The sequence below is a fragment of the Mesorhizobium sp. M1227 genome (assembly GCF_040318315.1).
GTDB lineage: Bacteria > Pseudomonadota > Alphaproteobacteria > Rhizobiales > Rhizobiaceae > Mesorhizobium.
Genome location: NZ_JAMYLZ010000009.1, coordinates 1 through 187,293, shown reverse-complemented (window position 1 = coordinate 187,293; position 187,293 = coordinate 1). Strand labels below are relative to the sequence as shown.

General features: G+C 63.0%; 197 protein-coding genes, 3 tRNA genes, 4 pseudogenes and 1 riboswitch. Of the genes and pseudogenes, 93 read left to right on the top strand and 111 right to left on the bottom strand.

Translation table 11 applies throughout. The features are described 5' to 3' along the window. The 5 genes from NKH28_RS14780 to NKH28_RS14760 all read right to left on the bottom strand — a co-directional run. Positions 1 to 637, bottom strand: a 637-nt coding sequence (locus tag NKH28_RS14780) for an aldo/keto reductase (RefSeq protein ID WP_352979337.1), incomplete at its 3' end; no start/stop codon positions are given. A gap of 19 nt (positions 638 to 656) precedes the next feature. Continuing rightward, on the bottom strand, positions 657 to 1,604 hold the full coding sequence (locus NKH28_RS14775) for an ABC transporter ATP-binding protein (RefSeq protein ID WP_352502692.1): 948 nt from the start codon (positions 1,602 to 1,604) through the stop codon (positions 657 to 659). Continuing rightward, a complete protein-coding gene (locus NKH28_RS14770; RefSeq protein ID WP_352979335.1) occupies positions 1,582 to 2,580 on the bottom strand; it encodes an ABC transporter ATP-binding protein in 999 nt (332 codons plus the stop codon). Before NKH28_RS14770 ends, NKH28_RS14775 begins: the two co-directional genes overlap by 23 nt. 2 nt (positions 2,581 to 2,582) lie before the next feature. Next, positions 2,583 to 3,581 (bottom strand): ABC transporter permease, encoded by a 999-nt coding sequence (locus NKH28_RS14765; RefSeq protein WP_352471358.1) that lies wholly within the window; start codon positions 3,579 to 3,581, stop codon positions 2,583 to 2,585. After that, positions 3,581 to 4,567, bottom strand: coding sequence for an ABC transporter permease (locus tag NKH28_RS14760; protein ID WP_352979333.1), 987 nt, complete (start codon positions 4,565 to 4,567; stop codon positions 3,581 to 3,583). Before NKH28_RS14760 ends, NKH28_RS14765 begins: the two co-directional genes overlap by 1 nt. Positions 4,568 to 4,880: 313 nt before the next feature. Here NKH28_RS14760 and NKH28_RS14755 point away from each other — a divergent pair, with 313 nt between their 5' ends. From NKH28_RS14755 to NKH28_RS14735, 5 genes are read left to right on the top strand one after another with little or no spacing between them, the layout of a single operon-like run. Continuing rightward, the gene (locus tag NKH28_RS14755) at positions 4,881 to 6,491 is read left to right on the top strand and encodes an ABC transporter substrate-binding protein (RefSeq protein ID WP_352979331.1); all 1,611 of its coding nucleotides are present in this window, start codon (positions 4,881 to 4,883) and stop codon (positions 6,489 to 6,491) included. Between the two features lie 60 nt (positions 6,492 to 6,551). Further along, a complete protein-coding gene (locus NKH28_RS14750) occupies positions 6,552 to 7,736 on the top strand; it encodes an LLM class flavin-dependent oxidoreductase (RefSeq protein ID WP_352979329.1) in 1,185 nt (394 codons plus the stop codon). Between the two features lie 9 nt (positions 7,737 to 7,745). Further along, complete coding sequence (locus tag NKH28_RS14745) at positions 7,746 to 8,783, top strand: ABC transporter substrate-binding protein (RefSeq protein ID WP_352979327.1); 1,038 nt, start codon at positions 7,746 to 7,748, stop codon at positions 8,781 to 8,783. A gap of 18 nt (positions 8,784 to 8,801) precedes the next feature. Continuing rightward, positions 8,802 to 10,019: an acyl-CoA dehydrogenase family protein gene (locus NKH28_RS14740; RefSeq protein WP_352979346.1), complete on the top strand. Its 1,218-nt coding sequence runs from the start codon at positions 8,802 to 8,804 to the stop codon at positions 10,017 to 10,019. A gap of 5 nt (positions 10,020 to 10,024) precedes the next feature. Further along, positions 10,025 to 11,287, top strand: coding sequence for an FAD-dependent oxidoreductase (locus NKH28_RS14735; RefSeq protein ID WP_352979325.1), 1,263 nt, complete (start codon positions 10,025 to 10,027; stop codon positions 11,285 to 11,287). A 36-nt stretch (positions 11,288 to 11,323) separates the two neighbouring features. Here NKH28_RS14735 and NKH28_RS14730 read toward each other — a convergent pair whose 3' ends face one another. Together NKH28_RS14730 and NKH28_RS14725 are read right to left on the bottom strand one after the other, a co-directional pair. After that, on the bottom strand, positions 11,324 to 12,415 hold the full coding sequence (locus NKH28_RS14730; RefSeq protein ID WP_352540164.1) for a rhodanese-like domain-containing protein: 1,092 nt from the start codon (positions 12,413 to 12,415) through the stop codon (positions 11,324 to 11,326). Continuing rightward, the gene (locus NKH28_RS14725) at positions 12,412 to 13,770 is read right to left on the bottom strand and encodes an LLM class flavin-dependent oxidoreductase (protein ID WP_352979323.1); all 1,359 of its coding nucleotides are present in this window, start codon (positions 13,768 to 13,770) and stop codon (positions 12,412 to 12,414) included. The genes NKH28_RS14730 and NKH28_RS14725 overlap by 4 nt, the downstream gene beginning before the upstream one ends. A 184-nt stretch (positions 13,771 to 13,954) precedes the next feature. Here NKH28_RS14725 and NKH28_RS14720 point away from each other — a divergent pair, with 184 nt between their 5' ends. Next, entirely contained in the window at positions 13,955 to 15,394 is a 1,440-nt protein-coding gene (locus tag NKH28_RS14720) for an FAD/NAD(P)-binding protein (RefSeq protein ID WP_352769916.1), read from the top strand. Positions 15,395 to 15,474: 80 nt separating this feature from the next. On the opposite strand, the gene NKH28_RS14715 is transcribed toward NKH28_RS14720, so the two are convergent. Together NKH28_RS14715 and NKH28_RS14710 are read right to left on the bottom strand one after the other, a co-directional pair. Then, complete coding sequence (locus tag NKH28_RS14715; protein WP_352979321.1) at positions 15,475 to 17,070, bottom strand: ABC transporter substrate-binding protein; 1,596 nt, start codon at positions 17,068 to 17,070, stop codon at positions 15,475 to 15,477. Between the two features lie 96 nt (positions 17,071 to 17,166). Continuing rightward, positions 17,167 to 18,762, bottom strand: coding sequence for an ABC transporter substrate-binding protein (locus tag NKH28_RS14710; protein WP_352979319.1), 1,596 nt, complete (start codon positions 18,760 to 18,762; stop codon positions 17,167 to 17,169). A gap of 342 nt (positions 18,763 to 19,104) precedes the next feature. Here NKH28_RS14710 and gcvA point away from each other — a divergent pair, with 342 nt between their 5' ends. Continuing rightward, positions 19,105 to 20,115 carry a transcriptional regulator GcvA gene (gcvA, locus tag NKH28_RS14705; RefSeq protein WP_352471368.1) on the top strand — a complete coding sequence of 337 codons (1,011 nt, stop codon included), beginning with the start codon at positions 19,105 to 19,107 and terminating at the stop codon, positions 20,113 to 20,115. 31 nt (positions 20,116 to 20,146) lie between these two features. Here the strand turns inward: gcvA and NKH28_RS14700 are convergent, their stop codons facing one another. The 9 genes from NKH28_RS14700 to NKH28_RS14660 all read right to left on the bottom strand — a co-directional run bounded on the left by NKH28_RS14700 (position 20,147) and on the right by NKH28_RS14660 (position 29,850). After that, the gene (locus tag NKH28_RS14700; RefSeq protein ID WP_352979317.1) at positions 20,147 to 21,007 is read right to left on the bottom strand and encodes an NADPH-dependent oxidoreductase; all 861 of its coding nucleotides are present in this window, start codon (positions 21,005 to 21,007) and stop codon (positions 20,147 to 20,149) included. Positions 21,008 to 21,075: 68 nt separating this feature from the next. Next, entirely contained in the window at positions 21,076 to 22,152 is a 1,077-nt protein-coding gene (locus tag NKH28_RS14695) for an LLM class flavin-dependent oxidoreductase (protein ID WP_352616972.1), read from the bottom strand. A 74-nt stretch (positions 22,153 to 22,226) separates the two neighbouring features. Then, on the bottom strand, positions 22,227 to 23,582 hold the full coding sequence (locus NKH28_RS14690) for an LLM class flavin-dependent oxidoreductase (protein ID WP_352979315.1): 1,356 nt from the start codon (positions 23,580 to 23,582) through the stop codon (positions 22,227 to 22,229). Continuing rightward, a complete protein-coding gene (locus NKH28_RS14685) occupies positions 23,579 to 24,772 on the bottom strand; it encodes an acyl-CoA dehydrogenase family protein (RefSeq protein WP_352979313.1) in 1,194 nt (397 codons plus the stop codon). The genes NKH28_RS14690 and NKH28_RS14685 overlap by 4 nt, the downstream gene beginning before the upstream one ends. Further along, entirely contained in the window at positions 24,765 to 25,106 is a 342-nt protein-coding gene (locus NKH28_RS14680) for a DUF3088 domain-containing protein (protein ID WP_352683052.1), read from the bottom strand. Before NKH28_RS14680 ends, NKH28_RS14685 begins: the two co-directional genes overlap by 8 nt. A 7-nt stretch (positions 25,107 to 25,113) precedes the next feature. Beyond that, positions 25,114 to 26,469 (bottom strand): LLM class flavin-dependent oxidoreductase, encoded by a 1,356-nt coding sequence (locus tag NKH28_RS14675; protein ID WP_352979311.1) that lies wholly within the window; start codon positions 26,467 to 26,469, stop codon positions 25,114 to 25,116. A gap of 13 nt (positions 26,470 to 26,482) precedes the next feature. After that, complete coding sequence (locus NKH28_RS14670) at positions 26,483 to 27,658, bottom strand: acyl-CoA dehydrogenase family protein (RefSeq protein WP_352979309.1); 1,176 nt, start codon at positions 27,656 to 27,658, stop codon at positions 26,483 to 26,485. A gap of 24 nt (positions 27,659 to 27,682) precedes the next feature. Beyond that, positions 27,683 to 29,122 carry an NAD(P)-binding domain-containing protein gene (locus NKH28_RS14665; protein ID WP_352979307.1) on the bottom strand — a complete coding sequence of 480 codons (1,440 nt, stop codon included), beginning with the start codon at positions 29,120 to 29,122 and terminating at the stop codon, positions 27,683 to 27,685. A gap of 643 nt (positions 29,123 to 29,765) precedes the next feature. After that, positions 29,766 to 29,850 (bottom strand) — tRNA-Leu (locus NKH28_RS14660). 455 nt (positions 29,851 to 30,305) lie between these two features. Between NKH28_RS14660 and NKH28_RS14655 the strand changes: the two genes are divergently transcribed. Continuing rightward, positions 30,306 to 30,893, top strand: coding sequence for a YqaA family protein (locus tag NKH28_RS14655; protein WP_352471381.1), 588 nt, complete (start codon positions 30,306 to 30,308; stop codon positions 30,891 to 30,893). Positions 30,894 to 30,922: 29 nt separating this feature from the next. Continuing rightward, complete coding sequence (locus tag NKH28_RS14650; protein ID WP_352471383.1) at positions 30,923 to 31,441, top strand: disulfide bond formation protein B; 519 nt, start codon at positions 30,923 to 30,925, stop codon at positions 31,439 to 31,441. Positions 31,442 to 31,592: 151 nt separating this feature from the next. On the opposite strand, the gene NKH28_RS14645 is transcribed toward NKH28_RS14650, so the two are convergent. Both NKH28_RS14645 and NKH28_RS14640 read right to left on the bottom strand, forming a co-directional pair. Beyond that, positions 31,593 to 32,150, bottom strand: a complete 558-nt coding sequence (locus tag NKH28_RS14645; RefSeq protein ID WP_023677956.1) for an HNH endonuclease — start codon at positions 32,148 to 32,150, stop codon at positions 31,593 to 31,595. Between the two features lie 129 nt (positions 32,151 to 32,279). Then, positions 32,280 to 32,921 carry a DNA-3-methyladenine glycosylase family protein gene (locus tag NKH28_RS14640; protein ID WP_352979305.1) on the bottom strand — a complete coding sequence of 214 codons (642 nt, stop codon included), beginning with the start codon at positions 32,919 to 32,921 and terminating at the stop codon, positions 32,280 to 32,282. A gap of 122 nt (positions 32,922 to 33,043) precedes the next feature. Between NKH28_RS14640 and gluQRS the strand changes: the two genes are divergently transcribed. Both gluQRS and NKH28_RS14630 read left to right on the top strand, forming a co-directional pair. After that, positions 33,044 to 33,919, top strand: coding sequence for a tRNA glutamyl-Q(34) synthetase GluQRS (gene gluQRS / locus NKH28_RS14635; RefSeq protein ID WP_352979303.1), 876 nt, complete (start codon positions 33,044 to 33,046; stop codon positions 33,917 to 33,919). Between the two features lie 127 nt (positions 33,920 to 34,046). After that, positions 34,047 to 34,937 (top strand): DMT family transporter, encoded by an 891-nt coding sequence (locus tag NKH28_RS14630; RefSeq protein ID WP_352471389.1) that lies wholly within the window; start codon positions 34,047 to 34,049, stop codon positions 34,935 to 34,937. Here the strand turns inward: NKH28_RS14630 and NKH28_RS14625 are convergent. After that, entirely contained in the window at positions 34,904 to 35,758 is an 855-nt protein-coding gene (locus NKH28_RS14625) for a YihY/virulence factor BrkB family protein (RefSeq protein WP_292656768.1), read from the bottom strand. The genes NKH28_RS14630 and NKH28_RS14625 overlap by 34 nt on opposite strands. Positions 35,759 to 35,815: 57 nt before the next feature. On the opposite strand from NKH28_RS14625, the gene NKH28_RS14620 reads away from it, so the two are divergent. The 7 genes from NKH28_RS14620 to NKH28_RS14590 all read left to right on the top strand — a co-directional run bounded on the left by NKH28_RS14620 (position 35,816) and on the right by NKH28_RS14590 (position 41,366). Next, positions 35,816 to 36,682 carry an SDR family oxidoreductase gene (locus NKH28_RS14620; protein ID WP_352471390.1) on the top strand — a complete coding sequence of 289 codons (867 nt, stop codon included), beginning with the start codon at positions 35,816 to 35,818 and terminating at the stop codon, positions 36,680 to 36,682. A 23-nt stretch (positions 36,683 to 36,705) separates the two neighbouring features. Beyond that, the gene (locus tag NKH28_RS14615; RefSeq protein WP_023677950.1) at positions 36,706 to 36,897 is read left to right on the top strand and encodes a twin transmembrane helix small protein; all 192 of its coding nucleotides are present in this window, start codon (positions 36,706 to 36,708) and stop codon (positions 36,895 to 36,897) included. Positions 36,898 to 36,922: 25 nt separating this feature from the next. Next, positions 36,923 to 37,504 carry a cob(I)yrinic acid a,c-diamide adenosyltransferase gene (locus tag NKH28_RS14610; RefSeq protein ID WP_352615986.1) on the top strand — a complete coding sequence of 194 codons (582 nt, stop codon included), beginning with the start codon at positions 36,923 to 36,925 and terminating at the stop codon, positions 37,502 to 37,504. A gap of 25 nt (positions 37,505 to 37,529) precedes the next feature. Next, positions 37,530 to 38,333: a rhomboid family intramembrane serine protease gene (locus NKH28_RS14605; RefSeq protein WP_352540182.1), complete on the top strand. Its 804-nt coding sequence runs from the start codon at positions 37,530 to 37,532 to the stop codon at positions 38,331 to 38,333. Positions 38,334 to 38,539: 206 nt separating this feature from the next. Beyond that, positions 38,540 to 39,289, top strand: coding sequence for an electron transfer flavoprotein subunit beta/FixA family protein (locus NKH28_RS14600; RefSeq protein WP_023677947.1), 750 nt, complete (start codon positions 38,540 to 38,542; stop codon positions 39,287 to 39,289). Positions 39,290 to 39,443: 154 nt separating this feature from the next. Next, positions 39,444 to 40,373, top strand: a complete 930-nt coding sequence (locus NKH28_RS14595; protein ID WP_023677946.1) for an electron transfer flavoprotein subunit alpha/FixB family protein — start codon at positions 39,444 to 39,446, stop codon at positions 40,371 to 40,373. Between the two features lie 114 nt (positions 40,374 to 40,487). Next, complete coding sequence (locus tag NKH28_RS14590; RefSeq protein ID WP_023677945.1) at positions 40,488 to 41,366, top strand: 3-hydroxybutyryl-CoA dehydrogenase; 879 nt, start codon at positions 40,488 to 40,490, stop codon at positions 41,364 to 41,366. 8 nt (positions 41,367 to 41,374) lie between these two features. On the opposite strand, the gene NKH28_RS14585 is transcribed toward NKH28_RS14590, so the two are convergent. After that, a complete protein-coding gene (locus NKH28_RS14585) occupies positions 41,375 to 42,013 on the bottom strand; it encodes an NrsF family protein (RefSeq protein ID WP_352471395.1) in 639 nt (212 codons plus the stop codon). Positions 42,014 to 42,020: 7 nt separating this feature from the next. After that, positions 42,021 to 42,563 carry a sigma-70 family RNA polymerase sigma factor gene (locus NKH28_RS14580; RefSeq protein ID WP_352489432.1) on the bottom strand — a complete coding sequence of 181 codons (543 nt, stop codon included), beginning with the start codon at positions 42,561 to 42,563 and terminating at the stop codon, positions 42,021 to 42,023. A gap of 202 nt (positions 42,564 to 42,765) precedes the next feature. Between NKH28_RS14580 and NKH28_RS14575 the strand changes: the two genes are divergently transcribed. The 3 genes from NKH28_RS14575 (at position 42,766) to NKH28_RS14565 (ending at position 46,605) form a co-directional block, all read left to right on the top strand. Continuing rightward, entirely contained in the window at positions 42,766 to 43,773 is a 1,008-nt protein-coding gene (locus tag NKH28_RS14575; protein ID WP_352816668.1) for an iron ABC transporter substrate-binding protein, read from the top strand. Between the two features lie 169 nt (positions 43,774 to 43,942). After that, positions 43,943 to 45,526 (top strand): ABC transporter permease, encoded by a 1,584-nt coding sequence (locus NKH28_RS14570; protein ID WP_352615994.1) that lies wholly within the window; start codon positions 43,943 to 43,945, stop codon positions 45,524 to 45,526. After that, on the top strand, positions 45,523 to 46,605 hold the full coding sequence (locus tag NKH28_RS14565; protein WP_352743791.1) for an ABC transporter ATP-binding protein: 1,083 nt from the start codon (positions 45,523 to 45,525) through the stop codon (positions 46,603 to 46,605). Before NKH28_RS14570 ends, NKH28_RS14565 begins: the two co-directional genes overlap by 4 nt. A gap of 22 nt (positions 46,606 to 46,627) precedes the next feature. On the opposite strand, the gene ugpC is transcribed toward NKH28_RS14565, so the two are convergent. The 4 genes from ugpC to ugpB all read right to left on the bottom strand — a co-directional run bounded on the left by ugpC (position 46,628) and on the right by ugpB (position 50,836). Beyond that, positions 46,628 to 47,695, bottom strand: coding sequence for a sn-glycerol-3-phosphate ABC transporter ATP-binding protein UgpC (gene ugpC / locus NKH28_RS14560; protein ID WP_352452447.1), 1,068 nt, complete (start codon positions 47,693 to 47,695; stop codon positions 46,628 to 46,630). A 7-nt stretch (positions 47,696 to 47,702) separates the two neighbouring features. After that, entirely contained in the window at positions 47,703 to 48,551 is an 849-nt protein-coding gene (gene ugpE / locus NKH28_RS14555; RefSeq protein ID WP_352570555.1) for a sn-glycerol-3-phosphate ABC transporter permease UgpE, read from the bottom strand. 8 nt (positions 48,552 to 48,559) lie between these two features. After that, positions 48,560 to 49,444 (bottom strand): sn-glycerol-3-phosphate ABC transporter permease UgpA, encoded by an 885-nt coding sequence (ugpA, locus tag NKH28_RS14550; RefSeq protein WP_352683133.1) that lies wholly within the window; start codon positions 49,442 to 49,444, stop codon positions 48,560 to 48,562. 81 nt (positions 49,445 to 49,525) lie between these two features. Then, positions 49,526 to 50,836, bottom strand: a complete 1,311-nt coding sequence (gene ugpB, locus NKH28_RS14545) for a sn-glycerol-3-phosphate ABC transporter substrate-binding protein UgpB (protein WP_352471403.1) — start codon at positions 50,834 to 50,836, stop codon at positions 49,526 to 49,528. Positions 50,837 to 51,133: 297 nt separating this feature from the next. Here ugpB and NKH28_RS14540 point away from each other — a divergent pair, with 297 nt between their 5' ends. Continuing rightward, positions 51,134 to 53,566: a bifunctional diguanylate cyclase/phosphodiesterase gene (locus NKH28_RS14540; RefSeq protein WP_352816670.1), complete on the top strand. Its 2,433-nt coding sequence runs from the start codon at positions 51,134 to 51,136 to the stop codon at positions 53,564 to 53,566. A 2-nt stretch (positions 53,567 to 53,568) separates the two neighbouring features. Here the strand turns inward: NKH28_RS14540 and tlpA are convergent, their stop codons facing one another. Then, the gene (tlpA, locus tag NKH28_RS14535) at positions 53,569 to 54,252 is read right to left on the bottom strand and encodes a thiol:disulfide interchange protein TlpA (RefSeq protein ID WP_023677933.1); all 684 of its coding nucleotides are present in this window, start codon (positions 54,250 to 54,252) and stop codon (positions 53,569 to 53,571) included. A 35-nt stretch (positions 54,253 to 54,287) separates the two neighbouring features. On the opposite strand from tlpA, the gene argH reads away from it, so the two are divergent. From argH to lysA, 3 genes are all read left to right on the top strand, one after another. After that, complete coding sequence (gene argH, locus NKH28_RS14530; RefSeq protein ID WP_352471406.1) at positions 54,288 to 55,688, top strand: argininosuccinate lyase; 1,401 nt, start codon at positions 54,288 to 54,290, stop codon at positions 55,686 to 55,688. Between the two features lie 71 nt (positions 55,689 to 55,759). Beyond that, positions 55,760 to 55,966, top strand: a complete 207-nt coding sequence (locus NKH28_RS14525; protein WP_023677931.1) for a hypothetical protein — start codon at positions 55,760 to 55,762, stop codon at positions 55,964 to 55,966. Between the two features lie 15 nt (positions 55,967 to 55,981). Then, positions 55,982 to 57,250: a diaminopimelate decarboxylase gene (gene lysA / locus NKH28_RS14520; RefSeq protein ID WP_352489425.1), complete on the top strand. Its 1,269-nt coding sequence runs from the start codon at positions 55,982 to 55,984 to the stop codon at positions 57,248 to 57,250. Between the two features lie 10 nt (positions 57,251 to 57,260). Here lysA and NKH28_RS14515 read toward each other — a convergent pair whose 3' ends face one another. Continuing rightward, a complete protein-coding gene (locus NKH28_RS14515; RefSeq protein WP_352489424.1) occupies positions 57,261 to 57,563 on the bottom strand; it encodes an ArsR/SmtB family transcription factor in 303 nt (100 codons plus the stop codon). 50 nt (positions 57,564 to 57,613) lie between these two features. Between NKH28_RS14515 and NKH28_RS14510 the strand changes: the two genes are divergently transcribed. Beyond that, entirely contained in the window at positions 57,614 to 58,555 is a 942-nt protein-coding gene (locus NKH28_RS14510) for a threonine/serine dehydratase (RefSeq protein WP_352979300.1), read from the top strand. A gap of 212 nt (positions 58,556 to 58,767) precedes the next feature. Then, a complete protein-coding gene (locus NKH28_RS14505) occupies positions 58,768 to 61,383 on the top strand; it encodes a TIGR02302 family protein (RefSeq protein WP_352979298.1) in 2,616 nt (871 codons plus the stop codon). A gap of 71 nt (positions 61,384 to 61,454) precedes the next feature. Here the strand turns inward: NKH28_RS14505 and NKH28_RS14500 are convergent, their stop codons facing one another. Further along, a complete protein-coding gene (locus NKH28_RS14500; RefSeq protein WP_352979296.1) occupies positions 61,455 to 62,312 on the bottom strand; it encodes a LysR family transcriptional regulator in 858 nt (285 codons plus the stop codon). 223 nt (positions 62,313 to 62,535) lie between these two features. Here NKH28_RS14500 and NKH28_RS14495 point away from each other — a divergent pair, with 223 nt between their 5' ends. Continuing rightward, positions 62,536 to 63,486 carry a DMT family transporter gene (locus tag NKH28_RS14495; RefSeq protein WP_352471417.1) on the top strand — a complete coding sequence of 317 codons (951 nt, stop codon included), beginning with the start codon at positions 62,536 to 62,538 and terminating at the stop codon, positions 63,484 to 63,486. Positions 63,487 to 63,504: 18 nt separating this feature from the next. On the opposite strand, the gene NKH28_RS14490 is transcribed toward NKH28_RS14495, so the two are convergent. The 3 genes from NKH28_RS14490 to NKH28_RS14480 all read right to left on the bottom strand — a co-directional run bounded on the left by NKH28_RS14490 (position 63,505) and on the right by NKH28_RS14480 (position 65,095). Beyond that, the gene (locus NKH28_RS14490; protein WP_352540192.1) at positions 63,505 to 63,876 is read right to left on the bottom strand and encodes a response regulator; all 372 of its coding nucleotides are present in this window, start codon (positions 63,874 to 63,876) and stop codon (positions 63,505 to 63,507) included. Positions 63,877 to 64,067: 191 nt separating this feature from the next. Further along, positions 64,068 to 64,610 (bottom strand): hypoxanthine phosphoribosyltransferase, encoded by a 543-nt coding sequence (gene hpt / locus NKH28_RS14485; RefSeq protein WP_254816654.1) that lies wholly within the window; start codon positions 64,608 to 64,610, stop codon positions 64,068 to 64,070. Between the two features lie 152 nt (positions 64,611 to 64,762). Then, entirely contained in the window at positions 64,763 to 65,095 is a 333-nt protein-coding gene (locus NKH28_RS14480; protein ID WP_352979294.1) for a hypothetical protein, read from the bottom strand. Between the two features lie 194 nt (positions 65,096 to 65,289). On the opposite strand from NKH28_RS14480, the gene ftsE reads away from it, so the two are divergent. The 3 genes from ftsE (at position 65,290) to NKH28_RS14465 (ending at position 67,778) form a co-directional block, all read left to right on the top strand. Continuing rightward, on the top strand, positions 65,290 to 65,949 hold the full coding sequence (gene ftsE, locus NKH28_RS14475) for a cell division ATP-binding protein FtsE (RefSeq protein ID WP_023677923.1): 660 nt from the start codon (positions 65,290 to 65,292) through the stop codon (positions 65,947 to 65,949). Next, on the top strand, positions 65,942 to 66,925 hold the full coding sequence (locus tag NKH28_RS14470) for a cell division protein FtsX (protein WP_352979292.1): 984 nt from the start codon (positions 65,942 to 65,944) through the stop codon (positions 66,923 to 66,925). Before ftsE ends, NKH28_RS14470 begins: the two co-directional genes overlap by 8 nt. A gap of 262 nt (positions 66,926 to 67,187) precedes the next feature. Beyond that, positions 67,188 to 67,778 carry a YdcF family protein gene (locus NKH28_RS14465; protein WP_502898855.1) on the top strand — a complete coding sequence of 197 codons (591 nt, stop codon included), beginning with the start codon at positions 67,188 to 67,190 and terminating at the stop codon, positions 67,776 to 67,778. Positions 67,779 to 67,809: 31 nt separating this feature from the next. Here the strand turns inward: NKH28_RS14465 and NKH28_RS14460 are convergent, their stop codons facing one another. Further along, entirely contained in the window at positions 67,810 to 68,430 is a 621-nt protein-coding gene (locus tag NKH28_RS14460) for a pyridoxamine 5'-phosphate oxidase family protein (RefSeq protein ID WP_352743768.1), read from the bottom strand. Between the two features lie 131 nt (positions 68,431 to 68,561). Here NKH28_RS14460 and NKH28_RS14455 point away from each other — a divergent pair, with 131 nt between their 5' ends. Beyond that, entirely contained in the window at positions 68,562 to 69,470 is a 909-nt protein-coding gene (locus NKH28_RS14455; RefSeq protein WP_352979290.1) for a LysR family transcriptional regulator, read from the top strand. A 106-nt stretch (positions 69,471 to 69,576) separates the two neighbouring features. Beyond that, positions 69,577 to 70,377 (top strand): lysophospholipid acyltransferase family protein, encoded by an 801-nt coding sequence (locus NKH28_RS14450; RefSeq protein ID WP_352616036.1) that lies wholly within the window; start codon positions 69,577 to 69,579, stop codon positions 70,375 to 70,377. Between the two features lie 27 nt (positions 70,378 to 70,404). On the opposite strand, the gene NKH28_RS14445 is transcribed toward NKH28_RS14450, so the two are convergent. Continuing rightward, a complete protein-coding gene (locus NKH28_RS14445) occupies positions 70,405 to 71,025 on the bottom strand; it encodes a LysE family translocator (protein ID WP_352687394.1) in 621 nt (206 codons plus the stop codon). A 78-nt stretch (positions 71,026 to 71,103) separates the two neighbouring features. Then, on the bottom strand, positions 71,104 to 72,051 hold the full coding sequence (locus NKH28_RS14440; RefSeq protein ID WP_352979288.1) for an aldo/keto reductase: 948 nt from the start codon (positions 72,049 to 72,051) through the stop codon (positions 71,104 to 71,106). A 345-nt stretch (positions 72,052 to 72,396) separates the two neighbouring features. Between NKH28_RS14440 and NKH28_RS14435 the strand changes: the two genes are divergently transcribed. Continuing rightward, positions 72,397 to 73,377, top strand: coding sequence for a quinone oxidoreductase family protein (locus tag NKH28_RS14435; RefSeq protein ID WP_352979286.1), 981 nt, complete (start codon positions 72,397 to 72,399; stop codon positions 73,375 to 73,377). A gap of 45 nt (positions 73,378 to 73,422) precedes the next feature. Here the strand turns inward: NKH28_RS14435 and NKH28_RS14430 are convergent, their stop codons facing one another. Next, positions 73,423 to 73,956 carry a gamma-glutamylcyclotransferase gene (locus NKH28_RS14430; RefSeq protein WP_352979344.1) on the bottom strand — a complete coding sequence of 178 codons (534 nt, stop codon included), beginning with the start codon at positions 73,954 to 73,956 and terminating at the stop codon, positions 73,423 to 73,425. 114 nt (positions 73,957 to 74,070) lie between these two features. On the opposite strand from NKH28_RS14430, the gene NKH28_RS14425 reads away from it, so the two are divergent. Beyond that, positions 74,071 to 75,072 (top strand): DUF2125 domain-containing protein, encoded by a 1,002-nt coding sequence (locus NKH28_RS14425; RefSeq protein ID WP_352502688.1) that lies wholly within the window; start codon positions 74,071 to 74,073, stop codon positions 75,070 to 75,072. A gap of 133 nt (positions 75,073 to 75,205) precedes the next feature. Here the strand turns inward: NKH28_RS14425 and NKH28_RS14420 are convergent, their stop codons facing one another. Both NKH28_RS14420 and hisC read right to left on the bottom strand, forming a co-directional pair. Next, a complete protein-coding gene (locus NKH28_RS14420) occupies positions 75,206 to 76,141 on the bottom strand; it encodes a prephenate/arogenate dehydrogenase family protein (protein ID WP_352979284.1) in 936 nt (311 codons plus the stop codon). A 6-nt stretch (positions 76,142 to 76,147) separates the two neighbouring features. Beyond that, positions 76,148 to 77,257 (bottom strand): histidinol-phosphate transaminase, encoded by a 1,110-nt coding sequence (gene hisC, locus NKH28_RS14415; protein WP_352979282.1) that lies wholly within the window; start codon positions 77,255 to 77,257, stop codon positions 76,148 to 76,150. A 138-nt stretch (positions 77,258 to 77,395) separates the two neighbouring features. Continuing rightward, a riboswitch (SAM riboswitch) is annotated at positions 77,396 to 77,473 on the top strand. A gap of 76 nt (positions 77,474 to 77,549) precedes the next feature. On the opposite strand from hisC, the gene metX reads away from it, so the two are divergent. Then, positions 77,550 to 78,719, top strand: coding sequence for a homoserine O-acetyltransferase MetX (gene metX, locus NKH28_RS14410; protein WP_292661143.1), 1,170 nt, complete (start codon positions 77,550 to 77,552; stop codon positions 78,717 to 78,719). Positions 78,720 to 78,834: 115 nt separating this feature from the next. Beyond that, complete coding sequence (gene metW / locus NKH28_RS14405; RefSeq protein WP_352979342.1) at positions 78,835 to 79,449, top strand: methionine biosynthesis protein MetW; 615 nt, start codon at positions 78,835 to 78,837, stop codon at positions 79,447 to 79,449. A gap of 51 nt (positions 79,450 to 79,500) precedes the next feature. Here metW and NKH28_RS14400 read toward each other — a convergent pair whose 3' ends face one another. After that, the gene (locus NKH28_RS14400) at positions 79,501 to 79,722 is read right to left on the bottom strand and encodes a hypothetical protein (protein WP_352616055.1); all 222 of its coding nucleotides are present in this window, start codon (positions 79,720 to 79,722) and stop codon (positions 79,501 to 79,503) included. On the opposite strand from NKH28_RS14400, the gene NKH28_RS14395 reads away from it, so the two are divergent. Further along, complete coding sequence (locus NKH28_RS14395) at positions 79,721 to 79,927, top strand: hypothetical protein (RefSeq protein ID WP_352483502.1); 207 nt, start codon at positions 79,721 to 79,723, stop codon at positions 79,925 to 79,927. The two genes, NKH28_RS14400 and NKH28_RS14395, sit on opposite strands and share 2 nt — an antisense overlap. An 85-nt stretch (positions 79,928 to 80,012) precedes the next feature. Here the strand turns inward: NKH28_RS14395 and NKH28_RS14390 are convergent, their stop codons facing one another. Further along, the gene (locus NKH28_RS14390; RefSeq protein WP_352540204.1) at positions 80,013 to 80,333 is read right to left on the bottom strand and encodes a DUF1330 domain-containing protein; all 321 of its coding nucleotides are present in this window, start codon (positions 80,331 to 80,333) and stop codon (positions 80,013 to 80,015) included. Positions 80,334 to 80,567: 234 nt separating this feature from the next. Here NKH28_RS14390 and NKH28_RS14385 point away from each other — a divergent pair, with 234 nt between their 5' ends. Together NKH28_RS14385 and NKH28_RS14380 are read left to right on the top strand one after the other, a co-directional pair. Beyond that, entirely contained in the window at positions 80,568 to 81,314 is a 747-nt protein-coding gene (locus NKH28_RS14385; protein ID WP_352683094.1) for an SDR family NAD(P)-dependent oxidoreductase, read from the top strand. Positions 81,315 to 81,356: 42 nt separating this feature from the next. Next, the gene (locus NKH28_RS14380) at positions 81,357 to 82,382 is read left to right on the top strand and encodes an RNA polymerase subunit sigma-70 (protein WP_352979281.1); all 1,026 of its coding nucleotides are present in this window, start codon (positions 81,357 to 81,359) and stop codon (positions 82,380 to 82,382) included. A gap of 18 nt (positions 82,383 to 82,400) precedes the next feature. Here the strand turns inward: NKH28_RS14380 and NKH28_RS14375 are convergent, their stop codons facing one another. From NKH28_RS14375 to NKH28_RS14365, 3 genes are all read right to left on the bottom strand, one after another. Then, positions 82,401 to 83,207 (bottom strand): DUF1194 domain-containing protein, encoded by an 807-nt coding sequence (locus NKH28_RS14375; RefSeq protein ID WP_352979279.1) that lies wholly within the window; start codon positions 83,205 to 83,207, stop codon positions 82,401 to 82,403. Positions 83,208 to 83,283: 76 nt separating this feature from the next. Then, positions 83,284 to 85,116 (bottom strand): ABC transporter ATP-binding protein/permease, encoded by a 1,833-nt coding sequence (locus tag NKH28_RS14370; protein ID WP_352768121.1) that lies wholly within the window; start codon positions 85,114 to 85,116, stop codon positions 83,284 to 83,286. 222 nt (positions 85,117 to 85,338) lie between these two features. Then, positions 85,339 to 86,121 (bottom strand): class I SAM-dependent methyltransferase, encoded by a 783-nt coding sequence (locus tag NKH28_RS14365; protein ID WP_352710063.1) that lies wholly within the window; start codon positions 86,119 to 86,121, stop codon positions 85,339 to 85,341. A gap of 98 nt (positions 86,122 to 86,219) precedes the next feature. On the opposite strand from NKH28_RS14365, the gene gloB reads away from it, so the two are divergent. Further along, entirely contained in the window at positions 86,220 to 86,987 is a 768-nt protein-coding gene (gloB, locus tag NKH28_RS14360) for a hydroxyacylglutathione hydrolase (protein WP_352979277.1), read from the top strand. A 21-nt stretch (positions 86,988 to 87,008) separates the two neighbouring features. Continuing rightward, entirely contained in the window at positions 87,009 to 87,437 is a 429-nt protein-coding gene (locus tag NKH28_RS14355; RefSeq protein WP_352616071.1) for a cupin domain-containing protein, read from the top strand. A 4-nt stretch (positions 87,438 to 87,441) separates the two neighbouring features. Here the strand turns inward: NKH28_RS14355 and NKH28_RS14350 are convergent, their stop codons facing one another. Genes NKH28_RS14350 through NKH28_RS14340 form a run of 3 tightly spaced genes read right to left on the bottom strand, consistent with a single transcriptional unit; the run spans position 87,442 to position 89,830 of the window. Beyond that, positions 87,442 to 88,113, bottom strand: coding sequence for a lysoplasmalogenase family protein (locus NKH28_RS14350; protein ID WP_352979276.1), 672 nt, complete (start codon positions 88,111 to 88,113; stop codon positions 87,442 to 87,444). Next, on the bottom strand, positions 88,110 to 88,997 hold the full coding sequence (gene yddG, locus NKH28_RS14345) for an aromatic amino acid exporter YddG (protein ID WP_352979274.1): 888 nt from the start codon (positions 88,995 to 88,997) through the stop codon (positions 88,110 to 88,112). The genes NKH28_RS14350 and yddG overlap by 4 nt, the downstream gene beginning before the upstream one ends. Positions 88,998 to 89,038: 41 nt before the next feature. Beyond that, a complete protein-coding gene (locus tag NKH28_RS14340; protein ID WP_352979272.1) occupies positions 89,039 to 89,830 on the bottom strand; it encodes a DUF3108 domain-containing protein in 792 nt (263 codons plus the stop codon). Between the two features lie 612 nt (positions 89,831 to 90,442). On the opposite strand from NKH28_RS14340, the gene rpmB reads away from it, so the two are divergent. The 3 genes from rpmB to NKH28_RS14325 all read left to right on the top strand — a co-directional run bounded on the left by rpmB (position 90,443) and on the right by NKH28_RS14325 (position 92,253). Further along, a complete protein-coding gene (gene rpmB / locus NKH28_RS14335) occupies positions 90,443 to 90,739 on the top strand; it encodes a 50S ribosomal protein L28 (protein WP_006328411.1) in 297 nt (98 codons plus the stop codon). A gap of 82 nt (positions 90,740 to 90,821) precedes the next feature. After that, complete coding sequence (locus NKH28_RS14330; protein WP_352451206.1) at positions 90,822 to 91,502, top strand: queuosine precursor transporter; 681 nt, start codon at positions 90,822 to 90,824, stop codon at positions 91,500 to 91,502. A gap of 76 nt (positions 91,503 to 91,578) precedes the next feature. Next, positions 91,579 to 92,253, top strand: coding sequence for a polyamine aminopropyltransferase (locus tag NKH28_RS14325; protein ID WP_352979270.1), 675 nt, complete (start codon positions 91,579 to 91,581; stop codon positions 92,251 to 92,253). A gap of 59 nt (positions 92,254 to 92,312) precedes the next feature. Here NKH28_RS14325 and NKH28_RS14320 read toward each other — a convergent pair whose 3' ends face one another. From NKH28_RS14320 to NKH28_RS14290, 7 genes are all read right to left on the bottom strand, one after another. Continuing rightward, positions 92,313 to 92,798, bottom strand: coding sequence for an SRPBCC family protein (locus tag NKH28_RS14320; protein WP_352979268.1), 486 nt, complete (start codon positions 92,796 to 92,798; stop codon positions 92,313 to 92,315). After that, on the bottom strand, positions 92,795 to 93,163 hold the full coding sequence (locus NKH28_RS14315) for an ArsR/SmtB family transcription factor (protein ID WP_352710074.1): 369 nt from the start codon (positions 93,161 to 93,163) through the stop codon (positions 92,795 to 92,797). Before NKH28_RS14315 ends, NKH28_RS14320 begins: the two co-directional genes overlap by 4 nt. A 176-nt stretch (positions 93,164 to 93,339) precedes the next feature. Continuing rightward, entirely contained in the window at positions 93,340 to 94,365 is a 1,026-nt protein-coding gene (locus NKH28_RS14310; protein ID WP_352979266.1) for an esterase-like activity of phytase family protein, read from the bottom strand. Next, positions 94,362 to 96,260, bottom strand: a complete 1,899-nt coding sequence (gene cobT, locus NKH28_RS14305; RefSeq protein ID WP_352979264.1) for a cobaltochelatase subunit CobT — start codon at positions 96,258 to 96,260, stop codon at positions 94,362 to 94,364. Before cobT ends, NKH28_RS14310 begins: the two co-directional genes overlap by 4 nt. After that, positions 96,260 to 96,712 (bottom strand): hypothetical protein, encoded by a 453-nt coding sequence (locus NKH28_RS14300; RefSeq protein ID WP_352979262.1) that lies wholly within the window; start codon positions 96,710 to 96,712, stop codon positions 96,260 to 96,262. Before NKH28_RS14300 ends, cobT begins: the two co-directional genes overlap by 1 nt. A gap of 3 nt (positions 96,713 to 96,715) precedes the next feature. Further along, the gene (gene cobS / locus NKH28_RS14295; protein WP_352451201.1) at positions 96,716 to 97,702 is read right to left on the bottom strand and encodes a cobaltochelatase subunit CobS; all 987 of its coding nucleotides are present in this window, start codon (positions 97,700 to 97,702) and stop codon (positions 96,716 to 96,718) included. Positions 97,703 to 97,825: 123 nt separating this feature from the next. Then, on the bottom strand, positions 97,826 to 98,455 hold the full coding sequence (locus tag NKH28_RS14290) for a J domain-containing protein (protein ID WP_036238769.1): 630 nt from the start codon (positions 98,453 to 98,455) through the stop codon (positions 97,826 to 97,828). Between the two features lie 133 nt (positions 98,456 to 98,588). On the opposite strand from NKH28_RS14290, the gene NKH28_RS14285 reads away from it, so the two are divergent. Beyond that, complete coding sequence (locus tag NKH28_RS14285) at positions 98,589 to 98,891, top strand: BolA family protein (RefSeq protein ID WP_352979260.1); 303 nt, start codon at positions 98,589 to 98,591, stop codon at positions 98,889 to 98,891. Positions 98,892 to 98,894: 3 nt separating this feature from the next. Here the strand turns inward: NKH28_RS14285 and NKH28_RS14280 are convergent, their stop codons facing one another. From NKH28_RS14280 to NKH28_RS14265, 4 genes are read right to left on the bottom strand one after another with little or no spacing between them, the layout of a single operon-like run. Next, positions 98,895 to 99,704, bottom strand: coding sequence for an alpha/beta hydrolase (locus tag NKH28_RS14280; protein WP_352979258.1), 810 nt, complete (start codon positions 99,702 to 99,704; stop codon positions 98,895 to 98,897). Positions 99,705 to 99,744: 40 nt separating this feature from the next. After that, positions 99,745 to 100,641 (bottom strand): HlyC/CorC family transporter, encoded by an 897-nt coding sequence (locus NKH28_RS14275; protein ID WP_352476244.1) that lies wholly within the window; start codon positions 100,639 to 100,641, stop codon positions 99,745 to 99,747. Then, a complete protein-coding gene (gene aroB, locus NKH28_RS14270; RefSeq protein ID WP_352820091.1) occupies positions 100,638 to 101,780 on the bottom strand; it encodes a 3-dehydroquinate synthase in 1,143 nt (380 codons plus the stop codon). Before aroB ends, NKH28_RS14275 begins: the two co-directional genes overlap by 4 nt. After that, the gene (locus NKH28_RS14265; RefSeq protein ID WP_352471455.1) at positions 101,777 to 102,379 is read right to left on the bottom strand and encodes a shikimate kinase; all 603 of its coding nucleotides are present in this window, start codon (positions 102,377 to 102,379) and stop codon (positions 101,777 to 101,779) included. The genes aroB and NKH28_RS14265 overlap by 4 nt, the downstream gene beginning before the upstream one ends. Before the next feature lie 162 nt (positions 102,380 to 102,541). Between NKH28_RS14265 and NKH28_RS14260 the strand changes: the two genes are divergently transcribed. The 5 genes from NKH28_RS14260 (at position 102,542) to NKH28_RS14240 (ending at position 106,475) form a co-directional block, all read left to right on the top strand. Next, positions 102,542 to 102,691, top strand: coding sequence for a hypothetical protein (locus NKH28_RS14260; RefSeq protein WP_023677884.1), 150 nt, complete (start codon positions 102,542 to 102,544; stop codon positions 102,689 to 102,691). Further along, positions 102,688 to 103,605 carry a site-specific tyrosine recombinase XerD gene (locus tag NKH28_RS14255; protein ID WP_352979256.1) on the top strand — a complete coding sequence of 306 codons (918 nt, stop codon included), beginning with the start codon at positions 102,688 to 102,690 and terminating at the stop codon, positions 103,603 to 103,605. The genes NKH28_RS14260 and NKH28_RS14255 overlap by 4 nt, the downstream gene beginning before the upstream one ends. Before the next feature lie 99 nt (positions 103,606 to 103,704). After that, entirely contained in the window at positions 103,705 to 104,655 is a 951-nt protein-coding gene (locus NKH28_RS14250; RefSeq protein ID WP_352471457.1) for an acetyl-CoA carboxylase carboxyltransferase subunit alpha, read from the top strand. A gap of 210 nt (positions 104,656 to 104,865) precedes the next feature. Continuing rightward, on the top strand, positions 104,866 to 106,194 hold the full coding sequence (locus NKH28_RS14245) for a L,D-transpeptidase family protein (protein ID WP_352979340.1): 1,329 nt from the start codon (positions 104,866 to 104,868) through the stop codon (positions 106,192 to 106,194). A 5-nt stretch (positions 106,195 to 106,199) separates the two neighbouring features. Beyond that, the gene (locus tag NKH28_RS14240; RefSeq protein ID WP_352683120.1) at positions 106,200 to 106,475 is read left to right on the top strand and encodes a sulfurtransferase TusA family protein; all 276 of its coding nucleotides are present in this window, start codon (positions 106,200 to 106,202) and stop codon (positions 106,473 to 106,475) included. Positions 106,476 to 106,670: 195 nt separating this feature from the next. Here NKH28_RS14240 and NKH28_RS14235 read toward each other — a convergent pair whose 3' ends face one another. Next, the gene (locus NKH28_RS14235; RefSeq protein WP_352979255.1) at positions 106,671 to 107,768 is read right to left on the bottom strand and encodes a CobW family GTP-binding protein; all 1,098 of its coding nucleotides are present in this window, start codon (positions 107,766 to 107,768) and stop codon (positions 106,671 to 106,673) included. Positions 107,769 to 107,772: 4 nt separating this feature from the next. Beyond that, a complete protein-coding gene (locus NKH28_RS14230) occupies positions 107,773 to 108,951 on the bottom strand; it encodes a D-alanyl-D-alanine carboxypeptidase family protein (RefSeq protein WP_352979338.1) in 1,179 nt (392 codons plus the stop codon). Between the two features lie 270 nt (positions 108,952 to 109,221). Here NKH28_RS14230 and NKH28_RS14225 point away from each other — a divergent pair, with 270 nt between their 5' ends. After that, positions 109,222 to 110,385 (top strand): M20 aminoacylase family protein, encoded by a 1,164-nt coding sequence (locus NKH28_RS14225; protein WP_352451192.1) that lies wholly within the window; start codon positions 109,222 to 109,224, stop codon positions 110,383 to 110,385. Between the two features lie 72 nt (positions 110,386 to 110,457). On the opposite strand, the gene NKH28_RS14220 is transcribed toward NKH28_RS14225, so the two are convergent. The 4 genes from NKH28_RS14220 to NKH28_RS14205 form a co-directional block, all read right to left on the bottom strand. Continuing rightward, a complete protein-coding gene (locus NKH28_RS14220) occupies positions 110,458 to 110,604 on the bottom strand; it encodes a glycine zipper domain-containing protein (RefSeq protein WP_023677876.1) in 147 nt (48 codons plus the stop codon). Positions 110,605 to 110,642: 38 nt separating this feature from the next. Next, complete coding sequence (locus NKH28_RS14215; RefSeq protein ID WP_352451191.1) at positions 110,643 to 110,933, bottom strand: hypothetical protein; 291 nt, start codon at positions 110,931 to 110,933, stop codon at positions 110,643 to 110,645. Between the two features lie 135 nt (positions 110,934 to 111,068). Next, the gene (locus NKH28_RS14210) at positions 111,069 to 111,599 is read right to left on the bottom strand and encodes a hypothetical protein (protein ID WP_352979253.1); all 531 of its coding nucleotides are present in this window, start codon (positions 111,597 to 111,599) and stop codon (positions 111,069 to 111,071) included. A 115-nt stretch (positions 111,600 to 111,714) separates the two neighbouring features. Further along, entirely contained in the window at positions 111,715 to 112,041 is a 327-nt protein-coding gene (locus tag NKH28_RS14205) for a DUF1330 domain-containing protein (protein ID WP_023677873.1), read from the bottom strand. 339 nt (positions 112,042 to 112,380) lie between these two features. Here NKH28_RS14205 and NKH28_RS14200 point away from each other — a divergent pair, with 339 nt between their 5' ends. Both NKH28_RS14200 and NKH28_RS14195 read left to right on the top strand, forming a co-directional pair. Beyond that, positions 112,381 to 113,073 (top strand): winged helix-turn-helix transcriptional regulator, encoded by a 693-nt coding sequence (locus tag NKH28_RS14200; protein WP_352457625.1) that lies wholly within the window; start codon positions 112,381 to 112,383, stop codon positions 113,071 to 113,073. Positions 113,074 to 113,120: 47 nt separating this feature from the next. Continuing rightward, a tRNA-Arg gene (locus NKH28_RS14195) sits at positions 113,121 to 113,197 on the top strand. Here NKH28_RS14195 and NKH28_RS14190 read toward each other — a convergent pair. After that, positions 113,192 to 114,097 carry an alpha/beta fold hydrolase gene (locus NKH28_RS14190; protein WP_352979251.1) on the bottom strand — a complete coding sequence of 302 codons (906 nt, stop codon included), beginning with the start codon at positions 114,095 to 114,097 and terminating at the stop codon, positions 113,192 to 113,194. The genes NKH28_RS14195 and NKH28_RS14190 overlap by 6 nt on opposite strands. A gap of 373 nt (positions 114,098 to 114,470) precedes the next feature. On the opposite strand from NKH28_RS14190, the gene NKH28_RS14185 reads away from it, so the two are divergent. From NKH28_RS14185 to NKH28_RS14175, 3 genes are all read left to right on the top strand, one after another. Beyond that, a complete protein-coding gene (locus tag NKH28_RS14185) occupies positions 114,471 to 114,986 on the top strand; it encodes a hypothetical protein (RefSeq protein ID WP_352979249.1) in 516 nt (171 codons plus the stop codon). Between the two features lie 92 nt (positions 114,987 to 115,078). Further along, on the top strand, positions 115,079 to 115,966 hold the full coding sequence (locus NKH28_RS14180) for a DUF1259 domain-containing protein (protein WP_352471465.1): 888 nt from the start codon (positions 115,079 to 115,081) through the stop codon (positions 115,964 to 115,966). Positions 115,967 to 116,190: 224 nt separating this feature from the next. Further along, complete coding sequence (locus tag NKH28_RS14175) at positions 116,191 to 116,964, top strand: sulfite exporter TauE/SafE family protein (RefSeq protein WP_352471466.1); 774 nt, start codon at positions 116,191 to 116,193, stop codon at positions 116,962 to 116,964. 199 nt (positions 116,965 to 117,163) lie between these two features. Here NKH28_RS14175 and NKH28_RS14170 read toward each other — a convergent pair. After that, a pseudogene (locus NKH28_RS14170) lies at positions 117,164 to 117,600 on the bottom strand (YqaA family protein). Positions 117,601 to 117,624: 24 nt separating this feature from the next. Continuing rightward, positions 117,625 to 117,894: a hypothetical protein gene (locus tag NKH28_RS14165; RefSeq protein WP_352471467.1), complete on the bottom strand. Its 270-nt coding sequence runs from the start codon at positions 117,892 to 117,894 to the stop codon at positions 117,625 to 117,627. A gap of 274 nt (positions 117,895 to 118,168) precedes the next feature. Here NKH28_RS14165 and NKH28_RS14160 point away from each other — a divergent pair, with 274 nt between their 5' ends. Both NKH28_RS14160 and NKH28_RS14155 read left to right on the top strand, forming a co-directional pair. Then, complete coding sequence (locus tag NKH28_RS14160) at positions 118,169 to 119,179, top strand: hypothetical protein (protein WP_352979247.1); 1,011 nt, start codon at positions 118,169 to 118,171, stop codon at positions 119,177 to 119,179. Between the two features lies 1 nt (position 119,180). Then, positions 119,181 to 120,656 carry an FAD-dependent oxidoreductase gene (locus NKH28_RS14155; RefSeq protein WP_352979245.1) on the top strand — a complete coding sequence of 492 codons (1,476 nt, stop codon included), beginning with the start codon at positions 119,181 to 119,183 and terminating at the stop codon, positions 120,654 to 120,656. 24 nt (positions 120,657 to 120,680) lie between these two features. On the opposite strand, the gene NKH28_RS14150 is transcribed toward NKH28_RS14155, so the two are convergent. After that, positions 120,681 to 121,151 (bottom strand): YbhB/YbcL family Raf kinase inhibitor-like protein, encoded by a 471-nt coding sequence (locus tag NKH28_RS14150; RefSeq protein WP_352471470.1) that lies wholly within the window; start codon positions 121,149 to 121,151, stop codon positions 120,681 to 120,683. A 49-nt stretch (positions 121,152 to 121,200) separates the two neighbouring features. Next, positions 121,201 to 121,638 (bottom strand): DUF2267 domain-containing protein, encoded by a 438-nt coding sequence (locus NKH28_RS14145; protein WP_023677864.1) that lies wholly within the window; start codon positions 121,636 to 121,638, stop codon positions 121,201 to 121,203. Positions 121,639 to 121,917: 279 nt separating this feature from the next. Here NKH28_RS14145 and NKH28_RS14140 point away from each other — a divergent pair, with 279 nt between their 5' ends. Continuing rightward, positions 121,918 to 122,397: an Hsp20/alpha crystallin family protein gene (locus NKH28_RS14140; protein WP_352471471.1), complete on the top strand. Its 480-nt coding sequence runs from the start codon at positions 121,918 to 121,920 to the stop codon at positions 122,395 to 122,397. Between the two features lie 87 nt (positions 122,398 to 122,484). On the opposite strand, the gene NKH28_RS14135 is transcribed toward NKH28_RS14140, so the two are convergent. Next, positions 122,485 to 122,913 carry a CBS domain-containing protein gene (locus NKH28_RS14135; protein WP_023677862.1) on the bottom strand — a complete coding sequence of 143 codons (429 nt, stop codon included), beginning with the start codon at positions 122,911 to 122,913 and terminating at the stop codon, positions 122,485 to 122,487. Positions 122,914 to 123,210: 297 nt separating this feature from the next. Between NKH28_RS14135 and NKH28_RS14130 the strand changes: the two genes are divergently transcribed. The 6 genes and pseudogenes from NKH28_RS14130 to NKH28_RS34450 form a co-directional block, all read left to right on the top strand. Beyond that, positions 123,211 to 123,927 carry a phosphoribosyltransferase gene (locus tag NKH28_RS14130; RefSeq protein WP_352979243.1) on the top strand — a complete coding sequence of 239 codons (717 nt, stop codon included), beginning with the start codon at positions 123,211 to 123,213 and terminating at the stop codon, positions 123,925 to 123,927. Between the two features lie 11 nt (positions 123,928 to 123,938). Further along, positions 123,939 to 124,616, top strand: coding sequence for a dienelactone hydrolase family protein (locus NKH28_RS14125; protein WP_352471474.1), 678 nt, complete (start codon positions 123,939 to 123,941; stop codon positions 124,614 to 124,616). Positions 124,617 to 124,738: 122 nt separating this feature from the next. Next, the gene (locus NKH28_RS14120) at positions 124,739 to 125,239 is read left to right on the top strand and encodes a DUF6496 domain-containing protein (RefSeq protein ID WP_352451168.1); all 501 of its coding nucleotides are present in this window, start codon (positions 124,739 to 124,741) and stop codon (positions 125,237 to 125,239) included. A 370-nt stretch (positions 125,240 to 125,609) separates the two neighbouring features. Continuing rightward, complete coding sequence (locus NKH28_RS14115) at positions 125,610 to 126,497, top strand: arginase family protein (RefSeq protein ID WP_352970586.1); 888 nt, start codon at positions 125,610 to 125,612, stop codon at positions 126,495 to 126,497. Positions 126,498 to 126,687: 190 nt separating this feature from the next. Next, on the top strand, positions 126,688 to 129,219 hold the full coding sequence (locus NKH28_RS14110) for an NAD-dependent epimerase/dehydratase family protein (RefSeq protein ID WP_352979241.1): 2,532 nt from the start codon (positions 126,688 to 126,690) through the stop codon (positions 129,217 to 129,219). A gap of 312 nt (positions 129,220 to 129,531) precedes the next feature. Beyond that, a pseudogene (locus tag NKH28_RS34450) lies at positions 129,532 to 129,645 on the top strand (iron ABC transporter substrate-binding protein); the annotation flags it as partial. A gap of 23 nt (positions 129,646 to 129,668) precedes the next feature. Here NKH28_RS34450 and NKH28_RS14105 read toward each other — a convergent pair. The 4 genes and pseudogenes from NKH28_RS14105 to betI form a co-directional block, all read right to left on the bottom strand. Further along, positions 129,669 to 130,463 carry an inositol monophosphatase family protein gene (locus NKH28_RS14105; RefSeq protein ID WP_352979239.1) on the bottom strand — a complete coding sequence of 265 codons (795 nt, stop codon included), beginning with the start codon at positions 130,461 to 130,463 and terminating at the stop codon, positions 129,669 to 129,671. A gap of 314 nt (positions 130,464 to 130,777) precedes the next feature. Continuing rightward, a pseudogene (locus tag NKH28_RS14100) lies at positions 130,778 to 130,954 on the bottom strand (aspartate aminotransferase family protein); the annotation flags it as partial. A 27-nt stretch (positions 130,955 to 130,981) separates the two neighbouring features. Beyond that, positions 130,982 to 132,283, bottom strand: coding sequence for a flavin monoamine oxidase family protein (locus NKH28_RS14095; protein ID WP_352979237.1), 1,302 nt, complete (start codon positions 132,281 to 132,283; stop codon positions 130,982 to 130,984). Between the two features lie 76 nt (positions 132,284 to 132,359). Beyond that, positions 132,360 to 133,076 (bottom strand): transcriptional regulator BetI, encoded by a 717-nt coding sequence (betI, locus tag NKH28_RS14090; RefSeq protein WP_502895733.1) that lies wholly within the window; start codon positions 133,074 to 133,076, stop codon positions 132,360 to 132,362. A 105-nt stretch (positions 133,077 to 133,181) separates the two neighbouring features. On the opposite strand from betI, the gene NKH28_RS14085 reads away from it, so the two are divergent. Together NKH28_RS14085 and NKH28_RS14080 are read left to right on the top strand one after the other, a co-directional pair. After that, the gene (locus NKH28_RS14085; RefSeq protein ID WP_352979348.1) at positions 133,182 to 133,409 is read left to right on the top strand and encodes a hypothetical protein; all 228 of its coding nucleotides are present in this window, start codon (positions 133,182 to 133,184) and stop codon (positions 133,407 to 133,409) included. Between the two features lie 2 nt (positions 133,410 to 133,411). Then, positions 133,412 to 133,672 (top strand): hypothetical protein, encoded by a 261-nt coding sequence (locus NKH28_RS14080; RefSeq protein ID WP_352814978.1) that lies wholly within the window; start codon positions 133,412 to 133,414, stop codon positions 133,670 to 133,672. A gap of 42 nt (positions 133,673 to 133,714) precedes the next feature. Here the strand turns inward: NKH28_RS14080 and NKH28_RS14075 are convergent, their stop codons facing one another. The 4 genes from NKH28_RS14075 to NKH28_RS14060 all read right to left on the bottom strand — a co-directional run bounded on the left by NKH28_RS14075 (position 133,715) and on the right by NKH28_RS14060 (position 136,830). Next, the gene (locus NKH28_RS14075) at positions 133,715 to 134,773 is read right to left on the bottom strand and encodes a dipeptidase (protein WP_352500772.1); all 1,059 of its coding nucleotides are present in this window, start codon (positions 134,771 to 134,773) and stop codon (positions 133,715 to 133,717) included. A 186-nt stretch (positions 134,774 to 134,959) separates the two neighbouring features. After that, complete coding sequence (locus NKH28_RS14070) at positions 134,960 to 135,259, bottom strand: GNAT family N-acetyltransferase (protein ID WP_352451160.1); 300 nt, start codon at positions 135,257 to 135,259, stop codon at positions 134,960 to 134,962. Next, complete coding sequence (locus tag NKH28_RS14065; protein WP_352821307.1) at positions 135,252 to 135,887, bottom strand: alpha/beta hydrolase; 636 nt, start codon at positions 135,885 to 135,887, stop codon at positions 135,252 to 135,254. The genes NKH28_RS14070 and NKH28_RS14065 overlap by 8 nt, the downstream gene beginning before the upstream one ends. Positions 135,888 to 135,897: 10 nt before the next feature. Then, positions 135,898 to 136,830, bottom strand: coding sequence for a VOC family protein (locus tag NKH28_RS14060; protein WP_352979233.1), 933 nt, complete (start codon positions 136,828 to 136,830; stop codon positions 135,898 to 135,900). A gap of 224 nt (positions 136,831 to 137,054) precedes the next feature. On the opposite strand from NKH28_RS14060, the gene NKH28_RS14055 reads away from it, so the two are divergent. After that, positions 137,055 to 138,632 (top strand): alkaline phosphatase family protein, encoded by a 1,578-nt coding sequence (locus NKH28_RS14055; RefSeq protein ID WP_352979231.1) that lies wholly within the window; start codon positions 137,055 to 137,057, stop codon positions 138,630 to 138,632. A gap of 52 nt (positions 138,633 to 138,684) precedes the next feature. Here NKH28_RS14055 and NKH28_RS14050 read toward each other — a convergent pair whose 3' ends face one another. Further along, positions 138,685 to 140,052: a PRC-barrel domain-containing protein gene (locus tag NKH28_RS14050; protein ID WP_352979229.1), complete on the bottom strand. Its 1,368-nt coding sequence runs from the start codon at positions 140,050 to 140,052 to the stop codon at positions 138,685 to 138,687. A 252-nt stretch (positions 140,053 to 140,304) separates the two neighbouring features. Between NKH28_RS14050 and NKH28_RS14045 the strand changes: the two genes are divergently transcribed. Next, a complete protein-coding gene (locus NKH28_RS14045) occupies positions 140,305 to 141,225 on the top strand; it encodes a diacylglycerol/lipid kinase family protein (RefSeq protein ID WP_352471119.1) in 921 nt (306 codons plus the stop codon). A 58-nt stretch (positions 141,226 to 141,283) separates the two neighbouring features. On the opposite strand, the gene NKH28_RS14040 is transcribed toward NKH28_RS14045, so the two are convergent. After that, a complete protein-coding gene (locus NKH28_RS14040; protein ID WP_292659198.1) occupies positions 141,284 to 141,457 on the bottom strand; it encodes a hypothetical protein in 174 nt (57 codons plus the stop codon). Between the two features lie 146 nt (positions 141,458 to 141,603). On the opposite strand from NKH28_RS14040, the gene NKH28_RS14035 reads away from it, so the two are divergent. Then, positions 141,604 to 143,130, top strand: a complete 1,527-nt coding sequence (locus tag NKH28_RS14035; protein ID WP_352979227.1) for a sensor histidine kinase — start codon at positions 141,604 to 141,606, stop codon at positions 143,128 to 143,130. Positions 143,131 to 143,178: 48 nt separating this feature from the next. Here the strand turns inward: NKH28_RS14035 and NKH28_RS14030 are convergent, their stop codons facing one another. Further along, positions 143,179 to 143,658 carry a hypothetical protein gene (locus NKH28_RS14030; protein ID WP_352918433.1) on the bottom strand — a complete coding sequence of 160 codons (480 nt, stop codon included), beginning with the start codon at positions 143,656 to 143,658 and terminating at the stop codon, positions 143,179 to 143,181. A gap of 10 nt (positions 143,659 to 143,668) precedes the next feature. Then, entirely contained in the window at positions 143,669 to 143,995 is a 327-nt protein-coding gene (locus tag NKH28_RS14025; RefSeq protein WP_023678546.1) for an ElaB/YgaM/YqjD family protein, read from the bottom strand. 110 nt (positions 143,996 to 144,105) lie between these two features. On the opposite strand from NKH28_RS14025, the gene NKH28_RS14020 reads away from it, so the two are divergent. Then, the gene (locus NKH28_RS14020; protein ID WP_352979225.1) at positions 144,106 to 144,603 is read left to right on the top strand and encodes a response regulator; all 498 of its coding nucleotides are present in this window, start codon (positions 144,106 to 144,108) and stop codon (positions 144,601 to 144,603) included. 29 nt (positions 144,604 to 144,632) lie between these two features. Here the strand turns inward: NKH28_RS14020 and NKH28_RS14015 are convergent, their stop codons facing one another. Both NKH28_RS14015 and NKH28_RS14010 read right to left on the bottom strand, forming a co-directional pair. Further along, a complete protein-coding gene (locus NKH28_RS14015) occupies positions 144,633 to 145,184 on the bottom strand; it encodes a sigma-70 family RNA polymerase sigma factor (protein ID WP_023678544.1) in 552 nt (183 codons plus the stop codon). A gap of 3 nt (positions 145,185 to 145,187) precedes the next feature. After that, positions 145,188 to 145,391, bottom strand: coding sequence for a NepR family anti-sigma factor (locus NKH28_RS14010; protein ID WP_023678543.1), 204 nt, complete (start codon positions 145,389 to 145,391; stop codon positions 145,188 to 145,190). 217 nt (positions 145,392 to 145,608) lie between these two features. Between NKH28_RS14010 and NKH28_RS14005 the strand changes: the two genes are divergently transcribed. The 5 genes from NKH28_RS14005 (at position 145,609) to NKH28_RS13980 (ending at position 148,915) form a co-directional block, all read left to right on the top strand. Further along, complete coding sequence (locus NKH28_RS14005) at positions 145,609 to 146,403, top strand: response regulator (protein ID WP_352471123.1); 795 nt, start codon at positions 145,609 to 145,611, stop codon at positions 146,401 to 146,403. 226 nt (positions 146,404 to 146,629) lie between these two features. Next, positions 146,630 to 146,794 (top strand): DUF1328 domain-containing protein, encoded by a 165-nt coding sequence (locus tag NKH28_RS14000; RefSeq protein ID WP_023678541.1) that lies wholly within the window; start codon positions 146,630 to 146,632, stop codon positions 146,792 to 146,794. A 191-nt stretch (positions 146,795 to 146,985) separates the two neighbouring features. Next, positions 146,986 to 148,020: a sensor histidine kinase gene (locus NKH28_RS13995; protein WP_352451150.1), complete on the top strand. Its 1,035-nt coding sequence runs from the start codon at positions 146,986 to 146,988 to the stop codon at positions 148,018 to 148,020. Positions 148,021 to 148,145: 125 nt separating this feature from the next. Then, positions 148,146 to 148,325, top strand: coding sequence for a hypothetical protein (locus tag NKH28_RS13990; protein WP_352814969.1), 180 nt, complete (start codon positions 148,146 to 148,148; stop codon positions 148,323 to 148,325). A 344-nt stretch (positions 148,326 to 148,669) separates the two neighbouring features. Next, positions 148,670 to 148,915: a YMGG-like glycine zipper-containing protein gene (locus NKH28_RS13980; protein WP_006328050.1), complete on the top strand. Its 246-nt coding sequence runs from the start codon at positions 148,670 to 148,672 to the stop codon at positions 148,913 to 148,915. Between the two features lie 98 nt (positions 148,916 to 149,013). Here NKH28_RS13980 and NKH28_RS13975 read toward each other — a convergent pair whose 3' ends face one another. The 4 genes from NKH28_RS13975 to xylF form a co-directional block, all read right to left on the bottom strand. Further along, on the bottom strand, positions 149,014 to 150,636 hold the full coding sequence (locus NKH28_RS13975) for a CHASE domain-containing protein (protein ID WP_352979222.1): 1,623 nt from the start codon (positions 150,634 to 150,636) through the stop codon (positions 149,014 to 149,016). Between the two features lie 129 nt (positions 150,637 to 150,765). Continuing rightward, a complete protein-coding gene (locus NKH28_RS13970; protein ID WP_352613525.1) occupies positions 150,766 to 151,566 on the bottom strand; it encodes an ATP-binding cassette domain-containing protein in 801 nt (266 codons plus the stop codon). Positions 151,567 to 151,581: 15 nt separating this feature from the next. Next, positions 151,582 to 152,946 (bottom strand): sugar ABC transporter permease, encoded by a 1,365-nt coding sequence (locus NKH28_RS13965; RefSeq protein WP_352685927.1) that lies wholly within the window; start codon positions 152,944 to 152,946, stop codon positions 151,582 to 151,584. Between the two features lie 141 nt (positions 152,947 to 153,087). Further along, the gene (gene xylF / locus NKH28_RS13960; RefSeq protein WP_352685929.1) at positions 153,088 to 154,128 is read right to left on the bottom strand and encodes a D-xylose ABC transporter substrate-binding protein; all 1,041 of its coding nucleotides are present in this window, start codon (positions 154,126 to 154,128) and stop codon (positions 153,088 to 153,090) included. Positions 154,129 to 154,413: 285 nt separating this feature from the next. On the opposite strand from xylF, the gene NKH28_RS13955 reads away from it, so the two are divergent. Next, positions 154,414 to 155,658: an ROK family protein gene (locus NKH28_RS13955; RefSeq protein WP_352685931.1), complete on the top strand. Its 1,245-nt coding sequence runs from the start codon at positions 154,414 to 154,416 to the stop codon at positions 155,656 to 155,658. Positions 155,659 to 155,667: 9 nt separating this feature from the next. Here the strand turns inward: NKH28_RS13955 and phoB are convergent, their stop codons facing one another. From phoB to pstS, 6 genes are read right to left on the bottom strand one after another with little or no spacing between them, the layout of a single operon-like run. Continuing rightward, the gene (gene phoB, locus NKH28_RS13950; protein ID WP_031212149.1) at positions 155,668 to 156,357 is read right to left on the bottom strand and encodes a phosphate regulon transcriptional regulator PhoB; all 690 of its coding nucleotides are present in this window, start codon (positions 156,355 to 156,357) and stop codon (positions 155,668 to 155,670) included. Between the two features lie 16 nt (positions 156,358 to 156,373). Then, entirely contained in the window at positions 156,374 to 157,081 is a 708-nt protein-coding gene (gene phoU / locus NKH28_RS13945) for a phosphate signaling complex protein PhoU (RefSeq protein ID WP_023678534.1), read from the bottom strand. Positions 157,082 to 157,113: 32 nt separating this feature from the next. Then, positions 157,114 to 157,917, bottom strand: a complete 804-nt coding sequence (gene pstB, locus NKH28_RS13940; protein ID WP_254816571.1) for a phosphate ABC transporter ATP-binding protein PstB — start codon at positions 157,915 to 157,917, stop codon at positions 157,114 to 157,116. After that, on the bottom strand, positions 157,914 to 158,765 hold the full coding sequence (gene pstA, locus NKH28_RS13935) for a phosphate ABC transporter permease PstA (RefSeq protein ID WP_352979220.1): 852 nt from the start codon (positions 158,763 to 158,765) through the stop codon (positions 157,914 to 157,916). The genes pstB and pstA overlap by 4 nt, the downstream gene beginning before the upstream one ends. A gap of 3 nt (positions 158,766 to 158,768) precedes the next feature. Then, the gene (pstC, locus tag NKH28_RS13930) at positions 158,769 to 159,758 is read right to left on the bottom strand and encodes a phosphate ABC transporter permease subunit PstC (protein WP_352979218.1); all 990 of its coding nucleotides are present in this window, start codon (positions 159,756 to 159,758) and stop codon (positions 158,769 to 158,771) included. A 59-nt stretch (positions 159,759 to 159,817) separates the two neighbouring features. Then, positions 159,818 to 160,879 (bottom strand): phosphate ABC transporter substrate-binding protein PstS, encoded by a 1,062-nt coding sequence (pstS, locus tag NKH28_RS13925; protein WP_352649248.1) that lies wholly within the window; start codon positions 160,877 to 160,879, stop codon positions 159,818 to 159,820. Positions 160,880 to 161,532: 653 nt separating this feature from the next. Between pstS and NKH28_RS13920 the strand changes: the two genes are divergently transcribed. Next, positions 161,533 to 161,886, top strand: a complete 354-nt coding sequence (locus tag NKH28_RS13920; RefSeq protein WP_352457960.1) for a hypothetical protein — start codon at positions 161,533 to 161,535, stop codon at positions 161,884 to 161,886. Positions 161,887 to 161,969: 83 nt separating this feature from the next. Here NKH28_RS13920 and NKH28_RS13915 read toward each other — a convergent pair whose 3' ends face one another. Together NKH28_RS13915 and NKH28_RS13910 are read right to left on the bottom strand one after the other, a co-directional pair. Continuing rightward, positions 161,970 to 162,338 carry a DUF2865 domain-containing protein gene (locus NKH28_RS13915; protein ID WP_352979216.1) on the bottom strand — a complete coding sequence of 123 codons (369 nt, stop codon included), beginning with the start codon at positions 162,336 to 162,338 and terminating at the stop codon, positions 161,970 to 161,972. Then, positions 162,250 to 162,921 (bottom strand): DUF2865 domain-containing protein, encoded by a 672-nt coding sequence (locus NKH28_RS13910; RefSeq protein WP_352979214.1) that lies wholly within the window; start codon positions 162,919 to 162,921, stop codon positions 162,250 to 162,252. The genes NKH28_RS13915 and NKH28_RS13910 overlap by 89 nt, the downstream gene beginning before the upstream one ends. 334 nt (positions 162,922 to 163,255) lie before the next feature. On the opposite strand from NKH28_RS13910, the gene NKH28_RS13905 reads away from it, so the two are divergent. Beyond that, positions 163,256 to 163,471 (top strand): hypothetical protein, encoded by a 216-nt coding sequence (locus tag NKH28_RS13905; protein ID WP_352685941.1) that lies wholly within the window; start codon positions 163,256 to 163,258, stop codon positions 163,469 to 163,471. A gap of 137 nt (positions 163,472 to 163,608) precedes the next feature. On the opposite strand, the gene tolA is transcribed toward NKH28_RS13905, so the two are convergent. The 4 genes from tolA to NKH28_RS13885 all read right to left on the bottom strand — a co-directional run bounded on the left by tolA (position 163,609) and on the right by NKH28_RS13885 (position 166,700). Then, a complete protein-coding gene (tolA, locus tag NKH28_RS13900) occupies positions 163,609 to 163,995 on the bottom strand; it encodes a cell envelope integrity protein TolA (RefSeq protein WP_352685943.1) in 387 nt (128 codons plus the stop codon). Between the two features lie 382 nt (positions 163,996 to 164,377). Then, the gene (locus NKH28_RS13895) at positions 164,378 to 165,244 is read right to left on the bottom strand and encodes a glutathione S-transferase family protein (protein WP_352979212.1); all 867 of its coding nucleotides are present in this window, start codon (positions 165,242 to 165,244) and stop codon (positions 164,378 to 164,380) included. Positions 165,245 to 165,271: 27 nt separating this feature from the next. After that, entirely contained in the window at positions 165,272 to 165,853 is a 582-nt protein-coding gene (locus NKH28_RS13890; RefSeq protein ID WP_352979210.1) for a VOC family protein, read from the bottom strand. 406 nt (positions 165,854 to 166,259) lie between these two features. Further along, the gene (locus NKH28_RS13885; RefSeq protein WP_008873905.1) at positions 166,260 to 166,700 is read right to left on the bottom strand and encodes an SRPBCC family protein; all 441 of its coding nucleotides are present in this window, start codon (positions 166,698 to 166,700) and stop codon (positions 166,260 to 166,262) included. Between the two features lie 115 nt (positions 166,701 to 166,815). Here NKH28_RS13885 and NKH28_RS13880 point away from each other — a divergent pair, with 115 nt between their 5' ends. Beyond that, entirely contained in the window at positions 166,816 to 167,883 is a 1,068-nt protein-coding gene (locus tag NKH28_RS13880) for an adenylate/guanylate cyclase domain-containing protein (RefSeq protein WP_352703759.1), read from the top strand. A gap of 512 nt (positions 167,884 to 168,395) precedes the next feature. Here NKH28_RS13880 and NKH28_RS13875 read toward each other — a convergent pair. From NKH28_RS13875 to NKH28_RS13865, 3 genes are all read right to left on the bottom strand, one after another. Further along, a tRNA-Glu gene (locus tag NKH28_RS13875) sits at positions 168,396 to 168,470 on the bottom strand. Between the two features lie 90 nt (positions 168,471 to 168,560). Next, on the bottom strand, positions 168,561 to 168,968 hold the full coding sequence (locus NKH28_RS13870; RefSeq protein ID WP_352979209.1) for a VOC family protein: 408 nt from the start codon (positions 168,966 to 168,968) through the stop codon (positions 168,561 to 168,563). Next, positions 168,965 to 169,348, bottom strand: coding sequence for a fimbrial protein (locus tag NKH28_RS13865; protein ID WP_352540246.1), 384 nt, complete (start codon positions 169,346 to 169,348; stop codon positions 168,965 to 168,967). The genes NKH28_RS13870 and NKH28_RS13865 overlap by 4 nt, the downstream gene beginning before the upstream one ends. Positions 169,349 to 169,374: 26 nt before the next feature. Here NKH28_RS13865 and NKH28_RS13860 point away from each other — a divergent pair, with 26 nt between their 5' ends. The 3 genes from NKH28_RS13860 to NKH28_RS13850 all read left to right on the top strand — a co-directional run bounded on the left by NKH28_RS13860 (position 169,375) and on the right by NKH28_RS13850 (position 172,453). Beyond that, positions 169,375 to 170,415, top strand: a complete 1,041-nt coding sequence (locus tag NKH28_RS13860; protein WP_352613500.1) for an RluA family pseudouridine synthase — start codon at positions 169,375 to 169,377, stop codon at positions 170,413 to 170,415. Positions 170,416 to 170,602: 187 nt separating this feature from the next. After that, on the top strand, positions 170,603 to 171,514 hold the full coding sequence (gene rpoH / locus NKH28_RS13855) for an RNA polymerase sigma factor RpoH (protein ID WP_023678514.1): 912 nt from the start codon (positions 170,603 to 170,605) through the stop codon (positions 171,512 to 171,514). A gap of 426 nt (positions 171,515 to 171,940) precedes the next feature. Further along, complete coding sequence (locus tag NKH28_RS13850; RefSeq protein ID WP_352979207.1) at positions 171,941 to 172,453, top strand: hypothetical protein; 513 nt, start codon at positions 171,941 to 171,943, stop codon at positions 172,451 to 172,453. A gap of 182 nt (positions 172,454 to 172,635) precedes the next feature. Here NKH28_RS13850 and NKH28_RS13845 read toward each other — a convergent pair whose 3' ends face one another. The 4 genes from NKH28_RS13845 to NKH28_RS13830 all read right to left on the bottom strand — a co-directional run bounded on the left by NKH28_RS13845 (position 172,636) and on the right by NKH28_RS13830 (position 175,136). Continuing rightward, positions 172,636 to 173,508, bottom strand: a complete 873-nt coding sequence (locus tag NKH28_RS13845) for an MBL fold metallo-hydrolase (RefSeq protein ID WP_352979205.1) — start codon at positions 173,506 to 173,508, stop codon at positions 172,636 to 172,638. Between the two features lie 150 nt (positions 173,509 to 173,658). Beyond that, positions 173,659 to 174,318 (bottom strand): peroxiredoxin, encoded by a 660-nt coding sequence (locus NKH28_RS13840; RefSeq protein ID WP_023678511.1) that lies wholly within the window; start codon positions 174,316 to 174,318, stop codon positions 173,659 to 173,661. A gap of 175 nt (positions 174,319 to 174,493) precedes the next feature. Continuing rightward, positions 174,494 to 174,859, bottom strand: a complete 366-nt coding sequence (locus NKH28_RS13835; protein WP_254816554.1) for a cell division protein ZapA — start codon at positions 174,857 to 174,859, stop codon at positions 174,494 to 174,496. A 4-nt stretch (positions 174,860 to 174,863) separates the two neighbouring features. Then, positions 174,864 to 175,136: a DUF4164 domain-containing protein gene (locus NKH28_RS13830; protein ID WP_006200774.1), complete on the bottom strand. Its 273-nt coding sequence runs from the start codon at positions 175,134 to 175,136 to the stop codon at positions 174,864 to 174,866. Between the two features lie 260 nt (positions 175,137 to 175,396). Here NKH28_RS13830 and tkt point away from each other — a divergent pair, with 260 nt between their 5' ends. The 3 genes from tkt to NKH28_RS13815 all read left to right on the top strand — a co-directional run bounded on the left by tkt (position 175,397) and on the right by NKH28_RS13815 (position 180,664). Continuing rightward, positions 175,397 to 177,388, top strand: coding sequence for a transketolase (tkt, locus tag NKH28_RS13825; RefSeq protein WP_352613495.1), 1,992 nt, complete (start codon positions 175,397 to 175,399; stop codon positions 177,386 to 177,388). Between the two features lie 158 nt (positions 177,389 to 177,546). After that, positions 177,547 to 178,557, top strand: a complete 1,011-nt coding sequence (gap, locus tag NKH28_RS13820; protein WP_023678507.1) for a type I glyceraldehyde-3-phosphate dehydrogenase — start codon at positions 177,547 to 177,549, stop codon at positions 178,555 to 178,557. 217 nt (positions 178,558 to 178,774) lie between these two features. Further along, positions 178,775 to 180,664 (top strand): potassium/proton antiporter, encoded by a 1,890-nt coding sequence (locus NKH28_RS13815; RefSeq protein WP_352685952.1) that lies wholly within the window; start codon positions 178,775 to 178,777, stop codon positions 180,662 to 180,664. Positions 180,665 to 180,833: 169 nt separating this feature from the next. On the opposite strand, the gene NKH28_RS13810 is transcribed toward NKH28_RS13815, so the two are convergent. After that, positions 180,834 to 181,751: a polyprenyl synthetase family protein gene (locus NKH28_RS13810; RefSeq protein WP_352457948.1), complete on the bottom strand. Its 918-nt coding sequence runs from the start codon at positions 181,749 to 181,751 to the stop codon at positions 180,834 to 180,836. Between the two features lie 79 nt (positions 181,752 to 181,830). On the opposite strand from NKH28_RS13810, the gene NKH28_RS13805 reads away from it, so the two are divergent. The 3 genes from NKH28_RS13805 (at position 181,831) to NKH28_RS13795 (ending at position 183,513) form a co-directional block, all read left to right on the top strand. Then, a complete protein-coding gene (locus tag NKH28_RS13805; protein ID WP_352500827.1) occupies positions 181,831 to 182,589 on the top strand; it encodes a biosynthetic peptidoglycan transglycosylase in 759 nt (252 codons plus the stop codon). A gap of 139 nt (positions 182,590 to 182,728) precedes the next feature. Next, positions 182,729 to 182,911, top strand: coding sequence for a 50S ribosomal protein L32 (rpmF, locus tag NKH28_RS13800; RefSeq protein ID WP_006203806.1), 183 nt, complete (start codon positions 182,729 to 182,731; stop codon positions 182,909 to 182,911). A gap of 200 nt (positions 182,912 to 183,111) precedes the next feature. Next, complete coding sequence (locus NKH28_RS13795; protein WP_352500775.1) at positions 183,112 to 183,513, top strand: hypothetical protein; 402 nt, start codon at positions 183,112 to 183,114, stop codon at positions 183,511 to 183,513. Between the two features lie 10 nt (positions 183,514 to 183,523). Here the strand turns inward: NKH28_RS13795 and NKH28_RS13790 are convergent. From NKH28_RS13790 to NKH28_RS13780, 3 genes and pseudogenes are all read right to left on the bottom strand, one after another. Beyond that, positions 183,524 to 183,940: pseudogene (locus NKH28_RS13790) on the bottom strand (GlcG/HbpS family heme-binding protein). A gap of 97 nt (positions 183,941 to 184,037) precedes the next feature. Next, positions 184,038 to 184,268: a hypothetical protein gene (locus tag NKH28_RS13785; protein ID WP_023678501.1), complete on the bottom strand. Its 231-nt coding sequence runs from the start codon at positions 184,266 to 184,268 to the stop codon at positions 184,038 to 184,040. A 75-nt stretch (positions 184,269 to 184,343) separates the two neighbouring features. Beyond that, a complete protein-coding gene (locus tag NKH28_RS13780; protein WP_352451127.1) occupies positions 184,344 to 184,868 on the bottom strand; it encodes a winged helix-turn-helix transcriptional regulator in 525 nt (174 codons plus the stop codon). 97 nt (positions 184,869 to 184,965) lie between these two features. Between NKH28_RS13780 and NKH28_RS13775 the strand changes: the two genes are divergently transcribed. The 3 genes from NKH28_RS13775 to NKH28_RS13765 form a co-directional block, all read left to right on the top strand. Next, a complete protein-coding gene (locus NKH28_RS13775; protein ID WP_352685954.1) occupies positions 184,966 to 185,817 on the top strand; it encodes an alpha/beta fold hydrolase in 852 nt (283 codons plus the stop codon). Between the two features lie 61 nt (positions 185,818 to 185,878). Beyond that, positions 185,879 to 186,535, top strand: a complete 657-nt coding sequence (locus tag NKH28_RS13770) for a glutathione S-transferase family protein (protein ID WP_352685956.1) — start codon at positions 185,879 to 185,881, stop codon at positions 186,533 to 186,535. 302 nt (positions 186,536 to 186,837) lie between these two features. Next, positions 186,838 to 187,293 (top strand): IS110 family transposase (locus NKH28_RS13765; protein WP_352979202.1); only part of this gene is annotated, 456 nt, incomplete at its 3' end.

Below are 187,293 nucleotides of genomic sequence, written 5' to 3'. Positions count from 1 at the left end.
TCAGCACGCCGCGCGCCAGCGGGCTGTAGGAGACGACGCCAAGACCGTAGTAGGCGGCCGCCGGCAGCTGTTCGGCCTCGGCGGTGCGGTTGACGATGTTGTAGAGCGGCTGGCTGGCCACCGGCCGGTCGATGCCGAGTTCATCGGCCAGATGCGCGACTTCGGCGATGCGCCAACCACGAAAGTTGGAGACGCCGAAATAGCGCAGCTTGCCCTGGCGGATCAGGTCGGCGATAGCCCGCACCGGCTCTTCCAGCGGCGCATCGAACACGGCGCGGTGGAAGTAGAACAGGTCGATATAGTCTGTTCCCAGGCGCCGCAGGCTGTTCTCGACCGTCTGGATCACCCATTTGCGCGAATGGCCGCCGAGATTAGGCCCCTTGTCATGCGAGTTGACGAACTTGGTCGCCACGACCCAATGATCGCGCGTCGCCTTGATGCCGCGACCGACGACTTCCTCGGACTTGCCGTTGTGGTAGACGTCGGCGGTGTCAATGAAGTTGACGCCTTGCTCGCGCGCCTTGTCGATGATGCGATGCGCGACCGTCTCCTCGGTCGGCCCGCCGAACATCATCGTGCCGAGGCTGAGCGGCGAAACCTTCAGGGCGCTGCGGCCAAGATAGCGGTAGTCGGACATTTTTCTGCTCCGTTGAATTTCAGTTGATGGTTGGTTCGGCGTAGTGGCAGGCGACATGGTGTCCCGGCGAGATCGCCCGGAACGCCGGTTCCTGCGAACGGCACAGATCGGTCGCCAGCGGGCAGCGGGTATGGAAACGGCAGCCGCTGGGGATGTTCTGCGGGCTTGGCAGATCGCCATGGATCGGCGCGGCCTGACGTCGGCGCGCCGGGTCCGGCACGGCATCCATCAGCGCGCGCGTGTAGGGATGCTTTGGCGAGGTCCACAGCGCCGCATTGTCGGCGCTTTCGACAATGCGTCCGAGATACATAACCAGCACCCGGTCGGCGAAATAGCGAACGACTGATAGATCGTGCGAAATGAAGAGATAGGACAGGCCGAGCTGACGTTTCATGTCGACCAGCAGGTTCAGAATCTGCGCCTGGATCGAAAGGTCGAGCGCCGACACCGGCTCGTCGCACACAACCAGTTCCGGATTGAGGATCAGCGCCCGGGCGATGCCGATGCGCTGGCGTTGCCCGCCGGAAAATTCATGCGGGTAGCGGCCAAGCGAATCCCTCGGCAGACCGACACGCTCGATGATGTCCTCGACGATGGTGCGCCGCTCGGCCGTGTTGCCGATGCCATGGACCTTCAGTGGTGCTGTCAGGATGTCGCCGATCGTGTGGCGCGGATTGAGCGATGCGAACGGATCCTGGAAGATCATCTGGATATTACGGCGCGCCGCCTTCAGCCGGCGCGTGTCGAGAACGGTGATGTCGGTGCCGTTGAACTCGATCCTGCCGCTAGTCGGGTCGACCAGCCGCATGATGGTCTTGCCTAGCGTCGATTTTCCGCAACCGCTTTCGCCGACGAGACCAACCGTCTCGCCGCGTCCGACTTCGAGGGATACGCCATCGACGGCGCGCAGCGTGCCGCCCTGGGCGTGGAAATGGGTGGAAAGGTCAGAGACCGAGAGCAGCGCCATGCGCAACCTCCGGAATGAAGCTGTAGGGACAGGCGACTAGACGATCCTCGCTCACCTCGACGAGGTCGGGTACGAAATGGGCGCAGCTGTCGCGCGCCACCGCGCAGCGCGGGCGGAACGGGCAGCCCTTTTCGCCGGCGGCCGAGACGATACTGCCGGGAATCTCCGTCAGCCTGGCGTCGCGGTAGTGGAGATTGGTCTTCAGCCGCGGCGACGCCGCCAGCAGGCCGCGCGTATAGGGGTGAAGGGGTGTTCTGAACAGTGCGCCCGGCAGCGCCTGTTCAACCTTGCGGCCGGCATACATGACGACGACCTTGTCGGCCCATTGTGCGACGACGCCAAGATCGTGGGTGATGAGCATGACAGCCATCGACAGTTCGCGGCGCAGCGTATCGAGCAGGTCGAGCACCTGCGCCTGGATGGTCACGTCGAGCGCCGTCGTCGGTTCGTCGGCAATCAGCAGGCGCGGCCGGCAGGCGACGGCGATGGCAATCATGATGCGCTGGCGCATGCCGCCGGAAAGCTGGTGCGGATAGTCATCGATGCGCCGCTGCGGATCGGGAATGCGAACCAGATTGAGAAGCTCGATGGCACGGTTCCGCGCTGCCTTGCCGCGTATGCCTTCGTGCAGCGTCAGCACCTCGGTGATCTGCCGGCCGATGGTCAGCACCGGATTGAGCGACGTCATCGGCTCCTGGAAGATCATGGCGATCTCGCGTCCGCGCAGGCTCCGCATAGCCTTCTGGTCGAGACCGAGCAGATCCTTGCCGGCGAATTCGATCCTGCCATTGGGTATTTTCGCCGAGCGCGGCAGAAGCTGCATCAGGGCGAGCGCGGTCAGCGACTTGCCGGAGCCTGATTCACCAACGATCGCCAGCGTCTCGCCCTCACCGACCTCGAAGCTCAGCCGGCTGACCGGCTCGGCGGTCGGGAAGCGAACCGTCAGATTGTCGATCCTGAGCAAAGGAGCCGCCATCTCTATCGCTCCTGTGAGAAGCGCGGGTTGAGCGCGTCGTTGAGGCCGTCACCGATCAGGTTCAGCGCCAGCACGGTAAAGACGATCGCCAGTCCCGGAAGCGCTGTCAGATACCAAGCGGTGCGGATCAATTCCCTGCCCGCTCCGATCATCGAGCCCCAGCTGACGACGTTGGGATCGCCGAGGCCCATGAAGGACAGCGCCGATTCCATCAGGATCGCGGTCGCCACCATCACCGACGAGGTCACGATCAACGGCGGCAGCGCATTGGGCAGGATCTCGCGGAAGATAATGCGGACATGGCCGTAGCCGAGGCTGCGGGCGGCCATGACGAAATCCTTCTCGCGGATGGCCCGGAATTCGGCGCGGGTCAACCGCGCCACCGTCGGCCAGGTGATGACGGCGATCGCCACTGTCACGACAGGCGCGGTCGGCTGCGCGATCGCCACCATGACGACCAGTAGCACGAAGCTCGGTATGGTCTGAAAGATCTCGATCAGGCGCACCAGCAGGTCGTCGATCCAGCCGCCGAAGTAGCCGGCGGCGGCGCCGACCAGGATGCCGAAGCTGAGGCCGAGCGCGGTCGCCACTAGGCCGACGAACAGTGAAATCCGCGCGCCATGCAGAATGCCGGAAAGCACATCGCGGCCCATGGAGTCCGTGCCCAGCGGGAAGGCTGGGTTCTGGCCCGGCCACAGGAAGGGCCGCGCCACCATCGATAGCGGATCGGCCGGATAGAGGACTGGTGCGAGCAGTGCGGCCAGCACGACCAGTGACAGGAACACAACGCCGAACATGGCGTTGGGATTGCGCAGGAAAACCTTCAGCGCACGCCCGCCAGCGGCTATCGGCACCGACGCTGCCGAAGCGGAGCGTGCGTCGGGCGCGTGGAGATTGCTCCAGCTCTTTGCCTCGGGCTCAGGCGGTGCCGCAGGCCCGCGGGCATCGGCATGGAGACGGCGGGAACGGGCATCGCCCGCGGCGAAATCGGTGGAAGCCATCAGCGTACTCCGATGCGGGGATCGAGCCAGGCGTGCAGAAGATCGACGGTCGCGTTGGCGATGATGACCAGCAGCGACGACAACAGAAGGATGCCGAGCAGCACGGTGAAATCGCGGCCCATGACCGCTTCGAAGGCGAGACGCCCGAGGCCGGGCCAGGAATAGACAGTCTCGACAACCACGGCGCCGCCGAGCATGCCGCCGACATGCATGCCGGCCATGGTGGTAATGGGGATCAGCGCGTTGCGAAGGACATGGCGAATGGTGATGAAGGCCGGCGGCAGGCCCTTGGCTGCGGCGGAGCGTACGTAGTCCTGCGACTGGACCTCCAGCATCGCCGCTCGTGTCAGCCGCGCATAGATCGCCACGTAGAACAGCGCCAGCGACAGTGCCGGCAGGATCATGTAGCGCGCCCTGTCCCAGAGCCCGGCAAGGCCGGTCAGGTTGCTGCCGATGGTTCCCGAGCCGCCGCTCGGCAGCCAGCCGAGCTTGACCGAAAACAGCACGATCAGCATCAAGCCGATCCAGAAACCCGGGATTGAATAGAACAGCAGCGAAATAACGGAGAGCACACGATCCGGCAGGCGCCCGGCAAACACCGCCATCACCGATCCAAGGGCGAGGCCGAGCACAATGGCGACGGCCAGAGCCACCGCCATCAGCACCAGCGTGCCGGGCAGCCGCTGGCCGATCAGGTCGGCGACCGGCATGCCGTAGCGCGGCGAAAAGCCGAGGCTGAAATGCGCCAGATTGTAGAGATAGTTGAACAGCTGGACGAGAAGCGGATTGTCGAGCCCGAAGCGCTGGCGAAGCGCCGCCATCGTTTCGACAGTGGCCGAGCCAGCCTCGCCGGCCATGACATCGGCGGCATCGCCGGGCGCGAGCTGCAGCAGGAAGAAGTTCAGGATGACGATGCCCAGAACGGTCGGCACCGCCTGCATGGCGGTGCGCCGGAAGGTTCTGCCAATGCGCGTCAGGGTCGACATCGTTTTCGCTATCCCGGCTGTGGCTGACGATGCGGGTTTGCTGTTTCCCGGAAAGTTCCGTGCTTTTTAGTTGACAAGATTTATAGACATTGTCAATCTGATTTAAGAAATTTTATCCTGCAAATGGCCTCATTGCAGAATAGAATTTTATTTCATACTACAAACTTAGCTGTTTGAAGTATGAAATCTTAAGCGCGGGAGCAGGTCGGCCAAATCTTTTCGCAAACGAGCCCGCTCTTGGAACAACGGATTTTTAGCCTGGTGGCCGACGATCGGCCGATCGGGTCCGGCAGCAAAAAAGGACCAGGACGCTATGTCTCATTTCCTCAGTCCGAACCGCCGCAGGTTCCTCGGCATCTCGGCGGCCGCGCTCGGAGCGACCCTGTTGCCTGCATCGCGTAGCGCCTACGCCGCCGAGCCGAAACAGGGTGGAACGGCGACGCTGGTGCTCTCGGCTGAGCCGCCTGTGCTGACGACCATCGCCCACACGGCATTCAATTCGGTCTACGTCTCGGCAAAGACCACCGAGGGCCTGCTGACCTATGATTTCGATCTCACGCCGCGCCCATCCCTGGCCAGACAATGGTCAGTCAGTGACGATGGGCTGCAATACACCTTCAAGCTGCGCGAAGGCGTGAAGTGGCATGATGGCCAGCCGTTCACCGCCGCCGACGTCGCCTATTCGATCACCACGATCAGAGAGGTTCATCCGCGCGGCCGCAACACCTTCCTCAACCTTGTAGACATCCAGACGCCGGATCCGCTGACCGTAACGCTGGTTCTGTCGAGGCCGGCGCCTTACCTGATCACGGCCCTGGCTGCGGCCGAAACGCCAATCGTGCCGAAGCACCTCTATGACGGCACAAAGGCAGCCGAAAATCCGGTCAACGTCGCTCCGGTCGGCACCGGCCCGTTCGTCTTCAAAGAATGGGTGCGCGGCAGCCACATCGTTTACGAACGCAATCCTGACTACTGGGACGCACCGCGCCCCTATCTCGACCGGTTGATCGTGCGCTTCATCCCGGACGCTTCGGCGCGCGCGCTGGCGCTGGAGACCGGCGAGATCGATCTGGCGCCGGCAACGCCGATTCCGTACAGCGATTTGCAGCGTTTTGAGACGCTGCCGCATATCGGCTTCGAGAAGCAGGGCTACCAATATTCCAATGGCATCAGCCGGGTCGAATTCAACCTGGAGAAAGCCTATTTCCAGGATGTTCGCGTCCGCCGTGCCTTCGCCCATGTCATCGACCGCAACGTCATCCGCGAGACGATCAACTATGGCTATGGCGAAACCATTCCAGGCCCGATCAACCCCAATCTGAAGAAGTGGTTCGTCGCCGACCTGAAGACCTATCCGGTCGACACGGCCGCCGCCGATAAACTGCTCGATGAAGCAGGCTTGCCGCGCGACGCCAACGGTACCCGGCTCAAGCTTGTCCACGACTATGTCCCGAGCGGCGAAACCTACAAGCGCGGCGCCGATTACATCAAGCAGGCATTGGCCGCGGTCGGGATCGAGGTCACCGTGCGCAGCCAGGATTTCGCCACCTACACCAAGCGCATCTACACCGACCGCGACTTCGACTTCACCTTCAACGGCATGAGCAATCTGTTCGACCCGACGGTAGGCGTACAGCGCCTCTACTGGTCGAAAAATTTCAAACCCGGCGTGCCGTTCTCCAACGGTTCGAAATACAGCAATGCCAAGGTCGACGAACTTCTTGAAGCGGCCGCCGTCGAGGTCGACCACGAAAAGCGCTTCGAGCAATGGGCCGCGATCCAGCAGATCCTTGTCGAGGACCTGCCCGATATCGGCATCGTCAGCCAACCGGAAATCACCCTCTACAACAGGCGCATAGCCGGTCACACGGTGGGCGCCGAGGGCAATGCCGGCTCCCTCGCAACCGCCCATATCGTCGCCTGAGCCCTGACCCGTGCGCGGTCCTTCGCACGGGTTCCCTTCCTCCACCCGAGAAAGTTCGCCATGACGCTCGCCCACAAGCCTGGTTCCATCGTCGGCACGCCCTTCTTCAAGGCGCCGACCGAGTATCCGGACAGCCCGCTGTCGAAAGCGCTTCAGCAGCCGGTGCTGCTCGGGCTATTCTTGCCGATCCAGGCCGGTGGCTGGACCAACTCGACCTTGCCGCGCTCGACCGACTGGCGCTTCGACTACAATCGCGACCTGACGTTGAAGGCCGAGGAGCTTGGCTTCGACCTCGTCTTCGCGCTCAGCCAGTGGCTGCCCAAGGGCGGTTATGGCGGTGTCTTCAACGGCCAGGCGCTGGACAGTTTCGTCTCCGTCGCGGCCATGGCCGCGATCACCAAGAAGATCATGCTGATCTCGACCATGCATGTTCTCTACGGCCCGTGGCACCCGCTGCATCTGGCGAAATTCGGCGCCACACTCGACCACATCTCCGGCGGCCGCTGGGGCATCAACGTCGTCACCGGCCATCGCGCCGTCGAACATGAAATGTTCGGCTGGAACCGTATCGAGCACGACCGCCGCTATGAACTCGCCGCCGAGTTCGTCGAAGTGCTGCAGCGACTGTGGCAGGACGACGAGAATTTCTCATTCTCCGGAGAATCGAGCTGGAAGCTCAATGGCGGCTTCGTCACGCCCAAGCCGAATTATGGACGGCCGATCCTGGTCAATGCCACCGGCTCCGACGCCGGCATTTCCTTTGCCGGCCGTTATTCCGACATCGTCTTCGTCACCAGCCCGGCCGGCTCCGACATCGCCAGCGCGCTGGAAGCGCTGCCGGCGCATACGAAGAAGGTGAAGGACGCAGCCCTCGGCGTCGGCCGCACCGTGCGCACGCTGCTCAACCCGCTGGTCATCAGCAGGCCGACCGAGAAGGAGGCCTGGGCGGTCGCCGATGAGATCGTCGCCCATGCCGACAGCCGCACGCCGAAAGGCTTCCAGACCTTCAACAGCGATGCCCAGGCCTGGAAAGGACGCGAGGGCCGCGACGATCCCTACGCCAAGGTCGGCGGCAACATTTATCTCATCGGCACGCCCGAACAGATCGTCGACCAGTTCGTCAAGTTGAAGGACGCCGGCATTGACGGCCTGCAGCTGTCCTTCTTCGATTTCAAGCCTGACCTCGAATTCTTCGGCGAGAACATCCTGCCGCTGATGAAGCAGGCCGGCCTGCGCAACACCTAAGGAGCCATCATGACCGCGACTGCGATCTCCGAAATCTGGTACACACGCTGCCCGGTGCCGACGCCTGTCGGGCTCGCCGCACAGCTCGGGCTTCTCGACGAGACCTTTCGCAAGGAGGGGATTGAATTGAAGTCGATCATCGATTCGCCCAATCGCGACATCCGCCAGAGCCATTTCAACCACACGCTCGACTGGTCGTTCCGCCACGGCGGCAACGTGCCGCCGATCCGCGCGCGGTCCGAAGGGCGCAAGACGCGTCTCGTCGGCATCACCTGGACCGACGAATTCCAGGCAATCATCGCCCTGCCCGGTTCCGGCATCAGGACAATCCAGGACCTGAAAGGCCGTCGCTTCGGCATCGCCCGGCGCCCCGAGGGAATCGTCGACTTCATGCGAGCGACGGCGTTGAAGGGACTGGTCTCGGCGCTCTCGCTCGAGGGCCTTGGCTATGGCGACGTCGAGATCGTCGACATAGCGCTGGCCGACAGCGTGCTCGACAGCCAGGAAGGACCGTCGCTGTTCGGGCTCAAGCGCAAGCAGGCCTATGGCGAGGAGGCAGCAGCCCTGATCCGCGGCGAGGTCGACGCCATCTATGTCAAGGGCACGGCCGGCATCAATGTCGCCAATCTGATCGGCGCCATCCAGGTCGTGGAATTCGGCTTCCACCCCGACCCGAACATCCGCATCAATTCCGGTTCGCCGCGCGTGCTGACCGTCGATGAACTGCTGGCGGAACAACGCCCCGATCTGGTCGCGCGACTGATCGAGATCATCCTGCGCGCCAGTGCCTGGGCCGAGGCGCATCCGGAAGAGACGCAGCGCTTTGTTGCCCGCGAAGCCGGGGCCACCGAGGAACAGGTGCTGGCCGCCAATGGCCCGGATGTCCATAAGCATCTCGGCCTCGGACTGCAGCCTGAGCTCATCGCAGCGGTTTCCCACTACAAGAATTTCCTGCGCGACTGGGGCTTCCTCGCCGGCGATTTCGACGTCGAGGCCTGGGTCGATCGCCGGCCGCTCGATCTGGTGAACATTCGCGCCGCCGCCTGAGAGAAAGCCAACGTCATGATGTCGACAATTGCCGAGTTTCCGCAACTCCTCGAGAAAGTGGCCGGCCTTGCCGACGACTTCGCGCTGACAGCCGCGCATCACGACGCGACCGGGGAATTCCCATTCGCCAATTTCGACCGGCTTCACCAGGCGGGGCTGCTTGGCCTGGTCACGGTGCGCGAACATGGCGGCTTCGGTGGCGGGCTGACGGAAGCACAGGCGGTGATCGCCGAGATCGGTCGTGGCGAGCCGTCGACAGCGCTGGTGCTGGCTATGCACTACAACAGCCAGTATGCGATGCGGAAATCCGGAAAATGGCCGCGCCATCTGGTTCAGCGGATTGTCGAGGCCGGGCGTCTTGGCCCTGCCCTGATCAACGCCGCCCAGGCCGAGCCCCGGATCGGCTCGCCAGCTCATGGCAAGCCGCCCGAAACCATTGCCCGGCGGGACGGCAACGTCTGGCGGATATCCGGCCACAAGAACTACGTCACCGGCATTCCTATTCTGAAATGGGTGAACTTGCTGGCGCTGACCGACGAGCCGCAGCCGCGTCTGGCTTCATTCCTGGTGCCGACCGACGCGCCTGGATTTCGCGTCGAAAAGACATGGAACGCCGCCGGCATGCGGGCGACGGCCAGCGACGACATCATTCTGGATAATGTTGCGGTTCCTGCCGAAGACATCACCGAGGCGCAGCCCGCATCCGAGCCGCTGAGGCGCGAGGAAGGCGCGACGGCGTTCTTCTTTTCGCTGATCGGCGCTGTCTACCACGGTGCCGCCCGTGCTGCCCGTGACCGGCTTGTCTCCTTTGTCAGCACGCACGCGCCGGCAAGTCTTGGTGCGCCGCTGTCGACCGTGCCGCACATCCAGGCAGGGCTCGGTGAGATCGAGGTCAGGCTTGCGAGCAGCACGCGGCTGCTGCGTTCGCTCGCCGAAGATGTCGACGCCGGCCGGCCTGTGGGCACCGACGGCATGACGGTCAGGCATGTCGTCATCGACAATGCCGTTGCCGTCACCTCGCTGGCGCTGGAGCTTGCCGGCAATCCAGGCCTTAACAGAGATTTCCAGCTTGAGCGCCACCACCGTGATGCGCTGACCGCCCGTTCCCACGCACCGCAGAACCACATGATCCGCACGATCGCCGCCAAGGCGACGCTCAGCCGCCATATCGCCCGGCAGTTGGCCGAGACACCGGCTATTGCCGCGGGCAAGCCCAAGCTCGCGGCGGTCGGTTGAGCGCCATGACAACAGAACATGTCGAAGTCGCCATCATCGGCGGAGGCCCCGGCGGCCTGACACTGGCGCAAGGCCTGAAGAAGAACGGCATCAGTGTCGCGGTCTTCGAGAAGGACCGCGCCCGCACCGACTATGTCCAGGGTTTTCGTCTGCGCATCCGCCAGCGCGGCATCGATTCCCTGATCGCCAATTTGCCGCCGGAACTCTACGACGCTTTTGTCGCCACGCTCGGCCAGGCGCCGGATCGCAACATCCTGCTCGACGAGAATTTCAACATCCTGGGCGAGGATGCCTGGGGCGGCGGCAACGCGCCGGGCGAGGCCGACGACACGCATATCGAAAAATCGGTAAGCCGTATCACGCTGCGCCAGGTGCTGTTGTCCGGCCTCGACGGCATCGTGCGCTACGGCAAGGTCTTCTCCCGCTACGACGAGCAGCCGGATGGTTCGGTCGTAGCGCATTTCGAGGATGGCTCGACAATCCATGCCGATGTGCTGGTCGGTGCCGACGGCGCCCGCTCGCGCGTGCGCCAGCAACTGGCGCCGCATGCCAGGAGCTTCGACACCGGCGTCAGGCGGCTGGCCGGCAAGATGACGCTGCATGCCGCAGCCCTTCACCAGATCTCGCCGGTGCTACTCGACTACAATGCCGGCGTCAGGCCAACCGAAGGTCATGGGCTTATGGTCACCAGCCACAGGGTCAATGTCGACGCCTTCCGAAAGCATGGACTGATCGGGCTGGACGACGCCACCCACAAGGATTTTTCCGGTTTCCATTTCAACAACACCACCAGCTATGTCTGGTGGAACACCGCCTATGAAAAGAACGAACTTGCCACGGACGACGCGCTGGCAAAGCTCTCCGGTTCAGAACTGATCGACCTGCTGATCTCGAAGATCGCCCACTGGAACCCGGAAATCCTCAACCTCATCCGCTACACCGACCCATCGACGGTGGCGCTGCTTCATGTCCACAGCTCCGAGCCTGTCGATCCCTGGCCGACGAAACCGGTGACGCTGCTTGGCGATGCCATCCACGCCATGACCTATTTTCGCGCGCTTGGCGGCAACACCGCGATCTACGACGCCGGACTGCTGGTGCCGGAGCTGGTGGCCGCCAAACGCGGCGACAAGCCGCTTCTCCAGGCGCTGTCGGAGTATGAGGCCAAGATGCTGGAGCACGGCGCCAAAGCCGTGCGGTCTTCGCTGACGGCGATGCAGAAGAACGTGCTGGCGGGCCGTCGCCGCCAATCGGAAGCCGCCGAATAGTGGCCCCCGAAAAAATCGCCTGACAGTGCTCCTGCCCTACGCCGCTTCCACCAGGCTGGTCGACTGGAAGTCGTACAAGAGGATCGCGATCTCGAAGCCGCGCCGCTGCAGCCAATGCGCCGTCGTCGCCGCGCGGACACCGAGCAGATCGTCGATCAGCACGACGCGGGCGCCGCGCACGGCGATGGTGCGATAGGCGACACCGAGCAACTGCCCGCCCTCAGACGCGATCGACCCCGGAATATGCGCTTCGGCGAACTCGTCGGGCGTGCGCACGTCAAGCAGGTAGGTCGTCCGCGTTTCGTCCTTCGCCCAGTTTGCGGCCGTGGCCGCATTGATGCGGGGAAAGCTGTCGCCTTCGGCAAGCTTTGCGATGTGCTCCCCGGCGAAACGCTTGGCATCCTCGCTTGCCGGACCATAGATTGCGGTCTTGCCGGTTTCGAGTGCAAGACCGGCCTCGCGCCATGCCCTGGTGCCGTCGTGCAGATAGGCGACCCGGTTGGGCACGCCGGCATCGATCAGTGTCTGCGCCCCGATGATGGCGCGCGGCAGGCCGGCGCAGGAGACGACAACCTGCGTCTCCGGTGAACGCACCAGGTCGGCGAAGCGTAGCACCAGCTCGGCGCCCGGCACGCTGATGGCGCCCGGCACATGGTCCTTTTCGAACTCCGCCACCGTGCGGCTGTCGAGCACCACCACGTCGGCGCCTCGGCCTCTGAGCACCGCGAGCTCTTCAACGCTGACGACCGGGGTCCCCTTCTCGTCGCGGATCGCCAGCGAAAAATCGACGCCCGGCGTATCGAAGGTCGGCAGGTCTTCAACGCCGCTTTGCGTCCATTCCGGAATTCCACCGTTCAGCGAAAACAGCTGGGTACGGCCATACCCCACCAGTCGTTCGATAAGTTGCTCGGCAACGCCGCTGCCGTCGTCCGCCAGCACGGTGCGCACCGATTTGCGCGGGATGAAGCGGTCGATCTCGGCCTCGACCTGAGCCGCGGGCAGGTTGGTGGCGAACAGCGGCGATGCGTATCCGACAGTCGCGCTGTCGCGAATGTCTAGCACCGCCAGTTCTTCGCCATCCGCCAGCCATTGGCGAAACATTTTCGAATCGATCGTCCTGTCGCTCATGATGCTTTCCTCTCTTGCTGTTCAGCGGCGCCACGGATCGGACGCGCAAGGCCGAGGTTCTCGCGCAACGTCCCGCCTTCGTAAGCAGTCCGGAACAGACGCCGCCGCTGCAGCTCCGGAATGACGAGGTCGACAAAATCGGTGAGGCCCGTCGGCAGGATCGGCGGCATGACGTTGAAGCCGTCCGCCGCGCCACCGGCGAACCACTCCTCCATCATGTCGGCCACATCCTTTGGCGTGCCGACGATCTGGAAATGGCCGCGCGCGCCGGCAACGGCGAGATACAATTGGCGGATGGTCAGGTTCCGGCTCGCGGCCAATTCGGAAACGACTTTCAGGCGGCTCTTCACAGAATCGGAACTGCCGAGTTCGGGCAACGGCCCATCGAGTGGGTGGCTGGAAAGATCGATGCCGCCGAGCAGTCCGGAAACCAGGGCGACGCCGACCACCGGATCGACCAGCCGCTGGATCGCGTCGAACTTGTCCTCGGCTTCCGCGCGCGTCGGCGCGACGACCGGGAAGACGCCGGGCATGATCTTCAAAGAATCGGCAGAGCGACCAAAGGAGCCCAACCGGCCTTTCAGCTCGCTGTAAAAACCTCGGGCCGATTCGATGGTCGGATGGGCGGTGAAAACCACCTCCGCCGTCCGCGCCGCCAGCTGCTGGCCGGCATCGGAAGAGCCGGCCTGAACGATGACGGGATGGCCCTGCGGCGGGCGGGCGACGTTGAGCGGCCCTTTGACGCGGAAATGCCGGCCGACATGGTCCGGGGCGTGGATGCCGCGCCGGTCGATGGCGATCCCCGAAGCCTTGTCGGCGACGAAGGCATCGTCGTCCCAGCTGTCCCAAAGCTTCTGCGCGACAGCGACGAATTCCTCGGCGCGGGCGTAACGGTCGGCATGAACGGGATGCTGGTCGAGGCTGAAATTCGCCGCCGCCGGCGCATCGGCTGAGGTGACGACATTCCAGCCTGTCCTGCCGCCGCTGAGATGATCGATCGAAGCGAACAGCCGCGCCAAGTGGAACGGCTCCCAATAGGTGGTCGAGGCGGTCGCAACGAGCCCGATCCCTTGCGTGATGGTCGAGAGCGCCGACAAAAGCGTCAGCGGCTCGAAATGCACGACATGGCCGGTGCGCTCGAAGGTGTCGATCGGCTGCTCGCCATTGCGCGCGCTGAGGCTGTCGGCCAGAAACACCATGTCGAACAGGCCACGCTCGGCAGTGCGCGCGGCGTCCGCATAGTGCTGGAAGCTCAGGCCCGGATTGGCAGGCACATCGGGATGGCGCCAGGCAGCGACATGATGGCCCGGTCCGCGAACAAAGGCTCCAAGCCTTATCTTTCGATTTTCAGTCATCAGCGGTTCTCGGGCTGGTCGCAAAGGGCGTTCCTATCTAGCGCCTGCCAAACCCGCTGAGTGAAAGAATGCCTTTCGTCAGCTGGCAATTATTGTTTTTTGACATCGGGTTACGGGAAAGCACGATGATCGTTGCCGGGGCGATGGGCTGGAGCCACGACCACCGGCGTCGCAAAGGTTCTTGATGCTTCATACCCCTTCCTCCCCGCTACGCTCGATCCCTCGTTCAATCATCATCGTTGGCGGCGGCTTTGCCGGCGCGGTTACCGCGATCAAGCTGCTCGACCGTTCAACTGAGCCGCTGGCAATCACCATCATCGAGCGCCGGGCCGAGCTTGGTCGCGGCGTTGCCTATAGCACCGTCGATCCACAACACCTCGTCAACGGCGCGGCGCGCATCTTCTCGCTGCATCCGGACGATCCCGATCACCTCGTTCGCTGGCTTATGGCGAATGGGCCGGAGCACGGCTGGACACCGCCCGAGGATGTCCCGGACTCAAGCCCGCCGCGCTGGCTGTTCGGCAGCTATGTCCAGTCGGAACTGACAAGAGCGATCAGAGAAGCAGATCCGCGTTCTTCGCTGCGCCACATCAAGGCATCCGCCGTCGACATGCTGACGGGTCCGTCCGGGGTATGCGTCGGCACCAGCGATAGCCAGCAATTGCTGGCGGATGAGGCGGTACTGGCAACCGGGGTGTTCCAGAGCCAGCCGTCCACCACGGAAGCAGCCGTCGTCGGCGATCCCCGTTATGTCGCCAATCCCTGGGATTCGGCGGCGCTCGATCGGCTCGCCGGCAGCAAGGAACTGCTGCTGATCGGCTCCAGCCTCAGCATGGTCGACGTCGTCGCCAGCATGGAAGCGCGCGGCTTCAAGGGCGGTTATCGCGTCGTGTCGCGGCGCGGACAGATCGTCGAACCTCGGCGCAACGTGGAAGCGTGGCGCGATTTCCTCGCCGGGCGGCCGCTGCCGAAAACCACCAGGGCGCTTCTCGCACTGGTCAAGGCCGAACGCCGGGCAATCGAACCCACCGGCCTGGACTGGCAAGGGCTGCCGCTGACGATCCGGCCGTGGATCCTGGCCTTGTGGCAAGGCGCCACCGACAAGGAGCGCTTGAAGTTCGCACGCCATCTGCGCGCCTTCTGGGATGTCACCGCGCACCGCGCGGCGCCACCGAGCTTTGAGCGCGTGGCACTGGCGCGAAGCCAAGGCCGTTGGACGGGTCGAGCGGGACGGGTGCTGGCACTCCATCCGCAGGCAAACGGCATCGTCGCTGAAATCCGCTGGCGTGATACCGGCGCGGTCGAACGGTTGCGCTTCGACGGCGTCGTCAACTGCCGCGGCCATCAGGAGCATGATTGGCGGCGGATCGCCGATCCATTCGTCCGCAGCCTGCTTGAGAACGGCATCGTCAGGCCCCATGCGACCGGCTTCGGCATCGACGCGACGCATGGCGGCCAAGTGATTGCCGGTAACGGCAAGACCCATGGCAATCTGTTCGCCATCGGCCATCCGCTGCGCGGCGTCGCCTGGGAATCGAGCTCGATCGGCGAACAACTAGCGCAGGCCATAGCCCTTGCCGGCCTTCTGGTCGGCGCCAGCCCAAGGCTGCGTGCTTTGGCCTGAAGTTACCAGCTTTGCGAAATGGAAGAAACGAAAACGGCCGCAGCTCTATGCGGCCCTTCTCTCATGATTGCCCGGCAGATTTAGGCGTTCGGGTCGAGATAGGCGTCGGCGAAATTCGCTGACAGGCCTTCGGCGCCAGGCGCGTAGTTCTTGACGGTTTTGCGGGCGATGATGATGGTCGGTGGCGCGATCAGATTGATGATCGGCAACTCGTCGGCGATGATCTCCTGGAACTTGAAGAAGAGCTGCTTGCGCTTGGCCTCGTCTAGCTCGACCGATGCGGCTTCCAGCAACCGGTCAACCTCCAGGTTCTCATAGTGCGCGCCGTTGGAGAACGGCAGCCCTTTCTTGATGTTCTTCGACCAGTAGAGCCGCTGTGCGCCGGCGCTCGGATCGAAGATGTTGCCGCAGGATTCCGTCGACAGGTCCCAAGTGCGGTCGGTGTAGATGGTTTTGACATAGGTGCCGAAGTCGAATTTTTCGATCTCGGCATCGATGCCGATCTTGGCCAATGCCTGCTTGAGGAAGTCGGCATAGCCCCACGGGTTGTAGGGATTGTTGGTGAGCCTGAGCTTGAAGCGTACGCCGTCAGCCCCACGCTTGAAACCGGCCTCGTCGAGCAGTTTTTCCGAGAGCGCCGTATCGAACGTCGCGGCCTTCACATCGGGATCGAAATACTTCTTGTTGACGACGCTGATCGGCGTCGGCGAGACTTGGCCATAGCCGTAAAACACGATTGCATTGATCGCGTCGAGGTCGATCGCGTGCGCGATTGCCTGACGGACCTTCTTCTCCTTCAGGATCGGGTTTTCGAGGTTGATGATCAGTTGGTGCAGCGGGCCGCTATAGGCGAAGACCGTGCTGTCGACGACGAATTGCGGCAGCGCCTTGAAACGCTCCAGGTCGGCGAAGGCCACCGGGTTCGGTCCGATGTCGACCTCGCCCGTTTCGAGCGCCGCAGCGCGCGCGCCCGGATCGGTGATGAAGCGGAAGATGATCCGGTCGAGATAGGGTTTAGGCGCATCCCAATAGGTCGGATTCTTTTCGACGAGGATGTGGCTGCCCTTTACCCATTCCTTCAGCACAAACGGCCCGCTGCCGATGATCTGCTTGAAGGACGGATCGTCGGCCGGCCTCAGCTTCTCGTAGATGTGTTTGGGCACGACAGGCGATTCCGTCGCGGCCAGCCCCGAGATCAGGGCGGCGGACGGCTTCGACAATTTGATCTTCACGATATACGGGTCCGACGTGTCGATGTCGGTGACGTTCTGGAAGGTGATGCGACCGCGCGGATGCGCTTCGCGCAGCCGGGAGATAGAAAAGGCGACGTCCTCGGAGGTCAAATCATGGCCATCGCTGAACTTCACCCCCTGGCGCAGCTTGAAGACGTATTCGAGCCCGTCGTCGCTGATCGACCATTCGGTGGCCAGTTGCGGTCGCGGATTGAGATCGTAGTCGTAGGCGAGCAGGCCGTCGAAAATCTTCGGACCGATGATGGCCGGTCCGCCAGCGCTGGTGTTGATGGAAACGATCTGGTTGGGCTCGGGATAGTAGACGAAGTTGAGCGTGCCTCCGGCCACCGGCTTTGCGTCTTCTGCGAATGCCCCGGCGGGAAGTCCAGCACTCGCGCCGGCCAGCAGCAGGAACTGATTGAACAGGCGTCGATTGATGGTCATGGTCGGTACTCCGAATTGCGCGATTTATCTTTGATGGAGAAAAGTCGGGATCGTCGTTTTCACGCGCCGGTCCCAACCAGAGGGCTTGCAGAACGCTTAGGCGTTTGGCGCGAGCCATATCTGCGCGAAGCTGTTGTTGATCCCCTGAGCGCCGGGCGCAAAATCCCGGACCTTGTTGTTGGCGACGATCTGGGCGCCGGCGGCGACCAGATCGACCGACACCACGTCGTCATGGATGATGTGCTGGAATTTGTACCAGAGCTCGCGCCGCTTGGTCTCGTCGGGCTCGATTGCCGCGGCTTCGAGGATCTGGTCGACCTCGGGGTTTGCGTAGTGGCTAGCGTTGGAGAAGACGAGGCCGATCTTGAAGTTCTTCGACCAGTAGGCGCGCTGGACGCCGAGCGTCGGATCGAAGGTGTTCGACAGCGACTCGACCACCAGGTCCCAGGCGCGGTCGGTGTAGACGGTCTTCAGGAACGTCGACAGGTCAAGCTTGAGGATCTCGGCATCGATGCCGACCGTCGCCAACGACTGCTTGATGAAATCGGCATAGGACGCCGGCAGGAACGCGTTGTAGGCAAGCCGGAGCTTGAAGCGCGTCCCATCGGCGCCACGCGGATAGCCGGCGTCGTCGAGCAGCCTCTCCGCCAGTTTGGTATCGGGCTCGCGCGCCTTGATGCTGGGGTCATACCATTTGGGCAGCGCCGTGCTGATCGGGCTCGGCGATACCTGCGCATAGCCGTAGAGCGCGATGTCGACCAGCTTCTGCAGGTCGATTGCGTGGGCGATGGCAAGGCGCACATCGCGCTTGGTCAGGATTTCGTTCTCGTAATTGAAGAACAATTGCTGCTGTGGGCCGGAATAGGCGTAGGTGTTGTTGTCGACGACCAGAGCGGGGTTTGCCTTCAGCCGTTCGATGTCGGCCAGCGGCACGGGATTGGCGCCGATATCGATCTCGCCGGTTTCAAGAGCCGCCGAACGCGCGGCCGGGTCGAGGATGACGTGCAGGACGATGCGGTCGAGGTAGGGCCGAGGCGCGTCCCAATAATCCGGATTGCGGTCGAAGATCAGATGGCTGCCGGGCACCCATTCCTTGAGAATGAAGGGACCGGTGCCGATCGTCTGTTCGAGCTTCGGCTGTTCCGCCGGCTTGAACGTTTCGTAGACGTGCTTCGGCACAATCGGTGATTCCGAGCTGCTCAGTGCCGTGATCAGATAGGGCGCCGGCTTTGAAAGCACGACGATGGCGGTGTGCGGATCGGGCGTCTCGACCGCGGTCACGTTTTGGCAGGTGATGCGGCCGCGCGGATGCGCCTCCTTCAGCCGGAAGATGGTGAAGGCAACGTCTTCCGACGTGAAGTCCTTGCCGTCATGCCATTTGACGCCGTCGCGCAGCTTGAAGGTGTAGCGCAGGCCGTCATCGCTGATCGACCACTCCGTCGCCAGCAGCGGTTTCGGGCTGAGGTCATAGGCGAAATCAAGCAGACCTTCATTCACCTTGGGACCGATCGCCTGGCCGGTGCCCGACGAGGTGTTGATGGCAATCAGCGACGTGGGGTCGGGATAGTAGGCCCAGTTGAGCGTGCCACCCTGGACCGGCGTTCCTTCGGCAGCGAAGGAAACCCCGGGCAATGCGAAGCTCGCACCGCCAAGCAACAGCAGCTGGTTGAAATGACGACGATTGACAGACATGGCCTTGAGCTCCGGAAAACGGCTACGATGGCATCCGGCGGCCGAACACACTCCGGCGCCTCGACGCGATGATCCCTGCCACGCCGCAAAACCGGAAGAATGATTTTCTATCGTCTGCCGAAAGCACTGCTTCGCACGACCGTTTCATTCCAGGATCTGGCAAAGCTGCTCGACGCCCAAATCAGCGCTCCGATCTTATTTCTACAAGAATTGTAGACATTACGATTTTTTAGATTTCCGTTCCCGCTGCCGCGACGCTGCGGCAAACGAAATTTTCCACCGGGCACTTTGGCGCAAAGCCCGCCCTCGTCGCGCCCGGCCTGAACGTGTTGAATGCGCTCCATGGTCGATCTCATTCGCGCAAAATCAAGGAAGCTGCGGCCGACGCTGGCGAGGCTTCCGCCGCTGACGTCGCTTCGAGCTTTTGTCGCAACCGCCCGCCACCTGAGCTTTACGCGGGCGGCCGAAGAACTCCATGTGACGCCTGCCGCCATCGGCCAGCAGATCCGCCTGCTCGAGGATCACCTCGGTCAACCGCTGTTCCATCGCAACCGTGGCGAGCTTCTGCTGACGTCGGCCGGCCAGGCGCTGATGCCCGGCCTCACCGAGGCTTTCGACGTCGTTGTCGAGTCGGTCGCGCGGATTTCCGGCGACGAGGAGGATGCGCCGATCAAAGTGTCGGTTGCGCCCTCCTTCGCCAGCAAATGGCTGATCCCGCGCCTCGACGCACTGCGCGACGCGGTACCCGGCCTAGAAGTGCTGGTCGACGCATCAACCAGGCTTGCCGACTTTGCCAGCGAAGACGTCGACTGCGTCATCCGCTACGGGTCGGGCGCCTATAGCGGCCTGCTGACGGAACGGCTGTTTTCGGAAGCGGTGCTGCCCGTCTGCAGCCCGGAATTTGCTCGCATGCACGGTCTCTATCGCGGGCCGGAGGGGCTGCGTGACGCACCGATCCTGCATGAGGACGGTCCGGAACGCGATCCAAGCTGCCCTGACTGGAAGGGTTGGCTGAGATCCAACGGCCTGTCCGGCCGCTTTGTCGAGGGCGGTATACGGCTTAGCCAATCGTCACTGGTGCTCGACGCAGCTGCTGCCGGCAAGGGCATCGGTCTCGGCAAATTCCGGCTGGCCGAGCCTGACCTCGCCGCGGGGCGTCTGGTCAGTCCATTCGGCTCACCGCAGCCGGTCGAGTTTTCCTATTATTTTGCGACGACGCCGCACAAGGCGAAGCTGGAGACGGTCGAGCGCTTTCATGGCTGGCTGAAGGCCGAGGCGCGCCAGCTCGGCGCTCTCGACGTCCCACCGCCGGCCGCGCTTCCGGCGCGCATCGCCATTATCGCGGCCGAATAGCCTCGCCGCGGTCTCGCGAGCAGGCGCGCGCCTATTTGAGCTTGAAGCCCATGGCCTTCAGCACTTCGCCCAGGCGATCACGGCCTTTCAGCGCTGCTTTGCTGCCGATGCGGTTCGAAACCAACTCTGTCCAGTCCAACACAGGCATCGCCTGCTCCTGCTGGAATGAACGAAGCCTCTGGTTGTAGGCTGCAAGATCGTCCGGATCGGGCTCTGATCGATAGCGCTCGCGGTGCAGCACCGCAGCCTGCGGCAGTCTGGGCTTGATGTCAGTCGCAGCCAGGAGATCGGGATAGCCGACGGTCAGGCCGAACACCGCCACGGTTTCCGGCGGGAGGCCGAGTTCGCGCGCCACCTCCTGCGGATGATTGCGCATCGCGCCGATGTAGCAGGAGCCGAGCCCGAGTGCATCGGTCGCCACCACGGCGTTCTGTGCGGCAAGTGCGGCGTCGATCACGGCCAGCAGAAAACTCTCCTGATAGTCTAGCCCCTCGCCCACCCGGCCTTTTGCCTCGGCAATGGCACGCAGCCGCGACAGGTCGGCCAGCCAGACCAGCAGCAGCGGCGCCTGCTCGATATGGCGATTGATCGCCGCCAGTTCGGCAAGCCGCGCCTTGCGCGCCGGATCCTCGACTGCGATGACGCTCCACGCCTGGAGATTGGAAGAAGTCGGCGCCGACTGGGCGGCGGCGACGATCAGTTCCAGCGTCCCTTCGGGCAGAGGCTTGGCGAGATAATTGCGGACCGAGCGATGCGAAAGGATCGCCTCGAGGGCTTCGTTCCAGGTTCCGGTATGCGCGCTTTGCGGCGCTCGATAACGCCGCCGTAGCGCCGCTTCACCACGCAGGTCAGCGTCGGAAGGGCGGATGCTGAAGGCGGCCGGCTGTGACATCGTCTTCCCTACTGGCAATCTGGCTTATCCGGTGTTCTGACGACCCCAGGTCATTCAAGAAGCGCGGCTTAGGCCCCGTTGCGCAAAAGCGGAAGCAACTGATCGCCTTGCCGCTTGATCTCGGAAAGATACGGCGTGTCCGAGAGCACGAAATGCGTGATGCCCAGATCCCGGTATCTGCCGAGCGAGCGGGCGACGTCGGCGGCCGAGCCGACCAGCCAGGTGGTGCCAGCGCCGCCGCCGCCATATTTGCCCGGCGCAGTATAGAGATTGTCGTCCAGCACCTCGCCGCGCGCGTGCAGATCGAGCAGACGCTGCTGGCCCACCGCTACCGCCCGACCGTGATCGTTCCAGCCGGCTCCCTGGCCCTTGGCCATCTCGTCGACCTTCGCTTCTGCGTCCGCCCAGGCCTGCCCAGCGGTGTCGCGGACCAGCGTGGTGACCCGCAACCCGAACTCCAGAGGCGGGAGGTCTCGGTCGAGTTCCCTGCTCAAGGCTTTGAGCCGCTCGATCCGCTCCCGGACGCCGTCGAGCGGCTCACCCCAGAAGAGCTGGACATCCGCCTCGCTGGCCGACACCCGCTCCGCCGCCTCCGACGCGCCGCCGAAGTAGAGCTTGGGATGGCGACGATCGCCACGGACATGGATGCGGGGCATCACGGTAGAGCCAGTGACCTGGAAGTGCTCGCCCGCAAAGGTCACGTTCTCTTCAGTCCAAAGTCTGCGAACCAGGCGCATGAACTCTCTGGTACGGGCATAGCGATGTATCTGGTCACCTTCGCTGTCGCCATAAGCAGCGAGGTTGTCCTTGCCTGACACTATGTTGATACGCACGCGACCGGCGGTCAGCTGGTCGAGCGTGGCTACGGCGGATGCGAAGTGCGCCGGCCGCCAGTACCCCGGGCGGATCGCGATGAGCGGCTCGAAGGAGGTGGTCCGCGCGGCGAGCGAGGCCGCGACAGTAAAAGTGTCGGGCCGACCCCAGCCGGTACCGATCAGCGCGCCCTTCCAGCCGTATTCCTCAAGCGCCTTTGCGTGGCTGGTCAGCGTCTCCAGGCTGTTGTGGTTCTCGACGGCCGGCTCGCCGCGGTGACCGGGAGCGACCTGGTTCGGGATGTACCAAAGAAATTCGGTATCAGCGCTCATTGTCGGGCCTGTATTTTGGCCGGGCATGGAGGTCAATGGCAGGACCCTCCGCTCCGTTGTATTTTGATGATCATTCAAAGGGCTGCCCCTAGCAGCCCTGGCGCCTTGCTCGGCTGCGGTGCAAAGCGGCTTTCGGGCCGGGCAAGGCCGAGATGGTCGCGCAGCGTGCGCCCTTCATATTCCGTTCGGAACACCCCTCGCCGGCGCAGGATCGGCACCACCGTATCGACAAAGACCTCCAGTCCGGTCGGCAGCACGTCCGGCATCAGATTGAAGCCGTCGGCGGCGCCGGCGACAAACCATCTTTCGATATCGTCGGCGATCTGCTCCGGCGTGCCGACGATGGTGCGGTGGCCAGTGCTGCCGTTCAGCGCCCGGATCAGCTGGCGAACCGTGAAATCATTGCTGCGGGCGAGCGCGAGCGTGGCCTTGAAGAAGGTGTGGCCGCCGTTGGGGGGCAGTTGAATCCCTTCCGGCAACTTCTCATCGAGCTTCAGCCGCTCGCGATCGATGCCGAGCACGCCGGACAGCCGCCCAAGGCTGTAGTCGAGCGGAATGCGATCCCACAGCTCTTCTTGCCGCCGCTCCGCTTCCCCCTCTGTGCTGCCGATGATAGTGGCTAGGCCGGCGAGGTTGAGCGGCACGCCGCCGGTGCGGCCATAGGCGACGGCACGCGCCTTAAGTTCCCGCGCATAGCCGAGCGCTTCCTCGAAAGATTGCGATGCGGAAAACACGGCTTCGGCGTGGCGGGCGGCGAGGTCCTTGCCGTCATCCGACCCGCCGGCCTGGACGACCACCGGATGCCCTTGCGGCGAACGCGGCACATTGTGCGGCCCGTGCACCGAGAAATGTGCGCCCTTGTGGTCGATGGCGTGAACCTTGGTGGCATCGACGAAGCGCCCGCTGGCGACATCACCGATGAAGGCATCGTCCTCCCAGCTGTCCCACAATGCCTTGACGATGTCAGCGAATTCCGCCGCCCGCTCGTAGCGCCGGCCATGATCGATGGCACCGTTGAGGCCGAAATTGCGGGCCGAGGCGGGATCGGCCGTGGTGACGATGTTCCAGCCGATGCGTCCGCCGCTGACATGGTCGAGCGTCGCGAAGCGCCTGGCGATATTGTAGGGCTCGTTGAAGCTGGTTGAAGCGGTGGCGATCAGGCCGATGCGCTCGGTTGCGGCGGCTACCGTCGCCAGCACGATGGTCGGCTCCAGCGACGTGATCGGACGATAGTCAATGCGGTCCGATATCGCCGCTTGGTCGGCAAGGAATACGGCGTCGAGCTTTGCGCGCTCTGCGATCTTCGCCACTTGCACATAGTGGTCGACGGTGAAGGCGGCATAGGGGTCGACGCCGTCCATCCGCCATGCCGCCGGCGAGAAGCCGGCATGCAGGATGTTGACGTTGAGATGGAGCTGCCGGCCGCTCATCGAAAGACGCCGGGCTCGGGATAAGCGCCGGTCAGATACCAGGTGCCGACGGTGCGGGTCTTGTATTCGGCAGGGTTGTGCAAGGTGTGAATGCGTGCGTTGCGCCAGAAGCGGTCGAAGCCGTATTTGCGCACTGCCGAGCGGGCACCCATGACCTCGAATATCTCGGTCGTGACTTCGAGCGCAACATCGCCTGCCAGCACATTGGCCGCGGCGACGGCAACCGCCGCCTCACCGCGTTCTTGCTCGGTCAGCGCCTTGCCGCGCGCGATCGCATGATCGATCGCCGCCGCAGCCCGATCGGCCAGCACTGTCGCTGCCCGCGTCTTGACCCACAGTTCGCCATACTGCCGCTTGATCCATGGATCGTCGATATGGCGCTCGACGCCGGAATACATCCACGGCCGCGAACTATTGAGCGTGTAGTCTCGTGCCGCCAGCAGCGCGCCCTGGGCCGTGCCGACAAAGACATTGAGCAACACGCTCTGCTGCTGCAGCGGGCCGATGGTGCGGATTGGCAACGACGCGTCGACCCAACCGCGCACCAACTCGCTGTCGTGGATCCTGACGTCCTTGTAGGCGACCTTGCCGCTGCCGGTCTGCGTCTGGCCGATGCCGTCCCAGTCATCGAGAACGGTGATGCCTTCACGGTCCGCGGGGATCGCTGCAAACTTCCTCTCGCCGCTGCTCTCGTCCTCCCACGAGGTCGAAAGATAATCGGCAACATGCGAGCCGGAGGCAAAGGGTTTGAAACCATTGACGATCGTCCACTCGCCATCCTTGCGGCCGAACAGCGTTTTGGAAAAGCTGTTGCCGGTGTTGCCCCAGAACCAGTCGCCGGCAGCCGAACGCCGAAGCAGATCGGCTGAACGCGGCTCGTCCGAGTTGAGCCTGGCGGCGATCAATGCGCTGAAATGGTAGCCATAGATATGGCCGATCGAGCCGTCGACCTTGGCGAACTCGCGGCCGATCTTCAGCGCCGTCGAATAGGGTTCGCCGGCGCCGCCGAATTCCTTGGGAATGACGATGGTGAGCAGGCCGCTCTCCTTGAGCAGCCGTATCTGCTCGACGGGCCTGCCGCCAAGTTGGTCGCGCTCGACCGCGTCGCGGGCAAAGATCTCGCGCAGCTCGGCCGCCTTGGCGATCCATGGATTGGAGGTATCAGGATCGAAGGTCATGCTGTCACTCATGCAGATGCGGAAAGCCGTGGCGCTCGGCAAGCAGTGCAAGAATGCGCCTGGTGTCATCGGCGAAGACCTTGCCCTTGGCCGTCGGCAAGTCGGCGGGCGGATTGCTGCCGATGATCAGCACCGGCAGCGACTGGTGCCGTTCGCCGAGCGCGTCGATCACCTTGCCTCTCGGCCTCGAAAACGGCACGCGCTCAACGTCGAGTCTGGCGGCGAGATCGGGAAAGGCTGCGAGCAATCCCTCAACCTGGTTGCAATAGGGGCAGACGAACGTCTGGCCCGGCTGATTTGGGTCGGCGAAACCCGGCTGGATGAGAAAGAGCGTGTCGCGCGCCATTGCCGGCCTATTCCGCAGCTGCCGCGGCATGCCGCGAAAAACGGTTTGCCGGTCGCTTCAGGCCGAGATTGTCGCGCAAGGTGCTGCCCTCATACTCGTCGCGGAACAGGCCACGGCGGCGCAGTTCCGGCACCACCAGCTCGATGAAATCCTTCAGGCCGCCGGGCATGATCGGCGCCATGATGTTGAAGCCGTCGGCGCCGTAATTCTCGAACCGCTCTTCCATGGTGTCGGCGATCTGTTGCGGCGTGCCGACCACCTGCCAGTGGCCGCGGGCGCCGGCGATGCGCAGATAAAGCTGCCGGATCGTCAGATTCTCGCGTCGCGCCAGATCGATCACCAGCGCTTGCCGGCTCTTGCCGGCATTGGTCTCCGGCAAATCCGGCACCGGCCCGTCGAGCGGATAGGCGCTAAGGTCGAAGCCGCCGGCCAGCGCCGAGACCAGACCGAGGCCGACTTCCGGCTGGATGAGATCCTGCAACTGTTCGAACTTCTCCCGCGCCTCGGCTTCGGTGCGGCCGACGACCGGGAAAATGCCTGGCAGGACTTTCAGGTCATCCTCCGAGCGGCCATATTTGCCGAGCCTGCCCTTGACGTCGGCATAGAAGGCGGTGGCTTCGTCGAGCGTGATCTGCGCGGCGAAAATCGCTTCCGCCGTGCGCGCCGCCAGTTCCTTGCCCGGGCCGGACGCGCCGGCCTGGACGACGACCGGATAACCTTGCGGTGAGCGCGGCGTGTTCAGCGGACCACGCACCTTGAAATGCTGGCCCTTGTGGTTCAGCACGTGGAGCTTGTCCTTGTCGAAATAGCGTCCGCTCTCCCTGTCGCGCGGGAAAGCGTCATCCTCCCAACTGTCCCACAGGCCGAGCACGACATCGGCGAATTCCTCGGCGCGGTCGTAGCGCTCGCCGTGCTGGATATGCGTGTCGTGGCCGAAATTGAACGCAGCCTCCGGATCGGAAGAGGTGACCAGATTCCAGCCTGCGCGCCCGCCGCTCAAATGGTCGAGCGACGCGAACTGGCGGGCCAGATTGTAGGGATCGGAAAAACTGGTCGACGCCGTGGCGATGAGGCCGATGTTCCTGGTCACAGCCGACAGTGCCGACAGCAGCGTGATCGGCTCGAACGGATAGACGCCGCTATGCGCCTTGCGGCTGGCGGCCTCGAGGTTGCTCAGCCGCGCCGCGACGCCATCGGCAAAGAAGATCGCGTCGAATTTGGCCGCTTCCGCCAGCCGGGCAAGTTCGACGTAGTCGCCGAGGCTGGTCCCCTCGCCTGCCGCTGGATGGCGCCAGGCCGCCACATGGTGACCGGTGAAGAGCAGAAACGCTCCCAGCTTGAGCTTGTCCTCGCGCCTGGCCATTTTTTTCGCCTCCTCAGCGGTACAGTCCGCCGGCCGGGAATTCCCCGGTCAGCAACCAGGTGCCGATCGTGCGCTTCTTGTATTCGGCCGGATTGTGCAGCGTGTGCGTGCGCACGTTGCGCCAGAACCTGTCGTAGCCATTGGCCTTGGTGGCTGAGCGGGCGCCCATCACCTCGAAAACCTCGCTCGACGCGTCGAGGCCGATTTGTCCGGCGTAGACATTGGCGGTGGCGAGATCGATCGCCGTCTGCCCGCGCTGCTCCAGGGTCAACGCCTCGCCCTGGCCATAGGCGGCATCGAGGCTGCATGCTGCTATATCGGCCAGTTCGGCCGCCGCGAGCGTGCGGATATAGAGGTCGCCATATTTGCGTTGCACGAACGGATCGTCGGTATGTTTCTCATAGCCGGAATAGACCCAGGGGCGCGATTGCGAGACCGTATAGTCGCGGCCTTCGCTCAGCGCTCCTTGCGCGCTGCCGACGAACAGGTTGAGCAGGACCGCCTGCTGGAACAGTGACGTCAGCGTCTGGAACGGCGTCAGCGGCACCGCGGGCGAGCCAATCAGTTCGTCGTCGCCGACATGCACGTCCTTGAACGTGACCTTGCCGCTGCCGGTCTGCCGCTGGCCGACACCATCCCAGTCATCCTCGATGACGATGCCCTCACGGTCAGCCGGGATCGCTGCCGCTAGTCGATCCTGGCCGTCCTCCCAGGCAACCTGGATGTAGTCTGCGATGTGTGAACCGGAGGAGAACGGCCGAAAGCCGCTCAGGATCCAGCCCGTGCCGTTGCGCCTGGCCGTCGACGTCTTCGACATGGCGTTGCCGGAATTGCCCCAGACCCAGTTCTCCCTTGCCGAGCGTGTCAGCAGCCGGTCCCTCTGCGCCTCCGTGCCACGGAACAGCACGCCATTGAGCGGCAGATGATGGTATCCGTAGAGATGGGCGAGCGAGCCGTCGGTGCGGGCGAATTCGCGCACGACGCGAAGCACCGACAGCCAGGGTGCGCCCTTGCCGCCATAGCGCTTGGGAATCTGCGCCGACGGCAAACCACTTTCCTTCAGCAGGCGGATCTGTTCGACGGGCCGGCCGCCGGCCTTGTCGCGCACCACGGCATCCCGATCGAAGATTTCGCGCAGTTCGACCGCCGTGGCGACGAACGGGTCGGAAAGGTCAGGGCTGAAGGTCATCGGCGTTTGTCCATGGAAATGCGTCTATTCCGCCGCGATGGTCTGCGCCGGCCGCGAGACGGAAGCGGCATAGGCGTCTTCGCCGAACTCGGCCGGATGGCTCCCGGTTATGCGGCTCTCATGGCTGTCGAGATCGGCGAGGAAGAGATCGCGGCTGATGCGCGCGACAACGGCCGGCACATCGCGCCTGATCGACGGCACATCGCCGATCGGCAGGCCGAAACTGACAAAGCCGCCGGGATTGAAGACATGGATATTCCTCAGGAATGGCGCCTCCCCCGGCGCCTTCTCGAGAAATTCATGGCCGAGGCCGAGATAAGGATGGGCGCCGAAAAATTCATCCAGCTCTGCTTCCGGCGGCGCGTACTGGTCGCGCCATAGCCGGATGGTGGCGGCGAAATCGGCGAACTCAGGCTTGCGCGTCGGGTCGGCGAAATAGCCGGTGCTGGCGACGACGAAGTCGAACGCAAACGTCTCGCCTGCGATATCGGTGACGACCTTGCCGTCTTCGACATCCGCATTTGTCCAGGGGGCACCGAGATGGAGATGAAAATTCTGGTGCCGCACCGCCCGCTCCACCGCATCGAGCGGCGGCGTTGAACCGGCCTCGCGGAAGCGCAATGCCTGGCGCCAGCGCACCGCATCGGGCAGCCGAGGATAATTGTCATAGGCGCCGGGATAGCCGCGCACGCGGTTGATCGGCACACTGGCAATGCTGTTGCGGCGGGCAAAGAGACGCACCGATTTCGCGCCGGCCTCAAGGGCAGCTCCGGCCGCATCGAATGCCGAAGCCGCCGACCCGACGACAGCCATTGCCTTGCCCTTGAGCGAGGCAAAATCGATTGCCGCCGAACTGTGTGCGACAAGGCCCCGCGGCAAGGCGGCAAGTACCGCCGGTATCACTGGACCGCCGCTGCCGCCAAAGCCATTGGCCAGAATGATCTTGCGCGCCGTTTCGACCGATGGCGTGCCGTCGGCTTCGAGGTGGAGGCGAAAAAGCCCGCCGGCCGGCTCGATGCGAATGAGACGCGTGCCGTAACGGATGCCGATACCGAGGAACGCGCGATACCATTTCAGGTAGTTCGCCCAATCCGTCCGTGCGATGCGGTCGAATCCGGCATAGGCTTCCGCACCGTGGCGGGCTTCGTACCAGGACTGAAAGCTCAAGCCCGGCAAGCCGAGTTCCGGCCCCGGCAAGCCCTTTGGCGTTCGCAGCCGGTTCATCCGTGCATGAGTGAACCAGATGCCGGCCTTGCTTTCATCCGGTGCCGCGTCGACGACAGTAACCTTGCCGATGCCGGCACGCCTCAACGCGAAGGCAAAGGTCGCCCCCGTCTGCCCACCGCCAACGATGAAGACATTGTGGTCGATGCCTTCCCGGTCCGGCACCCAGTTCTGCGGATCGGGGCCGATCAGCCGGAGCGTCTCCCGGGCGTGGTGATCTGGATCGGTCGGTAAGGCCATTTCGGTCCCGGCTGAAGTTGAGCCTCATCAAACTCCGCCTCGGTCGGCAAACAGTCCAGAAATGTTCGCTTTGATTGGCCGGTAGTTTTTTTCACTTGCATTGCAACGACGCGCTTTCACAGCCGACGAATGGGCGGCGCGTGTGGCCTCCCTGAAGCCGGGGCATCTTTTTGATATTGCAGCGGGCTCAAGCGCACTGGTCATTTTATTTCTTACGGCTCACGCGTAATGCGCCGACGCAGTCGGGCATTGGTGTCGAGCACATCAGCGGCGTCGCGTGGTCAGCGGGATCAAGCTTGATCTTGGTCGACCGACATGGGTGACGTCCGCCATCTGAAAGACGGCAGATCGCGGATACACCAGCAACGGTCCTCGCAGGATAGGACAGCGCAGCTACTCAACAGGCGTCCCAAGAGGCCCGTCGGCTACTCCATCGCAGGAACGAAAACCAGAAGAGTAGCGGACCTTTCGTGTGCAGTTTTTGCACACGATCTCTCATAACATATTGATTTTATGTATTGATCTGTCCCATCCATCACCGGACATTGCGGAGTATCCTGGTGGAGGTGGGCGGCCGACACGATTCGAACTCTGGCGCGACAGGTGAAATGACTGCCGTTCTCAAAGTTTGTTGGCCGATAGTTGGTGCGGGTGGTCGGGCTCGAACCGACACTCCTTTCGGAACTGGATTTTGAATCCAGCGCGTCTACCAGTTTCACCACACCCGCAAGGCGCTAACTCATTTACCTCTCAACGCTCTCATGCTGCACCTACGCAGAGGGTGGCAGTTCGAGAATTAAGCGGCTCTTAACTCCTAACCCATTGACCTCCAATCCTATTACCCTGCGGGCTGACGGTAGACGCATCCTGATTTTGAGTCGAGCGCGTCTACCAATTCCGCCATAGGGGCTCAGGCCGGGCGGCCTGGATGGGCGCGGACTATACGGTTGGAGGCCTGTTCGTCAACTGGCCAAATCCCGACATCTGGGCTCGCTCAAGCCTCAGCCTTTCGATTTCGTGAAGCAGCTGCCATTGTGCAGCGCGGAAAATCTTTCTAGACAGGCGGCGCATGTCATTGAAGCGCACCTCGTCCGACGAGGTTGATGCGGGCGCTTCCAAGTCTTGTTTGTACATGTCGTGATCCCAAGACCGCTTCTGGTTTGGGCGTGCATTAGGAGTGCCGATGCTTCGCGGACTTTACGACTGGACCTTGTCGCTGGCGGCGAGCAAATCCGCCGAATGGTGGCTGGCCTTCATCGCCTTCGTCGAGAGCTCGGTGTTCCTGGTGCCGGCCGACGTCCTCTATCTGCCGATGGCGCTGTCGCGGCCGGATCGCGCCTATCGTTACGCGCTGGTCGCCACCGTCGCCTCGGTGCTGGGCGGCATCGCCGGCTGGTTCATCGGCCATTATGCCTATGATGCGATGGCGCGGCCGATCCTCGAATTTTATGGCAAATATGACGAGTTCGAGGCGATGCGCGTCTCATCGGGTGTTGGCTTCATCATCCTGATGCTGGTCACCTCCGGCCTCGCCCATCTGCCGCCGATCAAGGTTGTGACGATCCTGTCGGGCGTCATCGGTGTTCCTTTGCTGCTGTTCATCGTGCTGGCAATCGTGGCGCGCGGTGCTCGCTTCCTGTTTCTCGCGTGGCTCTTGCGCCGCTATGGCGAGCCGATCCGCCACTTCATCGAAAAGCGCCTTGGCCAGATTGCAGGCGCCGCCGCCGCCGCCCTGATTTTGCTCTATATCGTCGTCAAATACGCCGTCTGAACGGCATCGAACCGAATGGACTGAGCCCGATGACAGCGACCGTGAATACCGATACCGGACGCCAGCGGCTGCGCACCGCCCTGTTCCTCGCTGTCGCCATGGCCGCCACGGTCGGCTCGGCGCTGGCCTTCCAGTATCTCGGCGGCTACATCCCCTGCAAGCTCTGCCTCGAGCAGCGCACGCCTTACTACGTCGGCGTGCCCTTGATGCTGCTGGCGGTGCTTGCGTCGGCTCTTCAGGCGCCAGCCTGGGTAAGCCGTGGCCTGCTGGCCATTGGCGGCCTGCTGATGCTCTACGGCGGCTATCTCGGCGTTTATCACTCCGGCGTCGAATGGGCGTGGTGGCCAGGCCCGACCGATTGCACCGCAGCCGCCGGGCCGGTGGACACCGGCGGCAAGGGCGTGCTCGATGCGCTCGACAAATTCGTCCCGCCCTCCTGCGACAAGGCGGCGCTCCGGATCCTCGGCCTGTCGCTGGCCGGCTGGAACGCCATCGCCAGCTTTGTCCTGGCAGTCGTAGCCTTCCGCAGCGCCTTCGCCCGCGACTGATTTAGCGCGACACGAGATCATCCAAGAATTCGGCAGGCTGAGTCGGGTGGAGTGATTGCCGAGAACCGAAGCGGAGCGGACATTGGTCCGTGAGCATCGGAAGCGCAGAAAATCGCTTCAGACGGCCAGCCTCCCGAATTATCGGATGATCTCACGGCTCGAGTTCGACATCCCAGTACAGATAATCCATCCAGCTTTCGTGTAGATGGTTGGGCGGGAACAGCCGGCCGTTATTATGCAAATCATGCACCGTCGGCTGGTAGGGCTTCTGCAGCGGCCACATCTTGGCGTGGGCCGGCATCATGCCGCCCTTCCTCAGATTGCAGGGCGAGCAGGCAGCGACGACATTCTCCCAGGTCGTGGCGCCGCCGCGATGGCGAGGAATGACATGGTCGAACGTCAGATCGTCCGGCGTGCCGCAATATTGGCATTGGAAACGGTCACGCAGGAAGACGTTGAAACGGGTAAACGCCGGATGCCTCGACGGCTTCACGTAAGCCTTCAGGCTGACGACGCTCGGCAGCTTCATCGAAAAGGTCGGTGAAGAGACGGCGTGTTCGTATTCGGCGACGATGTTCACCCTCTCGAGGAACACCGCCTTGATGGCATCCTGCCAGGACCAGAGCGACAGGGGGTAATAGCTGAGCGGACGGTAATCCGCGTTCAGCACCAGCGCTGGAAGCCCATCCGGAGATACGGCAACCGTCACGTCGTTGACCTCCTTCACCCTAGAACCGGTCGACGCGGATACTGTAAGCCCGACATGACAGGGATGTGAAGCGGATTGTCGATCATGCCGGGTCTCAAAAACGCATGATTTCAATGCTTTTTTGCGGATTCAGGCCGGAGGCGTGGCATCCCTGCCCTTCAATTCGCGATAATAAGCCCAGAAAAGCCGCGATGCGACACCACGCCACGGGCTCCATGATTCGGCAAGCCGGATCAGCATTTTCTCCGGCGGACGCGGGTCGATGCCTAGTGCATGGCCGACCGCGCTCTGCAATGCAACGTCGCGCACCGGAAAGATGTCCGGGTGTCCGGCGGCAAACAAAAGGTAGACTTCAGCCGTCCACGGGCCGATCCCCGGCACCCTGGTCATGGCCGTGATCGCTTCGCTTGCATCGAGCCGGCAGAGGTGATCGAGGTCGAGCCCGTCGGCCACCGCCCGGGCGACGGCAACCAGGCCGCGCTGCTTGGGTCGCGACAGCCCGGCCTCGCGAAAGATCACCTCGTCGGCGGCAAGTATCGCCTGCGGCGTCAGCGGATCGAGCAGTCTCGTCAGCCGGCCGAAGATGGCGTCGGCGCTCGCGCGGGACACTTGTTGCGAAACGACGATGGAAGCAAGGCTCCTGAACCCCGGCTCCGACAGCCTGAGCGGCACCTCGCCGGCCATGCCGCGCACTCTTTCCAGGCGTGGGTCGAGTAAGCATAGCCTATCCAGCCCTTGCGCAATGTCGTCGAGACTGGCGATGCGTTGCATGTCTGCTTGTTCCAAAATCAAAAGTGCCGCACGCTTCGTCACGTGTCCCTCTGGACGCACGACGCCACCGGCGCAAAGTAGCAATTGGCGAAAGCGCCACACAACCCGATTGCCGCCGGACAATGACACTGCTGACATTCCGCTTCGCGCCGAGCCCGAACGGCGAACTGCATCTCGGCCATGCCTATTCGGCGCTGCTCAATCAGAAATTGGCAAAGGCGACGGGCGGACGCCTGCTGCTGCGCATCGAGGATATCGACACGACACGCTGCACGCCGGAATTCGAGGCAGGCATTTTTCGCGACCTGAAATGGCTGGGGCTTGGCTGGGAGGAACCGGTGCGCCGCCAGTCCGAGCATTTTGCCGAATATCGGGCGATGCTCGAGCGGCTGATCGAGGAAGAACTTGTCTACCCGGCCTTCATGAGCAGAAGTGAGATCCGCGCCTTTATCGCCGACAGCGAGAAGCGTGGCCGCGACTGGCCGCGCGACCCGGACGGCGTGCCGCTCTATCCTGCCGCCGACAAGGCGTTGACGGCGAGCGAACGCAAGCGGCGCCAGGCCGAAAATGTGCCATTTGCCTGGCGGCTGGACGTCGATGCGGCAATAGCGCGCGCCGGCAAGGACCTGTCATGGGCCGAATACATGGACGAGACGCTCTCCGCGACGCGTCGTGTCGAAGCCCATCCGCAGGATTGGGGCGACGTGGTCGTGGCGCGCCGCGAAATCCCGACCAGCTATCACCTCGCCGTCACCATGGACGACGCGCTGCAGGGCGTCAGCCATGTCGTGCGCGGCCAGGATCTCTATTCCGCGACCAGCGTGCAGCGGCTGCTTCAGCAACTGCTTGGCCTGCCGCAGCCGGCCTATTTTCACCATCGCCTGATCCTCGGCCCGGACGGACGAAAACTGTCGAAGAGTCTTGGCGATACCGGCCTTGCCGCCCAGCGTAAGACGGGCGCATCGCCGGACGATGTGAGGCGGCTGGTCGGTCTCTAGCGGCGCCACCGGCATTCCTTGAATGGAAATGAGCCTATGGATCAACGGTTTGGTTTTGCCTTCCGCTCGGAACGGCATTAGAGCAAGCGCGACAATCAGTCCTCACCGACGCGTGGCCTCCGGAAAAATGCACAGCCTCAAGCGGTTCATCCCCGCCTCTTTCGTCGTCCTGTGGGCGACCGGCTTCATCGGCGCGCGCTATGCCATGCCGTGGGCGGAGCCCTTTACTTTCCTGGCCGCGCGCTTTGTCCTGGCCGCAATCCTGCTTGTCGCTTTGATGGCCGCACTTGGTTCGAGCCGCGCCACCCGCGACGAGGCGCTGCACGCGACCGGCGCCGGCATCCTGATGCATGGCGTCTATCTCGGCGGCGTGTTCTGGGCCATCCACCGGGGCATGCCCGCTGGGCTTTCAGCCCTGATCGTCGGCCTGCAGCCGCTGATCACGGCAGTGCTCGCCGGCAGGCTTCTCGGCGAGGCCATCCTGCCGCGCCACTGGGCCGGTCTCGGCCTCGGGCTGATCGGTGTGGTGATCGTGCTCTGGCCGAAGCTCGGCGCGCTCGGCGGCGGGGTGACGGCCGAGACGCTGGGCGCCTCACTTGTCTCGGTGCTCGGCATGAGCGCCGGCACGATCTGGCAGAAGCGCTTTGCTTCCGGCGGCGATCTGGTGGCTGCCACGTTCTGGCAATATGTCGGCGGCGCATCTGTAATGGCCTTGGCCTCGCTAGCCTTCGAGACGCGAACGGTCATCGTCAATGGCGAACTGATCTTCGCCATGGCCTGGCTCGTGCTTGTGCTGTCGATCGGCGCCATCTTCCTGTTGATGGTGATGATCCGCGACGGCGAAATGTCGAAGGTCGCCTCGCTGTTTTACCTCGTGCCGGCCGTCACCGCGGTCATCGCCTGGGCATTGTTCGGTGAGCACTTGAGCCCGCTCCAGATCGCCGGCATGGCGATCGCGACGCTCGGCGTCGGGCTGGCGACGGCTCAGCCGCCGACGCGGGCACGCGCCTCTAAATAGCGGCTGATCGCGGCGTTGAGCTCGCCACCGAGGATGAAGATCGCTGATACGATGTAGAGGAAGACGACGGCGATCATGATCGAGGCGAGGCCGGCATAGGTCGTCACATAGGACGAGAAATGATCGAGATAGGCGGCGAAGATGGTCGACCCGATGAGCCAGCCGACCAGCGTGAAGATGATGCCAGGCACGATCGAAACGAAGCGGCGCTTGCCGGCCGGCAACCAGAAATGCACGGCGAACAGGCCGCCGATGATGACGACCGAGGCGATGACGTAACGCCACAGCGTGATCGTGCCCATGTAGGGCTTTATCCATTCGAAATGCGACTCGGCCAGCCGTGCCAGCAACGGCGCGAAGACCAGCAGCACGCTGATGGCCAAAAACCCGGCCGTCGCGATCAGCACGAAGATGATGCTCTGCACCCGCCGGTAGATGATGCCGCGCGTTTCCGAGACACGATAGGCCCGGTTGAGCGAGGTGCGCAGCGCCTCGATGCCGTTCGAGGCGAAATATCCGGCAAGCACGATACCGTAGGTCAACAGGTCACTGCGCCGGACGGTAAGCACGTTGAGCACCTCGCGCGCGATCGGTTTGGCGATCTGCTCGGGCCATGTGTCGAACACAAGGTGCACGGCGGTGTCGGCGAAAGCCTGCGCGCCGAAAAAACTCGCCAGCGTCGTAGCGAAGATCAGGAAAGGAAAAAGCGCCATCAGCGCGGTGATCGCCAGATGGCTGGCCATTGCCCAGCCGTCGTCGGTGTTGAAATGGCCGAGCGCGTCGTAGAGGACGCGTTTGAGGGCTACGATCTTCCGCAACAAGAACCGCGTTCCCTTCGATTGTCCCGACGCCGCGAATATGGGAAGGGTTTGCGGTAAATGACAACCCTAGGTCAAACCACCATTCCTCCCGGAGAAGAGTTGCGCACCATCATTGTCACAGGTGCCTCTTCCGGCATAGGCGCCTATTGCGCCCATGCTCTTAAGAGGGAAGGCTGGCGGGTGTTCGCAACGGCCCGAAAGCCCGAAGATATCGCCGCGCTCGAGGCCGACGGCATCGAGGCCTTTTATCTGGACTACACCGAGCCCGGATCGATCGAGGCGCTGGTGGCGTCGGTGCTGGAACGGACCGGCGGCCGGCTCGGTGCGCTCTTCAACAATGGCGCCTACGGACAACCCGGCGCCGTCGAGGACCTGCCGGTCGAGGCTTTACGGCAGCAGTTCGAGGCCAATGTCTTTGGCTGGCATGATCTCACTCGCCGCGTCGTACCGGTGATGCGCCGTCAGGGCCATGGTCGTCTCGTTCATTGCTCATCGATCCTCGGCCTCGCGCCGGTGCCTTTTCGCGGCGCCTACTCGGCATCGAAGCACGCTATCGAAGGGCTGATGCTGTCCCTCTATCAAGAACTCCGGGGTAGCGGCATCCATGTTTCGCTGATCGAGCCGGGGCCGGTGAAATCGAAGATCGCCAGCAACAGCCTCGCATGGTTCCTGGCGAATATCGATCACGAGAATTCCGTTCATCGCCTCGCCTATGCGGCGCAACTCAAACGGCTGCGGGCCGGCGGCAGCACATCGCGGCTGAAGCCCGGGGCGGAGGTGGTTTATGCCGCCTTGCACCATGCGCTTCTGTCGCGGCGCCCGCGCCCGCATTATGTGGTAACAGTGCCGGCCAGGATCGGAGTGATCCTTAAACGCATCCTGCCGGCTTCTGCACTCTACCGTCTGCTCGCCAATCGCGCCTGAACGCAATTCAACTGGAACACACCATGGCAACCGTCTTCAACATCCTCGCCGTTCTTGTCATGGTCGCAGTGGTGATCGTGCTGATCCGCGGCCTCATCAACATGATGCGCGGCGGCTCCAGCATGACCTCCAACAAGCTGATGCAGACGCGCGTGCTCTTGCAGTTCGTGGCCTTGGTGCTGATCATGCTGGCGGTGTATTTCACCCGTAAGTGACGCAGCACCAGCCGGGAGGTACCCCGTGGTCAAGCTCAACAAGATCTACACCCGCACTGGCGACGATGGCACCACCGGTCTCGGCTCCGGCGAGCGGCGGCTGAAATCCGACCTTCGCATCGACGCCTACGGCACGGTCGACGAGGCCAATGCCTGCATCGGCATGGCCCGCATTCATACCGCGGCAGTAAATCCGGCGATCGATGCGATGCTCGGCCGCATCCAGAACGACCTTTTCGACCTCGGCGCCGATCTGGCAGTCCCCAATAATGGCAAGCCGCTCGACTACGAGCCGTTGCGCATCATCGCCTCGCAGACCGACCGCGTCGAACAGGACATCGATCTCCTCAACAAGGACCTTGAGCCGCTCAAATCCTTCGTGCTCAACGGCGGTACGCCGGCAGCGGCTGCCCTTCACCTCGCCCGCACGGTGGCCCGCCGCGCCGAGCGCATCATGGTTGCGCTGTCGCAAGATCCAGACGAGCACGTCAACCGCGAGGCGATAAGATACATCAACCGTGTCTCGGACTTTCTGTTCGTCGCCGCACGCGCGGTCAATGACAACGGAAATGCCGACGTGCTATGGGTTCCCGGCAAGAACCGCTGAATCTGCCGGAACCGGGAGAGGCCTGATGTTTATCCCGCTTTATGACACCAACCGGCTGCGGCACATCAAGCTGCAATATGTGACGATCAGCCTGATCGCGCTCAACGTGCTGATCTACTTTGTCACCACATTGGGCGGCGAGGATTTCGCCAACGCCGCGGTGATGGGCCTCGGTTTCATCCCGTCGGTTGTGCATGACAGCGTCGAGCTCGCTCCGCAATTTGTCGTCATTCCGGAGAGCCTGAGCTATCTGACCTATTCCTTCCTGCACGCGGATATCTTCCACCTCGGCGGCAACATGCTGTTCCTGTGGGTGTTCGGCGACAATGTCGAGGATGCACTTGGCCATGTCCGCTACCTCGTCTTCTACCTGCTTTGCGCCATCGCCGGCGCTTTCCTCCAGGGTCTGGTTGCCTGGGATTCGCGGGTGCCGCTGATTGGCGCGTCGGGCGCCATCGCCGGTGTGGTCGCCGCCTATCTGATCCTTTATCCGCGGGTGAAGGTATGGGTGCTGGTCTTCGCGCGCATCCCGTTGCGCATCCCGGCCTTCATCCCGCTGATCCTGTGGATCCTGTTCCAGATCTTCATGTTCTCCCAGGGGGGCGAGGATCAGGTTTCCTGGGCCTGCCATATCGGCGGCATCATCGCTGGAGCCGTGCTGGTGCTTGTCTTGCGCAGCCGCGGCGTACCGCTACTCGCCGGCGCAGACGAGGAGCCGGCCGTGGTCGCCGGTCCGGCGCCCGTAGCCGGGGAGCCGGCGCCAAGCGACCCACAACCTGCGCAGCCGGCGCCGCGCTGGGGCCGGGGAAGCGTTTCCGGTCCGGACTGAACCGATTTGAGTGCTTCGCCGAGGATCCGAGTGCGCCTCGGATATTGACGCGCGGGGTTGCCGCAACTACGGAAGCGCCACCCTACTGGCGTGGCGAAGACCAGAATTCCGTCCGGAATGTCGGCTTTCGACAACTATGAAGAGGTGCACGCTGCTATAGCGCGCCCGACGAGCGTGAAAAGACTATCGTGAAAGAGGGCAGGCAAATGAAGATCCTTGTGCCCGTGAAGCGGGTTGTGGATGCGAACGTCAAGGTCCGGGTGAAGGCGGACGGTTCGGCGGTGGAACTCGCCAACGTCAAGATGGCGATGAACCCGTTCGACGAGATCGCGGTCGAAGAGGCGATCCGGCTGAAGGAAGCTGGCAAGGCCGAAGAGATCATCGTCGTGTCGATCGGGCCGCAGCAGGCACAGGAGACCTTGCGCACGGCGCTCGCCATGGGCGCTGACCGCGCCATCCTGGTCAAGACCGACGAGCAGACTGAGCCGCTGGGCGTCGCCAAGGTGCTGAAGGGCGTCGTCGAGGCAGAACAGCCCGGCCTTGTCATTCTCGGCAAGCAGGCGATCGACGACGATTCCAACCAGACCGGCCAGATGCTGGCCGCACTTCTCGGCTGGGCGCAGGGCACCTTCGCCTCCAAGATCGTGCTCGACGGTGACAAGGCCACGGTGACGCGCGAGGTCGATGGCGGCCTGCAGACGCTGGAACTGAAGATGCCGGCGATCGTCACGGCCGATTTGCGGCTGAACCAGCCACGCTACGCTTCTCTGCCCAATATCATGAAGGCCAAGAAGAAGCCGCTCGACGAGAAGAGCCCTGCCGATTACGGCGCCGACGTCAAGCCGCGGCTTAAAGTGATCAAGACCGAGGAGCCGGGCGGCCGCAAGGCGGGCGTCAAGGTCAAGAGCGTCGCCGAACTGGTAGACAAGCTGAAGAACGAAGCCGGCGTGCTCTAAGGAAATCCGATGAGGCCGGCCTGCAAACGGCCGGTTCTCCGCTTCCGGTGCTCACGTACTGAAGTACGCTCCGCTCCGGTTCTCGAAACCAACCGTTTTCGACTCGGCCTGACCGGATTTCAGGAGCCTCGAAGACGAAAGTCAGGAAAACATCATGGCTATTCTTCTGATTGCCGAACACGACAACGCTGCGCTTTCCGACCAGACCGCCAAGGCGCTTTCGGCGGCGCTCCAGATCGGTTCGGACGTGCATGTGCTGGTTGCCGGCAAAGGCGCCAAGCCGGCAGCGGACGCCGCCGCCAAGCTCAAGGGCGTCACCAAGGTACTGCTCGCCGACGCCGACGAACTGACCGAGCGTCTCGCCGAACCGCTGGCGGCACTCGTCGTTTCGCTTGCAGAGCCATACGAGACGATCATCGCGCCGGCGACCTCGTCGGGCAAGAACGTTGCGCCCCGCGTGGCAGCGCTGCTCGATGTCGCCCAGATATCTGAAATCATCGAAGTCGTGTCGCCCGACACCTTCAAGCGACCGATCTATGCCGGCAACGCCATCCAGACGGTGCAGTCCAGTGACGCCAAGAAGGTCATCACGGTGCGTACCGCTTCCTTCCAGGCAGCGCCCGAGGGCGGTTCCGCGCCGGTCGAGACGGTCCAGGCGGCGGCCAATCCCGGCCTGTCGAGCTTTGTCGAGAACAAGCTCTCCGAGACCGACCGTCCAGAGCTGACCTCGGCCAAGATCATCATCTCGGGCGGCCGTGCGCTGGGCTCCTCCGAGAAGTTCCAGGAGGTCATCCTGCCGGTCGCCGACAAGCTCGGTGCGGCGGTTGGCGCATCTCGCGCCGCCGTCGATGCCGGCTATGCGCCGAACGACTGGCAGGTCGGCCAGACCGGCAAGGTGGTAGCGCCCGACCTTTATATTGCCGTCGGCATCTCCGGTGCCATCCAGCACCTTGCCGGCATGAAGGATTCGAAGGTGATCGTTGCCATCAACAAGGACGAGGAAGCGCCGATCTTCCAGGTCGCCGACTACGGTCTCGTCGGCGATCTCTTCGTCATTCTGCCGGAACTGCAAAAGGCGCTTTGACGCCTTCTGCCAAAGCGTATTAAATTCTGAGGGGTGGGGTAGACGAAGTCGCCCCGCCCTTTTAGTTTGCACTGCACAAAAAACGGGCCGCAAAGGCCTCGACGGGATCGGGTAATGAGCAAGATCGAGACGATCGGCATCATCGGCGCGGGCCAGATGGGTGGCGGCATCGCCCATGTGTCGGCGCTGGCGGGCTATAAGGTGCTGGTTTACGATATTTCGCCCGACCGCATCGAAAAGGGCATCGCTACGATCAGCGGCAACATGGCCCGTCAGGTCGGCTCCGGCAAACTCGAGGAAAAGCTGCGCAATGAGGCGATGGCGCGCATTTCGGCGGCACCGGCCATGGCCGACCTTGCGGGCGCCGATCTGGTGATCGAAGCAGCGACCGAGGACGAGACGGTCAAGCGCAAGATCTATGCCCAGCTCTGCCCGCAGCTCAACCCCGAGGCCATCCTGGCGACGAACACGTCATCGATCTCGATCACACGGCTGGCTTCGCAGACCGACCGGCCGGAACGCTTCATCGGCATACATTTCATGAATCCGGTTCCGGTGATGAAGCTGGTCGAACTGGTGCGCGGCATCGCCACCGAGGACCAGACCTTCGAGGCGGCAAAAACCTATGTGAAGCAGCTCGACAAGACGATCACCGTCTCGGAGGATTTCCCGGCCTTCATCGTCAACCGCATCCTGCTGCCGATGATCAACGAGGCGATCTACACGCTCTATGAAGGTGTCGGCTCGGTCGACGCCATCGATACCGCCATGAAGCTCGGCGCCAACCATCCGATGGGGCCGCTGCAGCTTGCCGATTTCATCGGGCTCGATACCTGCCTGTCGATCATGCAGGTGCTGCATGACGGGCTGTCGGATTCGAAATACCGCCCCTGCCCGCTGCTGGTCAAATATGTCGAGGCCGGCTGGCTCGGCCGCAAGACCGGGCGCGGCTTCTACGACTATCGCGGCGAGCATCCCGTTCCGACACGCTGATCACCTCGCTACCAGCGCACAAAAAGTCGTCCGCCGAGCGCCCCGAGCACGGCAAGGATGGCGACCGCGATCGTATACCAGGTGCCGACGAAAAGCGGCGAATCGTCGAAGCAATGCGCCGCATAGAAGGTCGCCGCCAGCCCGCCGGCAAGCAGGCCCGCGGCCGCACCGGCAAGCACCGGCCTTGTCGGCGCGCCATGGCGCAGCACCGCGAGAAAGACGGCAAGCGGGCCGATCCCGATCAACGGAATGAAGGTCAGGCAGATGACCATGTTCGTGCCGACCAGGCGCGTGCCCCAGTCGGACGCAGGCACGGCGAAGAGTTCGAAAATCACAGCCACAATCACCAGCAGCGGCGCGGCGATCATCCAGCTCACCGCCCGGCCGGTCGATGCACCGGGCGTCGACAGCCCACGCACCAGGACAAAGGCGCTGACGGCAAGAGCAATCGTGAAGACGAATTTGGACAGGAACCGCATCGTGTGCATGGCGATCGCAATGTCGGGGCGCGGGCCGATCGTCAGCCAGAAAACCGCGGCCGCGATCACGATGGCCACGCCGGCGGCAAGCCACCAGGCGGTGCCTAGCGGCAGCGCCTTGCTGCGGGCATCGGCGTCAAGCGCCCTGATGAAATCTTCGGTCCTCATGTTATTCTTATTCCCGCCCCGCCCTGAACCGTTTGGCAATGGCGGCAAGCCCGCGGTGCAGTGACACCCGCACAGCCGTCTCGCTGATGCCGAATTTGGCCGCGGTCTCACCGATTGACCGGCCTTCGACCGATACGGCCGAGACGACGGAACGCTGTGCCGGCGACAGGCTGTCGAGCGCCCGGTTGACGTCGCGCTCGCTCACCGTCTCCGATTCCGGCTCGGCAAAGGTCTCGGCGATTTCGTCGATCTCGATCTCGATCCGCCGACCGCGCCGCCGGAACGCATCGATCAGCTTGAAGCGGGCTATTGCATAAACCCAAGGCAGCACCGGCGCATCATGGCGCCAGGTGTGTCGTTTCACATGAATGGCCAGCAAGGTTTCCTGCACTACATCCTCGGGATCCACCCCGCCCTGCACGATCTTGCGCCGGGCAAAGCCACGAACGAGCGCGGCGATCCGGTGCAGAAAGTCGGCATAGGCTCTTTCGTCTCCGGCGATCGCGGCCCGCAGCAGCCGTGAAAGCTCGGCTTCGTCCTTGCCGCTCACAAGAGTTCACTCCCCGATATTCGCGTCTCGGCGCTGATTTGTTACGTGGCCGGCGAAATAATGTCCAAGGCAAATTAGCTGAGCATCACGAAAGTTTGCTCCTTTTGAGCGATTGAGTGGGCCAGCAATGTTGACTGCGCTAGTCATGTATTGATAGGTGCAGCGTGCCAAGCCAAAGCCAATCGAAATCGAGGACGACGCCATGAAATATGCTCTTTCCGCCCTTGCCGGTGCGACAGCACTTGCAATCAGCCTGATCGCCGGCCCGGCAATGGCAGAGGACGAGGGCATCGTCGTCTACAACGCCCAGCACGAAAACCTGACCAAGGCTTGGGCGGAGGGATTCACCAAGGAAACCGGCATCAAGGTTACCGTCCGCAATGGCGGCGACAGCGATTTTTCCAACCAGATTGTTGCCGAAGGCACCGCTTCGCCCGCCGATGTATTCCTGACGGAGAATTCGCCGGCCATGGCATTAGTCGAGGCGGCCGGCCTGTTCGCATCGGTCGACACCGAGACGCTGGCTCAGGTTCCGCAGGAGTACCAGCCGGCGAGCGGCAAATGGGTCGGCGTCGCCGCGCGCAGCACCGTCTTTGCCTACAACAAGACCAAGCTGACCGCCGACCAGCTGCCGAAATCGCTGCTCGATCTCGCCGATCCGAGCTGGAAGGGCCGCTGGGCCGCTTCTCCCTCCGGCGCCGATTTCCAGGCGATCGTCAGCGCGCTTCTGCAGCTCAAGGGCGAGGCAGCGACGGCCGAATGGCTGAAGGCGATGAAGGAGAATTTTACCGCCTATAAGGGCAACAGCACGGTGATGAAGGCGGTCAATGCCGGCGAGGTCGAAGGCGGCGTGATCTACCACTATTACTACTACGGCGATCAGGCCAAGACCGGCGAGAACAGCAAGAATGTCGAGTTGCACTATTTCAAGCACCAGGACCCCGGCGCTTTCGTCTCGGTTTCCGGCGGTGGTGTGCTGGCCTCGAGCAAGCACCCGAAGGAAGCGCAGGCTTTCCTGAAATGGGTCACCGGCAATGGCGGCCAGGACGTGCTGAAAACAGGCGATTCGTTCGAATACGCAGTCGGCAAGGGCGCCGAGTCCAATCCGAAGCTGGTGCCGCTGGCCGATCTGCAGGCGCCGAAAGTCGACCCAACGACGCTGAACTCGAAAAAGGTGACCGACCTGATGACGGCGGCCGGCTTGCTTTAGCCGGCGTTCGTCCTAAAAGGGCAACCGACTGCGCTCCTGTGGGAATTCGCTTTCCACAGGAGCGCTCTGTTTTCAAGATGGCATTTGCCTATGACCACAAGCTACCCGCGAGATTATCCGCCGCCGATCGTTTCCGCCTCCGGGCGGAGCTGGCGCAACGTCTGATCTGATGCAATCCGCGATCGATCTCGCACGCCCAGGCTTGCCGGCCGACGCCACGGCCGTGCGGGCACGTCGTTGGTCGGTCTCATGGATTGCGTTGGCTGCCGTCTTTGTCTCGCTTTTCGCGCTGCTGCCGCTTGCCTTCATCGTCTGGGTGGCGGTGCAGACCGGCTGGGAAACGGTGGCGGCGCTGGTGTTCAGGCCGCGCGTCGGCGAACTTCTGGTCAACACCAGCCTGCTGGTGGTGTTGGCGGTGCCGATCTCGATCGTGCTGTCGGTCATGCTGGCCTGGCTGACCGAGCGCAGCGATCTGCCGGGTACCCGCCTATGGGCCTGGCTGTCGGTGGCGCCGCTCGCCATTCCGGCCTTCGTCCATAGTTACGCCTGGATCACCATGGTGCCCAGACTGCACGGCCTGTGGGCCGGCGTGCTTGTGTCGGTCATCGCCTACTTCCCCTTCCTTTATCTGCCGGTGGCGGCGGCATTGCGCCGGCTCGATCCCGCTCTCGAAGATGCAGCGGCAGCCCTTGGTCTCGGCCCGTGGCGTGTGTTCAGGCGTGTCGTGCTGCCGCAGCTCCGGCTCGCCATTTGCGGCGGCTCCCTGCTGGTCGGCCTGCATCTCCTGGCCGAATACGGGCTCTATGTGTTCATCCGCTTCGACACCTTCACCACCGCGATCGTCGACCAGTTCCAGTCGACCTTCAACGGTCCCGCCGCCAACATGCTGGCCGGCGTGCTGGTGACCTGCTGCCTTGTGTTGCTCGGGCTGGAGGTGCTGGTGCGCGGCGAGGAGCGCTATGCCCGCGTCGGTTCGGGTGCTGCGCGCCAGCAGCAGCGCACGAGCCTTGGGCGCGCCACCATTCCTTGCCTGCTGCTGCCTGCCATTACCACGCTGCTGGCGCTCGGCGTGCCGTTCGCCACTATCGGCCGCTGGCTCATGGCCGGCGGCGCCGATGTCTGGCGGCTCGACGAGATCGGCCTGGCGCTTGGCCAAACGCTGTTCCTAGCAATTGCCGGCGCGCTGCTCGCCACCGTCGCGGCAATGCCGATGGCGTGGATTTCGATCCGCGCGCCGGGGCGGCTGCAACGCGTCCTGGAGGGCTGCAACTATATCGTCGGCGCGTTGCCCGGCGTTGTCATCGCCCTGGCGCTGGTCACCATCGCCGTGCGTATCGCCATGCCGCTCTACCAGACCCTGTTCACCATCCTGGTCGCCTATGCGCTGATGTTCCTGCCGCGCGCTCTGATTAGCCTCAGGGCGTCGATCGCACAGGCGCCGGTCGAGCTCGAACGCGCCGCCTCCAGCCTCGGCCGGTCGCCGCTCAAGGCGCTGTGGTCGACGACCATCCGCCTGTCGGCGCCGGGCGCCGCAGCCGGCATGGCGTTGGTCGCGCTGGGTATCATGAACGAATTGACCGCAACCCAGATGCTGGCGCCCAACGGCACCCGCACGCTGGCCATGGCGTTCTGGTCCTATAGCGGCGAGATCGACTATGCGTCGGCGGCGCCTTATGCCCTGATCATGGTGGCGATGTCGCTGCCTTTGACCTGGTTGCTCTACGTCCAGTCGAAGCGGATGGCCGGGCGATGAGCTTTCTCGAGCTGAGCGGCATCCACAAGCACTACGGGCCCGTCGCAGCACTTGCCGGCGTCGACCTCAGCGTGGCCAGCGGCAGCCGTACGGCAATCGTCGGGCCGTCCGGTTGTGGCAAGACCACCTTGCTGCGGCTGATCGCCGGCTTCGAGGCGCCGGACCAGGGCCGCATCGTGCTCGATGGCGAGGTGCTGGCCGATGGCGACACGGCCGTGCCGGCGCATCGCCGCGGCATCGGGCTGGTGGCGCAGGACGGCGCTCTATTCCCGCATCTGAGCATCGCCGCCAATATCGGCTTCGGCATGGGGCGTCACGAGGAAAAGCGCAGTGAGCGCATCGCCGAGCTCGCCTATGTCGTCGGGCTGGACAAAGGTATCCTGAAGCGCCGTCCGCACGAACTCTCCGGTGGCCAGCAGCAGCGCGTCGCGCTCGCCCGCGCCATGGCCATGAAGCCGCGGCTGATGCTGCTCGACGAGCCGTTCTCGGCGCTCGACACCGGCCTGCGCGCCTCGATGCGCAAGGCCGTGGCCGAGCTCCTTGAAACCGCCGGCATCACCACCATCCTGGTCACCCACGACCAGGCCGAGGCGCTGTCATTCGCCAGCCAGGTCGCGGTGATGCGCGACGGCAAATTCTCGCAGGTCGGCACGCCGCGCGAGCTCTATTTCAAGCCGAAGGACAGGATGGTCGCCGAGTTCCTTGGCGACGCCATCGTCCTGCCGGCAAGGATCGCCGATGGCTTCGCCATCTCGCCGCTCGGCCGCATCGCTGTCGACAGCTCGGAGCGGCGCGACGTCGCCCGCATCATGCTGCGGCCGGAGCAGGTGTTGCTGAAACGCACATCGCGTGAAGGCATGTCCGGCACGCCGGACATGCTGTTCGGCGAGGTGACGGATTCGGAGTTCGCCGGCTCGATGTGCACCATCGCGGTGCGTCTGTTGAACAGCCCCGATCCGCCCGACGCCGCCGCCATCGGCAATACGCCGTTGATCCTGCGCAAGCCGGGCATGGACGCGCCGGCGATCGGCGAGATCGTCCGGCTGACCGTGTCGGGCAAGGCGCATGTGTTTGCATGAACGGTTTTGCGCAAGGCCGACTTCAATCGACCCGTTTGCCCGCCTGATCGAACCAATGCAGCTTTTCGGACCTGGCCACGACGCGCAATTGGTCGCCTGGCTTGGCGCTGGCGCGGCCTGAGACGCGCACCACGATGCGGCTGCCGGCTGCCACGCAATGGAGAAAGCTTTCGGCACCGACCGGTTCGACCGCTTCCACTGTTGCCGGCAGCGCGAGCGCGCCGGCCGGCGCCTCTGCCGCGAAGGTGATGTCGGCGTCCTCCGGACGAAAGCCTAGTGTCACTGCCTTGCCCTGTCGAGGCGCCAAGCCAATCACAGTACCGTCCGCCAATACCGAGCTTGGGGAGGCCCCTGTGAGCGCCAGCAGATTCATCGGCGGTGCGCCTATGAACGAAGCGACGAAGGTCGAGGCCGGTTTCTCGTACACATCAAGCGGCGCGCCGGTCTGCTCGACCAGGCCGGCGTTCATGACGACGAGGATGTCGGCCAACGTCATCGCCTCAAGCTGGTCGTGCGTGACATAAACCGAGGTGACGCCAAGCGAGCGTTGCAGATTCTTGATCTCGATGCGCATCTGCCCGCGTAATTTCGCATCGAGGTTGGACAGCGGTTCGTCGAACAGGAAGACCTTCGGGTTGCGCACGATGGCGCGACCCATGGCGACGCGCTGGCGCTGACCGCCGGAAAGCTCGCGCGGGCGCCGGTCGAGCAGCGCCGAAAGCTCCAGCACCTTGGCAGTCGAGCGTACCCTGCTGTCGATCTCGTCATTCGGCGTGCCGCGGTTGCGCAGGCCATAGGCCATGTTGTCATAGACCTTCATATGTGGGTAGAGCGCGTAGTTCTGGAACACCATGGCGATGTCGCGCTCGGTCGGGCCAATGGCGTTGACCACCTTGCCGTCGATGGCGACTGTACCGGCAGAAATCGTCTCCAGTCCGGCGATCATCCTCAGCAGCGTAGACTTGCCGCAGCCGGAGGGGCCGACCAGCACACAAAGCTCCTTGTCGGGAATGGCGATGGAAACGCCCTTCACGGCCTCGACGCCGCTGGGATAGATTTTCCTGACATCCTTCAGATCCACGGTCGCCATCGGCTTCTCACTTTTCGGATTCGACCAGACCGCGCACGAACCAGCGTTGCATCAGCACGACCACCAGGATCGGCGGCACGATGGCCAGCATTGCCGTGACCATCACGAGGTGCCATTGGGTGTCGGCATCGGCGAAGGAAACCATCTTTCTCAGCGCGATGACGATGGTGTTCATGTCGTTGCTGTTGGTGACGAGCAGCGGCCAAAGATACTGCGTCCAGCCATAAATGAAGAGGATCACGAACAGCGCGGCGATGTTTGTCCGCGACAGCGGCACCAGAATATCGAAAAAGAAGCGCCATGGCCCGGCACCGTCGACACGCGCCGCCTCGACCAATTCGCCCGGTATGGTCATGAAGAACTGGCGAAACAGCAGCGTTGCGGTGGCCGAGGCGATCAGCGGGACGATCAGGCCGGCATAGGTGTCGATCATGCCGAGATCGACCATCACCTTGTAGGTCGGCAGGATGCGCACCTCGACTGGAAGCATCAAGGTGATGAAGATCAGCCAGAAGAAGGTCATGCGCAACGGAAAGCGAAAGAACACGATCGCGTAGGCCGACAGGATCGAGATGAAGATCTTTCCCACCGCAACGCCGAGCGCCATGATCGTGGTGTTGAGGAGCAGCCTGCCGACGCTGACCCCGCCGATACGACCGATGCCGCCGAACAGCGCCTCGCTGTAATTGTTCCATAGCTGGCCGCCGGGTAAGAGCGGCAGGGGCGGCCTGAGGATCGTTTGCAGCGTGTGCGTCGAGGCAACGAAGGTGTAGTAGATCGGAAAAGCCACGATCAATATGCCGAGGATGAGCACGGCATGGGCGATGAAGGTGCGGAGCGGGGACTGGCCGATCATCGCTGCCCTCAGCCGTAGTGGACTTTGCGTTCCACATAGCGGAACTGGATTGCTGTGAGCGCGATGACGATGGCCATCAGGATGACCGACTGCGCCGCCGAGTCGCCCAGGATCAGATTGACGAAGCCGTCATTGTAGACCTTGTAGACCAGCGTCTCTGTCGTCTTGCCCGGCCCGCCGCCGGTGACGGCATGAACGATGCCGAACGTGTCGAACAGGGCATAGACGGTGTTGACGACCAGCAGGAAAAAGGTTGTCGGCGCAAGCAGCGGGAAGACGATGGTCCAGAAGCGCTTGGTTTCGCCGGCGCCGTCCATGGCCGCCGCTTCGATCAGCGTTTTCGGCACCGCCTGCAGGCCGGCGACGAAGAACAGGAAGTTGTAGCTGATCTGCTTCCAGGCAGCAGCCGACACCAGCAGGATCATGGCGTGGGTGCCGTTGAGCAGCGGGTCCCATACGACGCCGAGGCTTCTCAGCAAATAGGCCAACGAGCCGATCGAGGGATTGAACAGGAAAAGCCAAAGCATGCCGGCAATCGCCGGCGCCACGGCGTAAGGCCATATCAACAGTGTGCGGTAAAGGCCTTTGCCGCGCACGGCCTTCTCGGCCATGACCGCGAGCAGCAGGGCCACAACCATGGCAACGATCGCGGTCGCAAGAGAGAACACTACTGTGACCTTGATCGAGTTGAGGTAGGCCGGATCGGCCAGCACCTTCCGGAAATTGGCAAACCAGACGAACCTGCTCTTCAGCCCGAACGGGTCTTGCCTGAGCATCGACTGGTACAGCGCCTGACCGGCCGGCCAGTAGAAGAAAACCAGGGTGATGGCGAGTTGTGGCGCCACCAGCAGGTAGGGCAGGATCTTGTTGGGAAAGACGACGCGTGGAGACAGGCTGATTTCCCTCGCTATCCAGGTATCGCCCGCGCGAGCTCGCGTGGGCGATATTCCAACCGACTAACTGAGATAATCCCGTCAGTTCTCCAGCGCTTCCTTGATCGCCGCGTTGCCGCGCGCAACCGCATTGTCGAGTGCCTGCTGGGCGGTTTGCTGGCCGGCCAGCATCTTCTCCAGCTCCTCGTTCTGGATATCACGCACCTGCGGCAGATTCGGCAGGCGCACGCCCTTCGAATTGTCGGTCGGCGACTTGCCGATCATCTGCAGGATGGGTGTCTCGCGGCCGGGGTTCTTGTCATAGAAGCCTGATTTCTTAGTCGCCTCGTATGCCGCAAGCGTCACTGGCAAATATCCCGACTTCTGGTGCAGATATTCCTGCACATCGGTCTTGGACAGATAGGCAAAGAAGGCCGCGACGCCCTTGTATTCCTCGTCCGACTTGTTGCCGAACACCCACAGGCTGGCACCGCCCGGCGTCGTGTTCTGCGGGGCACCCTTGGCGTCACTGTCGTAAGGAAGCTGGCCGATGCCATAGTTCATGCCGGACTTGACGATATCGCCGAGGCCGCCCGACGATTCGGTGAAGATGCCGCATTCGCCGGCGAGGAATATCTGCTTGGCTTCGGAGGTGCGCCCGCCATATTTGAATGTGCCGTCCTTGGCCAGGTCAGCGAGCGCCTGGAAGTGGTTGACGAAAATCGGCGCATTGATCTTGAGTTCGACATCACCGCCGGCCAGGCCATTCTGCTGGGTGGCCCAAGGCACGTCATTCCACGCCGCGAAATTCTCCAGGTGGATCCAGGTCAGCCAGGTCGAGGTATAGCCGCAAGGGGCGGCGCCGCTCGTCTTGATCTTCTTGGCAGCTTCCCACACCTCGTTCCACGTCTTGGGCGGATTGTTCACGTCGAGGCCTGCCTTCTGGAAGATGTCCTTGTTGTAATAGAGGATCGGCGAGGAAGAGTTGTAGGGGAACGATAGCATGGTGCCGTCCGGCTTCGAATAATAGCCGACGATGCCGGGCAGATACTGGCTCTTGTCGAAAGTCATCCCGGCGCCGGTCATCACATCGGCCACCGGCTTTATCGCACCCTCGGCCGCCATCATCACGCCGGTGCCGACGTCGAACACCTGGAGGATATCTGGCGCTTGCCCGGCACGAAAGGCAGCGATGCCGGCATTCAGCGTCTCCGGATAGGTGCCCTTGAACACCGGAACGAGCTCATAGTCGCTCTGGCTGGCGTTGAAATCCTTGGAGATCTTGGCGACGACCTCGGCGTTGGCGCCGGTCATGGCGTGCCACCAGCTGATCTGCGTGACGGCGAAGGCGGAGGTGGTGGAAAGCAGGGTCACGGTGGCGGCGATACCGGCCGCAAAGCCGAAGAACTTCATGTTTCATCTCCCGTTTGTCATTGGCGAAAGGGGCACTTCCGCAAAGCCAATATGTGGCGCTGATGACAATCGGACAACGGTTTTATTGCGGATCAATGAACATCATTCCTTCCTAAAGTGCACTCGCTACTGAAACCGGGCGCCAGAAATCACATCACTGTCTTTTTGGGCGCAGCGGCGTCGGTTTTCCCCCGAAAAGACCCGCCTCATGGCCCACGGGTTAACCATTCGTTAAAATCTCCAAGAGCTAATCAGTCACACCTCCCCTGTTAATTTTGGCAGACCGAGTGAACCAGGATGCTGACGGTCTATAATTGTATTGTAAGTCAGCACGATCCGAGACTGGTTGCGCTTGCCGCACTCATCTGTGGAATTTCTTGCTTCTCAGCGGTTAATCTCCTTAAGCATGTCGGCCGATCGACCGAGCGAAACCGGCTTGTCTGGCTGATGATCGCCGCGGCCTCGACCGGGTTCGGCATATGGGCGACGCATTTCATCGCCATGACCGCGTTTACGCCGGGAATACCGAACGCATACAATCCGGGATTATCCGCCTTTTCGCTTGCCGCCGCCGTTATCATGACCGCGCTTGGGATGTGGGTCGCCACCTTGCGCCGCGGCATCGACCATTTCCTCGTCGGTGGCGCCATTCTGGGCGGCGCCATCGCGACGATGCACTACATCGGCATGGCAGCTTTCGAGGTCGAAGGCCGGGTCGTATGGAACCTGCTCCTTGTCGCGATATCGCTTCTGGCCGGCGTGACCCTCGCGGCACTGGCGCTCCTTGTCGTCTTGCGCCGTCCGTCAGCGCTCGCGACTTTCGGCGGCGCCGCGCTTTTGACGCTGGCGATTTGCAGCTTGCATTTCATCGCGATGGCCGCGGTGTCGATCATTCCGGATTCCTCGATTGAAATATCCGAACATTCCATCGAGCCCATTTCCCAGGCCTTTGCCGCAGCGGTCGCCAGCCTGATAATCCTTGTGCTATCGGGTGCCGCGCTGTGGATCGACCTGCGCTTTCGCCGCCAGAAGCTCGAGGCCGATCGCATGCACGATCTCGCCAATGCGGCGGTGGAAGGTCTGATCGTTTGCGATGGCACCCGCATTGTCAGCGCCAATGACAGTATGGCGAAGCTGACCGGAACAGCGACAGCCACCCTGAACACGATGCAATTCGGCGAGCTTTTCGACGGACAGAGCGCAGCCGATATGTCCGGCTTCGGCGAACAGGCGCAGGAAGCGAAGTTAAGGGGCAGCGACGGGGCGAGAATTCCTGTCGAGCTGATCGCCAGGAAAATCACCTACTGCGGCAGGCCTCATACGGTGCTTGCCGTTCGCGACATCCGTGAGCGCAAGAAGGCAGAACAAGAGATCCTCCGCCTCGCGCATTTCGATCCGCTTACCGGGCTTGCCAATCGGCGGAGCTTTTCTTCCCGGCTGGAAGCAGAATTCGCCTCGATGGATCGTGGCGGCAAGGATGGACATCTGGCGCTCCTGCTGCTTGACCTCGACCGGTTCAAGCAAGTCAACGACCTCTATGGCCACGGGGCCGGCGATGCTATGCTGCAGAAGCTGGCGCACTGCATTTCCGGCATCCCGCGCCACGGACAGATGCTCGCGCGTCTCGGCGGCGATGAATTTGCCATCATAGCTCCGAACCTCCCCGACCCCCTGGCCGCAGGCCGGATAGCCGAGGACTTGCTGGCGGCGATCCGGGAGGAAAACAGGGTTTCGGTCGGCTCCGGCCTCGTCTCGGCCAGCATCGGCATCGCCTTCTTTCCGCTGGATGCCGAAGACCAGGCCGGCCTGATCAGCCATGCCGACACGGCACTCCATCGCGCCAAAACCGAAGGCAGGGACACTTATCGGTTTTTCGAGATAGCCATGGGCACCGCGGCCCGCGACAAGCGCGTGATGGAGCATGAATTGCGCCAGGCGATCGCCCGCAAGGAGTTCCACCTCGTCTATCAGCCGCAGAAGGAGATCCGCGGCGGCAGGATGATCGGCTTCGAAGCCCTGGTCCGTTGGCAGCACCCTGAGCGGGGTGACATTTCTCCGACCGTTTTCATCCCCGTGGCCGAGGACAGTGGCGCTATCGCGCAGATCGGCGACTGGGTGCTGACGACGGCTTGTAACGATGCTGTTCGCTGGACAAACCCGCTGATGGTCGCCGTCAACGTCTCCGCCGTGCAACTTCACAATCCGAACTTCAGCCGCAAGGTGCACGACGCATTGACGAGATCCGGCCTGGCCCCCGGCAGGCTCGAACTGGAGATCACCGAAACGGCCCTGGTGAAGGACATGCCGCGCGCGCTGGCAACCTTGAGGCAGGTCAAGGCGCTTGGCGTGCATGTGGCGATGGACGATTTTGGCACCGGCTATTCTTCGCTGTCCAACCTCAGCGCCTTTCCCTTCGACAAGATCAAGATCGACGGGTCGTTCATCAAATCGGTCGACAAGAACGCCCAGTTCGCGGCGATCGTTCGCGCCGTGCTGGGGCTTGGACGCGGTCTCGGCTTACCGGTTCTGGCAGAAGGCATCGAGACGCCGGGTGAATTGCAGTTCCTGGACGCCGAGGCTTGCGAGATCGGGCAAGGCTACTACCTCGGCAAACCGGCTCCGATCGAGACATTCGGGGAACTGACGGGCGTGGCCGCTCCGGCAATCCGCACCGCCAGCCGACGCGGCGCAAGCATTGCCGTGCTCAAGCCGCGCCTGCGCACGGTCTGAGCCTATCCCGGCTGAAGCGCCGCCTCGACCAGACGCTTGGCATCCGGCCCCGACCATTCGGCCGGGCCATTCATATGGGCGATCAGGCAGCCTTGCCCATCGATCAGCATGGTGACCGGCAGACCGAGCGCCAGGCCGCGCGTCTTGACGTCGTTGAACAGCGCCATCGTGGCATCGCGATAGTAGCCGAGCGACTTGACGCCGGTGTCCTCCAGGAACTTCTTCGGTTTGGCATCGTCGCCGGCATCGACGTTGACGGCAACAACCTGAAACGCATCGCTGCCCATCTCCTTCTGCAGCGCATCGAGCGCCGGCATTTCGGCGCGGCAAGGTGCGCACCATGTCGCCCACAGATTGAGCAGCACCGTCTTGCCGGCATGATCGGCGATCGTCGTCGGCTTGCCGTCGGGGCCGTTGAAGGCAAGGCTTTTCAGTGATTGCGGCGGATCCGCCGGCAAAAGCGCGGCAACCTGGCCGGTGGCAGCGGCGGCGATCTTCTTGGCACGGTCGGTCTTGGCGGCGCAGGCGACGTCGTCCTTGCCGCCGCCGGCGGCCACTTGCGCGGGCGCCTTGTTGCCAGAACTGCTTTCCCTGACATATACCGCGACCGCGCCGGCCAGCACGCCCGCAACCAAAGCGGCGAGGATGAGACGCAAAGCCGGGAAAAATCTATTGCCGTCTGCCATTTTTGAAAAACTGCTCCGGAGCACGGGTTATAGCGATGAACGACAAGAAGGCCAGCAACCAGATGTGGGGCGGACGTTTTGCCTCGGGTCCGGCCGCAATCATGGAAGCGATCAACGCATCGATCTCGTTCGACCGCAAACTCTATGCGCAGGATATTCGCGGCTCGATCGCCCATAGCCAGATGCTGGCGCAAACGGGCATTATTTCGGCGGCCGATCAAGAAAAAATCGCTCACGGGCTGAACACGATCCTCGCAGAGATCGAGGCCGGCACATTCGAGTTCTCGACCAGGCTGGAAGACATCCACATGAATGTCGAGGCCCGTCTGGCCGATTTGATCGGCCCCGCCGCCGGCCGCCTGCATACCGCCCGCTCGCGCAACGACCAGGTGGCGGTCGACCTCAGGCTGTGGGTCAAGGACGAATGCTTTCGTGTCGCCGAGGCGCTGAAGGGCCTGATCACGGCGTTCCTGGATCGGGCCGAGGAGCATGCGGCAACGGTGATGCCGGGCTTCACCCACATGCAGGCGGCGCAGCCGGTGACCTTCGGCCACCACTGCATGGCCTATGTCGAGATGTTTGCGCGCGACCTGTCGCGTGTCCGCGACGCCATCGAGCGGATGGATGAAAGCCCGCTCGGCGCCGCCGCCCTTGCCGGCACCAGCTTTTCCATCGACCGGCACCAGACGGCGAAGGCGCTTGGCTTCCGCGAGCCGATGCGCAATTCGCTCGACAGTGTTTCGGACCGCGATTTCGCGCTCGAGTTCCTGGGCTTTGCGGCGATCTGCGCGACGCATCTGTCGCGGCTGGCCGAAGAGATCATCATCTGGTCGACGCCGCAATTCGGCTTCATCAGGCTGTCGGATAGTTTCTCGACGGGTTCGTCGATCATGCCGCAGAAGAAGAACCCGGACGCTGCCGAACTGGTGCGCGGCAAGACCGGCCGTGTCACCGGCCATCTCGTCGGTCTGCTGACGGTGATGAAGGGCATGCCGCTGACCTATGGCAAGGACATGCAGGAAGACAAGGAATCGGTCTTCGACGCGGCCGAGACGCTCGACCTGATGCTGGCGGCGATGACCGGCATGGTGCGCGATATGACGGTGAACACTGCCGCGATGAAGAAGGCGGCCGGCGCCGGCTATTCGACTGCGACCGACCTCGCCGACTGGCTGGTGCGCTCGCTCGGCCTGCCGTTCCGCGAGGCGCACCATATCACTGGCCGGGCGGTGGCGCTGGCCGAGGAGAAGAAGGTCGGGCTCGACAGGCTTTCGCTGGAGGATCTGCAGTCCATTCACCCCGGTATCAGCGCCGACGTGTTTTCGGTTCTTGCCGTGCAGAATTCTGTAAAGAGCCGCACGAGCTTCGGCGGCACCGCGCCGTCCGAGGTGCGCAAGCAGATCCGCTACTGGAAAAAGCGGCTCGCCAAGGCGTAAGACGCGGGGTGCAATGGCCGCAAAACTCGGCTAGAAGCGGCTGCGGGCAACAGTTTCGGACGGATGGCACGATGACCGGAAGCAGGATTTTGGTGACGCTGACGCTGCTGGCGGCAATGGCCACCGTTGCGGCCTGCGGCAGGAAGGCTGCGCTCGACACGCCGTACGCGGCAGCCGTGCAGGCCCGCAAGGACGCCGAGAAGGCCAAGCAACCCTTGCCGCCGGAGCCGGAAAAACCTGTCGAGGACAAGAAATTCATCCTCGACCCGCTGCTCTGATTTCGGACCAATCTCGTGAACCATTTCGACTACCGCGACGGCGCGCTGCATGCCGAGGACGTGGCGATATCAGACATCGCCGCCAGCGTCGGCACGCCGTTCTACTGTTATTCGACGGCGACGCTGACCAGGCATTTTCGCGTCTTCACCGAGGCCTTTGCCGGGCTCGATGCTCTCGTCTGCTATGCCATGAAGGCGAATTCCAACCAGGCCGTGCTGAGGGTGCTGGCAAGGCTCGGCGCCGGCGCCGACGTGGTCTCGGAGGGCGAATTGCGCCGCGCTTTGGCGGCCGGCATCCCGGCAAGCAAGATCCTGTTTTCGGGCGTCGGCAAGACCGCGCGCGAAATGGATTCTGCGCTCTCGGCCGGCATTCTCTGTTTCAACGTCGAATCCGAACCGGAGCTGGAGCTGCTGTCGGCCCGCGCCACCGCGCTGGGCAAGATCGCGCCGATCTCGCTGCGCATCAACCCGGATGTCGACGCCAGGACGCACAAGAAGATTTCGACTGGGAAGGCCGAGAACAAGTTCGGCATTCCGTGGCAGCATGCGCGGAAGGTCTATGCGCGCGCGGCTGAGCTGACGGGCATCAAGGTCACCGGCATAGACACCCATATCGGCAGCCAGATCACCGAATTGCAGCCCTTCGACGACGCCTTTGCGCTGCTGGTGGAGCTGGTCGGCGCCTTGCGCTCCGACGGTCATGCCATCGAGCACATCGATGTCGGCGGCGGCCTTGGCATTCCCTACCGCGTCGACAACAACCCACCGCCTTTGCCCGATGCCTATGCCCGGATCGTCAGGAAACATGTTGCCAAACTTGGGCTGAAGGTAATGTTCGAGCCAGGCCGGCTGATCGTCGGGAATGCCGGCATCCTGGTGTCGGAAGTAATCTTCGTGAAGGAGGGCGACGCCAAGAACTTCCTCGTCGTCGACGCCGCGATGAACGACCTGATCCGGCCGACGCTTTACGACGCTTTTCACGACATCAAGCCGGTGGCGCAGCAGCCGGCCGCTGCACCACGCATGAAGGTCGACGTCGTCGGCCCGGTTTGCGAGACCGGCGACTATCTCGGGCTCGACCGTGACCTGCCCCGGCTGAAATCCGGCGACCTGATCGCTGTCTCCACCGCCGGCGCCTATGGCGCCGTTCAGGCCGGCACCTACAATACCAGGCTGCTGGTACCGGAAGTGCTGGTCGACGGCGACCGCTTCCACGTTGTGCGTCCGCGCCAGACCTATGACGAGCTGATCGGACTGGACTCGGTGCCGGACTGGTTGGAGTAGAACTCTGCAGCTACAGCCGGTGCTGAATGAGCGCCCTGATTTCGGCGATTCTGTCCTCATTCCGGCGATAGAATATCCACTGCTTGATGCGCTTGCTGCGCAAAAGCCCTGCCTGGGTGAGCACGCGCATATGCTCGCTGAGCGTAGCCTGGGTGATCCCTAGCCTCTCCGCGATCAGCAGCGCGCAGACGCCGTCCTCGACCAGATCGCCGTCCGTCTGCGGCGGAAAATGCGCCCGCGGGTCCTTGAGCCAATCGAGGATCTGGAGCCTGCGCTCGTTGGCAATCGCTTTGAAAACGTCGACCTCTTGCATTTAGGCACATTGCCAAGTTACTAAATAATGTCAACTCTGGGAGTGAAAGCATGCTGCACGGCCACACGATCACACGCGAGCGCATTGCGGCGATAGAACCCCGCATCCGGCCCTTCGTGCGCCACACGCCGGTGCTGCGCGTCGACATGGCCGATTTCGGCCGCCCGCCTCTGCCCGTCGACCTGAAGCTTGAGTGCTTGCAGCATTCCGGCTCGTTCAAGGCACGTGGTGCGTTCACCAATCTCCTCGAACGGCCGGTTCCTGCGGCCGGCGTCGTCGCCGCGTCGGGCGGCAACCACGGTGCCGCCGTCGCCTATGCCGCCATGCGGCTCGGCCACAAGGCGACCATCTTTGTTCCCGAAGTGAGCCCGCAGGCCAAGCTGGACCGCATCCGCGGCTACGGCGCCGAGCTGATCGTCGGCGGCGCCCGTTATGCCGAGGCGCTGGCCGCCAGCGAGAGCTTCGCCGAAAGATCCGGCGCGCTGCAGATCCACGCCTTCAACCAGGAGGAGACGCTGGTCGGGCAAGGCACGCTCGGCCTCGAGATCGAGGCCGACCTGCCGAAGCTCGACACCCTGCTGGTCGCCGTCGGCGGCGGCGGGCTGGTCGGCGGCATCGCTGCCTGGTTTTCCGGCCGCATCAGGATAATCGCGGTCGAGCCGAAGGGTGCGCCGACGCTTCATCGCGCCTTCGAGGCGGGCCGACCCGTCGACGCGCCGGCTGAGGGCATCGCCGCCGATTCGCTCGCGCCAAAGCGTGTCGGCGAAATGATGTTTCCTATCGCCGAGGCATTCGTCGAGCGCTCGATCCTGGTCGGCGACGACGACATTATCGCCGCCCAGGCGGCGCTGTGGGACCGCGTGCGAATCATCTCCGAGCCGGGCGGTGCGGCCGCCTTCGCGGCGCTCCTGTCCGGCCGCTACGCACCGGCTGCAGGCGAGCGCGTTGCCGTACTGGTCTGCGGCGCAAACGCCAATCCGGCGAAATTCTGACAATATCCGGGGCATTATTGTTCACGTTTTGGGGAACCGCCTCGCCTTCGCCGTGTTTGTTGGTATCCTTAGGGCGATGTGCATCCGCTTGGACGCACGGAGTACGCGCTAAGATTTTAGGTCTTCGCATCGTGCTTCCCGAAAATCGACTTTTCGGGCCCATGCGATAGATTCGTGAGGCCTGGGCTATCCCGCCCGGCCAGGAAGGGCCGATGACACAACGACCCATTTTCACCAGCGATCGCAGTCTGGCCAGGCGCCTTGCCTTGAGCCGGCTGGGGACGCAGGTCTCGATAATCGTCGAACGCGGCTGGCCATTGCTGCTGCCACTGATCATCGTCGCCAGCCTGTTCCTCAGCATTTCGTGGCTCGGCCTGTTCCCATTTTTGCCCGATCTGGCGCGGATCGGTCTTATCACGGCATTCGGCGTCGCAGCGCTTGCCGCACTCTATCCACTGCGTTTCTTCCGCACGCCATCCAGTGCCGAGGTCGACCGCCGCATCGAGGCGGCCAACCGATTGCTGCACAGCCCGGTGCAGGTCCAGACCGATCGCCCGAGCGGCAAGGAAAGCATTTTTTCGCAAGCCCTGTGGCGCGAGCATCAGCGGCGCATGGCGGACCGGCTGGGCGAGCTTGGCGGCGACGTGCCGCGCACACGCGTGCCGGAATGCGACCCGTGGGCGCTGCGCGCCGTTGCCGCGCTTTTGTTGGTCACTGCCTTTGCCTTCTCCTTCGGGCCATCGGGCGGCAGGCTGAGCGACGGTTTTGTTGCCCGTGCCGCCCGCGACGTCGTGCCGCCGCGCATTGATGCCTGGGTGACGCCGCCGGCCTATACCGGCAGGCCGCCGGTATTCCTGAACGCCCCGGTCCTGGCCAACAACGCCACTCAAGCGCCGCCGACCTTCGCGGTTCCGGAGGGCAGCGATGTGTCGCTGCGCGTCACCGGCGGTTCGGGCGAGGAAACGCTGAGCTACGCCGACACCGGCGGCAACACCCGCGCCATCGATCCGACCGGGCCGCAAGCCGCCAAGACTGAGGCAAGTCCGGCACCGCCTTCCACCGTGCGCCAGTTCAGCGGCAAGTTAACGGCCGACGGCACGCTGACGCTGCAGTCCAGCGACGGCGAGCTCGGCCGCTGGGCCTTCGCCATAATTCCCGACAAGCCGCCGCAGATCCGCTTTGTCGGCGAGCCGAAGCGCGCCGTCAACGGCGCCTTCGAACTCAACTACCAGATCGACGACGACTATGGCGCGGCCTCCGCCAAGGCGGTTTTCGCATTGGCCGATCCGCAAGTGCCCAACGCGCATCCGCTCTATGGCCCGCCGGAAATGCCGCTGACGTTGCCGCGCCGCGGCGGCAAGGCCAATGCTGCTAAGACGACGAAGGATCTGACCGACCATGTCTGGGCCGGTGGCAACGTCAAGCTGTCGCTTGTCGTCACCGACGGTGCCGGACACACGGCGACCAGCGAAACCAAGACGCTGGTGATGCCGGAGCGGCCATTCTCCAACCCGTTGGCGCGGGCTGTGGTCGAGCAGCGCCGCATGCTGGCGCTCGACGCCTATGCCAAGGACCGCGTGCTCGACCTGATGGATGCGATCACGCTCAGGCCCGAAGACACGTTCGACAACATGACGCACTATCTCGCCATCATGAGCGCCCGCACCCGGCTGAAGATGGCCGACAGCGACGACCAGTTGCGCGACGAGGTCGCTTACCTCTGGGAGATCGCGCTCGGCATCGAGGAAGGCAATCTGTCGGCGGCCGAGAAGCGGCTGCGCCAGGCGCAGCAGGCGCTGCAGGACGCGATCAAGAACGGCGCCAGCGACCAAGAGATCGAGAAGGCGATGAAGGAACTGCGCGAGGCGATGAACCAGTTCCTGCAGGAATTCGCGGCGCGGGCGCAGCAGAATCCGAATGCGCCACAGATGCAGCAGAACGGCCAGGAACTGCGCCAGAGCGACATCGACCGCATGATGGACCAGATCGAGAACCTGGCGAAATCCGGCAATCGCGACCAGGCGCAGCAATTGCTGTCGGAGCTGCAGGATATGATGAACAATCTGCAGGCAGGCCGCCAGCAGCAAGGCGGCCAGCAGGACAGCGAGATGCGCCAGCAGATGGACAAGCTGGGCGAAATCATGCGGCGCCAGCAGGAGATGATGAACGACACTTTCCGCATGGACCAGATGCAGCGCGGCCAGCAACAGCGCGGGCAGAACCGCGACGAGCAGCTCGGCGAGAACAGTGAGCCAGGCCCGATGGGCGAAGAGGGCAAGCCCGGCCCAGGTGACGACCGCGATCCGCTCGGCCGGCCGAACCCGATGACGCCGCAGGAATTTGCTGACGCGCTGAAGCAATTGCAGGAAGGCCAGGGCAAGCTGCAGAGCGAGCTCGATCAATTGAGGAAGAGCCTCGAAGGCATGGGCCTCGACCCCAATGAGGGGTTTGGCGAGGCCGGCAAATCCATGGGCAATGCCGAACAGGCGCTCGGCGAGGGCGAAGGCGACCAGGCCGTCGGTCACCAGGGCCGCGCATTGGAAGCCTTGCGCAGGGGCGCCAAGGACATGATGAAGCAACTGCAGGCGATGCAAGGCGACCAGGGCGGCAACGGCCAGGGCGGACGCCAGCAGAATGCCGACCGTGACCCGCTCGGGCGGCCTCGCACCAGCGAGGGTCCCGACGACGGAAGTTCGGTGAGAGTGCCCGACGAGATCGACGTGCAGCGTGCCCGCCAGATCCTCGAAGCGATCCGCAAGCGGCTCGGCAACGCACTCAGCCCCGATATCGAGCGCAGCTATCTGGAGCGGTTGCTGGAGCTGAAGTAAGGCTGCCTGTATTCGGAAGATCGCCGCGCGCAGTCCGTGGTGGCCGCCAGCGCCGAGCTGAGTGGCATGCTTTAACGGTTGGTGAAAGCCTCGCGGATCGCCTCTTCCATGCCGTCGATTGCCTCGCCGGAAGCGTTCGCATTGCGCCGCAGCACCACGTTCGAGGAATCGATGTCGCCGAACCCGTCGGCGGCCGTAAGCTCGCGGCAGCCGGCCGGGATGTTGCTGCGCGAGATCGGCGCAATCGCCAATCCGGAGGTGACGGCGAGCCGCAGGCCGCCATTGGTATCGCTGGTGTAGGCGACACGATAAGCGAGACCGCGCTGTTCCAGCGACTTTATCGCGAAATCCTTGCACCAACCGGCACGGTTGTAGAGCGCGATCGGCACCGGCCGCTCCTCATGCATGTGATGCAGCTCCGACGTCACCCATACGGTTGGGTCATGCATCAGCACCTCACCGCCTGACAGATCCTGCCATTCGAACACCACCGCCAGATCGAGCTCGCCGGCGGCGAGCGCCGCGATCTGCGCACCGGAATGCGCGTAGCGGACGGTGATGTCGACCTGAGGATGGCGCTTGGCAAAGACGCCGAGTGCCCGCGACAGGATCGCGTGGCCATATTCCTCCGGGATACCGATGCGCACCGGCCCGCCAAGCGGCGCCGCGACCATCGATGCCGCCGTCTCGTCGAGCAGTGAAACGATACGCCTGGCGTTGGCGATGAGTTCGCCGCCGCGCTGCGTCAACGCTACACCGCGCGACCCGCGCTCGAACAGGCTGTCGCCGATCATGCCTTCGAGCCTCTTCATCTGCATCGAGACTGCCGACTGGGTGCGGCCGGCCCGCTCCGCCGCTTTGGTGAAATTGCCGGTGTCGGCGACCGCCACGAAGATGCGCAACAGGTCGCTGTCGAGATTGGGTCGCATGTGCCCACCATAAGAAAATCTGATTGCTGGCATCATTCCAATTCGTTTGCAACATGTCAAACGGGGGACGATAGTCGCCTTACCCATTGGATATGCGGCCGCGAAATCGGCTGCGGACCAATCAAAAGTCCTCACTCGTACCCGCTGCCCGAAACGGTGGCGGGTTCTTTTTACCCGGATGCAGGCCTGCCTTCGGCCACGCACGCGGGAGACAGGAGCGCCTATGCAGAATCGGCTTGTGCTCGGCATCCTCAGCCTCTGTCTCGGCGTGCTGGTCTTTTCGCTGCAGGACCCGCTGGTCAAGGCGGTGTCGAGCCACTATCCGGTCACCGAGGTGATGGCGATCCGCTCGATCGTCGCCCTGCCGATCCTGGTTTTCCTCGTCCACGCCGATGTCGGATTGCAGGCGATCCTGTCGAAGCGGTTCGGCATGCTGACGATGCGCGCCTTCATCCAGTTCACCTCCTACACGGCCTACTATCTGGCAATCGCCGCCCTGCCGCTGGCTGACGCGGTGGCGCTCTATTTCATGGCGCCGCTGTTCATCATGGCGCTGGCCGGCCCCTATCTCGGCGAACGCGTGTCCTGGCAGGCGCTCGCCACCGTCCTGGTCGGCATGCTCGGCGTGCTGGTCATGGTGCGCCCGGGCGCCGGCTTGTTCGACTGGGCAGCGCTGCTGTCGCTAGGTTCGGCTCTGCTCTACGGTTTCTCGCAGCTGATGGCACGCAAGATCGGCGACACCGAATCCTCGACTGTCATGGCGTTCTATCAGAACGGCGCCTATCTGGTCGGCGCCGCCTTGGTGGCGGCATTGTTTTGGCTGGCAGGCATTGACCACGCCGTGCATCCGAGCCTCGAATTCCTCGTCCGGCCATGGGTCTGGCCGGCGACGCCGGACCTCCTCAAGATGGGGGCATGCGGCTTCGTTGCCTCGGCCGGCATGATCCTGTTGTCGCAGGCCTACCGGCTGGCGCCCGCCAACAGCGTCGCCACCTTCGAATACACCGGTATCATCTGGTCGCCGCTATGGGGTTTTCTGTTCTTTGCCGAGGTGCCGCGACCAGCGACGGCGGCCGGCGCAGCCCTCATCATCGGCGCCGGGCTTTTTGCGCTCAATGCCGGCCGGCACCGGAGCGGCGTGCCAGCCAATACGGCGACCTGCGACCCTGCCTGAAGGCGGTCGGCCTTGGACTTAGGCGAAGCAGGCGAGCGCCTGTTCGACGCGGGCGCGGATTTCAGCCAGCGTGAACGGCTTTTGCACGACGTCGAGAATAATGCCGTCCAATTCGTCGGCGCGCTCGCGCTGGTCGGCATAGCCGGTCATCAGCATGATCTTCATCGCCGGGAACAGCGCCGCTGCCGCCTTGGCCATCTCGATGCCGTCCATCTCCGGCATGCGGATGTCGGACAGCACAAGGTCATAGCTCCCTTGCGCCGCCCGGATCAGAGAAAGGCCGTGTGCGCCGTCCGCGGCGACAGTGACATTATGCCCGGCGCGCTCGAGCGCGCGAGCGGCGAGAGTGCGGACGGATTCATCGTCCTCGACGATCAGGAGATTTGCCATGGGCAGGATATTTGGCGAGGAAAAGTTGATGTTTCCTGAAAGCCAGGAAGGCCATGAGGCCTTTTCAAAATTCGCTCCGCCGAGTCATATGACGTGGTTTTCGAGACCCGGAGCGGACGTTCGAGTCCGTGAGCACCGGAAGCGCAGAAAACCGCGTCAGATGACCGCCGGAGTAGAATTTTCAAAAGGCCTCAGGCGTCGCCCTTGACGATGCCGACGAACGGCAATTCGCGAAACGCGTGGGCGACGTCCATGCCATAACCGACGACGAAATAATCGGGGCAGTCGAAGCCGACATAATCGGCGTTGAGCGTGGTCTGGCGGCGCATGCGCTTGTCGAGCAGCACGGCGATGGCACAGCTCCTCGCGCCGCGCGACAGCATGAGGTCGCGGGTGAAACTCAGCGTCTTGCCGGATTCCAGAATGTCGTCGATCAAAAGCACATCGCGGCCGGCGACCTCGTTGTCGATGTCGCGCAGCACCCTCACCTCACCGCTGGTCGTGCCGGCGCCATAGCTGGAGATGAAGATGAACTCGACCTCCGGCGACAGGCCGACATCGTGCATGGCACGGATAAGATCGGCGGCGAAGATGAACGATCCCTTCAGCACCGAGATTACCAGAAGGTCGTGGTAGTCGTGCCCGGCGATCTCCTTGGCAAGTTCCAGGTTCCGCCGCGCGATGGCGGACGCCGAAAACAGGACTTCGATGTCCTTGCCGCGCACAACTGGCATTGGCTGCCCTTCCAGAAATGATCGCCTTTGTAGGCGAAGCCGACCGAAACGGTCTTCAACCCGTTTCTAGGCATGTCGTGCCGTCTGGCAAGGCCAAATCTTTCTCAGGGTGCCCGCGTTTACCAGTGACCTGTTGATTTTCTGGCGCCGTTCTAACGAACCAGCGCATGGCCGCCCGAAATCCAGAAGGCGGCAAAGGCGGCACCGACGCCGACAATCCAGAAGATCGGCCCACCATGCACCCACAACGGCTGTTCGACGGCGGTCTCGGGCTTGCGCAACATGTCCATGCCTTCGATCGAAGGCATGGAAATCATGCGCGCGGGCGGCGGCGCAAAGTCTTGACGTGCAAAATGGCGGGGCAGCACCTCATAGTCGGCATCGATGACCTCGGCGGTCACGTCGCGCATGATGCGTTCCGGCTCGGCGGCCGGATCGGTCATGATTTCGCCGGAAACCGGGCGCGCGGTTCGATCCTCAGCCATCATGGCCCAATACTACCGCACCTGTTCGCTGTTCGTTTCTTTCGGGTAAACGGAAATGGTTAACGCTTCCCCACCGGAACCCCTGTGACTCGCTCGAAAAGCCCCCAAATTAACCGTCGGTTAACCATGCCGGCCGATGGTCTTTCCACAGAAAGGGCTGGCATCTTGCCGCCGAGAATTTCAGGTCGTCGAAAGTGATCCGCTTCGAAAATGTCGGCCTCCGCTATGGCATGGGTCCGGAGATTCTCCGCGACATCTCCTTGCACATTCCGGAGCGCTCCTTTCAGTTCCTGAGCGGACCTTCAGGCGCCGGCAAGACGACGTTGCTGCGGCTTTTGTTCATGTCGCTGAAGCCGACGCGCGGCCTGATCACCATTTTCGGCAAGGACCGCTCGCGCATCTCGCGCACCGAATTGCCGCATCTGAGACGTCGCATCGGCGTGGTGTTCCAGGATTTTCGCCTGCTCGACCATATGACCACCTACGAGAACGTGGCATTGCCGCTGCGCGTGCGCGGCCGCGAGGAGGCGACCTATCGCACTGACGTCACCGAGCTGCTGAAATGGGTCGGCCTCGGCGAGCGCATGCATGTGCTGCCACCGGTGCTGTCTGGCGGCGAGAAGCAGCGCGCCGCCATTGCCCGGGCGTTGATCGAGCAGCCCGAGATCCTGCTCGCCGACGAGCCGACCGGCAATGTCGACCCGCCGCTGGCGCGACGCTTGCTGCGGTTGTTCATCGAGCTCAACCGGCTGGGCACCGCCGTGGTGATCGCCACACACGACCTCGGCCTGATGGAACAGGTGGACGCACGGCGAATGATCCTGGCCGGCGGAAGGCTGGACATCTATGACTGAGCTCTCCGTCGAACATTTCGAGGGTCAGGACGCCGCGGCGGCAAAGCCCCGCGTCCAGCGCAAAATGGCGCCGATCGTGCCGGCGCAGAACATCGCCGGCCGGGCGCTGATGCTGGTCATCGCCATCATGACGTTTCTGTCCTGTCTGACGTTTGGCGCAGTCACGCTGGTGCGTGACACCGCCTCCGTCTGGGAGAACCAGATCTCGCGCGAAGCGACCATCCAGATCAAGCCGGTCGACGGCCTCGACATGGAGGCCGCACTTGCGCTGGCCTCGCAGATCGCCGGCAAATTCCCTGGCGTGAAAAGCGCCAGGATCATCGATCGCGAAGCAACGGCCCGACTGCTCGAGCCTTGGCTAGGCTCGGGCCTGAACATCGATGAGCTGCCGGTGCCGCGCTTGATCATCATCACCATCGACGAGAATAGTCCGCCCGATTTCGCCGCACTGCGCGCGGCAATCACGCCGAAGCTGCCGAGCGCCTCGCTCGACGATCATCGCACCTGGGTCGACCGGCTGGTTGCCATGGCCCGCACCACGGTAACGATCGGTATCGCAGTGTTGGCGCTGATGCTGTCTGCGACGGTGCTGACCGTTGTATTCGCGACGCGCGGCGCCATGGCCGGCAATGGCCACATCATCGAGGTGCTGCATTTCGTCGGCGCCGAGGCGCGCTTCATCGCGCGCGAATTCCGCCGGCATTTTCTGGTCACCGGCATGAAGGGCGCCGCGGCAGGCGGCGCCGCGGCGATCCTGGTCTTCATCGTCTTCTCCTGGTGGTCGTCACACAACATGGCAACGCCGCAGGCCGACCAGGCGACCGCCCTGTTCGGCAATTTCGCCATCGGCTCGGCGGGTTATCTCGGGGTCGCTGTCATGGTGCTGGTGATCGGCGCGCTGACGGCGGCAACCTCCCATTTCACCGTGGTTGCTTATCTCAGCGACATCGACATTCGCCAGCCGGACGCCGGCTAAAGGAAAGATCGATCACGGATGAAAACGCATCGTCACGAAAATTGCATTTTTTTCCTACCAAAGGCCGTATTTCGGGATTAACCATTTCATGATGGACGTTCGGGACTCGACCGATACCGCTGGATGCATGCCAGTGCTGGTTGCGCGCCCGCCTGTATTCGCCGAGCCTGATGAATTTGCCAAGCCGGATCAGTTTGCCAAACATGGGCGGCTGCTGGCAGCCCGCTCCTTGCGCATCTCGGCTCTCCTTCTGCTCGCCTTTATGGCGCTGTTTGTCGCCGGCTTCGGCTGGTTCGCCAATACCGTCAGCCGCCTGACTACGCCCGCCAATCCGGCAAGGGCCGACGCTATCATCGTGCTGACCGGCGGCCAGTCGCGCCTCGACGCTGCGATGGGCCTGCTTGCGTTAGGCAAGGGCGAGCGGCTGCTGATCAGCGGCGTCCATCCCTCCGCCAGCCGCCGCCAGCTTCAGGCCGCGACCGGCGGCGACAAGAGGCTGTTTTCCTGCTGCGTCGACATCGACCGCGCCGCGCTCGACACGATCGGCAATGCCGAGGAAAGTGCCAAATGGGTCGAGGACCATGCCTACGGCACGGTCATTCTCGTCACCAATAATTATCATATGCCGCGTAGCTTGCTGGAAATGGGCCGGCTGCTGCACGGCGCCAGGCTCGAGCCCTATCCGGTGGTCAACACCAACCTCGAGAATGGCGGCTGGCTGACCAAGCCGGAAGCGCTGCGCGTGCTGTTCACCGAATACAACAAATACCTGCTGGCGCTGGCGCGCGGCATCATGCCGGTGAAGCAATCGCCCAACGGCGTCACGCTGGCCGACGCCGCGGGCGGAAACTGAACGGCACCGGCACTTTTATTCCCTAGCTCTCTTATTCCCTGGCTGCTGCATCCGATCGCAAGCGTGCGATCTCCTGTTCGAGCCGTTCGATGCGCTTGTCGCGTTCGCCCAGCGCCGCCGCCACGCCGGCAGCTTCGAAACGCTGCGGGATGTGCTGCGAGCAATTTGAATCCCAAGCCGAAACCGTAAACAGGATAACCTGCTCGGGTCGCGCCTTATAGTCTTGCGGCATCAGCTTTGCCGTCAGCTCGGCATCGCCCTCGACGACGCGCGCCCTGCCCCAGATCTTGATGCGCTGCCGGTGCGCATAATCGATCAGGAATAGGAAAGCCTGTGGGTTGTCGCTGAGGTTGCCCTGGGTGATGAACTGCCTGTTGCCGGAAAAATCGGCAAAGCCGATCGTCCGTTCGTCGAGCACCTTGAGGAAACCGGCAGGCCCGCCGCGATGCTGGATGTAAGGCTGCCCGTCCGCATTGGCGGTCGACAGAAAGACGCTGGTCTGCGCCTCGATGAAGGCGGCGAGATCGGGCGTGATTACCGCCTGCCAGCCGCCACGCTCCTCGACACGGGCATAGGCCTGGCGCGAGCCCTTGCGCGCCTGAATCGCCTTCACCGTCGGGGTGAAAGCAACATCGCTGGTGTGAGCGTTCATGGAAGCCTCCTCAAGCGCCGAGCTGCGCTGCATTGCTAGTAAGGAAATAGGTCCTTCCATCTTCGAGATGCAGATGCCATATCTGCAATCTATCCTTCCGTTTTTCGGGAGGGCAAATTTTCGGGAGAGCTATGGATCGCCTCCAGTCCATGTCGCTTTTCGTTGCCGCGGCGGAGACAGGCAGCCTCTCGGCTGCCGGGCGCCGCTTCGGCATTCCGCTGACGACGGTCAGCCGCAACGTTTCGGACCTGGAAAAGCACCTGAAGACACGGCTGTTGAACCGCTCGGCGCGGCAGCTGTCGCTGACCGATGCAGGCCACGCCTATCTCGCCGCCTGTCGTCGCATTCTCGATGAGGTCGGCGAGGCCGAGCGAATAGCCGCCGGCGAATACAGCGCCCCGACCGGCGAACTGATCGTCACTGCGCCGATCGTCTTCGGCCGCCTGCATGTGCTGCCGGTCGTCACCGGCTTCCTCTCCGTCTATCCTGAGGTAGGTGTGCGGCTGACACTCGCCGACCGGATAACCCAGCTGGTCGAAGAGCACATCGACCTCGCCATCCGCATCGGTGAGCTTGCCGATTCGAGCCTGATCGCCACCCGCCTGGGTTCAATCCGCCGCGTCGTTTGCGCAAGCCCGGCCTATCTCGCCGAGCACGGCACACCGAAAACGCCGCAGGAGCTTGCAGCACACAGTGCCATCACCTTCGAAGGGCTCACCGCCGCAGCCTGGAGCTTCGCCACCGGCAAGACCGAATTCAGCGTGCCGATCCGCTCCCGGCTGCGGGTCAACACCGCTGAGGCGGCAATCGATGCGGCGATTGCCGGCGTCGGCGTGACGAGGCTGCTTTCCTATCAGATTGCCGCCGCAGTCCGGTCGGGTACGCTGCGCCCGGTGCTGCAAGAGTTTGAGCCAGACCCATGGCCGGTGAGCCTCGTCCATGCCGGCCAGGGGCTACTGCCGGTGAAGCTGCGCGCATTCCTCGACTTCGCCGCCCCGCGCCTGAGACAGCGCCTGCTGCAGGCCGCGTGGGAAACGTGACGAAGACGGCCCTCGCAAGGCCGGGCCGATCGCCCGCCTCGCAGCGTTTCCTTTTTGCCGGCGCTTGGTGTAACGAACGCACACCTCCTCACCGGGCACTTGTTGTATGCTGTATTTCCGCTCGCTGGCGTTCAATCTCGCCTTTTACCTCAATCTGATCGTCCAGATGATCCTCTGGACCCCGTATTATTTCCTGTCGCCGCGCCATCGCGCCTGGTTCGTGCCGAAATTCTGGTCGCGCACCAGCATGTGGCTCTACGACAAGATCGCCGGCACCAGAAGTGAGATCACCGGCCAGGAAAACCTGCCTGACGGCTCCTTCATCCTGGCGCCGAAGCACCAGTCCTTCTGGGACACGATCGCTTTCCTGCCTTATCTCGACGATCCCGTTTACATATTGAAACGGGAGCTGACGTGGATCCCGTTCTTCGGCTGGTACATTTTGAAGATGCGGATGATTCCTGTCGACCGCGGCAGCCGCTCGAAGGCATTGAAAATGGTGATCGCCGCGACCAAACAGGAATTGGCGCGCAATCCGCGCCAGCTGATCATCTACCCCGAGGGCACCCGCCGGGCGCCGGGCGACGAACCGGTCTACAAATACGGCATCGTCGAACTTTATGCCCAGCTTGGCATTCCGGTGGTGCCGGTCGCCCACGTCGCCGGCCTCTATTGGCCGCGCCGCAAATTCCTGCGCTATCCCGGCACGATCAAGGCGCGCTTCCTGCCGCCGATCCCGCCCGGCCTCGGCAAGGACGAATTCATGCAACGGCTGATCGGCGAGACGGAAGCCGCCTGCGACCAGCTTCTCGTCGAGGCGGCACAGACGCCGAACCCGCCGCCGATGCCGCCGACGGCAATGAAACGGCTTGGTGAGCTCGATGCGAAACCTGAATTGAAAGGCTGAGACACCCGCCGCGCATGCCGGAAAGGCTCACGGCAAGGCAGCCAGGGCGGCTGTTGCAACCAGCGTCAAGGCAAACACCAGATTGATGATCCGCGACGCCAGCGGTTTGCGCAGCAAATGTGCAAAAGCCGCGCCGGCGAGAAGCCACAAGAGATGAATGGCAGCAATCATCAAGGCGAGGACCGCCAGCTTGGCTGAAATAGCAAGACCGCCGGCGCCGGAAGACGCGCCGGCAAACACGGCGGCAATCGCCACATAGGCTTTCGGATTGGCAACGGCCAGAAGGAACCCGCCCAGGAAAGTGGGAAGCGCCGCCCCACCAATGCGTGCCGCCAGTGGCGGCGCCGTCGCAATCTTGAACGCCAGATAGAGGATGTAGGCTGCTGACGCGACCGCCAACAGCGCTGCGAGCTTCGGCAGCGCGGTGAGAACGGCCATGATGCCCGTCGCCACCACCAAAAGCACGAGAACCGTCCCGACAACGATTCCCGAGGCATAGCGCAGCGAACCGCGCAGGCCGAACGCGGCGCCGATCGCGGTGACGCTTATCGTCGCCGGCCCCGGGCTGCCCATGACGATGGCCGACGCCAACACAAGCGCCAGCAATCGCTGCCATAGCTGCTGATCGATAAGACCCTGTCCGGCCATGCGACGTCCCTGCATCCTGTGACGAGGCAGGGACGGTAGGGCAAGGCAGCGGCGCCGGTCTTGAACGATCGTGCGCGGCTACGCGCTGGCCTTGTCGAGCTCGGCGATATCGTCCGGGCCGAGCTGCAACGACGCGGCACGCACCAGGCTGTCGAGCTGGTCGAGCGTCGTCGCGCTGGCGATCGGGGCGGTGACGCCGGGCCGCGCCATGACCCAGGCAAGCGCCACTTCCGCCGGCCTGGCCGAATGTCTGGCCGACACCGCATCGAGCGCTGAGAGAATGCGCATGCCGCGCGCGTTGAGATAGCCTTTCACACCACTGCCGCGCGGACTTTTGCCGAGATCGGCTTCGCTCCGGTACTTGCCGCTCAGAAACCCTTTGGCGAGGCTGAAATAGGTGATGACGCCGATGTCCTCGGCCGCGCACAGATCGCGCAGCGGACCATCGAAGGACGAGCGGTCGTAAAGGTTGTATTCCGGCTGCAGCACCTCGTAGCGCGGCAGGCCCCGCAGGCTTGCTACGTCAAGTGCGGCCCGCAGCTGGGCGGCGTCGAGGTTGGAAGCGCCGGTATAACGGATTTTGCCCTTGTCGAGCAGTTTCTGGTAAGCGCCGAGCGTTTCCTCATAAGGGGTCGCCGGGTCGGGCCAGTGCGACAGATAGAGATCGACGCTATCGACCTGCAGCCTCTTCAGCGAAGCATCGATGGCCTGTTCGATATAGGCGGCGGACAGGTCCCTCTTACCCTGTCCCATATCCGAACCGACCTTGGTGATGACGACAACCTTGTCGCGGTTACCACGGCTCTTCATCCATTTGCCGATGATGGTTTCGGATTCGCCGCCTTGGTGGCCGGCAATCCAGCGCGAATAGGAATCGGCCGTGTCGATGGCGTTGAAACCGGCGTCGACAAAGCGGTCGAGCAGGTCGAACGAGGTTTTCTCATCGGCGGTCCAGCCGAACACATTGCCGCCCAGAACCAATGGCGCGATGGATAGGTCGGTGCGACCGAGACGACGTTTCTGCAAGGCTGATCTCCATGGTGATTCATGCTGGGGCGGGTGGGAGCCGCCGACCGAGCTAACCTATGTCGCACCGTGGCAACGTCAAACGCATAGCCTCTTTTCCAGCCCGCCGGCGCTTCACAAAGCCGCGACCCGCCGCGCCGTGTCCGGCCCCAAGGCGCTGGTCCCGGGCATCCAAACCAGCAGCCTCTGAAGAAACGATCTGGCAAGTTTGGCACATAGATTGTCAAATCTGCCAATTCAGACCTTTGCCGGCCGGCCATAGGTTCCGCGGCGCCGACGCAAATCTCGGCACGGTCTGGCCAAGCCCGGACTGTTTGCCTCGGATCGTTTGTTATGGAGACCGGCATGAAAGCAATTGTATTTGACGCCATCGGTTCGCCGCGCGACGTGCTCTATGTGAATGACCTGCCGTTGCCACGGATCAGCGACGGCGAGGTGCTGGTCAGGATGGTCTCGGCCTCGATCAATCCGGGCGACTTCCTGTTTATCCAGAACCTCTATCCCGAACCGAAGAAGCCGCATTTTCCCCGGCAGATCGCCGGAAACCATGGCGCCGGCATCGTCGAAGCCGTTGGCGGGAACGTTCGGTTGGAACCGGGGACGCTTGTCGCGTTCAGCTATTATGGCAGCTGGGCCGAGTACGCCGCCATTCCCGCCGAATGGCTGATCCCGTTGCCTGCCGGCTATCCTGTCGAACGCGCCGGGCAGATGGTGAACCCCATTACCGCGTGGGATCTGCTGGTGGATTCCCGTGTGCGGCCTGGCCAGTGGCTGGCTGTCACGGCCGGCTATTCGTCAATTTCGACAATGGTGATGCAGTTCGCCCAACGACGCGGCATCAACGTCATCGCGCTTGTGCGGCGCTCGCACCAAAGCTTCGATCTGAAGACGCTTGGCGCCGCCGCCACTCTTGACCTTTCGGAGTTGAAGACAAGTATCCGGGAAGCCGTGATGGATATCACCGGTGGCGCCGGATTGAACGGGATTATCGACAATGTCGGCGGACCTGTCAGCGGCGAATTGATCCGCACCCTGGCGCTCGGCGGGCAGATGGTGATCAATGGCGGCATGAGTGCCGAGCGCTTCGAACTGCACAATTTCGATGTGTTGCTGAGCGGCGTCGAGATCAGGGCGAATATCTATCGCTATTTCTTTTCGCCGCCGGTCGAAGCCGACCGGCCTGTGCTACGCGAGATCATCGACATCTTCGGCCAGCCCGGCTTCCACGTTCCTGTCGGCGGTCTCCACCCGCTGACCGAGTTCAAGCTGGCCGTGGCAAACAGCCTGGATCGCGCCGATCTTGGCAAACAGATTTTCGAGATGTAGCCCGCATCACGACACCGAAATCATCATCGTCAACGGTAAAAGAAGCTACGTCGCGACCCGTCTTGTCACTTCTTCCAGCCAGTGGTCGCTTATACCCAGTGCTTCGAGGTGCTCCAGCGTGCTGAGCACGTAATCCTCATTCCTCCCCGATTGGCCGACGGCGCCGCGAACGACGGCCGCCGCCTCGGCCGGGTCGAGCGCACCGGCATATTGCTCATGGCTGCGGTCCACGACATAGGCGACGGCGTCGACCGTCTTGCCCCCATCCGTTTCACCCTTGTCGAGGCGAACGCTGAGCACACGTTCGAGATAGACGTTGGTGACCAGCTCGCGTTCGCGCAGATAGGTAATGACCTCGTTGCGCAGCTCGCCTGGAACCCGGAACGCCAGCCCGATGCAGGAGCCTCCGCGGTCGAGGCCGAGCACCAGGCCCGGCCGTTCGCGCGTGCCGCGATGCACGAAAGAATAGACGCAGAGCGAACGGCGGTAGCCATGCAGGCGGGCGCGCCGCGTCTCGACATGTGCGAATCCCGGTCGCCAGATCAGTGAGCCGTAGCCAAAAACCCAAAAATCGCCCATATCGCCAAGCCTGATTGTGACGACCACCTCACCGGTGGTGTTTCAGTCCGTCTACCTGTTGGTGCCGCAAGCGACAGCCCGCCCGTGCCACCCCGCGTTAACGAAAGCCGCAGCATGACGTCAAGTGACGAGCGCCCGCCGCCCAGCCAACGTCGCCGCCTGTTGTGGCTTGCCGCTTTCATCCTCGTGCTGTTCGGCATCTACAGCGCCGGCTGGTTCTACCTGGCGGACCTGGTCGAGAGCGCCACCAAAAAGGCGGTCGCCGATCTCGACGACAAAGGCATCAAGGCCGACTGCGCCAATCTCGCGGTCAGCGGCTATCCCTTCAGCTTCACCGTTTCCTGCGACAGCCTGGCTTACGAGGACGACAGCCGCAACGTCGCGGCATCGACAGGCAAGATCAACGCCGCCACGCAGATCACCCGGCTTCTGTCGCCTGCCGCCGAGCTCAGGGGGCCGCTCAGGACCTCTGTTCCCGGCATGACCCCGCTCTGGATCGACTGGGATGATCTGCGGGCCGACATGAAGCTGTCCTGGCCGCTGCCGAGGCGCCTCTCACTGCAGGCAGAAGGCCTGTCCGGCCAGACCGATCCGGCAGACGACACCGATCCCGTCTCGCTGTTCAGCGCCGGAACCGCCACCGGACAATTGCGCCCAAACGGCCCGGACATCGACTATGCCGGCAATTTCACCGATCTTGAAATCGACGCGGCGGCCATCGGCGGGCGCGTCTTGCCGCCGCTCGACGGCAGCGGCGACGTGACGCTGAAGAACGGCCTGACACTGATCAAGGCAAATCCGACGAGCCTGCGCGGCCAGGCGGCCGAAATCCACGAGCTCGATCTGTCGTCCGGAACTGCGCGCATCACCGTTTCCGGACCGCTGTCGGTCGATGACGACGGTCTCATAAATGCCGACCTGACAATCAGGCTCAATGATCCAAAGGCCGTGGCGGCAATCCTCGCCACCGCCATCCCCGAGCAGAAGAAAGAGATCCAGACCGGCTTTGCCGGACTGGCGCTGCTCGGCAACCAGCCGTCAATGCCGCTGAAGATCGTCAGGGGCAAGGCCTCGCTCGGCTTCATCCCGCTCGGCAAGATCAAGCCGCTCGACTAGAGTAATTCCAGCAAAAGTGTGAAACGGTTTTCCGTCCGGAATTGCGCAAAACAAAGAGATAGAGCCGTTCGGCGTTTCTGTGAAACGATGAACCGCTCTAAGCCAGGCTGGCCTGCGATCGGCCTGCCGCGGCTTATCCCTTCGGCGGGTGTTCGACTGCCTGGCGGCCGAAATCCGGTACGTCGATATCCTGGCCGGCCTCGATGATCGAGCGGCGGACGGCGCGGGTGCGGGTGAACAGGTCGAACAGTTTTTCGCCGTCGCCCCAGCGGATCGCCCGCTGCAGCGAGGACAGATCCTCGGAAAACCGCGCCAGCATTTCGAGAATGGCCTCCTTGTTGTGCAGGCAGACGTCGCGCCACATGGTCGGGTCGGACGCCGCGAGACGGGTGAAGTCGCGAAAGCCGGAAGCCGAGTATTTGATGACCTCGGACTTGGTCACCGACTCCAGATCGTCGGCGGTACCGACGATGTTGTAAGCGATGATATGCGGCAGGTGCGAAACGATGGCCAGCGTCATGTCGTGATGCTGCGGGTCCATCGTGTCGATGTTGGAGCCGCAGCGGCGCCAGAATTCCGAGAGCTTTTCCAGTGCTGCGGGATCGGTACCGGGCAGAGGCGTGAAAATGCACCAGCGGTTCTCGAACAGTTCGGCAAAACCGGCGTCCGGTCCCGATTTTTCGGTGCCGGCCAAAGGATGGCCGGGGATGAAGTGCACGCCATCAGGCACCTGCGGCTGCATCTGCGCGATCACCGATGCCTTGGTCGAGCCGACATCGGTGAGGATGGCGCCCTTCTTCAGCGCCGGCGCGATCTCCGCGGCGACCGTGCCTGAAGAGCCGACCGGCACCGAAACGATAACCAGATCAGCATCGCGAACCGCCTCTTTCGCATCCGTCGTATAGGTGTCGCCAAGGCCGAGTTGGCTCGCCCGTGCCAGCGTCGCTTCGCTGCGCGTCGAAATCGCGATTTGGCCGGCGAGCCCCTCGCGGCGGATGACGCGGGCCAGCGACGAGCCGATCAGGCCGATGCCGACCAGCGCGATCTTTTCGAACATCGGTGAGGTCATGGTGTTCTAGCTTTTCAGGAATGTCGCGAGTGCTGCGACAACGCCGCGATTGGCCTCTTCGGTGCCGATGCTCATGCGCAGCGCGTTCGGAAAACCGTAGCCGGAAACGCGCCGCAATATGTAGCCGCGCGCACTGAGGTAGTCGTCGGCGGCTGCCGCCGAATGCTTTTTGTCCTCGGGAAAGTGGATGAGGATGAAATTGCCGACGCTCGGTGTCACCCGCAGCCCGAGCCCGCTTAGTTGCTCGCTCAGCCAGGCTAGCCAGGTCTCGTTGTGCGCGACGCTGCGTTCGATATGGGCGCGGTCGTGGATCGCCGCGATGCCGGCCTCGATTGCCGTTGCATTGACGTTGAAAGGCCCGCGCACGCGGTTGATCGCGTCGATGACGTGCATTGGCGCATACATCCAGCCGATCCGCGCCCCGCCCAGGCCCAATTTGGAGAAAGTGCGGGTCATGACCACGTTTTCCGCGCTGGCCACCAACTCGACGCCGGCTTCATAATCGTTGCGCCGGACATATTCGGCGTAAGCTGCATCCAGCACCAGAAGCACGTTTCGCGGCAGGCCGGCATGCAGGCGGCGCACCTCCTGGAACGGCACGTAGGTGCCGGTTGGATTGTTTGGATTGGCAAGGAAGATGATCCGGGTAGCCGGCGTCACCGCGGCGAGGATCGCATCGATATCGGCGCGTTCATCGGTCTCCTTGACCGTCACCGGGACGGCACCGGCCGACTGTATGTAGATCTTGTAGACCATGAAGCCGTGTTCGGTGATGATGGCTTCGTCGCCGGGCGCGAGGTAAGTCTGCGCCAGCAGGCCCAGAATCTCGTCGGAGCCGTTGGAGCAGACGATGTCCGCCGGGTTGAGCCCGTGCACCTCGGCGATCGCTTCCCTCAGGCGCCTGGCGCTGCCGTCGGGATAGACCGCGAGCTTGTCGGCGACCGCGCGCGCGGCCTCTATCGCCTTTGGCGAAGGGCCGAGCGGGTTCTCGTTCGCCGACAATTTATGGACCTTGGCGACACCTTCAGGCGCCGCGCTCTTGCCGGGCACATAGGCTTCGATGTCCATGATGCCGGCGCGGGGCTTTGGACGTGTCTGATCCGGTGTCTGGCTCATTTCATGAAATCCGTCGAGAGTGCCTCCATCCGGAAGCCGCAGCGGAAATACAAGCCGTGGCCCGGAATGTCGAGGGCCGGCAATTCGGGATCAAGAACTTGCCGTTGACGAAGCCATGCGCGAGTCATAGAAGAACGGCTACAGTTCCGTGGTGATTTGGCCGGTCGGCTTGCAGCCACGTTAAACAACTTGCTAAAGGGCCGTTTGCATCTTGTAACCGGCTTTGCGAAGGCATGGCCGGTTTTTTGTTGCCCAGACCGGTGGACAACTGAAGGCCGGGCAAGGAGATGTGATGGTCGCTTTGCGCGCGCGAAAAACCAACAACGAGGCCGACCAGCCGTCGAGCCCGGTGTTGCGTTTCGGCGCCGACAAGCCGCTCAAGCTCGACGCCGGCACGCTGCTGTCGCCGTTCCAGATTGCCTACCAGACCTATGGCACGCTCAACGACGCGCGCTCCAACGCCATCCTCGTCTGCCATGCGCTGACCGGCGACCAGCACGTCGCCAACACCAATCCGGTGACCGGCAAGCCGGGCTGGTGGGAAGTGCTGATCGGTCCCGGCAAGATCATCGATACCGACCGTTTCTTCGTCATCTCGTCAAACGTCATCGGCGGCTGTCTCGGCTCCACCGGCCCCGCCTCGACAAATCCCGCCACCGCCAAGCCCTACGGGCTCGACCTGCCGATCATCACCATCCGCGACATGGTGCGGGCGCAGTTGATGCTGGTCGAGCATTTCGGCATCGAACAGCTGTTCAGCGTGCTGGGCGGCTCGATGGGCGGCATGCAGGTGCTGCAATGGGCCTCGAGCTATCCCGAGCGCGTCTTCTCGGCGCTGCCGATCGCCACCGGCGCCCGCCATTCCTCGCAGAACATCGCTTTCCACGAGGTCGGCAGGCAGGCGGTGATGGCCGACCCGGACTGGCACGGCGGCAAATATTTCGAGCATGGCAAGCGGCCGGAAAAAGGGCTGGCGGTGGCGCGCATGGCCGCCCACATCACCTATCTGTCGGAAGCAGCGCTGCACCGCAAGTTCGGCCGCAACCTGCAGGACCGCGAAGCCCTGACCTTCGGTTTCGATGCCGACTTCCAGATCGAGAGCTATCTGCGCCATCAGGGCATGACCTTCGTCGATCGCTTCGATGCCAACTCCTATCTCTACATGACCCGGGCGATGGACTATTTCGATCTCGCCGCCGACCATGGCGGCCGGTTGGCCGATGCCTTCGCCGGCACCAAGACGCGCTTCTGCCTGGTTTCGTTCACCAGCGACTGGCTGTTCCCGACCGAGGAGAGCCGCTCGGTCGTGCACGCGCTGAACGCGGCCGGCGCTTCGGTCTCGTTCGTCGAGATCGAGACCGACCGCGGCCACGACGCCTTCCTGCTCGACGAGCCCGAACTGTTCGCCGCCATCAAAGGCTTCATCGCCTCGGCCGCGCGGGCGAGAGGGCTTGGCGCATGACCCCGAAAGGTTGCAGGCTGTTCGGATCAGGACCATGCGCCAGGCATCAGCGCATGACCCCGAAAAGTTGCAGACTTTTCGGATCAGGATCATGTGCCGAGCAAGAGCCGAAGGCATGAGCGTCAACCGCGCCCAGCGCGTCGACCTCGAAGTCGTCGCCGATCTCATCCCGCCGCAGTCGCGGGTGCTGGACGTCGGTTCCGGCGACGGCCTGCTGCTCGAATTGCTACAGGAGACCAAGAAGGTCGATGGCCGCGGGCTGGAACTGTCACAGCGCGGCGTCAACGAATGCGTGGCGCGCGGCCTGTCGGTTATTCAAGGCGATGCCGACAAGGATCTCCAATTCTATCCCGACAAGGGTTTCGACTTCGTCGTTCTGTCGCAGACCTTGCAGGCGACCCGCAATCCGAAGCTGGTGCTCGACGAACTGCTCCGGATCGGCAACCGCGCCATCGTCTCATTCCCGAATTTCGGCCACTGGCGGGTGCGCCTTTCGCTGCTCTTCAACGGCCGCATGCCGGTGACCAAGGACCTGCCCTATTCCTGGTACGACACGCCCAACATCCATTTCTGCACCGTTCGCGACTTCGTCAATCTGTGCGACGAGCTTGGCGCGACGGTGGAAAAGGCAACCGCGCTCGACGCCAACGGCCAGCGGATCGGCTTCTCCATGCCTTGGTGGTTCTGGAACTTTTTCGGCCAGCAAGCGGTATTCCTGCTGAAACGATAGGTCTGACAGGCAGAAGCAACGAACCTCAGACCTGCGCAAGAAACCATATTTTCAATTTTCAATCCAATGAAGTTGCCCGGCATTCTTTGTTGCTTTAACAGGTCTCAAACGGGTTGGTTTGGGGGAAGCAATGAAGACGTTAGTATTAGCAACAGCTTTGATGTCGGCCACTTTGATTTCCGGATGCACGACGTCGAAGACCGATTTCCAGAATGGACAAGTCGCGTTGAGCGGCAGCCCGGCGCTGAAACGGCAGGCGATCCAGCGGTGCATGACCAAATTCAAGATGCGGTTCGGCAAGGTTGAAAGGGCAAACCTCGCCGCGCTCATGAACGTCCCGGATGCCGGATTGGAACACACGTTCTGCACGCGATTGATGAACGGCTTCGCGAACGGCAGGATCAACTACTCGGATTACCTGGCTGCATTGTCGCATGGCGACATGTCCAACGCGATCAAGGTGCTGCAGGGGCGGTGAAGCTGCCGATGCAGACGCGATCCAAATTCGGTGCCGCCAGATAGATGGCGGCACCATAGACGCCGGTTGTACCCGATCATTCCCTCTATTCAAGCACGTCCGTGGCCTTGTGCGGGTGCTGGACGCCATCAACGAAGACCACGTCGGACCGGGAATTGCCGGTACGCAGCGGCAATATCTCCTGATAGGCGGGCGAGTCGTACCATGCACGTGCCTGCTGCCGGTTGGGAAACTCGATGACTATGAGATAGCCCGGCCAGGTGTTTTCAACGACTTCCACCTCGCCTCCGTGCACCACGAAGCGGCCGCCAAACGGTTCCAGCGTGGCATCGATCTTGTGCAGGTACTCGACGATCTGCGGTCCCGGCGTGACCTGGCGCATATGGGCGACGGCGTAGGCGGTCATGGCGTAACTCCTTGTGGTCGAAGGCCGGACAACCGGCTTGATGGGAGCAGTTTGCCGAGACGTCGCGCACAGGTCGATTACCCCCGAGGTAATGACACTGAATCAAAACCGACGCGCCGCTGCCGTCAGCTGAAAGATATTTCCGCCTGGCACCGATGATTTCCACCCACCTGCGCTGTCCTTATCGATGAGCGCGCCTGGATGGTCCGGCGGCCGGGAATAGAGAGGTGATCCATGGGATCGTTGCAAAATCAGAATGTCGTCGTCGTCGGAGGCAGCCGTGGTGTCGGCCGCTCCATCGCGGAGGCCGCCCTCAAGGAGAAAGCGACGGTGCTGGCCGTCGCCCGCGGAAAACAGGCCCTGGCGCAATTTGCCTGGGAGGTCTCGGGCGTGAAGACGCTCGCGGCCGATGCTACGATGGACTCCGCCCCGGATAAGGTCTTCGCCGCGCTTGAGCCGGACGTACTGGTGATCTGCGCAGGTGCGCTGGCGCCTTCTGCGCCGGTGCATGAACAGAACTGGAAGGCGTTCTCGGCAAATTGGGACACGGACGTCAAGGCGTCGTTCCTGTTTTGCCGGGCCGCTCTGCGGCGTCCGCTCAAGCCGGGGACCCGGATCGTTCTGATCTCCAGCGGCGCGGCCTTGACCGGCGGACCACCGAACGCCGGCGGATATGCTGGCGCAAAACGCATGCAGATGTTCCTGGCCGGTCATAGCCAGAAGGAGGCCGATCGGCTTGGCCTCGGCCTGCGCTTCATGGCGCTCGCGCCGATGCGCATCATGCCGGAAACCGGCGTGGGCAAGGCCGGCGTCGACAGCATAGCGGCCTATATGGGCATCCAGCCGGCGGACTTCATCGCCGCCATGACCGACATGCAAACGCCGGCCGATGTCGGACGGGCGGTGGTCGCACTCGCCACCGGCCAGCCGCAAGGCAGTTCCTTCATGGTCAGCGGTAGCGGGCTTGCCCCGGCAGCCTGAGGGGCGCGTAATGCAACGCTCGCTCGTAACCGCACAAGCCACATGACAGACGCTCAACCACCTCTGGAACCATCACGCCAGCCGATCCTCGATCGGCTGGCCTTCGAGAAGGTCACGGCCGCGCATCGCCGCGAGCTCAAGCTGCATTGTTATCGCATGATGGGTTCGCTGCACGAGGCCGACGACCTCGTCCAGGACACGTTGCTTCGCGCCTGGCGCGCAAGATCGGAGTTCGACGGGCGAGGTTCGGTTCGCGGTTGGCTCTACATGATCGCGACCAACGCTTGCCTCAACGCCATCAAGGCGAGGTCGAGGGCGCGTCGCATTCTCCGGGAACCCGGACGGCCGCCCTCGCACGGGGCGGCCATAGGCGGGCCGGTAGCCGACATCGCCTGGCTGGAGCCCTACCCCGACGCCGAGCTTCCAGACGTTGCCGGCAGCGAGCCAGGTCCGGAAGCCCGTTACGAGAGCCGCGAGGCCGTCCAGCTCGCCTTCGTCGCGGCGATCCAGGATCTGCCGCCCAGGCAGCGCGCCGCGCTGCTGCTTGCCGACGTCCTCGGATGGTCGGCTGTCGAGACGGCGCGTTTGCTGGGCGGATCGACGGCTTCGATCAACAGCGCGTTGCAGCGCGCCCGCGCAACGCTGGCGGCGCGCTATCCTCAGGGACGGCCTGCCAGCCGATCACTGCCCAGCCCCGAAGAAGGCCTGCTGCTCGAACGCTACATGCAGGCCTGGCAGGCCGCCAATCTCGACGGCTTGATCGAGCTGCTGCGCGAGGACGCCATCTATACCATGCCGCCTTGGCGCGAATGGTACCAGGGCCGCGAAGCGATCCGCGGTTTCTTCGAGACCGTCTGGCCTAAGTTTGGCGGCTTCCGCACGCTGGCCACCCGCGCCAATGCCCAGCCGGCGGTCGGGGTTTATTCCCGCAGCCACGATGGCCCTGAATGGCGGGCCCATTCCCTGCATGTGTTCGACGCAGCCGAGGGCGGGATCGCTTCCTTGACGATCTTCATAGGGCCGCTCGGGCCATCTCTGTTCCCGGCCTTCGGCCTGCCACCAGCCTAGCTTACCCCTGGGCCAGCCTTATCGGTCAAGTTCGGGAAAATACGGGTCCGAGAAAAACCTTCGGTCGCGCTCACCTTGCAGGCAGTCGATCGGTGCGTCGATGCGGATCGTCCTCCGATCCAGCTTGGGATACTCGATGCCGCTGACCTCGAGGATCAGTTTGCGGCGAGTGGCGGTGGCGAATTCGGAAGCAGCATAGATCGGCAGCACGAACGAGCCCGGCCCGCCGGTAACGCATTCGGCATAATACCGGTCGAGATGGCTGAAGGTGGGTGACGGGCTGACCAGGATCGGCAGCCCGTTGATGACGATGCCCTTCGCCAGTGCCGCATCGCGTGCCGTTGTGACCGGCAAGCCGGTGTTGTTTGGGCCGTCCCCCGAGACGTCGATGACGCGGCGTTTGCCGGTGAAGGCCGTGCCGTCGAAAAGCTCGGCGCCGAAAGCCACAGCACCGGAAATCGAGGTGCCGCGAAAGCTCCTGAACGGGCGGGCCGCGATCTTGTCGGCGAAAGCGTTGGCGCTCTCCTTGCTGTCGACGACCTGCCAGGCAATGACCGCATCGTCGCGGATGGTGCCGGCCCATTCAAAATAGGCGATGGCGATGCGGCCGAAGGTGCCGGCACGCACGGCGTTGATGAAGTCGGGGTGGCGCAGCGCCGCGACATAGCCGGCGCGCTGCAGGGCAAACTCCCTTTCATCCATCGACTGCGAGATGTCGACGGCCAGCACCAGCTCGACATCGACGGCAATTGCATTGGCCGGCGCGGCCGCAGGTGCCGCCGGGGTGCAGGCAAGGCAGGCGAGCAGGGCGAGTGCGTCAAGCATGGCCGATCGGAACGTTCCCATCTGAAACGATCGCGACAGTTTTTCGCCGCGATCGCGGCGAAATAAAGCTTGCCTTCTATTTCTTTCGGCCGGTCGAGGCGATCGCCGGGGGCGGTTCGATGGCACCTGCCCTGATACGGGCCGGCTTGAGTGGCGGTTGGCCGGCATCCTTGACGATGGTCAACGCCCGCCGGAAAAAGCGGGCATTGTGCTGGCCGCGGCCGATATTGAGGATCGCGGCGTCGGGAAGGCGCTTCTCCAGCATCGACAGCACTTGCCTCAGCGTTGGGCCGTCGAACGCGTCCAGCGCCTCGTCGATGATCACCCATTTCGGCCGTCGCAAGGCCAGCCTGGCAAAGGCCAGCAGACGCTGCTCGTCGTCGCTGAGCTCACGCTCCCAGCGCGCCGAGCGATCGAGCGAGGACGACAGGCGTTGCAGCCCGACATCGGCCAGCACCTCCGAGATCTCGGCATCGCTCGCCTCCGCCGCGCCGTCTGAATGGTTGAGCACCTCGCGCAGCTTGCCGAGCGGGAAATAGGGGGTACGCGGAACAAAGATCGGCGCTTCTCCGGCCGGCATGCCGATCCGTCCGCTGCCCCATGGCCACAGACCGGCAATGGCCCGGAAGAACAGCGTCTTGCCGGCGCCCGGATCTCCGGTGATCATGACCCGGTCGCCGGCGCGGATTTCGACATGCGGCTCGGCAAGCTTGGTGCATCCCTCCGGCGAGGCGACCTCGAGTTTCTCGAAGGTCAGGCTGCCGTCCGGGTTTTCGCCGAACGAAATGCGCCTTTCCGTATGGTGCAGCGCGTCGGTGTCGGCAAGCGCGATGCGGAAGTCGGCGACCCGCATCAGCGTAGCGCGCCAATCGGCGATGCCGCCGATATTGTTGATGAACCAGCGCAGCGACGAATGGACCTGGTTGAAAGCGCCGACTGCCATCATCAAGCCGCCAAAGCTGATATCGCCGGCGAAATAGACCGGTGAGGCGACCAGGATCGGCGCGACGACAGTGATCCAGCCATAGGTGTCGGTAACCCAGGAAAGATTGATCTGGGCGCTGTAGATGCGCCGCATGGCGCCCAGCACCATGCCGAGATCGAATTCGAGCCGGCGCCTGGCATCGGCCTCGCCATGCGCCAGCGCGATGGCATCGACATTCTCGTTGACGCGAACCACCGAGGAGCGCAGCTCCGCTTCACGCGTATAGCGATCGTTGTTGAAGCGGATCAACGGTCGCCCGACCAACCAGCTCAACCAGGAGGCGGTGCCGGCATAAAGGATCGCCGCCCAGACCATGTAGCCGGGTATGGCCAGCGAATGGCCGCCTATGTGGAAGACGAAGCCGGAGGACAGCGACCACAGGACCCCAACGAACGAGGCAAGCAGGATGCAGGACTGCAGTAGGCCGATGCCAAGACCGGTGGAAAGATCGGAGAGATGCCCGGCATCCTGCTGCAGGCGCTGGTCGGGATTGACGCCGATGGCGCCGGCATGGGTCAGCCGGAAGGCACGCGCCGGCCGCATCCATTCGTCGATCAGGTCGAGCGTCAGCGCCTCGCGCAGCTTCAGGCGGAGCATCTGGTCGAGCCAGGTCTGGCCGACATTGAGCACCACAAGCCCGCCGGCGATGCCGGCAAAGACCAGAAGCTGATGCAGGAAAGCCGGCATGTCGCGCCGCGCCAGCGCGTCGTAGAAAGGCTGGTTCCAGCGATTGAGCAGAACCTGCCCGATCGAGCTCGCCACGATGACGGCGACGATGCCGATCGCTGCCCAAAGCAATTGTTTTCGCACTGGCGAGCTGGTCAGTGCCAATTTGATTGTTGCCAGCTGCTCACGCAGGCTGCTGGCCTCGATCGACGTGGCAAGCTTCTGGGCGCTGGCCTCGACATCCGGAAGATCAGCCATGAGTGGATCCTTGCATTCGGAAGCGATGCTGAAACCCGGTCATAGAATCGACCGCGTATGCCTTCAATCGGGTAGCCAACCCATCCGCGACAGACAATGCATGTCGCGCAAAAGTGTGCAGCGGTTTTGCGATAACGACATGCATGAAACAACAACCTAAAGCGCGTCGTACGAGGCCGGTCTAATGCGACGCGCTTTTGGTGAGAAAAAGCCTGCGTCGGATCACGAACGCGTCATCCTGGCGGTGTCGGACGTTTGGCCCGCGACAGCCCGGCCAAGCGTCGGCGCGCCATGCGGCGAGAGAACCGGCACGAAGACGCGGCGGGACGCGCGCTGGGCAACCGGCACGCCTTGATAGAGCCGCTTCTGCGCCTCGACGACGATAACGCCGGAAAAGATCGGCCAGAAGCGCCGGCCGGCGCGTTCCAGCACATTATGGAACTGCATCATGAAACGTCGCGGCGACGGCGGGAAGAACAGCGCATCGGACCACGCCGCCGGCGTGAAATTCGCTTCGCGCAGCAATTCGGTCAGCTGGCCGCGCGAGAACGGCCGGCCATTGCCGAAAGGCGTATGCTCGAAGCGTGCCCAGACGCCGCGCCGGTTCGGCACGACGATGACGACACGGCCGGCCGGCGACAGCACCCGCCAGATCTCGTTCAGCGTCTCGCGTGGGTTCTCGACATGTTCGAGCGAATGGACGAGCAGCATGCGGTCGATGCAGGAATCGACCAGCGGCAGTTCCTCGTCGAAGACCAGGGCGGTCGCCGTCGGCCCGGTCGCCGGCCAGACCACCGCGCCCTGCGTTGCCGGCATGAAGGCAAAGACGCGCTCGGCATCGCTGCCGAAGCGCTCCAGCCACGGCAAGGTGTAGCCGAGGCCGACCAGCCGCTCGTTGGGCACGACGGCCCATATCGAGGACAGCGCCATGGTGATCGAGCGTTCGGCCAGGCGGCCGAGCGTGGTCGAATAAAACGAACGGAGATCGACAATGTCTGAATGCATGCGCGGAACGGTAGCTTCGAAGCAGTCCAAGTTCAACAAAGGCAGATGACATCGGCTGGCAGGCGCCCTATGTCTGCGGCAATAAAGGGAGAGATGCGATGCCGGTCGAGATCGAACAATTCATGTGCCGCAGCGACAATTTCGGCGTGCTGGTGCACGACCCCAAAAGCGGTCAGACGGCGCTCATCGATGCGCCCGAGGAGGCGCCGATCCTGGCGGCGATCAAGCGCACCGGCTGGACCCCGACGATGATCCTGACCACTCACCACCATCTCGACCATGTCGAGGCCAATCTGGCGCTGAAGGAGCGTTTCAAGCTGCGCATTGTCGGGCCGGAAGCCGAAAAGGCAAAGATTCCCGGCATCGACGAAACTGTCGAGCAAGGCTCGGTCGTCCATCTCGGCGACGAGCGGATCGAGGTCATCGCCACGCCCGGCCATACCGCCGGCCATGTCACCTATCATCTGCCGGCGTCGAAAGTAGCATTCGCCGCCGACACGCTGTTTGCGCTCGGCTGTGGGCGGCTGCTCGAATGCAAGCCGCCGGTGATGTACGAATCCCTGAAGAAGCTCGCGGCGCTGCCGGCCGAGACGGTCGTCTATTGCGGCCATGAGTATACGCTGGCCAATGCCCGTTTCGCGCTCACCGTCGACCCGACCAATTCGGCGCTGAAAGAGCGTGCCGCCAAGGTCAAGGCGCTGCGCGCCGACGGCAAGCCGACGCTGCCGACGACGATCGGCGAGGAACTGTCGACCAATCCGTTCCTGCGCTGGCACGATCCGGCGATCCGCAGGCATCTCGGCCTGGAGAAGGCCTCCGACGCCGAAGTGTTCGCCGAGATCCGCAAGCGCAAGGACAATTTCTGAGCGGCGCCAGGAGCTAGGGTCATGACCAGTTCCGCCGAAATCATCGCCCTGCTCGGCCTGAAGCCGCATCCGGAAGGCGGCTGGTATGCCGAGACCTTTCGCGACGGCACGGCAGGCACGCGCGGGCATTCGACGGCGATCTATTTCCTCCTCGAGAAGGACCAATTGTCGGCCTGGCACCGGGTCAAGGACGCGGCCGAGGTCTGGCATTTCTATGACGGTGCGCCGCTGGCGCTGTCGATACACCGAGAAGGCGGTCCCGTCATCGAGGAGGTCCTCGGTACGGCGCTTGCCGCGGGCGAGCGGCCGCAGATCGTCGTGCCGGCAGGCTGGTGGCAGTCGGCACGCAGCCTCGGCGAATGGACCCTGGTCGGCTGCACCGTGGCGCCGGGTTTCGATTTCTCCGCCTTCGAACTCGCCGAACCAGGCTGGCTGCCGGGAACGCCCTAGGCACCTAGCCCAGCAGCAAACCCAGCGTGATCGCCAGCTGGCCGACGTAATACAGCGCCCAGACCCCATGGCGCACCCAAATGCGGTGCGCCGAGATGGCGGGCAGCAGGAACTTTTCCGCGGCGTGCAGCCCGTCGGACAGCATGAGCAGGATGACGCCGCCGACGACCCAGACGCTGTTCAGGGTGAGCGCCGCAATGCCCATGCCAAGCAGCGCCGCGGCATGGATGCCAATCGGCAAACGCAAGGCCGGGCCGATGCGGCGCCAGAGCGCGAAAATCATCGCCAGCGCCAACACGGCCATCGCCAGGGCAATAATTCCTCGCCACGGTTCGGCCGAGAGCAGCCCGAGGCCGCTGCCGGCGCGCAGGAACAGCACGACGTAAAGCACATGCGCGGCAAGAAAACTGGCTGTGCCGCCAAGAAATGCCTTCTCGCCGTCGCGCGACAGGAAGGCGTCGCCGACGGCACTGACGCCCAGCGCGGCGACGAGCAGCCATGGGCCGCCCTGCTGCGCGACCAGCACCGCCAGCATCGCCACCGCCAATGTCCTTGCCGCCGACCGCGAAAGGCGCGGCGGCATGCCGAGGCTGAACGCGTAAATCACCGCCGCCGCCAGCGAAAACAGCAGCGTCGCATTGGCATTGGCATCGATGCCGCCGGAAAACGGCATCATGCGTTTGCCTCGCTCGCGGCCCTCTTGCGCAGGAACAGCGATTTCGCCGCCAGTGCCGCGCCGCCGGTGATCAGCACGCAGGCGGCGAGGATGCGCCATGACGGCTCGGCGAAGCCGGCTGATATCAGCACCAGCGTCGACAGCAGCGGCGCGGCGTAGCTCGCCGCACCCAGCACCTGGATGTTGCCGCGCTTGACGCCGATGTCCCAGGCATAGAACGCCGCCCCCACCGGCATCAGACCGAGGCCGAGCACGGCCAGCCACTGGCCGGCGCCGGCGGGCAGCACCGTCTGTTCCAGCAACAGGTGGCAGACCAGCGAAAGGGCCGCGGTGGCGGCGCAGAACCAGGTGACGATGCTGGTCGGCACCGACGGGAAGCGCCGCGACAACAGCGAATAGGACGACCACAGCACCGCGCAGACGCCGGCCATTGCATAGCCGAAGGCATAACGCGCATCGAAGGCAAGCCCGCCACCCTTGGTGACGATCAGGACCGTGCCGGCAAGGCCGAGCAGCGCACCGACGATATGGTTCCAGGCCAGCCGCTCGCCCGGCATCAGCGCCGACCCCAGCACGATCAGCAGCGGCCACAGATAGGCGATCAGGCTGGCCTCGACGGCCGGCGCATTGCGCAGCGCGGTGAAATAGAAGAAGTGGTAGCCGAACAGGCCGGCAATGCCGATCGCCCAAACCTGGCGCGGTATCTTCGCGGCGCCATCAGCTGCCGGCATGAACAGCCGGGCAACCAGCCCGACGCAAGTGCCGATCGTAAAGGTGATTGCCGAAAGCAGGAACGGCGGCACGGCGCCCGAAGCATCCGTAAGCAGCGCCAGCAGCGCCCACATGGCGACCGCGGAGAAGCCGATCAGTGTTGCGCGCGCCATACCGGTCGCCCCTGCCCATCGTTGGCGGCGCACCGTCACGCCTATTCGTTTGCTTCGAACCGCTCCGCGCTGATCGTCAACGGGCCGATTTGCGTGCTGACCGTGGCGCGGATCGGCGCATATACGCCGCTTTGGCCGACCGGTGCAAACGTCACCATGATGCGGCTGCGTTTCTTCAGGTAGTTCAGCGCCTTGCGGTTCTTGCGGTAACCGGCCACCGGCTCGAAGCCCAGCCTGCAGGTGACCGTATCGCCCTTGTAGCCGGCCACCGAGATCGACCCTTTGGACTCGTAGGTCAGTTTCAGATCGGCACGCATTTCGCCGTCATAGAGCTTCACCGTGCGCCCGCAGACCTGGTCGAGGCTGTCGGCATGGATGACGGTCGCGGCCATCGGATCGAGGACCGATACGAGATGGCTGCCGACCAGCGGTATCCAATTCTCGGGATTGCGCTTCTTCGGCTCAGGCACGACCTTGGTCGAGGTGACGACGCCGTTGGCAAACTGGATGTCGATCATCGATGCCTTCTTGCCGGACGTGTAGTCGGCGTGGAACGCTTGCGGCTGCAACTGCTTGCCCGAAATCTTGCCCTTCGACGAGATCGTGCCTCGCGTATCGTCGAACAAAGTGGCGAGCCCGGCGGCGGAAACGCTGCCCTCGATCGAATAGGTGTCACCCTCGTACTGGCTGGAGAATTTCGCCTTGGCCACGGAGAGGCCGAGGAACGACACCGAATATTCGCCCGTGAAGGATTGCGGCTCAGCGGCCGAAACCGTCGTCGAAAGCGCGACGGCCATCAGCACGACCAGGGCATGGAGGAAAGAACGAGGCATGGCGGGTCCTTGATTGTCGACCGGACGGGGCGGCTCCGGTCTGGCATGTCCCTGTGCGACCGCTTATAGGCTGAATTCCGGCCTTAATGTGAAAGGCGCCGTCGGCAGGCAACGTTGGGGCTGGTCGACAGCCAAAATAAAAAACCCGCCTCGGCGGGCGGGTCGTTGGAGCCAATTAGCACCATACCGAAATTAGTAGCATAGCTGCCGGCACAAAGCAAGAACAAAATGTGGCCACCTGGAAAATCGCTACAGGTTTGCGCAGCCCCTCATCGCCCTGCCGGGCACTTCTCCCCGTATAGGAACGGGGAGAAGGTCGCCTTGCAAAGGGTTTCGCCAATTTGCGAAGTTGCAGAAGCGCCGAGCCTGCGGCCAAGCCCCTTCTCCCCGTCACTATACGGGGAGAAGGTGCCGGCAGGCGGATGAGGGGCAGCGCCGGCATCGGTCATCTTTTGATTGATTCCCTTGGCACTAACCAACCCCAAGCTTGACGCCTCGGCGAAATGCAACTATGGAACGCCAACTTTTTCCATAAGGCCGCCTGACCGAAACCGCGCGCCACCCGGCGCGGGTCGAATGTTTGGCCAGGACCGAGAACCGAAGGTTAGAACCATGTCCCGCACCTGCGAACTCACTGCCAAGGCAGTCATGTCCGGCAACAATGTGAGCCACGCCAACAACAAGACCAAGCGTCGCTTCCTGCCCAATCTCGTCAATGTGACGCTGATCTCGGAAGCGCTGAACCAGAACGTGCGCCTGCGCATTTCGGCCAACGCGCTACGTTCGGTCGAGCATCGCGGCGGCCTCGACGCCTTCCTGGCCAAGGCCGATGCCAAGGAATTGTCGCAGCGCGCCCGCCTGTTGAAGAAGCAGATCGCCAAGAAGCTCGCCGAGCAGCCGGCCGCCTGAGTTTTTCGGCGGCAGCCGCCTTCCAGGGCGTGGTCCGAACTCCGGATCGCGTTCCGCTGGTTCCATTACCCAGGATAAAAAAATGATTTTCCTCTCGCGGTACCTGCCCTTCGTGGCGGCCATGGCGCTCGTCGTCGTGGCCTCGAACATCCTCGTGCAGTTCCCGATGCAAGGCGCAATCGGCGGGCTGTCGCTGGCCGACATCCTGACCTGGGGCGCCTTCACCTATCCGTTCTCCTTCCTGGTCACCGATCTCGCCAACCGCCGCTATGGGCCGGCGGTGGCGCGCAGGATCGTCTTTGTCGGCTTCATGACAGCGGTGATCTGCTCGATCGTCATCCCACCACTGCTGTTTCGCCACGGCCTGATCGAATTCGAGACCGCCGCCGACCGGCTGGTGCGCATTGCCGCGGCGTCGGGTGCCGCCTTCCTCACCGCGCAGTTGCTCGACGTCACCGTGTTCAACCGGCTGCGCCGGCAGAGCTGGTGGCGCGCACCGATCGTCGGCACGCTGGTCGGCTCCGTTTTCGATACGGTGGTGTTTTTCACCGTCGCCTTCGCGGCGGCGTTCGCCTTCGCCGGGCCCAACGACGGCTTTGCGCTGGAAACCGCGCCGCTGATGGGCGTGCTGCCGGTCGAGACGATGCGCTGGGTCTCCTGGGCGCTCGGCGATCTCAGCGTCAAGCTGATCATAGCGGTGGTGGCGCTGATCCCCTACCGGCTGCTTGCCGCCCGCTGGAGCCAGCCGGCACTGGCAGCATGATCCCGAACCAAAGGTCCGCGTTAGCGAAAAGTGGGAACCGGTTTTCGGACAAGATCATGCTCAAAGACTATCGAGCATGATCCCCTGGCTTCAACTGGACTCGGCAAAAACGCCTGACGGCGGACAGGAACTCCGCCTGAAGCGGCGCGGCGGCGAATTCTCGATCATGCTTGGCGCGAACGAGCTGATGAACAGCCGGCTCAGCGGTTCCGAAGAGGCGCTGGCGAAACTGTCCTGCCAAAGGATTGCCGGCCGCCGGACCCCAAACATCCTGATCGGCGGCCTCGGCATGGGCTTTACCTTGCGCGCGGCGCTGGCCGAGCTTGCCGACGATGCGCAGGTCACCGTTGCCGAACTGGTGCCGGCGGTCGTGATTTGGGCGCGCGGCCCGATGGCCGAGCTGTTCGGCGGCTGCCTTGATGACCGGCGCGTCAGCATTCGTGAGACCGATGTCGGTCAGCTCATCCGTTCGCAAGCATCGACCTGGGACGCGATCCTGCTCGATGTCGACAACGGCCCCGAGGGCATCGTCTACAAGGCCAACGATGCGCTCTACAGCGCAGCCGGCCTGATCAGCGCGAGAGCAGCTCTCAAGCCCGGCGGTGTGCTGGCGGTCTGGTCGCAGGGCCCTGACGCAGGTTTCACCCGAAGGCTCAAGCAGGGCGGCTTCACGGTCGAGGAGGTCAAGGTGCGGGCTCACGGCAAGCGCGGCGCACGTCACATCGTCTGGCTCGCGAGCAAGGGGCAATAGGCCACCACCTCGCAATCCGGGCGGGCCTTGTGGACGCCGCCCGGTACGTCCACGAACCTCTACTTCGCCTTCTGAAGCTCGGCGGCGAGCGCCTGCAGCAGCCCGCGTGTGCCCTCCTCGCGCCCTTGCGCTGAATCGACGCCATCGAAGAACGCACCCTGTTCGGTATAGGTCAGGCGGGTGCCCTCGCCGGAAGGTGCAAGCTCGACCGTGGTGAGCGACGCCGACAGCGGCTGCGGCCCGACCGCCATCCGGTAGGAAAATACGATGCGCCGGTCAGGGACGATGTCCTGGAACTGCGCATCGAGCCTGATTTCCGGGCCGCCCTGGTAGCTGAACCGCGAAACCTCGTCGCCGCCGACACGGAAATCGAAAGTGAATTCGGCGATGGTGAAGCCGTCGCCTTCGACACGCCAGCGCCGCACCGTCGCCTTGTCGGCAAAGGCGAAGAAGACGCTCTCGGGCGATTGCGGATAGGTCCGCTCGATCGTGAAGGTCGAATGGATGACGGAGTGCTCGTCGTTAACCGGGCCAATCTGGTTCATTTCTTGTCGTCCTTTTCCTGGTCGTGGAGTGTTGCGTTCGGTTGATCAGTCTCCGCCAGGATCTGGCCGAGACGGTCGAGCTGGCGTTCGGCCAGTGTACGGCGCGCGGCGATCCAGTCGGCGAGCGGGGCCAGCCCGCCGGGCTCGATCCGGCAGGTGCGCACGCGTCCGACCTTCTCGCTGCGGATCAGCCCGCACGCTTCCAGCGCCTGGAGATGCTGGAGTACGGCGGCGAAGGTCATGCCGAACGGCTCCGCCAACTGGCTGACGGTGGCCGGCCCGCGGCTCAGCCTTTCCAGGATTGCCCGGCGCGTCGGCTCGGCAAGAGCCCGCAGGATACTGTCGATCTCGGAATACTTAAGCATGGACTTGAGTATTTCGCCGATGACGCAAATTGTCAAGTCACGACTAAAGTATTTTTTCAGATGGTGAGAGCCGGCTGGAAAACCCGCGACGCGGGTCATTGCCAGGGGAAATTGCCTGCGCTGCAAAACGGCGCGGAAATGCCAGCGATGCTGTCGGCCAGCAGGCCTGTCGCGCGTCAATCCTCGTGCAGCACAAATTCCAGGTAAAGATTGCGCTGCAGGATCGAGTGGTTGTCATCGGACATCAGCGACACGATCAGCGCGCCATCGTCGCGGGTCCAGACGTCGAGCGCTTCCATGTTGTCGATCTGGTAGCCCATGTCGGCTTCGAGCAGCACCGGCCCGTCGGCGACGGCGCCCTTCTCGACGCTTTCGCCATAGATGCGCCGCAGCCGCATCTTGACGCCGCCGGCCATCGAAAAACTGCGCTCCAGAAGCAACAGGTCGCCGTCCGGCAGGAAGGCGCCGTCGGTGATGTCGAAATCGCCATTGCGCTTGACGGTGAAGACGCCCTTGTGCGGCCCTTCGATGATCGCGGCAAAGATGTTGCCGGCCTTGTCGAGGCTCTTTTCCGACACCACGACCAGTCCGCCCGCGTGCTGCCCGTTGGGACTGGCGCGGGTGACGGTCTCAAAGCCGCGATTGCGGCGAAGTTCCCAGGCTGGGATCAGGAAGTCCAATTGCCTGAACGGCACCTTCATGCCGTCCCGATCGATCTTGAACTCTGCGATACGGTGATCGCCCTCGAAACCGACCGTGGCAATACCGTCCTTGACCGCGAGGCCTTCGGCATCGACCGCCCATTTCTCGTCGATCGGCTGGCCGGCCGCATCGACCATCTGCTGCATGCGAAAATTCTGGATGCCGGAAGGCCGCTTCTCGGCATCGTGGACGAGGGTGCCGAAGAACCAGAAGCCGGTGTCGGCGACGCCGATGAAATCGCTGCCGGGCTTGAGGAACCGAAGTGCCGACAGCGCGCCGAAATCGCGCGTCGACGAGGTCATTTCGAGCCCGCCGATGAATTCGAGCGGCCCGAACTGTTTGTCCGGCCGGCCGATGTGGAATTCGCTGATCGGCCGTGCCGTGATTTCGGCCGGCTCGACCGAGGCCGGGCCGGCAGCGACAGCTGGCGCCAAACTGATGCCTAACAACGCAATGGCGGCCAAAAGCTTCTGCCAAAAGCCGCCGCGGGAAAAAATCATCCGGCGCGCCGCATGCCGCCGCGCCGCGTGTCGCGCACGGTTTCCTCGGCGAACAGCGAGGCCAGCTGCTCGGTCATGGCGCCGGCCAGTTCTTCGGCATCGACGATGGTGACGGCGCGGCGATAGTAGCGGGTGACGTCGTGGCCGATGCCGATGGCCAAAAGCTCGACCGGCGAGCGCGTCTCGATGAGTTCGATGATGGCCCGCAGATGCCGCTCGAGATAATTGCCGGGGTTGACCGACAGCGTCGAATCGTCGACCGGCGCGCCGTCGGAGATCATCATCAGGATCTTGCGCTGCTCCGGCCGCGCGATCAGCCGGTTGTGCGCCCACAGCAGCGCCTCGCCGTCGATGTTTTCCTTGAGCAGGCCCTCGCGCATCATCAGGCCGAGATTGCGGCGCGCCCGCCGCCACGGATGGTCGGCGGATTTGTATATGATGTGGCGCAGATCGTTGAGCCGGCCGGGGTTCGGCGGTTTGCCTTCCTTCAGCCATTTCTCGCGCGCCTGCCCGCCCTTCCAGGCGCGGGTGGTGAAGCCGAGGATTTCGACCGAGACGCCGCAGCGTTCCAGCGTGCGCGCCAGGATGTCGGCGCAGGTCGCGGCGACCGTGATCGGCCGGCCGCGCATCGAACCCGAATTGTCGAGCACCAGCGACACCACCGTGTCGCGGAATTTGGTATCACGCTCCTGTTTGAAGGACAGCGGCTGCATCGGGTCGATGACGACGCGCACCAGCCGTGCCGGATCGAGATAGCCTTCTTCGAGGTCGAAATCCCAGGAGCGGTTCTGCTGCGCCATCAGGCGGCGCTGCAGCCGGTTGGCCAGCCGCCCGACGACGCCGGAAAGGTTGGCGAGCTGCTTGTCGAGGAAGGCGCGCAGCCGGTCGAGCTCCTCCTCCTCGCACAGTTCCTCCGCACCTACGGTCTCGTCGAAGGCGGTCGTGAAGACCTTGTAGTCGATCTCTTTCGGCAGATTGGTGAAGGGATTGTCGTTGCGGCGCGCCTCGCCCGGCGTCTCCGCATCGGCGTCGTCATCGTCGGAGAGATCCTCGGCGGTGGCGTCGGAGGCTTCCGTCTCGGCCGATTGCTCGTCGTCCGACGATGCCTCGGTATCCTCGGATTGCGACTGCTCGGAGCCGGAATCGTCTTCGCCGCCCTCCTCGCTCTGCTCCTCGCCTTGCGGCTGGTTTTCGTCGTTGTCCTCGGAGTCTTCCGTCTCCTGGTCATCGCCGAGCTCCTCGGCCATTTCCATGGAGGCGAGCATCTCGCGCACGACGCGGGCGAACGCCTGCTGGTCATCGAGCTTTGCCGACAGCCCGTCCAGATCGGCACTGGCTTTTTCCTCGACCCAGGGGCGCCAGAGATCGACCAGCCGTTCGCCGCTCTTCGGCACAGTGCGGCCGGTCAGCTTTTCGCGCACCATCAGCGCCAGCGCTTCCTCGATCGGCGCGTCGGCCTTGTCCTTGACGTCGACGAGGTTGGCCTTGGCGTATTTGTCCTCGAGCATCGAGCCGATATTGTCGGCGACGCCCTGCATGGCGCGGCTGCCGATCGCCTCCACCCGGGCCTGCTCGACCGCGTCATAGATGGCGCGGGCCTGTTTGCCTTCCGGGGCCAGCCTGGTGTGGATGCGCGCATCGTGGCAGGCGCGCTTCAGCGCCATGGAATCGCCGAGCCCGCGGGTGATGGCGATGTCCGCCTTCGACGCTTTCTTCGGCAGTTCCGGCAGCCGGGCGCGGCTGCCGGCCAGCGCCGGCCGATCCTTGGCGAAACCGACCTCGAGATCCTTGTCGCCGGCGATGGCGCGCATGCAGACGGTGACGGCGCGCTTGAAGCTGTCATTCTCAGCGCCGGTCTTGGATTTGTTTCGCGTATTGTCGCCCGGACCCGCCATCAGCTCTTCTGACCTGCCAGTTCATCAAGCGTGATGCGCTTCACCTGCTTTGCTGCGACTTCAGCATCTGGCACCGGCGTCAGTCCAACAAACCCACGTTCCTCAAGTGACACCCGGTAGAATCCATCGGCATGGAACGTGCCGAGGGATTTGCTAAATCCGGAGAGAAAGCCGAGCGCCCTCTGGGATTTGCCTTCCCTTGAAACGATACCAAATACCCCATGGATCGACATCGCCGCAAAACTGGCAGTTTCGCTGTCATGCTCACGGCAGGAGATCTTCAGCCCGATGATTTGATTCATCGACCTTTCTGCGAAACGCCATAGCGCGTCAAAATTCGCCGCCGTGACCTCGCCGACGATCTGCTGAAGTGTCGCTTCGTCGGCTATCGCCACGCCTTTTGCCAACACCAAAGGCGCCGCAAGGACGAGGAACGCGCGCCGATCGAGCATGCCTTACCCCAGCACAACGTTGGCGGCGCTTTCCGGCAGATCCTCGCCAAAGGCGCGTTGGTAGAACTCGGCGACCAGCGAGCGTTCGAGCTCGTCGCATTTGTTGAGGAAGGTCAGCCGGAACGCCATGCCGATATTGCCGAAGATTTCGGCATTCTCGGCCCAGGTGATGACCGTGCGCGGGCTCATCACCGTCGACAAATCGCCGTTGATGAAGGCTGAGCGCGTCATGTCGGCAACCCGCACCATCTTGTTGACGATCTCCTTGCCCTTGCCGTCGCGATAGTGCTTGGCCTTGGCCAGCACGATGTTCACCTCATTGTCGTGCGGCAAATAGTTCAGCGTGGTGACGATCGACCAGCGGTCCATCTGCGCCTGGTTGATCTGCTGGGTGCCGTGATAGAGGCCGGTGGTGTCGCCGAGGCCAACCGTGTTGGCGGTCGAAAACAGCCGGAACGCCGGGTGCGGGCGGATCACCCGGCTCTGGTCGAGCAGCGTCAGCCTGCCCGACGATTCCAGCACGCGCTGGATGACGAACATCACGTCCGGGCGGCCGGCATCGTACTCGTCGAAGCACAGCGCGACATTGTGCTGGTAGGCCCAGGGCAGGATGCCGTCGCGGAACTCGGTGATCTGCAGCCCGTCCTTGACGACGATGGCGTCCTTGCCGACGAGGTCGATACGGCTGACATGGCTGTCGAGGTTGACGCGCACGCAAGGCCAGTTGAGCCGGGCGGCGACCTGCTCGATATGCGTCGACTTGCCGGTCCCGTGATAGCCCGACACCATGACCCGACGGTTGTAGGCAAAGCCGGCGAGGATCGCCATGGTCGTGTTCTTGTCGAACAGGTAGTCCGGGTCGATGTCGGGGACATGCTCGCTCGTCACCGCATAGGCCGGCACCACCATCTTGGAGTCGAAGCCGAATGTCTCCTTCACCGACACCGTGGTGTCGGGCAGGTTGGCGATGTCGCGATCGACCTTGTTCATCTCTATCAACGTCTCCACAAGCGAAACGCCGCGTTTCGCCGGCAATCGATTTTGTTCGGGGGCGGTCTTAGAGCCTTTTCCAACCTTATGAAAGTTGGAAAGCGACACGAACCGTATGGTCGCTCAGCACAAACCTGCCTGCTTGAGCACGCGATACGCCTGGAGCACATCGCGGAACCGGTCTTCCGAACCTCTGTCGCCGCCATTCGCATCCGGGTGGTGGCGTTTCACAAGTTCCTTATAGCGCGCCTTGATATCCTTGCCAGTTGCCTTTGTATCAAGGCCAAGCGTTTCCAGTGCCTTGGCCTCAAGCGGCTTGGCCTTGCGCTCGCGTGCTTCGCGCGGGTCTTTCGGGCCTTTGAACAGGTCGAACGGATCGCGCATGCGATTGTAGTAGCCGGCGCGACCGGAGCGCGCCTGGGCAAAGTCCGGCGAGGAGCGGGTCGATGCGCCGTTGACGCCCATTTTCCAGGTCGGCCGGTGGCCGGTCATGGCTTCCTTCTGGAAGCGGGCGATCTCGGTGTCGGGAACGCCCGAGAAATAATTGAAGCCCTTGTTGTACTCGCGCACATGGTCGAAGCAGAACTGGAAATACTCGCCTTCCTTCATCCGTCCGACCGGGGCACGGTGGGTACCGGCCTCCTTGCAGCCATCCCACTGGCAGATCGGCGAACGCGACTTCAGCTCCGCGTCCTTCTCCGGGCGGATGCGAATCTTTTCGAAATATTTTGGGTACGGCTTCATCTCACCCATTTATGGGCTGTTCGCGCATGCGAAACAAGAATTGACATTTTCGCGATGATCGCCCTAACCGCTGAATCGCGGCATAAAACCGGCGAATTGCGAATTTTGTGCGATGACATAGATGTGGTGAAGGGGAGCGGCGATGTCCATACAGGCAACGATGGAAGACAAGCTGAAAAAGGCGTTTTCGCCGGAACGGCTGGCCGTCATCAACGAAAGCCATCTCCATGCCGGCCATCATCATGTGGATTCCGGCCATCACGCCACCTTCGACGGCGCCGGCGAGACGCATTTCCGCGTCCGCATCGTCGCGCCAGCCTTTGCCGGCATGAGCCGCGTCGAACGTCACCGCGCCGTCAACGCATTGCTGGCCGAGGAATTGAAATCCGGCGTGCATGCCCTGGCGATCGAGCCGGCAGCGCCCGGCGAAAAGACCCGCTGGTAAATTTCAGCCGAGGCTCGCCCTCAGGAAAGCCATCACCGCTGCGGTCAATGCATCGCCCTCGGTGCCGAAGTCGCGATTGATCGACATGTGCGAATAGGCGCTGCCGTCGAACAGTGTGACCCTGGTTCCGGTGGCGCGCAGACGCCCGGCGAAGGCCTGCGCGTCCGCCGCGCGGGCTTTCGCCCGCGAATGGGCGATGAAGGTCGGCGGGTGCTTGCGCCCTTCCACATAGGTGACAGGCGACAGCGCGCGCCACTGTGCCGGATCGGGAAAGGCGCGGGCATAGACCCCTGCCATGCCGCCGCTTCTGGCCAGCGCCTCCAGATCGTAGGCCCTGGTGTCGTCGAGAACCAGCGCCGCGACGCCGGGCAGGCCGCCGCGCAGCCCGGTCAATGCGACGAGATGGCAGCCGGCCGAATGGCCCATGGCGACGATCCGGTCCGGATCGCCGCCATGCCTGGCGATGTTGGCGCGGACGTAACGATAGGCCAGTTCGACATCTGCCGCCTGGGTGGCGACGTCGGCTTCAGGCAGCATCCGGTAGTCGATCGAGACGAAGCCGAAGCCATTGTCGAGCAGGAAACCAGGCTTGGAATTGACATTGTTGCGGTTGCCGACCCGCCAGGCGCCGCCATGGACGAAGAAGACGACCGGCAGGCCGCCTGCGCCATCGCGGGAATAGATATCGAGCTTGGCCGGCCCATAGTCGAAGGTTTCGGGCGACGGCGAACGCAGCCGCAATGCCGCCGCCGCCTGTCCCGGCAGCAGCGCCGCCATCGACGCCAGAAGCAGGCTTCGCCGATCGATCGTCATCACCTCCTGACTGCCCCCGGCTGCCACAAGGTGCGCACTGTCATTCTCCAAGCATCGCCGGCTTGATCCTCAGCCGCGCGATACGGTTCTTGTCGCGCTTCATGACGACGAAGCGCTTGCCGTGAAACGTGAAGGCCTGCTTTTCGTCCGGGATCGACTGCGCCTCGTGGATAACAAGGCCGGCGATGGTGGTGGCTTCCTCGTCCGGCAGGTTCCAGTCGAGCGCCCGATTAAGGTCGCGGATCGGCACCGTGCCGTCGACGACGACGGAGCCGTCGGCCTCCTGCTTGACGCCCTGGATGTCGATGTCGTGCTCGTCGGCGATCTCGCCGACGATCTCCTCGATGATGTCTTCCAGCGTCACCAGCCCTTCGACCTCGCCATATTCGTCGACGACGATGGCGAAATGCGCCTTGCGGCGCAGGAAGGCATTGAGCTGCTCCTGAAGCGTCGTGGTGTCGGGCACGAACCACGGTTTCGACGCGATCTTCATCACGTCGATCCTGGAAAAATCGTTGCCGACCTCGTTCAGCGCGCGCAGCAGATCCTTCGCGTGCAGCACGCCGACAATGTTGTCGAGCGAACCCTTCCACAACGGCATGCGGGTGTGCGGGCTCTGCAGGATCTCGCGAACCACCGCTTCGGGCGGGTCGTCGGCGTTGACCGAGCGCATATTGGTGCGGTGGACCATGACGTCCGACACTTCGAGCTCCTCGAGGTCGAACAGGCCGCCGATGCGGGCGCGGTCCTCGCGCACCACCTGGCCGTCGCGACGGAAATCGTCGACGGCGCCGCGCAGTTCCTCGCGCGCCGAGCGCTGCGGCTCGATGCGCTGCAGCTCGTAGCCGAAGGCGGCGAGCAGGTGCCGGCGCAGGACGAAGCCCAGCAGGCCGAGGCCGGCGAGCACGGCAGCCGCGATCCAGCCGGCCTGGCTCATCCCGGGCGGCTTTCCTGCCGACCCGGATGGTTCTCCCGGAGGAAAGCCAGCACTTCCGAGGCCGGCACATCCCGGGCGATAAAGGCCTGGCCGATGCCGCGCGTCAGGATGAAGGTCAGCGCGCCGCGCGACACCTTCTTGTCCTGGGTGATGAAGGAGAACAGCGTCTCGGCGTCGGGCAGTTCGCCTGGAATGTCGGCCATGCGCCAGGGCAGACCGACGGCGCGAAGATGCGCCTCGACACGCGCCGCGTCGTCGGGGCTCGCCAAATTGAGCCTTGACGAAAAGCGGTGCGCCAGCGCCATGCCGATGGCGACGCCCTCGCCATGTACGAGCCTTGCGCCGTCATAGCCGGTCGCCGCCTCCAGCGCATGACCGAAGGTGTGGCCGAGATTGAGCAACGCGCGGTCGCCGGTCTCGAACTCGTCGCGGGCAACGACGTCGGCCTTGGAACGACAGGCCTCGGCGATGGCCGCAGCCCGCTCCGGCCCGCCGGCAAACACTTGACGCCAGTTTTCTTCCAGCCAGGCGAAAAACTCGGGCCGGTCGATCAGCCCATATTTGGCCAGTTCGGCATAGCCGGCGCGAAACTCGCGGATCGGCAGCGTGTCGAGCACTTCGGTGTCGGCCAGCACCAGCTTCGGCTGGTGGAATACCCCGACGAGGTTCTTGCCGCGCTTGCTGTTGATGCCGGTCTTGCCGCCGACGGAGGAATCGACCTGCGCCAGCAGCGAGGTCGGAACCTGCACAAAGTTCATGCCGCGCCGCGCGATGCCGGCGGCGAAGCCGGCCAGGTCGCCGATGACGCCGCCGCCGAGCGCGATGACGACATCGCCGCGCTCCAGCTTGGCGGCCAGCACGCCGTCGACCACCTCCTCGAGATGCGCAAAGCTCTTGGTCTTTTCGCCTGGCGGCAGCGTGATGACGGCATGTTGGATGCCACCGCTTGCCAGGCCGGCCGCAAGCGCTGCGAGATGCGCGCTAGCGACGTTTTCGTCGGTGACGACCGCCGCCCGCGTTCCCGGCAGACGGCGCGAGATCTCGGCGCCGGCGCGTGACAGCAGGCCGGGGCCGATCAAAATGTCGTAGGCACGCTCGCCAAGCCCGACTTCGACAGTGACCGTTGCATCAGCGCTCACGACCGCACCTCGTCGATGCCGGCAACGCCAAGATGGCCGCGCAGCGCGTCCACCACTTCGGCGGCAATGATCTCCTTGCGGTCGTCGCGGGTCGGCACGACGACATCGGCCGCGGCATAAACCGGGTAGCGTTCCGCCATCAGCCGTTCAAGCACGGCGCGCGGATCGGCGCTTTTCAGCAGCGGCCGGTTCTGTTTCTTGGAAACGCGCTCCATCAACAGGTCGATCTCGGCCTTCAGCCAAACCGAAACGCCATGGCTGGCGATCGCCTCGCGCGTCTGCGCGTTCATGAAGGCACCGCCGCCGGTCGACAGCACCTGCGGCCCGTGCTCCAGCACACGCAGGATGACGCGCTGCTCCAGTGCCCGGAACTCCGCCTCGCCATAGCGCTCGAACAGGTCCGGGACGCTCATGCGCGAGACGCTTTCGATCTCCTGGTCGCTGTCGATGAAGGGCAGCGCCAGCATCGCCGCCACCTTGCGGCCGATCGCCGTCTTGCCGGCCCCCATCAGCCCGACAAAGACGATGGAACGGCCGCCCAGCCGGCCGAGCAGCGCGGCATGGCTCTCGCCCGGAGGATTTGCTGGTAGCGCGTTCATGTTTCTAGGGCCTCTTTGCCGGCGTATCGACATCAAAAGCCTGTTTGCGTCAAGCGCGGCGCAACCGGGACCTGTTATCGGCTTGGTCCTTGAATTGGCCGGATTGGCGTCTCATAAGGGCACAGGGTTGGAAATGCAGAATAAGACGACGGGCGAAAATTAATGCCAACACTGTTTCGCTTTGTCGTGACGCTCGCGATTCTGGCCGGCATTGTCTATGGCGCGATGTTCGCCCTGGTCATGTTCGTCGAGCCGAGGAAGGCGGAAATGAGCGTGCGTATCCCTCCGGAAAAGCTCAATCCCAAAAAATGAACAGCGCCGCTCGCATCGAAGCCTTCCTGGAGATGATGAGCGCCGAGCGCGGCGCCGCCGAAAACACGCTTTCCTCCTATCGCCGCGACCTCGAAGACGCTTCCGCCGGGATCGGCGGTGGGCTTGCCGCTGCCACCAGCGCCGACATCCGTGCCTATCTCGACGACATCGCCGCGCGCGGCTTTGCCGCCACCTCGCAGGCGCGCAAATTGTCGGCGATCCGGCAGTTCTTCAAGTTTCTCTATGCCGAGGGCCTGCGCGGCGACGATCCGACCGGCACGCTGGACAGCCCGAGGAAGGGCCGGCCGCTGCCTAAGACGATGAGCGAGGCCGATACCGGCCGGCTGCTCGACCGCGCGGCGCAGGAGGCGATGGACCCCTCCATGCATGGCGCCGACAGGCTGGCGGCGCTGCGCCTGCACGCGCTGGTCGAGGTGCTCTACGCCACCGGCTTGCGCGTTTCGGAGCTGGTCGGCCTTCCGGTGACGGTGGCGCAGCGCGACGACCGCTTCTTCATGGTGCGCGGCAAGGGCAACAAGGAGCGCATGGTGCCGCTGTCGGCCAAGGCGCGCACGGCGATGCGGACCTGGCTTGCCGCCCGGGCGGCGGTACCGGCTCTTGCCGACAGCCCGTTCCTGTTTCCGGCCGCCGCCGACAGCGGCTATCTCTCGAGACAGGTCTTTGCCCGCGAGCTGAAAGCGCTTGCCGCACGGGCCGGCATTGCCGCGGCGAAGATATCGCCGCATGTGCTGCGACATGCTTTCGCCAGCCATCTCTTGCAGAACGGCGCCGATCTCAGGGCCGTGCAGCAGCTGCTCGGCCATGCCGATATTTCAACGACGCAGATCTACACGCATGTGCTGGAGGAGCGGCTGGTGCGTCTGGTCAACGATCATCATCCGCTTGCCGACTAGGCGTCATGTCGCTATGTGAGAACGACGCTCCACCGCGCCCAGCCTGCATTTTCGGGCTTGCGTCAGTCATTGCCTTCCGACTTGCCGGTTCGCCCAAGAATGTACAATTACCTCGATTTCGAAAAGCCTGTGCAGGATCTCGAAGGCAAGATCCTTGAGCTGAAGAAGCTTGCCGAGAACGGCGAGGCGGTCGACGTCGGCGATGAGATCGCACGTCTCGAGAAGCGCTCGCGCGATGCGCTGCGCGACGCCTACAAGGCGCTGACGCCATGGCAGAAGGTGCAGGTGGCGCGCCATCCGGACAGGCCGCATTGCATCGACTACATCAAGGGCCTGCTTACCGATTTCACGCCGCTTGCCGGCGACCGCAATTTCGGCGAGGACCAGGCGATCGTCGGCGGCTTCGCCCGCTTTCGCGGCGAGCCGGTGGCGATCATCGGCCAGGAGAAGGGTTCCGATACGGCAAGCCGGCTGAAGCATAATTTCGGCTCGGTGCGGCCGGAGGGCTACCGCAAGGCGGTGCGGCTGATGGAACTCGCCGACCGCTTCCAGATCCCGCTGCTGACGCTGGTCGACACGGCCGGCGCCTATCCCGGCGTCAACGCCGAAGAGCGCGGCCAGGCGGAAGCCATCGCCCGCTCGACCTCGGCCTGCCTTGGCCTGAAGGTGCCGTCGATCTCGGTGGTGATCGGCGAAGGCGGCTCGGGCGGCGCTATAGCGATCGCCACCGCCAACCGCGTCTACATGCTCGAACACGCCATCTATTCGGTGATCTCGCCGGAGGGCGCCGCCTCGATCCTGTGGCGCGATACCACGCGGTCCAAGGATGCTGCGACCAATATGAAGATCACGGCGCAGGACCTGCTGGAGCTGAAGATCATCGACGCCATCATCGCCGAGCCGCTCGGCGGTGCCCATCGCGCCCCCGAAACGGTGATCGCCGCCACCGGCGACCTCATCGCCAGGACGATGAAGGAATTCTCCGGCGCCAACACCGACTTCCGCGAGCATCGCCGCGAGAAATACCTGGCGATGGGCCGCAATCTGTAACCAACGCAGGCACGCGGCCTGAAATGTGGCGGCGTGAACCAGTTTCGCCACAAAAATGCCGCTGCATTCGGCTCAGTGAGCTTAACGCAAGGGGACGCGCCGCATGCTTGCGGTAAGGAATTTTCAAGGTTAACGGGCTTAAGGTCCGTCAGCGGTCGGTTTAGCAGCTGCGGCATCCGCGGCGCAGAGATGAAGACGATAGCCATATCCATGTTTGCCAAGCTTGCCCGCACCGGAGTTCTGATCGCTGCGATCGGCGTCGCCGGCTGCAATGACGCTTCGATGAAGGATTTTGCGCCGCAAGCCAACAAGCCGCTGCCGGACAAAGTCCTGGCCGAAATGAAAGCCAAGGGCATGGTCCGCACCTCCTCGGTGATGGCCCGCATCTTCAAGGAAGAAGGCAAGCTCGAAATCTGGAAGGCCAAGACCAACGGCCGCTACGACCTGGTCGCCAGCTACGACATCTGCAAATGGTCGGGCAAGCTCGGCCCGAAATTCACCGAAGGCGACCGCCAGGCGCCGGAAGGCTTTTACACGGTCCGCCCGGCACAGATGAACCCGCGGTCGAATTACCACCTGTCCTTCAATATCGGCTACCCGAACGCCTATGACCGCGCCAATGGCCGCACCGGTTCCAACCTGATGGTCCATGGCGCCTGCTCGTCGTCCGGCTGCTATTCGATGACCGACGCCCAGATCGAGCAGATCTACGCTTTCGGCCGCGACGCCTTCCAGGGCGGCCAGACCGAGTTTCAGATCCAGGCTTTTCCGTTCCGCATGACCGCCGCCAACATGGCGCGCTATCGCAACGACCCGAACTACGAATTCTGGAAGATGCTGAAGGTTGGCTACGACAATTTCGAGGTCACCAAGGTGCCGCCGAAAGTCGACGTCTGCGAGAAGCGCTACGTGTTCAACCAGGTTGCGGCCGACGGCTCGACCTTCAATCCGACCGGCCCTTGCCCTCCGACCACCCAGCCCGATTCGCTGAAGAGCGCCATCAACGCCTATCAAAGCACCTATGAGGCGGCCTTCAACGGCGTCATAAAGGCCAGCGTGCCGGCGCCCAAGCCAACCATCGCCGGGATCAAGGAAGCCAGCATCGTTTCCGACTGGTCGAAGCGGCGTGCCCGCGGCGAACGCGTTCCGATCGAGCCGCCCTCGCTCAACCCGGACGGCACGGTGGCCGAAACGGCGCGCATGGGCCGCATCGATTCGCCGGCGGGCCGCAAGATGGCAGCGCTCGACGCCGAAAAGGCTGCCAAGCAGAAGGCCGAGGAACAGCGGCTTGCCGCGATAGAAGCGGCGAAGGCAGCGAAAGCGGCAGCCAAGGCGCAAGCCCTGGCCGAGAAGGAAGCCGCCAAGGCGCAGGCATTGGCCGAAAAGGATGCTGCCAAGTCGGCGGCCGAAGCGCCTGTCGCGACCGCAACCGTCGCGCCATCCGCGGAGGCCGTTCCGGTCGCCGAAACGCAGGCTGCGGACGCCGAAAGCACGGCGACAAGGCTGAAGAAGAAACTGCTCGGCATGTTTGGCGGCTGAGGTTCATGCTTGAACAGGAAGATGGGGGCCAGGAAGACAGGCCCTCAACCAGCCCCGCCGCCGTCTACGACCTCAAAGGCTTGAACTGCCCGTTGCCCGTGCTCAAGGCAAAAAAGCGCCTGGCCGCAATGCAGCCGGGCAGCCGCCTGTGGCTCGAAACCACCGACCCGCTCGCCGTCATCGACATTCCCGCCTTCTGCGCCGAGAGCGGCCATCGGCTGATCGAAACGACGGCGATGGCAGGCGGCCACCGCTTCCTGGTCGAGCGCGGGATCGGCTGAGTCTCGACTTAGCTCGTTCTGGCGAAAGCGGCTGAGCGGGATAATCTCCCCCTTGAGGGGGAGATGGCCGGCAGGCCAGAGGGGGTTGCCGCGCGTGAAGCGCCAACCTTTTCTTTCGTCCCACAAGGCGTCGCGCCAGCCGAGGCGACCCCCTCTGTCGCCTTCGGCGACATCTCCCCCTCAAAAGGGGGGAGATCACGATCCGGCAATAGCCAGCGGGTTGCTTTCCAGTGCTGCGCGATCCGGTGTGTCGATCGACGGCCGATTGGTGAAGGCGGCGAACAGCCGCCGGACATAGTCTTCGGGCATGTCGAGCGTGATCAGCACCAGCCTGGTGCCGCGCTGGCTGTCCGGCCAGGCCGGCAGTTGCACCGGCGGATGCAGGATCTTCTGCACGCCATGGATAACCAGCGGCCGCGACCAGTCTTCTGCAAGCTCGATGACGCCTTTCATCCGCAAAAGGCGCTCGCCATGCGCCGAGCGCAACAGATCGAGGAACATCTCGATTGCCGAAAACGGCACCGGCCCGTCATGAACCAGCGAATACGAACGCACACGGGAATCGTGCCTGTGGTCATGGTGATCATGGTCGGCATGGTCATGCCCGCCGTGGTCATGGTCGTGGCCGGCTTGTTCGCCCAGCCAACGCTGCACATCGACGGATTTGGTGGCCGGATTGTAGAGGCCGCTATCGAACAGGGTCGCGGTGCTTGCCTCGCCCGCGTCGAGCACCACGGCGCCCGGGTTGAGCTGCCTGAGCCGCGCCCGCAACGCCTCGACATCGCCTGCATCCGTGGTCAGGTCGGCCTTGCTGAGCACCATGCGATCGGCGATGGCCACCTGCTTCACCGCCTCGACATGCGCATCGAGCGTCGCATTGCCGTTCACGGCATCGACCAGGGTGATGACGCCGTCGAGCCGGAAGGCCTGGACCAGGGCGGGGTGTGCCATGATCGACTGCAGCACGGGGGCGGGATCGGCGAGCCCGGTGGTCTCGACGATGACGCGGGCAAGCCGGTCGATGCGGCCGGTCTGCAGCCGGTCGACGAGGTCAGCCAGCGTGTCGACCAGTTCGCCGCGCACCGTGCAGCAGAGACAGCCGTCGGAGAGCTGGATGATGCCGTCGGAGGCCTGCTCGACCAGGAGATGGTCGATCGCCACCTCGCCGAACTCGTTGATGATGACGGCGGTGTCGGCGAGCGCCGGATCTCGGAGCAGCCGGTTGAGCAGCGTCGTCTTGCCGGCACCGAGAAAGCCGGTGAGCACCGAAACGGGGATCGGGAAGCCGGCCATGCGGCTAGTTCAGCGCCTTGGCCGGCTGCTGGACCTGCGCGGCGGTGGCGGATCCGGCCACAATTGGCTCGGCGCCGGCCGGCGGCGCCCGGTCCGGCCGCCATGTCGGCAGCGGCACGTCGGCATATTCCTGCCCGGAGGCGTCGAGCATCGCCTTCGGCTTCGGTCCCGTGGCGCCGCCGAGGCCGACGGCGATCAGCGTCGGTACGTGGTCGAGCTTTTCCTGATAGGGCGATTTCGGCACGTCCTTGCCCTTGTCGCCGACGGCGGGTGCGGTTTCCGACTGCTCCTCGACCGGCTTCTTCTTGCAGATTTCGTCATTCATGTCGTTGGCCGACATGGTATCGCCATAGGTGGGTAGCGCCGCTACCGTCAGCCAGCTCGGCGCCGGCGTTGCAAAGCCCTGGTCGAGCAATTTTGCCGCCGCCTCTGCACGGGTAATGGCCGATTGCTCGCCGAGCACTACGGCGACCAGGGTGCGGCCGTTGCGGGTCGCCGAGCCGATCATGTTGAAGCCGGACGAGCAGACGAAACCCGTCTTCATGCCGTCGGCACCCGGATAGCGGCCGATCAGCAGGTTGTAGTTGGAGATCGCCTTCTTGCCGACCGCAAGGCCTTCGATCGAGAACCAGGGGGCATATTGCGGAAATTCCTTGCGAATCGCCATCACCAGCAAAGCGAGATCGCGCGCTGTCGTATACTGGTCCGGCGAATAGAGCCCGTTCGGATTGACAAAATGGGACCCGCTCATGCCGAGCCTCTGCGCTTCGGCGTTCATGCGTTCGGCGAAAGCCGCTTGCGAACCGCCGATATTCTCGCCGACCGCCATGGCGATATCGTTGGCCGATTTGACCAGCATCATCTTCAGCGCATTGTCCAACCGCATCACCGAGCCCGGCTTGAAGCCCATCTTGCTCGGCGGCTCGCCGGCAGAATGTTTCGTTACCTTGATCGGCGAATCGAGCTGGACCTCGCCCGCGGCAATCGCCCGAAACGCCACATAGGCGGTCATCAGCTTGGTCAGCGACGCCGGGTACCAGCGCCTGAACGCCTCCTGGTGCTGCAGGATCTTGCCGCTGTTCAGGTCGAACAGGATTGTCGGATTGGCCAAGGCAGGCCCGGCCAGCGACGCAAGCACCACCGTGCCCGCCACCAACAGTCTGAGGAAATGCCTGTAGCGCATCATGAAAACCGAAATAGCCCCTTGCCGCAGTCGCACCTGGCTCCGTAAGATTTCGTTACACGATCGCCAGGATAATGGTCCGGCCCTCTGTTCCCGGACCACAGTCGCGGTGCTATTTACTCTATGTGACGTCAACATGGCAAAGTGCTGCCGATCACAATGTGGAAGCAGCAGCACAATGCAAAGCAGCGTGCATGGTTGCAAGGCAGCAGGCACAATTGCAAAGCAGCAGGCCAAGACCGCCTGCTCCAACAGCGAAATGGAACCATCATGCCGATCCTGAACCGAGCCGCCGAAATGCAGGACGAGGTGGCCGGCTGGCGCCGCCATTTGCACCAGACGCCGGAGCTGAATTTCGACGTCTTCAAGACCGCCGCTTTCGTCACGGAGAAGCTGAAGGCTTTCGGCTGCGACGATATCGTGACGGGTTTGGGCAAGACCGGCGTCGTCGGCATCATCCGCGGCCGCCACGGCGAAGGCTCGACCATCGGCCTGCGCGCCGACATGGATGCCCTGCCGCTCAACGAGATCACCGGCAAATCCTATGCCTCGACCGTCCCCGGCAAGATGCACGCCTGCGGCCATGACGGCCACACCGCTATGTTGTTGGGTGCCGCCAAATACCTCGCCGAAACGCGCAATTTCGCCGGCTCCGTCGCGGTCATCTTCCAGCCGGCCGAAGAAGGCGGCGGCGGCGGCAACGAGATGGTCAAGGACGGTATGATGGAGCGCTTCGGTATCTCCAAGGTTTTCGGCATGCACAACATGCCGGGCCTGCCGGTCGGCCAGTTCGCCATCAGGCCGGGCCCGATCATGGCGGCGACCGCCGAATTCACCATCACCGTCAAGGGCCGGGGCGGCCACGCGGCGATGCCGCACGGCACCATCGATCCGATCGTCATCACCAGCCAACTCGTCGGCGCGTTACAGACGATCGCCTCGCGCAGCACCGATCCGGTCGAGGCGGTGGTCGTCTCGGTGACGAAATTCCATGCCGGCGACGCCTATAACGTCATTCCCGAGACCGCCGAGATCGCCGGCACCGTACGCACGCTGAAGAAGGAAGTCGCCAAGAAGGCAGAGGAGCGCATCCGCGCACTTTGCCAAGGCCTGGGCGCTGCCTTCGGCGCGACAATCGAGGTTGATTACAATGCCAATTACCCCGTCACCTTCAACCATCCGGAAGAGACGGTCTTTGCCAGCGACATCGCGGCCGACGTCGCCGGCGACAGCCATGTGCACCGCGCGATCCAGCCGGTGATGGGCGGCGAGGATTTCTCCTACATGCTTGAAGCGCGGCCAGGCGCCTTCATCTTCATCGGCAATGGCGATACCGCCGGCCTGCACAACCCAGCCTACGACTTCAACGACGAGGTCATCCCGCACGGCATGAGCTATTGGGTGAAGCTGGCGGAAACAGCGCTGGCGGCGTAGCCATTCGGCATCGGCGGTGCGGCAAGCGCCGCACCTCTGGGCGGCAAAACCGGGCAGGACATGTTCTGCTGGTCACTTCCGGCCGGACGACTTCCGGGCAAGGCCGAAGGCAATGCCCAGAGCAATACCTATACCAATGCCCGCAACAATGTTGTCCAACACGACGCCGATAGCCACGCCGATCACGACGCCGAGTGTGAGGTGTTTGGCATCCATCATGCCCGGTCATGTAGCGTGGAAGGGAAGAGCCGCAACCGCTACGGTCCGCTCTTCGGATCCTCGACCTCCAGCGCCTCCATGACCGGCGCCAGCTCATTGTCATCGGCAGCCTGCGGCTCTTCGCCTGTCCTCGCCTTCGTCAGGGCTGCCTCGATCGCCTCCTGGATATTGCCGAGTTCGTCTTCGCGAACCTCGTGGCCATAGCCGGCAGCGTCGGCGTCCTGCTCGAATTGCTGCGCCAGAACGGCGACGCTCACCTCGCTCTCGGCCGGCAAATTGCCGACATTCTCCTGCAGCCAGGTCTCAAAGAACTCTTTGGTGGCGCTCATGCGGTGTCTCCTTCGGGACACTAAAGCGCGCCGGCATCCCGAAAGTTCCGCTCTCTGAGCCGTCTTTGCGCCCGTTGCCGGCTGCCCCGCAATTCAGCGCGGCCAGGCGGCGTTGGCGCCGCCTGGCTCGGCTGCTTACTGGCTGACAGCAGTCGTCGGTTCGCACGACACGTTCGGGTTCATATCCGCGAACGCGCCGGTCGGGTTGCCCTTCCAGGCCCAGACATGCAGCTCATAGAACGGGCCGAGGCCATAGCGATTGGGCGCGCTGTTGAAGTTGAACAGATGCCCATCGAGCGAGGCCGGGCCTTTCGAGGTGATGTATTCGACCGCGATCAGTTTTAGCGTGCCGTCGGCCATCGGCTCGTACATCACCGCTTCCGGCTTGGCGACATCGACAGCGTCGTCCTTGAGGTAGCCGGGATTGACATAGTGGATGCCCATGGCGCCGCCGGTGATGCCGCTGGCGCAGGGAATCGGCGCATAGCCCTCAGCGGTCGCCGCCGCCACATTCTCGAAGCGGCTGTTGGCCGCGCGTACCTCGTCGGCCAGCGGATTGGGACCGGACGCGGGCGCTGCCTGATGCGCCTGCGCCAACGCAGTGCAGGCCGACAGCAGCGCCGCGGCAGCGAGGAACTTGTTGCGAAAGTTGATTGTCATAGTCATTCCATTCTTCTTGAAAAGCACAGCCCGGCCGGCCGCCGGAAGTAAGGAGGTCCGGCAGGTGGGCGCTGTGGCTGTTGTTGCTGGGAGATCCCTGTCCCGATGCGACGAATGCCGATCATCCCTTCGGCAGATAGGGGATGGTTCCGGCCAGATCGGAGTTGTCGATCAGCTGGAAACGGCTGTCGCTGCCGCCCTGACGGGCCGAAACGAACGGCGCGTAGGCAGGATCGTCGGTGAAGGCGCGCGCCGCGGCCTCGGTCGGGAACGCCATCAAGGCAATCAGCGTCGTGTCGAGCGGCTTGCCTTCGAGCGTCTTCACATTGCCGCTGCGCGACAGATATCTGCCGCCGTGCTTGTGAACGAGGTCGTGGACCGACGCGGCATAGGCCGGCATCCACTTCGGGTCCCTCACCTTGATGTCTGCGATAACGTAAGCGGTCATGGGTCATGTCTCCTGGTCGTGCACAGGGGTATCCCGTGCAGCGGCAGAGGGGTCGCATGGCAAGGGTCGCGCCAGCCAGTCCCCGATCTGTACTGGTGTGGCGAATCCGAAATTCGCATTCACTTTGGAGCTACGCAGCGAGCGAATTTCGGATTCAAAAGCCACACCAGCAAGTGCTTGGATTTCCAGTGTGGTTTTGGATTTGAAGTTCCTAACGCTGATGCCACCCAGAAAGCAGGAACTTCGATTCCACCGCACTGGGCCGGTACAGTTTCTGTACTCGCCGCGTCGCTGGGAAAGGCCTATGGTTCCGGCGGAGTTTGAGGGGAAGGCAACATCGTGACCCAGTCCGGATACAAACAGTTCTGCCCGTTATCGATGGCCGCGGAGGTGCTGTGCACCCGCTGGACCATGGTTCTGCTTCGCGAATTGGTGGCGGGCTCGACCCGTTTCAACGATCTGCGCCGCGGCGTCCCCAAAATGTCGCCGACCCTTCTGTCGCAACGGCTCAAGGAGCTCGAACTGGCCGGGATCGTCGAGCGCAAGGAGGTGCGCGGCGAGAAAGGCATCTTCGAATACCGGATGACCGAGGCAGGCAGGGATCTGCGTTCCGTCGTCGAGGCGATGGGTTTTTGGGGCCAGAAATGGGTCGAGTCGCGGCTGTCGCTGAAGAACCTCGATCCATCGCTGCTGATGTGGGACATGCGGCGCAATCTCAACGCGTCGCCGCTGCCCGACGGGCGCACGGTGATACAATTTCTGTATCAGGAGCTCCCCGCCTCCAAGCGGTCATGGTGGCTGATCGTCGAGAAGCACGGCGAGGTCGACCTCTGCTGGTACGATCCGGGCTTCGATGTCGATCTCTACGTCTCGACCGACCTGCACACCATGACCGAAATCTGGATGGGGCTGATCACCGTCGAGAAGGCCGGGCCGAAAGTCATCTTGACGGGCGACCAGGACATCGCGCGCAAAATGCAGACCTGGCTCGGCCTGAGCCCGTTCGCGGTCGAACCCAAGCGAGCGGCCTAGCTGCCTCTTGGCGAAACGTCCCGAAGCGGTTATGTGTCGGGCCGCGTGGTCCCGTAGCTCAGTAGGATAGAGCGGCAGATTCCTAATCTGTAGGTCACAGGTTCGATTCCTGTCGGGATCACCACGCTTTCAACTGGTTACCTGACGGTCGCGTCGGTGCTCGGCTGTGAACGCGTGCGAGGAAGTCGCGCACCAACGCAAGCGCCTCATCGAAATGGGTTTCCAGTAGCCAGTGGCCGGCGCCATCGAGGAGATGGAGCTCTGCTTGCGGCAAGTCGCGCTTGTAGGCGCGGGCCGATGCGGCCGGCATATAGCCATCCTCGGGACCCCAGACGATCAGTGTCGGTGGTTGCCGTTCGCGCAGATAAGCCTGGTATTTCGGGAACCAGTTGAGGTTCGCCTCCAGCTTCTCCATCAGGCCGACCGCAAGCCGCCGACGGGGCGGCGTGTCCATCAGAGGCCAATGGAGTTTCCACAGATCCGGTGGCACGCGCTCGGCCACGGCCTCGCCAACCTCACCGATGAACTCGTGCCGGAAGCCCTCCTCGCTCACCGCTTCTTCCAGCGGGCGATGCCTGTCGGGCGTCTTGTCGTTCCAATACGCCTTGATGGCTGCGTATTTCGGGCCGAGCACGTCTTCGTAGATGTCGCCGTTCTGGATGATAAGCGCGGCAACGCGCTCCGGATAGGCGATGGCGTGGCGCAATCCGATCTGCGAGCCGTAATCGTGCAGCCAGAGCGCATAGTGAGACAGGCCGAGCGCGTCCGCGAAAGCCGCCAAAAACCCGGCATAGGTCTCGAAATCGTAGCCGAATGCAGCCATGTCGGGCGTAGCGCTGTAGCCGAAGCCAGGAAAATCCGGGGCGAACGTGTGCCAGCGATCAGCCAGTCCGGGCATCAGCCTTCGAAACTGATAGGACGAACAGGGATAGCCGTGCGGCAGCAGAAGCACCGGAGCGTCGGCCGGGCCTTCCTCGCGAAAGAAGACAGTAATTCCGTCAACTCTGACTTGGCGGTGTCGCAACTTTGCCTCCTCGATCGAAAGGCTCCGAAAATGACTGGTAACCCCCGCATCCCGTTGTGAGCGCCTGGATCCGAAACTCATGATCAGGTCGAGGGTTCCCGGTCGCGCCGGTGACAGCGGCCAAGGAACCTGCCGCCGATCAGATCGTTTCGCGGTATCTGGCTAAGGCCAATCGGAGCGGAGGCAGACATGCCGCATGCTCACAATCGCGGGACACCGAACACGGGCCGGCTCTGCCAGTTCGGGGCTTGGCGCGATGCTGCGTGACGATGCTGCGTGACGTCGACTATGTCCTGCAAAAACTCGACTGGATGCGCGCCGAAGGCATCTGGCCCAACGGCTGGCGTATCTCTGGACCGATGCCTTTGGGGTCGTGCTCTACGTCTCGCTTTATGCGGAAACTGGCGAACAGCGCTGGCTGGGCGAAGCCGCGCGGCTGGTGGCCGATGTCGAGCGTGTGCTCGGCCGCCGGCGCGGACTGAGGATCGGCGAAGCGGCCGATCGCGACGGCCAGTATTTCCACTATCTGGCGATGTGGCTGTTCGCCCTGGCGCGTCTCGGCGATCTGAAGCCGGAATACCGCAAGCGCGGCATTGCGCTGGCGCGCGGCATTCACCCGGCATTTGTGGTCCCTGGCCGCGGCGTGATCTGGAAGATGCAGGAGGATCTGAGCAGCCCATATCCCGGCTACCGTCTCGGCAGCATGGATGCCTATGACGGCGACGTGGCGAAGCGGTTTGCCGAACTGGAAAAATGGGCGAGAAAGAACCTTCCGGTCGGCGACGTCGTGGGGCGCTGGTGCAATGAGGATTATGATACGGCCGACAGGATTCCATATGCCGGCGAGCCCGATCCAAAAATGGGCTCGAGCGCGACCCGGCGATCGTAATCATTGCCGCGATCATGCGCGGCGCCGACCCTCCCGCCACGAAGCCAGCAGCCGCATGACAAATTGGGGGGCAGATCACAAGGAGAAATCCCATGCATGCAAAACTCGTGACCGGAGCAATGCTGATCGCGATGTCGGCGCTGCTCCAACCGGCATCGGCGGCACCCGATTGGCAAACAATCGCTAAGGCGCTCGGCAAATCCGGAACCGAGACGCCTGATGGCGTCTACCGGGTCGGGCTGCCGCGAACGGACCTGAAGGTTTCGCTCGACGGCGTGGCCCTGAAACCCGGATTTGCGCTTGGAGGCTGGATTGCGTTCGAACCCATGGGAGATCAGGCAATGGTTATGGGCGACATCGTTCTGACGCAGGACGAGGTGAACCCGGTCATGAAGAAGCTTGAAGAAAGCGGGATCGAGATCACTGCGGTACACAACCACTTGCTGCGCGCGGAGCCGATGACACTCTACATGCACGTCTTCGGCCAGGGCGACCCGGTTACGCTCGCCACAGCGCTTCATGCCGGATTGGCGCTGAGCAAAACACCGATGGGAGGCGGCGCCCAGCCGCAAGCCGCACCACAGATCGAGTTCGACACGGCCGGTGTCGACCAAACCATCGGTTATAAGGGTAAGGCCAATGGCGCGGTCTACCAGTTCACGATCTCGCGCGCTGAGCCGGTCGAGGAAAATGGAATGGAAGTGCCGGCGGCCATGGGCTCGGCAATAGCGATTAACTTCCAATCGACAGGTGGCGGCAAGGCGGCGATCACGGGTGATTTTGTGCTGACAGCAAAGGAGGTCAATCCGGTTATCAAAGCCATGCTGGATAACGGCATCGAGATCACCGCGTTGCATAGCCACATGCTCGATGAGCAACCGCGGCTCTTCTTCATGCATTTCTGGGCGTACGACGATGCGCAGAAGCTGGCGAAAGGACTGCGCGCAGCCCTCGACAAGGTCGCCGTCAAAAAGAGCTAGATTGGGCGTCCGCGCGCGCGTCCAACGGCGGAGTTCGGCCGACTCGGAGCGATCGTCGGCCTTCTTCCCGCCGCCTCGGGAATGGTTCTCTGGCACGGCGTCTCTCCGCCACCAGCATTGCGCCTGAGATCACCTTTCCATCGCACACGAGACTCAAGGGGCGGGCCGGGCTTTTGCGAACTAACGCGTTCGGAACGATCAAAGGTCCGCTTCGTTCTGATCGGATGGACTGGATTAGACTAGGCCTCCTGGCGTTGGCGGGGTTCCTCACCTGGACACTGAACACCCTCTCGGCCGGAGGCGGAGGTCTATTGCTGATCCCCGCCGTGACTTTCATCACAGGGAGCGCGGCGGTTGCGCCGGTCATCACCTTGACCGAGCTCATCGGCAATCCCATCCGCGCCCTGGCCTTCCGGCGCGACATCGATTGGAGCCTGGTCCGTTGGTACCTGCCCGGCGCCATCGCCGGTGCCGCTGCGGGCTCCTGGCTCTTCGCCAACAGTCGGGCGGAATGGCTCCAGATACTCATAGGGATCTATCTGATCAGTGCAGTCTGGGAATTTCGCGGCGGCGCGCGCGAGCGGAGCTACCGAGCCCGCCGCTGGTGGTTCCTCCCGGCCGGCCTGATCGTCGCGCTGTTGTCAGCGCTGATGGGCACGGTGGGACCCGTCTTGAATTCGCTCTATCTGAACTACGGTTCGGAGAAGGAGACGTTGGTCGCCACGAAATCGGTGAACTCGTTTGTGACCGATGTCGTCAAGATCGCGGTATTCACCGGACTCGGCGCGCTCGGTGGTCAGGCGGTCATGTACGGCGCAGCCGCGGGTTTGGGCGCTGCGCTTGCCAATCTGCTGGCCAAGCGCTGGCTCGAACGCCTAAGTGGACGACAGTTCCGCGGCCTTGTGGTCGCGCTCATGGCTGTGAGTGGAGCGCTGATGATCTGGAACCAGCACAGCTTCGTTGTGCAGGCCTGGCGCGCGGCCACAGGAATGTCTTAACAATGTCGATGTTGGCTGGAGCGCTGCGCCGTAGCTTGGTTGACCGGTCGCGCGATACGCAGAAGCTGGCAAAAGGCCTGCGCGCAGCCCTCGACAAGGTCGCCGTCAAAAAGAGCTAGCGCTTCCCGTCCGCGCGCATCATACAGGGCTCTTCGAACCAGCCGACCTAACCAGCTCAGCTTCGAGAAGCTTCGTGAGATTAGATCGCGCTCAGGGTCACGGCGGCAAGAACCAGATAGCGGCCGACCTTGGCGGCAGTGACCAGCAAAAGGAAAACCCGAAAAGGCTCGCGCGCAGGACGCCCGCGACGACGGTTAGCGGATCACCGACAACCGGCAGCCAACTCAGCAGGAGCGACCACTTTCCATAGCGGCGATACCACACTTGCGCGCGGTCCAGTTGCGCTTGGTTCATCGGAAACCACCGTTGGCCCCGAAAGCGCTCGATGCCTCGCCCGAGCCGCCAGTTGATCACCGATCCAAGCACGTTGCCGACGCTCGCGACTCCGATGAGCAGCCAGGGCGAGTAATCCGCAAGCACGAGCTCGACCAGCACTGCTTCCGATTGCATCGGCAGGATCGTAGCGGCGAGCAAGGCCGCCAGGAACAGACCAGCACAGGCCGCGAGATCGGTCATTGAACCGCATATCCGCCAGTCGACCTAATGATGGTGACCTTCGGGTTCGACCATCTTGAACGGCAGCACCTGTTCGCGATCTTTCGCGGTCAGCACCAGACCTGCCTGGAACTCATGCGGTTCGGCAGGGGCGACGGTGCTCTCAAGGCGGTGATGGTTGTCGCCGACAGGTTCGAGGCGAAGCGTCTCCGGCCCGCCGGGCCGGTCGATGATCACCGTCGCTGCCAGATCGTCGGCCTGGCGATCGATGGTCAGCCGCGTCCGCTCGCCGGCCGGTGTGTCGACGATTTCCAACGTCCCCGCAGCCAGACCGCAGGCGACCTTAAAGGGCTCCGGCGCAGCGTCAGTTGCGATACCGGTCCGTGGCCAGCGCAGCGCATCATAATTCTGCTGTTCCTTCAGCCTGCAAAGTCTCCGCGAGAATCGTGAGGGTCGCGCCGGTGAAAGCGGCCAAGGAACCTGCCGCCGATCAGATCGTTTCGCGGTATCTGGCTAAGGCCAACCGGAGCGGAGGCAGATATGCCGCATGCCCGCAATCGCATGGAACCGAACATCGGCAAAGTCTGCCGTGGATTCGGGCCTTGGCGCGATGTTGCGTGACGTCGATTATGTCCTGCAAAAACTCGACTGGATGCGCGGCGAAGGCATCTGGCCCAACGGCTTGCGGTATCTGTGGACCGACGCATTCGGGGTCGTGCTCTACGTCTCGCTTTGCACAGAAACTGGCGAACAGTGCTGGCTGGACGCGGCCGAGCGGCTGGTCGTGGATGTCGAGCGTGTGCTCGGCCGCCGGCGCGGACTGAGGATCGGCGAAGCGGCCGATCGCGACGGCCAGTACTTCCACTATCTGGCGATGTGGCTGTTTGCTTTGGCGCGTCTCGGCGATCTGAAGCCGGAATACCGCAAGCGCGGCATTGCGCTGGCGAGGGACATTCACCCGGCGTTTGTGGTCCCTGGCCGCGGCGTGATCTGGAAGATGCAGGAGGATTTGAGCGGTCCTTACCCCGGCTACGGCCTCGGCAGCATGGATGCCTATGACGGCTACGTCTCTTACCGAATGCTCGACGACGAGGAACTGGCGCCCGAGATCGCGCAGATGCGTGCCCTGATGGAGCGCGATTGGCGCAGCATCGACATCGACCAGGACCTCGGCCTCGGCATGATGCTGTGGCTCGCCCATTTCTCTCCCGACGAGCCGTGGGCCGAGGCCCAGACGAGGCGCTCGCTGCGAACCCTGGAAACGATGTGGGTCGACCCGCCCGGTTATTTCAGCCGCGCGCCATGGCTGCGCGATACCAAGTTCGCCTTCACCAATTACGGCGTTTCGCTCGGCCTGCAGGCCGCCGGTATCTGGCCGGGGCGTGTCGATAGGCTGAACGCCTTCTTCGAGGACTGGCGCTCCGGCGACGAATACGACCGCGAGGCGATCACCTGGGTGATGGCCTGCACCTCGCACCTTCCCGGCGCTTTTCTGACCCGGGGTGGCGAGACAATGATTGAAAGCGACCAAGCTCGGGAACGTTCCTCCGCCGGCGCGGTTGTCGATGGAAGTGCATGGAGACGCAAGGGGCGCGGTTGAAATGGCCATTCTCTTGGGAAAACCGGGAAGCTGTTGGGTGGCGGCAGCCGCCTCCACGAACTATCCCCAGCTCGAAGGTTCGATCCGTGCGGACGCCGTTGTCGTGGGTGCTGGAATTGTCGGGCTGACGACGGCGCTTCGGCTTTGCGAGGCGGGCCGGTCGGTGGTCGTCCTCGAAGGCCTGCGCACAGGCGGCCAGGTGACCGGCCGCTCGACGGCCAAGATCACCACGCAGCATGCGCTGATCTATCGTCATCTCATCGACAGCGTTGGCCGGGACCTGGCGCAGACCTATGCCGATGCGAATTCCGCCGGCGCGCGCCAAATCCGCGATTGGGTTAACAACTGCGCCATCGCCTGCGATTTCGAGAGCAAGGACGCCTATACCTACACCTGCAGTGAAAGCCGCTGCGCGGAGATTGCGGCCGAGGCGGAGGCCGCGCGCCAGGTCGGGCTGGAGGCCGAGATCCTCGACCGCGCGCCGCTGCCTTTCGTAACGGCCGCCGCGCTACGGTTCCCCGACCAGGCGCAGTTCAATCCGGCGATGTATCTGGTTGGCCTGGCGGAAGCGGTGACGGCCCGTGGCGGTCGGATCTTCGAAAACAGCCGCGCCACCTCGATCGACGAGGCAAGCCGCTGGCGCATCGTCACAGATGGCGGCGCCGTTGATGCCGGGCATGTCGTCGTCGCCACCAACATGACGGTGAAGAGCCCGATCGGCATGGCGAACCGGACGCAACCGCGCTGCCACACCGCCATGGCCTTTCGGATCGACGATCCCCTCCCTGTCGACGGCATGTTCATCGGCATCGACGACCCGACGCATTCCATCCGCACGGGCCGTGATGCCGAAGGGCCACTGCTGGTCACGCTCGGCCCCAAGTTCAACACCGGCTGGGACGGCGACGTGGCCAAGCGGTTTGTCGAACTGGAAAACTGGGCAAGAAAGAACCTTCCGGTCGGCGACGTCGCGTGGCGCTGGTGCAATGAGGACTATGATACGGCCGACAGGATCCCATATGCCGGCGAACCCGATCCCGCCAAGGCCGCCGGCTTCCACATTGCCACGGGCTTCAACGCCTGGGGTATCACCAACGGGACGGCCGTGGGCGCGATGATCGCCGACCTGATCTGCGGCCGCCCGAGCCCATGGCAACAACTCTACGATCCGGCCCGGCCCTATCCTGAGGCCTTCCACAAGAACGGCCGCAGTCAATCGATCGTCTCGAGCACCCACGACATTGCGCCTGGTATGGGCGGCGTGATCGTCAGGGGAGACGAAAAGATTGCGGCGTGGAGAGACACCGAAGGCGCACTCCAGGCGGTTTCGGCGATTTGCACCCACAAGGGCTGCACCGTAACCTGGAACAATGCGGACCACACCTGGGATTGTCCCTGCCACGGCTCGATCTTCGCCGCCGACGGTTCGGTCATCCACGGCCCTGCCCGAAAACCGCTTGCCCAGATTACATTGTGAAGGCGGCGACCGACACGGCCCGCGTCACGCCGGCCGTTCGTAGGTTCCGACCAGCTCCGTCTCCTCCAATGCGTGTTTCTGGGCTTGCTTCCAGACCTGATGCACGCCCGCCTGTCCTGGTACGCTGAGGCTCGGCACATCGAGCGCGGCCAGCAGGAAGTGGTAATGGTGGACGCCGTGCCCTGCAGGCGGCTGCGGACCATCGTAATACGCATTGCCGAAATCGTTGGTGCCTTGCCTGAGTGCCGACGGGCCGGGCTTGCCGTCTTCGGCCTCGGCTAGTCCCCCGGCATCCGGCGGGATGTTGAACACCGCCCAGTGCCCGAAAATCCCGCTTGGTGCATCGGGATCCCGCACGACAAGAACAAGGCTCTTGGTACCATCCGGGACACCGGACCACTTCAGCGGCGGCGAGACGTTCTGGCCGTCACGCGCATATTTTTCGGGAATTCTTCCGCCTGCCCGGAACGCCGGGCTGATAAGGGTGAGTGGCATTGCTATTTCCCCAAGGAGGTTGCGACCGAGAAGCCCGCGCCTGCGCCGTTCACGCCGCTTGCTGAGCTTCGGCGACGCGTCTTATCTCGCCCGGCAGGGATTCCCAGACCTTGTGCATCTGTCCTTCTCCGACGTGATGGGCGAGTACCTTGGACACGACCCTGAATGCATCCTTGGAATCGACCGGGCGGGTAAATTCCAGCTCCGCCTTGATCTTGGCCAGAAACTCGTCGAGCGACCGCATCTTCTCGGGAGCTTTGGAAGGCTGATATTGGTCATAGAAGGCGCCGCGCACCAGGATCGGCAGCTGCGAGCCGAGGTGGGCTGCAAGATCCGGCTGCATACGGTCGCGCAGGGCGTGCAGCACCGCTCCGAGAACGTGCCAGGCGACCTGCCGATCCGGTCCAATCTCGTCCATGATCTCGTCGAGCCAGATGTTCGTGGTCTGCAGTGTCTTGTCGAATACGTCGAGTCCGGTGGCGTTCATCGAGATCCTCCTTCCGTTCAAATCCGACTAGGTGATGTGACCAAACAGCCGTACCTGCCCGTTGTTCCCCCATGCGCATGTCCTGATGCGCATTTATTGTCGGAGGTCCCGTCTGTTGTCGGCCCGTCATGAGGGAATTCGGGCCGGCTTTTTTGCCGCTGTTTTTCGACCACCTTTCTTGGCCGGCACCGGAACATCCTCATGGGTGGACGAGTTTTGTTTGCCGTCGCCGATCACATGGCGACGAGTGATGCAGACACAAAAAACAGGAGAAGAACCATGGCACATCACGATTTGGCGCCCCGGACGCCATCGCGCAGCCTCTACCCATCCGCGCGCGACCCGCTCACGTCATTCCACCGGCAGATTGACCGCCTGTTCGACGACTTCTTCGCGCCGATGGCCGAAGCGACTACGGCCGGCGATCTTTGGCCGAGCGTCGACGTACATGAAACAGACCAAGCCTATAAGGTCACCGCCGAATTGCCGGGGCTCGAGCAGAAGGACGTTGAGCTCAAGCTGCGCGAAAACACCCTCTTTATTACGGGCGAGAAGCGTTCGGAGCACAAGGAAGGCGAAGGCGGCCGCACCTACAGCGAACGCAGTTATGGCCGGTTTCAGCGGACCATCCCGCTGGAAGCGGAGATCGATGCCGACAAGGTGCAGGCCACTTTCAGAAACGGCATTTTGGCTGTCGAGCTTCCGAAGAACCCCGCTGCAAAGGACAAGACACGCCGCATAGAAGTGAAAGCGCGATAGTTGCCAAACTGAAGGCTGCCTGAGCAGGCGGCGTTCAGCCCAGATGGAGAAGAACGGCGAGCACGGCGGCAACCGCCCAGCGAGCGTCTAGCGCCGGGGATCGTCCGTTGCCTCGGAAACGCCTTCGAGAGCGATTTTGGCGGCTTCCTCATCGGTCCGCCCGAGGTCGGCCAGGGCGATGACGCCGACGAGGCGCTTGTCGTGATTGATCACCGGAAGACGACGCACCTGATGCTTGGCCATGATCTTCGCCGCATCGGTGATATCGGCGTCATCGAAGCACCAATAGACATGCTCGGACATGACCTCGCGAACGGTCGTGTTGCCGGCTGAGCGCTCCTCGGCGACGCCGCGCATCACGATGTCGCGGTCTGTCACCATGCCGACCAGCCTGTCATTCTCGCCGACCGGAAGGGCGCCGAGATTGTCGGCCCGCATTTTCCGGGCGGCATCCCTGATTGTCGTGTTCGGGCCGACCAGTTCGGTCCGACGGCTCATGATCTCCTGAACTTGCATGGGATCTTCCTTTCCCTGATTGCTGAGGCAACAAGTCGCCAGACGGACCTGTTGCGACGCATCGCTAGATTGCCAGCTGGCCGGACGAGGCATGTACGGATCACTATCTTCGATCTTCCCGATCCGCGCTGAGGCGCGTGCCGGTGCCGGCACCTCGCGATCGAAACTATTCTTGGAACGTCCAGGCAGCGAGCGAGTTCCAAAATGGTACCGGTGCCGCAGCCATCCCACGGAATGTGGACGCAGGCTGGTGAAAAAACATCCACCGGGAAAACAGATGCACGCGGATTGAAGGTCATGGCTATCATCTTTTCAGATCGCCGCGAGGCCGGGCGGCAACTCGCCGGGGAACTCGTTCGCTTTGCCGGCCGCGACGATGTGATCGTATTGGCGCTGCCCCGAGGCGGCGTGCCGGTCGGCTACGAGGTCGCGCAGGCACTCAAGGCACCGCTCGACGTCTTCGTCGTGCGCAAGCTCGGCGTCCCCGGTCACGAGGAACTGGCCATGGGGGCGATCGCGCCCTCAGGCGTACGTGTCCTGAACGACGAAATCGTCAACGGTCTCGCGATCCCGCCACATGTCGTCGACGCGGTCGCTGCAAGGGAGGAAAAAGAGCTTTTGCGCCGCGAGCACCTCTATAGGGACGGGCGACCCCCACCGCAGTTGAATGGACGAACCATTATCCTCGTGGATGACGGGCTTGCGACCGGATCGACCATGCGGGCCGGGATCAAGGCGCTGCGAAAAAACCACGCCGCCCATATTGTCGCGGCCGTTCCCGTCGGTAGCCCCGACACTTGCGACGCGATGCGGGCGGACGCCGACGAGGTCGTTTGCGCGACGACACCAGAGCCGTTGCTGGGTGTCGGGCGCTGGTACGTGGATTTCTCGCAGACGAGCGATGAAGAGGTCCGCGCGCTCCTCGCCAGGTCCGGGCCCAACCCCGCCGCTTCCGAAGAGGAATTGGCCGGGCGCGCGAGCGCGGGTCCGGCGCCTGGCACCAGATCGACATAGCGGAGATGGATATGGACCGGGATAGCGAGCACGTCGTGCATGTTCCCGCGGGACCTGTCACGCTTGAGGGCAATCTTTCGTTGCCCTCGGATGCTCGTGGCCTTGTGCTCTTTGCCCATGGCAGCGGAAGCAGCCGCCACAGCCCGCGCAACCGCTACGTGGCAGGAAGGCTGAACGAGGCGAACCTCGCCGCCTTCCTCATCGACCTGTTAACGGCCGAAGAGGAGCGGATCGACCAGGTCACGGCCGAGTTGCGCTTCAATATCGGACTGCTCGCCGACCGGCTGGTCGGCGTCACGGATTGGCTCGGCGCCTCGCCGGAAACATCGGGGTTGCGTCTTGGCTATTTCGGCGCGAGCACGGGCGCCGGTGCCGCCCTGGTGGCGGCGGCCGAGCGGCCCGACCAGGCCGCGGCCGTGGTTTCGCGTGGTGGCCGGCCCGATCTTGCAGCGCACGCCCTGCCGCGCGTCCGGGCGCCGACCTTGCTCGTCGTCGGAGGCGCGGACAAGCAGGTGATCGCGCTCAACCGCTCGGCGCTGGCGGCGCTCCACTGCGAGAAGGAGCTCGCCATCGTCCCTGGCGCGACGCACCTGTTCGAGGAACCCGGCGCCCTGGACGAAGTCGCGGGCCTGGCGAGCCGATGGTTCTTGCGCCATCTGATTTCGGACAGATCGGCGTCGACGTCCTGACAGCTGGGGCTTGGATCACCAGTCCCGGGATCATTTGCGTCCTCAACGCGTTATGATCCTCATAAGACCGCGCGCAGCTGCAACCCGAATGGCTGTCGCAACCCGTATGAGGGAGAAAGACAATGCCGGACAAGAAAACCATCGAGAAGGCCCGAAAGGACAAGCGCGAGGGCAAATCGCCGAGCACACAGGCCGGCGAGTTCGTGCACGAGGAGATCGATAAAATCCGCCGCGGCGAGCACGGCGCGCGCTCGACCCAGCAGGCCATCGCCATCGGGCTTTCCGAGGCAAGACGCGCAGGCGTAGACCTGCCCCCGCCCAAAAAGGGCAAGGTGAAGGAGAGCACGCGCAAAAGCGCCGAATACGCCTATGAGGCCGGCCAGGGTGAACGCACGCCGAAACGCCGCCCGCGGGTCTCGAAAGCCGTCTCCAAGGTGCTCGAGCACGAGCCGAGGAGTACGGCGTCGCACGAGGCGCTGGCGCAGCAAGCCAAGCGTGCGGCCTCGCGCCGGACGGCTGAGGAGCGCTCGGCCGCTGCCAAGAAGGCCGCCGAGACGAAAGGCGCCAGCGGAAGGAAGGCGGCGGCGCAGAAGGCCGCCAGAACGCGCGCGCACCACGCATAGTTCAAAGACGGCAGTTCGCCTCCTGGAAATCCGATATGGCCCAAGCGACCGGTATCGAGATCTGCCCCGGCAGCGCGGGACAACGCCGCTGCCCAAGGCGAACCTGCATCCGCGGGACAACATCGACTTCGAAATCACCGCTGACGAAACGGTGGCGCTGAACGAGCAATACGCGTCACTCGCGACGCTGCCTGACGCGTGACACCAACCGGAGGTACACGGCGGCAAGGGCAGCGGGAGACCGGTCAGGAAAGCGCAGCCTGTTTCTTGAGCATGATGCGTATCGCCCATAACGCGGAGAACTCTGATCATGACCTCAGCTGCCAGCACGACAATGCCGCGAGACACCACTCAGACGAGACATATCGCTTTGCTCGGCGCGCCCTCTAATCTTGGGCTGATGCCGCAGGAGGGTGAGCCGGAGCCCGGCGTGTGGAAGGCGCCGGAGACACTTCAATCGCTTGGTCTCGCCGACCGTTTAGGCGCCGGTCCGTTGCGCTCGGTTCGGGCTCCGCCTTATCGGCCTGAGGTGGATCCTGCGACGGGCGTGCGCAATGCCCAGGCCCTGCGCCAGTATTCCAAGACGCTTGCCGAAGCGGTCGACGAGGAGCTGAACTCGGGAGGGTTCCTGCTCATGCTCGGCGGCGATTGCCGTGTGTTGCTTGGCCCTGCGCTCGCGCTACGGCGTCGTGGCCGCTACGGCCTTATCTTCTTCGATGGGCACACCGATTTCAAATTGCCGGATACCTCGCCGTCAAAGGGAGCCGCGGGCATGGATTTGGCCTTCGTGACCGGCCATGGCCCGACGCTCCTGACCGATTTCGGCGAGCACACTCCTTTGGTCCGTGAGGCCGACGTAGTCGCGTTTGGCTATCGCGATGTGCAGGACCCCGCGACTTACAGGTCCAAGGCCGTCTTCGACACCGATGTTCACCGGATGGATTTGGCTGAAGTGCGGCGGCGCGGCTTCGCCGATGCGGCACGCATAGCGCTTGACGCGGTCGCAGGGCAGGACATCGAGGGTGTATTCGTTCACTTCGATGTCGACGTGCTGGACAGCGAGATCATGTCGGCTGTCGATACGCCGGAGGCCGGCGGTGTCTTGCCCGACGAAGCTGTCGAAGCCCTTCGCACATGGTGCAACGATCCACGCGTGATTGGGATGGAGGTGACGATCTATGATCCCGACCGCGATCCGGATCGTCGCTGTGGCGAGCTGCTGATCGACATTCTGGTCGCTTCCCTTCGCGGCCGGTAGACCAATGGGAGTCCTGCACTTGTGCACAAATGCAATCCGCCGGCACGAATGGCCGTCGGTCTGACGGATCGCCGCGCGCACCCATTCTGTGGTGCTACCTCATCGGGAACCGTTCTCAACGAACATGGTTCGGAGTGTGCGACCGAAGCATTCGGCTTCTTCTACCCGGCTATCGCCAAGGAGATTCGCCATGACCGGCAAAACCCGTCCCACCGTCCTGATCACAGGCAGCAGCGGGTTTCTGGGCCAGGCCATCGCTCGCGGCTTGATGGAGCGCTACGACATCATCGGCCTTGATGTTGCCAGACGATCCTTGCCCAGCGTCGAGACGATCGAGATCGACCTTACCTCGGACGCGAGCGTGGCGAAGGCACTGGCCGAGGTGCGCGAGCGGAGCGGCGGCCGCGTTGCCTCGGTGATCCATCTCGCGGCTTATTACGACACGACCGGCGAGGATAATCCGAAATACGGCGCGGTGACCGTCGAGGGAACGCGCCGGCTGCTGAACGCGCTGAGGGGGTTCGAGACGGAGCAGTTCGTGTTTTCGAGCACGCTGCTGGTGCATGCGCCGAGCCCGGCAAAGGGCGCCAGGATCGACGAGCGATCGCCGATCGATCCGGCCTGGGCCTATCCGAGATCGAAGGCCGAGACCGAGACGCTGATCCAGAAGGAGCACGGCGACATCAAGGTTGCGATCCTGCGACTGGCGGGTGTCTATGACGAGGATTGTCACGCGGCCTTCATCGCCCAGCAGATCGCCCGCATTTTCGAGCGCATGCCGACCGCCTATCTTTTCACCGGCGACATCACCACCGGCCAGCCCTACCTGCATCTGGACGATCTCGTCGACGCCGTGGTGCGCACTGTCGACCGGCGCAGCCCGCTTCCCGACGAGACCGTACTGCTGATCGGCGAAGAAGAGACGCCGTCTTACGACGAGATGCAGAAGCAGATCGGGCAGCTCCTGCATGGCGAGACCTGGCGGACCCTGTCCCTGCCGAAAGAGGTGACGAAGCTCGGTGCCTGGATGCAGGAGAAGGTTCTCGACCAGGAGTCCGACATCAAGCCATGGATGATCGAGAACGCCGACGATAACTACGAGATCGACATCTCCCGCGCCAGGCGCCTGCTTGGCTGGAACCCGCGGCACCGCCTGACCGCTACTTTGCCGGAAATGATCCGGCGGCTAAAGGCGGATCCTACCGACTGGTACAAGAAGAACAAGCTTGAACCGTCGGCGGCCGCCGCTTCCGCGCCCGAGCTCGACCAGGCCGCCGAACGGCTGCAGCGCCCGCTCGAGCGCTCGGACGACGAGGTCGAGGCGGAAACCGAACGCAGCCGGGCCGCAACGCTCTGGGCGCCGCTGACCAACGTTGCGATCGGGCTGTGGCTCGTGGCGTCGCCCTTCACGCTCGGCCTGTTCGATCCCGCTTCAGCACCGATTCCGCCGGCGCTCGGACATGAGATCGCCTCGCCGGAGACGCGCGATGGCAGGCTCGGCATCAGTGAGATCGTATCCGGCCTCGCCATCCTGTCGCTGGCGCTCGTCGGCATGCGCCGGCGCTGGCACGGGCTGCAATGGATCACCGCCTCGATCGGGGTTTGGGTGATGTTCGCGCCGCTGCTGTTCTGGACCACCAGCGCCGGAGCCTACGCGACCGACACGTTGGCCGGCATGCTGATCGTCGCGTTCGCGGTGATGATCCCGCCGACGCCGGGTATCAGCCGGCGTGCCCTTGCCGCCGATGACGACCGCCCGCTCGGCTGGAGCTATTCGCCCTCCCTCTTCACCCAGCGCATTCCCATAATCGGCCTCGCCTTTGTCGGCCTGTTCGTCTCGCGCTATCTCGCTGCCTATCAGCTAGGGCACATCGACAGTCTTTGGGATCCGTTCTTCGGCCCGGGCGAAACGCCGGCCGGCAATGGCAGCGAGGCGGTGGTCACCTCCTGGGTCTCCAAGGGTTTTCCGATCGCCGATGCCGGGCTGGGCGCCTTTGCCTATGCGCTGGATATCCTCGCAGGCGCGATCGGCGATCGCCGCCGCTGGCGTACCATGCCGTGGATGGTGCTTTTGTTCGGCTTGCTGGTCGTTCCGCTCGGTGTGGTCAGCGTCGGCTTCATCATCATTCAGCCACCGCTCATCGGGGCGCTGTGCACGCTCTGCATCGTCCAGGCTGCCGTCACCGTCGTCCTCATCCCTTATTCGGTCGACGAGGTGCTGGCGAGCTGCCAGTATCTTTGGCACGCGAAACAAGCGGGAGAGCCGTTCTGGCGCACATTCTGGTGCGGAGGTCCGGCACTTTCGGAGGACCAGACGCCAACGCCGGATCTCGACCGGCCGCTATCGGCAGTGGCGCGGGACTTCGTCACTGGCGGTGTGAATTTCCCCCGGACCCTTGTCGCCAGCACACTCGCCGGCGCCCTGCTGATGATCACGCCGCTTGTCTTCGGCACCAGCCCGCCGCTCTACTTCAGTGATCATGTCACCGGCTGCCTGGTCATCATGATCGCCGTTACGGCGATGGCCGAGGTGGCGCGCGCCGTCCGCTTTGTGAACATAGCGCTTGGAGCCTGGATCGCCCTCTCTCCGTTCATGCTCGCCGGCGGCGCGGCGGCGAGCCTCGCCAATCTGGCGATCGGAGCGCTGCTGGTCGGGCTCAGCCTGCCGCGCGGCACGCGCAGCGCTGCGCATTATGGCGGCTGGGACCGGGCCATCGTCTGAGAATGTTCGGCGGCGCAGGACGGTCGGCCAGGTGGCTGCAAAGATTGATCCGCATCAACCTGTCGAACACATCGAGCGGGAAGTCGGCGAAAGGCGCAAAGGCGGCCGTACCCTTCCAACTTGAATTTTCCGCGTATCTGCATTTCACAAGTCGGCAAATAAATTAGGGAGGAATTTCAGCATGATAAAAGGGCAATTCTCTGCGCCGGCATCCTCGCCGCCGGTATGTGGGCCGCGTCGTCATCGGCGTCCGCCGAAAGCCTGACCATGTCTTGCGGCGTTGACGAGGTCTGGTGCCAGCAGACGGCGCGGGCGCAATTGCGCGCCGAGGCCGCCAACCCAAAGGGAGACATCTGGTGGGGCGGAGCCGGCGATCCGCATCTGCGGGCAGCCGAGGAGGGCCTGACAGTGGAATACAAATCGCCGCTGCTCATGCGGGCCGGTTCTGATCAAAGCTTGAAGGATTGCACGCAGAGCTGGCGGACCTGGGCGAACACGCCGCTGCTGGCGCAAATCACCAGCGCGCCGTTTGCCAGCACCGTCTTTGGGTCGGGCTTGACTATAGTGCCGCCGGCTTCTTCCACCAGCAGCATGCCTGCCAGGCAATCCCAGGCGTTCATATGCTCTTCGACATAGCCGAGCAGCCTGCCGGCGGCCGCATAGGCGAGCATCAACGCGCCGGATGCGTTACGGAAAAACACGCCGCCCTGTGAAAACAGCAAACCGATGAGCGTTGCGACGTTCTGCATTTCGGCGCGGTTGGAAAAGCCGGTGCCCAATGAGCCGTCGGTCAGGCTGGTGGCCGCGCTTGCCCTGATCGGCTTGCCGTTGAGAAAAGCGCCGCCGCCCTTACGGCAATGGAACGTTTCGCTGGTAGAGGGCTCGTGGATGACACCCACGACAGTGTCGCCGTCCTTGGCGCAGGCGATGACCACACACCAGGCCGGAATGCCCCGCACGAAATTCGCGGTGCCGTCGATCGGATCTATCACCCAGACATGCCCGCTCGATCCGGTGACCGAGGCATGCTCCTCGCCGACAATTCCATCGGTCGGGTAAGCGGCTTTCATTGCCGCACGGATGAACAGCTCGACCTCGCGGTCAGCCTGCGAGACCATGTCCTGATGACCTTTGCTCTCGATGGCGAGGCTGTCGAGGTCGCGAAAATACTTCAGGCCGAGCGCGCCGGCGCGCCGCGCGAGATCGATGGCGAACTGTTCGCGCGTTGCTGTGTCGGGTGTCATGAGATCCTTGGGATGGCGAATGTGATCTGAGGAAAATACCCCAGCCAAAGAAGCTTAGCGGTGAAGATAAGAGCGTGCAAATGACGAGCCCTGCCTTTTGCGGGGCGGCCCCGAGGCCGACCGGTCTTCCATGCGCCCGACAGCGACAGTCGCGCTCATACGGGTCCGGTCATGTCGCCTTCGATATAGATGATCTGGCCGGTCATGAAGCTCGACGCGTCGGAAACCGGGAAGATCGCAGCACCGCCCAGTTCATCGACCTCGCCCACCTTGCCAGCGGCCGACCAATGCCACGGCTTGCCGGCGATAAACGCCTATCCCCGCCAGACATCTTCGCGGCGCAGATCGTCCATCGCGCGCGAAATGCCTTCGCGCAGGATCGACACCATATCGTCGATCTACTGGCGCTTGATGATTAATGGCGGCGACATCACGCACATGTTGATCAGTAGCCGGACCAACAGGCCGAGCTCGTGGCAATGCGCGTCGATGCAGGTCGGCACCTCGATCCGCCTCGCTTATGACCCTGAGGCTCTGCTGGCGATAACCGACTGAATAATTTTTTGCGCAGCAGTGCGACCGGCGACGATCGCGCCCTCGACATAGCCCGGAAATGACGGCGACAGCTCCGACGAGGCAAAATGCACCGGCGGGGCGCCCGCCCGGATAATGCGTTCGGCATCCGTTGCCGTCGCATCGACGATCGAATCGCTGTAACCGCCGCCGCTCCAGTGATCCCCGGTCCAGTCGCGATAGCTGAGATCGGTGACGCCGGCGGCCTCGATACCGAGCGCATCTTGCAGCTTTGATGTCACCGTAGCGCGTAGCGCCGCGCTGTCCATATCCCGCCAGCGCTGCGCCAGCGGCCCGCCGATGAAGACGACAAGTGCTGCATGATCCTCGTCCTTGCTGGCATCGCAGGCAAAAAGTCCGTGCGGCTCCCGCCACATCACCATGCCGCTCAAGCCCCTGTCGCGCCAGAAAGCCTTGGGATAGCGCACCAGCATTTTGATCACCGCGCCGCTTTCCCATACGCCGAGGGCTCTCTCCAGCGCAGCCGGCAGCGGCGGCACGAAATCCACTCTCGAGGCCATCATCGGCGGTAGCGCGACCAGTACCGCTCGTGCCTCGGTCACGCCGGCGGGCGAAACGACGCGAACCCCTCCCGGCCCGTGCTCAATAGCCTCGACAGCTGTATTCAGCCGCAGTCGATCGCCGAGATCCCGCGCAAGATCATCCGCCAGCGAATGCATGGTTTCGCCCACGAAATACTGCAGCTCCGACACCTCGTTGGTGATGCGGCGATCATTGTCGATCAAGTACCACAGCGGCAGCCTTTCCATTGCCAGGCACCACAGGCCCTCGATCATCGACCGAAAGGCGGCCTTGGCATCGTCGGGATCGTTCTGGCGATCGAGCCATGCCGCGACTGTCAAGCCGGCGATGGCCGGGTCGGTCGGTGCGATCGCGTTCATCCGCTCGCGAATTCGCATCGCGGTGCCGTAAGTGCGCCCGGCTTGCGCCTCGCTCATTCGCGGCTGCGTGACGAATTCGCCTGCGACATGGGTCTCGACCAATGTCTTGCCGCGCGCTCGCACCAGCGCCATTAATTCCGGCATGTCTTCGCACAAGAACTGGCCGCCGCTGTCGATCCGCTCGCCGAGCCCGTTCTGCACGGCTTCGACGCGGCCGCCGACACGGTCGCGGGCTTCGAGCAGCACGGCATCGATGCCGGCGTGGTTCAATTCACGCGCGGCCGACAGGCCGGTGAAGCCGGCGCCGACGATGGCCACATCGGCTCGTTCGATCTTGAACTTCATTAGCCGGCCTTGATCTTCTCGAATGTCAGGCGCCGGATCATTGTCTTCATTGCTGGTCCACCCTCTTTTTGATGGTTCATGCCGGCCTGGCACCGCGGGCTGCTGAGTTCGGATAGTGCTTGGGGAATGCCGCAGACAGGAACTCGTTCGCGGCCTGCAGCGCCGTCTCGCGTGTGGCGTCCTCGGTGCCCATCATCAAATGCAGCCACAGACCATCCAGCATGGCGCTGAGCGCCAGCGCCATGACTTGCGGCTCATAGGCATAGAAGCCGCTCTGCTTGAGCGCCGCGCAAAGATCGATGAATATGTTCTGGTAGACGGCATCGCGTGCGCTGCTCAGCGCCTGATATTTCGGTCGCGATTTGGCCTCGCCCCAGAAGGCACACCAAGCAGCCAGCTTGCGCTTGTTGCAGATCGAGCGGTTGAAATCGGCTGCCACCAATGCCTGCAGCTGGCGGGCGGGATCATCGCCGGCCCTTTGCAAGGCGCTGCGCCAATGCGCCGAATACTCGTCATGCATGTATTGCAAAGTGGCGACGAGCAGCTTCTCCTTGCTCTCGAAATGGAAATTGACGATGCCGCGCGACAGGCCGGCGCCGTCGGCGACGTCGGCCATAGTCGTTTCCGAATAGCCGCGCTTGGCCAATGAATCGATAGTCGCTTCGATCAGTTGAACCTGCCTTGTCTCTTTCGACGCTTTGCGGCCGCGCTTTTCGGAATCGCTTTTTCGCGCCGGTTCGAGGAGGGCTTCGCGCGCCTCTGTTGTCTTCATCGGGGTGATGGTCTCCAGCATCGCCGGCTAGCCGACCGGCATCGGCCGCGAAGATCAGTGGGACGGTGTTTGCCACTGTCAAGCACCTTCTGCATGGCTGCCCATATTCGAATGTTCTCGTCGAGATTGCATCCTTGGATAAAACGTCGTCGAAGGCATCCGTCGGCGAAAGGCAGCGATCCCGGCGATGGAGACCAGATCAGCGCCGCCGAGCCCGCCTGCAGCGGACCTTGGGTCGAGATCTACGCCGGGCGCGAGCTGCAATATCAAAAGCTGCTGAAGCGTGCCAAACTGGTGCCGCGGCTGGTCGTCAGGCTCGGCCGCCGCACTGCCAATCCGCCTGCGGATTTCTAAATATGGCCGACGACACCGACAGTCCCAAACTCGCCGCCGAAGCCGCCGAACAGTGGCAGCTGATCAACACACCGCTCGGCGAAAAATGGTCGGGCCGCACCCGCTATGCTGCGGCCATGTTCTTCTACAAACGCGGTGAGATGAGCGCTGAAACGCTGGAGGCCTACCGTATTTGTGCCAGGCTGGATTCGACCGATCCGCTGCCGATCATCCGCGACCGCGGCATTGGCCAGGACTGGCTTAAACGCATGGGTTTCGAATAGTCGGCCTCCAAATCGCATTCCGGTCAAGCCGGCATCACCCGCTTAGCCGATGGTCTTTTCCAGCATGCCGAGCCAGTTGCGATAGGCGATCTTCTCGATCAGCGCGCGCCCGAAGCCGCGAGCCGCGAAAGCGTCGAGCAATCTTGGCAGGCCGGCAACGTCGCCTATCACGGCCGGGATCATGGCGCCGTCGAAATCCGAGCCCAGGCCGACGCCGTCTTCGCCCAGCGCCTGCAGCAGCGAATCGACATGGCGCACCATGATGTCGAGACTGGTGTCGGCGTTCATCCTGCCGTCCTCACGCAGGAACCCGGTGGCGAAATTCAGCCCGACCATGCCGCCGGAGTCGCGGATCGCGCCGAGCTGCCATTCGGTGAGGTTGCGCGAATGGCCGCAGATCGCGTGCACGTTGGAATGGGTCGCGACCAGCGGTGCGTCGCTGATCTCGACGACGTCGCGGAAACCTTTTTCGTTGAGATGCGAAAGATCGATCATGATCTTCAGCTGGTTGCAGGCTTTCACCAGCGCCTTGCCGGCATCGGTCAGCCCCGGCCCTGTATCGGGCGACGACGGGAAACGGAACGGCACGCCGTGGCCGAAGGCATTGGGACGGCTCCAGACGATACCGAGCGAGCGCAGGCCGGCTGCGTGGAGGACATCGAGCAGGGTGAGCTCAGGGTCGATCGCCTCGACCCCTTCGATGTGGAAGACCGCCGCGATCGAGCCTTGCGCCATCGCCTTCCTCACATCGCCGGCGGTGCGGCAGACAGTGAGCGCCGAAGCCCGCTCCAGCCTGAACAGGATCGAGGCCATCGCTATGGTGGAGTTGAGCGCATCGGCGCGCGGAACCTCGGGCGGCATGGGCTCGCTGTCGCTCGGCGCCAGCGGCACCGCGCCGCGCTTGGATTTCTCGACAGGCGGCGGGAAGATCGCGAACATGCCGCCGGCAAATCCGCCTTTCTTCGCGCGCGGCAGGTCGATGTGGCCACTCGGCGTCCCCTCGACGAACAGCTTTTCGACGTCCGCATCCTTCGACTGGTAGAGCCTGAGCAGCGTGTCGTTGTGGCCGTCGAAGACGGGAATGAGATCGGATTCGGTCATGGAGGGCCATTCGGTTGAAGTGGTCGGGCCGCGGAGGGCGAGCCGGTTGTTGCCAATACTTAGGCAAGGCGAGCGCTCTGCGCAAATCCCGCATGTTTGCCTTATGTTTGTACGCCGCCAATGGTCGAAGCGGCACGCGGTAAAGCCGCGCACCCTTTGTCCTGTCATTCATCGAGGGGCAGTCTCTTACCGCTTCAGCACGTCCGCCCATTCCGGATGGCGGCGGAACTGAGCATTGGCGAACGGGCAAAGCGGGATGATCGTCTTGCCCGCCGCACGTGCATCCTCGACGGCACGGGTGACGAGGCGAAGTCCCGCGCCCTGGCCGCGAAATGCATCCGGCACTTCGGTATGGTCGATGATGATCTGGTGCTCGCCGACCTTGGTGAAGGTCATCTCCGCCTCGGCGCCGCTCGGCCCACGCAGGAAGTAGCGGCCCTTCGAGCCGCGGTCCTCCAGCTCGATCTCCGGCAATAGGTCAGACATGGCTTGCGGTCCTTTCATCCGGCGCTACGGCGAACAACTGCCGCGCCGCCTCGATCTCGCTCGGCCGCACCTCATGGCCGCCGTCATGCCACTCGACTGTGACATCGGCACCATCGGCGCGCAAATAGGCTTCAAGCCGCGCCGTCAAATCAGGCGGACAGATCGGGTCTCGCCTGCCGGCGGTGACCAGGATGCGGCTGCCGTCAAGGCTGCCCTTGACCTCCGGCTCGAACGGGATCAGCGGATGCATCAGCACCGTTGAGTCGAACAGCGAGGGTTCGGCAAACAGCACCGAGGCCAGGATGTTGGCGCCGTTGGAATAACCGAGGCCTAGCACCAAAGATGGCTTTGCCGCCTCGACATGTGCCTTGACGAAGCCGGCCATCTTGTCCGTCGCTCGCGTGAGATCGCCCATGTCGTAAACGCCCTCGCCGGTACGGCGAAAGAAGCGTGCGGCGCCTTGTTCCGAGACATCGCCGCGCGGGCCGACGATCGTCGCTTGCGGCGCAAGATCGCGCCCAAGCGACAGAAGCTGATCCTCGTCGCCGCCAGTGCCATGGAAGACGAAGAGCAACGGTCCGCCCAGCGAACCGGGCAGCACCTTGTGAATATACGAATCCTTGCTCATAACCCTGCCCTCAGTCTTCCAGTTTCTGCAGATGCTGCTCGAGATAGGGCCGCAAATGCTGGTGTTGCGACGGCAGTTTCAGCGCCTCGCCGAGATGGGCGGTATCCTCGTCGCGGTCGAAGCCCGGCTCGTTGGTGGCGACTTCGAACAGCACGCCCCCCGGTGTGCGGAAGTAGATCGCCCAGAAATAATCGCGGTCGATCACCGGCGTCACCTGATAACCTGTATCGAGGAGTGCCTTGCGCACTTCGAGCTGCTTGGCGCGGTTCTCGACGGCGAAAGCAACATGGTGGACCGAGCCGGCGCCGAGATTGGCGAAGCCGGCCCCTGGCAGCGATTCGATATCGACGACGTCGGCGCCGTTGCCGTTCTTCACCGCCAGCCGCCTGATGTTGCCGGACTTGTCGACCTCCTCATAACCCATGAATTTCAGCAGCTCTTCGGTGGCGCCGCCATCTTTCAGCCTGAGCGACACCGAGTGAAAGCCGCGGATCGCCACGTCGGTGGGAATGCCACCCTTGGCCCATGGCGCACGGTTGTCCGCTCTGTCTTCGACCAGCGCAAACCCGTCGCCGTCGGGACCGGCGAACGCAAGACGCTTCCCGCCGAACGTCTCCTCATGGGACAGCCCGGTGACACCTTGCTCGGCAAACCGTTTCTCCCAATAGTCGAGCGTGCCCTCGGGCACCGAGTAAGCGGTGTTGCCGACTTCGCCGACTCCATGGCGGCCCTTGCCGATGTTCGGGAACGGGAAGTAGGTCATCACCGAGCCGGGCGTGCCGACCTCGTCGCCGTAATAGAGGTGGTAGACGTCGGGTGCGTCGAAATTGACGGTTTTCTTGACCCGCCGCAGGCCGAGCGTCCCGGTGAAGAATTCGTTATTCTGGCGCGCATCGCTGGCCATCGAGGTGACGTGGTGCAGGCCCTTGACCTGGTCGAGCATGTCTGTTGCTCCTTCCCTTGTGCTGGTGCGGCCCTTGCCGCTGTCCACGCAAATATGAGCATCCGCCTCCTGGCCGCAAAGGCGGCAAACACAGAATGGACTGTGCTGTTAAAGTGAACGACGAAGCAGGTTTTGTTCACCATTCGGCAAACTGGACCGGCTTGCATACTCGCCGAAATTGCGCACCATGAGCGACGCATGTAGCCAGCGTGAGGATACAGCGGTTGAGTGGAAAACGCCCCAACATTCTCCTGATCACCTGCGACCAATGGCGGGGCGACTGCCTGTCAGCTGCTGGGCACAAGGTGGTAAGGACGCCGAATGCCGACGCGCTGGCTGCCGAGGGCGTTTTGTTCCAGAAGCACTATGGCGGCGCCGCACCTTGCTCACCGGCACGCGCCTGCCTCTACACCGGCCTTTACCAGATGAACAATCGTGTCTGCCGCAACGGCACACCGCTCGACGCCCGGCACGGCAATATAGCGCTCTGGGCGCGCGCCCTCGGCTATGATCCGACGCTGTTCGGCTATACCGACACGGCGCGCGACCCGCGCACGCTGGCGCCTAGCGACCCGCAGCTGAAAAGCTATGAAGGCGTGCTGTCCGGCTTCACCGTGCGCCAGCTTCTGCCTGAGCACCAGAAGCCCTGGCTGTCATGGCTCAAGGCGCGCGGCGTCGATGCTGGCGCCGGCTCCCCCGACATTCATCGCCCGGCGCGCGAAATCCTGGAAAACGACGGCGCGATCAGCAACGGTCCGCCAATCTATTCGAAGGACGAGACGCCGGCGGCCTTCCTGGCCGGCGAATTCATCCGCTGGCTCGGCGAGCAGGAGCGCGATGCGCCGTGGTTCGCGCATCTTTCCTTCATCAGCCCCCACCCGCCCTTCATCGTGCCGGCGCCTTACAACGCCATGTACGATCCGGCCATCGGTCCAGCTTTTGACCGGGCGGAAAGCTGGCAGGCCGAAGCAGCAAGCCACCCCTATCTCGCCTATGAACTTAACCTGCAGGAACGGTCGAAATTCCGTCCCGGCTCGGAGGGCAAGGTGCGCGACTGGGGCGACGATAATTTTCGCCGCATCCGGGCGCTCTATTACGGCATGATCTCGGAGGTCGACGCGCAGCTTGGCCGCGTCTGGCAAGCGGTCAAGGCGGCCGATGCATGGGACGACACCGTCATCGTGCTGACCTCCGATCACGCCGAGATGATGGGCGATCATTTCATGCTGGGCAAGGGCGGCTTCTTCGACGGCAGCTTCCATATTCCGCTGGTCATTCGCGATCCGCGCCGCCGCAAGGCGGCCGGCAGCAGTGTCGACCGCTTCACCGAGGCGGTCGATTTGGCACCGACCTTGGTCGAGCTCACTGGGCTCGAGCTCACTGGCGGCGAAGTCCTGCCGCATCTCGACGGCCGCTCGCTGGCGCCGTTCCTGGACGCAACGGAGCCGGACAATTGGCGCGATGCGGCGCATTGGGAGTTCGATTTCCGCTCGATTGCGGATGGTGATGCAGAACGCTATTTCGGCATCAGTCCGCGTCAGTGCAATCTCGCCGTCATCCGCACGCAAAAGTTCAAATATGTGAATTTCGGCGGCGGCCTGCCGCCCTTGCTCTTCGACCTGGAAAAAGATGCCGGCGAGCTGACCAACGTCGCTGACGACCCAGCCTATCTGCCGGTGCGGTTGGAATTTGCCGAGAAGTTGCTCGCCTGGCGGGCCGAGCATCTCGACCAATCTCTGGCGCTCGCCGAACTGACGGACAATGGCGTTGCCGGCCATGTCGCGGGCTTTCCCTCGACATAAACAAAGCCCGCGCCGTTGCCGGCGCGGGCTTCTCTGTCGGCCTGTGTGCTGCTTAGCGCATGATCATGCGCTGTTTGTCGCGATTTTGCGCATAGCTGGCCTTGTCGTAGGGAGCCTGCGCCTCAAGCTGCTCCTTGGTGAAGTTCGTGTAGAGATAGCGCTTGCCGTTCTTGTCGGTCATGAATTTCAGGTTGTCCATGCCGACCGCCACCTCCTTCTCGCCGACGCCAAGGAAGCCGCCAACGTCGATGATGACTGCGTCGACCTTCTTGTCGCTGCCCAGCACGATATCGCCGATCTCGCCGACGTTGACATCGTTGGCGCCGTAAACGGTGGTTCCAACCAGATCCTCGGCCCGGATTTCGCCCATCGGCATTTCGGTTAGCGTCGACTTGTCGATCGACCCGGTCTTGGTCTGGTCGGCCGTGGAATTAGCCGGAGGCGCCGCTGCCGGAGAGTTTTGAGCCGTCTTGCCGGCTTGGTCAGTGTTGTTGGTCGTTGCGGTGTTGTCCTTCGACGCGGTGTTGCTGGCCATCACGGTAGGCGTGACGGTAGCAGGCGCATTGGCATCGTTCGACGCAGTGGTTGCCGGGGCCGGATCATAGGCCTTGCGGTTGAAGTCTGGCTGCGCCTGCAGCTCTTCCTTGGTCGTTTGCGCGACCAGCCAGCGATCGCCGTTCCTCTCGGCCCACTGCGCCTTATCGAACTCATAGGCGACGTTCTTTTCGCCGATGCCGAGGAAGCCGCCGACACCGATGATCAGCGATTGCGCCTTGGCTTCCTTGTTGATGACGATGTCGTTCACGTCACCGATGTTTTGGGCGTCGTCGCCGGTGCCGTTATAGACGGTCTCGCCGATGATATTGGTGGCGAGATTGCCTTCGGCGCGCTTCACTGGCTCAGCCGGCGCGGCAGGCGCCGGGGTTGTATTTTGCGCGCTGGTGGAAGGGGCGGCAGGCGCCGCATTATCCGCCGAAGCTGGTGGCGGAGTCGGATCGTAAGGCCTCCGGTCGAAATCCGGCTGAGCCGTCAACTCATCCTTCGTCGTTTGCGCTATCAGCCAACGGTCGCCATTTCTTTCGGCCCATTGCATCTTCTTGTAGTCGAAAACGACGTTCTTGGTTCCTATGCCAAGAAAACCGCCAACGCCGATGACGACGGATTTTACCTCGCCGCGCTCGTCGAAGACGACATCGGTGATCTTGCCGATATTCTCTGCATTGTCGCCGGTGCCGTTATAGACCGACTCGCCGATGATATTGGTGACAAGGCTGCCCTCGGCGCGTTGCACCGGAGCGGCTGGAGCGGAATTCTCTACGGCGGGTGGTTGCGCCGGCGCCGGGGTCGTCGCCGACTGCGCAAATGCACCCGTCGCAATCAATGTTGCGACTGCTGTCGTGGTTAAAAGGGTGCGGATCATCTTAGTGTCTCCTCGTCGGTGATTTCGTGCACGCCGTGCCCGCCTGGCGTCACTGCGGGCGCAGCGTCTTCTGCATGTTCACAACGTTGTGACCACACTGTTGTTCCGAAAAAAGCCGTGGTGCACCCGGTGCGATGTCAATGGTTCTCGGATTCGCCGCGTCGGTCGAAAGGAACATTTTCTCGGCCGCCCCGTTCCACTCCCGGCTGGGGCTCCGTCCCGGCCCGATAAGTGCTGGAAAATGGAACGGCCATGCGGTTTGCAGCGGTGCTGAACAAGGACGGGGGCACCCTGCGCACCATCGATCTTGAGGCCTTCGCCAGTCGGATGCGCAGCACACTTGAGACTGCCGGCCACTCGATTGATATCGAAATCGTCGCCGGCAAGGATATCGTCGCCACGCTGGACGGCGTAGCTTCCAGGCGCGGCATCGACGTCGTGCTGGCTGGCGGCGGCGACGGCACCATTTCGGCCGCGGCAGCCCGTTTGATGAATGGGGAGAAGGCGCTGGCAATTCTGCCGGCTGGCACAATGAACCTTTTTGCGCGCGGCCTCGGTATCCCGCAGACCCTCGATGCGGCACTGAAATCGTTTGCCGACGGCGAGGTGATGGCGATTGACATTGCAACAGCCAACGGCCGGCCCTTCGTGCATCAATTCTCGATCGGCATGCACGCCAGGATGGTGCAACTGCGCCAGAAGATGGAATTCGGCTCGCGGTTGGGGAAGATGCGCGCCTCGGTGCGAGCCGCTTGGGCGACGATCAACAATCCACCGGCGATGAACGTAACGCTGATGATCGGCGAGGCCGAGATCAGAACCCGGATCACCGGTATCGGCATCACCAACAATCTGTTTGGCGAGGGCCACCTGCCCTATGCCGATAATCCGGCAGGCGGCGTGCTGGGCATCTATGTCACCGTGGCGCGGCGGCGCGGCGAATTGATCAGGTTCCTCTTTGACGTCGCCCGTGGGAAATGGCGCGGCAACGAGCATGTCGAAATCCATCAGGCAAACCGCGCCGTTTTGAAAATCCATTCGACTAACAGGAAAGTTCAGGCCGTCATGGACGGCGAACTGGTAAAACTCGATCGCGAGACGACCGTCGAAATCCATCCGCGCGCGTTGAATGTTCTCGTCCCGGCGCGCGCTGTCGAGGCAAAGGTTGCCTGACGTGGGATGCGTGATGTGGGGTTGCGTGATGCAAACTGGCGCGAGCGATGGAGAGAACCTAGCCGCTGGGCGTGTTGCCCTGTTCGGTCTTCGGCGTCTCGATCATCCAGCCGTAGATTTCGGCGACGCCCCAGGCGATAAAAGCCAGCAACAGCGCGGCGATCAGGATACGAAGGACATGCCGACCCCGCCGCCCTTGACGGGCTTTGTTTTCAGGAATGGTTTTTGGCATCGTCTGGCTCCATATTTGGCGCCGGCAGGCGTAACTCGCGGGGCGTTGGCTGGTAACGGTCCCCCGCCGCGAAAGTTCCGGCACTGCAAGGCGGCAGACGGGCCGGTTGGCCTGACCAATCAGCGGAGCCGGCCTCCGGGGGCATAGTGGACGACAATAGCCAGAACACGCCGGGCCTGCCGGCCGATATTCGCCGTGTGGTGGGCGCCGCGGACCGTCTTGCCGTGCTGCACGGCCTCGACACGCTGGACGGGGCTGCCGACCCTGATTTCGATCGTATCGGCGGTCTTGCCGCTTCGGCTATGCAAACGACTGTCGCACTGATCACGCTGGTCGATGCCGAGCGGCAGTGGTTCAAGTCCTGTATCGGCCTCGACGAGACCGAAATCGCAACCGAGACATCGTTCTGCGCCTATACCATCGCAGCCGGCGACGTGCCGATGGTGGTGGCCGACGCGGCGGCGGATCCGCGGTTCAAAGCCAATCCGCTGGTCACCGGCGAGCATCATATCCGCTTTTACGCAGGCGTGCCCATCGTAGTCGACGGCGCGCTGATCGGCACGCTGTGCGTGCTCGACCGGAAGCCGCACGCACGTCCCTCCTCTGTCCAGCTCCACCAGCTGTCGGCGCTGGCCGGCCTCGCCGCCAGCCTGTTCACGCTGAAGGATGCAACCCGCAGTGCGGCGATTGCCAAGGCAGCACTGGTTCGAGAGGAAAAGCGGCGCGCTATCGCGCTCGACGCGGCTTCGCTTGCCAGCTGGGCATGGGATATCCGCAGCGATATGATCGACTGCGATGTCCTGCTGTCCGAATTGTTCAACCTGCCGAAGTCGAACAGGCTGAGGGCGCGCGACATCCTGACCGCCATCGACCCGCGCGACGTTCACCAGACCGAAACACGCTTTCGCGACGCGCTGACCGGCAGCGACGATTATTTTGGCGAATACCGTGTCAAAGGCCTCGATCCGCCGCGATGGATCGCAACACGCGGCCGCGTCATAGAACGCGACGGCGATGGCAAGCCGACGCTGATCTTCGGCGTCAACTACGACATTACCGAACGCAAGCTTGGCGACGAACGTCAACGACTGTTGCTGCGCGAGCTCAATCACCGCGTCAAGAACACTTTGGCAACCGTACAGGCGCTGGCGACGCAGACCGTTCGCCATGCCCGCCAGCCAAGCGAATTCCTCGAAGCCTTCAGCGCCAGGCTGCAGGCACTGGGCGTTGCGCACAGCCTGCTGTCGGACCGCGAGTGGCGCGGCATCGGCATCCGCGAGCTGGTGGAGATCGAGCTAAAGCCGTTCCAAGCCGCCGGACAATCGCGCATGGCGATCTCCGGCGCCGATGTCCTGCTCTCACCCGACCAGGCAGTCGGGCTCGGGCTGATCCTGCATGAACTGGCAAGCAATGCACTGCAATACGGGTCGCTCTCGGTTTCCTCCGGAAAGGTCGATCTCGATTGGAGGGTACAAGGCAGGAAGGGCGCACGCCGTCTGTTGCTGGCCTGGCGCGAAAGCGGCGGCCCGCGGGTTGCGCCGCCCGAACGCCATGGCTTCGGCTCGATCCTGATCCGCCGCAGCCTGGCCAAGGTCATTTCCAGCGAGGTGATCCATGAATTCCGGCCGGACGGCGTGGTCGCGGAAATATCGATTCCGCTCGAAGATTTGTGATTTTGCGACCGGCGCCAGAATCGTTTGCCCCGAACTATCCCCTCCGAACTATTCACGTTTGCCGGTATCCGGATCATCGGAGCCGCGCTTCACGTTCTCGCGGTAGATGGCGTAGGCAGCGAGTGCTATCGCCGGGCCGAGAATCGCGCTCAGTCCGGCCTTTCCCGGGCCATCTTTGCCCTTGAGCAGCGCCGGCAGCACGGCGAGTGCCGCAGTGATGCCGATAGCCTTCATGTCAGCGTTGCGTCGCTTCGCCCGGCGCCTGGCGCGCGAGCCGGCCGACATCCGGTAGACGAGCAGGATGAGACCGGCGATTGCGAGAAAGCCGATCCCGAAGCTCAGGGAAGCTGCCATCGGCCCATAGCGGGCCGCCGTCCAGATATAGGCCGCCCCGACCAGGAAGCCGAGGCCGCACAGCGCTACGACCGCTGCGACCGAATAGACAATTGCAGCCACACGCGCGCGTTGCACCGCCGCAATGGTTTCGCCCGAGGCGAGGCCCGAGATCAGCGATGCAAGCATTCCCATGCGTGCAGAACTAGCGGCGCGCGAGAAGCGCGAAGAGGAACCCGACGCCGGCGGCGATCGCCAGCGACGTCACCGGCTTCTCGCGCATATGCGCTATCATCTGCGCCTCGATGTCCCTGGCGTTGCTGCGCAGGCTGTCGAAGGCTGCCTCGCCCTGGGTTCGCAACTGCTCGACGCTTTCGGCGGCGGCTCGCCGCGCTGCCCCGTAGCCATGTTCGCCAGTTTTGGCCAACAGCTTGGTAAGTTGGTCGATGTCGGCCTTCAGTTGTGCGATGTCGGCCTCAATATCGGAATTCGTGCGGGCTTCGTTCGCGGCCTTTCCTGCGGCAGTCGCCATTGCTTCACTCTCCATGCTTTTGCTCGGTCGAAACGCCCGACAGACCCCAAGGTTCCGGCACGAACCTCTTCTAACCCTATCTCCGGCAGCGCGCGTTGCAAATGCCTTGCATGGGCCGAGGCCGACGCATCCGCGCCAGCGCGTCTTTTTTAAATGACAGCATGCCAAATAACGATCATGACTTCCCCCGTTTCACGATCGAGACGAATTTAAGGAGATATTGCTGCGTGCGCGCATCACTTGACGGTTTGCGGATTCTTATCCTGGAAGATGAGTTCCTGATTGCCATGGATATCGAGCAGCTTTGCCGCGACTACGGCGCGCTCAATGTGGTCATCGCCCGTGATCTGACTGAGATCGAACAGCAAGACGTTGCCGCGCAGTTCGATGTGGCCATCGTCGACCTCATGCTGAGCGGCGTTTCGACGCTCCAATTTGCTTCGCGGCTGCGTGAAGCGGGCATCCCGTTCGTCTTTGCCTCGGGCTATTCGGATACGGACGAGATCAAGAAATCCTTTCCCAGCGTCAGACTGGTCACCAAGCCCTATTCGGGAGACGATCTCGTCGAGGCAGTGGCGGCGGCCTGCAGGCGAACGCATCTCCGCTGAGGCGCGGAGCGGTTCGAACACGCCGCGCTTCACGCAGCCGTCGACCCGGTTACCTGAGCCGAAATTGCGTCCGGGCCATACTCGTCTTCACCGGAGATCTTCAGAATTTCCTGCAGCCGTGTGCGGGCGCGGCTGACGCGGCTCTTGATCGTTCCGACGGCGCAGCCGCAGATCTCGGCCGCTTCCTCGTAGGAGAAGCCCGACGCGCCGATGAGGATAATGGCTTCGCGCTGGTCTTCTGGCAGCAATTCGAGCGCGCCGCGAAAGTCCTCGAGGTCAAGTTGGCCGTGCTGGGCCGGGTGAACGGCAAGCCTGGCCGTCATGACGCCATCGCTGTCCTGCACCTCGCGGCCGCGCTTGCGCATCTGCGAATAGAATTCGTTGCGCAAGATCGTGAACAGCCATGCCTTCAGATTGGTGCCGGGCTGGAAGCTTTCATGCTTGTCCCATGCCTTGACCAATGTTTCCTGCACCAGGTCGTCGGCCTTGTCGGCGTTTTGCGTCAGCGACACGGCAAAAGCCCGCAGGCTCGGGATCGAGCCGAGCAAGTCGGTCTTGAAGCCTTGGGAGACGGCCGCCATGCCTCAGTCCTTCTTTTGTACAGGTTCGGCTTTTTCCAACTGGCTGAGCAGTTGGGCGAAGCGATCCGGCACATTGTCGGAGACCAGCTCGTCGTAGTATTGTTTGAGTTTGCGGCCGATTTCCGAGTTCGGCCCAAGCGGGTCGCGGGAAGCAGCCCGGCGCCCGTTGCCAACGCCACCCATGGTAGCTTTCGTCATGTTCTTCATTTCGCCCTTTTGTCCCAGCCTTAAGCCGCCCTTCAACACATAACGCAAGGCAAGCGGCAGCCTCGTCTGGTTGCCCAACCCGCCCCTAAACGCCAGCCCATATATTTAGTTCCGCATGATCGGAACTTTTTCGCAGAACCCGCGTTTTCAACTCTGGGCTTGCGAACCGTTTTTTAGCTGTAACATGCAATCACGTCATATGAGGGAGACGTCCAATATGAGCCTATCAGCAACCATCGCTCCGCACCTGCCGTTCCTGCGTCGCTTCTCGCGCGCAGTATCCGGATCGCAGGAGAGCGGCGACGCGCTGGTCGCCGCAATGCTCGAGGCCATCATTGCCGATGTCGACATCTTTCCGAACGCATCGAACGACCGCATCGCGCTCTACAAGGTCTTTGCCAAGCTCTTCACCTCAGTGGCCATTCGCGTTCCGCAGGAGCATGCCCAGTCGGCATGGGAACAGCGTGCCGCGGCCAATCTGAATGCAATTGCGCCTCGCCCCCGCCAAGCCTTTCTGCTGGTGGCGGTCGAAGGCTTCAGCGAAGACGAGGCGGCGGAGATTCTCGACGTCGACGAACAGGAATTCTCCGAACTCCTCGCGCAGGCGAGCAACGAGATCTCCCGTCAGGTGGCAACCGACGTGCTGATCATCGAGGATGAGCCGCTGATCGCCATGGACATCGAGGAAATGGTCGAAAGCCTCGGCCACCGCGTCGTCGGAACGGCGCGCACCCACGCCGAGGCGGTGGCGATGTTCGGCAAGGCGCGGCCAAAGATGGTGCTTGCCGATATCCAGCTTGCCGACGGAAGTTCGGGCATAGCGGCCGTGAATGAGATCCTGTCGTCGACCTCGGTACCGGTGATCTTCATCACCGCCTTTCCCGAGCGCCTGCTCACGGGCGAGCGGCCGGAACCGGCATTCCTGGTTACCAAGCCGTTCAATCCGGACATGGTCAAGGCTCTTATCAGCCAGGCCCTGTTCTTTGACCGGCACGCGAAAGCCGCGGCATGAAACAGCGGGCGGCCGAACTGCGGCCGCCGAGACAGCCGCTCCCCAGGATCAGAGGGGAGTGACGCCGGCTCAATTCACTGGCAACCAACTGGGGCAACCAACTGGACCTTTCCACACACCGCGGCAATTCGGGCCCTGAAGATTTTCAGCATCGTCTTTTTCGGAAAATGGTGGAACAAACGGAGGCGAATCACGTTTTCACCGCAGCATTGGAAGGAGATCGATCATGCTTTACTGGGCGCTCGTATTTCTCGTCGTGGCGATCATCGCCGGTGCGCTTGGTTTCGGCGGCATCGCTGGCACCTCGGCCGGCATAGCGCAGATATTATTCTTCATCTTTCTCGCCTTCCTGATCATATCGCTTATTGCCGGCCTGATCAGACGAGCGTGAATGCCAAGCGGCCATTCAAGCGAACACTGGAAGCCGCACCCCTCAAACGGTTTCCAGCCACCGCCGGGCAGTGTCCTCCAACGGGATGCCGCTCGGCGGACCGCTTTTTAAGGTTTGATACGAACCTCCTCCTTTTGGAACCCATTTTTCCGCGAACCGTTCAGCCCGACATGGGTTGAGCAAATTGACCGATGCGTTCCAGAGTCGGAAAAATGAAAGACCGCGGCCAGAGTGATGAGATCATCGCTTTGCATCCCGCCGAAAGCGGGATGCAGCTTGGTCGGGCCCTTCTCCATGCACTGCACAATGCCGGGATTTCCGTCCTGTACCAGGATCGCGAGATGAAGACGGTGTGGGCGCGCAACATGCGCGCGCCCTGGACTTCCGATGCCTCCGACAACAACGGCATCTTGCCGCCGGCGCAGGCAGAGCGTATCGGCGCCGCCAAGCACGACGTCATCGTCTCCGGCAATCCTCAACATCTTGAGCTCAGCGTGCCGGCCGATGACGGCGCCCGCTGGTTTCAGGTGTGGATAGACGCCGACCGCAGCGAGACCGGCGCGGTGCAGGGCGTCGTGACCACCATGGTCGAAACAACCGAGCAGAAACGCCGGGAGCAGACGTTGAAGGCGCTGCTGCGCGAAGTCAGTCATCGCTCCAAGAACCTTTTGGCCATCATCCAGAGCATCGCCACCCAGACGGGCCGTTATTCCGGCAGCATTGACGATTTCCTGACGCGCTTCCGGGGCCGACTGCAGTCGCTGGCCTCCTCGCAGGATTTGGTTACGTCATCCAACTGGCGAGGAGCGGCGCTGCGCGAGCTGGTTTCCGGTCAGGTCGGCAGGTACGGCGCGGATCCCTTGCACAGCCTACGTTTCCGCGGCGCAAATCCATATCTCAACCCCAATGCCGCCTTGCACATCGGCTTGGCCATGCATGAGCTCGCCGTCAATTCGGTCAGCTATGGCGCACTGTCGCGCAGCGACGGTTTCGTCGAGGTGACGGCCGATCTGACGGCAGCTTCCGCTGGCGAGCCTGCGCTGTCGCTGACATGGGCCGAAGTGATCGGAGCCAACGACAATCAGCGCAGCGAGAAACGTTTTGGCAGCGTCGCGCTTGAACGCGTCGTGCCCACTTCATTGAATGGAACGGCGACACTCGAAATCACCGGGAATCGCCTCGAATACCGCCTTGTCGTTCCTCACGGCAATTTCGAGACGGATTAACGAGCGGCGGTCGTCGCGCGAAGGCTTGCTGCGCATCGCCATCTTTAACCGACTGTTCACCATAAAGTCCGATCCTGTCCGAACGCACCGATCCACCGGATTGAGTTTGGCACAAAATGAAGGGAATGGGGTCCTTGACGGCTGCCGACTTGAACAGACTGGAACAGGCCGCTCGCGTCTCGATGGGCGGTTTTCAGGATCCCGACGCGTCCACAGCGCCCGCGCCTCGTGCTTCGCCCCTGCGCTTCGCCGCCGTCGCGCTTATGGCCGCGATCGTCCTGACCGCCGCGTCCCAACTGATCTGAATCGAACTCGCCTCTGCTTGATCGCTTTGAAACCACTGCCCGAGTGCTCGGCCGTGCCCGTTCGCGGTCACCGACCTGCAGGGCAGGCCCAACATGTCGTCGCCAGATGCCTTGCCGTCGACCGGCACTCGGGGACGACTATGACAGGATCGTCTGGAACGTGCGTCCCAGCGGCACGCTCGATGCGTCCTTGGAGATTTCCGGGTTCGTGGTAGCATCAAACGGCGCACGCCCCGAAAAAGACTATCTTAATCAACAATGAAATCGTGCAGGCAAAGGCCGTACTTTCATGCTAAATGGCGGCTGGAGCTTATTAAAGTGAGGACAAAAGTGAGGATGACTCCATGCGGAAGATGATTATTGCCATGGTTGCCGTGGTTGCGGTCAGCGGCTGCACCACCACGGAAGAGAACGTGGGTATCGGCACTGTGGGCGGCGCGCTCATTGGTGGCGCTGTCGGCGGCGGCAAGGGCGCTTTGATCGGCGCCGGCGCTGGTGCGATTGGCGGTCTGCTCGTTCGCCGTCTGCAAAATGGCTACTGCCAATACAGAGATCGTCACGGCCGGATTTACACAGCTCGCTGCAACTAGTTTCGAGCTCCAGGCGGACAGCAAACGCGGAGGCAGGCCACCTGTCTCCGCGTTTGCTCTTTAAAGCGCTGTTGCGATGCGGCCCACGAGACGGCGTTTCAGGCCGGCAGCGGAACCTTGATTTCCACGTTCAAGCCATCTTCGCGAAAATCGCGCCTGATTGTGCCACGCAATTCGCGCGTGACGTTGAGATCGATCAGTCTGGTGCCAAAACCGCTCTTTGCCGGTCTCTCGAGCTTCTTCTGACCGGCCTCGCGCCAGTTGAGAGCCAATGTCCGGGTGCCGCTACGGGCTTCGAGCGACCAGTCGACCTTCAGCGCACCGACTGAATTGCCGGCTTCGCCATGCTTCAGCGCATTCGTCGCCAGTTCGTGAAAGACGAGGCCGAGTGCCTGCGTCGTCTTTTCATCGAGAAGAACCTGCGGTCCCGACAGCAGCCCTTCAGGAAGCTCGCTGCCGAACACCTGGCCTAGCTCGATGCGCAGCAGGTCGCCGAGATCGGCTTTCTGCCAGCGTGAGCGCGTCAGCATGTCCTGGGAAGCCGCCATCGCCTGCAGCCGGGCCGAGAAAGAAGCCGAGAATTCCTGGACGTCGGTGGTGTGCGATGCTGTCTGGCGCGCGATTGCCAGCACCCGCGTGATCGAGTTCTTGATGCGATGCTTCATCTCCTGCAGCATCAGGTCTTTTTCCAGCAGGCTCTTTTCGGTCGTTTCGTGAAGCAGCGAGACCGCCTCATAGGCCCGCTCCTGATAGCGGGCCACCAGCGCGATGGCGCCCGCAAGCAGCAGTCCGAACAATCCGAGCATCACCGGGATGGCGCGCGAGGAAGGTTGCGAGAAAGCACTTGTCGGCCTGAACAGGACGACCCACGGCCGGCCGGCGACGGTGACCTTGCGGGTGACCAGCAGCCTGTCGCCGAGGCTCGAAACAGGCGGCGTTTCCGATTGGAACAGCAGGTTGTCGCTGTCCACCGTGCCGTCATAGATCTCGGTGTTGACCGGCAGCAATGGTGCCCGGCTGAGCGCAGCCTGGAACAGATCACGGGCGCGGAAGGCCGCATAAAGGAAGCCGGCAGTCGAGGATCTCGTCGCGTTCACGGCGTCCGGCGCGGTTTCGACATTGAGCCGGACGAAGACGAGGAACCCGGTAAAGGTCTGCGCGGCACCCGTATCCTTGCCGAGCTGCACGAGCCCGCTGGCGTGCTGCTGGTCGTCGGCCATCGCCTTTTCGATTGCCTCGCGCCGCGCCGGCCCGGTGAACATGTCGTAGCCGATGCTGGATTTGTTGGACGGATCCAGCGGTTCGAACAGCACGATGGGCGTACGCCACGGTAAGTTCGTGTCGGGATAGATCGGATGGCTTGCGCCGTGATCGTGCAGGATGTCGCGCTCGACCGCCGCCTCGTTGCCAGTTTTCGCCAGGCGGAGGAAACCGATGCCGCGCAGGCCGGCGAAATTATTGTCGACGTCGAGCGCGTTGAAGAAAGCCTTGAACTCGCCCTGCGAGATACCGCCATTGCGTGCGTCGAACAGCGCCCGGGTCGAACGCAGCAGCGACAGGTCCAGGTCGATGCGGCTTTCGATCCGGTTAAGCGCGTCGTCTGCCGTCGCCTCGAATTTAATGCGGGCCGCCTCCTGGGTGGCAAAATAGGCAAAACCCGCCATCGTCAGGCTGATCAGCGCGACGGCGATAAAAGCGACGGTCGGAAAAAGCTTCTTCAATTGCTGATACGTCCCGTGGACGGTTCGGCATCTTTATGGGCAAGTCCTGACGCCAACACAATGGCGAGGCCAAAGCATGGTGACGGCTGGCACATTTTGGCGGCGTGTGATTAGCCGGCTAATTCTCGTTCATGCGGCGATCTTCAGCGCGCCCGGCCCCGGAATGGCGCCGGGTGGGCACTTGCCGAGGATGATCATGCCGAGCACCTCGTCCTGGGTGACGTCGGTTGTGCGCGCCGTTCCGACAACCCGACCGTTCTTCATGACGCAGACACGGTCGGCAAGCTCGAACACGTCGTGAATATCATGGCTGATCAGGAAGATGCCGATGCCGTCGGCCTTGAGCTGCCTGACCAGTTCGCCGACCTGCGCCGTCTCTTGCGGCCCGAGTGCAGCCGTCGGCTCGTCCATGATCAGGATGCGAGCATTGAACAGGATGGCGCGGGCGATCGCCACCGACTGCCGCTGGCCGCCCGAAAGCTTTACCACCGGCTCCTTGAAGCGTTGGAAACGCGGATTGAGCCTGCCCATCACTTTGCGCGCCTCGGCCTCCATGGCGACGTCGTCGAGCGTTCCCCAGCCGGTCATCAGCTCGCGGCCGAGAAACAGGTTGGCGGCCGCATCGACATTGTCGGCCAGCGCCAGCGTCTGGTAGATCGTCTCGATGCCGTACTTCTTGGCGTCGCGGGGATTGGAGATCGAAGCCTCCTCGCCGTTGACCAAAATCTGGCCCGCATCGCGCTTGTAGGCGCCGGACAGGATTTTTATCAACGTCGATTTGCCGGCACCGTTGTGACCGAGCAAAGCCATCACCTCGCCCGGGAAAAGGTCGACAGAGGCATCGTCGACGGCGCGAATGCCGCCGAAAGCGATGGAGATGTTGCGCATGTCGATCAGCGGCGTGCCCGTGGGAGCGGTTTTGTCTGCCATGATCGTTCCTCCTCCCTAAACGCGTTTGCGATAGACGGTATCGAGCCACACCGCGAGCACCAGCACGGCGCCGACAACGATGCTCTGCAGCGGTGAATCGATGCCGAGCAGCACCATGCCGGACTGCAGCGACTGCATCAAAAGCGCGCCGAGCATGGCGCCGAGCACTGTGCCGGAGCCGCCGGCGAGCGACGTGCCGCCGATCACCGCCGCCGCGATGACCAGGAGCTCGTCCAGCGTGCCCAGCGCATTGGTCGACGAGTTCTGCCTGGCTGACGAGATCGCCGCGGCGATCGTCGCCAGCACGCCCATGATCATGAACACCTTCATGGTCACCCAGCGCGTGTTGATACCGGCAAGGTTGGCTGCTTCCGGATTGCCGCCGATGGCGAAGACATAGCGGCCGAAACGGGTACGCTTGGCGATGAAGGTCATGATCAGCCCTACGGCTACAGCCATCAGCACGGGTATGGCGATGCCATGGGCGATGAACAGCCCGCCTTCGGGAACCGTTATATTGTTGGCCGCCGCATATCTGTTCACGATGCCGACCGGCCAAGGATAGGAATTGGCAAGCCATATGGCGCCCATGATGACAGCGCAGGTGAGGACACCGAGGAACGTCTCGGCCCAGATCGGGCGCAACGGAAAGCGGAACCGCTTGCGCTGCACCCGCCCGTTGAGCAGCATGAACACAACCGCCAGGCACGCGACAATTCCGACGATCCAGCTCCATCGCGCGCCGATCGAACCCGCCGGCCCACCGCCCATCAGCTGGAAAGTGGCATCAAGCGGCGCAATCGTCTGACCGCTGGCGACCCACCATGCGGCACCCCGCCAGACCAGAAGGCCGCCCAGCGTCACGATGAAGGCCGGCACCTCGAGATAAGCGATGATGTATCCCTGGAACGCTCCGATCAGAAGGCCAAGCGCCAGGCCGATGGCCAGTGCCAGGATCCAGATCCAGGGATTGCCTAATTGCAGACCGATCATTCGCACCAGGAAATGCACCTGCGCAAAGCCCATGACCACGCCGATCAGACCTTCGGCGGAACCGACCGACAGGTCGATATTGCGCATGACGATAACCAGCACCATTCCGGCGGCCATTATGGCCACGGCGGAAGTCTGCACCGACAGGTTCCAGAGATTGCGTGGCGTCAGGAAGGTCCGGCTGTCGAAGTCGAACGGATTGACGCCGAGCCGTACGCTGGAAACGACATGCAGGCCGACCCAGATGACCAGCAGCGCGCCGACCATGCCGAGCATGCGCGTGTCGAGTTCGGTTGCCTTGAGAAATCGGGCAACGATGCCGAGCTCGGATTCCCGTGCCCGGTCTGCCGTGCTGTCGACCGGCGTGTTGGACGTCGTGTCGGTCATGATGTTTCTCCCGCCGGGTTGCCGTCTGCCGCGGATGCCGGAAGCAGCCTAGAAGTTATCCGCCGGAAGCGGAAAAACAACTCTTGTTGAAAAACGCCGCGGCGAGCGGCCGCGGCGTTCGGACTTCTCGGAAACGTCGGCTCAGTTGCAGACTGCAACAGTGCCAGCCGTCACGCCGGCGCAGACCTCTTCTTTCTTGATCCAGCCGGCGTCGATGACGACGTTGAGGTTGTCCTTGGTGATGGCGACCGGGGTCAGGAACAGCGACTTGACGGTATTGCCGCCGGGCGTGGTGAAATCCTTCACGCCGGCAATGTCGGTCATCTGCTTGCCGTCGGCCAGCTGCGAGGCGATCTCGGCGGCATTCTTGCCGAGCTCGCGCGCATCCTTCCACACCGACACGGTCTGTGTGCCGAGCGCGATGCGGTTCAGCGCGGCGTGGTCGCCGTCCTGGCCCGAAACCGGAACCGATCCGGCCAGCCCTTGCGCTGTCAGCGCGGCGACGACGCCGCCGGCAGTGCCGTCATTGGCCGCGACCACGGCATCGACCTTGTTGTCGTTGGCGGTCAGGAACTGTTCCATGTTCTTCTGAGCGTTGGCCGGCAGCCAGCCGTCGGTATAGGCCTCGCCAACATTCTTGATCTTGCCGCTGTCTATTGCCGCCTTCAGCACCTCCATCGAACCGGCAAACAGGAAATCGGCATTCGGATCGGAACCCGAACCCTTGATGAAGACGTAGTTGCCTTCCGGCTTCACCTTGAAGACTTCCCGGGCCTGCATGCGGCCGACTTCCTTGTTGTCGAAGGTCAGGTAAAAGACGTCCTTGTTCTCGATCAGCCGGTCGTAGCCGACAACCGGAATACCTTCGTCCAGCGCCTTTTGCACGGCCGGCCCGATGGCCGAGGCGTCCTGCGCCAGGATGATCAGTGCGTTGGCGCCCTGCGAGATCAGGCTCTCGACGTCGGTGAGCTGCTTGCCGGGGTTGGACTGTGCGTCGGCGGAAATATACTTGTCGCCTGCGGCCTCGATGGCCGCCTTCATTGCGGCCTCGTCGGTCTTCCAGCGCTCTTCCTGGAAGTTCGACCAGGAAACGCCGATGACCTTGTCTTTAGCCTGCGCCACTGACGCCAGCGCCAGCGTCATGGCGACACCCGCCAGAATGGCGGTCGTGAATTTCTTCATCATATCCTCCCTGCGCCGCGTACGGCGTGATCAATTGGCTCAAAGACCAGCTTAGAAGCTCTAATTTTTTCGAGCCTCGAAAAAATACTGGCCCGATCTCCGGCTGCTGTCAACATCGATTCTGATGGATTTTGATGACTCTGCGAGTTTTTTCGAGCGTCGGAATAAACGATGACAGCGCCACCTGCATCTGACACTATTTGCCTCATCCGACACTATTTGTCGGACATTACCGACGGCTTCCGGTTCATGAGCGGCCGCGGCAACCGGGAGGAAAGCAAAACAATGTCGGTCGGAATCCGCCATGACGATTTGCGCCGGCGCAACCGGGCGATGGTGATCTCGGCGGTGCGCCGGGCCGGCCAGCCATCGCGTACTGAGATCGCAGCTACCACCGGCCTCAGTCATTCGACCATATCGGCGATTTCTTCCGACCTGATACGGGAAGGCATCCTCGCCGAGAGCAAGCCAAGTGAGCCCGTTTCGTTGAAACGCGGTCGTCCGCAAGTCGGCCTCGCCCTCAACCCGGAAGCGGCGGCGGTGCTGACCGTGGTGTTGTCGCTGAATTTCCTTTCGGCCGCCATTATCGACTATACGGGACAGGTGGTCGCCGAGGAACAGCGCCGGCTGGACACGCTGACTATGCCGCGCGACGAGCTGATCCGTGAATGCATGGCCATCGTCCGGCGCCGGCTGCAGGATCCAGATCTTGACGTCCGCAGTGTCGCCCGCATCGCCCTGGCGATTCAGGGCATTACCGACTCCCCTGCACGCGCCATGCTGTGGTCGCCGATCACGCCGCAGACCGACATCGCCTTTGCCGATATGCTGGAGGACGAATTCGGCATCCCGGCAACGGTGGAGAACGACTGCAACATGATGGCGGTGGCTTTGCGCTGGCGCAATCCGGATCGCTATCGCGATGACTTCATCGCCATCCTGCTTTCGCATGGCATCGGCATGGGGCTGGTGCTGAAGGGCGAACTGTTCACCGGGACGCATTCCTCGGGCGGCGAATTTGGCCACATGATCCATCGTCCGGGCGGCGCGCTCTGCCGTTGCGGGCGGCGCGGCTGCATCGAGGCGTATGCCGGCAACTACGCCATCTGGCGCAACGCCAGGCAGATGAGCGAAGACAGCGAACCGGTCGCCGATGTCAGCGACGCCGACATGCGCGCACTGGCGGCCCGGGCGCGCGAGAAAGATGGGCCGGAACGCGAGGCCTACCGCAAGGCCGGCGAAGCGCTGGGTTTCGGTCTCGGCTCGCTGTTCGCGCTGATCGATCCGGCACCGGTCGCGATGGTCGGCGCCAGTGCCGCCGCCTTCGATCTGATCGAGCCGGCCTTGCGGAAGGCAATCGCCCAGACCGCCGGCGGCCAGCATTCAGGCTCGATCTCCTTCGATACAGAGCCGAACGAATTGCCTCTGATCCGCGAAGGCTGCGCGATGCGGGCGTTAAGCTTCGTCGACCAGGAGATTTTCGCGCCGGGCGCGCAAATGAGGCCCAGCGTCAGAAAGAACGTAGCCTGACCAGGCGGGTCAATCTTCCCTGATCGCATAGCCGGCGCCGCGGATGGTGCGGATGACATCCGGCATCCGGCCGTTGTTGACGGCTTTGCGCAGCCGCCCGACATGCACGTCGACGGTGCGTTCGTCGATGTAGATTGTCTCCCCCCAGACATTATCGAGTAACTGGCTGCGCGAGAAGACACGGCCCGGATGCCGCATCATGAACTCGAGCAGCCGGAATTCGGTCGGCCCGAGCCTGATTTCGCTCTTCTTGCGATAGACCCTGTGCGATTCGCGATCGAGCACGATGTCGCCGACCTTCAGCACGCTGGACAGCACTTCCGGCTTGGCGCGCCGCAGCAGCGCCTTGACCCTGGCCATGAATTCCGGTGTCGAAAACGGCTTGACCAGATAGTCGTCGGCGCCGGTCGAAAGACCGCGCACCCGGTCGCTCTCCTCGCCGCGCGCGGTCAGCATGATGATCGGCAGCCGCTCGGTTTCGGGGCGCACCCGCAACCGACGACAGAGCTCGATGCCGGAAACCGCTGGTATCATCCAGTCGAGCACCAAAAGGTCGGGCACATTCTCCTGCAAACGGATCTCGGCTTCGTCGCCGCGTGTCACCACCTCGACCTGGTAGCCTTCGGATTCGAGATTGTAGCGGAGCAGCACACCCAACGGCTCCTCGTCCTCCACCACCATTATGCGTGGTGCGATCATCGGCTGGGCACCCCCATCATGTCACCGGTGCGGACATTGTCGTTTCGTCCTGCTTCGGACGATTGACCGGCAATTGCTCGCCGGTCAGCACATAATACGCATTTTCGGCGATGTTGGTGACATGGTCGCCGATCCGCTCCAGATTCTTGGCGCAGAACAGCAGGTGCGTGCAAGCGGTGATGTTGCGCGGATCTTCCATCATGTAGGTCAACAGCTCGCGGAACACGGACGTGTATTTAACGTCGATGCGCTCGTCGGCGGCACGAAGCTTGGCCAACGCGGCCGCATCGCCTGCAGCATATTCCTCGATGACACCCTGCACCTGGATGAGAACCAGCTGCGCCATCGCGTCGATGGAATGCGACAGGTCCCGCGGCGTGGCGCTGAGGCCGACGGCACTCACGCGCTTGGCGATATTCTTGGCAAGGTCGCCGATGCGTTCGAGGTCGCCCGCCATGCGGATCGCTCCGACCACATGGCGAAGATCGTGGGCCATCGGCTGGCGTTTGGCGATCAGGGTGATGGCGCGGTCGTCCAGTTCGCGTTGACGCGCATCCATGATGGCGTCGTCGGAAACGACGCGTTGCGCCAGCACGTTGTCGGAATTCAACAGGGCCTTGGTCGCCCCGCCGACCATCGAACCGGCGAGGTCGGCCATGTCGCGGATCAGCTTGCTGATCTGCTCGAGATCCTCGTCGAAAGAAGCGACTGTGTGTTCGCCCATGGTCCTGTCCTCATATGCATGATCGGAACGGCTCAGCCGAAGCGGCCAGTGATGTAGTCCTGCGTGCGCTTCTCGCGGGGCGACGTGAAGATCTTCTCGGTCCGGTCGAACTCGACCAGTTCACCCAGATACATGAAGGCCGTCTGGCGCGACACGCGCGCCGCCTGCTGCATGTTGTGGGTGACGATGACGATCGTGTAGTCGGCTTGCAATTCGTCGATCAGTTCCTCGATCTTGGCCGTCGACAGCGGGTCGAGCGCCGAAGCCGGTTCGTCGAGCAGAATGACTTCCGGCTTCACCGCCACGGTGCGGGCGATACAGAGCCGCTGCTGCTGGCCGCCGGACAGGCTCAAGCCGCTGGCGTTGAGCTTGTCCTTGACCTCGCTCCACAGCGCGGCGCGCTTCAACGCCTGTTCGACGCGGCCGTCCATCTCGGACTTGCCGAGGTTCTCGTAGAGCCTGACGCCGAAGGCGATGTTCTCGTAGATCGACATCGGGAACGGCGTCGGCTTCTGGAACACCATGCCGATCTTGGTCCTGAGGAGGTTGAGATCCTGCGACCGGTCGAGAATGTTCTTGCCGTCGAGCAGCACCTGGCCCTCGGCCGTCTGTTTTGGGTAGAGCTCATAGATGCGGTTGAACACACGCAGCAGCGTCGATTTCCCGCAGCCCGAAGGGCCGATGAAGGCCGTGACGCTGCGCTCGGGCAGCGACAGGCTGATGTCCTTCAGCGCCTTGCTCTGGCCGTAGTAGAAGTTGAGATTCTTGACCTCGATCTTCGTCTTCTCGGTGACCGTTTCGGTCATCGTCATGTCTGGGGACAACATCTGTGTCATCTGTCCTCTCTGCGTCCGGTAAGGCTGCGGGCGAGGATGCTCAAGCCCAGAACCGTCAGGGTGATTATGAGTGCGCCGGTCCACGCCAGTTGCTGCCATTCCTCGTAAGGGCTGAGAGCGAACTGGAAGATGGTCACCGGCAGGCTGGCCATCGGCGCGTTGATATTGCTGCTCCAGAACTGGTTGTTGAGCGCGGTGAAGAGCAGCGGCGCCGTCTCGCCGGAAATGCGTGCTATCGCCAGCAATATGCCGGTGACGATGCCGGACAATGCGGCGCGGTAGGCGACCGAACGGATCACCACCCAGCGTGGCGCGCCGATCGCGGCACCGGCTTCACGCAACGCGTTCGGCACCAGGTTGAGCATGTCTTCAGTGGTGCGCACGACCACCGGAATGACCAGGATGGCAAGCGCAACGGCGCCGGCAATGGCCGAGAAATGTCCCATTGGCCGCACCATCAGCTCATAGACAAACAAGCCGATGATGATCGACGGCGCCGACAACAGGATGTCGTTGATGAAGCGGACGACGGTGGTGATGCGCGAAAAGCGTCCATACTCGGCCATGTAGGTTCCCGCCAGCACGCCGACCGGCGTGCCGACGACAACGGCGATGATCGTCATCAGCAGGCTGCCCGCGATGGCATTGAGCAGGCCGCCGGCCTCGCCCGGTGGTGGCGTCATCTCGGTGAAGACCGCGAACGAAAGCCCGGCTGTGCCCTTATAGACCAGTGCGCCGAGAATGAGCGCCAGCCAGGCAAGCCCGATGCCGGCGGCGACGACGCAAAGCGCCATCATCACCGAATTCCTGGCTTTGCGGCGGCTGTGGAGCGATGAGGATGTCGACATCTGTCAGGCTCCCGTACGGGCGTCGATCCGCATCAGCATATAGCGGGCGGCGGCGAGGATCAGGAAGGTGATGACAAACAGGATCAGGCCGAGCGCGACCAGCGAGGAGGTGTAGAGGTCGCCGTCGGCCTCGGTGAATTCATTGGCGATGGTCGCCGAGATCGTCGTGCCCGGCGCGAACAGGGAGGCACTGATGCGGTGGGCGTTGCCGATGACGAAGGTCACCGCCATAGTCTCGCCGAGCGCCCGGCCGAGGCCAAGCATGACGCCGCCCATGATACCGATGCGGGTGTAGGGAATGACCACGCGCCGGGTCACTTCCCAGGTCGTGCAACCGATGCCATAGGCCGATTCCTTCAGCACCGCCGGCACCGTATCGAAGACGTCCTTGGTGATCGAGGTGATGAAGGGCAGCACCATGATGGCGAGGATCAGCGCCGAGGTCAGAAGGCCGATGCCGTAAGGAGGGCCGGCGAAAAGGCTGGATAGTCCCGGCACGCCGTGGAAGATGTTGATGATGAAGGGCTGTATCGTCGTCTGCAGGAACGGCGCGAACACGAACAGGCCCCAGATGCCGTAGATGATCGAAGGAATGCCGGCCAACAGCTCGACTGCTATGCCGATAGGACGCCTGAGCGGGCGCGGGCAGAGCTCGGTGAGAAAGATTGCAATGCCGATGCCGATCGGAACCGCGATCAGGATGGCAATGGCCGCCGTCACCAGCGTGCCGTAGATCGGCGCCAGTGCGCCAAATTTTTCCGTAACGGGATTCCAGCTCTCAGTCGTCAGGAAAGAAAAACCGAACGACGACAGCGCCTGCCATGAGCCGGCAAACAGCGAGATCGCGACACCGCCGAGGATGACCAGCACAAGGATTGCGGAAGCGCGGGTGAGTCCGCGAAATATGGCATCTGTGAGTGCGAAGCGCCGCACCGTAGCTTCCCTGGCCCGGGCTGCTGCAGACGATGGCATGGCATCGGAAGCGATGGTCATTGGGTCCTCGCGATTAAAGGCAACAGGGAGGGCGCCGTCGACGCCCTCCCTGGAGGAGATTACATGGCCGAGTAGAGCGGCTTGCCGTCGTCGCCGACGACTTCCTTGGCCCACATGGCCTTGACGCTCTCAACCACCTTGTCGGGCATCGGAACGTAGTCCAGCTCGCCGGCCATCTCGTCGCCCTTGTCGTATGCCCAGGCGAAGAATTTGAGCGCTTCGCCGGTGGTCGCGGCATCATCCGGCTTCTTGTAGAGCAGGATCCACGTTGCCGCCGTCATCGGCCAGGACTCGGCGCCCGGCTCGTTGGCGAGGATGACGCCATAGCCCGGCTGCGAGCTCCAGTCGGCATTGGCCGCTGCCGCCGAGAACGCCGCCGCGGTGGGCTCGACCTTCTTGCCGTCCTTGTTGATCATATCGGTGTGGGTGAGCTTGTTCTGCTTGGCGTAGGCATATTCGACATAACCGATCGCGCCGCCGGTCTGGGAGACATTGTTGGCAACGCCCTCATTGCCCTTGGCGCCGATGCCGACCGGCCATTCCACGGCCTTGTCGACGCCGACCTTTTCTTTCCAGTCCGCGCTGACGTCGCCGAGGTAATAGGTGAAGTTGAACGTCGTGCCCGAACCATCGGAACGGTGAACGACCGCGATCGCCTGCGAAGGCAGCTTGACGTCGGGATTGAGCTTCTTGATCGCTTCGTCATCCCAGCTCGTGATCTTGCCGAGGAAGATGTCGGCCAGCGTCGGGCCGTCGAGAACCAACTCGCCCGGCTTGATGCCCTCGAGATTGACGACGGGAACGATGCCGCCCATCACCATCGGGAACTGAGCCAGTCCGGACGCTTCAAGCTCGTCGCCCTTGAGCGGCGCATCCGAAGCGCCGAAGGTAACGGTCTTGGCCTTGATCTGCTTGATGCCGCCGCCGGAACCGATCGACTGGTAGTTAAGGCCAACGCCGGTGTCTTTCTTGTAGGTGTCGGCCCACTTCGCATAGATCGGGTAGGGGAAGGTGGCGCCGGCGCCGGAGATGTCCGCGGCGAGCGCGGCGGACAGGGTGAGGGTGGTCGTCGCCGCAGCCATTGCAATCGCAACGGCCGCCGAGCGGATGAAATGTCTCATGTGGCCTGCTCCTGTTCGGAATATGGTCTCTCGGCGCCATTCCTCCGGCGCCCGCTGAGGCCAATAGCCCCCGATTATTACAGTCGCATGACAGTTTCATGTCGCTCCGGTAACGACGTCCAGCCGGGTTAAGAAGGAGCGGCCGCGGGCTTTTGTCGGCATGGGCCGCGGTTTGCCGCTGGAATCAGCAGCTTGCGTGAATTCCGGCCGGCATCGTCTGCTCGGCGATCGCAGCCACCGGCTTTAAAAGAAAAAAGCCGGACGGGAGCGCGTTGCATGCAGCCAGAACGTGTCATGGCCGCGCCATCGCCGAAACAGGTCCGTTGGGGTAAATCTGACCCTGTTTCTTGCCGGCGGTCGCTGCTCCCGCCCGTAACTGGAGGAGCGGAACTTCGAATATCCCATTGTCGCCACTGAGCGCGGCTTTGGTATGGTGCGATCGCACCATGGCCTTACGCTGGAAGCGTTGACGAATCGCAAGGTTCTAACTCGCGCTGGACCTCCATCCGCGCCCGACCCGGCGCTCGATCTTCGAGCAACGCCTTCCACTGGAAGTGCGACGACTCTACTTCACGGTATCTACTCCCTTCGCCCTATTCCGCCGGTTGTCGGTTAGGCCGAAGCAGCGTTATAAGCTTGCAGGGGTATTGCTGATGTCTCGACGGATTCTGCCTGTCTTCCTGTGCCTGGCGCTGCCTCTGGGAAGCGGCTGCGCGCGCAGCTATGACGGCACCGTCATCATTCCCAAGCCGCTCGATGTTCGCCGTTTCTGGGACAGGCCTTCGCCGCAGGCGCAAGCCGAACAGTCGCAACTGGAGACCGACGTCTTTCCAGTGGCGCCGCAAACGCCGAAAAGGCCGGCGGTGCGCAGGAGCGCGGCTTCCGTTGCAGCGCCTCGGAGGAGGGTCACCAACAACCCGCCCATGCTGTCGCCGGAGCCGACGAAGCCGCTAACTTGCAAGAATGTCAGCGAGCCCGGCAAACGGGCCCGCATGGTCTGCGAATAACCAGCCGACGTCGGTCGATGCGCACGGCTCCAGGCCTTGAAGCGGCTATCCGGCCAGCCGTCTCGGAACATCGCCCGCCCTGGTCAGTCCGCCGGGAAAAAGGCCGGCCCGACCACTCTCACCGGCCGCGCGCCGATCGCTTTCTCGATCGACTGATGCTGGGCAGTCCCTGGCACCTCGAAAACCGACGTTTTTGCCCCTGCGAGAGCCGCACCGGCAGTTTCGATCCCGGATTCAGGAATTTCCGCGACGACGCCAAGATCCGGCTTTGCGGTCGGCAACGGAATGATGGCGTTGCTCATGTTGGCCGGTGTCACGGTTCGTGCCCTGAGTTCGGCAACGCGCTGGTAATAGCGCTTGACGTCACAGGCCTTGAAGTTCGCGTCGTCGCGGTACCGGAACGCGGCAGGTAGCTCCACATAGGGTTTTCCCGACTCGAGCGCGAGTGGCATCGCCCAGCGTATAGAGGTCGACGCCGGCATCGTCGCAGATGTAGCGGCACTGATCGACCGTTTCCTTCAGATCGTCGTTCTTGGCGAATTGCGACTTTGGCGCGGGGAAGAAATATCCGTCCGACAAGCGAACGCAAAACAGCATCCGATTACCGCCAATTGTTGCGCCTGCGGACTGGGGTTTGGGTGCTGTGCGCTGCTGTGCCTGCTGCGTCTTGGCAGCGGGGGCGGCGCAGCCCAGCGCGACGAACCTGGCCTTCAGGCTGGACGTGTCCCTGCCCGAATTCGACAGTCTGGCGATCTGCCGTTGCACCTCCGCCTTGCTGCTGACCAGGTCGGCGCAGGGATTGAAGAAGAAGCCGGCGGTTTTCGCCGTGCATCTGCGTTGTCTCTCAAGCTTTTGAATCGCGGCGAGTTGCCGGCGCAGTTGGGCAAGCTCGGGGCTGGTCCCGCCGCTGCGCCCCGCCGAAAGCAATTGGCTCCTGATGGCACCGCAGCTATCCGCATAGGAGAAGGATGTGCCGAGCGCAACGGCTATTGCCGACACCAGCATCAGAATCGTGAGGGGCCAGAAGCGTGTCATTGGAACGACCATTATCCTTGTTGCACCGAGAACAGGATTTCTTTGTCGACTATGGATAAGTACTAGCTAAATCAGTTTTTCCTAATTGAAGTAGATCAAACTGCCACCAGAGACTTTAGCTCTAGTGTATTAGATCCCCTCGTGTAAATTCAATATTACATTTTTATTTCAAGATTGAGACGAAACGGCAGCAACGCCGGCGGACGCCCGCCACGGCGAAGCTTTGATGTGCGCGGCGGGTTCGGCATCGCGATCAATCCGGCGTTACCGGCCGGCCGTTGCTGAAACCTTAGCCCTGGGATCGGCGTTGAGCGGCCAAAGGAGGAGACCGCAAATGTCGATCCACTTCACTGTCGCGGACCTGACCAGGAATCTGTTCCATTCACTTGGGTTGGACCATGAACGCGCACCGAGGCCACTCGACCACGAGCAGAGGCTTTTGCTGGAATGCTATCTCGCCGGCCAGATACCGGATTCGGCCTGGAGCGACTATGTCTTCGAGATGCCGGAACTGGCGCGACATGTCGAGGCGAGACGAAGGCGACACTAAAGCGCATCGCGGTCGACCGGGCCTCATGCGACGCGCTTAGGTTCTTGTCTAATGCATGTCGTTGTCGCAAAACCGCTGCACACTTTTGCGCGACATGCATTAGGTCCCGAAAAGTGGAATCCGGTTGTCGGAAAAGATCAAGGCGAAGCCTTCACGCGCGGTGCAGCCTGTTCTTGTTTGGGCGAGTTGAATTGCAGAGTGAACACCTTGCCCGGGATGCCTTCAGCCAGCGCCGGTGAAAAGCTCAACGGCAGGCAATGGTCCACGGCCGCGACCGCCGCGTCGACAAAAGCTTGGCGCGTCTTCTCCTCGCCGGCGACGCGGATGGCGGTCGGCTTGGGCCGGCCGATCAGCGTGCCATCGCGCCTGAAGCTGAAGCTCAGGGTGACGGTGGAATTCCCGGCATTCGCCGGCGGGGTCCAGCACGCCTGGATGGCAGCCCCGACCTCGGGCATGGTGTTGAGCGTCGCTGCATTCGATTGACCGGCTGCATCCGCCAGTATGGCGCCTGCAATCACCATCATTCCAGCAATGCTTTTCATGACAGGGCCTCTGTCCTTGAACCGCCATCGAGGACGGGACTACTTCGATGGTAGGGCTCACATCGGCGATGGCAAGATGCCGGCAACGCGCTTCATCAGCCATTCAGGCGTCGTGAAGCGCCGTCAGCCGCAAACTTCGGCAGGGCTGCAATAAGCAAAGGCCGGCGAGCAGCCGACCTTTGCTTTCCATCCGCGCCAGTACATCCGTGGTCGCAAGCTGGAGGTGGATACCAGTAGAAAGGGTTTCGGTTAACGAAACCTTAAGCTCCCCACATCGTGCAAACAGGGGAGAGTAAGAAAGAATTACCTCAGATCATTACCGGCTCCCGCAGAACGTGCGGACGATCGCCGGCCTGCACGTGCCTCAGGCGTTGGCCTGCGACCGCACATAGGCGATATAGCCGCGCACGTCGGCGGCCGGCTCGGCATAGGCCTTGCCGAGCTTCTTCTCGATCGCCGCCATATAGTCTTTTGCCCATTGGGGCAGCGCATAGTCGATGACGGCGAGGAATTCGAGTGTCGCCGCCAGGCGGATGTCGGCGATCGACGGGTTCTTGCCGCCGATGAACGGCTTGCCGTTCCTGAAGAAGCTGTGAAACACCTCCAGCGGCTCGGCTATCGCTTCTATAGCGGCCTTCTGGGCTTCCGACTTCTTGTCGGGGTGGGCGTCGCTGTGGCCGACCTCGCCGGCATATTGCGGGAAATTCAGCACAGGATATGTGGCGCGCGCCACATAGGGGTAGAGCGTCCCGATCAGGTAGAACATGGCACTGTCGATCATTGCCCGCTTGGCCGGCGCCTTGGGATATAGTTTCTCCAGCCCGTGCTTGTTGGCGAGGTACTGCATAATGGCGCAGCTTTCCCACAAGACACCTCTCGGCAGGCCCTTGTCCTCGATCATCGGCGTAAGATGGGCCGGGTTTCGCGCCATGTATTCGGGCGAGCGCGTGAGACCCCATACGTCGGTCTCGGAATGATCGAGCCCGGCGGCGCGTGCAAACACTCGAACGCTCATATTGTTGACGCTGGGCTTCAGCATGCTGAGCGAGAGCGCGGGCTTTTTCGCCGGTTTCGCCTTGGCCTTCGGCGCCAGCTTCTTGGCGGAGACCTTGGCCGCCGGCTTTGCCACTTTCGCCGCTGACTTGCCGGCGGCTTTGGCCGCCGGCTTCGCTCCTGGCCTGGCTGCCTTGGCCGCGGGCTTCGTGGCACTCTTGGTTGCTGTCTTCGCCATTGTATCCTCCCTTTGTTCGGCGTGTCGTCAGTATGGATTTTTCGGTGCGCGATCCTCCGACAACGTCGTGCGCGAGCGCTCGACAAGCGCCTGGATCGCATCGGCAAGGTGCACTTCGGCGATGTTGTAGTCGCCGCGCGCGACGCGGATCTTGTGCGCCTGCATCAGCACGTCGGCATGGGTCAAGCCCGCCGGCGGTTCGAAACGGTAGGAGGCGAGTTCGATCAGCAGGCCGAGCGGATCCTCGAAATAGATCGAGTCCATGAAGCCGCGATCCTTGACGCCGCTGTGCTTGATGGCGCGCTCGTCGAGCCGGGCAACCGCCTGCAGAAAGGTGACGCGCGACACCGCGAAAGCGATATGATGGACGCAGCCCGTGTCGGTCGGCGTGCGCCGCTTGACCGGCGTGCGGCTTTCGTCGGTGAAGACGGTGATCAGCCGGCCGTCGCCCGGATCGAAATAGAGATGGCTTTCGCTTGCCTTATCGAGATTGGGCTGCTCGAAGATGAAAGGCATGCCAAGCACGCCCTCCCAGAAATCGATGGAAGTCTGGCGCCCGGCCCCGACCAGCGTGATGTGATGAACGCCTTGCGATTGCAGCTTTTGCATCTGACTCCTCCCGGCCACGCCGTCTTGCCGCCGAACGGAAGTTCGGATGCCCAGTCGCGCTTGGCATGTGACCGCGCCCGGCCTCGCTCGCCTGCGCTCCGCATTCCGCATCCTGCAGGAGTGCGGCCGGAGCTTTGATGAACGGATGCTAATTCAATCCGCGGCGTTGCGCCAGAAGCGCTGAGTTTCAAGAACTCCACGCAGGCGCCAAGAGCGGCACCGGGATCGCGGACGCCTTCGCCGAGCTCGCTGAAACGACCCGTCGCCGGCAGCTGTAGTGGTGCGGCGGCCCGCAGGTCGCTGGGTTTCCCGAGCGCCGGTTTGGCGACGGCAGGTCAAAGGGGCCCTCGTTGACGCATGCCGCGCCTGGTTCGGATTACGGGCATCCGCGGCCCTTAGACGAAAATCACATATTCTTCATCGGCACGTCGGGATCGACATGTCCCCCATCGGCAGTGATCTTCAGCCTTGAGAGGTAGTGCTCCCATCCCCTTCGGTGGCTGTCACGCTCCTTTGCGTTCGGCAGTCCGCTGTGCGTGAAGCGGATCAGTGTCCCCGCATCCCTCGCGATCAGGTCGATCTCGACATGACTGGAGCCGGGCGGCACGGTCTCGTTGTCTTCCCAGCCAAAACTGTAGGCAAGACGGTGGACCGGGATCACCTCGGTGAACTCACCGCGCGCCATATGGCGACCACCGACATTGACGAGGAACAGACCGCCCGGCGTTGCATCCAAATTCGCTTCGGTCCCGATCCATCGCACAATCTGGTCCGGATCCGTCAAAAGCGCGAACACGGTCGCTTGTGGCGCCGCGACCTCAATCTCTGTGTAAACCGATTCCGCCATCGCTCACTCCAGGTCACATCCGCAGCGAATACCTGCATGATTGAAGCGAATGTGGGGAGTTGCAAGAAGATGTTCGAGGCGTAAGCATAAGCCGGTGCCGAGTGACCTTCTACCCATGCTTCTCGCAAAGTCGCTTTCATTCCTTCTGGACGACGCCGCGCATATTGGCGACGGTGGGCGACTTCTATTGCAGCTCTCAACGCATTTGATTGAAGACGGCTTGCCGATCATCGCCGGCGCGCTGGCGCAGGATGCTCCCGACCCGATTATCTCACGCCGCATCTGGCTCTGGCGAGCGCCTGGGGGTGAAGTGGTCGAGGCTTTGGGGATAGGCGCCGACCGCCAGAATGCCGATCCCCGGCTCGTGCTGCGGGAGTGGCTTGGCACGACGCGGGCGATCGTGTTCGACGAGCGAGCGGGCGGTGTCGCACCGACTTTGGTGTGGGCGTTCGATCATACTCCGGATGAGGCGCAGTCAGAGCTGCTGCGGCAAATCTCCCGGTTTGCTGCGGCTCCGATGACCGCACTCGCAGAACGGTCCGCGAAACGCGCATTGCTCGAGGCATATTTGGGAAAGCGCAGTGCAGCACATGTGCTCAACGGTCATTCTCGTCGAGTAAAGGGAGAGACGATACGGGCTGCGCTTCTGTGCGCGGACCTTCGAGGTTTCACCGATCTATCCGAGGTTCATGATGCAGACGAGATCGTATTGGTACTTGATGCCTGGTTCGATTGCGTCGCCGGCGCGGTGCACGCATTTGGTGGTGAGGTTCTCAAGTTTATAGGTGATGGCGTCCTCGCGATTTTCCCGATTGGCGAGCGCGATGCAAATGCCGCATGTGACGCGGCGGTACGCGCCGTGAAGGCCACGCGCGCCGGGATAGATCATCTCAACCAAACTCGGCGCCGCAATGGCGGCCCTGAGCTCGGATATGGCATTGGCCTGCATGTCGGCGAGATACTCTGGGGGAATATCGGCACTGCCGGCAGGTTGGACTTCACCGCGATCGGCAAGGCTGTAAATCTTGTCAGCCGCATCGAGGGGCTGTGCAAGCCGTTGGGACGGACGGTGCTCGCGTCGACAGTGTTCGAGGCAGAAACTACCGAGCGGATGATCGCCATGGGCAGTCATCCGCTCGGAGGAATAGCAGGCGCGCAAACACTTTTCGGCTTGCCGGAATAGATCGAATGGTTGAGCCCGCCGTGGATGTGTCGTTCGCAGCATATCTTGGTATCGTGCGAAGCCATGACTGAGAGAAATTCGAACGGCAAAGAAGCTACGATACTGCAACTGGAGTATGGCGCGTTTAGAGCCCAGCCATGCGCGTCGCGCGCAGCTTTCGCTGGCCGGTGCTAAGGGCCTTCCCGGCATCCACCCTTCGAGGGAGAGGCGCCTTCGCCGAGCTCGCCAAAACGATCCGCCGCCGGCAGCTGTAGCTCAGGTCGGCTCCAGGCAGTGCCGACCAGCGTGATGGACGCCTTGCGATTGTAGTTTCTGTATCTGGCTCCTCCCCGCGTGGCATCGACTGCCCTGTTCAGCGCGACGTTCTGCGCGCCGCTAACGCTGTGCCTCAAGACCCACGATGCAATGCTAATGCAATCGGCTCCGCTGCGCCAGAAGCGGCAATGAGCCAAACCCGCCGCGACCCAAGGCGATGGATCGGATTGATGGTTTGCCGAGAGCTGGGAGAGACTTGGTACGCCCAAGGGGAATCGAACCCCTGTTCCCGCCGTGAGAGGGCGGTGTCCTGACCGCTAGACGATGGGCGCGTTCAAGAACCGGCGATATAGGCTGACGGCTGGCAAAAAGCAACTAGGCTTAAGGCTGCCGATCGCGCCGGTGAAGTATCCGCTGCAAGCCTAGCGTTTTGGCTCGATCAGGTCCCAGAGATTTCCATAGAGATCTGCGAAAACCGCCACAGTGCCATAGGTCTCGTGCCGGGGCGCCTCACGGAACTCAACGCCCTTTTCGAGCATCAGCGCATGGTCGCGGGCAAAATCGTCGGTTTCGAGGAACAAAAAGACCCGCCCGCCGGTCTGGTTGCCGACGGCGTGCCTTTGCGCATCGCCGGATGCCTCGGCGAGAAGCAGCCGCGCGCCCTGCCCGTTGCCCGGCGTGATCGTGACCCAGCGTTTGCCGCCGCCGAGATCGACATCTTCGGTGAGGACAAAACCCAACCGGTCGACATACCACGAGATCGCCTCGTCATAATTTGCGACGACAAGCGCGACCGTGGCAATGCTGCGGTGTTCGGCAAAACCGGTCATTTGTTCCTGATCGAAAAATGGCCAACGATGCGGCGCTCGGTGATGTCATAGACGAAGATGGCGCGGCTGCCGTCGGGCAGCTCTGCGTCGATCGACAGGTGATTGCCGGACAGCGATTGGCTGATCACCCTGGCGCCGACCGGCAGCACGATGTCGCCGTTGACCGTCTCGCCGATCGGCACCTGGATGTCGCTGCTTAGCGGAGGGGCGGCAGGCGGCGCGTTGCGCGCTTTGTAGACAAGTGCCGCGATCACCACCATAAGGGCGAGGAACAGCAGGCCGAGATTGATGGCGACGAAGCGGACGAGCTTCCTCCGCACCTTTTCGACCTCGGGGTCGAGCGGCTTTTCCTCGTCTTCGTCGGCAAGCGGCCGGGCCATGGCAGCAGATTCCGGAACTGTTTTCGATGAGCGCTCATAACGAAGTGGTCAGACAATTAATAGGGGCCGGACCGATCGTCCTGGAGGCGGGCGCTGATGCGGCCGGCCAGCGGCTCGACCAATGGCTGGCGGCCAGGCTCGGCCCCGACATGTCGCGCAGCCGGGTACAGATGCTGATAAAGCAGGGCGCCGTCAGGATCGGCGGCAAGCCAGCCAGCGAAACGAAGCGCAAGATGGCGCAAGGTGACAGCGTGTCGGTTGATATGCCGGAGCCGGAACCGGCGGCGCCGCAAGGCGAAGATATTGCGCTGGACGTCCTCTACGAGGACAGCGAGCTGATCGTCATCAACAAGCCGGCCGGGCTGGTCGTGCATCCCGGCGCCGGCAACTGGACCGGCACGCTGGTCAACGCGCTGATCCATCATTGCGGCGACAGCCTGTCTGGCATCGGCGGGGTGAGACGGCCGGGCATCGTCCATCGCCTCGACAAGGAGACCAGCGGCGTCATGGTCGTCGCCAAGACCGATCGCGCCCACAAGGCGTTGTCGGAGGCCTTTGCCGACCACGGCCTGACCGGCGATCTCGAGCGGGCCTATCTGGCGTTGGTCTGGGGCATACCGGCAAGGCCGACCGGGACGGTCGACGCGCCGCTCGGCCGCGCCGCCGACCGGGTACGCCGCGCCGTGGTGCCGCAAGGCCGCGACGATGCCCGCCACGCCGTCACGCATTTCATCGTCGTTGAGCGCTTTGGCGAGCAGCAGCAGGAATTCGCCACGGCGAGCCTGGTCGAATGCCGGCTGGAAACCGGTCGCACTCACCAGATACGCGTCCACATGGCCCATATCGGCCATCCGGTGATTGGCGACCCCGAATACGGCCAGGCTTTCCGCACCAAGGCCAATCGGTTGCCCGAGCCGCTAAGAAGCAAGGTAAAGGCGTTTCCGCGACAAGCTTTGCACGCCCGCCTCCTTGCATTTCGGCATCCCGATACCCATCTAACGATGAGGTTCGAAGCACCGATACCGTGGGACATGGAGGAACTCGTCGACGGCTTCCGCAAGCTCTGAACCAACCACCTGAAAACCTGACCGGCGTTGTTCACTTCAACGTGACACACTGTTTCGTGTTGAACAAATGCCTGTCTTTCTGGTTTTGTTCCTATATATGTCGGTTGGCGCGAATGTGCCTTTGGCATTCGCGCCACATGCCCGCCGCGTTTCGGGGGCATCACTCCAATAGAGAGGGGGCGCTATCATGGCCCAGTCATTACCCAGTATCGTTTCCGGCGAAGGCGGTCTCAGCCGCTACCTGGAAGAAATCCGCCGCTTTCCGATGCTTCAGCCGCAGGAAGAGTACATGCTCGCCAAGCGCTATGCCGAGCATGAGGACACGACGGCTGCGCACAAGCTCGTCACCAGCCACCTTCGGCTCGTCGCCAAGATCGCGATGGGCTATCGCGGCTATGGCCTGCCGATCGGCGAGGTGATCTCGGAAGGCAATGTCGGCCTGATGCAGGCCGTCAAGAAATTCGAACCGGAGCGCGGCTTCCGTCTCGCCACCTATGCGATGTGGTGGATCAAGGCCTCGATCCAGGAATACATCCTGCGCTCGTGGAGCCTGGTCAAGATGGGCACCACCGCCAACCAGAAGCGCCTGTTCTTCAACCTGCGCAAGGTGAAGGGCAAGATCCAGGCGCTCGACGAAGGCGATTTGAAGCCCGATCAGATCACCGAGATTGCCACCCGGCTGAACGTCTCGGAAGCGGAAGTCGTGTCGATGAACCGCCGCCTGTCGGGCGACGCCTCGCTCAATGCGCCCATCCGGGCCAGTGAAGGCGAGTCCGGCGAATGGCAGGACTGGCTGGTCGACGACCACGAAAGCCAGGAAGAGATGCTGATCGAGCAGGACGAGCTGGAAAACCGGCGCGGCATGCTGTCGGGCGCTCTTGCCGTGCTCAACGACCGCGAACGCCGCATCTTCGAGGCGCGCCGCCTCGCCGATGAGCCGTTGACGCTTGAAGAGCTGTCGGCCGAGTTCGATATCAGCCGCGAGCGCGTGCGCCAGATCGAGGTGCGCGCCTTCGAGAAGGTGCAGGACGCGGTCAAGGCCGCAGCCAAGCGCCAGACGCAGGCGCTGCGCACCATCGAGGCGCAGCCGGCGGCGTAAGGCCTTCCGGTAGAAACAAATAACGGCGGCGTCAGGTAACTGGCGCCGCCGTTTTTTTCTAAAGCGCGTCGCGTTCGGGCCGGCCTTGTGCGACGCGCTTTAGATTCTTGTTTTTATGCATGTCGTTATCGCAAAACCGCTGCACACTTTTGCGCGACATGCATTAGCGGGTTGCCGGTTCCGCGGCGCCTTCGCGATCCGTCGCCCTAACTGCTCAGTAGCCTTGCCAGGCGTCCCCAGACGATCTCATTGATAGCGGCATTGTCGCAATTTTCCCCAAGCCCTGAAAACCGCAAGGCTGCAAGCTGTGGCGGCAATGTTGCGGCGCCGACCGCGGCATTGCACAACCCGGCGCTTGCGGCAGGCGGGCGCGACAACGGTCCGCCGGGCAGTTGAGTTCGTCTATTGGAAACGAAAGGCAGTGTGATGATGACGATTTCTCCGTTTCTGGCCGCCCTCGGATCCGACGGTCCGCCAGCCGATCGAGCGAAAGACATGGCCCTGTATGGATGGCTAATTGGAAGCTGGGAGATGGACTCGGTCCACTACCTCGACGACGGCACAATCCAGAAATGGGATGGCGAATGCCATTTTGGCTGGGTGCTCGAAGGCCGCGCGATTCAGGACGTTTGGATCAGGCCCAAGCGCCCTGCTCCGTCCGCGATGTATGGCACAACCTTGCGCATCTTCGACCCTGGGATCGATGGCTGGCATATCATATGGAACGACCCGCTCAACCGGGATCACTCGCGCCAGATCGGGCGGGCCGAGGGTAAGAACATTGTCCAGCTCGGCAATGACTCGCGCGGTCTGCAAACTCGATGGCGTTTCACCGAGATCACTGCCACCAGCTTCCATTGGATCGGCGAGGAAAGATCTTCCGAGAGCGATCCTTGGCAAATCACGTATGAACATTCAGCCCGCCGAACAAAACCCTGACGCTCGACTGGCTGGCGTCTGCGCTGCTCCTCATCCGGCTGCCGCCACCGTCGTCCCGCATAGACCTATCGGATTCAAACATCGCAAAAATCGAATCAGGATCAATAGCTTGGATGACCATCGCAGAACGATGAGGGCGGCGCCGAGTCTGAACGGCATTGTAGTGCCAGCGACCCATCCTCTCACAGGCAATCGAGCGGAAACTTCAGATAGCGCTGCCCGTTGGATTCCGGTTCCGGTAGGCGTCCGCCATTCATATTGACCTGCAGCGCGTGCAGGATCAGCCGCGGCATCGGCAACGTCCTGTCGCGGGCTTGGCGGAGCGCGACGAAGTCGGCTTCCGTCTTGCAGCCGGCAACATGGATGTTGCCGGCTTTCTGCTCCGCGACCGTGCTTTCCCACCGCGCTTCGCGACCGCCCGGCTGGTAGTCGTGACCGACGAACAGACGTGTCTCGTCCGGCAGCGCCAGGATGTCCTCGATCGAACGCCAGAGCCGCTCGGCACTGCCGCCCGGAAAGTCTGTCCTTGCGGTGCCGCTGTCCGGCATGAACAGCGTGTCGTGGATGAAGGCGGCGTCGCCAACGACGTAAGTGATCGAGGCCAGTGTGTGGCCCGGCGAGAACAGCACTCTTGCCGCAATGCCGCCGACCGAAAAAGTTGCGCCGTTGGCGAACAGCCTGTCCCATTGCGAACCGTCGGCGGGGAATTCCGGCCAGTTGTAGATCACCTTCCACAATTTCTGGACGTCGATGACCTTTTCGCCGATTGCCGTCGGCGCTCCGGTTCTCCCCCTCAGATAATGGGCGGCGGAGAGATGATCCGCATGCGGATGCGTGTCGAGGATCCACTCGACCTCCAGCCCGCTTTCCCTGACGAAGTCGAGCAGGGCGTCGGCGTTTTTCGTTGCCGTTGCACCGGACCTTTCGTCGAAGTCGAGCACCGGATCTATAATGGCGCATTTGCGGGTCGCCATGTCGGCGACCACATACTGGACAGACCCGCTCGGCTTGTCATAGAAGCCGGTGACCTGCGACCTGGCCGATAATGCGTCCAATCCAGCCTCCTTCGCCCCTCACCACGGCAGGAAGGATTTTCTCTGCCACGGCAAATTAAAGGCATGGTTGTCCGTCAACCAGGCATCGTCAAGCACCCCATGCTCACACGGCCAGGAAAACCGAAAACTCTCTGTGCCGCCTCTGCCTGCTCAGGCAGAAGGCTGCTTGGTTTTCCTGAGATATGGCAGGATCGTCTCATAAGCGCCGAAGCGCTTGATAGCATCCTCATTCGAGACGGCAGCGGTGATGATGACGTCCTCGCCCTGCTTCCAGTTCGCCGGCGTCGCCACCTGGTGCTTGGCGGTCAGCTGCATGGAATCGATGGCGCGCAGGATTTCGTCGAAGTTGCGGCCCGTCGTCATCGGATAGGTGAGAACCAGCTTGATCTTCTTGTCGGGCCCGATGACGTAAACCGAACGCACCGTGGCATTGTCTGCGGGCGTGCGGCCTTCCGAGCTCTCGCCGGCACCCGCCGGCAGCATCTCGTAAAGCTTGGCGACCTTGAGATCCTTGTCGCCGATCAGCGGGTAGTTCACCGAATGACCGGTCGCGGTCTTGATGTCGTTCTGCCACTTTTCATGGCTTTGGACGGGATCGACCGAGATGCCGATGATCTTGACGTTGCGCTTCCTGAACTCGCCTTCGAGCCCGGCCATTGTGCCGAGTTCGGTCGTGCAAACCGGCGTAAAGTTCTTCGGATGGCTGAACAATACCGCCCAGCCGTCGCCGATCCATTCATGGAAGCTGATCGGTCCTTGCGTGGTCTCAGCGGTGAAGTCCGGTGCGATATCGTTGATGCGAAGGCTCATGACGTGTCCCTTACCCTGTGCGTGCAGATCGCAGCCGGCGTTGCCCGGCGCTGCTTTTGCCTTTCTATCACTCCGGCGTCATCCTTCAAACGCCTGTTGCGCCGGCATCAAGGCCGGCGGCGAAATATTTTCATTGCTTCTCGGTAAATGCAGCAGGAATTTTCGCTGCGCTGGTTCAGGCCTTGTTCACTGCCAGCGTCGTCGCCAGGTCTTCCATGCGCTGGGCCAGTGCGCCGAGCGCCCCGGTCAGCACGGAATCGTTCTTGTCGGCCTTGGTCAGTGCGTCATCGCGCGTCTTGCGCAGCGTCAGCACTTCGCTTTCCATGCCCTTGACCCGCTTTTGCAGTTCCGAAAGCTCGTCCATGACCATGATGCCGGCCATCACGGTCAGCCGCTGGTCGCCGATCTCGCCAAAAGAATCCTTCAGATGCGAGACATAGCGGTCGAAGCGCTCGGCAAGATCGATCAGATGCTCTTCCTGGCCCTCGTCGCAGGCCATCCGATACTGCTTGCCGTCGATGGAAACCGTGACTTGTGCCATTGGCCTACCTGTCCAGTACCGCGCGGATGGTTTCCATAGCTGTCACCAGCCTTCGCGACACTTCCTTGTTGGCATCTTCCAGCCGTTCGGCGCGGGCCTCGGAATTGTCGAGCTCCTGCGCCAGCCGCGAGCGGTCGGCGTTCATCCGCTGCACTTCGGCCTCGGCTTCCGAATAGTCCCGCTCATGCTCAAGCTTGGCCGCGACGGCGTTTTCCAGCCCTTCGATGGCCTTACCCAGCCTGGCAATGACTTCCTTGAGGGTCGTTTCCCCGGTCATGGCTTTCGTCCTGCGCCCTGCCCATCACCGAATCATCCACGTTCAGAACGCGTTATCCCTGAAACATTACGCGTCGTGTGAACCGCACGTCAATAAAGCTGTCGCGACTGTCCCCTGCTAACGCTAATGTAAGTCGCGCACGGCCATCACAAGACCGGCAAAAGCACACCGATTTGTTGACTAAAAGGCCGCGCCTGCTATGTGTCGCGCACCCTTTTCAAGGGCTTTCCCAAGGCCCAAACCCCCATTTTGGAGGAAGCATGACCTCGCGCGAACAACATGACCGGATGGCCAATGCGATCCGTTTTCTCGCCATGGACGCCGTCGAGAAGGCAAATTCCGGCCACCCCGGACTGCCCATGGGCTGCGCCGACATCGCCACGGTGCTGTTCACCCGCTTTCTCAAATACGATCCGAAAAACCCGCATTGGCCGGACCGCGACCGCTTTATCCTGTCGGCCGGCCACGGATCGATGCTGCTTTACTCGCTGCTCTATCTGACCGGCTACGAAGACATCACCATCGACCAGATCAAGCAGTTCCGCCAATTGGGGTCGAGGACGGCGGGCCACCCGGAATACGGCCATGCCGCGGGCATTGAGACGACGACCGGCCCACTCGGCCAGGGCCTTGCCAATTCGGTCGGCTTCGCGCTCGGCGAGCGCATCATGAATGCCGCTTTCGGCAAAGATCTCGTCGACCACTACACCTATGTGCTGGCCGGCGACGGCTGCCTGATGGAAGGCGTATCCCAGGAAGCCATCGCGCTTGCCGGGCATCTGAAACTGAACAAGCTGATCGTCTTCTGGGACAACAACAACATCTCGATCGATGGCCCGGTGTCGCTCGCCGATAACACCGATCAGGTCGCCCGCTTCCAGGCGTCCGGCTGGAATGCCAGCCATATCGACGGCCAGGACCCGGAAGCGATCGCCTATGCCATCGAAGCGGCCCGCCACTCCGACAAGCCGACGATGATCGCCTGCAAGACGACCATCGGCTTCGGCGCGCCGACCAAGGCCGGCACCAACAAGGCGCATGGCTCGCCGCTCGGCGCCGAGGAAATCGCTGGCGCCAGAAAATTCTTCGGCTGGGATTATCCGCCCTTCGAGGTTCCGGCCGATATCCTCGACGCATGGCGTACCGCCGGGCGGACAGGCGTCAAGGCGCGCACCGACTGGGAAAGCCGCCTTGCCAAGGCTGATGCCAAATTGCGCAGCGAGTTCGAACGCCGCATCAGTGGCACGCTGCCGGCCAACTTCGACGCCGTCATTGGCGATTACAAGAAGAAGCTCGCCGCCGACAAGCCGAAGGTCGCCACCCGTAAGTCATCGGAAATGGCGCTGGAGGTCATCAACGGCGCCGTGCCCGAAACCATCGGCGGCTCGGCCGATTTGACCGGCTCCAACAACACCAAGACCAGCCAGACCAAGAACATCACCGCCGACGATTACGGCCAGCGCTACGTTCATTACGGCGTTCGCGAGCACGGCATGGCGGCCGCGCTCAACGGGCTGACATTGCATGGCGGCATTATCGCCTATGGCGGCACTTTCATGTGCTTTTCCGACTATGCCCGTCCGGCGATGCGGCTTGCTTCGCTGATGGGCATCCGCTCGATCTTCGTCATGACCCATGATTCCATCGGCCTTGGCGAAGACGGCCCGACCCATCAGCCGGTCGAGCATCTGGCAGCACTTCGCGCCATTCCGAACCACAATGTCTTCCGCCCCGCCGATGCGGTGGAAACCGCGGAATGCTGGCAGTTGGCCATTGAGTCGGAAAAGACGCCTTCGACATTGGCGCTGACCCGGCAGAACCTGCCGACGGTACGCAACGACTTCGTTGCGGAAAACCTCTCCAGCCGCGGCGCCTATGAACTTGCCGCCGCCAGTGGCGAGGCGGCGGTGACGATCTTCGCGTCGGGCTCCGAGGTCGAGATCGCGCTGGCCGCCCGCGAGGCCTTGGAAAAGCACGGCCACGCGACCCGCGTCGTCTCGGTGCCGTGTTTCGAATTGTTCGACAAGCAGAGCGCCGACTATCGCAGCAGGACGATCGGCAATGCGCCGCTCAAGATTGCCATCGAAGCCGGCATCCGTCAGGGCTGGGATCACTTCATCGGCACCGACGGCATCTTTGTCGGCATGACCGGCTTCGGCGCCTCCGGCACCATCGAACAGCTCTACCCGCATTTCGGCATCACAGCCGAGGCAACGGTGAAGGCGGCGGAAGCCCGTCTGCATGGCAAATGAAAGTGAGCCTCGCCCGGCAAAGGCTGGCATAGCGGTTTTGCCGGGCGGTGGAGCACTAATCGATTTAAATCCACGCCTCGGCGGCTGGATTCTTTGCCCGTCCGCCGTTATGAAGCTGCGGACTTGATCTTCGGCCTCCAACTCCCAGGGAGAGAACAATGACCGTCAGAGTTGCCATCAACGGATTCGGCCGCATCGGCCGCAACATCCTGCGCGCCATCCATGAATCCGGCCGCAAGGATATCGACGTCGTCGCGGTCAACGATCTCGGCCCGGTCGAGACCAACGCGCATCTGCTGCGCTTCGACAGCGTGCATGGCCGCTTTCCGCATGAGGTGACGGTTGACGGCGACCAGATCATCGTCGGCAAGGAAAAATTCAAGGTCACCGCGATCAAGGATCCGACGCAACTGCCCTGGAAGGAGCTTGGCATCGACATCGCGCTCGAATGCACCGGCATCTTCACCGCCCGCGACAAGGCCGTCGCCCATCTGACCGCCGGTGCCAAGCGCGTTCTCGTCTCCGCTCCGGCAGAGGGCGCCGATCTCACCGTCGTCTATGGCATCAATCACGACAAGCTGACCAAGGACCACATCGTCATCTCGAACGCCTCCTGCACCACCAACTGCCTGGCGCCGCTGGCGGCCGTGCTGAATGAGGCGGTCGGCATCGAGAAGGGCATGATGACGACGATCCATTCCTACACCGGCGACCAGCCGACGCTGGACACCATGCACAAGGACCTCTACCGCGCCCGCGCCGCCGCGCTGTCGCAGATTCCGACCTCGACCGGTGCTGCCAAGGCCATTGGCCTGGTACTGCCCGAACTCAAGGGCAAGCTCGACGGCATCTCCATCCGCGTGCCGACCCCGAACGTCTCGCTCGTCGATTTCAAGTTTATCGCCAAACGGCCGACCACCGTCCAGGAGATCAATGACGCGGTGATCGCCGCCTCGAACGGCAAGCTGAAGGGCATCCTCGCCGTTACCCGTCACCCCAATGTTTCGATCGACTTCAACCATGATCCGCATTCCTCGATCGTGGCGCTCGACCAGACCAAGGTCATGGACGGCAACTTCGTTTCGGTGCTGTCGTGGTACGACAATGAGTGGGGCTTTTCCAACCGCATGGGCGATACCGCCGTCGCCTTCGGCAAGACCATCGCCTGATCGCAGAGCCAGCTTCTCGACTTGGAGACGCCCGGCTCAGTCCGGGCGTTTTTCATTGCAGCACGAACCGCCGAGGCACGCTCCGCTGCTCGGGGGTGCCAAAACTTTCGACGATCGGCAGCGTGGGGCAAAAAGCCACGCTGCTGCCTTGCAGCGGCCATGTCTTCGCCCCACTCTCCCGTGATGCCGTAGCATATCGACTAGGGGCGACCAACGAATGGAGCATGGTATCTATCTTGTGACGCTCGTTGGCGCAGCACTTGTCGTTGCCGCCGCGTTTTCAAGCCTGATCGCCTTCCGTTTCGGCGCCCCTCTCCTGCTGCTGTTTCTCTGCATCGGCCTCGCCACCGGAACCGACGGTCTCGGCATCCATTTCGACAATGCCCGAGTTGCTTATTTTGCCGGCTCATTGGCGCTGGCGGTCATCCTTTTCGATTCCGGCTTCGGCACGCCGCTCAACGCCTTGCGGCAGGCGGCCGGGCCGGCGCTGTCGCTGGCCACATTCGGCGTCCTTTTGACCACCGGGCTCTTCGGCGCCGCCGCCTATTATCTGCTCGACCTGACCTGGCTGGAATCCTTCCTGCTCGGTGCCGCCGTCGCCTCGACCGACGCCGCGGCGGTGTTCTTCCTGCTGCGCGCCGGCGAGATCAATTTGCGCGAGCGCGTGCGGTCCACGCTCGAGGTGGAATCCGGCACAAATGACCCGATCGCCATCTTCCTGACCATCACGCTGGTCGAGGTCATCGCCGCCAATACCCACCCCGAGGCCAAGGTGCTGGTCACCGATCTTGCCGTCGGCTTCCTTGTCAACATGGGGCTCGGCGCGGTCATCGGCATTCTCGGCGGCATGGCCATTGTGCGCCTTGTCGATCGCCTCAATCTCGATCACGGCCTGCTGCCGATCTTCGTGCTGACGCTGTCGCTTATGGTGTTCGCTGCCGCCGGTGCCGTCGGCGGCTCCGGCTTCCTGGCGGTCTATCTCGCAGGCCTGATTGCCGGCAATTCCGATATCCGGGCCGTGACCATCCTCAAGCGCTTCCAGGACGGCATGTCGTGGCTGGCGCAGATCATCATGTTCCTGATCCTCGGCCTGTTCGCGACGCCTTCACAATTTCCGGCGATCCTGGTGCCGGCAGTGCTGCTCGGCCTGTTCCTGGTATTTGTGGCACGGCCAATCGCCGTCTGGCTCTGCCTGGTGCCGTTCCGTCTGCCACGCCCGGAAGTCGCCTTCGTCTCGTGGGTTGGCCTGCGTGGTGCCGTGTCGATCCTGCTTGCCATCACGCCGCTGCTCGGCGGTCTTGAGAACGGCCGCCTCATCTTCAACACTGCCTTCATCATCGTGCTGGTCTCGCTGATCATCCAGGGATGGACCGTCGGGCCGCTGGCGCGCCGTCTCGGCCTTATCGTGCCGGCCCGCCTGGGACCGCTCGACAAGGTCGAATTGGAACTGCCGGGCTCCGCCCATCATGAGCTTCTCGCCTACCGCGTGTCACCTGGCAGCCCGGTGGCGCGCGGCGAACGCATTCCGCGCTGGGCGCGGCCGTCGCTGGTGCTGCGCGACGGACGCTCGATGCGCTTCCAGGATATGGGCCGGCTCGCGGCCGGCGACCATGTCTACATCTTCGTGCCGGACCGCTATCCGCGCCTGCTCGACAAGCTGTTCGCCAGCCGTGCCGTGGTCGATCCCGAGGACGCGGATTTCTTCGGCGCCTTCGCCGTCGATCCGTCACGCCCCGCCGAGGAACTGGAAACCGCCTACGCGCCGGGCCTGACCGAAGCGGAACGCAAGCTCAGCATTGGCGACCTGGTCACTACGCGGCTCGGCGGCCACGCCGAATATGCCGACCGCGTGCTGCTCGGTCCGATCGAGCTGATCGTCCGCGACGTCGACGACAAGGGCAGGATCACCGGCCTTGGCCTGTCCTTTGAGCCGACCGCGCCGGTGGCGCGCGTTCCGGTGTTTCTCAGTGCCGGCGAAATCCGCGACCGCATCGCCGCCTTCATCCGCAACCGGCGCAAGCCGGCCGAGGCGCGGGCGGTCGAGGCGGCGGCCGAGATGGAAACGGTTCCGCAGCCCGTGGTGGAAAAGACAACTGGCGAAGGCTGACCGCTGTCCACCCGAGCCGCGGAACCCTGCCGCGAGGCTGAAGAATGGCTCAGCAACTGGTGTGGCGCGTCCATGTGTTCCGACATCGCCGGAAATGATCCCGATCGGCCGGTTGCGAGGACGTTCGGCCGATCAGTCGCCACTTCTCCGGCGCGCCATAGGGGCGCGCTTAATTGTTGCGGGCCGCTACGAACTGCGCCGCTTGTTTCAGAAGCGCAGCTTGCTCGCCAAAAGGTTCGAGCAACGCATGAGCCTGGTCAACGAGGCCATGGAGCTGGCCCCGCGCCCAGTCCGGTCCGTGCAGCGCGACCAGCGTCGCCTTGCCGGCCGCGGCATCCTTGCCGGTCGCCTTGCCCATCTGATGCGCGTCGGCGGTCAGGTCGAGCAGATCGTCGGCAAGCTGAAAGGCAAGCCCGATCGCCGAGCCGAACTCGGCCAGCCTCTCGCGGTCGCCCGACGGCGCGCCGGCAAGGATAGCGCCCGCTTCGCAGGCAAAGCGGATCAGCGCACCGGTTTTCATCGCCTGAAGCCGGATGATGCCGGCCTCGTCCGGCCGGCTTTGTTCGGCTTCGAGATCGAGCATCTGGCCGCCGACCATGCTTCCCGCCCCGGCGGCGCGGGCCAGTGCCAGCACCAGCGTTGCCCTGCGCTCGGCCGGCAGCATTGTCGCCTCGTCGGCAAGGATGTCGAAGGCAAGTGTCAGCAAGGCGTCGCCCGCAAGAATGGCGGTCGCCTCATCGAAAGCCCTGTGCACGGTCGGCTGGCCGCGGCGCAAATCGTCGTCGTCCATGGCCGGTAGATCGTCATGGATGAGCGAATAGCAGTGCACGCATTCGAGCGCCGCCGCGACGCGCAGCGCCGCCTCGCCGTCGGCTGAAAACAGTGCAGCACTTTCCATGACCAGGAAGGGACGCAGTCGTTTGCCGCCGTTCAGCACGCCATGTCGCATTGCCGCCATCAGGCGTTCGGGCCGCGCGACCTCGCCCGAAAGCGTCCGTCCGTCGAGCAACCGCCTCAGCAGCGCCTCGAGCGGAACTGCCCGGGCAATAAGTGCAGCTTCGAACGCCATTTGGTCGTCTTTCGTCATGGTCGGGAGCGGTAGCCGACACTCAGACATTGCGCAAGAAGCCAAGCGCCATTATGCCGGGGGCAGGGAGTAGCGCGGACTGGGTGGCTTGGCGGAACCGATCGTCGATCACGAAACCGAAGGGTTGGACATGGCGAGACCGAGACGCGGCAGCCGCATCGGTCTTCAACGCCGAGTCCGGCGCGGCATTGCCGTCGCCGTTGTGCTGGCGCTGGTGCCGGTGGTGCTGACCTTCCTGTACCTGCCGTCATTCGTGCATCCGGTGTCGACATTGATGCTGAAGGACCTGGCGACGTTTTCCGGCTACGATCGGCGCTGGGTTTCCATCGACGATGTCGCGCCGGTGCTGGCATATTCGGTAATCATGTCGGAGGACGGGCAGTTCTGTTTCCATCGCGGCGTCGATCTGGGCGAGTTGCGCGGCGTCGTCGACGATGCGCTCGCCGGCGAGATGACACGTGGCGCCTCGACCATCACCATGCAGACGGTAAAGAATCTTTATCTATGGTCGCGGCCGTTGGGCTCGGTCCGTAAGGTCGTGGAACTGCCGCTGGCCGTCTATTTCGATGCGGTGCTGTCGAAACGGCGGATCATGGAGATCTACCTCAACATCGCCGAATGGGGACCGGGCATCTACGGCATCGAGGCCGCCGCCCAGCATCATTTCGGCGTCTCGGCAAAACAGCTGTCGCGGCGGCAGGCAGCGCTGCTTGCCGTCACCTTGCCGAATCCGATCGTGCGCAATCCGGCGAAGCCCGGGCCGGGACTGAGGCGGCTTGCCGCGTTGATCGAACGGCGCGCCGGCCGCGCCGGCGCCTATGTCGGTTGCCTGCGATAGTGTCAAAAAAAAACACGGCGACGCTGGCCAAAACGCTGTCGGGCGTGTATAGGCACCCGACTTTCTCAGATTCCGGCCCCTGATGTGGCCCTTTCACGAGGGCCGCCGGGGCGTTTTGACCATGTAGTGGAGCATATCCATGGCCGTTCCGAAACGAAAAACCTCTCCGTCGAAGCGCGGCATGCGCCGTTCTGCCGACGCACTGAAGGCCCCGACCTATGTCGAGGACAAGAACTCCGGCGAGATGCGCCGTCCGCACCATATCGACCTGAAGACCGGCATGTATCGCGGTCGCCAGGTTCTGGAGCCGAAGGAAAGCTGATAGAGCTTTCGACGGTTTATTGGGTTGCGAAACGACCGGCCATTGGCCGGTCTTTTTGCGTTTGCGACAACTGATCGTATCAGCCGGGCCTGACATTGTTGTTTCACGCCGTCTTTGTCCGTGTTTATCGGCCGCACGAAAATTCTTGACGGCGAACGCCGGGCGCACTCTACAAAGATCAGTCCAACCGGAGCCGCCACATGTTCGGTGCCATCCCGCTGCTGATCGTGCCTTTCATCCTCTACAATCTTGGGCTTCTGGGAATATTCGGCAGCGGCGACGATCCGTGGGCCACCGAAATGTTTTCGGTCCGGATGATGTCGGGTGGCGTGTTCTCGATGACCCTCGGCGACCTCATCGTGCTGATCGCACTGATCTTCTTGTTCGTCGAAGTGGTGAAGTCGACGCGCACGACAAGTGCCTCGATCATGGACCATCTTTTGTCGACCTTCGTCTTTGTGGCCTATCTGGTCGAGTTCCTGCTGGTGAAGGGCGCCGCCCATTCCGTCTTCTTCACACTGATGGTCATAGCGCTGATCGACGTGCTGGCCGGCTTTTCGGTGTCAATGCGGTCGGCCACCCGCGACATCAATATGAATTAAGGATCCCGGCTCAGCCCGGGTCAGCGGTGAAGCCAGCCGCCTCGAGCCGGCGATGGCTGCCGTTTCATCATTGTCGAACGTGTCGCCGGAAATACCGATGGCGCCGATGATCGTGCCGGCGTTGTCGCGGATCAGCACGCCGCGCGCGCGCGCCCGACACGTCGGAGCCGCCGGCGATCAGATGCGGGCGCTCCTTGGCGAAAGCTTCCACCCGGCGCGGGCCCATGCCGATAGCGAGCGCGCCATAGGCCTTGCCGGCCGACATTTGCGGACGCAGGAACGAGGCGCCGTCCTGACGCTGGAACGCGACCAGATGGGCGCCGGCGTCGAGCACCGAGACGCCAAGCGGCCTGAGCTTGAGCTAGGCACCCTTGGCAAAGGCGGCGGCGTTGATTTCAAGGGCTTCGTCGAGCGTCAGTGCGGTCATGGCCGTCTCCTGAACGCGCCAGTTATCAGCCGTCAGAACAGACTCCGAGTGAACTGTTTCGCGTGCGGAAGGAAGCATGGATTCTGGGAGCGCCGGCCTATTTCTTCTTGGCCCGAGGCTTCTTCACCGGGGCCGGAGGCGCATTGGCCAGGTCTTCCGCTTCCTTGGCGAGGCGCAGCGCCCGCAGCTTGTTGGTCTTGGCTTGGCGAGCGTCGCTCTCGGCGACATATTCCGCCATCGCCTTCTGGCGAACCGTGGCTGCCTCTTCCTGTTTCTTGAAACGCAAATCGGCCCGCGCACGGGCAGTGTCCTTAGAGTTCTCGACCAAGAGCGTTATCCAATCCGTAAATTATCTTCAGTCCCTTGATAGCAGAGCCAGCCCGCAATTGGGAAAATAAGTTGGTCATGGCGCCGGATCGCAGCCAACTCGCTCCGCCTTGCGGGCGACTACCGCATCGTATCCGGCCTGCAAAGTCGCGCGGACGGTGGGTCCAGATGGGGCGGGAGACGCACCCAGATGCTCGTGGCGCAACTCGTTCATGAACTTATCCCACATCGGCGGGCCGCCTTTTTCCAGAAGCTCGGCACGGATAGAGAGCTCTTCGCTGACCGGCAGCCAGACGCGGCCCCAGGCGCCGAGATGCGCCAGGATCGGCACCAGCGTAATCGCCATTTCGGTCAGGCTGTAGATCGCCTTTTGCTTGTGGGAGGGATCGTCCGCCTTGGTCAGCATGCCGAGCTCCATCAGCCGCTTCAGCCGGTCGGCGAGGATGTTGGAGGCGATGCCCTCCATCGAGCCGTTGAGCAGTTCGCGAAAGTGGCGTCTGCCGCCGAAGATGATGTCGCGAAGGATGATCAGGCTCCACCGGTCACCGAACACTTCGAGCGACAGGTTGATGGGGCATCCGGACCGACGATCGATGTTCATGCGAATCTCCAAAAACCGGTTGCATTATCGTATCGGTTTTAATATCGTGCAACTGATTGCAAAATGCAATCGGATTGGAAGCCCAAGGAGGAAAGCCATGAAAAACGCCGAACACCCCGAAATCGCATCCCAGACGTTCGGCGATCCGGCCCATCCGGCGGTGTTGTTGATCATGGGCGCGATGGCTTCCATGCTTTGGTGGCCCGAAGCGTTTTGCCGGAAGCTGGCCGGCGAGGGTCGCTTCGTGATCCGCTATGACAATCGCGATACCGGCCGTTCGACCAAATACGCGCCGGGCGAGCCGCCTTATACATTCGACGACATGGTGGACGATGCCGTCCGCGTCCTTGACGACCAGGGACTCCGAAAGGCGCACGTGGTCGGCATGTCGATGGGCGGCATGATCGCGCAGCTCGTTGCGTTGAAATACCCGTCGCGTGTCACTTCGCTGACGGTGATCAGCAGCTCGCCCTTGGGCATCGATACGTCGCATTTGCCCGGAACCACCGAGGCCTATAGGAAACATTCGGCCGAAGGCGCGAAGGTCGACTGGTCTGACCGTGGCCAAGCGGTCGATTTCATGGTCAAAAACGCGCGTGCGCTCGCCGGCACCGCGCATCCGTTCGATGAGGCGCGGACGAGAGCGTTCGTGGAACAGGACTACGACCGGTCCGGCGGCTTTCTCAGCGCGACCAATCACTTCATGCTCAAGGGCGGCGAAGATCGGAGCGGCGAGGACTGGACGGGGCGGCTGCACGAGATGAAGATTCCGCTCCTCGTTGTCCACGGCACCGACGATCCGATCTTTCCAGCCGAGCATGGCGCCGCTCTTGCCGACGCGGTCGCCGGTGCAAGACTGGTCCGGATCGAGGGCGGCGGCCACGAGCTGCATCCCGACGATTGGGCCGCGATCATCGATGCGATCGTCGCCCACAGCCGGGCCACGTAGCAGCGGGCCGAACCTTGACACCGGATGCCCGCGAGACGAAGCACCAAAGATAGGAGCAAAAATGTCCCTGACGATGCATCTTCATCCGCTGGCCTCCTTCTGCTGGAAACCGCTGATCGCGCTCTATGAGAACGGCACGCCATTCACATCGGTCGTTGTCGATCTCGGCAATGAACAGTCGCGCGCGGCGTTTCTGAAATTGTGGCCGCTCGGCAAGATGCCGGTGCTGCGCGATGAAGCGCTGGACCGGACCGTGCCGGAATCGACGATCGTCATCGAATATCTCAACGCGTATTATCCTGGGCCGGTCGAACTGATCCCCGCCGATCTCGATCTCGCTCGCCAGACCCGGCTTGCCGACCGCTTCTATGACTTCTACGTCCAGGAACCGATGCAGAAGATCGTTGGCGACCGGCTGCGGCCGGAGGGCAAGACCGATCCGTTCGGCGTCGAGCAGGCCCGCGCCCAGCTGCGCAGCTCCTACGCCATCATTGAACAGGACATGCGGTCGAGGACATGGGCGGTGGGTGCGAGCTTCACCATGGCCGACTGCGCTGCCGCCCCCGCGCTGTTCTACGCCAACAAGGTCGAGCCGTTCGGAGACGAATATCCTGCGGTCAGGCGCTATCACGACCGGTTGCTGCAACGCCCCTCGGTTGCCCGTGTGATCGAGGAAGCGCAGCCGTATTTCAAGCTCTTCCCCTACAACAATGGCTAGAGTGGTTCATCGTTTCACGGAAACGCCGAATCGCTCTATCTCTTTGTTTTTGCGCAATTCCGGACGGAAAACCGTTTCACACTTTTCCTGGAATTGCTTGTCTTATGACTTTCGCTGCCGAATGGGTCAGAAAGGAACGCTGAGAGAGGGTAGCCGCCCTCCCTCAGCGGCGAGGGTCGGATCGGTGGAATTGCTGACCGTTTGACGGTCGAGCTAGAGTCGGATCGCCCTCGTCTTTCCCTTGAGGCCTGAACGGATACCCGGAGTTCGGCTCCGAATGACAAGCACAGGACAAGTGAAAGATGACCAACGATACCATCGGGATCGACATATCGAAAGACCATCTCGACGCCCACAGGCTGAGCGACGGCGCGAGCCGGCGTTTTGCCAACGACAGCCGCGGCCACAAGGCGTTCATGAGCTGGTTGAGCCCGAGCCGGTTGGACCCGCCCGGCGTACGCATCGTCTATGAGCCGACAGGTCCATATCACCGGGCCTTTGAGCGGAAGCTGGCGGCGGCTGGCCTTGCGCTGGTCAAGGTCAACCCACGCCAAGCCCGGCGCTTCGCCGAGGCCACCGGCAGGATCGCCAAGACCGACCGGCTGGACGCCGCCATGCTGGCGCGCATGGGCGCTCTTCTCGACCTCGAAGCACGACCGGTGCGCAGCCCGATCCTCAATAATCTCAAGGACCTGCACATGGCGCGCGAGGCGCTGGTGAAGAACCGGACGGCGGCGAGGAACAGGGCCAAGGCGCTA

Bases quoted from the DNA above. Each gene is read 5' to 3' on its own strand.
- NKH28_RS14775 (WP_352502692.1), bottom strand. From the start codon at position 1,604: ATGGCGCTGCTCTCGGTCTCTGACCTTTCCACCCATTTCCACGCCCAG.
- NKH28_RS14770 (WP_352979335.1), bottom strand. From the start codon at position 2,580: ATGGCGGCTCCTTTGCTCAGGATCGACAATCTGACGGTTCGCTTCCCG.
- NKH28_RS14765 (WP_352471358.1), bottom strand. From the start codon at position 3,581: ATGGCTTCCACCGATTTCGCCGCGGGCGATGCCCGTTCCCGCCGTCTC.
- NKH28_RS14760 (WP_352979333.1), bottom strand. From the start codon at position 4,567: ATGTCGACCCTGACGCGCATTGGCAGAACCTTCCGGCGCACCGCCATG.
- NKH28_RS14755 (WP_352979331.1), top strand. From the start codon at position 4,881: ATGTCTCATTTCCTCAGTCCGAACCGCCGCAGGTTCCTCGGCATCTCG.
- NKH28_RS14750 (WP_352979329.1), top strand. From the start codon at position 6,552: ATGACGCTCGCCCACAAGCCTGGTTCCATCGTCGGCACGCCCTTCTTC.
- NKH28_RS14745 (WP_352979327.1), top strand. From the start codon at position 7,746: ATGACCGCGACTGCGATCTCCGAAATCTGGTACACACGCTGCCCGGTG.
- NKH28_RS14740 (WP_352979346.1), top strand. From the start codon at position 8,802: ATGTCGACAATTGCCGAGTTTCCGCAACTCCTCGAGAAAGTGGCCGGC.
- NKH28_RS14735 (WP_352979325.1), top strand. From the start codon at position 10,025: ATGACAACAGAACATGTCGAAGTCGCCATCATCGGCGGAGGCCCCGGC.
- NKH28_RS14730 (WP_352540164.1), bottom strand. From the start codon at position 12,415: ATGAGCGACAGGACGATCGATTCGAAAATGTTTCGCCAATGGCTGGCG.
- NKH28_RS14725 (WP_352979323.1), bottom strand. From the start codon at position 13,770: ATGACTGAAAATCGAAAGATAAGGCTTGGAGCCTTTGTTCGCGGACCG.
- NKH28_RS14720 (WP_352769916.1), top strand. From the start codon at position 13,955: ATGCTTCATACCCCTTCCTCCCCGCTACGCTCGATCCCTCGTTCAATC.
- NKH28_RS14715 (WP_352979321.1), bottom strand. From the start codon at position 17,070: ATGACCATCAATCGACGCCTGTTCAATCAGTTCCTGCTGCTGGCCGGC.
- NKH28_RS14710 (WP_352979319.1), bottom strand. From the start codon at position 18,762: ATGTCTGTCAATCGTCGTCATTTCAACCAGCTGCTGTTGCTTGGCGGT.
- gcvA (WP_352471368.1), top strand. From the start codon at position 19,105: ATGGTCGATCTCATTCGCGCAAAATCAAGGAAGCTGCGGCCGACGCTG.
- NKH28_RS14700 (WP_352979317.1), bottom strand. From the start codon at position 21,007: ATGTCACAGCCGGCCGCCTTCAGCATCCGCCCTTCCGACGCTGACCTG.
- NKH28_RS14695 (WP_352616972.1), bottom strand. From the start codon at position 22,152: ATGAGCGCTGATACCGAATTTCTTTGGTACATCCCGAACCAGGTCGCT.
- NKH28_RS14690 (WP_352979315.1), bottom strand. From the start codon at position 23,582: ATGAGCGGCCGGCAGCTCCATCTCAACGTCAACATCCTGCATGCCGGC.
- NKH28_RS14685 (WP_352979313.1), bottom strand. From the start codon at position 24,772: ATGAGTGACAGCATGACCTTCGATCCTGATACCTCCAATCCATGGATC.
- NKH28_RS14680 (WP_352683052.1), bottom strand. From the start codon at position 25,106: ATGGCGCGCGACACGCTCTTTCTCATCCAGCCGGGTTTCGCCGACCCA.
- NKH28_RS14675 (WP_352979311.1), bottom strand. From the start codon at position 26,469: ATGGCCAGGCGCGAGGACAAGCTCAAGCTGGGAGCGTTTCTGCTCTTC.
- NKH28_RS14670 (WP_352979309.1), bottom strand. From the start codon at position 27,658: ATGACCTTCAGCCCTGACCTTTCCGACCCGTTCGTCGCCACGGCGGTC.
- NKH28_RS14665 (WP_352979307.1), bottom strand. From the start codon at position 29,122: ATGGCCTTACCGACCGATCCAGATCACCACGCCCGGGAGACGCTCCGG.
- NKH28_RS14655 (WP_352471381.1), top strand. From the start codon at position 30,306: ATGCTTCGCGGACTTTACGACTGGACCTTGTCGCTGGCGGCGAGCAAA.
- NKH28_RS14650 (WP_352471383.1), top strand. From the start codon at position 30,923: ATGACAGCGACCGTGAATACCGATACCGGACGCCAGCGGCTGCGCACC.
- NKH28_RS14640 (WP_352979305.1), bottom strand. From the start codon at position 32,921: ATGCAACGCATCGCCAGTCTCGACGACATTGCGCAAGGGCTGGATAGG.
- gluQRS (WP_352979303.1), top strand. From the start codon at position 33,044: ATGACACTGCTGACATTCCGCTTCGCGCCGAGCCCGAACGGCGAACTG.
- NKH28_RS14630 (WP_352471389.1), top strand. From the start codon at position 34,047: ATGCACAGCCTCAAGCGGTTCATCCCCGCCTCTTTCGTCGTCCTGTGG.
- NKH28_RS14620 (WP_352471390.1), top strand. From the start codon at position 35,816: ATGACAACCCTAGGTCAAACCACCATTCCTCCCGGAGAAGAGTTGCGC.
- NKH28_RS14615 (WP_023677950.1), top strand. From the start codon at position 36,706: ATGGCAACCGTCTTCAACATCCTCGCCGTTCTTGTCATGGTCGCAGTG.
- NKH28_RS14605 (WP_352540182.1), top strand. From the start codon at position 37,530: ATGTTTATCCCGCTTTATGACACCAACCGGCTGCGGCACATCAAGCTG.
- NKH28_RS14600 (WP_023677947.1), top strand. From the start codon at position 38,540: ATGAAGATCCTTGTGCCCGTGAAGCGGGTTGTGGATGCGAACGTCAAG.
- NKH28_RS14595 (WP_023677946.1), top strand. From the start codon at position 39,444: ATGGCTATTCTTCTGATTGCCGAACACGACAACGCTGCGCTTTCCGAC.
- NKH28_RS14590 (WP_023677945.1), top strand. From the start codon at position 40,488: ATGAGCAAGATCGAGACGATCGGCATCATCGGCGCGGGCCAGATGGGT.
- NKH28_RS14585 (WP_352471395.1), bottom strand. From the start codon at position 42,013: ATGAGGACCGAAGATTTCATCAGGGCGCTTGACGCCGATGCCCGCAGC.
- NKH28_RS14575 (WP_352816668.1), top strand. From the start codon at position 42,766: ATGAAATATGCTCTTTCCGCCCTTGCCGGTGCGACAGCACTTGCAATC.
- NKH28_RS14570 (WP_352615994.1), top strand. From the start codon at position 43,943: ATGCAATCCGCGATCGATCTCGCACGCCCAGGCTTGCCGGCCGACGCC.
- NKH28_RS14565 (WP_352743791.1), top strand. From the start codon at position 45,523: ATGAGCTTTCTCGAGCTGAGCGGCATCCACAAGCACTACGGGCCCGTC.
- ugpC (WP_352452447.1), bottom strand. From the start codon at position 47,695: ATGGCGACCGTGGATCTGAAGGATGTCAGGAAAATCTATCCCAGCGGC.
- ugpE (WP_352570555.1), bottom strand. From the start codon at position 48,551: ATGATCGGCCAGTCCCCGCTCCGCACCTTCATCGCCCATGCCGTGCTC.
- ugpB (WP_352471403.1), bottom strand. From the start codon at position 50,836: ATGAAGTTCTTCGGCTTTGCGGCCGGTATCGCCGCCACCGTGACCCTG.
- NKH28_RS14540 (WP_352816670.1), top strand. From the start codon at position 51,134: ATGCTGACGGTCTATAATTGTATTGTAAGTCAGCACGATCCGAGACTG.
- tlpA (WP_023677933.1), bottom strand. From the start codon at position 54,252: ATGGCAGACGGCAATAGATTTTTCCCGGCTTTGCGTCTCATCCTCGCC.
- argH (WP_352471406.1), top strand. From the start codon at position 54,288: ATGAACGACAAGAAGGCCAGCAACCAGATGTGGGGCGGACGTTTTGCC.
- NKH28_RS14525 (WP_023677931.1), top strand. From the start codon at position 55,760: ATGACCGGAAGCAGGATTTTGGTGACGCTGACGCTGCTGGCGGCAATG.
- NKH28_RS14515 (WP_352489424.1), bottom strand. From the start codon at position 57,563: ATGCAAGAGGTCGACGTTTTCAAAGCGATTGCCAACGAGCGCAGGCTC.
- NKH28_RS14510 (WP_352979300.1), top strand. From the start codon at position 57,614: ATGCTGCACGGCCACACGATCACACGCGAGCGCATTGCGGCGATAGAA.
- NKH28_RS14505 (WP_352979298.1), top strand. From the start codon at position 58,768: ATGACACAACGACCCATTTTCACCAGCGATCGCAGTCTGGCCAGGCGC.
- NKH28_RS14500 (WP_352979296.1), bottom strand. From the start codon at position 62,312: ATGCGACCCAATCTCGACAGCGACCTGTTGCGCATCTTCGTGGCGGTC.
- NKH28_RS14495 (WP_352471417.1), top strand. From the start codon at position 62,536: ATGCAGAATCGGCTTGTGCTCGGCATCCTCAGCCTCTGTCTCGGCGTG.
- NKH28_RS14490 (WP_352540192.1), bottom strand. From the start codon at position 63,876: ATGGCAAATCTCCTGATCGTCGAGGACGATGAATCCGTCCGCACTCTC.
- hpt (WP_254816654.1), bottom strand. From the start codon at position 64,610: ATGCCAGTTGTGCGCGGCAAGGACATCGAAGTCCTGTTTTCGGCGTCC.
- NKH28_RS14480 (WP_352979294.1), bottom strand. From the start codon at position 65,095: ATGGCTGAGGATCGAACCGCGCGCCCGGTTTCCGGCGAAATCATGACC.
- NKH28_RS14470 (WP_352979292.1), top strand. From the start codon at position 65,942: ATGACTGAGCTCTCCGTCGAACATTTCGAGGGTCAGGACGCCGCGGCG.
- NKH28_RS14465 (WP_502898855.1), top strand. From the start codon at position 67,188: ATGGCGCTGTTTGTCGCCGGCTTCGGCTGGTTCGCCAATACCGTCAGC.
- NKH28_RS14460 (WP_352743768.1), bottom strand. From the start codon at position 68,430: ATGAACGCTCACACCAGCGATGTTGCTTTCACCCCGACGGTGAAGGCG.
- NKH28_RS14455 (WP_352979290.1), top strand. From the start codon at position 68,562: ATGGATCGCCTCCAGTCCATGTCGCTTTTCGTTGCCGCGGCGGAGACA.
- NKH28_RS14450 (WP_352616036.1), top strand. From the start codon at position 69,577: ATGCTGTATTTCCGCTCGCTGGCGTTCAATCTCGCCTTTTACCTCAAT.
- NKH28_RS14445 (WP_352687394.1), bottom strand. From the start codon at position 71,025: ATGGCCGGACAGGGTCTTATCGATCAGCAGCTATGGCAGCGATTGCTG.
- NKH28_RS14435 (WP_352979286.1), top strand. From the start codon at position 72,397: ATGAAAGCAATTGTATTTGACGCCATCGGTTCGCCGCGCGACGTGCTC.
- NKH28_RS14430 (WP_352979344.1), bottom strand. From the start codon at position 73,956: ATGGGCGATTTTTGGGTTTTTGGCTACGGCTCACTGATCTGGCGACCG.
- NKH28_RS14425 (WP_352502688.1), top strand. From the start codon at position 74,071: ATGACGTCAAGTGACGAGCGCCCGCCGCCCAGCCAACGTCGCCGCCTG.
- NKH28_RS14420 (WP_352979284.1), bottom strand. From the start codon at position 76,141: ATGACCTCACCGATGTTCGAAAAGATCGCGCTGGTCGGCATCGGCCTG.
- hisC (WP_352979282.1), bottom strand. From the start codon at position 77,257: ATGAGCCAGACACCGGATCAGACACGTCCAAAGCCCCGCGCCGGCATC.
- metX (WP_292661143.1), top strand. From the start codon at position 77,550: ATGGTCGCTTTGCGCGCGCGAAAAACCAACAACGAGGCCGACCAGCCG.
- metW (WP_352979342.1), top strand. From the start codon at position 78,835: ATGAGCGTCAACCGCGCCCAGCGCGTCGACCTCGAAGTCGTCGCCGAT.
- NKH28_RS14395 (WP_352483502.1), top strand. From the start codon at position 79,721: ATGACCAAATTCAAGATGCGGTTCGGCAAGGTTGAAAGGGCAAACCTC.
- NKH28_RS14400 (WP_352616055.1), bottom strand. From the start codon at position 79,722: ATGCACCGCTGGATCGCCTGCCGTTTCAGCGCCGGGCTGCCGCTCAAC.
- NKH28_RS14390 (WP_352540204.1), bottom strand. From the start codon at position 80,333: ATGACCGCCTACGCCGTCGCCCATATGCGCCAGGTCACGCCGGGACCG.
- NKH28_RS14385 (WP_352683094.1), top strand. From the start codon at position 80,568: ATGGGATCGTTGCAAAATCAGAATGTCGTCGTCGTCGGAGGCAGCCGT.
- NKH28_RS14380 (WP_352979281.1), top strand. From the start codon at position 81,357: ATGACAGACGCTCAACCACCTCTGGAACCATCACGCCAGCCGATCCTC.
- NKH28_RS14375 (WP_352979279.1), bottom strand. From the start codon at position 83,207: ATGCTTGACGCACTCGCCCTGCTCGCCTGCCTTGCCTGCACCCCGGCG.
- NKH28_RS14370 (WP_352768121.1), bottom strand. From the start codon at position 85,116: ATGGCTGATCTTCCGGATGTCGAGGCCAGCGCCCAGAAGCTTGCCACG.
- NKH28_RS14365 (WP_352710063.1), bottom strand. From the start codon at position 86,121: ATGCATTCAGACATTGTCGATCTCCGTTCGTTTTATTCGACCACGCTC.
- gloB (WP_352979277.1), top strand. From the start codon at position 86,220: ATGCCGGTCGAGATCGAACAATTCATGTGCCGCAGCGACAATTTCGGC.
- NKH28_RS14355 (WP_352616071.1), top strand. From the start codon at position 87,009: ATGACCAGTTCCGCCGAAATCATCGCCCTGCTCGGCCTGAAGCCGCAT.
- NKH28_RS14350 (WP_352979276.1), bottom strand. From the start codon at position 88,113: ATGATGCCGTTTTCCGGCGGCATCGATGCCAATGCCAATGCGACGCTG.
- yddG (WP_352979274.1), bottom strand. From the start codon at position 88,997: ATGGCGCGCGCAACACTGATCGGCTTCTCCGCGGTCGCCATGTGGGCG.
- NKH28_RS14340 (WP_352979272.1), bottom strand. From the start codon at position 89,830: ATGCCTCGTTCTTTCCTCCATGCCCTGGTCGTGCTGATGGCCGTCGCG.
- rpmB (WP_006328411.1), top strand. From the start codon at position 90,443: ATGTCCCGCACCTGCGAACTCACTGCCAAGGCAGTCATGTCCGGCAAC.
- NKH28_RS14330 (WP_352451206.1), top strand. From the start codon at position 90,822: ATGATTTTCCTCTCGCGGTACCTGCCCTTCGTGGCGGCCATGGCGCTC.
- NKH28_RS14325 (WP_352979270.1), top strand. From the start codon at position 91,579: ATGATCCCCTGGCTTCAACTGGACTCGGCAAAAACGCCTGACGGCGGA.
- NKH28_RS14320 (WP_352979268.1), bottom strand. From the start codon at position 92,798: ATGAACCAGATTGGCCCGGTTAACGACGAGCACTCCGTCATCCATTCG.
- NKH28_RS14315 (WP_352710074.1), bottom strand. From the start codon at position 93,163: ATGCTTAAGTATTCCGAGATCGACAGTATCCTGCGGGCTCTTGCCGAG.
- NKH28_RS14310 (WP_352979266.1), bottom strand. From the start codon at position 94,365: ATGATTTTTTCCCGCGGCGGCTTTTGGCAGAAGCTTTTGGCCGCCATT.
- cobT (WP_352979264.1), bottom strand. From the start codon at position 96,260: ATGGCGGGTCCGGGCGACAATACGCGAAACAAATCCAAGACCGGCGCT.
- NKH28_RS14300 (WP_352979262.1), bottom strand. From the start codon at position 96,712: ATGCTCGATCGGCGCGCGTTCCTCGTCCTTGCGGCGCCTTTGGTGTTG.
- cobS (WP_352451201.1), bottom strand. From the start codon at position 97,702: ATGAACAAGGTCGATCGCGACATCGCCAACCTGCCCGACACCACGGTG.
- NKH28_RS14290 (WP_036238769.1), bottom strand. From the start codon at position 98,455: ATGGGTGAGATGAAGCCGTACCCAAAATATTTCGAAAAGATTCGCATC.
- NKH28_RS14285 (WP_352979260.1), top strand. From the start codon at position 98,589: ATGTCCATACAGGCAACGATGGAAGACAAGCTGAAAAAGGCGTTTTCG.
- NKH28_RS14280 (WP_352979258.1), bottom strand. From the start codon at position 99,704: ATGACGATCGATCGGCGAAGCCTGCTTCTGGCGTCGATGGCGGCGCTG.
- NKH28_RS14275 (WP_352476244.1), bottom strand. From the start codon at position 100,641: ATGAGCCAGGCCGGCTGGATCGCGGCTGCCGTGCTCGCCGGCCTCGGC.
- NKH28_RS14265 (WP_352471455.1), bottom strand. From the start codon at position 102,379: ATGAACGCGCTACCAGCAAATCCTCCGGGCGAGAGCCATGCCGCGCTG.
- NKH28_RS14260 (WP_023677884.1), top strand. From the start codon at position 102,542: ATGCCAACACTGTTTCGCTTTGTCGTGACGCTCGCGATTCTGGCCGGC.
- NKH28_RS14255 (WP_352979256.1), top strand. From the start codon at position 102,688: ATGAACAGCGCCGCTCGCATCGAAGCCTTCCTGGAGATGATGAGCGCC.
- NKH28_RS14250 (WP_352471457.1), top strand. From the start codon at position 103,705: ATGTACAATTACCTCGATTTCGAAAAGCCTGTGCAGGATCTCGAAGGC.
- NKH28_RS14245 (WP_352979340.1), top strand. From the start codon at position 104,866: ATGTTTGCCAAGCTTGCCCGCACCGGAGTTCTGATCGCTGCGATCGGC.
- NKH28_RS14240 (WP_352683120.1), top strand. From the start codon at position 106,200: ATGCTTGAACAGGAAGATGGGGGCCAGGAAGACAGGCCCTCAACCAGC.
- NKH28_RS14235 (WP_352979255.1), bottom strand. From the start codon at position 107,768: ATGGCCGGCTTCCCGATCCCCGTTTCGGTGCTCACCGGCTTTCTCGGT.
- NKH28_RS14230 (WP_352979338.1), bottom strand. From the start codon at position 108,951: ATGCGCTACAGGCATTTCCTCAGACTGTTGGTGGCGGGCACGGTGGTG.
- NKH28_RS14225 (WP_352451192.1), top strand. From the start codon at position 109,222: ATGCCGATCCTGAACCGAGCCGCCGAAATGCAGGACGAGGTGGCCGGC.
- NKH28_RS14220 (WP_023677876.1), bottom strand. From the start codon at position 110,604: ATGATGGATGCCAAACACCTCACACTCGGCGTCGTGATCGGCGTGGCT.
- NKH28_RS14215 (WP_352451191.1), bottom strand. From the start codon at position 110,933: ATGAGCGCCACCAAAGAGTTCTTTGAGACCTGGCTGCAGGAGAATGTC.
- NKH28_RS14210 (WP_352979253.1), bottom strand. From the start codon at position 111,599: ATGACTATGACAATCAACTTTCGCAACAAGTTCCTCGCTGCCGCGGCG.
- NKH28_RS14205 (WP_023677873.1), bottom strand. From the start codon at position 112,041: ATGACCGCTTACGTTATCGCAGACATCAAGGTGAGGGACCCGAAGTGG.
- NKH28_RS14180 (WP_352471465.1), top strand. From the start codon at position 115,079: ATGCATGCAAAACTCGTGACCGGAGCAATGCTGATCGCGATGTCGGCG.
- NKH28_RS14175 (WP_352471466.1), top strand. From the start codon at position 116,191: ATGGACTGGATTAGACTAGGCCTCCTGGCGTTGGCGGGGTTCCTCACC.
- NKH28_RS14155 (WP_352979245.1), top strand. From the start codon at position 119,181: ATGGCCATTCTCTTGGGAAAACCGGGAAGCTGTTGGGTGGCGGCAGCC.
- NKH28_RS14150 (WP_352471470.1), bottom strand. From the start codon at position 121,151: ATGCCACTCACCCTTATCAGCCCGGCGTTCCGGGCAGGCGGAAGAATT.
- NKH28_RS14145 (WP_023677864.1), bottom strand. From the start codon at position 121,638: ATGAACGCCACCGGACTCGACGTATTCGACAAGACACTGCAGACCACG.
- NKH28_RS14140 (WP_352471471.1), top strand. From the start codon at position 121,918: ATGGCACATCACGATTTGGCGCCCCGGACGCCATCGCGCAGCCTCTAC.
- NKH28_RS14135 (WP_023677862.1), bottom strand. From the start codon at position 122,913: ATGCAAGTTCAGGAGATCATGAGCCGTCGGACCGAACTGGTCGGCCCG.
- NKH28_RS14130 (WP_352979243.1), top strand. From the start codon at position 123,211: ATGGCTATCATCTTTTCAGATCGCCGCGAGGCCGGGCGGCAACTCGCC.
- NKH28_RS14125 (WP_352471474.1), top strand. From the start codon at position 123,939: ATGGACCGGGATAGCGAGCACGTCGTGCATGTTCCCGCGGGACCTGTC.
- NKH28_RS14120 (WP_352451168.1), top strand. From the start codon at position 124,739: ATGCCGGACAAGAAAACCATCGAGAAGGCCCGAAAGGACAAGCGCGAG.
- NKH28_RS14110 (WP_352979241.1), top strand. From the start codon at position 126,688: ATGACCGGCAAAACCCGTCCCACCGTCCTGATCACAGGCAGCAGCGGG.
- NKH28_RS14105 (WP_352979239.1), bottom strand. From the start codon at position 130,463: ATGACACCCGACACAGCAACGCGCGAACAGTTCGCCATCGATCTCGCG.
- NKH28_RS14095 (WP_352979237.1), bottom strand. From the start codon at position 132,283: ATGAAGTTCAAGATCGAACGAGCCGATGTGGCCATCGTCGGCGCCGGC.
- betI (WP_502895733.1), bottom strand. From the start codon at position 133,076: ATGCTGGAGACCATCACCCCGATGAAGACAACAGAGGCGCGCGAAGCC.
- NKH28_RS14080 (WP_352814978.1), top strand. From the start codon at position 133,412: ATGGCCGACGACACCGACAGTCCCAAACTCGCCGCCGAAGCCGCCGAA.
- NKH28_RS14075 (WP_352500772.1), bottom strand. From the start codon at position 134,773: ATGACCGAATCCGATCTCATTCCCGTCTTCGACGGCCACAACGACACG.
- NKH28_RS14070 (WP_352451160.1), bottom strand. From the start codon at position 135,259: ATGTCTGACCTATTGCCGGAGATCGAGCTGGAGGACCGCGGCTCGAAG.
- NKH28_RS14065 (WP_352821307.1), bottom strand. From the start codon at position 135,887: ATGAGCAAGGATTCGTATATTCACAAGGTGCTGCCCGGTTCGCTGGGC.
- NKH28_RS14060 (WP_352979233.1), bottom strand. From the start codon at position 136,830: ATGCTCGACCAGGTCAAGGGCCTGCACCACGTCACCTCGATGGCCAGC.
- NKH28_RS14050 (WP_352979229.1), bottom strand. From the start codon at position 140,052: ATGATCCGCACCCTTTTAACCACGACAGCAGTCGCAACATTGATTGCG.
- NKH28_RS14045 (WP_352471119.1), top strand. From the start codon at position 140,305: ATGCGGTTTGCAGCGGTGCTGAACAAGGACGGGGGCACCCTGCGCACC.
- NKH28_RS14040 (WP_292659198.1), bottom strand. From the start codon at position 141,457: ATGCCAAAAACCATTCCTGAAAACAAAGCCCGTCAAGGGCGGCGGGGT.
- NKH28_RS14030 (WP_352918433.1), bottom strand. From the start codon at position 143,658: ATGGGAATGCTTGCATCGCTGATCTCGGGCCTCGCCTCGGGCGAAACC.
- NKH28_RS14025 (WP_023678546.1), bottom strand. From the start codon at position 143,995: ATGGCGACTGCCGCAGGAAAGGCCGCGAACGAAGCCCGCACGAATTCC.
- NKH28_RS14020 (WP_352979225.1), top strand. From the start codon at position 144,106: ATGGGCCGAGGCCGACGCATCCGCGCCAGCGCGTCTTTTTTAAATGAC.
- NKH28_RS14015 (WP_023678544.1), bottom strand. From the start codon at position 145,184: ATGGCGGCCGTCTCCCAAGGCTTCAAGACCGACTTGCTCGGCTCGATC.
- NKH28_RS14010 (WP_023678543.1), bottom strand. From the start codon at position 145,391: ATGAAGAACATGACGAAAGCTACCATGGGTGGCGTTGGCAACGGGCGC.
- NKH28_RS14005 (WP_352471123.1), top strand. From the start codon at position 145,609: ATGAGCCTATCAGCAACCATCGCTCCGCACCTGCCGTTCCTGCGTCGC.
- NKH28_RS14000 (WP_023678541.1), top strand. From the start codon at position 146,630: ATGCTTTACTGGGCGCTCGTATTTCTCGTCGTGGCGATCATCGCCGGT.
- NKH28_RS13995 (WP_352451150.1), top strand. From the start codon at position 146,986: ATGCGTTCCAGAGTCGGAAAAATGAAAGACCGCGGCCAGAGTGATGAG.
- NKH28_RS13990 (WP_352814969.1), top strand. From the start codon at position 148,146: ATGGGGTCCTTGACGGCTGCCGACTTGAACAGACTGGAACAGGCCGCT.
- NKH28_RS13980 (WP_006328050.1), top strand. From the start codon at position 148,670: ATGCGGAAGATGATTATTGCCATGGTTGCCGTGGTTGCGGTCAGCGGC.
- NKH28_RS13970 (WP_352613525.1), bottom strand. From the start codon at position 151,566: ATGGCAGACAAAACCGCTCCCACGGGCACGCCGCTGATCGACATGCGC.
- NKH28_RS13965 (WP_352685927.1), bottom strand. From the start codon at position 152,946: ATGACCGACACGACGTCCAACACGCCGGTCGACAGCACGGCAGACCGG.
- xylF (WP_352685929.1), bottom strand. From the start codon at position 154,128: ATGAAGAAATTCACGACCGCCATTCTGGCGGGTGTCGCCATGACGCTG.
- NKH28_RS13955 (WP_352685931.1), top strand. From the start codon at position 154,414: ATGTCGGTCGGAATCCGCCATGACGATTTGCGCCGGCGCAACCGGGCG.
- phoB (WP_031212149.1), bottom strand. From the start codon at position 156,357: ATGATCGCACCACGCATAATGGTGGTGGAGGACGAGGAGCCGTTGGGT.
- phoU (WP_023678534.1), bottom strand. From the start codon at position 157,081: ATGGGCGAACACACAGTCGCTTCTTTCGACGAGGATCTCGAGCAGATC.
- pstB (WP_254816571.1), bottom strand. From the start codon at position 157,917: ATGACACAGATGTTGTCCCCAGACATGACGATGACCGAAACGGTCACC.
- pstA (WP_352979220.1), bottom strand. From the start codon at position 158,765: ATGTCGACATCCTCATCGCTCCACAGCCGCCGCAAAGCCAGGAATTCG.
- pstC (WP_352979218.1), bottom strand. From the start codon at position 159,758: ATGACCATCGCTTCCGATGCCATGCCATCGTCTGCAGCAGCCCGGGCC.
- pstS (WP_352649248.1), bottom strand. From the start codon at position 160,879: ATGAGACATTTCATCCGCTCGGCGGCCGTTGCGATTGCAATGGCTGCG.
- NKH28_RS13920 (WP_352457960.1), top strand. From the start codon at position 161,533: ATGTCTCGACGGATTCTGCCTGTCTTCCTGTGCCTGGCGCTGCCTCTG.
- NKH28_RS13915 (WP_352979216.1), bottom strand. From the start codon at position 162,338: ATGCCACTCGCGCTCGAGTCGGGAAAACCCTATGTGGAGCTACCTGCC.
- NKH28_RS13910 (WP_352979214.1), bottom strand. From the start codon at position 162,921: ATGACACGCTTCTGGCCCCTCACGATTCTGATGCTGGTGTCGGCAATA.
- NKH28_RS13905 (WP_352685941.1), top strand. From the start codon at position 163,256: ATGTCGATCCACTTCACTGTCGCGGACCTGACCAGGAATCTGTTCCAT.
- tolA (WP_352685943.1), bottom strand. From the start codon at position 163,995: ATGATGGTGATTGCAGGCGCCATACTGGCGGATGCAGCCGGTCAATCG.
- NKH28_RS13895 (WP_352979212.1), bottom strand. From the start codon at position 165,244: ATGGCGAAGACAGCAACCAAGAGTGCCACGAAGCCCGCGGCCAAGGCA.
- NKH28_RS13890 (WP_352979210.1), bottom strand. From the start codon at position 165,853: ATGCAAAAGCTGCAATCGCAAGGCGTTCATCACATCACGCTGGTCGGG.
- NKH28_RS13885 (WP_008873905.1), bottom strand. From the start codon at position 166,700: ATGGCGGAATCGGTTTACACAGAGATTGAGGTCGCGGCGCCACAAGCG.
- NKH28_RS13880 (WP_352703759.1), top strand. From the start codon at position 166,816: ATGCTTCTCGCAAAGTCGCTTTCATTCCTTCTGGACGACGCCGCGCAT.
- NKH28_RS13870 (WP_352979209.1), bottom strand. From the start codon at position 168,968: ATGACCGGTTTTGCCGAACACCGCAGCATTGCCACGGTCGCGCTTGTC.
- NKH28_RS13865 (WP_352540246.1), bottom strand. From the start codon at position 169,348: ATGGCCCGGCCGCTTGCCGACGAAGACGAGGAAAAGCCGCTCGACCCC.
- NKH28_RS13860 (WP_352613500.1), top strand. From the start codon at position 169,375: ATGAGCGCTCATAACGAAGTGGTCAGACAATTAATAGGGGCCGGACCG.
- rpoH (WP_023678514.1), top strand. From the start codon at position 170,603: ATGGCCCAGTCATTACCCAGTATCGTTTCCGGCGAAGGCGGTCTCAGC.
- NKH28_RS13850 (WP_352979207.1), top strand. From the start codon at position 171,941: ATGATGACGATTTCTCCGTTTCTGGCCGCCCTCGGATCCGACGGTCCG.
- NKH28_RS13840 (WP_023678511.1), bottom strand. From the start codon at position 174,318: ATGAGCCTTCGCATCAACGATATCGCACCGGACTTCACCGCTGAGACC.
- NKH28_RS13835 (WP_254816554.1), bottom strand. From the start codon at position 174,859: ATGGCACAAGTCACGGTTTCCATCGACGGCAAGCAGTATCGGATGGCC.
- NKH28_RS13830 (WP_006200774.1), bottom strand. From the start codon at position 175,136: ATGACCGGGGAAACGACCCTCAAGGAAGTCATTGCCAGGCTGGGTAAG.
- tkt (WP_352613495.1), top strand. From the start codon at position 175,397: ATGACCTCGCGCGAACAACATGACCGGATGGCCAATGCGATCCGTTTT.
- gap (WP_023678507.1), top strand. From the start codon at position 177,547: ATGACCGTCAGAGTTGCCATCAACGGATTCGGCCGCATCGGCCGCAAC.
- NKH28_RS13815 (WP_352685952.1), top strand. From the start codon at position 178,775: ATGGAGCATGGTATCTATCTTGTGACGCTCGTTGGCGCAGCACTTGTC.
- NKH28_RS13810 (WP_352457948.1), bottom strand. From the start codon at position 181,751: ATGACGAAAGACGACCAAATGGCGTTCGAAGCTGCACTTATTGCCCGG.
- rpmF (WP_006203806.1), top strand. From the start codon at position 182,729: ATGGCCGTTCCGAAACGAAAAACCTCTCCGTCGAAGCGCGGCATGCGC.
- NKH28_RS13795 (WP_352500775.1), top strand. From the start codon at position 183,112: ATGTTCGGTGCCATCCCGCTGCTGATCGTGCCTTTCATCCTCTACAAT.
- NKH28_RS13780 (WP_352451127.1), bottom strand. From the start codon at position 184,868: ATGAACATCGATCGTCGGTCCGGATGCCCCATCAACCTGTCGCTCGAA.
- NKH28_RS13775 (WP_352685954.1), top strand. From the start codon at position 184,966: ATGAAAAACGCCGAACACCCCGAAATCGCATCCCAGACGTTCGGCGAT.
- NKH28_RS13770 (WP_352685956.1), top strand. From the start codon at position 185,879: ATGTCCCTGACGATGCATCTTCATCCGCTGGCCTCCTTCTGCTGGAAA.